A 177,216-nucleotide genomic window follows, 5' to 3' on the forward strand; every position below is an offset into this window, starting at 1 on the left:
TCCTTGAAAGCCTCAAGACCTTCCAAGGTGGCGCGGCCAGAGACCAGATCGGAGCCAGATCGGTTAGTCAGACAGTCCGGTCACAGACCCTAGTTTACCCTCCAGCACACCAAATCATTGCCGAGGCGATTTCTGTGAGACTTGCCAGCCAATGATAGTATCAACCACTTAACGCAATTTTAAGTTGGCACCATCGGGCTGCACGGCGCCACGGTCCCTGCTGCCATGCCGCGCCCCATGGTCTCGCAGCGGCGCATGCTGAAATGTAGGGACGTCACCATCCTCGGGATCATTTCGCATGCGACGGTTGCGGCCTCTGGCAGGCCGATCCGGCTCCTACGGATATGGCAAAGATTGGCATGCTCCTTGCCAACGCCTAAGGTTGCTCCATGCTTCCGCCCAAGGCCATGACCGTGTTGCTCAAGCCGGGCCTTGCTGCCTTCATCCAAGATCCGGTCGCTCCTGCCCGTTGTGACCTTGAAACAGACTTGACTCGCCGCGCGGCGCCGCCGCCGAGACGGCCCCGTGGACGCTGAAACCTGGCCCGGCTTCCCGGGCGCGAGCGGCGAGATGGCAGGGCGCCTGCGCGCCCATGACTGGGCGTCGACGCCGCTCGGGCCCATCGAGGGCTGGCCGCAAAGCTTGCGAACCGTGGTCAACCTGATGCTCGCCACGGCGCAGCCGGTCTACATCGCCTGGGGCCCCGAGCTCGTCTCGCTGTTCAACGACAGCTACATCCCGATCCTCGGCACCAAGCACCCCGGTGCCCTGGGCAAGCCCTATGCCGAATTATTCGCGGAAGTCTGGGACGAGTACCGCCCCATCATTGGCGCGACGATGGCTGGCAGGTCGCAGCACTTCGTGGACCGGCCGGTCGCGCTGACGGGCCGCCCCGGCGTGCCGATAAGTTGGTTCACCTTCTCCTGGACGCCGCTGCCCGACGAGACAGGCATGGTTGCCGGCTTCTACTGCACGGCCATCGAGACCACCGGGCAGGTCCGTGCCGAACAGGCCCTGCGCAAGCGGAACGCGGAGGCCCTACGGCACAGCCAGGCCGAGACCGAGCGCCAGCGGCGGCTCTACGAAGCCATCCTCGCCAATACCCCTGACCTCGCCTATGTCTTCGACCTCGACCACCGCTTCATCTACGCCAATGAGGGCCTGCTGCGGATGTGGGGCCGGAGTTGGGACGACGCGATCGGCAAGACCTGCCTCGAGCTTGGCTACGAGCCCTGGCACGCGGCCATGCACGACCGGGAAATCGAGCAGGTGGTCGCAACCCGGCAACCGGTCCGGGGCGAGGTGCCCTTCACCGGCACCTTGGGGCGCCGGATCTATGACTACATCTTCGTGCCGGTCATCGGTGCGGATGGCCGGGTCGAGGCGGTCGCCGGAACAACGCGCGACGTCACCGAGAGCCGGCAGGTGGAGGAGGCACTGCGCGAGAGCGAACAGCACCTCCGGCTCATTGTCGATAGCGCGCGGGACTATGCCATCTTCACCACCAGCCCGGAGGGCCTGATTGAGACCTGGTGGCCGGGCGCCAAGGCGGTCTTCGGCTGGTACGCCGCGGAGGTTGTCGGCCAGTCCACGGCCATCATCTTCACGCCGGAGGATCGGGCGGCGGGTGCCCCGCAGGAGGAGCTGGCCACGGCCCATGCCGAGGGCAGCGCGCCGGATGTGCGCTGGCACCTGCGCAAGGACGGCTCGCGCGTCTTCATCGAGGGCAGCACCGTGGCCCTGCGCGGGATGGACGGAAGCCTCCGCGGCTTCCTCAAGATCGGCCAGGACGTGACGGGGCGGAAGGCAGCGGAGGAGCGGCAGGCGCTGCTGGCGCGCGAGGTGGACCACCGCGCCAAGAATGCCCTTGCCGTGGTGCAGGCCACGCTGCGGCTGACCCAGGCTCCCGACGTTGCCTCCTTCCGGCAAACGGCGCTGGGCCGGGTGGCGGCGCTGGCCAGGGCCCAGACATTGCTGGCCGAGGATCGCTGGCGCGGAGCCGACCTGCGGATGCTGGTCGAGGGCGAGCTGGCGCCCTTCGTGGGCGAGCACGGGCCCCGCATCGGGCTGTCGGGCGCGCCGGTGGTCCTGCCGCCCGGGGCGGCGCAGCCGGTTGCGATGGCGCTGCACGAGCTGGCGACCAATGCGGTCAAGCACGGCGCGCTCTCGACGCCAGGGGGATCGGTGTCGGTATCCTGGCAGCTCGATGATGGTTCAGGGGAAACGCTGCGGCTGCGCTGGGCCGAGGCGGGCGGACCTGCCATCGCAGGAGCGCCAACCCGTCGCGGCTTTGGCTCGCGCGTGCTCGATGCGACCGTGAGCGGCCAGCTCGGCGGCAGGGTGGTTCTGGGCTGGGAGAGTTCGGGGCTCGTCTGCGAGATGGAGGTGCCGCTGGCGCGCGCCGCGGCTCTGGCCGAGGAGATGCACGCGCCGTAGCCGTCCCGGGCCGTCAGCGCCTGCTCCCGCGGCGCCGCGATCCGTCTCAATGCAGCGTCGGGTCCAGCCGGTCGCGCAACCAATCCCCCAGCACCGAGACGGAGAAGGTCGTCAGCACGATCACCACCGCCGGCGAGAGCAGGATCCAGGGCGCCCGCGTCAGGTACTCCCGCCCATAGCCCACCATGGCGCCGAGCGAGGTCTCCGGCGGCTGCACCCCAAGGCCGAGGAAGGAGAGCCCGCTCTCCAGCAGGATGATCTCGGGGAAGGCCAACGTCATCGAGACGATCAGCGTCGAGGCGATGTTCGGCAGCACATGCCGCCCATAGATCCGCCAGGGCGAGGCGCCGAGTTGCCGCACCGCCGCCGCATAGCCCTGCGCACCGGCGCTGATGACAAGGCCCCGCGCGATCCGCGCGTAGCGCTCCCAGGCATGCAGCCCGAGCAGGCAGATGAAGAGCGTCAGCGAATTGCCGAAGAAGGCCAGCACCGCCAGCGCCAGGATGAGGAAGGGCAGGCTCGCCGAGAAATCGACCAGCGCCATTACCACCTGCTCGACGAAGCCGCGGAAATGCGCCGCCAGCACGCCGAGCGCGGTGCCGATCAGCGCGCCGATGATCGTTGCCCCGAAGGCGATCAGCAGGCTCATGCGGATCGAGAAGATCAGCCGCGACAGCACGTCCCGCCCCAGCTCGTCCGTCCCGAGCGGATGCAGCCATGTCGCCCCCGGCGCCGCCAGCCGGTTGCGCAGGTCGAGTGCCGTATAGGCATAGGGCGCGACCGCATCCGCCAGCACCGCGATGCCAAGCATCAGCCCGAGCCAGGCCATGGCGGCGAGCACCAGCAGCGGCCAACGGCGTCGCCGCTTCCGGCCGTCCACCAGGCCGATCGGCAAGGCAATCCCCGACATCTCAGCCCGCCCTCTGCCGAAGCCGCGGGTCGAGCGCGCCATAGAGCAGGTCGACCACGAGATTGGCCGCCACCATGGTCGCCGCCACCAGCAGCAGGATGCACTGCACCACCGCCAGGTCACGGTTCGCCACCGCCACCACCAGCAGCCGCCCGACCCCGGGCCAGGAGAAGACGCTTTCCACCACCACCGCGCCGGCGATGAGCGAGCCGACCATGAAGCCGATGATCGTCACGGTCGGGATCGCCGCATTCGGCAGCGCATGGCCCCAGACCACCGCCCGCCAGGGCACGCCCTTGGCCGAGGCGGTACGGATATAGGGCTGGCCCAGCACCTCCAGCATCGCGCTCCGGGTGAAGCGGGCCAGCACCGCCGCGCCGCCGACACCCATGGTGACGATGGGCAGGATCGCATGCCGCCAGCTCTCCTGCCCGCCCGAGGGCAACCAGCCGAGCTGCACCGCGAAGACCAGCACCAGCAGCAGCCCGAGCACGAAGGAGGGCACGGTGAAGCCCGCCACCGCCAGCACCATCACCGCCCGGTCCACCAGCGAGTTCCGGTGCAGCGCCGCGGTGATCCCGGCCGGGATGCCGATGCCGAGCTTGATGAGCAATGCCGGGATGGTCAGCGCCAGCGTCGCCGGGATGCGCTCCGCGACCAGCGCGATGGCCTCCCGCCCGTCCCGCATGGACCGGCCGAGATCGCCGCTGAAGATCGCCCCGAAATAGCGGAGATATTGCAGCCAGAGCGGCTCCTCGAGCCCCCAGGCCCGGCGGAAGGCTGCAATGGCCTCGGGCGGCGCATCCGCCCCCATGATGATCTGCGCCGGATCGCCCGAAAGGCGCAGCACGACGAAGGCGAAGCTGACCACCATGACGATGGTGATGGCCGCCCGCAGCAGGCGGAAGCCGAGGAAACGCAGCATCCCTAGGCCGCCTTCGATATCTGGGCCGGTCGGTTCAGCCCGGCGGCGCTCCGCCCAACGGACGGCGCCGGCACCTCGCCCTGCGCCACATGGCAGGCCACCCGCCGGCCATCGCCCGGCCGCGGCTTCAGCATCGGGTCCTCCTTCGCGCAGATCGCCACGGCGACCGGGCAGCGCGGATGGAAGGCGCAGCCGCTCGGCCGGTCCGCCGGATTGGGTGGGTCGCCCTGCAGCAGGATGCGCCGCTGCCCGCGCCCCGGATGCGGGATGGCGGAGACCAGCGCCTGGGCATAGGGGTGCGCCGGGTCGTGCAGCACCGCATCCGGCTCACCCTCCTCGACGATGCGGCCGAGATACATCACCGCCACCCGATGGCTCACCTGCCGCACCGCCCGCAGGTCATGGCTGACGAAGAGGATCGCCGTCCCCAGGCGGGATTGCAGCTCGACCAGCAGGTTCATCACCTGCGCCTGGATCGAGACGTCGAGCGCGCTGATCGGCTCGTCGCAGACGAGCAGCGCCGGGTCGGTCGCCAGCGCCCGCGCCAGCACCGCGCGCTGGCGCTGCCCGCCCGACAATTCATGCGGATAGCGCACCGCCTGGTCCGGCCGCAGCCCGACATCCCTCAGCAGCGCCGCGACCCGCTCCATCCGCTCCGCCCGCCTGGCGCCGATGCCATGGATCTCGAGCGGCTCCGCGATCTGCGCCCCGATGGCCATCCGCCGGTCCAGCGCCCCGAGCGGATCCTGGAAGACCATCTGCATGCGCGCCCGCATCGCCCGCCAGGGAGGCGTGCCCGGCGCCGGCATCGGCTGGCCCTCGAAGGCGACGCTGCCGGCATCCGGCATCTCCAGCCCCAGCACCAGCCGCCCGGTGGTGGACTTGCCGCAGCCGCTCTCGCCGACCAGGCCGAGGGTCCGCCCCCGCTCCAGGGTGAGGGAGACGCCATCCACCGCCCGGACCTCGACGGGCCGGCCGAGGAAGCCGCGCCGCATTGCATAGCGGCGGGTGAGGCCCATGGCCTCCAGCAGGGGTGCCTTCCTCATGCCGGCAGCAGCTCCCGCACCGCGCGCAGGCAGGCGGCGGCATGATCCGGCTCGACCGCGACCGCCTCCGGCACGCCGAGCGCGCAGGCCGCCGCCGCATGCGGGCAACGCGGGGCGAAGGCGCAGCCCGGCGGCATGCCATTCGGCTCCGGCACGCTCCCGGGGATAGCCGAAAGCGGCCGGCGCGGCCCATCCAGCGGCGGCAACGCCCCGAGCAGGCCCTGCGTATAGGGATGGGTCGGCGCCGCGAAGAGCCGCGCGACCCGCGCCTCCTCCACGATCCGCCCGGCATACATCACAGCGACCCGCTCGCAGGTCTCCGCCACGACACCGAGGTCGTGGGAGATCAGCACCAGCGCCATCCCCGTCTCCCGCCGCAGCGCGCCCAGCAATTCGAGGATCTGCGCCTGGATCGTCACGTCGAGCGCCGTGGTCGGCTCATCCGCCACCAGCAGCTCCGGCTGCCCGGCCAACGCCATGGCGATCATCACCCGCTGGTTCTGCCCGCCGGAAAGCTCATGTGGATAGGCGTCCAGCCGCCGCCCCGCATCCGGGATGCCGACCTGGTCGAGCAGCCGCCGCGCCTCCGCCCGCGCCGCCACGCCGCGCAGCCCGCGATGCAGCCCGAGCGCCTCCGCCACCTGCCGCCCGATGCGATGGACGGGGTTCAGGCTGCTCGCCGGATCCTGGAAAATCATGGCGACCCGCCCGCCGCGCACCCGGTCGAGCACCGCCGGCGCCGCGCCGAGGATCTCCTCGCCCGCCAGCCTCACGCTACCCGAGACGCGCGCCCGGCCCGGCAGCAGCCCGAGCGCCGCCAGCCAGGTGACGGACTTGCCGCAGCCGCTCTCGCCCACCAGCCCCAGCGCCTCCCCCGGGGCGATGGCGAGGTCGATCCCCCGCAGCGCGGGCGCGCCGCCGAAATCGACGGCAAGCCCGCGGATGGCGACAAGGGGCTCAGACACCCCAATTCGCCGCGCGGAAATCCATGGCGAAGGCCGGCGCCGCCCGCCAGCGGATATCGCGGCGCTTCGCCGTGAAGGTCGCGTTCTGGTGCAGCACCGTATAGGCGGGGTCCTCCCGCTCGGCGATCTCCAGCATCCGCCGGAAAACCACCCGGCGGCGCGCCCGGTCCGTGCTGGTCTCGAGCTCGAGCGAAAGCCGGTTGAACTCCTCGTTCGACCATTCGCCGACCTGCTGCTGCTGCCCGTTCGGCCCGTGCTGGTTGGTCAGCGACGAGGTCGGGTCGCTGAACAGGCCGGAGTTGGACCAGTCGCGCACCGCACGCGTCGGCGTCGCCTCCAGGATCTGCGACCAGTTCTCCTTCATCTCGATCTGGACGTTGAGCCCGGCGGCACGCCACATCTCGACCAGCACCTGCGCGGTCGCCACCTGGTTGGTGTAGTAGTTGTTCAGCAGGCGATAGGGGATCGGCTCGCCCTTGTAGCCCGCCTCGCGCAGCAGCCGCCGCGCCTCGGCCGGGTCATGCTGGGGCACCGCCCAGTCGGCGAGGAACATGTCGCCATAGAACTCCCATTGCAGCCCGCGCGGGGTGGCGGTGCGCCCGGCCCAGAGGCTGTCGACGATCGCCTGCCGGTCGATCGCATGGGTGAAGGCGCGGCGCACGCGCGGGTCGCGCAGCGCGGGGAAATTCTTGTCGAACACCGTCAGCCGGTGGTTCGGGATGGTGCCGCCCAGCACCTCGAAGGCGCGGTTGCGCTCGATGCCGGAGATCTGGTCCGGCGGGATGTCGCAGGCGAAGTGGTACTCGCCCGAGAGCAGCCCATTCACGCGGGAGGACACCTCGGGCACCTCGACGAAGCGCAGTTGCCTCAAGGGCGGCCGTCCGCCCCAGTACTCGTCATGCGCCACCAGGGTGAGCGAGTTGTCGGCACGGAATTCCGCCACCTTGTAGGGTCCCGTGGTGACGGGCTGCCGCGCCCAGTCCAGCCACGTCGCTGCCTCGGCGAAGCCGCGCCGGCTGCCGATCTCGGCACCGTAGCGGGCAAGCCGCCCCTCCAGCGTCACATCCGGCGTGCGGTTGATCCAGCGCAGCGTGTACTTGTCGACCACCTCGATGCGCTCGAAGCCCGGGAAGCTGCGATTGGCGACCGCCGGCACCTCGATCGGCAGATCACGCCCCGCCCGGCCCGGATTGACCTCGCCGACGCGGATGGTACCGCTGCTGTTCGGCCCGCCCGGCCCGAACATGCGTTCCTTGCCGAAGGAGAAGGCGACATCCTCGGCCGTCAGCTCGTCGCCATTGTGGAATTTCACCCCCTGGCGCAGCGTGAGTTCCACCACGCTGTCGCTGATCCGCCGCGCCTCGGTGGCGAGCACCGGCACGGTCTCCAGCCGGCTGGCATGGTTGCGCCCGAGCAGGCCCTCCCAGAGGGAGGTCACCATCACCCGCTCGCCCACATTGCTCTGCTCGCGCAGCGGCTCCAGCGTGTTGGAGTTGCTGATCTTCTGCACCGCGACGGTGATGGAAGGCCGCTGGTCCGCCTGGCCAATGGCGAAGCGCGGCAGGCCGGCGGCAAGCGCGGTGCCGGCGATGAGGCTGCGACGGTCGATCATGTGTTGGTCCCCCGGTCTTCGAGCCCTTCGGGCGTGGCGCGATACGCGGTCAGCGTGCGTTCGGCATGGCGCAGCCGCCAGGAGAGGGCGCGCTGCGCGTAGTCCTTCACCAGGCCCGCATGGTCCGGGCTCCCGGCGAGGTTGGTGAACTGGTGCGGGTCCCGCTCCAGATCGAAGAAGAGCGGCGGCAGCGCCGCGAAATGCACGTATTTGAACCGCGCATCCTGGATGACGCAGAGGCTGCTCTCATCCATCTGCAGGCCGAGATGGCTCTCCGGCCGCGAGTAGAAGATATCGCGGAAGTCGTATTCGTAATGCAGCGCGTCGCGCCAGCCGGCGGGCGGGCCGCCCCGCAGCAGCGGCGCCAGCGATGAGCCGTCGCAGGCGCGCGGGATCTCCCCACCCAGCGCCTCGAGGATGGTCGGCATCAGGTCGATGCTCTCCGTCGGCGCGCTCTCCACCGCGCCGGGGCGCGCGGGCTGCCCGGCCTCCTTCACCACCAGCGGGATGCGGAAGCTCTCATCGAAATAGCCGATCTTGCCGAGCAGCCAATGGTCGCCCAGCTGCTCGCCATGGTCGGAGGTGAACACCACCATGGTGTCCTCCCATTGGCCGGTCTCTTCCAGATAGGCGAAGACCCGGCCGAGATTGTCGTCGATCTCGCTGATCAGCCCGGCATAGGTCGCCCGCATCAGCCGGATCGAGGCCTCGTCGAGCCCCGTCACCGCCCCGCCCGCACCATGGAAGAAAGAACCCTGGCTGATGCCGCGCAGGTAGAAGTCGAGCAGCGGATGCTGCCCTGCCTCCTCCCGCCAATCCGCCTGGCGCACCGGGCCCGGCATCTCCGCCGGCGAGTACATGGTGTTGTACGGCGCCGGCGCGATGAAGGGCGGATGCGGCCGGTAGTAGCCGAGGTGGAGGAACCAGGGCTTGCCGTTGACGCCCTTGAGGTAGGTCAGCGCCCGGTCGGTGAAATAGGCGGTGTCCGAGAGCTCGGCCGGGATGCGGCAGGGCCGGTCGGTGGCGCCGGGCACGGCATCCTCACCCTCCGGCAGCCAGATATCCTCGCGCCGCTCCGGCAGCCTGTAGCCCTTATGCGCCAGCCAGCCGAAATAGCCGTCCATCGTGGGCTCGAAGGCGCCGACGCTGCGGAACCCCTCCATCAGGTCGCCGAGATAGGTGAAGCGCCCGTCGCGTGGCCCGGTGGTACGCGGGTCGGGCGTCGTCGTCGTGTAGCCGATCAGCGCCGGGTCGTAGCCGATGCGGCGGAGCGCCTTGCCCAGATTCATGTGCCGCGCATCCAGCGGCACCGTGTTCTGCACCGCCCGGTGGTTCATCAGGTAGAGGCCGGTCAGCAGGCTCGCCCGCGCCGGCCCGCAGGGCACCGTCGTCGTCACATGGTTGCGGAAGGTGACGCCCTGGCGGCAGAGCCGGTCGAGATTCGGCGTGCGCAGGAAATCCGCCCCCAACCACGGCATGAAATCCGCACGCCACTGATCCACCACGATGAGGAGCACGTTCCGCGGCCGTTGCATCATCCCACCACCCTGTCCATGGGCAGGGGGCGATAGCGCATCAAGCTTGACCACCGGATGGCGGTTCGGCGTCCCTTCCGTGACAGCTTGCGGGTTGCCGGCGAAGCTCGGCTAGGATGCGCACAACGACAGCAGGAGGAAGCGCCAATGCGCGCAGCGGTATTCCGCCAGGGCGACCTGGTGGTGGACACCATCCCCGACCCCGAGCTCGGCGAGGGCCAGGTGCTGGTCCGCACCCGGGCCTGCGGCATCTGCGGCTCCGACCTTCATGCGGCGAAGCATGCGAAGGAATTCGCCGATCTCTCGGCCCGCAGCGGCGGCCGCTTCGGCATGCCGGCCGACCGCGACGTGGTCTTCGGTCATGAATTCGTCGGCGAGGTGGTGGCGAACGGCCCCGGCACCGAGGGGCGCTTCCGGCCAGGCACGCTCGTCACCTCCATGCCGCTGACCATCCGCGGCACCATGGTGCAGGGCATCGGCTACAACCCGGAGGTGCCCGGCGCCTTCGCCGAATACCTGCCGCTGGCCGAACGGATGCTGCTGCCCCTGCCGGAGGGGATGGACCCGGACCATGCCGCGCTGGTGGAGCCGATGGCGGTCGGCCTGCATGCGGTGAACTTCGCCCATATGACGGAGGCGGATGTGCCCCTCGTCATCGGCTGCGGCCCGGTCGGCCTTGCGGTGATCGCCGCGCTGAAGCTGCGCGGCGCCGGCCCGATCATCGCGGCCGATTATTCCCCCGCCCGGCGGGCCCTGGCCACGCGCATGGGCGCCACCACCGTCATCGATCCTGGCTCCGCCTCCCCCTATGCCGCGCTCGAGGCGGCAGTGACGCCGGAGGGCTTCGACCCTGCCCGCTACGCCCAGCTCTTCGGCACCTCGCCGCGGCGGCGCCCGGCAGTGGTTTTTGAGTGCGTCGGCGTCCCCGGCGTGATGCAGCAGATCATGGAGGGCGCCCCCGCCGGCACCCGCATCGTCATCGTCGGCGTCTGCATGCAGCCGGACCGCTTCGAGCCCTTCTTCGGCATCGTCAAGCAGCTCAGCGTGCAATTCGTGCTTGCCTATACGGCGGAGGAATTCCGCGAGACTCTGGACCACATCGCCAGCGGGCGGATGGATGTCGCGCCCCTCATCACCGGCCGCACCGGCCTCGAGGGCGTGCGCCAGTCCTTCCAGGACCTCGCCAGCCCGGAACGGCACGCGAAGATCCTTGTGGAGCCCTGGCGATAGCCGCTTAACGCCGCAGCATCCGCATGGCGGCGGCGAGGCGCAGCCGGAACCCGTGCCTCGCCCCGTGCCCCATTCCGGCGCGAAGGAGGCGCCAGCCCGCAGCCAGCAGCGCCCGGCCCATCGCTCCCATCCGGTGCAGGAAGTCCCGCGTCGCCACCCAGGCCGGGATGCGCTCCAGCAGCGCATGTCCGTAGTCCAGCAGCCGCATCGCCTTGCCATAGGCCCAGGCGAAGCTCCGCACCTGCAGCATCTTCGGCCGGGCAATGGCGAAGAGCCGGGCGGAGAAGGCCACGCCCACCACCTTCGTCGCCAGCAGCACCAGCACCCCCAGCACCACATGCCCGTGCAGGAACAGCCAGAGCTCGCCGAGCTTCAGCAGCGGGATGAAGGCGAGGAAGGGCAGCACGAAGGCCACCACCACCATCCGCGGGCTGAGCCGCGCCACCACCCGCTCCAGCACCGCGAAGACCGGCAGATGCGACAGCGCCCGCCCGAGCGCCGTCAGCCAGCGCCAGAGCGTCGCCTCCAGCAGCACCGCCACCAGGGCGAGCAGGATGACCGGCAGGTGGAGGGCGCGGCGCAGGAGGCGATGGGGAGAGCCCGGCATGGCCCGACCCTACCATCGCCGGCATGGCGTTGCAGGGCCCGCATCCCGGTGAGCGACAGCATCTGGGCCAGGCTCCGGGGCTGCTTCGAAGCGCTTGGCACCGATGTGGGCCTGCCTGCCGCAAAGCCGCATCTTCGGCCTTGCCTCTCAGTAGATCCCCATCGCCAGCCCGGCACCGAGCGCCGCGCCCAGCTCCTCGCAGCGGCGGAGATCCTCGGGCGGGATGGTCTTCGGTGCCAGGATCGCCTCCGGCGTCTGTGCCCGGGTGCAGAGGATCAGCGGTTCCGCCACCGCCCGCAGCCGCCAGCCGGTCGCGATCCGCCCGATCTGCCGCGCCGCATTGGTGCCGTCGCTGCCGGCGCAGATCAGCGCCGCATAGGGCCGGCCATTCACCCGGTCGAGCACCGGGTAGTAGCAGCGGTCGAAGAAGTCCTTCATCAGCCCGGCCATGGCGGCGAGGTTCTCGGGCGTGGCGAAGACATAGCCATCCGCCCCGAGCACATCCCCGGGCCCCGCCTCCGGCGCCGCCAGCAGGCGCACCCGCACCTCCCCCTCGGCCCCATGCTCGGCCCCGCGGGCGGCGGCTTCGGCCATCTGCCGCGTGCCGCCCGTCATGCTGTGCCAGACGAGGAGGAGGGTCCTCACCGCTTGATATCGGCCTTCACCAGCGCGCCGAGGCCCGCGCCTCGGCGAGTTCCAGCTTCTGCGCCGCCTTCATGCCGCCGGCCCTCCCTGCGTCTTCTCCTCGGGCCAGGAGACGGATACGTCGCCTGTGACAAAGGTCTGGCAGGCCATGCGCCAGCCCTCGGCGAGATCGGCCTCGGTCAGGTGCCGTCGCTCCCTCGGCTTCACCGCATCCGTCCGGCCCCGCCCCTCCTCGATCCGGCACCGGCAGATGCCGCAGACGCCGCCGCCGCATTTGAAGGGGATGCCACCCTTCTCGCGGATCGAGATCCGCAGCAGGCTCGTGCTCTCGGTCACCTCCGCCTGCCGTCCGCTGGTCAGGAAGCGCACCGTGATCACGGCGCCGCCGGCTCCAGCCGCGCATCGATCCGGCCGAAGGTGGCCAGGGTGCGGATCTTCCGCCGCGCCTCCACCGTGCCGAAATGCCGGAGAATTTTCACCGGTACGCAGTTCACCACCAATGGGCCCGCCCTCACCGGCGCGAGCCCCGGCGTCGGCTCGGTGCGGAACTGCCCGGGCTTGCTGGTCAGGGTCACATACATCACGCCCTCCTCAGGGCGCGCGGTTCGGGGCGCCGCCACCCTCCGACGGGGCCTCCAGAGGCATGGGCTGGCCGCTCGCCGGCTCCGCCGCCCGCTCCCGCGCCATCCGCTCGCCGAGCGCCTGCAGCTCGCGCCGCTGCTGGGCGAGCCGTCCCTCGCCCTCGGCGATCTCGCCGGCGAGTTGCTGGCGGCGCTGCTCCATGCGGGCCACCTCGGAGCGCAGCGTCTCCGCCTGGTCGCGCAGCCGGGCCGCCTCCTGCCGGGCGGCATCGGTGGCGCCGCCCGCCTGGCGGGCCTGGGTTTCCGCCTCGGCCAGCGCCGCGCGGCGGGTGGCGAGCTCCGTTCCCGCCGCCTGCGCCTCGGCCCGCACGGAAGCCAGGCGCCGCTCCTCGGCTGCCGTGCCGTCGCGCAGCTCGGCCAGGCGCCGCTCGGCCGCGCCCACCTCGGCGCGCAAGGTCGCGCTCCGCGCCTCGAGTCCTCGCAGCGTCGCCGCCGCGTCGTCGCGTGCCGCAGAAACACGGGTCAGCTCCGCCTGGGCCTGTTCCACCGCCCCGCGCCGCTGGGTGAGGGCAACCTCGGCCTGGCCCAGCTCCTCGCGCATCCCGGCCAGGCGCCGCTCCGCCTCACCCGATTGCTGCTCGAGGCCGCGCACCCGCCCGGCCACCTCCTCGGCGCCGCGATTGGTGCTGGCCAGCCGCGTCTCCGCCTCGGCCAGGGCGCCGCGCCTGGCCGTCAGCTCGCGCTCCGCCGTCGCGGTATCGGCCCGCAGCGCGGCGATCCGCCGCTCCGCCTCGCCGCCTGCCTGCTGGCGCTGGGCGAGGGCCTGCTGCGCCTCGGCGATGGTGGCGCGCAGGCTCTGCAGCCGCGCCTCCTCCTGCGTTGCCCGCTCGCGCTGGCCGACCAGGCGGCGGTCCTCGCCCGCCACCTCGTCGCGCAGGCTGGCCAGCCGGCGTTCGGTGGTGGCCGCCATCTCGCGTAGCCCGGCCAGCCGGCGCTCCTCGGCCACCGCCCGCTCGCCGAGCGAGGACAGTCGCCCATCCTGAGCCGAGGCCTGGTCGCGCAACTCCGTCAACCGGCGCTCGGCCGCCGACGCCTGGTCGCGCAGGCCGGCGATGCGGGTCTCGGTCTCGCCGAGGCTGCCGCGCCGCTGGGTGCTGGCCTGCTCCAGTTCGGCGAGCTGGCGCTCCTCCTCGGCCAGCCGTTCGCGCAGCCGCCGCGCCTCGGCCTCCGCCGTGCCGCGCGAGCCCTGGGCCTGGGCCAGCTGGCGCCGGGCGGCGGCGAGCCGCGCCTCCAGCGCCGCCAGCTCGCCCGCCGCATTCCGTTCGGCCGCCAGCGCCGCTTCCAGCTCGGTCACGCGGCCGCGCAGCAAGGTACCCTGCGCCTCGGACGCCTGGAGATTCCGTTCGATCGAGGCGATACGGTCGCTGCGCTCGACGGTCAGGCCGCACCCGGCCAGCGGCATGAGCACGGCGGCCAGCGCCGGCCCGCGCCAAGACAGCAGCTTCGACATAGAAAGTCCCCCAAAGCCCCAACCCGGCCTATGGCGCCCGTTCCGCGCCTCCCGGTCAACCACCCCACGGTGGTACCGTTGCGATGAGGCTTCACGAAACGGTTGGCGCCGGGGCATGCCGCACCCGCCATTCGGGCCATGGCGGCCGGGCCGGGGGATGCACACATAGGCATCATGAGCGACGCCCCGCATCCCTCCCTCGCCGCCTTCTCCGACCGGCTGGCGGCCCTCGGCGCGCTGGGCGCCACGCGCACCGTCGCCGTCCATGGCCGCGACGGCCGGGCCCGCTCCGGCCTGCTCTGGGCCGAAGGTCTGGTGGTCACGGCCGAGGAGGCGCTGGAGCGGGACGACGAGCTGGCCCTCACCCTGCCCGATGGGCGAGAGGTGGCGGCGACGCTGGCCGGCCGCGACCCGGGCACCGATGTCGCCCTGCTGCGGGCCGAGACCGGCCCGCTGTCGCCGCTCGACCTCGCCCCGCCGGAGGCGCTGGCAGCCGGCCACCTCGTGGTCGCCATCGGCCGGGACGAGCACGGGCCGCTGCTGGCCTTCGGCGCCACCGCCCAGGTCGGCGGCCCCTGGCGCTCCATGCGCGGCGGCCGGCTGGAGCGGCGCATCCAGCTCGGCCTCCGGCTAGACCCGGTGGCCGAGGGCGGCGTGGTGCTCGACCATGCCGGCCGCCTCGTCGGCATGGCCGTGCCCGGCCCCCGTCGCCGGGCGCTCGCCATCCCGGCCGAGACCATCGCCCGCTCGGTCGGGCATATCGGCCGCCATGGCAGGGTGGCGCGCGGCTATCTTGGCCTGGCCCTCCAGCCGGTGCGGACCGAGGGGCTGCGGGGCCTTATCGTCGTCGGCATCGACCCGAGGAGTCCGGCCGGCCAGGCCGGCCTGCTGCTCGGCGACGTGCTGGCGGCCTGGGACGGCGCCCCGCTCGGCTCGGTGCGCGAGATGCTGGCCCGGCTCGACCCGGAAAGCATCGGTTCGGAGGTCGTGCTCGACCTCATCCGCGGCGGCGAGCACCGGCGGGTGACGCTCCGCATCGGCGAGCGGGCGGCAGCCTGACATGCCAGCCGAAACCCTCCTCGACCGGCCTCCCCCGCGCCGCCCGGCGAGCCTTGCCGCCGTCACGGTCCATGCCACGGATGGCGATATCGCCGCCCGCCTCGCCGACCTGCCCGGCATCCGCCTGGTGGAGGACACGGCCGATGCAGCGGTAACGGTCACCGACCTGCCCAGGGTGGAGCCCGAAGGCCCGCCGACCCTGGTGCTGGCCGAGGGCGCCACGGCGCTCGCCGCGCTGCGGGCCGGCGCCCGCGCCGTGCTGCCGCCGGATGCGGCCCCGGCGCTGCTGGCGGCCGCCCTGCCCGCCATCGCCCGCGGCCTGGCGGTGCTGCCGCCCGCCCAGCTCGCCAGCCTCGCCGGGCGCGCCGCCCCCCCGGTGGCGATGGAGGCCGGCCTCACCCGGCGCGAGCGCGAGGTGCTGGACCTGCTGGCCGCCGGCGCCTCCAACAAGGTCATTGCACGGCGGCTCGGCCTCTCCTTCCACACCGCGAAGGCGCATGTCGCCGCGGTGCTGCAGAAGCTGGGCGCCGCCAGCCGGGCGGATGCGGTGGCGCGCGGCGCGCGGGCGGGGCTGGTGCTGCTATAGTCGGGGCACCCCCGACGGAGCGGCCCCGATGATCCAGGTCCACCACCTCAACAACTCCCGCTCGCAGCGCATCCTCTGGCTGCTGGAGGAGCTGGGGGTGCCCTATGAGGTGATCCGCTACGAGCGGGACCCGCAGACCATGCTGGCCCCGCCCGAGCTGCGGCAGATCCACCCTCTCGGCAAGTCGCCCCTGGTGGTCGAGGAAGGCGAGGTCCTCGCCGAAACCGGCGCCATCGTCGAGGCGCTCCTGGAGCGGCATGGCGCCGGACGCCTCGCCCCGCCGCCGGGCACACCGGCCCATCGCCGCTTCCGCTACTGGCTGCATTTCGCCGAGGGATCGGCGATGACGCCCCTGCTGGTGAAGCTCTACCTGATGCGCGTCGGCGAGGCGGCCGCCCCCGTCCTCACCCGGATCGACGCCAACCTCGCCGCCATGCTCGACTACCTGGAGGCCGAGGTGGCGAAGGAGGGCTATTTCGCCGGCCCCGACCTCACCGCCGCCGATGTGATGATGAGCTTCCCGCTCGAGGCCGCCACCTCCCGCGGCGGGCTCGACGCCTCCCGCCCCGCGCTCTTCGGCCTGCTGCGCCGCTTGCAGGCGCGCCCCGCCTATCGCCAGGCGCTGGAGCGTGGTGGGCCCTACGCCTACGCGCCTTGACTTGCGTTGCTCCTTTGAGCAATTGATTTGCTCGAAGGAGCATGACCCATGCATTCCCAGGCGGCACCAACCGGCCTTTCCCACTATCTCCGCCTCTACCAGGCCTCCGCCCTCGAGCGGGTCGAGATGATCAAGGCTGGCCTTTCCGCCAGCGAGGCCAAGCGCATCTTCGCCGACCTCGCCATCGGCCAGGGCGCCGCGCTCAAGGCGCTGCGCCTGTCGCCCGCGACGGTGAACAAGAAGGCCAAGCAGGACGGGACCCTCTCGCCGGGCGAGAGCGAGCGGGTGCTCGGCATGGCGAAGCTGGTCGGCCAGCTGGAGGCGATGGTCCAGGCATCCGGCGACCCGGAGGGCTTCGACGCCCCCGGCTGGATGGCCCGCTGGCTGCAGGCGCCGCTGCCTGCCCTCGGCGGCCGGCGGCCCATGGACCTGATGGACACGATGGAGGGCCAGGCCCTGGTCTCCACCACCCTCGCCCAGATGCAGGGCGGGGCCTATGCGTGAGCCGCACCGTCTGGCGGATCGCCACGGACACGCCCGACTACGAGGCCGATGACCTCTCCGGCGCTGGCGCCAAGCAGACCGGCGGGCGCTGGAACGAGGGGGGGCTTCCCGTCCTCTACACCTCGGAAAGCCGCGCCCTCGCCTGCCTGGAGACCATCGTCCACCTGAATGCCGGTGGCCTGCCGCTCAACCGCTACCTGGTCGCGCTGATGATCCCGCAGGCGCTCTGGGAGGCCGCCCGGCGCGAGAGCGCCGACACGCTGCCCGTTGGTTGGGATGCGCAGCCGGCCGGCCGCGCCAGCATCGCCTTTGGCACGCGATGGCTGCGGTCGGGCCGCTCCGCCCTGCTCATCCTCCCCTCGGTGATCGTCCCGGAGGAGTGCAACATTCTCATCAACCCGCAGCACCCGGACAGCGCCGGCATCACCGCCGCCAAGCAGCGCCGGTGGCTGTATGACCCGCGCCTGGCCTGAGGCTTCCTCGCCCAAAGCGCGCGAGACCGGTTGCCCTGGGCTGTTGCAGCGACTACCTGACGCCTCATCGGCTTCGTTCCACGGAGCCCCCCATCTTTCGTAAAGACAGGCATGAGCGATCCATCCGACCTGCCGCCGGGCACCGCGCCGGCGGATGACACCGCCGCGAACTCCATGGGCACAGTCCCCGGCGCGACCGCCGCGGAATCGAGCCCCGACCAGTCCCCGCAGAACCCCTTCGCCGAGCGCATCGCCGCCCTCGAGGCCGAGATCGCCCAGGCCCGCGACCGCTGGCTGCGCGCCGAGGCGGAGACGCAGAACCTGCGCTCCCGCACCCAGCGCGAGGTGGCCGATGCCCGCAACTACGCCATCCAGAAATTCGCGGGTGACGTCGTGGAAGCGGCCCAGAACCTGCGCCGCGGGATCGAGGCGCTGCCCGCCCCGCGTGGCGACGAGGATCCGCTGCTGGTGAAGCTGCGCGAGGGCTTCGAGGGCGTCGAGCGCAGCTTCCTCGGCATGCTCGAGCGCCACGGCATCCAGCGCCAGGAGGCCCAGGGCCAGCCCTTCGACCCGGCGCTCCATCAGGCGATGGCCGAGCAGCCGGCACCCGAGGGCGTCGCCCCCGGCACCGTCATCCAGGCCTGGACCCCGGCCTGGACGCTGAACGGCCGCCTGCTGAAGCCCGCCATGGTCGTCGTCGCGGCCGGCGGCAGCGCCAGCGCCTCGGCCGCCTAAAATTTAGCCATAACCCGGCCCGGGGGCTTGTCCTGCCCCTGGACGGGTCATACATCGGGAACGTCGCCGGCAGCATTCCGGCAATATTCCCATCCGAAGATGGCCCGGGCCCGGCTCGGGCCGAGTCAGTTCAAGGGGACGGGTGCGGTGCCATGCCAGGGCCGCCCTCGCCCGCCGCAGAGGAGAAGTACGGATGAGCAAGGTTATCGGCATCGATCTCGGGACCACGAATTCCTGCGTCGCCATCATGGAAGGCAAGGAAACGCGGGTCATCGAGAACGCCGAGGGTGCACGCACGACGCCCTCCATGGTCGCCTTCGCCAAGAATGGCGAGCGGCTGGTTGGCCAGAGCGCCAAGCGCCAGGCTGTGACCAACCCGAACAACACGCTGTACGCGGTGAAGCGCCTGATCGGCCGCCGCTTCGACGACCCGATCGTCAACAAGGACATCAACCTCGTCCCCTACAAGATCGCGCGCGCCGACAACGGCGATGCCTGGGTCGAGGTCGAGGGCCAGAAATACGCGCCGCAGCAGATCAGCGCGAACATTCTCGGCAAGATGAAGGAGACCGCCGAGGCCTATCTCGGCGAGAAGGTGACGCAGGCCGTCATCACCGTCCCCGCCTACTTCAACGACGCCCAGCGGCAGGCCACCAAGGAAGCCGGCGCCATCGCCGGGCTCGAGGTGCTGCGCATCATCAATGAGCCGACGGCGGCAGCCCTCGCTTATGGCATGGACCAGAAGAAGGGCGGCACCATCGCGGTCTACGACCTCGGCGGCGGCACCTTCGACGTCTCCGTGCTCGAGATCGGCGACGGCGTCTTCGAGGTAAAGTCCACCAACGGCGACACCTTCCTCGGCGGCGAGGACTTCGATGCCCGCATCATCGACTACCTGGCCGATGAGTTCCGCAAGGAGCAGGGCATCGACCTGCGCGGCGACAAGCTCGCCCTGCAGCGCCTGAAGGAAGCTGCCGAGAAGGCGAAGATCGAGCTTTCCTCTGCCAAGCAGACCGAGGTGAACCTGCCCTTCATCACCGCCGACGCCTCCGGGCCGAAGCACCTGGTGATGACGCTGACGCGCTCGAAGCTCGAGGCGCTGGTCGATGACCTCATCGCCCGCACGCTCGAGCCCTGCAAGCAGGCGCTGAAGGATGCCGGCCTCACCGCCGGCGAGATCGACGAGGTGATCCTGGTCGGCGGCATGACCCGCATGCCCAAGGTCATCGAGGCGGTGAAGCAGTTCTTCGGCAAGGAGCCGGCCCGCAACGTCAACCCGGATGAGGTCGTCGCCATCGGCGCCGCGATCCAGGGCGGCGTCCTGAAGGGCGAGGTGAAGGACGTCCTGCTGCTCGACGTGACCCCGCTGAGCCTCGGCATCGAGACGCTGGGCGGCGTGTTCACCCGGCTGATCGACCGCAACACCACCATCCCGACCAAGAAGTCCCAGGTCTTCTCGACGGCCGACGACAACCAGACCGCCGTGACGATCAAGGTCTTCCAGGGCGAGCGGGAGATGGCGGCCGACAACAAGCTGCTCGGCAACTTCGACCTGCAGGGCATCCCGCCGGCGCCGCGTGGCGTGCCGCAGGTGGAAGTCACCTTCGACATCGACGCGAACGGCATCGTCTCCGTCAGCGCGAAGGACAAGGCGACCGGCAAGGAGCAGCAGATCAAGATCCAGGCCCGCTCCGGCCTGTCGGACAACGACATCGAGCGGATGGTGAAGGACGCCGAGGCGAATGCCGAGGCCGACAAGAAGCGCCGCGAGACCGTCGAGGCCCGGAACAACCTGGAAGCCCTGATCCACAGCAGCGACAAGACGCTGAAGGAGAACGGCGACAAGATCGGCCCGGCCGAGAAGGGTGAGGTCGAATCCGCGATCGCCGCGGCCCGCACCGCCCTCGAGGGCGGCGATCTGGACGCCATCCGCTCGGCATCCGAGGCGCTGTCCCAGGCGACGATGAAGGTCGGCGAGGCGCTCTACAAGGCGCAGCAGGCCGCCGAGCAGCAGCAGGCCGGTGGCGCCCAGCCCGGTGCCGGCGGCGCGGCTGGCGGTTCCGACAAGGTGGTGGACGCCGATTTCGAGGAAGTCGACCCCACCAAGAAGAAGTCCGGCTAAGCTGGGTTCGCGTTCGGGTTGATGCCCGGACGCGGCACCTGCCTCAGGCGGACCGCCCGGCCCCCGGCCGGGCAAGTCGGAGCTCGGGCCCGGGGAAAGCCTCCTTCGGGCCCTTTTCGCTGCACCTTCCTCAGGGGATATCGCCCCGGCCATGGCGAAGCGAGACTATTATGAAATCCTCGGCGTCTCCCGCGAGGCGAGCGAGGACGAGCTGAAGAAGGCCTATCGCAAGCTGGCGATGGCCTATCACCCTGACCGCAATCAGGGTGACAAGGAAGCCGAGACCAAGTTCAAGGAGCTGAACGAGGCCTACGACGTCCTGAAGGATGCGGAGAAGCGCGCGGCCTATGACCGCTTCGGCCATGCCGCCTTCGAGGGCGGCGGCGGCCCGGGCGGGGGTGGCGGCGCGGGGGGCAATCCCTTCGGCGCCGGCTTCGAGGACATCTTCGAGGAGATGTTCGGCCGCTTCGGCGGCGGCGGTGGCCGCGGCAGGCAGCGCCAGGCCTCGGGCCGCGGCGCGGATCTCCGCACCACGGTCGAGATCAGCCTCGAGGAGGCCTTCGCCGGCACCAAGTCCAACGTGCGGGTGCCGAGCAGCGTCTCCTGCGAGGCCTGCAGCGGCACCGGCGCCGAGGCCGGCTCCACCGCGGCGCAGACCTGCCCGACCTGCCAGGGTGCGGGCAAGGTCCGCGCGCAGCAGGGTTTCTTCCTGATCGAGCGCACCTGCCCCACCTGCGGTGGCCAGGGCCGGATCATCAAGAACCCCTGCAAGGTCTGCCAGGGCGCCGGCCGCGTGCAGCGCGACCGCACCCTCAGCGTCTCCATCCCGGCCGGTGTCGAGGACGGCACCCGCATCCGTTTGGCGGGCGAGGGGGAGGCCGGGTTGCGCGGGGCACCCGCGGGCGATCTCTATGTGGATATCGGCATCCGCCAGCACCCGATCTTCCAGCGGGATGGCGCCAATATCTTCGTCCGGGTGCCGCTGCGTATGACGCAGGCGGCGCTTGGCGGCGCGGTCGAGGTGCCGGTGGTCGATGGCGGCCGTGCCCGGGTCACCATCCCGGCCGGCACCCAGGCAGGGGACCAGTTCCGCCTGCGCGGCAAGGGCTTCTCCGTCCTCCGCAGCGCGGCGCGGGGCGACATGTATGTCCAGGTCTCGGTCGAGACGCCGCAGAACCTCAGCAAGCGCCAGCGCGAATTGCTCGAGGAATTCGAAGCCGAGGCGGAGAAGGGCGGCCGCACCAGCCCGGAGAGCGAGGGGTTCTTCGCCAAGGTGAAGGATTTCTGGGACGGGCTGGCCCGCTAGGGCAGCATCCGCCAGGCTGCCCTGCTTGGCGCCCGGGGAATGATTCGGCCACGGGAACCGGCCTTGATTCGCCGCGTTTCATGACACGACCGCCGTACTACCCCCCAACCGGCGGTCCAGGCAGGCGGCGGTGCGCGATTGGTCCCACCGCACCGTCGCCCGCCCCCCCCTCCCCTTTCCGACAGGAGATGCTGAATGACCAGCAGCCCCGTTGCGCCTGGCGTGGCAATCGAGGAGACCGCGCAGCTCATCGCGGCGGCCAAGGTCGGCGGCAGCCCGGTCTTCAACCGGCGGGGCGAACGCCTTGGCACGGTCGAGGACGTCATGCTGGACAAGCGTTCCGGACGCGTCGCCTATGCGGTGATGGCCTTCGGCGGCTTCCTTGGCATCGGTGAGCGGTACCATCCGCTTCCCTGGTCCATGCTGCGCTACGATGTGGATCTCGGCGGCTATGTCGTCGATCTCGACCGCGACCAGCTCGAGGGCGCCCCCAGCTACGCCACGTCTGAGGAGGTCGACTGGGCCGACCGCCAATGGGGCCAGCGCGTCTCTGACTACTACGGCGTCCGCCCCTATTGGGCCGAGGTGCCCTGACCTACCTCGACGCCGTCATGACCTCCCCCTAAACCCGGCCCATCCAGTTGGGAAAGGGGGAAGCCCATGTCCATCCGCATCGGCATCGCCGGCATTGCCGGCCGCATGGGCCGTTTGCTGGCCGAGGAGGTCGAAGCCGCCGGCGCGATGCTGGCCGGCGGCCTCCGCCGGGGCGAGGACCCTGCCGCCCTCTTCGCCGCCAGCGATGTCGTCATCGACTTCACCCATGCCGGCACCGCCGAGGCCCATGCCGCCGCGGCCATGACCGCCGGCAAGCCCCTCGTCCTCGGCTCCTCCGGCCTGTCCGCCGCACAGGAAGCCGCCGTCGCCGCCGCAGCCGGGACCGTCCCCATAGTCTATGCGGCCAATTTCGCCACCGGGGTGAACCTCGTCCTCGCCATGGCCGAGCGCATGGCCGCCGCCCTGCCTGCCACGCAATACGATGCCGAGATCCTCGAGATGCATCACCGCCAGAAGGTGGATGCCCCCTCCGGCACCGCCGTCGCCCTGGGTCGGGCCGTTGCCCGCGGCCGCGGCACCACGCTGGAGGAAGCCGGGCGGGAAAGCGGGCGGGATGGGCATTGCGGCGCCCGCGGCACCGGCACCATCGGCTTCGCGGCGCTCCGTGGCGGGCAAGTGGTCGGCGAGCACAGCCTGATCTTCGCCGCCGGGGCGGAGCAGATCATCCTCACCCATCGCAGCTTCGACCGTCGGGCCTATGCCACCGGCGCCGTCCGCGCCGCGCTCTGGCTGCAGGGCCGCGCGCCCGGCCTCTATGACATGCAGCACGTCCTCGGCATGATATGAACGACATCGAAACAATCTTTGTTATGAGATACCCCCCTTCCGCTTGACCCCCTGCCCCCTGCCTGCGACACCACGCCCGCCCCGCTCGGGGTCAGCCAGGCCGGGGTATGCCGGACCGTTACCCGCGACAAGAGGCCGAACCAAGCCATGCGCGAAAAGGGCGAATATCTTTTCACCTCCGAATCCGTGTCCGAAGGCCACCCCGACAAGGTCGCCGATCGGATCTCCGACACGGTGCTCGACGCCTTCCTCACCGCGGACCCCTATGCGCGCGTGGCCTGCGAGACGCTGGTCACCACCAACCGCATCGTGCTGGCCGGCGAGACGCGCGGGCCGGAGAGTGTCACGGCTGGCATGCTGGAGGAGCTGGTCCGCGCCGCGGTGAAGGATATCGGCTACGACCAGGAAGGCTTCTCCTGGCGGAACGCCGCCTTCGAATGCCACCTGCACGCCCAGTCCGCCGATATCGCCGTCGGCGTCGATGCGGCCGGCAACAAGGATGAGGGCGCCGGCGACCAGGGCATCATGTTCGGTTATGCGACGAACGAGACGCCCGAGCTGATGCCCGCGCCGCTGACCTACGCGCACAACATCCTCCGGGTGATGGCTGAGCTGCGCCATGCCGGCGACAAGCGCGCCCGCGGCCTGCAGCCCGACGCCAAGTCCCAGGTCACCCTCCGCTATGTCGACGGCAAGCCGGTTGGCGTCACTTGCGTCGTGATCTCGACGCAGCATGACGAGGGCCTGGAGCAGGCCGAGATCAAGGAGCTGCTGCGCCCGATCGTGCGCGACGTCCTCCCCGCCGGCTGGGAGGTGCCCGAGGCCGAGTTCTACGTGAACCCGACCGGCAAATTCGTCATCGGCGGCCCGGACGGCGATGCCGGCCTCACCGGCCGCAAGATCATCGTCGACACCTATGGCGGCGCGGCTCCGCATGGCGGCGGCGCCTTCTCGGGCAAGGACCCGACCAAGGTGGACCGCTCGGCCGCCTATGCCGCGCGCTACGTGGCCAAGAACGTGGTTGCGGCCGGCCTCGCCGATCGCTGCACCATCCAGGTCTCCTACGCCATCGGCGTCTCCAAGCCGCTCTCGGTCTATTTCGACCTGCATGGCACGGGGAAGGACATCGACGAGGCGAAGCTCGCCGCCGTGGTGCAGGAGATGGTCAACCTCTCCCCCCGTGGCATCCGCGAGATGCTGCGCCTGAACCGCCCGATCTATGTCCCCTCCAGCGCCTACGGGCATTTCGGCCGCAAGCCGGACCTGGCGCGCGACACCTTCACCTGGGAGCGCACCGACCTCCTGGCGCCGGAGCTGAAGCGCGCCTTCGGCCGCTGAACCTTCGCGCCGGACAGGCTATTGGGGGCGGTGCTGCGGCGCCGCCCCCTTTTTTCATCCAGGACATCCGATGACCGCCGACCGTCCGCCTCTCGCCGAAGGCATCCCCGACCGGCTCTATGGCCGCCGCCGCGGCCATCCGCTGCGGCCGCGCCAGCAGCGCCTGCTGGATGAGACCCTGCCCCGCCTCCGCCTCTCGCCGGAGCAGGCGGCAGACCCGCGCGCCGCCTTCGCCACGCCCGTGGACGCCCTCTGGCTCGAGGTCGGCTTCGGCGGCGGCGAGCACAGCCTGGCGCAGGTCGCGGCCCATCCCGGCATCGGCTACATCGCCTCCGAGGTCTTCGAGAACGGCCTCTGCTCCCTCCTCACCCATCTCGTCCCCGAGGGCGAGGAGGCGACCGGCGCCTTGCCCCCCCACCTCCGTCTCTGGCCGCAGGATGCCCGCCACCTGCTCGGCCTGCTGCCGGAAGGGTCGCTCGATCGCCTCTTCCTGCTCTTCCCGGATCCCTGGCCCAAGGCGCGCCATGCCAAGCGCCGCTTCGTCAATCCCACGCTGCTGCCGCTGGTCGCCCGCGCCCTCCGTCCCGGCGCGGAGTGGCGCATCGCCAGCGACGACCCGACCTATCAGGGCTGGGTCGCCGAGGTGATGGCGGAGCAGGATCTCTTCGAGGTCCCGCCCCCCGCCACCGCCCGCCCCGAGGGCTGGCCCGGCACGCGCTACGAGGCCAAGGCGCTGCGCGAGGGCCGCAGCCCGCTCTACTGGAGCCTGACGCGGCGCGGTTAGCGGCGTGCCCACCCTCCGGCACCTCCTGGCTCTGGCTTGGCTGGCGACCTCCTCCGCCGCAGCCCAGCCGGCGCCGAACAGCATCCATGCCCTGCAGGGCGGCGAAGCCCGCCTCGCCCTGCCCGCCACGCCTGGCACCACATGGCAGGTGGAGGACGAGGCCGGCCGTGTTCTCCACCCCTGGGCCCCCGCCGTACCGGACGGCGCGCTGCGGCTGCCGCCCGGCGGCTGGTACCGGCTGCTCCGCCGTGACGCCGCGGGTACCGCGCCCGCCGGCGGCCGCTTCGCCGTGGGGCTGGTGGTGGTGCTCACGGGCCAGTCCCAGGCAGGTGCCTTCTTCGCCGCCGATGCGCCCGAGGTCGGCGCCTTCCCCGCCGGCCCGGATGATCCGCCGCCCCCGCGACTAGCCGCCCTGCTGCCGGATGAGTCCAGCGGCTGGAGCACGGCGATCGCCCCGCTCGGCGCCCGTATCCTGCTCGCTGAATTGTCGCGCCGCCTCGGCCCGGGAATGCCGCTCGGCCTGGTCAATGCCGCCTGGGGCAATGCCTCCGCCGCTGCCCTCGCCGATCCGGACACCCCGCCCGGCGCCCGGCTGCGGCGCATGGCGGCGATGCCTGCCTCTGCGGCCCTGATCCTCGCCCATGGCACCACCGACGCGCTGGCCGGCACCCCGCCCGAAGCCTATGCCGAGCGCCTCAGCGCCGTGGCCGCCACGCTCCGCGCGGGCTCGCCGGGGATGCCCGTGCTGCTGGCCCCGCTATCGCCCCTGCTCGGCCGCACCACCTTGCTTGGCAGCGGCAGGCTGGCGATGCTGCTGCCTCGCCTCGCCCGCCGGCAACCGCCCGACCCTGGGCTGGAGCGCCGGGCCGCCGCCATCCGCGCCGCCCAGGCCGGGCTTGGCCTCCCCTCCGGCGGCAGCATGACCATGGTCGCCCCCGGTCTCGACGGCATCCACTGGAGCGCCGAGGGCGTCCGCCAGGCAGCGCGGGAAGCCGCCACTGCCTTGGCGGAGGCCCTCCGCTAGCCATGCTTGCAGCCGAAAGGCGCAATGCCTATAGTCACGGCAACATCACCATCCGATTTTCAGGGGGGTGGCCTTCACGGGCCGCCTTTTTTGTTTTTGTCCAGCGAACGCCCCCAGCATGAAGGCCTTGAAGCCCGCATCGTCGATGCGGTGGCGCCCACCATCGAGCATATGGGCTATGAGCTCGTGCGCGTGCAGGTCAGCGGCAAGGAACGGCCGGTGGTGCAGATCATGGCCGACCGTGCCGATGGCGCACCCTTCCGCGTCGAGGATTGCGAGGCGATCAGCCATGCCGTCGGCGCCGTGCTGGATGTCGAGGACCCGATCAAGGGCGAGTGGTCTCTCGAAGTCTCCTCGGCCGGCATCGACCGTCCGCTGACCCGGACAAAGGATTGGGTCAACTACGCCGGACACCTCGCCACCATGGACCTCATGGTGCCGCAGGATGGCCGCAAGCGCTTCCGCGGCGTCATCCTGGGCGCCGATGCCGAGACCGCTCGCATGCGCCTCGAGGATGGCCAGGACATCGCCGTTCCCCGCAGCAATATCCGCCGTGCCAAGCTGGTGCTGACCGACGCCCTGATCGAGGCCACCGCCGCCGCAGCCGGCCTCCCCGACCAACAGGAGGATGCCGAGGATCCGGCATCCGAAGACCCCACGCCCGCCAGGAGGAATTGACGCCATGGCTGTCGACATCACCATCGCGCGTCCGGAGCTGCTGCAGGTCGCCGATGCCGTCGCCCGTGAGAAGATGATCGAGCGCGACGAGGTGCTGGAGGCGATGGAGCAGGCCATCCAGAAGGCCGGTCGCGCCAAATACGGCCACGAGAAGGACATCCGCGCCGTCATCGACCGCCGCAATGGCGAGGTCCGCCTCTCCCGCTGGACCGAGGTCGTCGACCAGGAGCCGGTCGAGAACGAGGCGACGCAGATCCCCCTCCGCATCGCCCAGAAATTCAAGCCCGGCATCCAGGCCGGCGAGTTCATCATCGACCCGCTGCCGCCCATCGATTTCGGCCGCATCGCCGCCCAGACCGCGAAGCAGGTCATCGTGCAGCGGGTGCGCGAGGTCGAGCGCAAGAAGCAGTTCGACGAGTACAAGGACCGCGTCGGCGAGATCATCAACGGCACGGTGAAGCGCACCGAATACGGGAACCTGATGGTCGATCTCGGCCGGGCCGAGGCCCTGCTGCGCCGGGACGAGACCATCCCCCGCGAGGCCTTCAAGAACGGCGACCGGGTGCGCGCCTATATCTACGACGTGCGCGAGGAGCCCCGCGGCCCGCAGATCTTCCTCAGCCGCACCCATCCCGGCTTCCTGGCCAAGCTCTTCGCCCAGGAAGTGCCCGAGATCTATGACGGCATCATCGAGATCAAGGCGGTGGCGCGGGACCCTGGCAGCCGCGCCAAGATGGCCGTCATCAGCCGCGACTCCAGCATCGATCCCGTCGGCGCCTGCGTCGGCATGCGCGGCAGCCGCGTCCAGGCGGTGGTGCAGGAGCTGCAGGGCGAGAAAATCGACATCATTCCCTGGTCCGGCGACAATGCCACCTTCGTCGTGAACGCCCTCGCACCCGCCGAGGTCACCAAGGTCGTGCTCGACGACGACGCCCGGCGGGTTGAAGTCGTCGTCCCGGATGACCAATTGTCGCTTGCCATCGGGCGTCGCGGCCAGAACGTCCGCCTCGCCTCGCAGCTCACCCGCTGGGACATCGACATCCTGACCGAGGCCGAGGAATCGGAACGCCGGCAGGAGGAATTCCGCAAGCGCTCCGGCCTCTTCGTCGAGGCGCTGGATGTGGACGATGTCATTGCCGGGCTGCTGGTGACCGAGGGTTTCACCTCGGTCGAGGACATCATCTCGGTCGAGGACGATGAACTGGCCGAGATCGAAGGTTTCGACGAGAGCGTCGCGGCCGAATTGAAGCGGCGGGCCGAATCCTGGCTCGAGCACCGCGACACGCAGCTGGATGAGCGCCGGCGCGAGATGGGCGTCGAGGATGCGGTCGCCGAGATCGGTGGCTTCAACCCGAGCCAGCTCGTGGCCCTCGGCGAGAAAGGGGTGAAGACGCTGGACGACCTGGCCGACCTCGCCTCGGACGAGCTGATCGAAATCGTCGGCGCCGACGCCATGGACGAGGAGACGGCGAACGCCGTCATCATGGCAGCGCGCGAACACTGGTTCGCCGAGGACGGCACGAATGCAGACGGCCCCCCAGCATGAGCCGGCGCTAGCCGAAGCGGCAGAGGCGGAGGAGCCCGAACGGGGCCCGATCCGCCGCTGCCTCGTCACCCGGGAGACCCAGCCGAAGGAGCGGATGATCCGCTTCGTGCTCGGTCCCGATCGCGAATTGGTGCCAGACCTCGCCGGCAAGCTGCCCGGCCGGGGAATGTGGTTGTCGGCCAAGGCCGATGTGTTAGAACGCGCCCTGACGCGCGGCGCCTTCTCGAGGGCGGCACGCGGCACCGTGCAACTGCCCCCTGACCTTCGCGCGCGGATCGAGGACGGCCTGAAGCGCCGGCTCCGCGATTTCGTCGGCTTTGCCCGGCGCGGCGGACAGGCCGTTTGCGGCCGTGATTCGGTGCGGGAATGGATGCGGTCCGGCAAGGCCGGGCTGTTGATGGAAGCCTCCGACGGCAGCCCAAGGGAGCGGGCGAAGCATGTCGGCGGATCTGGGCTGCCGGTCGTGGCGCCATTGTCGGCCGATATCCTCGGCGGCATCTTCGGCCGGGACCATGCCGTTCATGTGGCGATTGCGCCCGGACGGCTGGCCGAGGCCATCGTGGTGGACTCCGCACGATTAGCCGGCCTCGCCGGCACCTCGGCGGATTAGGAATTATCCGGCGCGAGTTCTCGCGTCGGCAGTGACATGGACGGCAATGACGTCAGACGGATCGGGTTCGGATCAGCGCATGAGTGACCAGAACGACCAGGATGCGGCGAAGAGCAGGCTGAGCCTCAGGCCGGCCGGAGGCCGCCTGGAACTGGGCAAGACGGTGGATGCCGGCAGTGTCCGCCAGAGCTTCAGCCACGGCCGCAGCAAGACCGTTCAGGTCGAGGTGGTGAAGAAGCGCGTGGTCACGCCGGGCACCCGCCCGCCGGCGCCCACGCCGCAAGCCAGCCCTAATGCGGGCGGCAACCGCCCCGGCGGGTCTGGTGGCAACCGCCCTCAGGGCGGTGCCTCCCGCGGTGGTGCGCCCGCCGCTGGCCGCCCCCTCACCCAGGCCGAGCTCGCCACCCGCCAGCGCGTGCTGGAGGAGCAGCGCCGCCTCGAGGCCCAGCGCCAGCGTGAGGAGCGTGAGCGCCAGGCCCTGATGGTCCGCTCCGCCGCCGAGGAGGCCCGCCGCCGCGAGGAGGAGGAGCGCCGCCAGGCCGAGGAGGCCGCTGCCCGCGCCGAGGAGGAAGCCCGCCTTCAGGCCGAGGAGGAGCAGCGCCGCGCCGAGGAGGCCCGCAAGGCCGCCATCGCCGCCGCCGTTGCCCCGAAGCCGGCAGCCCCGGCCGAGGAGGCGCCGCCCGCGCCGGCTCCGGTCGCCGCCCCGGCTGCGCCCGCGCAGCCGGCAGCCCCGGCTCCCAAGCCCAGCCTGACCCCGGCGCAGATCGCCGCCGCCCGCCGGCCGGCCGCTGCGCCAGCCGCGCCCGGCGCCACCTCGCCGGCCGCGAAGCTCTCGCTCCGCGCCCGCACCGCCGAGGAGGAGGATGAGGCGCGCCGCGCCGCCGCCCGCCGCCCGGGTGGCGTGGCGGCCCCCGCCAAGAAGCCGGTGCTCGCCGCCGTCAAGAAGGGCCCCGGCGCCGACCGCCGCGGCGGCCGCATCGACGTCCAGGCTGCCATCGAGGGCGAGGACGACCGCAGCCGCTCCATCGCCAGCATGCGCCGCGCCCGCGAGCGCGAGCGTCGCCAGCAGGAGCTCGCCCGCCTCCGTGCCGGCACCGAGCGCGTGGTGCGCGACGTGGTCCTGCCCGAGACGATCACCGTGCAGGAGCTCGCCAACCGCATGGCCGCCCGTGGCGGCGAGGTGGTGAAGGCGCTGTTCCGCATGGGCGTCATGGCGACGCTGACCCAGAGCATCGACGCCGACACCGCCGAGCTGGTGGTGCAGGAGTTCGGCCACCGGGTGAAGCGCGTCAGCGAGAGCGATGTCGAGCTCGGTATCGAGGGCGCGACCGACACGGATACGGACATGCTGCCGCGTCCGCCCGTCGTCACCATCATGGGCCATGTCGATCACGGCAAGACCAGCCTGCTGGACGCGCTGCGCAAGGCCGATGTCGCGGCGCATGAGGCCGGCGGCATCACCCAGCATATCGGTGCCTATCAGGTGACGGTGCCGGACGGCTCCCGCGTCACCTTCATCGACACGCCGGGCCACGCCGCCTTCACCGCCATGCGCTCGCGCGGCGCCTCGGTGACGGACATGGTCGTGCTGGTCGTCGCGGCGGATGACGGCGTGATGCCGCAGACCATCGAGGCGATCAACCACGCCAAGGCGGCGAATGTCCCGATCATCGTTGCCATCAACAAGATCGACAAGCCTGGCGTCCGCCCCGACCGCGTGCGGCAGGAGCTGCTGCAGCACGAGATCGTGGTGGAAAGCCTCGGCGGCGACACCCAGGAGATCGAGGTCTCGGCCACGCAGAAGATCGGCCTCGACAAGCTGCTCGAGGCGATCACCCTGCAGGCCGAGGTGCTGGACCTCCGCGCCAACCCGAACCGGGCGGCCGAAGGCACGGTGATCGAGAGCCGGCTGGATCGCGGCCGCGGCCCGGTCGCCACCGTGCTGGTGCAGAAGGGCACGCTCAACCAGGGCGATATCGTGGTCGCCGGCTCCGAATGGGGCCGCGTCCGCGCCATGCTCGACGACAAGGCCCGCCAGCTGAAGACCGCCGGCCCCAGCCTGCCGATCGAGATCCTCGGCCTCGGCGGCGTGCCGACGGCCGGCGAGCCCTTCGTCGCCGTGGAGGACGAGACCCGCGCCCGCGAGATCTCCGAGTTCCGCCAGCGCAAGCTGCGCGAGAAGTCCTCGGCGGCCGCGACCGCCGGGCGGGGGACCCTGGCCGAGATGCTGGCCCGGGTCCAGCTGGGCGAGCAGAAGGAGGTGGCCGTCGTCGTCAAGGCCGATGTCCAGGGTTCGGCGGAGGCGATCGGCGTCACCCTCGGCAAGCTCGGCAACGAGGAGGTGCGCGTCCGCGTGCTGCACTCGGCGGTCGGCCAGATCACCGAGAGCGACGTCCAGCTCGCCAAGGCCTCGGGCGCCGTCATCGTCGCCTTCAATGTCCGCGCCACCACCCAGGCGCGCGAGATGGCGCAGCGGGATGGCGTCGATATCCGCTACTACTCGATCATCTACGAGGTCTCGGACGACATCGAGAAGCTGTACAAGGGCAAGCTCGCCCCGGTGCAGCGCGAGAAGTTCCTCGGCTATGCCCAGATCCTCCAGGTCTTCGAGGTCAAGCGCATCGGCAACGTCGCCGGCTGCCGCATCACCGAGGGCGTGGTCCGGCGTGGCTGCGGCGTCCGCCTGCTGCGGGACGGCGTGGTCATCCACCAGGGCGAGCTCTCGACCCTCCGCCGCTTCAAGGACGATGTCCGCGAGGTGACCAACGGCTACGAGTGCGGCATGAGCTTCGCCAACTACAACGACATCCGCGTCGGCGATCAGATCGAGTGCTACGAGACGGAGATGGTTGCCGCCACCTGACGGCGCCGCCTCCACCCTTTCCGGGGGCGCGGCGCCGCAAGGTGCCGCGCCCCTTCGCTATTGCAGCGGGTTCCATCCCCCCGAAGGACGACCAATGCCCAAGCATTCCGCCGGCCCTGCCGCCGGCCCCTCCCAGCGCCAGCTGCGCGTCGCGGAAGAGGTGCGCCACGCCCTCGCCACCGTCTTCGCCCGTGCCGATTTCCGCGACCCGGACCTCGCCGGCCTGCATGTGACGGTGACCGAGGTCCGCGCCTCTCCCGACCTCAAGCACATGACCGCCTTCGTCAGCGGCCTCGGACGTGAATTGCCGGAGGCGCAGATGCGCGCCCTCCGCCGCGTCGCCCCCTGGCTCCGCACCCAGGTGGCGAAGCAGGTCCGGCTGCGCGCGGCGCCGGATCTGCATTTCCAGCAGGATACGGCGCTCGACTACGCCATGCAGATCGACCGCGCCCTCCGCCAGCCGGAAGTCGCCCGCGATCTCGCCCCGAAGCCGGAGGAGGAGGCGTGACGGATACGCCCCCGACCGCCCCGCCACTTGGGGAGCCGCGCATCCGCACCATCGCCATGCCTGGCGACACCAACCCGGCAGGCGACATCTTCGGCGGCTGGCTGATGTCGCAGATGGACCTCGCCGCCGGCAATGCCGCCGGCCGGCGCACCCATGGCCGCTGCGCGACGGTCGCGGTGGAGGCGATGAGCTTCCATGCCCCGGTCAAGGTCGGCGACGAGGTCAGCCTCTATGCCGAGGTGATCTCGACCGGTCGCACCTCCCTCCGCATCCGCGTCGAGGCCTGGCGCCGCAGCCAGGTGTCGGAAGACTCCGTCCGCGTCACCTCCGCCGTCTTCACCTTCGTCGCGCTCGATGCCCATGGCCGGCCGCGCCCTGTCCCTCCCGAGGCCATCTAGATGTCAGCCAACGGCAAGCCCCGCCACCATCGCCACCGCAAGCCGAAGGGCCGCGTCGTCGATGGCTGGCTGATCATCGACAAGCCCTCGGGCATCGGCTCCACCGATGTCGTCGCCAAGGTCAAGCGCGCCTTCGATGCGCAGAAATGCGGCCATGGCGGCACGCTCGACCCGCTGGCCACCGGCGTCCTGCCGATCGCCCTCGGCACCGCGACCAAGACCGTCCCCTATGTGATGGACGGCACCAAGTCCTACCGCTTCACCCTCCGCTTCGGCGACCTGCGCGACACCGACGATGCCGATGGCAAGACCATCGAAACCTCGGAGGCCCGCCCGACAGACGAGGCGATCCGCGCCGCCCTGCCCGCCTTCATCGGCGACATCATGCAGATCCCGCCGATCTATTCCGCCATCAAGCTCGGCGGCGAGCGGGCCTATGACCTGGCGCGCGAGGGCCAGATCGTCGAGTTGCAGCCCCGCCCCGCCCGGGTGGACCGCTTCGAGCTGGAATCCCGGCCCGATGCCGACACCGCCGTCTTCCTCGTCGAGAGCGGCAAGGGCGTCTATATGCGCTCCCTTGCGCGAGACCTGGCGCGGGCCGTCGGCACGGTTGGCCATATCGCCGCGCTGCGGCGCATGCGGGTCGGTCCCTTCCATGAGGCGGCCGCAATTCCGCTGGACAAGCTCGGCGGTTCCGGCGATACGCCGCCTCCTTCCCTGGACCTCCTGCTTCCCGTGGCGACCGCGCTGGCCGACATCCCGGCGCTGGCCCTCACCGAGGCGGAGGCCATGCGACTCATGCAAGGCCAGGCTTTCAGCCTGGTCGATCTCATGGGCCGCATTCCGGGTGCCGCCAGCCCCGACGGGGGCCTGGTTCGCGCCATGGCGGGGGAGCGGTTCGTGGGGCTCTGCCGCCTGGACTCCGGCCTGATGCGGGCGGAGCGCCTGGTCTCGCAGGAAGGTCTGCAGCCGGTCGCTTGAACCGCCGAACCCCCGAATGGGGGCGGCCAATACGGAGAACAACCCGATGTCGGCTATTCCTGCGGAGCGCCGCCTGGCGCTCATTACCCAGTATGCGACCAAGCCGGGTGACACCGGCAGCCCGGAAGTGCAGATCGCCCTGCTCTCCGAGCGCATCTCGGGCCTGACCGATCACCTGAAGACCCACGCCAAGGACTTCCACAGCCGGCGCGGCCTGCTCGTGCTGGTCGGCCAGCGCCGCGGCCTGCTGGACTACCTGAAGAAGAAGGACCAGGGTCGCTACGAGCGGCTCATCGGCAGCCTGGGCCTCCGCCGCTAATCCACCGATTCGCGGCCGGGCGCAGATTTCCATGGCAATCCACGCCCGGCCGCGCCATATCACCGCCGTGAGGCCGATTCCTGCCCGATGGGGCGGGCATGTCGGCCGACCGCCGCACGCGGCGGGCTGACAGGACAGCCGTCACCCCTCTTGTCAGGGGCGGCAACGGCGTTTCCGGCCACATGGATCCCCGGCGACGGGGGCAGCCTTCCTCCTCCTTCCCGGCGGAAGTCTCGCACTCCATGCAGCCCGAAGCGCCGAAGACCCGCCCATACCGGGCGATCGGCCAGACTGCCACCCCTCCGCGTCGCACCCCGGACCGCCCCGATGGCGCCTCCGGTCTCGCAGCATGCCGGCCCCCGATGGGCCGGCCCCGGGCGCCGCCCGGAGAAGGAACGACGCATGTTCGAAAACTACTACCGCAAGGATATCGCCTGGGGCGGTCAGCTCCTGACGCTCGAGACGGGCAAGATCGCCCGCCAGGCCGATGGCGCCGTCCTGGCCCGCCTTGGCGACACCATCGTGCTCTGCACCGTGGTCGGCGCCCGCAACGTGAAGCCGGGCCAGGACTTCTTCCCGCTCACGGTCAACTACCAGGAGAAGGCCTATGCCGCGGGCAAGATCCCAGGTGGCTTCTTCAAGCGTGAGGGCCGTCCCTCCGAGCATGAGACGCTGGTCTCCCGCCTGATCGACCGTCCGCTCCGCCCGCTCTTCCCGGACGGGTTCCGCAACGAGGTCCAGGTGGTCGCGACCGTCCTGTCGCATGACCTCGAGAACGACCCGGACATGGTTGCGCTGGTTGGCTGCTCCGCCGCCCTCACCCTCTCCGGCATTCCCTTCTTCGGCCCGGTGGGCGGCGCCCGCGTCGGCTATATCGATGGCCAGTACGTGCTGAACCCGACCGCGGCGCAGCGCCAGCAGTCGAAGCTCGAGCTCGTCGTCGCCGGCACCGCCGAAGGCGTGCTGATGGTCGAGTCCGAGGCGCAGGAGCTGTCCGAGGATGTGATGCTCGGCGCCGTCGAGTTCGGCCACCGGGGCTTCCAGCCGGTCATCCAGGGCATCATCGAGCTCGCCGAGCGCGCCGCGAAGGAGCCCTGGCCGATGGTCGAGCCCTCCGAGGCCGAGACCTCGCTCAAGAGCCGCATCGCCGAGCTCGGCCGCGACGCCATGGCGCTGGCCTACAAGGAGACGCAGAAGCTGCTTCGGCAGGAGAAGGTCTCCGCCGCGAAGCGGGCCGTGGTCGAGCAGCTCGCCGCCGAGGGCCTCGAGGCCGACAAGGCGAAGGGCCTGCTGAAGGAGCTCGAGGCCGACGTCGTCCGCAACGCCATCCTCGAGACCGGCATGCGGATCGACGGCCGCGACACCAAGACCGTCCGCCCGATCGTGGCCGAGGTCGGCGTGCTGCCGCGCAGCCATGGCTCGGCGCTCTTCACCCGTGGCGAGACCCAGGCGCTCTGCGTGGCGACCCTCGGCACCGGCCAGGACGAGCAGATCATCGACGCGCTGCCGGGCGAGTACCGGGAGCATTTCATGCTCCACTACAACTTCCCTCCCTATAGCGTGAACGAGACCGGCCGCATGGGCAGCCCCGGCCGCCGCGAGATCGGCCACGGCAAGCTTGCCTGGCGCGCCCTCCGCCCGCTGCTGCCGGAGAAGGACAAGTTCCCCTACACCCTCCGCGTCGTCTCGGAGATCACCGAGAGCAACGGCTCCTCCTCCATGGCCACCGTCTGCGGCAGCTCGCTGGCGCTGATGGATGCCGGCACGCCGCTGAAGCGCCCCTGCGCCGGCATCGCCATGGGCCTGATCAAGGAGGATCGCGGCTTCGCCGTGCTCTCCGACATCCTGGGCGACGAGGACCATCTCGGCGACATGGACTTCAAGGTGGCCGGGTCGGAGCAGGGCATCACTGCGCTCCAGATGGACATCAAGATCACCTCCATCACCTTCGACATCATGCGCCAGGCGCTCGCCCAGGCGCGTGACGGCCGGATCCACATCCTTGGCGAGATGGCGAAGGGCCTGACCGGCGCCCGCGGCGACGTGGCGGCGAATGCCCCGCGCATCACCGTGATCAACGTGCCGAAGGAGAAGATCCGCGAGGTCATCGGCAGCGGCGGCAAGGTGATCCGCGAGATCACCGAGCAGACCGGCTGCAAGATCGACATCGAGGATGACGGCACCATCAAGGTCGCGGCCACCAGCACCGAGCAGGCGCAGCGCGCCATCGACTGGATCCGTGGCCTGACCGCCGAGGCGGAGATCGGCGCCATCTACAACGGGAAGGTCGTGAAGACCGCCGATTTCGGCGCCTTCGTGAATTTCCTTGGCGCCAAGGACGGTCTCGTCCACATCTCCGAGCTGCAGAACGACCGGGTGAACCGCACCACCGACGTCGTCAATGTCGGCGACGCGGTGAAGGTGAAGGTCATCGGCTTCGACGACCGCGGCAAGGTGAAGCTCTCGATGCGGGTGGTCGATCAGGCCACCGGTGCCGATATCACCGAGCAGGTCGGCGCCCGCCGCCCCCGCGAGGAGGGTGAAGGCAGCCGCGAGCCCCGGCGCGAGCGTCCCCGGCGCGAGCGCAGCGACGCGGCGGAATAACCCCTTCGTGGTGCCCGGGGGGTCTCCCCTCGGGCGCCATGAGTACCATATCGCACGGCTTGAAAGCAGAACTGAGGGCGTTCGGGTGAAGCCAATCAACGCGATCCGCATGGGCGGCTGCGAGGTCCTGCCGCTGGTCGAGGGCGGCAAGGGCGTCGCCGTTTCCAACGGGGCGTCCTGCGGCGCCTGGGCCTCGGGCGGTGGCGTCGGCACCTTCTCCGCTGTCAATGCCGACAGCTACGACGCCGAGGGCCGGCTTATCCGCCAGGTCTACCGTGGCAAGACCCGGCGCGAGCGGCATGAGGAGCTGGTGGCCTACGGCATCGCCGGCGGCATCGCCCAGGCCCGCGAGGCGCATGAGCGCTCCGGCGGCCAGGGCCGTATCCATGCCAATATCCTCTGGGAGATGGGCGGTGCCGAGCGCGTCATCCGCGGCGTGCTGGAAGGCGCCCGCGGTCTCATCAACGGCATCACCTGCGGCGCCGGCATGCCCTATCGCCTGGCCGATATCGCCCGCGAATTCGGCGTGTTCTACTACCCGATCGTCTCCTCAGGCCGGGCCTTCGGCGCCCTCTGGAAGCGCAGCTACAACAAGACGCGCGAGTGGCTTGGCGGCGTGGTCTACGAGGACCCCTGGCTGGCCGGCGGCCATAACGGCCTCTCCAACAGCGAGGACCCGCTTCGTCCTGAGGACCCCTATCCCCGCGTCCTCAAGCTCCGCCAGCAGATGCGCGAATTCGGCCTGGGCGAGGTGCCCATCATCATGGCCGGCGGCGTCTGGTGGCTGGAGGAATGGCAGGACTGGATCGACAACCCCGAGCTGGGTCCGATCGCCTTCCAGTTCGGCACCCGCCCGCTGCTCACCCAGGAAAGCCCGATCCCCGAGGCCTGGAAGCAGCGCCTGCTGACGCTGAAGGAGGGTGATGTGCAGTTGCAGCGCTTCTCCCCCACCGGCTTCTACAGCAGCGCCGTCCGCAACGACTTCCTGCGGGAGCTGGAGGCGCGAAGCGAGCGCCAGGTGGCCTACTCCACCGAGCCCGTCGGCGATCATGTGGCGGAATACGCCTTCGGCCCCCGCCGCCGCCCCATGTGGCTCACCACGCATGATCGCGAGCGGGTCGCCGCCTTCGAGGCCGCCGGCTACACCGAGGCCATGCGCACGCCCGACAACACGCTGATCTTCGTGACGCCGGCCAAGCAGGCGGAGATCATCAAGGACCAGGTCGATTGCATGGGCTGCCTGTCCTCCTGCCGCTTCTCGAACTGGGCCCAGCACGAACCGAGCTTCGACAACGGCAAGAAGGCCGACCCGCGCAGCTTCTGCATCCAGAAGACCCTGCAGGATGTCGCCCATACCCATGACGACGCGCAGATGGTCGAGAACAACCTGATGTTCGCCGGCCACAACGCCTACCGCTTCGCCTCGGACCCGTTCTACTCCAACGGCTTCATCCCGACTGCGAAGCAACTGGTGGAGCGCATCCTCACCGGCCGCTGACCAGTCGGAGAAACAGCCAGACCGGACCCGAAGGGCGGCGCAAGCCGCCCTTTTTCGTGCCCGCTCCGGCTCGGTTGGTCCCGCCGACCGCCATGCAGGCGCTCCGCGACACCCGCGTTTCGGCCGCCATCAGGATCAATCTCCTGATCCGCTCAAATCGATCCGAAACCACCATTAGATTGATCGATCCATGCGCCCCAGCTTCTCCCCATCGGAGAAGCCCGCCATGCCCAGCCTCACCCTCGCCCTGCCGCCCAGCCGTGCCGCCGCCAACCCAGCCCGCCTCCTCCCCGGCCTGTCGCTCTGCCTCGCCGTCACCCTGGCCGCGCTGGCGCTGGAACAGGTCGAGGCCGCCCTGTTCGGCCACGCCTGGCTCGAGGGGCTGGTGATCGCGATCCTGCTCGGCACCGCGCTGCGCACGGTCTGGGCGCCGGGCGAGCGCTGGCGCCCAGGCATTGCCTTCGGTGCCAAGGCGCTGCTGGAGGTGGCGGTGGTGCTGCTCGGCGCTTCGGTCAGCGCCGCCGCCCTGCTCGCGGTCGGCCCGGCCCTGCTCCTTGCTATCTTCGGCCTCGTCGCCCTCGCGGTCGCCGGCGGATATGCCATCGGCCGTGGCCTCGGCCTGCCGCCTCGGATGGCCATCCTGGTCGCCTGCGGCAATGCCATCTGCGGAAATTCCGCCATCGCCGCCGTCGCCCCGGTGATCGGCGCGGATGCCGAGGAGGTTGCCTCCTCCATCGCCTTCACCGCCGTGTTCGGCGTGCTGGTCGTGCTCGGCCTGCCGCTGCTGGCGGCGACGCTCGGCCTTTCCGCTCCGCAAACGGGCATGCTGGCGGGGCTGACGGTCTATGCCGTGCCGCAGGTGCTGGCTGCCGCCGCCCCGGCCGGCGCGCTCGCCATCCAGCTCGGCATGCTGGTCAAGCTGGTGCGGGTGCTGATGCTCGGCCCGGTGGTGCTGACCCTCTCCCTGCTGGCGTCGCAGCGGCACCAGGCGGCGAAGCGCCCGCTGCACCGGCTGGTGCCCTGGTTCATCCTCGGCTTCCTGGGCCTTGCCGCCCTCCGCACCCTCGGCCTGGTACCGGCCGCCATCCAGCCGGCGCTCGCCAGCCTGGCGGGGGTGTTGACAGTCGTCTCCATGGCCGCGCTCGGCCTCGGGGTGGATGTCCGGGTGGTGGCCCGCGCCGGCGGGCGCGTCACGGCCGCCGTCGTGCTCTCCCTGCTGGCCCTCGGCGCCGCCGCCCTCGGGCTGATCCGCCTGCTCGGCATCGCCTGACGCTACCGGCCGATCAGCGCCAGCAGCGCCTCGGCCGCCCGGCTCGGCGCCCGCTCCCGATGGCGGAGAGCATGGAAGCTCCGCTCCGGCAGCGCGACCGGCACCTGATGCAGCAGCCCCGCCTCCAACCCCGCGACGGCGACGGAGGCGGAGATCACCGTCGCCCCCAGCCCCGCCTCCACCGCCGCCCGCACCGCTTCGTTGGAGGGCAATTCGAGGGCGACCCGCAACGCGCCCGGTGCGATCCCCACTGCCGCCAGCGCCCCCTCGAAGGCGGAGCGGGTGCCGGAGCCGCGCTCCCGCAACACCCACTCGCCCCCCTCCACCGCCTCGCGCAGGCTGAGGCCGGGGCTCGTCGCCCAGGGGTGGTCCGGTGCGACGACAAGGACGAGCCGGTCGGCCGCCACCACCTGGCCGAGCAGCTGCTCATCCTCGACAGCCCCCTCGACGAAGCCCAGCTCCGCCAGCCCTTCATGCACCGCGGCCGCCACCTGGGCGGTATTGCCGATCTCCAGCCGGATCTCGATGCCGGGATAGGCCCGGCGGAAGGCAACGAGATGGCGGGGCAGCCAGTAGCTGGCGATGGTCTGGCTCGCCTGCACCGAGAGCACGCCGCGCACCAGCCCACTCAACTCGGCCAGCGCCAGCTCCGCCGCCGAGGCGCGTGCCAGCACAGCCCGCGCCTCGGTCAGGAAGAGCCGCCCTGCCTCGGTCAGCGCGATGCCGCGGCCGACGCGGTGGAACAGCCGCACGCCATGCCCGGCCTCGAGCGACGCGACGGCCGCGCTGGCGGCGGATTGGGCGATGTTCAGCGCCTCCGCCGCCCGCGTCACATGCTGCCGCTCCGCCACCGCCACGAAGACACGAAGCTGGTCGAGGGTCATCGCCATGCCGGTCTATCCGGGCCGGAAGCCGACCGATCCCCACCGCGACCGCCTGCTCGGCATAAGTGACCGCCTGCTCGGCATAACCTGCATCCCCCGGCAAAGCGGCGAGGATAGCCGCCCGGCCGGGAACCGGAAGCTCAGGCCAGCGCCGCCCAGTCGGATGCTCCAGCACCACAGCTTTCTTCTTCTGCGGTCGATGGAGGCGGTGCCGCAGACCCTGTCCGGGAACTCCACGAGCCAGGGGAACGGAAGGCGCTCGAGCCCCACCCGCGTTGATCCGGCCGCCCCGATCGGCCATCGTCGCCGGCAGCAGGGGCGGCCAACGCCTCGCGTGGAGGAAACCAGCCCATGCAGCGCCGCCGCCTTCTCCCGCTCCTCGCCGCCCTCCCCTTCGTCCCGGCGCCCGGCCGCGCGCAACCGGCCGGCGCCTGGAGCCCCGACCGCCCCATCCGCTTCATTGTCGGCTTCGCCCCCGGCGGCAGCACCGACACCACCGCGCGTGTCGTGGCACAGGGGATCACGGCCGGGCTCGGCCAGCAGGTGGTGGTGGAGAACCGCACCGGCGCGGCCGGCAACATCGCCACGGAGCATGTCGCCCGCAGCGCGCCCGATGGGCATACGCTGGTCGTCGCCTCCATGGGCTCCCACGCGACGAATGCGGCGCTGTACCGCAACCTCACCTTCGACGTGGTGCGCGACTTCGCACCGGTCTCGTTGATCGCGCTCAGCGCCTGCCTGCTGGTGGTGCATCCCGATCTGCCGGTGCGCACCGTCGGGGAGCTGATCGCCCGCGCGAAGGCCAAGCCCGGCGGGCTGAATTGCGGGATCGCCGGCGCCGGCAGCTCGCAGCATTTCGCCGCCGCGCTGTTCGAGCATCAGGCGGGCGTGCGCTTCACCCAGGCCTCCTATCGCGGCGGCGCGCCGGCGATGGCCGATCTGGTCTCCGGCCGGCTCGACCTGATGTTCACGCCGGCGGTCGAAGCCATCCAGCAGGTGCGGGCGGGGCAGGTGCGGGCGCTCGGCACCACCAGGCGCGACCGCTCGCCGCAGCTGCCCGATCTGCCGGCGATCGGCGAGGCGCTGCCCGGCTATGCCTTCACCAGCTGGCTCGGCCTCTTCACCCCGGCCGGCACGCCTGCCCCCGCGGTCGAGCGCATCGCCCGCGAGGTGGCCACCGCGCTCCGCACCCCGCAGACGCGGGAGCGGATGGAACAGCTCGGCTACGAGCCGGTCGGCAGCACGCCGGAGGAATTCGCCGCCTTCTTCACCAGCGAATTGCCGCGGGTGGCCGAGATGGTCCGCATCTCCGGTGCCAGCGTGGACTAGGGCGAACGCCTCTCAGGCGTGGACGCCTGAGAGGCGTAGTTGGCTGGCAATGATGATAAATAGCCGGCGTGGGATCAGCCGAGACCCGGCAGGGGCACGGCCAGGGCGGCATCGCGGCCCATCTTGCCGAGCGTCGCCAGGCCGCGCTCGTATTGCGGCGGCACCTGCAGCGCCTCCGCCCGGCCCAGCGCCGCGGCGGCATGGATCGGCCAATAGGGCTCCCGCAGCAGCGCCCGCGCCAGCAGGATGAGGTCCGCCTTCCCCTCACTGAGGATCGCCTGCGCCTGCTCGGGCTCGGTGATCATCCCCACCGCCGCGACGGCCACGCCGGCACCCTCGCGCACCGCCACCGCGCCCGGCACCTGGTAGCCGGGCCCGACCGGGATCTGCTGCCGGGCATCCAGCCCGCCGGAGGTCACATCGATCATGTCGACGCCGAGCGCCTTCAGCCGGGCCGAGAGCGCCACCGTCTCCGCCGTCGTCCAGCCGCCTTCGACCCAGTCGGTATGCGACAGCCGCACGCAGAGCGGCACCTCATCGGGGATCGCCGCCCGCACCGCGCGCGTGGCTTCCTCGACGATGCGCACCCGGCCGTCGAAATCCCCGCCCCAGCCATCGTTGCGCTGGTTGGAGAGCGGCGAGAGGAATTGGTGCATCAGGTAGCCATGCGCCGCATGCAGCTCGATGAAGCGGTACCCCGCCTCGATGCTGCGCCGCGCGGCGGCAACGGTATCGGCGATCACCCCCTCGATCTCCGCCTCGCTCAGCGCCCGCGGCGTGGCATAGCCCTGGAAGGCCACGGCGCTCGGCGCCACCGTCACCCAGCCGGGCTCGGCCGGCCCGTGCTCCCAGGCGGGCAGCCGGCTTGCCTTGCGCCCGGCATGGGCGATCTGGATGCCGGGGACGGAGCCCATGGCGGCGATCCCCGCCGTCAGCATCCGGTGCGACGGGATCTGCCCATCCTCCCAGATGCCGAGATCGGCCGGCGAGATGCGGCCCTCGGGCGAGACCGCCGCCGCCTCGGTGATGGTCAGCCCGGCCCCGCCCACGGCGCGGGAGAGCAGGTGCTGGTAGTGCCAGGCGGTCGGCTTGCCGTCCTCGGCGCAGGAATACTGGCACATGGGCGAGACGCCGATGCGGTTCTTCAGGGTCACGCCGCGCAGGGTCAGCGGTTCGAACAGATCGGTCATGACAGGGGGCTCCATGGCGGCAGCCGGCCGAGCCGGCTCTGGAAGAGGGCGAACCACGCGGGCTCGCCCGGCGGTCTCGGCAATAGATAGCCTGCCGCATCCGCGGGGAAACGGGTCAGAGTCACGCTGTCCCGCACATTCCCGCCGACGACCTCCACCACCCCGGCCCCGGCGCCCACGACGATGTCGCAATGCATCGGCCGGAACCGCCCGCCATCCGCCGCCCGCTGCCGCCAATCGGTGATCGGGACATGCCCGCGATCGGCGCAGAGCAGGTCGCCCGGCCGCGGCGGAGCCTCGAAGGGCAGGCGCGGCAGGAAGGGCGCCGTGGCCGGAAAGGCCGCGGCATCCCGGATCAGCGCATCGACATAGTCCGCATGCGCCGCCGAGGGCGGGAATTCCCGCCGGTCCACCCCCGCCGCCGCCAGGACGAAGGAGATGAAGGCGGCCGACCAGTAGGGCTCCCGCCACAAGGCGGCACCATCCGCCGCCCCGGCCAGGGCCTCGGCATAGAGGCGCCGGTTCCGCTCGATCGCCCCCTCGTCGCGCGGCACCGCCCGCCAGTAGGCGAGCACGCGGGGGAAATTGGCCGGCTCGCTCTCCGCCCCGGTCGAGCCGGCGGGCTGCCCGGGCTCGGTCACCACCCGCCCCCAATCGGCCCATTCGCCGAGCGCGATCCGCACCACCCGCTCCCGCGCAGCGGGTGGATAGGCAAGCGGTGGCGCCGGCGGCGGCGCCACCGCGCAGGCCCCGAGCAACAGCAGAAGCAGGATCGATCGCATGCCCCCGTGTAGCGCAACGAAGCCCCCTCCCCTAGGCTCCCTGCCATGAGCGACACCCCGAATGGCCGCCTCTTCTTCCGGAGCGAGACCTTCCGCGTGGAGGCAGGCGGCTCCGCTCGCAGGCGCCACCCCCGCGTCACCGGCCGCAGCCTCACCGAGCCCGCGCGCGACATCCCGATCCATGCGGAATGCGATGTGCTGGTCGTCGGCGGTGGCCCTGCCGGCACCGCGGCCGCCGTCGCCGCCGGCCGGCTTGGCGCCCGCACCATGCTGCTCGAGCGCCACAACCATCTGGGCGGGCTGTCCACCGGTGGCCTCGTCATCTGGATCGACCGGATGACCGACTGGTCCGGCACCCCTGTCATTCGCGGTTTCGCCGAGGAATACCTCGCCCGCCTGCCGCGGGACGCCATCGCCGGCCCGCCGCGCGAGGCCTGGGGCAGCCGGGATGCCGCGACCGCCGCCTGGTGGGCGCTGCGCACCGCCGCCTTCCACGGCATCGTCACCCATTCTCCAACCGCGGACCCTGAATGGATGAAGGCAGCGGCCCTCGAGATGGTGGTGGAGGCGAGCGCCGAGCCGCTCTTCCATGCCTGGGGCGCCCAGCCCGTGCTGGAGGGGAATGCCGTCCGTGGCGCCATCTTCGAGAGCAAGCAGGGCCGCCGCGCCATCCTTGCCCGGGTGGTGGTCGATGCGACCAGCGATGGCGACCTGTTCCACCGCGCCGGCGCCGCCTCCTCCGACGATATCGAGGAGGCCGACATCCATCACGCCATCAACACCAGCTGGATGTTCGGCGGCGTCGACATGGAGGCCTATCTCCGCTGGCGCGCCGAGCAGCCGGAGCAGTTCGGCGCCTTCCTCCAGCGCGGGCGGGAGGCGCATGGCCTCTTCGAGAAGGCCTTCGTCTCCTGGCGCAACGACGTGGCCCTCTTCATGGGCCCGCGCATGACCGGCTTCTCCGCCGTGCAGGTGGATGACCAGACGGAGGTGGAGATCCGCAGCCACCGCCTGATGCTGGCGCATCTCGCCTTCTACCGGGCCCATGCCCCGGGTTTCGCCGGCGCCTGGCCGCTGCTGAGCGCGCCCCAGCTCGGCGTCCGCCATGCCCGCCGCCTGGTCGGGATGGGCGCCGTCACCCGGGCGCTCTGGGACGGGCGCGTGGCGCCGGATGAGATCGGCGTCTCGCCGAGCCTCTCGCCCCGCTTCCCGAACGTGTCCATCCCCTATGGAGCCCTGGTCCCCGTGACGCTGGACGGGCTGCTCGCCCCCGGCCGGCACCTTGCCTGCGATGCCACCAGCCACTCCTTCCTGCGCGAGATTCCGCAATGCTGGCTGACCGGCCAGGCCGCCGGCATCGCCGCCGCGCTTGCCGCGGATAGTGGGGTGGAGCCGCGCGCCATACCGGTGCGGACGATGCAGCAGGCTCTGCTGCGGCAGGGCGTGCATCTGTCGCCTGCAATCGCCGCTGCCGGTTGATGAATCCTCAATTAAGAAAACTTCATGATTGGCTCATTCTCACGTTATCGTGAGGGTGTATACTGTCTTCGTTCAGGCAAGTGGCCTTGGACGTCTCCTCCCAGTGATCTGTGCCGCAACCTGGGGTTGGGCACCTGATCGCCACTTGGGGCCGGCTGGTAGCGGGCGTCACGCCCACCACCACCGGCCCCCTTTTTTTGCCCGCATGACATCGCTGCGCGATCCCGCAGGACCCTGGATGGGCCCCTGCGTGCACGCCTCGCCTCCCCGCCGTGGACGGCCAGGGCAGGCCATCGAGGCCCGGGAGGATCAGAACCGGTTGTTCAGCCGCAACAGGATGCGGGTCTCGTCGAAATTCGCCGCCTTGTCGTAGCGGAGCGCCCCGCCCAGGCTGAGCCGCGGCGTCAGCGCATAGTCGAGATCCGCCCGGATGCCGCCGATCAACCCGCTCGTCGACTGGCCCGGATAACGCGCCGACACGGTCGGGTCGGTGCGCGACAGGGCCACCGCCCGCGCCTGCATGTCCGGGTTGTTCGGGTAGAGGTCGGACTCGTTCTCCCGCCAGTTCACGTAGCCGATCGTCCCACCCACCCGGTAGCTCAAGTCGCCGATCCGGCTGCGGTAATCCACGGGGAAGTTGATCGCGGTGTAGCTCTGCGGGCTGTAGTAGCCGCCCTGGCCATAGGTGAAGTGGCGCAGGTTCTTGTCGAAGGCGAAGTAGACCAGGTCGACGCCGGCAGTGAGTTCCGTGTCGCCCTCGCGGATGATCGGATAGCCGAGGCCGAGCCCCGCCTCCGTCCGGCTGTTCCGCGCCACCTGGTCGCCCTCGTAGATGGCATAGCCGCCACCGGCGTAGATATAGCCGCGCCCGACCGGGACCTCGACCTGGCCGCGCCCGCCGGAGCGCGTCACGCCGCCCCAATACCGCCCCTGAACCGGGTCCCGCACCCCGGACCAGGACAGCAGGCTATCGGTGATCGCCCGCCGCTCGCCGGTGAAGCGCAGGCGGAGATTGTCGGTCACGGCCGGCGCCAGCTCGATCCCGCCCAGCAGGCTCGTGGTGTGGAAGCCGAGTGGCGTCGTCCCGACATCCGCCTTCAGCCAGTCGGAGCGGGTATAGCCGACCGAGAAGCCGACGCCGGAGGCCGTGCTCGTCCCCGAGCCTGCGGGGTTGCCGCTGATCAGGTTGGTGCCGAAGCGCCGCCGCGTATTCTCGTCGGTGCCGAGCTTGCCGCTGTCGATCGTCACCGGGCTGATGGTGGCGCTCAACCGCCCGCCGAGCGCCCCCGGCGTGACCGATGCCGTCACCGAGCCCGACAATTCGTTCAAGCGGTCCAGCCCGCGCGAGCCCGACCTTGCCCGGCCGCCGACCGTGCTCGTCACCCGCGGCGCCGTCTCCTCCTCGATCGCGGCGAGCTGCGTGGCGATGTCCTGCGCCACCGGGTCGCTCGGCAGCGCGACCAAGGGCGCCCGCCCCGGCGTGGGAACAAGGCCGCCACGGGCGAAGGGATTCTCCATGCCCGGAAAGGAGACAGGCGTGGCGCCACCGGCCTGGGCCATGGTGACCGGCCGCGCGACCTCCTGCTGCCGCTGCGCCGCGGCCAGCTCCAATGCCCTCCGCGCGCGTGTGTCCTGGCCGAAGGCGCGGGCCACGCGGGCCTCCAGCAGGGTCGCGCGCGCATCCTGCGGCGCCAGCGCCTGGGCTTCCGCCACCAGCGCCTCGGCCCGCGCACGGTCGCCCGCGGCGACGGCGGCATCCACCGCGCTCCGCCGCGCATCGAGGTCGCGCGGGTCCCGCGCCAGCACCTGCTCGGCCAGGCGCATCGCCTCGGCCGGGCGCCGGGCACCCTGGTAGAGCCGCGCCAGGGTCAGGCGCAGCTCCGGGCTGTCCGGATTGGCGGCCAGCGCCGGCCGCAGCCGCTCGAAGGCCCCCGCCTGGTCGCCCGCCTCGTTCAGCCGGTCGGCCGCGCGGATGGCGATGCCGGTGCGGAGCGAGGCAAGGTCGCGCCGCTGGTCGGCCGGCAGGCTCGACTGGTCGGCGGCATCGGCCAACGCCCCGGCCTCCGCCTCGAGCCCCGCGGCCAGCAACGCGCCGGCGATGGCAAGCTGCGCCCGCGCCCCGCCGCTGCGGTTCACCGTCTGGCCGACCCGCCCGGCCTCGGCCGCGCCGAAGCGGTCATTGACCGCGGCGAAGGCGCGGATGACGGCAGCGGCGGTCGCGCCTGAGGGATCCGGCCGCGCCGCCAGCATCAGCAGCCGCTGCCGCCCCTCGACATTGCCGGCCCGCAGCATATCGGCCGCGCGGGCGACCTCCGCGCCGGCCCGCGCCCGCTGCTGCAGCCGCGCCATGTCGGCGCTGCGCCGGCCGGGCGGGATGCGGTTGATCAGCGCCTCGACATCCGCCGCGCGGCCCTCCTCATCGGCGAAGAGCGCCGCGGCCATGACGGCCTCGGTAGTGGACTGGCGCGCCGCCAGCTCCTCCACCAGGGCGCGGCCCTCGCCGGCGCGGCCCTCGCGCCGCAGCGCCCGGGCGAGGTCGAGCCGCACCCAGGGATCGTTCGGCACCAGCGCCATCGCATTCCGCAGCAGCGTGCTGGCGACGACCGGGTCGGCGCTGCGCGCTGCCTCCTCACGGAGCTGCGCCGCCTGGGTCTCGTTGGGCGACAGCACCGGGCGCGGGGCGGAGACCGGCACCAGCTCGCTGAGCCGTCCCTGGGCCCGCAGCGCCTGGTTGAGCCCGGTCTGCGCCGGCACGAAATTCGGCCGCCGTCCGAGCGCGGTGCGGAAGCGCTGCTCCGCCGCCGCCGGGTCGTTGCGCTTCAGCGCCAGCTCGCCGAGCGCCACCTCGGCATCGGTCTTGTCCTCCGCCTCGCGGCGGCTGGCACGGCGGAGCACGGCATCCGCCTCGTCCAGCTTGCCGGCACGCAGCAGGGCACGGCCCTCGGCCAGCTCGGCGCCATAGCTCGCGCCATCCAGGGCGCGCTGCCATTGCGGCGCGCGGGCCGGGTCGGCGGCGATGGCGCGTTCGAGCAGCGCCCGCGCCTCCGCCGTCTTGCCCTCGCGCAGCCGCACGATGCCGAGGCCGCCGAGCGAGTCGGCATCATTCGGGTTGGCGGCGATGGCGGTCTCGAATTGCCGGTTGGCGTCGCGCAGCCCGCCGCTGTCGAGCCGGGCGAAGCCCTCGCGCCGCGCCTCGGAGCCGGGGTCGGGCGGCGGCGCCGAGGCGCGCGCCGTTTCGATCCGCCGGCGCATCTCGGCATCATCGGGGAAGCGCTGGAGATAGGCATCGATCTGCGGCGAGGCCGCCGGGTCGCCGATGCCCCAGATCAGCGCCTGCCGCCAGGCCCGCCGCGCGTCGGTGCCGATGCCGGGCTGGTCGGCCAGCTCCGACAGGCGGCGGATGCCATCGGCCCGCGTGCCCGGCTGGTAGGTCAGGGTCTGGGCATAGGCGAGGCGCGAGCGCGCATCCGCATTCGGGCGGTCGGCGAGCCGCGCGAGCCCACGCCGCCCCTCCTCGCCCGCCGTCTCGGTGCCGGCGAGGGTCTGGTAGTATTCAAGGGCGAATTGCTCGGGTGGCCCGGCCGGGCCGAACAGCGACCGGTAGCGCGCCGCCGCCTCCGCCGCCTTGCCATCCCGTGCCAGTTGCCGGGCGGCATCCAGCGCGCCGCGGTCGATGCTGGCGCCGCGCACCGCGTTGTCCACCTGGCTGCGCTGCTCCTCCGTGGCGCCGGCGGCGCGCAGCCGGGAGAGATAGGTGGCTGCCGCGCTGCGGTTGTCGCGGGCCGCCTCGATCCGGGCGGCGACGGCGAGGGCGTTCGGGTTGTTCGGCTCGGCCGCCAGCGCCCGCTCGATCGAGAGGGCGGCGAGATCGGCGCGGTCCTGGCCCAGCCAGCGCTCGGCCTGCCGGATCAGCAATTCCACCCCCGCCCGGCCGGCGGCTGGCGTGGGCGCGAGGCTGGCCTGGGGTTGGGACTGGGCAGGGGCATCGGCCGCCGGTGCGGCCGGCGTCACCGCCGGCTGGGCCAGGCTGGCGGCGGGCGCCAGCAGCGCCAGGGCCCAGGGAGCCATCCGGGTCCGCATCTCAGTGGGCCTTCTCGACGGGGGTACGGGCGCGGAGCCGCATCGCCGCCCGGCGCCGCAGCATCCAGTAGAAGCAGCCGCCCATCGCCAGGGCCGCGGCCAGAAGGAGCAGCAGGGCGCGCTCCGGATGGTTGCCGAACCAGATCTGCGGCAGCAGCCACCAGGCGGGGTCGCCGGTCTCATAGCGCGGCATGGCGCGGTACGCCGTGACCGGGCCACCCGACATCACGACGACATCGCCCTGGATGCGGCGGGACTGCACCGGGTCGCGCAGGGCGCCGGCCATGGCGGCGACCGAGGCCTGGGTCGCGCCGGTGATGGCGACGATGGACTGGCCCGATTGCAGCGGGCTCTCGGCGCCGATGATGGCGCCCATCCCCTCGCCGCCATCAGCGATGGCCGCGGCGGCGCGGTTGCGCTCGCCCCGGGTCGCATCGCCGAGGAAGACCGCCCGCACATCCTGCAGCGCATCCGGCAGGGCAAGCACCAGCCGCTCGCCCTCCATCCGCACCGGCGTCTCCTTCAGCAGGGTGCCGAGCGCGGGCAGCCGGCCGAGCGGGCCGATCGCCAGCAGGTCGCGCCCGGCGACGGAGGACAGCCCGTTGCCATGCACCACCTGCAGCCCGGTCGAGGGCAGGCCGACGATGACGGCGAGCTGGCCGACGAGGTCGAGGAAGACCTGCGTCTCGGTCGCCGTCGGCCGCTCCGGCAGCAGCACCGCAGTGCCGGAGAGGTCGGCCATGCGGGTGAAGGGGAAGCCCGCCGAGGCGAAGAAGCCGAGATTGGGCATCCGCGCATAGCGGTGGATGCGGCTGAGGTCGATCGTGCTCTCCGGCTCCACGCTGGCGCGCAGGTCGCCCGGCGTCGCCACGCAGTCGCCGCGCGCCAGCGGGCGGAGGTCGAAGCGCAGCTGCAGCTCGTCCCGGCCGAGCAGCAGGTAGGGCGGCACGGTCGCGCTGCCGTGGCGGATCTCGGGGTCGCCGAAGATCCGCCGCCGCACCGCCTCGATCGGCCACCACATCTCGCCCGGCGCCAGCGGCAGCGAGCGCAGGTAGGTCTCCGAGACCGAGACGTCGAGCCGCGAGGCGGAGATGTCGACCACCGGGCCCGGCGGCGCGCGGAATTGCAGACTGACCGGGAAGCCGCCATTGCGCCAGGTGAGGATGTCGGGCGCGGTGCGCAGCGGTACGCGGATGGGCGCCGGCGCATAGCCGTTGCCCTGCAACTCGGTCTTTTCGACCAGGCTGCCGAGTGTCACCGGCCGGTCGGTCGCCACCCAGCGCGGCGAGTCATAGGGCTGGCGTGGCGCGACGGTGGGCTGGGAGACGCGGGCCATCTCCCCCGCCAGCGCGGCACGGCCGACCGCGAGCGCCGAGGCGGCGGCCGCCACCTCCGCCTCGGTCCGGCCGCCGAGCACCAGCAGCGTGCCGAAGCTGTCGGCGGGGTTGGCGACGAGGGCGATGGTCGGCCCCTCGAAACGCGGGAGGGCAAGGCCCGGCACGCCATCGGCACCGACCGCCAGCACCAGCGCGTCGCCCCGGGCGGGCGCGCGGCGCTCCACCGGGAAGGTCGCGCCGCGGTAGTCCGCCTGCACGGCGAACCAGGAGGCGGCGATGGCCGCGGCCCGCAGCGCGGTCGGGCCGGCATTCTCGGCCAGCACCACCGGCAGGGTCAGCGTGCCGCGCAACACCCGGCGGTCGAAGAGCGGCTCCGGCAGCCGCGCCAGGTCGCGCTGCGGCGGCAGGCGCTCGATCCGCATGGTCACGGTCGAGAGGTCGGAGACGGTCGCCCAGAGCAGGCCGGAGAGCGGGTCGTTGCACTCCACCGCGTAGCGGCCGGAGAAGCGGAAATTCAGCCGGTTGATCTCGCTGAAGAACAGCGGGTCGAGCGGGAATTCCAGCGGCCCGAAGGCCTGCTTCGCCGGATCGACCGGGATGGTGCCGACGAATTGCTCGTTCAGCGAGATGGCGATCTGCGACAGCGAGGGGATCAGCGACGGCGAGGTGCCGCCCGAGACGGAGAGCCGCGCCTCGGTCACCACCTCATCGGCGCGCAGGCCGAACTGCACGCCCTGCAGGTCGGAGATGCCGCGCAGCTGCATCGGCCCGCCAAGGCCGAGCTCGCGCAGCGTCGGGCGGATCTCCCGCACGCCATCCGCCGGCTCCGCGAAGGCCGGGCGCGCGGCCGGGCCGGGCGCCGGGGCGAGCGAGGGCAGCGGCTGCGCCAGCGCGGCGGAGGCGAAGCTCACCAGGCCGAGCAGCAGGCCGGTGACGGCCGCCGCCACCGGGCGCCGCCGCGGCTCCACCACGTCGGAGACGCGGGCCGGCTGGGGCGCCGCCGCGCCGGCGGGGGCGGGCCGCTGCACCGGCTTGTTCGGGAAGGCGATCCGGTACTTGCGGAACACCGCATCGGCCGTCGCCAGCACGACATTGGCGAGCGAGCGCAGCGGCTTGTCCACGGGCCAGTCGTCCCAGTGCAGCCAGGCATCCGGCCGGCCGAAGAAGACACGCGCGACGGCGGCCTCATCGGCCAGCGTCTCCACCATGAAGCGGAGGAAGACCTCGTCATCCACCCAGCGCAGCACCTCGGCCCGCACCTCGATCACCTCGCCGCAGGTCTCGAAGGCCACCGTCGCGCGGTCGCCATCGGCGGTGCCGAGCGGGCGGGCCAGGGTGATGCGCGCGCCCGAGAGGGAGATGTTCGAGGTATGCGCCTGGATGCTCTCGCCGCTGGCGAGCTTCAGGGTCGCCGGCACCACCGCGTCGGTCCGGGCACGGACGCGCATCTGCTCCCGCTCGCGCCCGACGGCGACGGCGGCCGAGGCGGGGATGACGCAGAGCGCCGCCCAGATGGTGTTCAGCAGGTAGGCGCGGAATTCCAGGGTGGAGCTGTCGGTGATGATGATGCCGACGATGCCGATGACGAGGCCGACCAGCAGCAGCCCGGTCAGCACCACCATGGCCATCACGGTCGGCAGGTCGAGATAGCCCTCCTCCACCATGCCGCCCTTGTCCGTCACGTTGAACTTGCCCTTGGTCGGGTCCCAAAGGGTCTTGAAGGTCACGGGAATGAGCTGCCAGGCGAGCGAGGCTTCATAGATCTCCGACCAGAAGGAGTGGCGGTGCTTGCCGTTCAGCCGCGCCGTGGTGGCGACCGCGTGGAACATGTGAGACCCCGCATAGGCGATGATGCCGAGCGGGCTCGCCGCGATCACGCTCTCGCCGAAGAAGAGGAAGGCGAGCGGCGAGGTGAGGAAGATGAGGCGCGGGATGGCGAAGAGGAAGCCGAAGCCGCCCATGAAGTAGCAAAGCCGCTGCCACCAGCCGAGGCCCTCGGCGACGATGGTCTTCTCCAGCCGCATGATCTGCATCATGCCGCGCGCCCAGCGCATCCGCTGGCCGACATGCAGCGAGAGGCGCTCCGTGGCGAGGCCGGAGGCGAGCGGCAGGCGGATATAGGCGGTGTGCCAGCCGCGCTTCTGCATCAGCAGGGAGCAGTGGCAGTCCTCGGTCACGGTGATATGCGGCACGCCGCCCACTTCCTCGAGCGCGGTGCGGCGGATGACGGCGCAGGAGCCGCAGAAGAAGGCGGCGTTCCACAGGTCGTTGCCCGGCTGGATGGCGCCGTAGAACAGCAGCCCCTCATTCGGCACCGGGCGCTTGCGGGCCAGGTTCCGCTCGAACGGGTCGGGCGAGTAGAAGTAGTGCGGCGTCTGCACCATGGCGATCCGCGCATCCCGCACCAGCCAGCCCACGGTGAGCTGGAGGAAGGAGCGGGTCGGCGCGTGGTCGCAGTCGAAGATGGCGATGAAGTCGCCCTTCGTGTAGCGCAGCGCGTGGTTGATGTTGCCGGCCTTGGCGCCCTTGTTGTCCGGGCGGATGATGTAGCCGCAGCCGCATTCCTCGGCGAACCGGCGGAATTCGGGCCGGCGACCGTCATCGAGGATGTAGACGTTCAGCTTGTCCCGCGGCCAGTCCATGCCCATCGCCGCCAGCACGGTCGGCCGCACCAGGTCGAGCGATTCGTTGTAGGAGGGCACGTAGACGTCGATGCTTGGCCATGTACTCGGGTCGGCCGGCAGCGGCACCGGCTTGCGGTCGAGCGGCCAGGATGTCTGCAGGTAGGACAGCGCCATCAGCAGGCCGGCATAGAGCTCGGCGAGGAAGAGCAGGACGCCGAGCACGATCTGCGGGATGGTCTCGAATTCCAGCGTGTCCGTCGCCCGCCAGTACAGGTAGCGGAAGGTGATGGTGATCGACATCACCACCAGCACCAGCCCCATCCGGCGCGACTGGAAGCGGTTCAGCACCAGGAAGGCGATGATGCCGCCGGTGGTCAGCACCGCCTGCTGCTCCGCCTGCATCGGCAGGGTGATGTAGATGAGGCAGCCAAGGATGCCGAGGGTGACGAGAAGGGCCCGCAACAACTGATGGCGGAGGCTCGGCGGGGCAGGAAAGACGGTGGCGCTCATCGCAGGCCCCAGTCGCTCAAGGCGGCGAAGCTGCCGCGTCGCCGCCCTTGCTGGCCCGGGGCGGCCAGTCGCAGCCGTGCGGCAATGGCATCGGTGACGGCCCGCAGGTCCTCGGCCGCGGGGCCGTCCCGCGCGTCGAGCAGCATGCGCTTGTCGCCCAGCGCCTCGGCCACCGCCTCATCGCGGCATACCGCACCGACCAGCCGCGCCCCCAGCGTCTCCGCCGCACCGTCGAAGACCGCGCTGGCCAGCGGCGCATCGAGATCCACCTGGTTCAGCACCACCACGCCCCGCTCCCCCGCCCGCGTCGCCAGCCGGCCGCGGCCGAGCCAGCGGTTGCTGGCGATCTGCGGGATCAGCGCCGCGCTGGCCGCGTCGGCCAGCAGCACCACCACCATGAGGTCCACCAGGGGCAGCAGGGCGCTCATCGCCGACGTCGGGCCGGGCGGGCTGTCGAGGATGACGATCCGCTCCGGGTCGGCCAGCATCTCGCGTACCGGCCCGACCAGCAGCTCCGGCTCGGCCTGCAGCGCCTGCGCGGTCTCGAGCGCGGCCAGAGGGTCGACCGTGCCATAGGGCAGGACGCGCACGCCGTAGCCGGTCTCGATCATTGCCTGCCGCCAGAGCGGGCGGCGCGTGATCTCGCCGAGGAAGCCGGACTCCTCGCGCAGCGGCAGGCCGAATTGCAGCCGCAGCGCATTCTGCGGGTCGAGATCGATCGCCAGCACCTGATGGCCGCGTTGCGCCAGCAGCGCCGCGACATGGGCCGCGAGGGTCGTCTTGCCGACCCCTCCCTTGGGCGAGACGAAAGCGATCAGTGGCATGGCGGCAGATGGCCTTTAGCCTGGCCAGGCACGCCGCGGCGTCGTGCCGCGCGGCCGGGGTGAATGGGAGGGCGGCGATAGCGGGGCAGCGGCCGGCGACCGCCCGAGCGCCGGCATGGCCGGGCGCGGCGCCGGCCGGCCGGAGGCCGGGACGCCGGACGGGAGAGCCGAGGGCGCCTCAGGTTCCGGCTCGGTGCCGATCTCCTGCAGCATGCGATAGCGCCGGGCGCCCCCACCCTGCGGGCGGGGCGCCACCTCGTCCCAGCGCCGGGGCGGTGACGGGGGGGCGACCGGCTGCGGCCTCGGCTCGGGCAGCGACGGCGCCGCGGCAGCGGCAGGCAGCGGCTCGGCGACCGGCGGGGATGGAAGGGGCGGAGGCGACGGGCGATGCGCAGCCGGCACCGCGACCACCACGGCCGGTTGGGCCGCAACGGGCTCGGGCGGTGGTATGGGGACAGGCGCGCCCGGGGCCGTCACCGGCTCGGGCGGCGCGGCGGTCACCAGGTCAGGGGCGGCAGGCGCCGGAGCTTCCTCCACAGCTTCCGGCTCAGGCGCGATGGGGACCGGGTCGAAGACAACGGCCGGAAAGGGGATATAGCGAAAGGCCCTCAGATCGCAGGCAGCAGCCACCCTTGCGACTTCACGCTCCACGGTCGAGCTGTCCCCAACGAACCATCGACATGATGTATGGCCCAACCTGCCGCCGCAACCATATGACGAACCGCATTTACACCTTCTTAGCAGTAAGGCGTTGCAGTTATGCTGGGGAACCACGCCGCAGGGCGGGAATCGGTGTAGGTTTTTGCAGCCTGAGGTTATATATTGACCCCAGGCTGCCAGCCAGGGTGGCCTGCGGTCGTTAACCGCTGATACTTGGATCGCCCCCGAGGACCCTGCCGATGCTCATCGAGCCCATCCGCGCCACCACCCGCTACGGCGACAGCGGCAAGACCAGCACCCTGCGCTATACGATCGGAAGCGCCCTCGTGATCGTGGTGCTGTTCGGCCTCTTCCTGCTCGCCGGGCTGGAAATCTAGCCCATTCGCTGGTTGCGGGACCGCCGACTCTGGCTCGCCCTCGGCGCCGTCGCGCTGATCCTCGGCCTGCGCCTCACCGGCCTCGGTGACCTGCTCTCGCTCGAGACGCTGCGCAATCACCGGGCGGAGCTTACCGGATGGGTCGCGGGGCATCGGCTCGGCGCCGCGCTCGCCTATGTCGCGCTCTACACGGCGGCCGTTGCCTTCTCCGTGCCCGGCGCCGTCATCCTGACCCTGGCGGGCGGCTTCCTCTTCGGTGCGCTCGCCGGCACGCTGCTGGCGGTGACGGGCGCCACCCTCGGTGCCGTCCTCGTCTTCCTCTTCGCCCGGGCGATCTTCGGCGAGGCCGCGCTCGACCGCCTTGGCGAGCGCGCGGGGCGGCTGGCCGAGGGCATCCGCCGCAATGCCTGGTCCTACCTGCTGGTGCTGCGGCTGGTGCCGCTCTTTCCCTTCTTCCTCGTCAACCTGGTGCCGGCCTTCGTCGGGGTGCGGCTACCGGTCTATGCGGTGACGACCTTCTTCGGGATCCTGCCGGGCACCGCCGTCTTCGCCCTCTCCGGCGCCGGGCTTGGCTCGGTGCTCGATTCGGGCGGGCCGCTCGAGTTGCGCTCCATCCTGACGCCGCAGATTCTCGGCGCGCTCTGCGGGCTGGCGGCCCTCTCGCTCGCCGCCATCCCGCTGAGGAACCGGTTCAGATCGCCGAATACCCCCCATCCACCGTCCAATTCGAGCCGGTGACGAAGCTCGCCCGGTCGGAGCAGAGCCAGACCACCGCCTCGGCAATCTCACCCGGCTGGCCGAAGCGGCCGAGCGCGGTGCGGGCGATGATCTTGTCCCCCCGGCGGCGCATCGACTCCTCGGTCATCGGCGTCTCGATATAGCCGGGGCAGACGGCATTCACCCGGATGTTCTCGGCCGCATGGTCGATCGCGGCCGCCTTGGTCAGCCCTACCACGCCATGCTTGCCGACCACATAGCCGGCCGCCCCCGGTAGCCCGCGCAGCCCGGCGATCGAGGCGGTGTTGACGATGGCGCCGCCACCCTGCTTCCGCATCTGCGCCACCTCATGCCGCAGGCAGCGCCAGACGCCGGTGAGGTTCACGTCCAGCAGCCGCTGCCAGGACGCCTCGGCCAGGTCGGCGGCGAGCACGCCCGTCGCATTCACCTGGTGTGGCGCGATCCCGGCATTGTTGAAGGCGCAGTCGAGCCCGCCGAAGGCGGCGACCGCAGCCGCCACCATGGCCTCCACCGCCGCGTCATCCGTCACGTCGCAGGCGATGGCGACCGCCTGGCCGCCCTGCGCCTCGATGGCGGCGACGGTGCCCTGCGCCGCCTCCAGCGTCTGGTCGGCCGCCGCCACCCAGGCGCCCTCGCGCGCGAAGGCCAGCGCCGTCGCCCGCCCGATGCCTGAGCCGGCGCCGGTGACGAGCGCCGACTTGCCGTCGAGCATGCCCTTGGCCGCGCTCACAGCGGGGCCTCCGGCTGCCAGTGATGCGCCAGCGCCAAGGCTGCCTGCCGCAGCACCAGCGCCGAGGCGGGGATGAACTTGCCCATGGTGAGGAAGGCATGGATCTGGTCGGCGAGGTGCAGGTAGGTCACCCGCACCCCGTCCTCCTCCAGCCGCCGCGCATAGGCGGTACCCTCATCCACCAGCGGATCATAGCCCGCCGTCATGACGAAGGCGGGCGGCGTGCCGGCCAGGCTGTTGGCCCGTAGCGGCGAGGCCTGCCACTCGTAGCGCCGCTTCGGCTCCGGCACGTAATGGTCGATGAACCAGCGCATGGTCTTGTCGGTGAGGATCAGCCCCTCGGTGAAGCGCTCATAGGCCGGGCGGTTCGCCGCCATGTCGGTGGCCGGATAGAGCAGCATCTGGTAGCCGACCGCCGGCACGCTGCCGTCGCGCCCCATCAGCGCCAGCACCGCGGCGAGGTTGCCGCCGGCGCTGTCGCCACCGACCGCCAGCCGGGCCGCGTCGATGCGAAGCTGCGCGGCATTCGCCACCACCCAGCGCAGCGCCGCGGCACTGTCCTCGACGGCGGCGGGATAGGGGTGTTCCGGCGCCATCCGGTAATCCACGGCGATCACGCAGCAGCGCGCCGCATTGGCCAGCAGGCGGCAGGGCTGGTCATGGCTGTCGAGGTCGCCGATCACCCAGCCGCCGCCATGCAGGAAGAGCAGGCAGGGCAGTGCCTCGCCGGCCTCGGTGCCGGCCGCGCGGTAGCGGCGCAGTCGGATCGGGCCGAGCGGGCCGGGGCAGGTCAGGTCCTCCACCTCGGCCACCGCCTCCGGCTCCGGCTGCAGCACGGCGCGGGACTTGGCCGAGGCGGCGCGTGCCTCCTCATGGCTCAGCGTGTGGATGGGCGGGCGGCCCATCTCGCGGATCAGGTCGAGGACGCGCTGCGCGCCGGGATCGATGGGCATGGGTTCAGCCTGTCCAGGAAAGGATTGCGGAAGCGACCTCGTCCGGCCGGTCGAGCTCGGCCAGGTGGCCGGCACCGGGGATGAGGCGGACCTCGTTCGGCCCGGCGAGCCGCGCGGCAATGCGCCCGGCATAGGCCGGCGGCATGAGACGGTCCTGCTCGCCCCAGAGGACGAGGGTCGGCGAGGAGATCAGCGGCAGACGCCGCTCGAGCCGCGTATTGCCGAGCGGCCAGAAGATGCGCGCCGCCGCCTCGGAGGCACGGGTCTGCTCGATCGGCCATTCGACCGAATTGGCCCCCTCGGGCATCGCCTTCAGCGCCCGCCACCGCTCAGGATCGGCGCACATCAGAGCCGGCACCTGGTCGCCACGCTGGGCCCAGGGGTCGGCCGGAGGGTCGTCATCCTCGAACAGGCCGAAGGGGGCGGAGAGCACCAGCTTGCGGACCGAATTGGGCCAGATCGCCGCCATCTCGGCCGCCATGGAGGCGCCGACCGAGCTGCCCGCCAGATCCGCCCCGTCGAGGCCGGCGGCGAGGATGGTCTGCCGCACCGCCAGCACCCAGTCGAGATGGCTGTCGAGCACGCTATGCCCCCGGTCGCCGCCCGGGAAGCCCGGCAGGGAGGGAACGATGACGGTGCGCGTCTCCGCCAGCCGGTCGAGAAAGGGGATCCAGCGCGGCAGTCCGCCGAAGCCGGCGAGGAAGCCGAGCGGCGCGCCACTGCCCTTCCGCCAGACCCGGGTCGGGAAGCCGTTGATCTCGACGGTGAAGAGTTCGGGCTCGCTCATCGCAGGGATGCGCGGGGAACAGTCGTCATGGCAGGTCCCTCCGATGGCATCGGGCGGCTCTGCGGCCACCATTCCGGCGGAAAGCCTAGCCTGCTACCCGATGCCGGGGAAGCCCGGAAGCGGCGGGCGAACCCGGGCTCAGCCCTGCTCCTCACTGCTGACCATCGCCGGCTCCAGCATCGCCTCCGCCTCGCGCTTCAGGCGGCGGTAGCTGCGGGCGGAGAAGGGCAGCATGCCGCCATAGATGAAGCCGCCCGCCGCCAGCGCCGCCCAGGGCTCGGTCAGCAGCATGGCGACATAGGCACCGATGCCGAGCAGCAGCGGCAGGACGTAATCCGCCGGCACCTTGAAATTCTTGAAGCTCCAGGTCGGCAGCGTCGAGACCATGAGCCCGCCGACCACCACCAGCAGCAGGCCGGAGAAGGCCGGGTGGCGGACGGCGCCGGCAAGGCTGATCCAGCCCCAACCCTCGAAGAGCAGCGCCGCGAACAGGGGAAAAAGCGCCAGCCCCGCCCCGGCGGGGGCCGGCACGCCGGTGAAGAAATTCTGCGAATAGGCCGGTTTCGGCGGCGGCCCCGCCAGCGGCAATGCCGGCGCATCCTCGATCGCGGCATTGAACCGCGCGAGCCGCAGCGCCGAGCAGACGGCGAACAGCAGGCAGGGCGTGAAGCCGAGCCCCCGCGCATCATGCAGGGTCCAGAGGAACAGGATCAGCGCCGGCGCCACCCCGAAGCAGAGGAAGTCGGACAGGCTATCGAATTCAGCGCCGAAGCGGCTGGTCGCCTTGAGCAGCCGCGCGAGCCGCCCGTCCAGCGCATCGATCGCGGCGCAGACGACGATGAGCGCCGCCGCCTTCTCCCACTGCGCGTCGAAGGCGAAGCGGATGGCCGTCAGCCCGGCGCAAAGGCCGAGCATCGTCATGATGTTCGGGATCAGCCGGTTGAAGGAGGGTCCCTTGTAGCGCGGCCGGGTGCGCGGGCGGAGCCGCCGCAGCCGCCCCCGGAAGCGCGGCCCGTTCACAGCGGCAGCCGCGCCGGGTTCAGGTCGGCGAGCACCGTCTCGCCGCCGATCATGGTCTGGCCGACCGCGACCATCGGGCGGATGCCCTCCGGCAGGTACACATCGGTACGGCTGCCGAAGCGGATGATGCCGAAGCGCTCGCCCGCCTGCACGCTGTCGCCCTCGCGGATGTCGCAGAGGATGCGCCGCGCCACGAGCCCGGCGATCTGCACCACGGCCACATCCCGCCCATCCGGCAGGCGCAGCGCGATGGCGTTCCGCTCATTGTCCTCGCTCGCCTTGTCGAGATTGGCGCTGAGGAATTTGCCGGGGCGATAGGCGATGCGCGTGACGCGGCCGGCCACCGGCGCGCGGTTCACATGCACGTCGAGCACCGAGAGGAAGATCGCCACGCGCCAGCGCGGCGCCGGGCCGAGGCCAAGCTCGGCGGGCGGCACCGCCGGCATGACGCTGACCACATGCCCATCCGCCGGGGCCACCACCAGCCCCTCCCGATCGGGCGCCACGCGTCGCGGGTCGCGGAAGAAGTAGAGACAGAACAGGGTGAAGGTCAGGCCGAGCCAGAACAGCCAGCTGCCCAGCAGCAGCCCGCCGAGGACCGCCACGGCCACGCCGATCGCAATGAAGGGGTAGCCGGCCCGATGGGGCGAGGCCAGCACGAGCCGCAAACTTTGTCCGAGCGCCATGGCGCGGGTTTATGGTGCGTTCATGTCGCTGCGGCAAGCTGCATGGCATGCCAAACCTCACCCTCGGTCCATTCGCCGTCGAACGGGACGGCACCCTGCAGCCCCGGGTACCGGGCCTCCGCCCCGCCATGCGTTTCGCCTGGCGCGGCCGGCGCTGCGAGGCGGCCCTGACATCGGAGGAGGTGCATCTCGCCGCCGTCGCGGCCCGCATCCCCTCCACGGCGGAGGCAAGGGCAGACCGGCCCGGCGCCTTCGAGACCATCGCCACCCTGGCCGGCAGCCTGCCGCCCGGCTGGCGTGCCCGCCTGCTGCCGGACCATCGGGTGATGCTGGAAGCCGCCGCCCCCCTGCCGGAGCCCCCCACGGCGGTCGATCTGGTGGCCGCCATGGTGCGCTTCGCCCTTGCGCTCGACCCCTATCTCGACCGGCTGGATTCGGTCTGCGGCACGCCCTGGGGTACGCCTGGGGGCGTGCCCTCGGGCACGGCGAAGACCTGGCCAGGATAGATACGATGCGGGTCGCGGATCTGCTCGCGGTTCGCGGCATAGATCACCGTGTAACGCGGGCCGCGGCCATAGATCTTGCGGGAGATCCGCCACAGGCTGTAGCCCGGCTGGACGATTACCCGCCCGTCCCGCAGCATGTCGTCGGGGATCGCCTCGCGCTGGAAGGGCAGCTCGATCCGCGCGGCGACCGTGCCGGCGGCGGCCAGCTGATCCACCCGCAGCACATGGCGCCCCAGCGTCGGCTGCTGCCCCGGCACCAGGCTCCAGCGCCCGGCCGGATCCGCCACCGCATCCCCGGCATGCTCCGGCCCGACATAGATGCGCAGCCTGGCCCCGGGCGGGGCGCTGCCGGCGAAGCGCATACCACCCGCCTCGTCGTAATCCACCACGTCGAGGCCGAGGCGCCCGCGCTCCGGCGCCGCCTCGGCCGGGCCCTGCAGCATGCGCGGCTGCACGGCGCCACCGGCGGTGGATGGGAGCAGCATGGCCATCGCAGAGGGGGAAGCCGCAGCGGCGGCGAGGGCCACCGGCGGCTCCGGCACCAGCAGCAGCAGGGTATCCTCGGAGGGTACCGGCTCAGCACCGCCGAGGCGGGCGAGCAGCGAGAATTCGCGCATGCCGGGCGCCAGCGGCTCGGCGGGCAGGATCACCCATTCGCCACGTCCGTCGCTCCGAGCGCGGCCAATCTCCCGGCCACCCTCGAGCAGCGTCACCTCCGCCCCCGGCGCGGCGCGACCTGCCGTGACCAGCATGCCGCGGGCGCCGACGCGGGCGACATCGAAACGTGGCCGGATGGGGGCCGCACGCTCGGCCTGGGGCGTGGGTTGCGGGGCGGGTGCCGCCGGCACCGGGGTGGGGCTGGCCTGCGCCGCCGGCCCGGCCTCAGGCCGCGGCGCCTCGGGCAGCATCCAGATGCCGCCCGCCAGCGCCGCCAGTGCCAGCCCGCTCAGGCCCAGCCACCTCATGCCGCCACTCCGCGCCACGGACGCATTTTGATATCACCCGGTCACCGGGTGTTACCATAATCTGAACGGCCGCCCGAGGTCAGTGGCTGCGATGCCATAACCAAACGAAAATAAGCGGGAGCAGCCCGGCCACCGCCCAGCCGACCGGCTCCCCGGCCCGGCCACCGATCCGGCCACCCAGCGCAGGGCCGAGCCAGAGCGCGGCGAAGGGCGCGGCCGCCACCAGCCAATCCGCCGTACTGCCACGGGCCAGCACCGGCCCCGCCGCCAGCGCCGCGAGGCCGATCGCCACCGGCAGCGCCGCCGCCGGCCCCCAACTTCCGCCAGGCAGTGCGCCGATCGCCGCCGCCAGCCCGGCCAGCGCCAGCAGGAACCAGGGCCCGGGTGGGCCGAACATCCAGGCCCCCGCCGCGAGCAGTGCCATCGCCACGGCCGCGCTGACCGGCCCGCGCAGGGCCAGCAGCCCCGCCGCGCCAAGCGCCGCCAGGGCGAGCAGCGGCAGCATGGACCGCCGCAGATCGGCCGGGGTCAGCGGTCCACCCGCCAGCCACCAGGCCGCGCCAAGCAGGCCGAGCGAGGCCAGCAGCACCGCCACCACCCCGCGCCGTCCGAGCACCGCCAGCACGAAGCCCAGCAGCGCCCCGCCGATGGCGAGTGCCGGCAGCCGCTCCGGCAATTGCCGCGGCGTGCCGGTCAACAGGCCGAGCGCCAGGATCCAGCCCACCGCCAGGCCGATCCCCGCCCCGAGCCCGGCCAGCTCACTCCGGCGCAGCAGGCGGAACAGCCCGGCCCAGGCCAGCGACACCACCAGCGCCGCTGCCACGCCGCGCCAGGGAAGAAGGAGATCGATGCTCATCCGGCCCATCCTGCCCGAGCCGGGGCCCGCGCCGCTAGCGTGCAGGCGGCCATGCTATGCTACCCCGGGCTTATGGAGAGGGTTGGGCGGCATGAGCGCTGGAGCGATGCGGCGGGTAAAGGTGTGGGATGGGTGGGTCCGCCTGGTCCACTGGTCGATCGTCATTCTGATCGGCCTGTCCTACGCCAGCATCCAGAATGGCTGGATGCAGACGCATTACCTCTCCGGCTATGCGGTGCTGACGCTGGTGCTGTTCCGCCTCGCCTGGGGGATCCTCGGCTCGGATACGGCACGCTTCACCCGGTTCCTCCGCTCGCCGCTCGCCGCACTGGCCCATTTGCGGGACTTCCCGAAGGCGGAGCCGGACCGCGAGATCGGCCACAATGCCGCGGGGGGCTGGATGGTGCTGGTTCTGCTCGGCCTGCTGCTGGCCCAGCCCGTCACCGGCCTCTTCGCCGATAGCGGCTATGGCGATTACGGGCCGCTGGCGAAATCCATCCCCGCCGAGACCAGCGATTGGCTGACCGGCCTGCACCACCGCATCTTCAACCTGATCCTGCTCGCCGCCTCGCTGCATATCCTGGCGGTCGGCGCCTATGCGCTGCTGAAGGGGCATGACCTGGTGCGGCCCATGGTCACCGGGCGGAAGACCCTGCCGGCGGACGCCCCTGCGCCCCGCCTCGGCTCGCCACGACTTGCCGCCGCGCTGCTGGGCGCGGCGGCGCTGCTGGTCTTCGCCGTCAGTCGTCTGGGTTAGCGCGGATCGCCAGGAGGCGGCATCGCCCGCGGGCATGGTCCGCTCGCCACGCCCTGGACGGAGCGCTTCCGGCGGGTGCGCCGGGACGCTCCGGGCTGACTACAGGATGTTGAACAGGTAGAGCAGGATGAGGATCGGGATGGGAATCCCGAGGAGCCAAAGCAGGATGCCGCGCATGGTCACACTCCGTTGCGTTCCAACGGTACCGGAACGCTTGCATCCACGCCGGGGTGCTCGCGCTCCGCGCCTCGTGATGCTGGCGATGCTGCTGGCGCTGGCCGGCTGCGCCACCGACCCGAGCGCGGAATACCTGGGCGGCTTGGGCGACCCGGTGCGCGGCGCGGCGCTCTATGCCCCGCGCAACCTCGGCGACACCAGCCGCTGGGCCGGCCAGCCGGCCGAGGCCGCGGTCGCCGCCGAGCAGGTCGAGTTCCTGACCCAGGAACTGGCCACCAACCCGCGCTACGCGCCGGAGGTGAACCCGGCCGTGCTGCAGAGCCTGCAGACGGCGCAGGCGGAGATGCGCGGCTATCTCGGCATCGCGCCGGGCGCCGACCCGCAGATGGTCATCACCGGCCTCCGCCGCGCCGCGACGGCGCTGCGCGAGGGCAGCCGGGCGCGCGCGGAGGCGGCGCTCGCCAGCCCGGCCTTCGCTGCCGGCCCGGCCGGCACGCTGCAACGCCTGTCCACCATGCCCCGCCTGCCGCGCACCGCCGAGGCCGCCGGCATGGTCGCCTCGGAATTCGACCGGCTCGAGCGGCGGCGCTGACCAGAGCAAACTCCGATCCGGTGGAATCACCTGACCGGAAGCATTTGCTCGATCAACCAACAAGCCAGAGCGGCTTTCGTGAGCCAACGCGAACGGAAGCCGCTTCAGGCCGCCATCTGCTGCTCGAGCGTCGGCGCGACATCCATCAGAGTCACCCGCCGCATGTCGCGCGGATAGGTGTGGTCGTCATAGGGCCGTGCGCGATGCATGGTGCTGCGGTTGTCCCAGATCACCAGGTCCCATTGCCGCCATTGATGGGCATAGACGAATTGCCGCTGCGTCGCGTGCTCGAGGAGCTGGCGGATCAGCGCCATCGCCTCCGGCACCGGCCAGCCGATGATCCGGCCGATATGCGACGAGAGGTAGATCGAATGCCGCTGCGAGCCCTGGTGCCAGCGCACCAGCCTCTGCGGCACCGGGGCGAAGTCCAGCCGCTCCTGCTCGGTATAGTCGGTGAAGCCAAGCTGGCCGCGCGAGAAGATCAGGCTGTGCTCCGTCACCATGTCGCGGATCTTGGCCTGCATCTTGGCCGGCAACGCGTCCCAGGCGGCACGCATATCGGCGAATTCGGTGTCGCCCCCCTCAGGCGGGACGCTGCGGGCATGCAGCATGGAGTATTTGGCCGGCGTCGCCTTGAAGCTGCTGTCGCTGTGCCAGAGCTGGTTGCCGAGGTTGAACATCCGCCGCCGGTCATCGGCGGCGAGCAGCTTCCCGTCGAGGTCGATATTCGAGATATCGGCCATCTGCTTGTGCTTCAGCCGCATCTTATGGGCATCGACGACGCCACGGGTCTGCTCCAGCGGGCCGAGGGCCTCGCCGAAGGCCATCTGCTGGTCGTCATCGAGGTGCTGGTCGCGGAACACCAGCACCGCATAGCGGTCCATCGCCCGGTCGATCTCGGCGCAGAGCGCGGGGTCCGGGGTCTGCCGCAGATCGACGCCCGAGACCTCGGCGGCGAAGAGCGGGTGGAGCGGGGTCAGTTGCAGGGGCATGACGGATCCTCCTGCCTGATATGTTAGGCAGCGGGCGGCGGCCACTGCAAGCCGCCGCCCCGTCGCCTCAGCCCCGATAATGGCGCCTGGCCCGTCGTTCCGCCTCGCGCGCCGCGGCCTCCGGCGTCGCCTGGCCGGAGGCGACGGAGGCGCACATCTGGATCAGCACGTAATCCGCCGCCACCGCGCCGGAGGCGAGGCTGATCGGCCCCCGGTAGCCGCTCCAGAACGGCATGTTCATCGTATCGGCGAAGACGGCGAGCTTCGGGTCGGAAGTCCAGACGGCGCTCTGCTTGTAGGCGTTCAGCGGGTGCGCCCAATAGCCGAGGCAGCCGAGCAGCCATGGGTCGTACTGCTCCGCCTCCATCATGAAGGCGAGGAAGGCCTTGGCCGCGTTCGGGTAGCGCGTGTGCCGGAAGACCATGGCGTTCATCACCGTCGCCGAATGCGGCGGCGCGCTGGCGAGGCCGCGCGGCATCAGCGCGTGGTCCATGTCCTCGGCGATGGCGCGGGTGTTCGGGTCGTTCTTGACGGCGAAGTAGAGTGAGACGCCATTGGCCGTCAGCCAGATCTCCTGCGCCGAGAAGGCCCGGTTGTTGGAGGTGTCCGACCAGGAGAGCGTGCCGTTGATGAAGGTCGGGTAGAGCTCCTTCAGGTAGGTCAGCGCGTTGACGGTCTCGCGGCTGTTGATGGCGACCTTGCCGTCCTCATCGACCAGCATGGCGCCATGCGACCAGAGCAGCCAGTTCGCGAAGCCGTTGCCGTCACCCACCGCGTTGCCGAGCGCGAAGCCCGCCGGCTTGCCGGCCTGGCGCAGCGCCTGGCAGAGCTTCAGGAAATTTGCATGGTCCTGCGGAATGGCGTCGAAGCCGGCCTGCTTCAGCGCGGACAGGCGGTAATTGGCCGGGCCGATATTCCCGCCGATCGGCAGGCCGAGCCAGGTCTGCGACCGGTCCTTCTTGCCGTATTTCTCGGCGAGGAACATCCAGCCGCCATAGCGCTGCCCGAGATACTCGGCGATGTCCGAAACCTCGACGATCTTGTCCGCATAGATATGCGGGTCGTCGGCCCAGCCGATGACGATGTCCGGCCCGCTCCCGGTATTGGCGACGACCGCGGTCTGCGGCCGGATATCCTCCCAGCCGACGAAATCCACCCGGACGGGGATGTTGTACCGGTCCTGGAAGGCCTGGGCGTTGCGCCGGAAGATCACCTCATCCGGCTCGACGAAGCGCGCCGGGCGGATGATGCGGAGACTCGCCCCCTGCTCCGGCGGCAGGCGCGGCGGCGCGACATCGCGGCGCGGAATGGCGGATTGACCGAAGGCCGGGCCGGCAAGCGCCGCGGCGCCGAGGACGAACGTCGCCCTGCGGGTCAGATCGTGCATGATTTGTTCCTCCCTAGCGTGGCTTTGGCCAAAGCGACGCCTGGGGCGCCGCCCGGCGCGGGGAGGATGCGCCGGCAACCGGACGGAAAGCGAGGAAAAGCGGCGGCGGCACTCAGCCCGGATGGTCGACGAAACCCCGGTAGACCGTCAGGACCGCGTCATCGACCAGCAAGCCGCGATCGAGGAAGCGGTGCAGGACTTTGGCATCGACCTTCCGGCCGGCGGCCTTCATGCGTGCGGCCAAGTCGTGGATGCTGAGGCCATTGTTGGCGACATAGGCCTGCAGGTCGGCCTTCACCTGCTCGCGCTCGGATGGTGTCATCATGGCGTTTTCCTCCTGGAAGAGGGAGTGAACGCCCGGGGGCGAGCCCGTGTCCAGCGATGCCTACCGCCGCAATTCCATCTGGATCGGCCCTTCCCGCTCGCCATTGGCGAACTGGTCGACCATCGCATTGCCGCTATGGCCGAGGTTGCCCGCCGGCCCCGTCCAGACGATGCGGCCCTTATGGATCATCGCCGCCGTCTCGCCGATCCGCCGGGCGCTCGCCATGTCATGGGTGATGGAGACGGCCGTCGCGCCCAGCCTGCGGACGCAATCGACGATCAGCCCGTCGATCACCGCGCCCATGATCGGGTCGAGGCCCGTGGTCGGCTCGTCGAAGAAGATGATGTCCGGCTGCGCCGCGATGGCGCGCGCCAGCGCCACGCGCTTCTGCATCCCGCCCGACAATTCGGAGGGGGACAGGTCGCCGACCGTCTCGGCCAGCCCCACCTGCGCCAGCACCTCCACCGCCTTGTCGCGCGCCTGGGCGCGGGTGATGCGGTTCTGCGCCAGCAGCTTGAAGCAGACATTCTCCCAAACGGGGAGGCTGTCGAAGAGCGCGCCATTCTGGAACAGCATGCCGATGCGGTCGCCAAGCGACTCCCGCTCCCGCCGCGGCAGTTTCAGCACATCGACGCCATCGATCTCGATCACGCCCTCATCGGGCTCGATCAGGCCGAGGATGCATTTGATGGTGACCGACTTGCCGGAGCCGGAGCCGCCGAGGATCACCATCCCCTGCCCCGCCGCCACATCCAGGTCGACACCATCCAGCACGCGCTTCGGCCCGAAGGCCTTCTTCACGCCACGCATCCGGATCTTGGGAGTATTGGCTGTGCTCATTGCGCGAAGAAGATCTCGGTGAGCACGTAGTCCAGCGCCAGGATGAGGATGGAGGAGGCGACCACCGCCGACGTCGTCGCCCCGCCCACGCCTTGCGCGCCGCCCTTGCTGCGATAGCCGCACCACGTCCCCATCAGCGCGATGATGAAGCCGAAGACCGCCGCCTTGACGAGGCCCGAGATCACGTCGCCCGTCTGCAGGAAGTCGAAGGTGGACTTCAGATAGGCGGCCGAGACGAAGCCGAGCTTCAGCGTGCCGATCAGCCAGCCGCCCATCACGCCGAGCACATCGGCCACCAGTACCAGCAGCGGCAGGGCGATGGTCGCCGCCAGCAGCCGCGGGGCGACCAGGTACTTCATCGGGTTGGTCGAGAGCGTGGTCAGCGCGTCGATCTGGTCGGTGACGCGCATGGTGCCGATCTCGGCGGCGAAGCTGGCGCCGATGCGCCCGGCCACCATCAGCGCCGCCAGCACCGGGCCGAGTTCCCGCACCAGGGAGATGACGACGACGCTGGCGATGGCGCTCTGCGCGTTGAAGCGGGCGAAGCCGGTATAGCTCTGCAGCGCCAGCACCATGCCGGTGAAGACCGCGGTCAGCGCCACCACGGGCAGGGAGAACCAGGCAACCTCGATGAAGGCATGCCAGAACAGCCGGCCATAGAAGGGCGGCCGCACCAGATGGCTGACCGCCTCCAGCGCGAAAAGGGCGACGTCGCCCACCGTCCGGCAGGCGCCGAGCGTCGCGCGGCCGATAGCCGCCAAGGGATCGAGCAGGATGGCCGCCATCAGGCGCCGCGATAGTCGCGGCGGTAGCGCGCGCCGAGCGAGGTCAGGATCTCGTAGCCGATGGTGCCCGCCTCGGCGGCCAAGTCGTCCGGCGTCCGTCCCGGCCCGATCAGGCCGATGCGGTCCCCGGGCGAAGGCAGCGGCACATCCGTCACGTCGAAGGTAATCAGATCCATGGACACCCGGCCAACCAGGGGCACGGGCCGACCGGCGAGGATGCCGGCGGCCCGCCCCGAGAGGGCGCGAAGGTAGCCATCCGCATACCCGGCGGCAACCGTGGCAATCCGGGAGGGCCGGGCGGCGGTCCAGCTCGCCCCGTAGCCCACCGGCGTGCCCGCCGGAATCTCCCGGACCTGCAGGATCGGCGCCTCCAGCCCCACCGCCTGCCGCATCGGGTTCGGCCGCCCTGGCGTGGGGTTGATCCCGTAGAGGGCGCAGCCTGGCCGCGCCAGGTCGCTGCCGAAATCCGGGCCCAGGAAGAGGCCGGAGGAGTTGGCGAAGCTCCCCGGCATCGCGGGCAGCCGCGTGCGGATGGCGGCGAAGCGCGCGGCCTGCGCGGCGTTCAGCGGGTGTTCCGGCACATCGGCGCAGGCCAGATGCGTCATCACATAAAGCAGGTCGAGCCCCGCCAGCAGCCTGTGATCGGCCGCCACCCGCTCCAGCTCCCCGGCATCGAGGCCGAGCCGCGCCATCCCCGTATCGACATGCAGGATGGCGGGCAGCGCCTGTCCGCCCGCCCGTGCCGCTGCGGTCCGCGCCGCCACATCCGGCAGCCCGTTCAGCACCGGCACGAGGCCGGCGGCACCATCCGCGCCGGGCGGGAACCCGTTCAGCACCGCGACCATCGGGCCGGGGCCGAGCGCTTCCCGCACCGCCATCCCCTCCGCCAGATGCGCCACGAAGAAGTGCCGGCACCCGGCGGCCAGCAGGGCACGGGCCACCGGCCCGGCCCCCAGCCCATAGCCATCCGCCTTCACCACCCCGGCGACGGCCCCGGGCATCGCGGCCGAGAGCTGCCGCCAGTTGGCGGCGATCGCCCCGAGGTCGACGGTGAGGACGGCCTCAATACCCGTCATGGCCGATATGCGCCTGGTCCAGGTCGCCGAAGCGGGTGAACTCCGCCTCGAAGAAGAGCGGCACGGTACCGGTCGGGCCGTGGCGCTGCTTGGCGATGATGAGATCGGCCCGGTTGTGGACCGCCTCCATGCGCTGCTGCCACTGGTTCAGCGCCTCCTGGAACTTGTCCTCGCTCTCATGCGCTACCTGCTTCGGCGCACGCTGGGCCTCGTAATATTCATCGCGGTAGACGAACATGACCATGTCGGCATCCTGCTCGATCGAGCCGGATTCTCGGAGGTCGGAGAGCTGGGGCCGCTTGTCCTCCCGCTGTTCCACCGCGCGGGAGAGCTGGGAAAGCGCCATCACCGGCACCGCCAGCTCTTTTGCAATGGCTTTGAGCCCCTGGGTGATCATGGAGATCTCCAGCACCCGGCTCTCCGGCCGCGTCCCCGCCGCCGGGCGCATGAGCTGGAGGTAGTCCACCACGATGAATTCCAGCCCCCGCGTCCGCTTCAGCCGCCGGCAGCGGGTACGAAGGGCGGAGATGGTGATGGCGGGCGTGTCGTCGATGACTAGCGGCAGCGTCGCCAGCTCCCGGCTCACCTCGACGAACCGGTCGAAGTCGCGTTGCGAGATGTCACCGCGGCGGATCTTGTCGCCCGAGATGCGCGATGCCTCGGACAGCAACCGGGTAGCGAGCTGGTCGGCGCTCATCTCCAGTGAGAAGATGGCGACCGTGCCGCGCGGCTGGACCCCCTCGCCCTTCTCCTGCGCCTCCCGCACCAGGGCCTGGGCAGCACCGAAGGCGACCTTGGTGGCGAGCGCCGTCTTGCCCATGCCGGGGCGGCCGGCCAGGATCAGCAGGTCCGAGCCATGCAGGCCACCGGTCTTCGCGTCGAAGTCGCGCAAGCCGGAGGAGAGGCCGGAGACACCGCCGGGGGTCGAGAAGGCCCGTTCCGCGGCCAGCACCGCATCGGTCAGCGCCCGCTCGAAGGTGACGAAGCCCCCCTCCGAGCCGCCATCCTTGGCGAGGTCGAAGAGCCGCTGCTCGGCGGCCTCGAGCTGCGCCTTGGCATCGAGCTCGGGCTCGGCCCCATAGGCGCGGTTCACCACCTCCTCGCCGGCATCCACCAGCTGGCGGCGCAGCCAGGCGTCATGGATCATCCGGCCATATTCGCCGGCATTGATGATGCCGATCATCGCCGAGAGCAGCTGGGCCAGATAGGCCGGCCCACCCACCTCGTCGAGCAGGCCGGAATGCTCGAATTCCGGCCGCAACGTGACCACGTCGGCCAGCTGCCCTGCCTCGATCCGCCGCTGGATGGCACGGAAGATGCGCCCGTTCACCGCATCGGCGAAATGCTCCGGGGCCAGGAACTCGGAAACCCGTTCATAGGCCTTGTTGTTGGCCAGCAGGGCGCCGAGCAGCGCCTGTTCCGCCTGCAGGTTGGAGGGCGGCAGCCGCTGGGACATGCCCAGCATGCCGGCGTCGAGGCCGGCGAAAGGGGCGGGCTGATCCATGGTGTTCATGACGCCACCATAGCCCAGCCGGACGCCTGTGGATTACGGGGATGGCTGTGGATAACGGGGGCAACCGCCCGGACCGTCCCCATCGTGTCTTTCCGGACGCCCCGTCCGCCCACCGCCCCGGCCAGGCCGGGGCGGCCGCTGCTCACCACATCCAGGTATCGGTGTAGCTCATCTCATAGACGGTCACCGAGGTATGGGAGTTGTTGTTGAGCGCCCCGAAGACCGCGTCGATGCCGCCGTGCTCGAAGTCCTTGCCGACATTCTTGGTGATCGTGCCATAGGTACGGCCGTCGACACCGAAGACGAGCTTTCCCGGCGTCCAGTCCAGGGTGTACTTGTGCGGCTTGCTTTCATCCACGCCGCTATAGGTCACGGTGCGGTAACCATCACCGCCGGTCGAGGTCTTGTGGTGCGCGGTCCCGTAGACATTGCCGTTGTGGATCTCGGCGAGGTCCATCTCGTTTCCGGGCCATTTGTCGTTGCCCGGCCAGAGCAGGATCGCCGGCCCCGCCTGGTTGCCCTTCAGCGAGGCGACGACCTCGTAATGGCCATAGCCGTTGCCGGCGCTCGCACCCGACGGCCATTGCATCATGCCGGAATTACCGGTGAGCGTGACCTGCCCGGCCACGCTGGCGTCAATCTTGCCCCAGGTATGGTTCAGCTGCCCGACGCCACGGGAGAATGTCTCGAAAAAGTTCGCCAATTCAAAATCCTCCAATGCTGCGAGTGAAAGACACAGCCGGTTTCGTGAACACGAAAAGGTGTTACGGGCACTGGGCTGTGAACGTCAACCACAACAATGTGGCTGACAACCAATATCGTTGTTGATTGGGATCATTATCTTGGGGTGAGGATACGTGCCGCGCCGGGGCCTCCATTGCCTCAGCCCTATCATTAACCGTGCATCGTCCGCTATTTCAGACGGATACCTTGCCCCCGACCGAGCCACGCTCCGCATCGACCATGTAGTCGCGTGCCATCGGCAGGGCATCGACGCTCGGCGAGAGCTGGAGCTGCCAGTTCATGTGGTCGGAGCGGCGGAAGGCCAGCTCCGCCCCGGCCAGGTAGAACTCGAACATCCGGCAGAAACGCTCGTCATAGAGCGAGAGGATGGCATCCCGGTTGGCGGCGAAGCGCCGGCGCCAGTGCCGCAGCGTCTCGGCATAGTGCAGCCGCAGGATCTCGATATCCGTGACCCACAACCCGGAGCGCTCCACCGCCGGCAGCACCTCCGACAGCGCCGGGGAATAGCCGCCGGGGAAGATGTATTTCGTCAGCCAGGGATTGGTCGCCCCCGGCCCGCTCGACCGGCCGATGGCATGGATCAGCGCGACGCCATCCGGCTTCAGCACCTGCTTCACGGTGCGGAAGAAGCCGCGGAAATGGTCGATCCCCACATGCTCGAACATGCCGACGGAGACGACCCGGTCCACCGCCCGCCCGAGGAATTGCGGCAGCGCCCGGTAGTCCAGCAGCTCGAACCGCACCCGGTCGGCCAGCCCCGCCTCCTCGGCCCGCTGCCGCGCGACGCCCAGCTGCTCCTCGCTGAGCGTGATGCCGGTGACCCGCGCGCCCCAGTCCCGCGCCAGGGTCAGCGCCATGCCGCCCCAGCCGCAGCCGATATCGACCACCTCCAGGCCCGGCTCGGTCAGCCGCAGCTTGGCGGCGATATGCCGCTTCTTGGCCGCCTGCGCCTCCTCCAGCGTCTCCTGCCCGGTTGCGAAGTAGGCGCAGGAATATTGCCGGTCCCGGTCGAGGAAGAGGGCATAGAGCCGGCCGTTCAGGTCGTAGTGATGCGCCACGTTGCGCTTCGCGCGCCCCACCGGGTTCAGCTGGTCGAGATGCCGCCGCAGCAGCCGCAGCCGATAGTTCAGCGACTCCATCGGGTGCGGGCCGCCTGCCCAGAGATTGCCGGCCATGAGGTCCAGCAATTCGAAGATGCTGCAGTCCAGCGGCTCCGCCTCGCCGTCCATGTAGAGCTCGCCGAGGGCAAGGCCGGGATTGGTCACCATCCGCCACTCGGCCCGCGTAGTGCGGAGCCAGAGCCCCGCCCTGGGCTCCGTGCCACTGCCATACTCGCGCATGCGGCCAGAGGGGTAGCGCACGCAGAGCGTGCCGGTCTGGATCATTCGGGTCAGGATGGTGTGCAACAGCATGAATGCCGCACTCCCGTCATGGGCCGGTAACAGGGGCAGTCTGATCCGGGCCACGGGCAGCGTCCAGCGGCGGCGGCGCCGTATTTGTCCCTATGCGCCGCGCTGCCGCAGGACACAGCGCAATTTGACCGCAACCGGCAGTGCGATTCCGCACAGCGCGGCCATGGCCCAGAAGCCACCGCCCCCGCAAGCGGCATAGAGCGGCCCGCAGGCATAGGTCAGCAGCCCCATCGCCAACCCGACCCCGAGGGAGGCGTGCAGCGTCTGCGCCGTCGCCGCCTGGCTTGGCGGCATCCCGCCCAGCACGCGCATGGCGCCGAGATGCATCGCCCCGAAGGTCAGCGCATGCAGCAGCTGCACCGTGGCGAGCGCCGGCAGCCAGTTCGTCGAGGCCGTCACGCCCCAGCGCACCACGCCGGCCACCGCCGCCAGCAGGGCGAGGCCCCCGGGACCCAGCCGGTCCACCAGCCGCCGCCCCCAGAGGAACAGCGCCACCTCCACCACCACCCCCTCGCCCCAGAGCAGGCCGATGACGCCGGAGGACAGCCCGACCGCCTGCCAGTGCAGCGTCGAGAACCCGTAATAGAGCGCGTGGCTGCCCTGGATCAGCGCCGAGAGCGGCAGCAGCCAGCGGAAGGCAGGGTCGCGGAAGGGGGCGGCGAACCCGCCCCGCCCGCTGCCCGCCACCTCCAGCCGCGGCAGGCCGCGCGCCGCCAGTGCCGTCAGCAGGAAGAAAGCCGAGGCGAGCCAGATGACCACCGTGGCCCCCGCCCATTGCACGGCGAAGCCCGCCAGGATCGCCGCCAGGATATAGCTCGCCGAACCCGCCGAGCGGGCCCGGCCGTAATCGAAGCCGAACCGCCGGGCGGCGCCGAGGCAGAGCGCGTCGGAGAGCGGCACCACCGGCGCGCTCACCAGCGCATGCAGCGCGGCGATGGCGAGCAGCCCGGCAAGGCCCGGCGCCCAGGCGAAGCCGGTGATGGTGCAGGCCGTGAGCCCGGCCGCCAGGACCAGGATGCTCCGCGCATCGCCGAACCCGTCCGCCCCCCGCCCCACCGCCGGCGCCGCCAGCAGCCGGATGGCGGAGCCGAGCGCCAGCACGGTCGCGATCTCCCCCGGGCTCAGCCCACGCCCGGCCAGCACCGCCGGCAGGAAGGGCATCAGCACCCCCGCCGTTGCGAATTGCGCGGCAAAGCAGAGGGCGAACCGCCAGGCGACGCTCATGGCCGGCAGTGAACCGGCGCGCGAAGAGAACGGATTCCCAGCATGCTGCCCAGTAGCGCGGCCCCGCACATGGTTGCAATCCGCCGCCATCCGGCCCATGCATGGCGCCGCATGCCGGACACCAATCCCCCTATGTTCGACGCCCGGGTTCGCGCGGTGCTTGGCCCAACCAACACCGGCAAGACTCACCTGGCGATCACTCGCCTGCTGGCCCATGCCAGCGGCATCATCGGCTTCCCGCTGCGCCTGCTGGCGCGCGAGAACTACGACCGCATGGTCGCCGCCAAGGGCGAGCGCTTCGTCGCGCTCATCACCGGCGAGGAGAAGATCGTCCCACCCGAAGCGAAATGGTTCGCCTGCACGGTCGAGGCCATGCCGCTCGACCGGCGCGTCGAATTCCTGGCGGTGGACGAGATCCAGCTCTGCGCCGACCCGGATCGCGGCCATGTCTTCACCGACCGCCTGCTGAATGCCCGCGGCATGGTCGAGACCATGTTCCTCGGCGCCGAGACCATCCGCCCGCTGCTGCAGCGCCTGATCCCGCAGGCGGAGATCGAGACCCGGCCGCGCCTCTCGCAGCTGACCCATGCAGGTCCGCAGAAGCTGACCCGCCTGCCGGCGCGCAGCGCCGTCGTCGCCTTCTCCGCCGGCGAGGTCTATGCGATCGCCGAGGCTATCCGCCGCCGCCGTGGCGGCTGCGCCGTGGTGATGGGGCGCCTCAGCCCGCGCACCCGCAACGCCCAGGTGGCGCTCTACCAGAACCGCGAGGTCGACTTCCTGGTGGCGACGGATGCCATCGGGATGGGGCTCAACATGGATGTGGACCATGTGGCCTTCGCCGCCCTGCAGAAATTCGACGGCCACAAGGCCCGCACGCTGACCGCGCAGGAAGCCGCGCAGATCGCCGGCCGCGCCGGCCGCGGCATGCGTGACGGCACCTTCGGCGTGACGGGCGACTGCCCGCCCCTGCCGGACGAGATCGTCCACAAGATCGAGACCCATAATTTCGAGGCGCTGCAGACGCTGGCCTGGCGCAACAGCGAACTCGACTTCAGCAATGTCGATGCGCTGCTCGACAGCCTCGCCATGCCCTCGCCCCAGCCCGGCCTCGCCAAGGGCAATGACGCAGCGGACCACATCACCCTGTCGATGCTGGCGCGGGAGCCGGAGATCCGCGGCCTCGCCGCCACGCGCGGCCGGGTGCGGCTGCTCTGGGAAGCCTGCCAGATCCCGGATTTCCGCAAGCTCTCCGACGACAGCCATGCCGCGGTCTGCGGCCGCGTCTTCCGCCACCTCGCCGAGGATGGCGTGGTGCCGGATGAGTGGGTGCTCGGCCAGATCGCGCAATGCGGCAGCATCGAGGGCGATCTCGACACGCTGATGGCCCGCCTCGCCAGCATCCGCGTCTGGGCCTATGTCGCCGCCCGCGGCGACTGGCTGAAGGATGCCGCCAATGTCCAGGGCGAGGCCCGCAAGGCCGAGGATGCCGTCAGCGACGCGCTGCATGAGCGGCTGACCGCCCGCTTCGTCGACCGCCGCGCCGCCCACCTCATCCGCCGCCTGGACGACACGGAGGAGGAGCTGCTCTCCGCCGTCACCCGCCAGGGCGAGGTGGTGGTCGAGGGCCATCCGGTCGGCCGCATCGAGGGCTTCCTCTTCCATCCGGAGGCCGAGGCGGAGACGGAGGAGCAGAAGAAGCTCATCCTCCGCGCCGCCCGCCGGGCCCTCAAGGAGGAGATGCCGCGCCGCGTCGCCGCGCTCGAGGTGGCGAAGGACGACGCCTTCGTCCTCACCCCGGCGCATCGCATCTCCTGGAACAACGGCGCCAGCATCGCCGATGTCGCCCGTCTCCGCCCCGGCTCCGAGCCCGGCAAGCCGCTGGTCGAGCCGCTGCCGAGCGAATTCCTCGACGGCGCCCAGCGCGAGCGCGTCCGCGCCCGCCTGGCGAAGTTCATCGAGGGGCTGGTCGCCAAGGAGCTCGGTATCCTCTCGACCATCGAGACCAAGGCCGAGGCCGAGGGCGCGCTGCGCGGCCCGGCCTTCCTGCTGCGCGAGCAGCTCGGCCTCGCCCTCGGCGGGACGGAGGGCAATATCGGCCCCGACCTGCGGCAGAAGCTGAAGGCGATCGGCGTTCGGGCCGGCCGCTTCGCCCTCTTCGTGCCTGAGGCGCTGAAGCCCCGCGCCATGGCGCTGCGGGCGCAGCTCTGGGCCATGTCGCGCAATATCGAGACGCCCGGCCTGCCCGCCCCCGGCCTCGTCGCCCTGCAGCGCCGCGACCCGGCGGCGGAGGGCGAATCGGCCGCCGCGCCCGTCTGGGCCAGCTGGCCGCCCGGCTTCGCCGAGACCATCGGCTGGATCGAAGCCGGCCCGGTGCTGCTCCGCCTCGACGTGGCCGAGCGCATCGCCGCCGAGCTCGGCTACCTGACCCGCCGCGCCCCCGCCCCGCCGCCACCCGACCTCGCCAGCCGGCTCGGGGTGAAGGCGGATACGCTCGGCGTGACGCTGACCGCCCTCGGCTTCCGGCTGATCGAGCCGGTGCCGCTGGAGGAGGGCCAGTACGGCCCGCCGACGCCGCTCCGCATCGCCCAGCCGCGTCCGCAGCACCATGCGCGCGGCGACCGCCGTCCACAGCCGCATCAGGGGCAGGGCCAAGGTCAGGGCCAGCGCGACCGCCGCCCGCCGCAGGGCGCCCGGCCGCAGCCCCAGGCCCTGCCGGAGGGCATGTTCGGCCCGCCGGTGCCGCCCGAGTTGCTGCGCGGCCCGCGGCCCCAGCACCATGCCAAGCCAAACCACCAGGGACGGACGCAGCACCAGGGCAAGGGCCCGCCGCAGCATCGCGGCCCGCGTCCCGAGGGACGGCAGGACGGCCGCCAGGAGGGACGGCCCGAAGGGCGCCAGGAAGGCCGGCCCGAGGCCCGGCCCGAAGGGCGTCACGACCATCGCCCGCGCCAGGATGGGCCGCCGCGCGGCCCGCGGCCGCATCAGCCGCCGCGCAAGCCGCCGGAGCCGCGGATCAATCCGGACTCGCCCTTCGCCATCCTGGCAAAGCTCAAGCTGCGGTAAGCCGTGGAGGCCGAGGACCGGGACTGGCAGCGTCTCGACAAATGGCTGTGGTGCGCGCGGGTGGCCAAGACCCGCGCCGCCTGCGCCCGCATCGTGGAGACCGGCGGCGTCCGGGTGAACCGCCAGCCGACCGACAAGCCGCATTACAAGCTGCGCCCCGGTGACGTGCTGACCTTCGCCCTCGGCAACGCCGAGCGCGGGGTGGTGCGCATCTGGCGCGTGCTCGCGCTCGGCGACCGGCGCGGCCCCGCCAGCGAGGCGCGGAGCCTCTTCGAGGATATCTCGGGCGGATCGGATCCCTGACCGCCTTGCCAGGGCGGCCTCATCGGTCCATGTCTCCGCCAGATTTTGCCGGGCCGAGGACCGATCCGCCGTGACCTATGTCGTCATCGAAAACTGCATCAAGTGCAAGTTCATGGATTGCGTGGAGGTTTGCCCGGTCGACTGCTTCTATGTCGGCGACAATATGCTGGTCATTCATCCGGACGAGTGCATCGACTGCGGCGTCTGCGAGCCGGAATGCCCCGCCGAGGCCATCGTGCCGGATAGCGACGACCGGGCAGCCCCCTATGCCGAGCTCAACCGCACCTATGCGGCCGAGTGGCCGAACATCACCCGCAAGGGCGAGCCGCCGGTCGATGCGGATGAGTGGAAGGACAAGCCCGGCAAGCGGGAGTTGTTCAGCCCCGCCCCGGGCAAACCCTGAAGCCCACCGCCATCTCACAAATGAGACAAGGCTGCGATGCTTGGACAGGTTCTGGTGACACCAGCCGGAAATAATGCTATCTTCCGGGCGTAAATGGCCAGACCGGCCCGAGCGGCAAGGCCGAGACAGCATCCTTTGCGGAGTCTCGGCTTCCCAGTGAACCGGACCGGTCCTGAGCCGATGACATGTCCTGGCGATGCTCCCATCTGTGTGCCCCCCACCGGGGGCCTTGAGGGGCATGGCCGGTGACGCAGGAGAGTTGTCCGGTATGAAGCCACCCGCACGCGCCAAGCCGCCGGCCCCAGGGGCCGAGCCGGGCCGCCAGCCCGGCCCCGAGGCGCGCCCGGCCGGGACAAAGGCCGCACCCCGCGCGGTTGCCGCCTCGGTCGCCAAATCCCCGGCCAAGCATGCCGACAAGCCGGAGGCTGAGGTTTCCGACCCGGCTCCTGGCGGCATGGCCGAGGCCCAGTCCGCTGCGCCCGCGCCCCCGGCGCTCGATGCGGCCTCGAGCCCGTCGCCGCCGAGTGGCCCGGTGTCTATGCGCCGCGACACCCATCCGTCCATCCCGCCCAGGCAGCCATCGAAGCCGGTGGAGTTCAAGGCCGGCGACCATGTCGTCTATCCGACCCATGGCGTCGGCACCGTCCAGGGCATCGAGACCATGTCGGCCGCGGGCCTCTCGCTCCAGGTCATCGTGGTGACCTTCGACGAGAACCGCATGACGTTGCGCGTCCCCGTCAACAAGGCCGCCTCCTCCGGCCTTCGCAAGCTGGCCGCGCCGGATTCCATGAAGGAGGCACTGGACACGCTGAAGGGCCGCGCCCGCATCAAGCGCACCATGTGGTCCCGCCGCGCCCAGGAATACGAGGCGAAGATCAATAGCGGGGACCCTGTGGCGATCGCCGAGGTGGTGCGCGACCTGCACCGCAATGCCGGCCAGCCCGACCAGTCCTTCTCAGAGCGCCAGATCTACGAGCAGGCGATGGACCGCCTCGCCGCCGAGCTTGCCGCCATCGACCGCACCGACAAGGCCGCGGCGACGACCAAGCTGCTGGACCATCTGAAGGCCGGCTGATGCGCATCCTCTGCCTCGGCGCCGGTGCCCTCGGCGGCTATTTCGGTGGCCGCCTGGCCCAGGCCGGGGCGGATGTCAGCTTCCTCGTCCGGCCAGGCCGGCAGGCGCAGCTCGCCGCCGAGGGGCTCGTCATCGAGAGCCCCTTCGGCCATGCCCGCCTCCCCATCCGCACCCTGACGCAGGCGGAGCCGGGCTTCGACATCGTCCTCCTCACCTGCAAGGCCTATGACCTCGACGGTGCCATCGAGGCCATCCGCCCCGCCATGGGGCCCGGCACGGCGGTGCTGCCCGTGCTCAACGGCCTTGCCCATATCGCCCGCCTGCAGCGGGAATTCGGCCCGGAACAGGTGCTCGGCGGCCTCGCCAAGATCCAGGCGACGCTGACGCCGGCCGGGGTGGTGAAGCAACTGAACGACTGGCGCTGGCTCACCTTCGGCGAGCTCGACGGCAGCGCCTCGCCCCGCACCCAGGCCCTTGCCAGCCTCGCCGCCCGCGCCGAGGGGATGGCCGCCGAGGCCGTGCCCGACATCATGGCCCGGATGTGGGAGAAGCTGGTCCATCTCGGCACCAGCGCCCTCGGCACCGTGCTGATGCGCGCCAATACCGGCGAGATCGCCCGCGCCCCCGGCGGCGTCGCATTGATGCACCGCCTGCTCGAGCGCAACGCCGCCATCGCCGCGGCCAACGGCCATCCTGTCCGCCCGGGCTTCATCGAGGATTTCCGGCGCCTCTTCGCCGATCCGGCCGGGGCCTATGCGGCCTCCATGCTGCGCGACCTCGAAGCCGGCGGGCGGATCGAGGCCGACCACATCCTCGGCTTCCTGCTCGAGGCTGCGCGCGCGGCCGGCGTGCCGCATGAGCTCCACGAAGCGGGCTACATCCACGCCAAGGCTTACGAGCAGCGGCGCGATGCCGGCCGCCTACCGGCGCTTCAGCCGTAGCCCCAGGGCCAGGATGCAGGCCGCCGCCACGGCCAGCGCCGGCGCCGCACCCACCCCGGCCATCGCCAGCCCGACCAGCACCGGCCCCAGCGACTGGCCGGTGAAGAAGTGGAAGGCATGCAGCGCGACGGCGGAGCCCCGCGCCTCCGGCGCCAGCTCCGTCACCCGCGTCTGGATGCTGTTGTGCAGCATGTAGAAGCCCGTCCCGAGCGCCAGCCCGGAGGCGATGAACAGCGCAGCCCCCGGCGCCAGGCCGAAGCCCAGCAGCGCCACCGCCGCCAGCGCGCCGCCCAGCACCACCATCCGCCCCTGGCCGAGCCGCGCCAGCAGCGGCCGCGCCACCATCGCATAGACGACGCCGCCAAGCCCGAAGGCAGCCACCGTCATCCCCGCCTCCGCCGTCGCCCCGAGCGGCCCGCCGAGGCCACGCGCCTCCAGCATCGGCGCGAAATAGGGGAAGGTGCCGAAGATGAGCACGCCCTCGATCGCCACCGCGGCATAGAGCAGCCGCGCCTGCGGCAGGGCGAGGATCGACCGGTAGCGCCGGATCGCCCGCACCGCATCGAACCGCCCGCGCGGCTCCGGCACCCGGCTGAGCGGGATCGTCAGCATCACCACCGCCGCCGCGGCGGCGAGGCCGGCGCAGACCAGCATCAGCCCGCGCCAGCCGATCAGCGGCCCCAGCACCCCGGCCAGCGCCCCGCCGGCGATCTGCCCGACGATGGAGAAGACCAGCAGCCGGCTCAGCGCCACCTGCCGCCCCTGCATCGGCACCGCATCGCCCACCGCGGCGAGCGTCAGCGGCATGATCCCGCCCGCCGCCGCCCCGGCCAGGGCACGCAGCGCCAGCAACATGCCGAGGCTCGGCGCCAGCGGCGCCAGCAGGCAGAAGAGCGTCAGGCAGCAGAGCCCCACCTGGATGATCCGCCGCTTCCCCACCGCATCGCCGACCGGGCCGAGGATCGGCTGGATCAGCGCGAAGGGCAGCGCATAGGCGGAGGCCAGCAGCGCCGCCTCCCGCACCGGCGCCTCGAATTCCGTGGCCAGCGTGGTGACGAAAGGGTCGAGCACCCGGCCGCCGAAGGCGCCGGCGAAGCAGGAGATGCCCAGCAGGAGGATCAGCCGCCGGACATCGGTGACGGGTTCGGCAGGCGGGGGCGGCGTGATCGGGTCGAAGGCCATTCGCCCCATGTTGCGCTGCACTGCAACACAGGGCAACCGTCCGGGGTGGGCAGGCCGGGGCGGATCAGGCCGCCAGCCGCGCCGCCACCCGCGCCACCAGCGCCTCCCGCTCCGCCCGCATGCCGGCGCCACGCGCCTGCGCCGCCCGCAGCACCGCCTCGGGCGCCGTCTCCGGCCGCCCGGCCTGGAAGGGCGGCGCCGGGGCATACTCGATCTGCAGCTGGATCGCCTGTGCCACCTCCGGCCCGGCGATCTCGGCGGCGATGGTGAGCGCGAAGTCGATCCCGGCGGTGACACCGCCGCCGGTCACGAGATTGCCGTCCCGCACCACCCGCGCCTCCACCGGCTCCGCCCCGAGCGCGGCCAGGAAGTCATGGCTCGCCCAATGCGTCGTCGCCCGCCGGCCGCGCAGCAGCCCGGCCGCGCCCAGCACCAGCGCCCCGGTGCAGACCGAGGTGACATATCTCGCACCCGGCGCCTGGGCGCGCAGGAAGGCGAGCACCGCCTCATCCTCCATCAGCGCCGCCACCCCCGGCCCGCCGGGGATGCAGAGGATGTCGAGCTGCGGGCAGTCGCCCATCGCCGTATCCGCCAGCATGACGAGCCCGGTATCCGACCGGACCGGCCCGGCCTCCTTCCAGATCAGCCTCACCTCGGCCCCCGGAAGCCGGCTCATCACCTCATGGGGGCCGGTGAAGTCGAGCTGAGTCAGGCGTGGGAACAGCAGGAATCCGACGGTGAGCGGCGCGGTCATGGCATGTCCTCCGCCGGCATCCTGCCATGAGTGCGCCGCACTGCCAGTTCCATTCGCCTTAGGGCCGCGGTGAGGCCGGCGCCCGGCGCCGCAGCCGCCGGATCGTCATCCTCCGGGCCGTCCTGCGGCTTCCTTCAGATCCGCTGCGGTATCCACGTCGCGCAGGCGCCGCAGCAGCGCCACCCGCACCTGGCCGAAATTCGCCAGCGTATCCGCCAGCGCATGCTCGGTGGACCAGCGCACGCCGGCGAAGGGCCGCTCCACCCGGCGCGGCCCGAAGCCGACCAGCCAGTAGCCGCCATCCTCGGCGGGACCGAACACCGCATCCGCCCGGCCGAGGGCGCGGAAAGCCGCGGCGATCTCGGCCGGGCCGAGGCCGGGGATGTCGCTGCCGACCAGCACCGCCCGCCGGTGGCGCCCCAACGCCCGCGCCATCCGCCGGCCGAGATCGCCCCCTCCCTGGTCCCGCATCGGTGCGCCGGACGGCCAGCGCGTGCGATCCGGCGTCACGGCCAGTTCCAGCCGCCAGCGCCGGTCCCGGCCGAGCTGCCGCACCAGCCGCGCCACCTGGGTGCGATGGAAGCGCAGCGCCGCCACATCCCCCACCTCCCGCGCCAGCCGCCGCTTGACGGTGCCGAGCCGCGGCAGGCGGGCGAAGAGGATCACGACATCGCCGGTCATCCGTAGAGCCTTCGGATCAGCCCCGGCGGCAGGCCGAGGAACCAGAGGGAGAGGCAGAGCAGGTTGCGGGCCGAGCGGCGGCGCCACCCTTCCCGCCGCCAGCGGGCGGCGGAGGTGAGCGCCACCTCCGGCATCGGGACCAGCCGCCGCCGGCCGAGCCGGCGGACAAGGTCCACATCCTCCATCAGCGGCAGCGGGCGGAAGCCGCCCACCGCCTCGTAGAGGGAACGGGCAATCAGCAGCCCCTGGTCGCCATAGGGCAGGGCCAGCACCCGGCAACGCCAGGCGACCAGGCGCTCCAGCCGCCGCGCCTCGGGGCCGGGGTCGTCGAGGGCGAAGCGGAAGTAGTGCGCCCGCTCCGGCTCCCGCATCGCCGCCGCCACCGCCGCCCGCCAGCCGGCGCCGGGGCGGGTATCGGCGTGGAGGAAGAGCAGCCATTCGCCCTCCGCCGCCCGCGCCCCGGCCGCGAGCTGCCCACCGCGGCCAGGCGGCGCCGTCACCACCCGTGCCCCCGCGGCACGGGCGATCTCGACGGTGCCATCCCTGCTGCCGGCATCCACCACCACGACCGGCAGCCCGTCGAGGGCCGCCAGCGTGGCGCCGAGGCCCGTCGCCGCGTTCAGTGTCGGGACAACGATAGTCAGGCTTTGTTCCAAGGCGATTTTAACCAAGCGTTCCCACGATGTTCTTGACAGGACCGAGTCGTCTTGGCAGGTTTCCGTGGAACAGAGAAGGAACGGTCGCCATGCCGGACGGATCGTCTGTTTCCGCCCTCCTGCCGGGCGCGCGCAAGGGGCGCGGCGCCGTCTCCAACCCCGCCATCCGCTACGAGAGCATCTCGCGGGAGGCGTTCGACGACGGCTGGGACAGCCTGGCCGAACTCGCCGACCTGCCGCCGCTGCCGACCACGCTGGTGAAGGAGCGGGCGCGGAGCGCGCTGACCTTCAACAGCAGCCCGGATATCGGCTTCGACCGCTCCATCAACCCCTATCGCGGCTGCGAGCATGGCTGCGTCTACTGCTACGCCCGCCCGAGCCACGCCACTATCGGCTACTCCCCCGGCCTCGATTTCGAGACGAAGCTTCTTTTCAAGCCCGACCTGCCGGCATTGCTCGAGAAGGAGCTGCGGCGCCCCGGCTATGTCCCGAAGCCCGTCGCGCTGGGGGCCAATACCGATCCCTATCAGCCGATCGAGCGCACCCTCCTGCTGACCCGCCAGGTGCTGGAGGTGCTGGAGCGCTTCGGCCACCCCGTCACCATCGTGACCAAGTCGGCCGGCGTGCTGCGCGACCTCGACATCCTGACCCGGATGGCGCAGCGGAACCTCGTCCATGTCTGCCTCTCGGTGACGACCCTCGACGCGGCGCTGGCCCGGCGGATGGAGCCCCGCGCCGCCACCCCGCTGCGCCGGCTGCAGGCCATCAACGCGCTTGCCCGCGTCGGCATCCCGACCGGGGTGCTGGCCGCGCCGATGATCCCCGGCCTCAACGATGCGGAGCTGGAGCGCATTTTGTCCGAAAGCTGCAAGGCCGGCGCTACCCGCGCGGGCTATGTGCTGCTGCGCCTGCCGCTCGAGATCCGCGAGATGTTCGAGGACTGGGTGCGCGCCCATTTCCCGGACCGCGCCGCCCGCATCCTCGCCCTGGTGCGGGAGACCCGCGGCGGCGCGATGTATGACAGCCGCTTCGGCACGCGGCAGACCGGCACCGGCGCCTATGCCGACATGCTGGCCAGCCGCTTTCACCTGATGGCCCGGAAACTCGGCTTCGGCGGCAGCCGCGTCGTGTCCCAGGCCCTGGACTGCAGCCAGTTCGCCCCGCCGCCGGAGACCCCCGCTCCGGCGCGGCAGTTGGAACTGCTGTAGCGGATGGCCGGGCCACCTTCCCCCGGCCCGGCCATCCACCCCCCTTACTCCTCCGCCGTGAAGAATTTCTGCCCGGCGGCGAAGATGTTCGGCTTGAGGAAGATGCTGAGGATCACCGCCCCCTCGGGCCCCGCCCAGGCGACATGGGTATTGCCCGCAGGCCGCCAGACGAACTGGCCCGGCAGGCACTCCCCCTCCTCATCGACGAAGCGGCCCTCCAGCACATAGGTCTGCTCGATGGCGGTGTGCTCGTGCAGCGGCACCTCGGCGCCGGGCTCCAGCTTCAGCCGCAGCGTGCACATGCCGCCCGGGTCGCTGTAGAGGGTCTTCGACCGGATGCCGGGGAAGGCGCTCTCCTCCCAGGGCATACTCTCCGGGTCGAGGAAGGTCGAGGGTGGCGAGGCCTCGGGCGCCAGCAGGCGCTGGCGCATGGGTTTCTTCGTTCCGTCGGGCATCGGACGCTCCCTTGTTGGGTTGTGGAAAGCCTAGGCCCCCGGAATGCCATCCGCTAGGATTCCTACGTCGAGGAAAGGAACGGACGGATGCTCTCTCGTCGGGGTTTCGCCGGTTGCGCGCTCTGCGCGGCGGTCGGGCTGGTGGCCACGAATGTCCAGGCCCAGACCGGCGGCGTCACCCGCACCATGCTCGGCACCAGCGACTATCCGGGCAACGGCAAGGTCTCCATCCTGATGACGGTGGAGATCCCGCCCAATGCCGTCATCGCCCGCCACACCCATCCCGGCGTCGAATCCTCGGTGGTGATGGAGGGCGAGGTAATGCTCGAGCTCGATGGCCAGCCGGCCCGCACCTACAAGGCCGGTGAAGGCTTCCAGGTCCCGCCCGGCGTGCCGCATAGCGGCCGGGGCGGGCCTGCGGCCTCGAAGCTCGCCGCCACCTATATCGTCGAGAAGGACAAGCCTCTCGCCTCGCCCGCCTGATGCCCGATTTCCTGCTCGAGACTGAGGCCGGCTGCCGCGTCGCCGGAGTGGATGAGGCCGGGCGTGGCCCGCTGGCCGGGCCGGTGCTCGCCGCCGCCGTGGCCTTCCCGCACGGCGTCCCGCCTGACCTCGCCAGGCTGCTCGATGACAGCAAGCGGCTGAGCGCCGCGGCACGCGAGGCCGCCTTCGCCGCGCTGCAGGCGGCCGCCGCGCGCGGCGAGGTGGATTGCGCCATCGCCGCCGCCTCCGCGGCCGAGATCGGCCGGCTGAACATCCTGCGCGCCACCCATCTCGCCATGGCCCGCGCCGTGGCGCGGCTGGCCGTGCCGCCTGCCCTTGCCCTGGTTGATGGCAACCGGGCGCCGCCCCTGCCCTGCCCGGTGCGCTGCGTCATCGGCGGGGATGGGCTGAGCCTCTCCATCGCCGCCGCCTCGATCCTCGCCAAGGTGGTGCGCGACCGGGCGATGGCGCGGCTCGATCCGCGCTGGCCGGCCTACGGATTCGCCCGCCATGCCGGCTATCCGACCGAACGGCACCGCGCGATGCTGGCCGAACATGGGCCTTCGCCGCATCACCGGCGGGGATTCGCTCCCGTCGACCGGGCGGCGCTTCGCTTCGGTTGACCCGGGGAGTCCGGCCAGCGATTGTGGTGCCTCGCCGATTCGGTGCGGGAAGGGTTTTGGGGCCCAGTCTTGAGGAGGCTATCTTGGGGACCGGGCTCGATCTTGCCCTCGACCAGATCCTGGTCGGGGACTGCATCGAACAGATGCAGCGACTACCGCCGGCCTCGGTCCACGCGATCTTCGCCGATCCACCCTATAACCTGCAGTTGAAGGGCAGCCTCCGCCGGCCGGATGACAGCTTGGTCGATGGCGTCGACGACGAGTGGGACCGCTTCGCGGACCTGGCCACCTATGACGCCTTCACCCGCGCCTGGCTGACCGAGGCGCGGCGGGTGCTGCGCAAGGACGGCACGATTTGGGTCATCGGCAGCTACCACAACATCTTCCGCCTCGGCGTGGCGCTGCAGGATCTCGGCTTCTGGGTGCTGAACGACGTCATCTGGCGCAAGGCGAACCCGATGCCGAATTTCCGCGGCCGGCGCTTCACCAACGCGCATGAGACGCTGATCTGGGCCGCCCGTGGCGAGGAGAGCCGCTACCGCTTCAACTACGCCGCCATGAAGTCCCTCAACGAGGAGGTGCAGATGCGAAGCGACTGGTTCATCCCGCTCTGCACCGGCCAGGAGAGGCTGCGCGACGGCAAGGGCGCCAAGCTGCACCCGACGCAGAAGCCGGAGGCGCTGCTGCACCGCGTCATCCTTTCCTGCACCAATCCGGGCGAGGTGATCCTCGACCCCTTCCTCGGCACCGGCACCACGGCCGCCGTCGCCCGGCGGCTCGGCCGGCACTATGTCGGCATCGAACGGGAGCAGGCCTATGCCGATGCGGCCCGGGCGCGGATCGACGCCATCGAGCCGATTTCGGAAGCCGCCGCCCTGACCACGGCCGGCAAGCGGGAACAGCCGCGCATCCCCTTCGGCACGCTGGTGGAGCGTGGGCTGGTGCCGCCCGGCGCCCTGCTGGTGGACCGCGCCCGGCGCTGGCAGGCGACGGTGACGGCGGATGGCTCCATCCGCTGCGGCCGGGCGCAGGGCTCGATCCATCAGGTCGGCGCCGCAGTGCAGGAGGCACCGAGTTGCAACGGCTGGGCCTTCTGGCATGTGGAACTGCCGGGCGGCCGCCTGCGCCTGCTCGACGAGATCAGGGCGGAGCTGCTCGGCCGCCAGGGTTAAGGCCCCGCTTCCGGCGCGAAGCCTGCATGGCAGCGGGCGCTACGCCGCCCGTACCGAGACCAGGAAGCCGTCCACCGTCCTGCGCAACTCCGCCGCCCGCCGCGCGAGGCCGCCCGAGGCCTGACGCAGCTCCGCCGTCGCATCGCCGGCGCGATCCGCCCCTTCCAGCACGCCGAGGGTCTGGCGGCTGACCTCCTCGGTCCCCGCCGCCGCCTCGGCCACCGCACGGCCGATTTCCTGCGTCGCCGCCGCCTGCTGCTCCGCCGCAGCTGCCACCTGGCCGGCGATGCCGTTCAGCGCATCGACGGTGCGGGCGATGCCGCGGATCGCCTCCACCGCCTTGCTGGTTTCCGCCTGCATGGCCGTGATCTGCGGGCCGATCGCCTCGGTCGCCTTCGCGGTCTGCGCTGCCAGCGCCTTCACCTCCCCTGCGACGACGGCAAAACCCTTGCCGGCCTCCCCGGCCCGTGCCGCCTCGATCGTGGCGTTCAGCGCCAGCAGGTTGGTCTGCCCGGCGATGGAGCTGATCAGCCCCACCACCTCGCCGATCCGCTGCGCCGCGTCGGACAGGCTCGTCACTGCCGCATCGGTCGCCGCCGCATCCGCCGCGGCGCGCCCCGCCGCCCGGGCGCTGTCCGCCACCTGACGGGCAACCTCGGCGATGCTGGCCGCCAGCTCCTCGGCCGAGGCTGCCACGGTCTGCACATTCGCCGCCGCCCCGCCAGCCGCGCCCGACATCACCGCGGCCTGGGCACGGGACGTATCGGCCGCTGCGGTCAGGGCATCCGCCGTCGCCTCCAGCGGCGCAGCCGCCGCGGCGAAGGCCTCGAGCCCGACAGCCATCTCCGCCTCGAAGCGGCGCAGCGCCGCCTCCAGCTGCTCCGCCCGGGCGGCCTTCGCGGCCTGCTCGGCCGCCACCACCATGGCCAGCCGGGCAGCCTCCATGGCGCCCTGGCGCAGCACCTCCACCGCCGCCGCCATTTCACCGATCTCGTCGCGTCGCCCCTGGTGCGGCACCGCCGTGTCGTAGCTGCCGGCGGCCAGGTGCTGCACCGTCCCGGTCAAGGCGACGACCGGCGCCACCACGCGGCGGGCGAGCAACCAGGTCACCCCGCCCAGAAGGGCCAGGAAGCCGAACAGCCCGGCCAGCGTCAGCAGGAACCAGACCTCGGCCGCCCGGGCCGTCGTGGTGGCCCGCACCGCCGCTTCCTCGAGCGCGGCGTCGCGCACCCGCAGAAGGGTCTGCATGGAAGGGGTGGCGAAAGCCGTGAACTCCGCCTGGGTCATCGGATAGGTGCCGCCGGTGCGGCCGGCGCTGACCAGCGCCCGCATCTTCGCCGCGGCCTCCTCGAAATAGAGGCGCTGAACCTCCGCCTCGGCCGCCGCTAGGCGCGGCGGGCTGCCGGCCACGGCGATCATCTCCCGCACGCTGCGCCAACTCGTCTCCACCAGGGCGGTGGCGACCGAGATGGCATCCTGCTCCGCCTGGGACAGGGCACGGCCCGCGTTCATGGCAATGCTGACCGGCATCACGCGGCGGCTGGCGGCATCACGCAACTCCCAGCTGCTGCGGGCAATCCGCAACAGGGCATCGAGCTCCGGCGCGGTCGCCGCCACGGCGCGGTGCGCGGCATCCATCGCCACCCCCGCCTTGGCGATCATGGCGCTCATCTCCTGCCCCGGCCGGGCCTGGATATTGCCGGAGCGTTGCGCCCGGGGGAGCTGGATCGCCGCGGCCACGTCCCGCCGCAGGGCGGAAAGCTGCATGCCGATCTCCTCGACCGGAACCGCCTGTGCCAGCAGGGCAGGATCCCGGCTGCTTTGCAGCGCCGCCAGCGCGCCGGCCAGGGCGGCATCGGTCTCCCGTTGGAGATCCTTCAGCCGGGCGATGATGGCGGCATCGGCGGCATCCGGCACCGTGACCCGGATGACATAATTCCCGCGCTCGATCACCAGCCGCTCGATCAGCCGCAGCAATGCCTCGGCGCTGGAGGCCTGGCGGGCTGCGGCCTGCGCCGCCTGCCCCTGCTGCCACTCGCCGATGGCGATGTTGCCGCCGACCGCAACGCCGACCAGGGCAATGACCGCCATGGCACCACCGAACAGGGTCCTGATCCGCATCGCATGCTTTCCCGGATTATTCGCCGCAGTGTTCCCCCATGGTCGTTCAGGAAGCGTGAATCGGCGCACCGCTTGACCGGCCCGGCCCGCGGCAGGATGAACGGGCATGAGCCAGACCGACGCATCCGCCGCCATCGCCGCCATCCTCGACCATTCGCGCTTCCGCACCGCGGTCGGGACGATGGAGCGCGAGCATGACCGCACCGTCGAGGACATCATCCGCCTGACGGAGATCCCCGCCCCGCCCTTCCAGGAGGCGGAGCGCGCCACCGCCTATCTCGGGATGCTCCGCGCCCATGGCCTCGAGGAGGTGGAGCAGGATGCGGCCGGCAACGTCATGGGCCGCCGGCGCGGCACGGGCAACGGCACCACCGTCGTCGTCGCCGCGCATCTCGACACCGTCTTTCCCGCCGGCACCGATGTGCGGGTGCGGCGGGAGGGGACGAAGCTCCTCGCCCCCGGCGTGGGCGACGACACGCGCAGCCTCGCGGTCAACCTCGCCTTCCTCAGGGCCATGGACGCGGCCGGCATCCGCACGCGGGCGGATATCCTGTTCCTCGGCGATGTCGGCGAGGAAGGGCTCGGCGACCTGCGCGGCGTCCGGCACTTCTTCACCGAGGGACGCCACCGCGACCGGGTCGAGGCCTTCTTCACCGTGGACAGCCCGGAGGTGGACCGCATCGTCACCGGCGGGATCGGCAGCAAGCGCTACCGCATCGCCTTCCGCGGCCCGGGCGGCCACAGCTTCGCCGCCTTCGGGCTGGTGAACCCGGCCTATGCCATGGCGCGCGCGGCGCTGACCCTGGCCGAACTGGCGGCGCCGGCCGACCCGCAGACCACGCATTGCGTCAGCGTGCTCGGCGGCGGCACCTCGGTGAATGCCATCCCGAACGAGGTCTGGATGGAGGTCGACCTTCGCTCCCAGTCCGCCGCCGAGCTGGCCCGGCTGGAGGCGGAGTTCCTCGCCGGCGTCGAGGCGGCCGTCGCGGCGGAGAATGCGGCGCGCTCCATCCGCGAGGGGCTGGTGACCACCGAGGTGGTGCCGATCGGCGACCGCCCGGCGGGGCACACGCCGCCGGGCGCCGATATCGTGCGGCTCGCCATGGCCGCCGTCGCGGCGCATGGCTATGCACCGCGCCAGGAATACTCCTCGACCGATGCCAATATCCCGATGAGCCTCGGCATCCCGGCGATCAAGATCGGCTCCGGCGGCCGCGGCGGGCGGGCGCATTCGCTGGAGGAGTGGATCGATGTGGAGCCGCGCGAGAGCCTGCGCGGCATGTCGGCCAGCCTGGCGACGATCCTCGCCGTCGCCGGCATGGAGGTGGATTGAGGCCAGGGCCCTGGTCCTTGCGCCGGGCCGCGTGCCGGTCTGATCTGTCGCATCCCCAGGGTGGATGGCTGCGATGGACCGGCTGACGAACTCCCAGGACCAGGCCTTGCGCCACCGTGCCGCGCGGGTGGTGCCCGGCGGCATGTGGGGCCACCTGCACGCGGCGAAGCTTCCCGAGGGCTATCCGCAATTCTTCGCCCGTGGGGAGGGCGCCTATCTCTGGGATGTGGATGGCCGGCGCTTCCTCGACTTCATGTGCAGCTGGGGCCCCAACCTGCTGGGCCACCAGCACCTCGAGGTGGAGGAGGCCGCCGAGCGGCAGCGCCGCCTGGGCGACTGCCTGAACGGCCCCGCCCCGGCGATGGTGGAGCTGGCCGAGCAACTGGTCGGGCTGCTGCCGCATGCGGCCTGGGCGATGTTCCAGAAGAACGGCACCGATGCCACGACAACCTGCGCCACCATCGCCCGCGCCGCGACCGGGCGGCGCAAGCTGCTGGTGGCGCGCGGCGCCTATCATGGCGCGGTGCCCTGGTGCTCGCCCTCGCTGCTTGGCGTGACCAGCGAGGACCGGGCTCACCTCCTCCACTACGACTACAATGACGAGGCGAGCCTCGCGGCGGCCGTCGATGAGGCAGGCGGCGACCTTGCCGGCATCCTCGTCAGCGCCTTCCGCCACGATCTCGGCCGCGACCAGGAGATGCCGCAGCCCGGCTTCGCCCGGGCGGTGCGCGCGGCCTGCGACGCGGCGGGCGCGGCGCTGATCCTCGACGAGGTGCGCGCCGGCTTCCGCCTCGACCTCGCCGGCAGCTGGGAGCCGCTGGGCATCCGCCCCGACCTCTGCGCCTGGAGCAAGGCGATCGCCAACGGCCATCCCCTGGCGGCGGTGACGGGCGCCGAATGGCTGCGCGACGCGGCCTCGCGCATCTTCGTCACCGGCTCCTTCTGGTGCGGGGCGGTGCCGATGGCGGCCGCGGTGGCGACGCTGCGCGTGGCGATGCGGGATGCGGTGCCGGAGCGCCTCGCCCATCTCGGCGGGCTGCTGCGCGACGGGCTCGCGGCCGGCGCGCGGCGCCACGGCCTCGCGCTGCGGCAGACCGGCCCGGCCCAGATGCCGATGGTGCTCTTCGCCGATGACCCTGGCGCGCGGCGGGGCGAGGTCTTCTGCGCCGCGGCGCTGCAGCGGGGCGTCTACTTCCACCCGCGCCACAACATGTTCCTCTCCGCCGCCCATACCGAGGCCGACATCGCCCTGGCGCTGGAGGCGGCGGAGCATGGCTTCGCAGCGGTCGCGGCGGCCGGCTGAGGCGGCCGGCTACCCGGCCGGCGCCTCATGGGTCACGAGCCCGTCCTTCGTGGCGACCAGCACCCTTGGCCGCAGGCCGAGGAACAGGCCGGTCTCGACCACGCCGACGATGTCGCGCAGCGCCCGCTCCAGGGCGCCGGCGTCCCCGATCGGGCCCGGCATGCAATCGGCAATGAGGTTGCCGCCATCGCTCACGAAGGGCGCGCCATCCGCACCACGGCGCAGGGCCGGGCGGAGGCCGAGCGCCGCCAGCCGCGCCAGGATCGGCCGCTGGCCGAAGGCGACGATCTCGACCGGTAGCGCGCCTTGCCCGAGGCGCGGCACCAGCTTCGATTCATCCACCACCACCAGCATGCGCCGGCTGGCGAAGGCGGTGATCTTCTCCCGCAGCAAGGCGCCGCCGCGTCCCTTGACCAGGGCGAGCGAGGGCAACTCCACCTCGTCGGCCCCGTCGATGGTCAGGTCGAGCGGCGCATCGGGCGGGAAGTCGATCAGGGGCAGGCCGAGGCGGCGCGCCAGGGCCGCGCTGCGCTCGGAGGTGGGGACGCCGGCGATGCGCAGCCCGGCAGCGGCGCGACGGGCCAGCGCCTCGATCACCAGCTCCGCGGTGGAGCCGGAGCCGAGGCCGAGCACCATGCCATCCGACACCTCCGCCGCCGCCGCCTCGGCCACCTGGCGCTTCAGCGCATCCGGGCCGGTCATGGCGCCGCCGCCCGGTCGGCGAAGATGGTGACAGGGCGGCTCGCGCTCAGCCGCCCGGCGGGGATGCCCCGGTCCCCCTCGCGCAGCCGCTGCAGCATGGCCCGCTTGTCGGCCCCGGCGACGAGGAAGGCGACCTCCGCGCTGTTCTCCAGCGCGGGATAGGTAAGGGTGATCCGCGGCTCCGGCTTGGCGCCGATGACGGCGATGGCCCAGGCGGCGCGTTCCTCCAGCGCCGCCGTCCCGGGGAAGAGCGAGGCGGTATGGCCATCCGGGCCGAGGCCGAGCAGCTGCAGGTCGAAGAGGGGCAGGCCGGGCCGCGTGGCGGCGAAGCGGCGCAGCTCCGCCTCGTAGCGCCGCGCGGCCTCCTCGGGCGTGCCATCGACCGGTACCGGATGGAGGTTGGCGGGCGGGATCGGCACATGGGCGATCAGCGCCCCGCGCGCCATGCCCTGGTTGCTGTCGGGATGGTCCGCCGGCACGAAGCGCTCATCGCCCCAGAAGAGGTGGACACGGTCCCAGGGCATCCGCTCCCGCCAGGGCGAGGCGGCCAGGAGGTGGTAGAGCCGCTTCGGCGTGGAACCGCCGGAGAGGGCGATCGCCACGGTCCCGGGCCGGGACAGGGCGAGCTGCAGCGTCCAATCGGCCACATGCCTGGCCAGCGCCTCCGGGTCCGCCAGCACCTCGATCCGCTGCGTCATGGCCGATGCCTCCTTTCTCCGGGTGGGGCTCAGGCGGGGCGCCCCGGTGCGCGCGGGAGGAGGAGGTCGCGCACCGCGGCGGCGAAGCCATCCGCCTCGTTCGAGAGCGTCACCGCCATGGCGCGCGCCTGCACCGCGGCCGGGGCATTGCCCATGGCGATGGCGAGGCCCGCCACGGCGAACATCGGCAGGTCGTTCGCCATGTCGCCGATGCAGGCGGTCTCGGCGGGCGTAACGCCGCAGAGCCCCGCCAGGCTGAGCAGGGCGTGGCCCTTGTCGGCCGCGGGATGCGTCACATCGAGGTAATAGGCCTGGGAACGATGGACGGACGCCCGCGGCCCGAGTTCCGCCTGCAGGCTCGCCTCGCATTCGGCGAGCAGCGCCGGATCGGGCGATGCGCCGACCAGCTTCCCGGCCCGGCCGAGGAAGGGCCCGAGATCGGGCACCACGCGCGGGGCGAAGCCGATGGTGCGCTGCTCGAGCGGCACGTAATGGCCGCCCGCGTCGCGCAGCAGCCATTCGCCATCGGCGAAGACCCAGGCATCGATGCCGCGGCGGCCGAAGGCGGCGAGCGCGGCCCGGGCGGCGGCCTCCGGCACCAGCTGCTCCGACAGGGATCGCCCGGCCTGATCGAGGATCACCCCGCCGTTGAAGCCGGCGACCGGCGTGGTGAGGCCGAGCGGCGCGGCGAGGCCGGCGATGCCGCGCGGCGGGCGGCTGCTGACCAGGGCCAGCGCGATGCCCGCCGCATGCAGCAGCCGGGCGGCCTCCAGCGTGGCGGGCGTCAGGCGCTTGTCGTTGGTGACCAGCGTGCCGTCCACATCGGAGACGAGCAGCCGGATCGGCGCGGTCACAGCAGGCTCAGCCACTGGCGCCCATCGCGCGCCAGCAGCGCATCGGCGCCCGCCGGGCCCTCGCTGCCGGCGGCGTAGGACTCAACCCGCGCATCCGGCGCGGCCTGCGCCTCGAGGATCGGCTGCACGGCGGACCAGCCCGCCTCGACATTGTCGGCCCGCTGGAACAGCGTCGCATCGCCGATCAGCACGTCGTAGAGCAGCGTCTCGTAGCCGGTGCTCGGCGCGGCGCGGAACCAGTCCGCATAGCGGAAATTCATCTGCACGCCGGAGAGCTTGAGTGCCGGCCCCGGATCCTTCGCGCTCAGATGCAGCGAGATCCCCTCGCTCGGCTGGATGTGGATCACCATGAAATTCGGCGTCAGCCGGTGGACCGGCGTGTCGCGGAACATGGCGAAGGGCGCCTGCTTGAACTGGATGGCGATCTCGGTGCGGCGCACCGCCATGCGCTTGCCGGTGCGGATGTAGAAGGGCACCCCGGCCCAGCGCCAATTGTCGATCTGGAGCTTCATCGCGACATAGGTCTCGGTGCCGCTGTCGGGCGACACATTGGGCTCGTCCCGGTAGCCCGTCACCGGCATGCCCTTGCTGGTGCCGGCTGCGTACTGGCCGCGCACCACGTCCCGCGCCAGCTCCGCCGGGCCGAGCGTGCGGATGGCCTGCACCACCTTCGCCTTCTCCGCCCGCACCGCATCGGCATCGAAGCTGTTGGGCGGCTCCATCGCCGTCATCGCCAGCAGCTGCATCATGTGGTTCGGCACCATGTCGCGCAGCGCGCCTGTGGCCTCGTAGAAGCGGCCCCGCGTCTCGACGCCCACCGTCTCGGCGGCGGTGATCTGCACATGGTCGATATGGTCGCGCCGCCAGAGCGGCTCGAACATGCCGTTGGCGAAGCGCAGCGCCAGGATGTTCTGCACCGTCTCCTTGCCGAGGAAGTGGTCGATGCGGAAGACCTGCTCCTCCGCCACATGGCCGAGGATCAGCGCATTCAGCGCGCGGGCCGAGGCGAGGTCGGTGCCGAAGGGCTTCTCCACCACGATGCGGCGGAAGTCGCCCCTTTCCTCCCGCATCAGCCCGGCTTCGGCCAGGCGCTCGATGATCGGGCCGAAGAAGCGTGGCGAGGTGGCGAGGTAGAAGACGCAATTGCCATGGCCCGCGCTGCGCCGGATCGCCTCGATCCGGGCGGCGAGCCGCTCATAGGTCGCCGGGTCCTCGAACTCGCCGGTCAGGTAGGAGAGGCGGCCGCGGAGGCACCCCCAGGCCTGCTGGTCGATGCCATTGGCCGCAAATTCGCCGCCCTTGTCGGTGACGAAGGACTGCATCGCCTCGCCCAGCTGCCGCCGGTAGGTCTCGTCGTCCCGCTCGTTGTGGTCGAGGCCGATGACGCCGAAGCCCTCGGGCAGCAGCCCGGCCCCGGTGAGGTTGTAGAGCGAGGGCAACAGCAGCCGCTTGGTGAGGTCGCCATTGGCCCCGAAGATCACCAGAGTCGAGGCCGGGGCCGGCGCGGCACGGCGGAGCACCGAGGGGTCGGGGCAAAGGCTGGGGTCGATATCCATGGCTCAATGCCCTCCATCGGACGCCCGTGGCGCCTGCAGATTGCCAGTCGCGGGTGGTTTGGTCGCGGCCACGGTCCCTGGCTTGAACGGATCGCTCATCGCGCCTCGGGCGCCGCCATGCGGCGCGGATTGGGGCCCCCGCGGCCGCTCCCGGCAAGCACCGGCCTGGATCCGCAACGGTCAGCCGTCGGCCGGCAGGATCGCGACCGGCCGGTCCCGCTCCATCCACGTCCCGGTGGCCGGGTCCTGGATGGAGAGGAGGAGCCGCGTGCCGGACTCCAGCCCCTCGGTCGGCAGGTCGGCCAGCAGCAGCCCAAGCGGCCCGCTCACCACCGGCCGGGGCCGGGGCTCCGCCTCGCCCTCCGGGCGCCATTCGACCAGCGCCGGCCGGTCGAGCAGCAGTCGCAGCTCCTGCCCCTGGCGGATCCAGCCCACCGGCATGCGCCGGCTCCAATGCGCGCGCGGCGCCTGCGGCTTCACACCGCCATAGCGCAGCCAGGCCGCCTCCGGCCGGTCGATCGGGCGGCCGAGCCGGAGGCTGGCGGCAAGCTTCATGAACTCGGCATGCGCCCAGACCAGCGGCATGGCGGAGCCCGAGGGCCGGCCGGGAAAGAGGAATTGCCTGGGGATGGCCTCCGCCTCCCAGACCTGCTCGGGGATCAGCCCGGTGCGGCTGCTCATGCCGATCATCGCGTGCAGCAGCTCCCGCGCCTCCGCATCGCGGCCGGCGGCAAGGGCGTAGTGGCCGCGCTCGCCGGTCAGCAGCGGCCAGGCGCGGCCGCGGCCGGTGCCGTTGAAGGGGCTGCCATCCTCGTGCTCGCCATAGCCGTCGCCGTTGTAGCGGTACCAGCACGGCCCGGCCGGCGTCTCCACCCGCAGCAGCGCATCCACCAGCGCGACCGAGGCGGCGATGACGGGGTCGTCCGCCCGGCGCAGGCCGAAGCGGACGAGCTGGAGGAAATCCGTGCTGATGAGGCTGTCGGCCGGGACCAGGCATTCGCCCGCGTGGTTCCGCACCGGCACGGGCTCGCGGATCGCCGCGCGGTCGGCGAAGACGGCGGGCGAGGCGGCGCGCACGTAATAGGGGCCGATGCCATGGCGGGCCATGAGGCCCGGGTCGGCGCCGACGCACCAGTCCTCGATCCGGCTGTTCCAGTCATCGGCCAGCAGCAGGATGTCGCGCCGCTCCTCGCCACCGAGCAGCTCGGCCCCGCAGACCAGGGCGGAGATGGCGGTGGCCAGGGTGAAGGCGTTGATGCCCGGCGTCTCCTCCCAGCGGTCCTGGTCGGTGGCCGGGCCGTAGAGGGCGATGAAGGCCAGCGCCTTCCGCACCATGTCGGCGACCTGGATGCCGCCCAGCGCATCGGCCTCGGCCAGGGCGGCGGCGAGCAGCACGGGAAAGGCGGCCTCGTCGAGCTGGATGCCCGTCCAGTGCGGCCGGCCGCCCAGCCACTGGTTCTGCGACCAGCGGCCATCCGCCAGCTGGGTGGCGATGAGGTAGCGCAGGATGTTGCGCGCCTCCTCCGTGCCGCCGAGGGCCAGCAGCGCGCCGGCGCTCTCCACCAGGTCGCGCGGCCAGACCAGGTGGTAGCCGCCGGAATCATCGGTGCTGTTGCCCCAGGGGATGCTGAGGCTCGCCACCATCGCGCCGAGGAAGGTCTTGTCCTGGTGCACCCGCAGCACCATCGCCGAGACATGGGCCGCGTCGCGGAATTCGCCGAGGCACCGGGTCGAGTCGACATTGCCGGCATGCCAGGCCTCCCAGGCCCGCACATGGCGGTGCCAGGCGGCGTCGAAGGGCTGCAGCAGGGCGGAGATCGCCAGCGTCGCCGCCGCCTCCTTGTCGCTGCCGAAGCCGAGGGCGAGCACCGCGGTCCGGCTGCCCAGCTCGCCGAGCAGGGCGACATTGCCGGGGCCGGCGCGGTCATGGATCCAGGACATGGCGCCGTTCGCGGCGAAATCCTGCCAGCCATCGCTCACGCCAACGAAGCCGGCGCTGGCGCGGCGCCAGGTATCCCGCTGCGTGGCGGGCTCCGCCGCGGCGAGCGCGACGGCATAGCCGCCCTGCTCGGCGCAGAGCAGCTTGCGGTCGCGGTTGACGAAGACCTCGGCCACATTGCCCTCGCCGGTGCCGCCGAGATGCGGCGCGAGCAGGACATAGAGGCGGAGATCGGCATCGCCGGTGAGCACCGCCTCGATCAGCAGCACGTCGCGGTCGATCTCCGGCGCGATGCGCAGGCCGAGCTCGAAGCGGGGATGGCGGTGCAGGATGCGCATGGCGGGGATGCCGGGGCCCGCGGTCGTCAGCGTGTAGTCGCCGCTGCGCTTGACCTCGGTCCAGAAGCCCCGCCCATCCGCGACGATGAAGCCGAGGTCGCGGATCTGCGGCATGTCGACCCGCGGGTGGTACACCTCGTTGACGATGCCGTAGCCCATGGTGAACCACAGGCGGGAGGAGCCGATGGCGGTTCCGACGATGTCCTTGGCGCTGCTCGTCCAGGTCGGGCGGATGCCGGGTGCGCCAGGGGCGTTCATCGCCGCGACGCGCCGCGGCGGAGGGGCACCGCCCGAGCCCTCACGCGAGCACCGCGCTGCCGAGGGCGACGACGCCCGCCAGCGCCGCCGCCATGCCGGCCCAGCGACGTTGCGACGCGGCCCCGAACTGGCGGGCAGCGGCCATGGCACCGAGGCCGATCGCCGCCTGCATGACGGCGAGGGTCAGCAGATAGGCGAGGATGGTCCCGGGCCCGGAGCCGGTGACCGCCTCCGCATAGGCATGGCCATGGAACAGGCCGGCCAGAGCGAAGCCGAGGGCCAGCCAGGCCGGGGCGCCGCCGCGCGGCCGCGCCGGCGCGGCGAGCAGCGCCACCCCCGCGAGCAGGACGGAGAGGGCGACCATCGCCTCGACCGGGCCGAGCCCAAGCCCGGCGAGATGCAGCACCGCCCCCGTCAGCCCCGCCGCCAGGAAGGCCAGCAGCACCCCGATGGCGGCCCGCTGCCGCATCGTGGCGGCCAGCACGCCGGCGGCGACCAGGAAAGCGAGGTGGTCGAGACCGATGACCGGATGGGCGATGCCGGAGAGCACCCCCTGCCAGGCATGGGCCGGCGCCTCCCCGCCCATGGGGTGATGCGCCAGGGCCGGCATGGGCGCCATGGCCAGGGCCAGGAAGGCAAGGGCGGTGGGATGGCGTCTCCGCATGGTGGCTCCTCGCACTCGGTTCGTCGGGCTGAGGTTTGCCCGGACCTCCGCCTGCCGCAACCCGGCTTCGGCGATCACGCCCTGACCGCCGCAAGCTCGAGCAGCCGCCGCATCACGGTCGGCAGCGCCGCACCAGCCTCGGCCAGGGGCCGCATCTCCATCCCCTCAGGTGGCTCGAGGCGGGGCAGCGCGGCGGCGTAGAGCACCATCTCCAGCTCGAAATGGGTGAAGCCGTGCCGCGCCACGCCCGGCACGCGCCGCCAGGCTGGGCCCGGCACCGGCGCATGGGCCAGCGCCTCCGCCTCGCCCCAGGGCGCTGCCCGCCATTCCGTGCCGGGGAGTTCCAGCATGCCGCCGAGCAGCCCGCGCGGCGGCCGCCGCCGCAGCAGGACCCGCCCCTCGGCATCCGTCAGCAGGAAATGCGCGCCATGGCGCAGCGGCCGGGCCCGCTTCGGCGACTTCCGGGGCAACTCCGCCTGGATGCCGCGCCGCTGCGCCAGGCATTCGCCGCGCCAAGGACAGAGGGCGCAGGCCGGCGTCCTCGGCGTGCAGATGGTGGCGCCAAGGTCGAACAGGGCCTGGGCGAAGTCACCCGGCCGGGCGCGGGCCGCCGCATCGGCCATGAAGCCCCCGGCGGCGGCGGCGAGCCGGGGCTTGGCCGCGGGCAGCGGCGTCTCCTCGGCCAGCAGCCGGGCCACCACGCGCTCGACATTGCCATCGGCCGGCACCACCGGCTCGTCGAAGGCGATGGCGGCCACGGCGGCGGCGGTATAGGCGCCGATCCCCGGCAGGTCGCGCAGCGCCCCGGCGGTGCGGGGGAAACCGCCCATCGCCGTGACGGCCTTGGCGCAGGCATGCAGGTTGCGGGCGCGGGCGTAGTAGCCGAGGCCGGCCCATTCCTCCATCACCGCCGCCTCGGGCGCGGCGGCCAGGGCGGCGATATCGGGGAAACGGGCCAGGAAACGCTCGAATCGGGGGCCAACCGCCGCCACCGTCGTCTGTTGCAGCATGACCTCGGAGAGCCAGACGCGGTAGGGATCGGGACGGCCGCCATCGCTGCGGCGGAAGGGCAGGGTCCGGCGGTGGCGGTCGTACCAGGCGAGCAGTTCGGCGCCAGAGGGCAGCGGAACGGGCAAGGGGATGGGCAGGGGCATATGGCGAAAGATAGCGACGATCGGCGATTCGTCTGGGGGCCGCGTCCGCTCGGCACGCTCATTCCGCATCTGACCCGGCCGGTCTTCCGCAAGAAGAGCCCGGCCGGCGCCCTGCTGATGGCGGACTGGGCCGAGATCGTGGGTCCCGGCCTCGCCGCCGTCACCAGCCCGAAGCGCGTCACCAGCGGGACGCTGACCATCGGCTGCGTCGGCCCCGTGGCGATGGAGCTGAGCCACCTGGCGCCGCAGCTGATCGAGCGGATCAACGCCCAGCTTGGAAAACCCGTCGTGGAGCGGCTGCGCTTCGTCCAGCAGGCGGCCACCGCCACCCCGGCCCGCCCCCGGCCCGCCCCCGAGGCCAAGCTGCCCCCGCGGGTGGAGGCGGCGGTCGGTAACCTTCCGGCAGGGGAATTGCGCGAGGCGCTGGCAAAGCTCGCCCGAGGCGTCTATCGGAACCGCGGATAACCCCAAGCCGATTGCCCATCGGAGGCCGCATGCCCTTCTCCCGCCGCCTGATCCTGGCGATGCCCGCGCTGATCGCCGCGCCCGCCCTGGCCCAACCCGCCGATCCGCGGCTGGGCGAGCGTGGCATCGGCCGGCCGGATGCGCCGGTGAAGGTCATGGAGTTCTTCTCCCTCACCTGCACCCATTGCGCCAGCTTCCACAAGGACACCCTCCCCCAGGTGAAGCGGGACCTGGTGGAGACGGGGGCCATCCGGCTTATCTGGGTCGATTTTCCGCTCGACCAGCTGGCGCTGGCCGCTGCCTGCATCGCCCGCACCCTGCCGGCGGAGCGCTACGAGGGCTTCATCGGCGCGCTGCTGGCGAACCAGGACCGCTGGGCCTTCACCCGGGGCGACCCGCGCGAGGAGCTGGCGAAGATGGCCGCGCTCGCCGGGCTCAGCCGCGCCAAGTATGACGAGGTGCTGGCGGATGACGGGCTGAAGCGCGCCATCATCGAGCAGCGCATGACGGCGGAGAAGCAGTACAACGTCTCCGCCACCCCAAGCTTCGCCTTCCAGGGCCGCGCCACGCGCAACCAGTCCGGCAACATGAGCTATGACCGGTTCCAGCAGCTGGTCGAGGAAGCGAGGCGCGGTTGAGCGAAGCGACGCCCGAGGACGCCCCAGCGGAAACCCCAGCGGCCGAGGCCCCGGCCGATGAGCCACGGCGCGACGCGCCGCGGGCGACGCTCGCCCGCCTGCGCATTGCCGGCTTCAAGAGCTTCGCCGAGGCGACGCTGGTCGAGGTCCTGCCAGGGCTGACCGGCATCGTCGGCCCGAATGGCTGCGGCAAGTCCAATGTCGTCGAGGCGCTACGCTGGGCGATGGGCGAGACCTCCGCCCGCTCCATGCGCGGCGGCGAGATGGAGGACGTGATCTTCGCCGGCACGGCCACCCGGCCGGGGCGCAACCTCGCCGAGGTCTCGCTCTACCTGGAGGAGGCGGCCGGCCTTGCCCCACCGCCCCATGCGGATGCGCCGGATCTCGAGATCATCCGCCGCATCGCCCGCGGCGACGGCTCCTCCTTCCGGATCAATGGCCGCGAGGTCCGGGCGCGCGACGTGCAGACCATGTTCGCCGATATCGGCTCGGGCGCCCGCGCCTCGGCCATGGTGAGCCAGGGCCGGGTCGCCGCCATGATCGGCGCCAAGCCTGAGGAACGGCGGCAGGTGCTGGAGGAGGCAGCCGGCATCAGCGGCCTCCGCGCCCGGCGGCACGAGGCGGAGCTGAAGCTGCGCCAGGCGGAGACCAATCTCGGCCGGGCGGAGGACCTGCTCGGCCAGCTGGATACGCAGCGGCAATCGCTGCAGCGCCAGGCGCGGCAGGCCAACCGCTACCGTAACCTCTCCGGCCTGGTGCGTGGGGCGGAGGCGGAGTGGCTGGCCCTGCTGCGGGCCCGGGCCCAGGCGGCACTGGCCGTGGCCTCGGCGGAATTCGCCCGGGCCTCGGCAGCCACCAAGGCGGCGGAAGCAGAAGCGGAAGCGGCCGCGCTGCGCAGCTTCGCCGCCGAGCGCGGCATCCCCGCGCCGCGCGAGGCGGAGGCGGTGGCCCGTACCGCGCTGGAGCGCCGCCGCGTCGAGGCCGAGGGGCTGGACGCCGAGGAGCGCCGCGCCCGCGAGGCACTCGCCGCCGCCGAGGCGCAGCTCACCCAAATCATCCGCGACCTCACCCATGCCGAGGCGGTGGAGGGCGATGCGCTGGCCGCCGAGGCCCGGCTGGCCCGCGAGGGTGCGGCGCTGGCCGAGGCGGAAGCGAGCCTGCCCGCCCGGCTGGAGGCCGCCGCCGCGGCGCTCGCCGAGGCCACCGAGGCCGCCCGCGCCGCCGAGCGCGCCGCCAATACGGCGACCGAGGAGGCTGCCGCCATCGCCGCCCGCGCCAATGCCGCGAGCATGGAACTGGCCGCCAGCGGCGAGCGCGCCCGGCGCCTCGGTGCCCAGCGCGACGCGCTGGCGGCCGAACATGCCGCGGCGCTGGCCGCCTGCATCCCGCCCGAACGCCTCGCCACCGCGGAGGCAGCGGCCGGCGAGGCTTCGTCCCGGCTTGAGGCCGCCCGCACGGCCCTGGGCGAAGCCGAGACGGCCCGTGCCGCGGCGCAGGACGCCCATGCGGCGGCCCGGCGCGAGACCACCGCCGCCGAGGCGGAGGCCGCCCGGACCCGCACGGCGCTGGCCGAGGCGGAGCAGCGGGCCGGGCGCATCGCCGCCCAGCATGCCCGGCTCTCCGCCGATCACCAGGCAGCCCTGGCCGGGCGCATCGCTCCGGAGCGGCTGGCCGGGGCGGAGGCGGCCATCGCCGCGGCCGAGGCCGCGCTCGCCGAGGCCCGAACCCGGCTGGAGGCCGCCGAAGCCACCCGCGTCACGGCGCAGGAGGCGCATGCCACGGCCCGCCGCCGCATGGCCGAGGCCCGCAGCGGCCGCGACCGGGCCATGGCCGAGCAGACGGCAGCCGCCCAGCGCGCCGCCCAGGCCCGCGCGCAACACGGCAGGCTGCTGGCCGAGCGGGATGCCGCCCGCGCCGCCGCCGTGCCGCCCGAGGCCGTCGCCGCCGCCCGGAACGGCGCGGCCGAGGCGGAGGCCGCGCTCGCCGCCGCCCTCGCCGCGGTCACCGGGGCCGAGGCCGGGCGCGCCGCCGCCGCCGCCCGCCATGCCGAGGCCCGCACCGCCGCCGCCGAGGCCGAGGCGGATCGCGCCCGCGCCACCGCCGAGGTGGAGGCACTCAGTGAGACGCTGGCCGCCGGCGCGGGTGCCGGCAGCGCCGCGCCGCCCGTGCTCGACGCCGTCTCCGTCCCACCCGGCCTCGAGGCCGCGCTGGGCGTGGCGCTTGGCGAGGCGCTGGAGAGCCCGACCGACCCCACCGCCGCCCGGCATTGGTGCGACCTGCCACCCGACCCCACGGCGCCCGCCCTGCCGGAGGGGCTGGTGCCCCTCGCCAGCCTGGTCGTGGCACCGCCGGCCCTGGCCCGTGCCCTGTCCCAGATCGGCCTGCTGCCCGAGGGGGCGGATGGCGCCGTCCTGCAGGCCCGCCTCGCCCCCGGCCAGGCCGTGGTGGCGCGGGACGGTGCCGCCTGGCGCTGGGATGGCCATACCGCCCGGGCCGATGCGCCGAACCCCGGCGCGGTGCGGCTGCAGCAGCGCAACCGCCTCGCCGCCGCCAGCGCCCGGCTGCAGGAGGCGACCGAGGCCGCCGCCACGGCCTCCCGTATCCGCGCCGAAGCCGCAGCCGCCGAAGCCGCCGCCGGCACGGCGGAGGCGGGTGCGCGCGAGGTCCGCCGGCAGGCCGAGGCCCGCCTCGCCGCCGCCCGCGCCGAGGCCAGCCGCCTCTCCGCCGCCGCCGCCGAGGCGGAGAGCCGGATCGGCGCACTGGAACCGCAACTGGCCCGCCTGGCCGAGGCGCTCGGCGAGGCCGAGACGGCCGCGGCAGCGGCGGCCGAGGCGCTGGCCGGCCTTCCCGCCCCCGAGGCCGCCGCTGCCGAGATGCAGTCCGCCGCCCGCGCCGAGGCCGAAGCCGGTGCCGCCGAAGGTGCCGCCCGGCGCCAGCGGGCCGAGGCCGAGACGGCGCTGCAGCGGTCCCGCGCCGCTGCCGCCAGCCTCGCCGCCACTGCCGCCCAGGCGGAGAGCCGGATCGGCGCCCTCGCACCGCAGCTCGACCGCCTCGGCACCGAACGGGCCGAGGCGGAGGCCGCCCTCGCCACGCTGCGCGAGGCCCTGGCCGCCCTGCCCGATCTCGATGCCCTGCGCGCCGCCGCCGAGGCCGCCCGCCGCCGCGAGGCCGAGAGCCTGGCCGCCGAGGCCACCGCACGGGAAGCGCGCGGCAGGGCGGAGGGCTCGTTGCAGGCCGCCCGCGACGAGGCCGCCCGCCTCACCGCCGCCGCCGCCCAGGCGGACAGCCAAGTAGCCGCCCTGGCCCCGCAGCTCGACCGGATCACGGCGGAAGCAGCGGAGGCCGGGGCGGCTCTCGACCGCGCCCGCGCCGCCCAGGCCGGGCTGCCCGATCTCGGCAGCGTCCGCGCCGGGGTGGAATCAGCGCGCGGGGCGCTCTCCACCGCGCGTAGCCAGGAAGGCGCGGCACTCGAGGCCCAGGCCGGGCTGCGGGCGGAGCGCGAGCGCCTGGCCACCCGGCGCGCCGCCATCGCCGCCGAGGGTAAGGATTGGGCGACCCGTCGCACCGATGCCGCCGGCCGGCTGGAAGAACTCCGCCAACGTGCCGCCGAGGCGCGGGAAGCGCGGGACGAGCTCGCCGAATTGCCGGAGGCCGCCGCCGCCCGCCGCCGCCAGGCCGGCGCCGTGCTGGCCGAGGCGGAGGCAGCCCATGCCATGGCGGCCACCGCCCTCGCCGCCGCCGAGACCGAACGCCACGCCGCCGCCGAAGCCCGGCGCGCCGCCGATGCCGCCTTCGCCGCCGCCCGCGAGGCGCAGCTCCGCGCCGAGGGCGCCGCCAGCCAGGCCGAGGCCGCCGCCGCCGCGGTGGAGGAGCGCGTCACGGAGCGGCTCGGCGAAGGGGCCGAGCTGCCGGCGCCGGAGGAGCTCTCGGACACCGCCGAGGACCGGGCACGCCGCAAGCTGGAACGCCTGGCCCGCGAGCGCGAGGAGATGGGCCCGGTCAACCTCCGCGCCGATGTCGAGATGGAGGAGATCGAGACCCGCATCGCCACCATCACGCGGGAGCGGGAGGAGATCGGCACCGCCATCGCCAAGCTGCGCGGCTCGATCGGCGCCCTGAACCGCGAGGGGCGGGAGCGGCTGCGGACGATCTTCGACCGGGTGAACACCGAGTTCCAGAGCCTGTTCGGCCGGCTCTTCGGCGGCGGGCGGGCGCATCTGGCCCTGGTCGGCTCGGAGGATGCGCTGGAGGCAGGGCTCGAGATCTATGCCGAGCCGCCGGGGAAGCGGCTCTCGGCGCTGTCCCTGCTCTCGGGCGGCGAGCAGGCGCTGACCGCGCTGTCCCTCATCTTCGCCGTCTTCCGCTGCCAGCCGGCGCCGGTCTGCGTGCTCGACGAGGTGGACGCACCGCTCGACGACGCCAATGTCGAGCGGCTCTGCGACCTGCTGGAGGCGATGGCGGCCGAGAGCGGCACGCGCTTCCTGATCGTCACCCACCATCCGCTGACCATGGCGCGGATGCACCGCCTCTACGGCGTGACGATGCAGGAGCGTGGGGTGAGCCGGCTGCTCAGCGTCGATCTCGGCCGGGCGGTGGAAATGGTCGAGGGGCAGGCGGCGGCGGAATAGGCGGTCAGCCCTCCCTGGCGCCCACCACCCGGGCCGGGAAGCGCATCTCGACATGGGTGCCGATGCCGCCGGGGCCTGGCCCGCGGGTGAAGGTGCCGCGGAGCTGCGCCGCCATGCCACGCAGCAGCCGCGTGCCGAGGCCGGTGCCGAGCGGCCGCGTGCGGCTGCCGGCCGCGGTCTGGTCCTCCGGCGGGGTGCCGGTGCCGTCATCCTCGATGGTCAGCAGGAAATCGCGGTCGAGCTGGATGAACTGCACCCTCACCCGGCCGGGCCGCTCATCCGGGAAGGCGTATTTCAGCGCATTCGTCACGCACTCGTTCAATACCAGGCCGACCAGGATGGCGCGTTCCGAATCAATCGGATGGGCCTCCGCCATGGCCGTCAGCACCACCGGCCGCAGCCCTTCGGTGGCATGGGTGCGGGCCAGCTCCATCGCCAGCCCCTCGATGAAGGTGCGGCTGTCGACCGAGGTCGGGTCGTCCTCATGGATCGCTTCCTGGGCCAGCAGCGTGTGGACGCGGGCCAGCGCCTTGGCATGCTCCGCCGCCTCGCGCAGCCCGTCCTGCGCGGCGGAGGAGGGCGCGGCCCGGGCCCGGAGCAACAGCAGGGCCACCAGGGACTGCAGGTCGTTCCGGCTGCGGTGGCGGAATTCCTGCAGCAGCAGGCGCCGCTGGGCATCCGTGCGGGCCAGGGCGGCATGCGCCTCCTGCAGCCGCAGCAGGGTCGCCTGGAAGGCGCCGATCACCAGGCCGATGAAGGTGCTGATGACGATGAAGAGGCCGAGCGCCCAGAGCTGCCGCTCATCCTCGACCACCAGGCTGTAGATGGGCGGCAGATAGGCCCAGACGATCCAGAGGGCCGAGAGGAATGTAGCCAGGAGCGCGGAGCCGCTGCCGAACAGCGTCGCGCTGAACAACACGCCAAGGATCGGCATCAGGAAGCTGTTCTGGTGCGGCAGGACGTTCCGCAGCGCCTCGCGCAGAACGAAGGCGCTGATGACGACCAGCCCAGTCAGGGAAACTCGCAGCCAGGGCGGCAGGGATTGCGCCCGGCCGATGGCCGACATGAATGCCGAGAATGAGATCATTGCGCCACGAACGATCTCGGCTGCTGAGAGACGCCTCACCGCGCGATTTCGTGAAACACCAACCCGGCCGGCAGCGGTCCGGGTGATCGCGGCGCTTGATCTTCCAGCCACCGGCGCGCGTTGTGCCGGCATGCCCTTCCGCTTCTTCGAGCGCCTGGTCGATCCCGTCGCGCGCCCCGGCACTCATGCCGCCCGATTCTTCGGCAGCGCGGTGCCGGAAGGCCCGCCGCCCCGCAACCTCGCCGGCTTCTACTGGCACTTCATCGGCCAGGCGCGGGCGCTGTTCGCCGCGCTCTTCGTCGCGGGGCTGCTGGTGGCCCTGCTGGACGCGGCGATCCCGGCCATGATCGGCCGGCTCGTGGCGCTGCTGACCAGCCATGCGCCGGACCGGCTCTGGGCCGAGGCCTGGCCGACCCTGCTCGGGATGGGCGCGCTGGTCCTGATCGGCCGGCCAGGCGCGGTGCTGCTGCAGAACCTCATCACCCAGCAGGGGATCAACGGCAATTTCACCTCGCTGGTGCGCTGGCAGAGCCACTGGCAGGTGGTCCGCCAGGGCCTGCCCTTCTTCCAGGAGGATTTCTCGGGCCGCATCTCGAACCGGGTGATGCAGGCGGGGCCGGCGCTGCGCGAGAGCGTGGTGCAGGTGGTCAATGCCGTCTGGTACATCCTGGTCTACGGCACGGCGGCGCTCATCCTGCTGGCCGGGGCGGATTGGCGGCTGGCCATGCCGATCGCCGTCTGGTTCCTCGCCTATGCCGCCCTGCTGCGGGTGCTGGTGCCCAGGATGCGGGACCGCTCCCGCGAGGCGAGCGCCCAGCGCAGCCAGCTCACCGGGCGGATCGTTGACAGCTATACGAATATCCAGACGGTGAAGCTCTTCGCCCGGGCCGAGCAGGAGGATGCCTTCGTCCGCGAGGGGCTGCTCGGGCTGAACACGGCCTTCCAGCGGCAGATGCGGCTCGTCACGCTGAACGGCTTCCTGCTCGGGACGCTGAATGCCTCGATGCTGACGGCCACCGCCGCGACCGGCATCTGGCTCTGGAGCCATGGGCAGATCGGCCTCGCGGCGGTGGCCACGGCGCTGCCGATGGCCTGGCAGATCGCCAACATCTCCGGCTGGGTGGCATTCAACGTCACCGCCATCTTCGAGAACCTGGGCGTGGTGCAGGAGGCGATGAACTCCATCGCGGCCCCCCCCACCTCGCCCGACCCGCCGGGGGCGGTGCCGCTGCGGGTTCCACGCGGCGAGATCCGCTTCGAGGGCGTGCATTTCGCCTATGGGCGGGAGACAGGGGTGATCCAGGGCCTCGACCTCGCCATCGCACCGGGCGAGCGGGTGGGGCTGATTGGGCATTCGGGGGCGGGGAAATCCACCCTGGTGAACCTGATGCTCGGCTTCTTCCGCCCCGAGAGCGGGCGCATCCTGATCGATGGCCAGGACATTGCGGGGGTGACACAGGAAAGCCTGCGCGCCGCCATCGGCGTCGTCACCCAGGACACCGCCCTGCTGCACCGCTCGATCCGCGAGAATATCCGCTACGGCCGGCCGGAGGCGAACATGGCGGAGGTCGAGGCCGCCGCCGCCCGGGCCGCGGCGGCGGGCTTCATCGGCCAGCTCCAGGATTGGCGGGGCCGGGCGGGGTATGAGGCGCATGCGGGCGAGCGGGGGGTGAAGCTCTCCGGTGGCCAGCGCCAGCGCATCGCCATCGCCCGCGTCCTGCTGAAGGACGCCCCCATCCTGGTGCTGGACGAGGCGACCAGCGCCCTCGACTCCGAGGTGGAGGCCGCGATCCAGGACCAGCTGGCCGAGCTGATGGCGGGCAAGACGGTAATCGCCATCGCCCACCGGCTCTCGACCATTGCGCGGATGGACCGCCTGGTGGTGCTGGAGCATGGTCGGATCGCCGAGCAGGGGACGCATGAGGGGCTGCTGCGCCGGGGCGGGGTCTATGCCCGGCTGTGGCGCCAGCAGAGCGGCGCCTTCGAGGCGGTGTGAGGCAGGATGGTGTGGTGCCATCGCATGACCGGGGCATGAATCGCGTGAAAAGCGCCCGCCACTGCCGATAGCGGCGCGCGGTGGATTGACACTCCGCGGGGGGGGCCTTACGAGCCCGATGCCTTCCGCCGGGGTCCGACGGAGGAGCGAGGGTGAACGAGCGAGACGACTTCGAGCGGCGACTTCGGGAGGCACGGACCCGTCAGGGTCTCGACAAGCCGGCCGAGGGCGCCAGTGGGGGTCTCCCGCCCGGTCCCATGGGGATCGGGTTCCGCGTCGGCGTTGAACTGGTCTCGGCCCTTGTGGTCGGGGTCGGGATCGGGCTGCTGCTGGACCGATGGCTCGGGACGAAGCCCTGGCTTTTCCTGCTGTTCTTCGTGGCGGGCGCCGCTGCCGGAATCATGAACATCTACAGGCTGTTCAACCCGCGCAGTGGCCGGAAGATTTGACGCGACGGGAGAGGCAGCAGTGGCCGCTGAAGGCAAAGCTATCGACGCGCTGAGCCAGTTCGAGCTGGTGCCGTTCATGGGCGCCCTCGGCGAGTCCGTGCGCTTCAGCCAATCCAATGCGCATATGCTGCTGGCCTTCGGCCTGATCGCGGCGCTGATGATCTGGGGCACGGCGAAGCGCGCCATCATCCCCGGCCGGCTGCAGGCCCTGGCCGAGAGCGGCTACGAATTCGTCCACGGCATCGTCGAAGGCCAGGTGGGTACGGAGGGCAAGCGCTACTTCCCCTTCGTCTTCTCGATCTTCATGTTCGTCCTCTTCGGCAACATGCTCGGCCTGCTGCCCTACGCCTTCACCTTCACCAGCCATATCGCGGTGACCTTCGCCCTCGCCGCGCTGGTCTTCGTCGTGGTGACGGTGGTGGCGCTGGCCATCCACGGCACGCATTTCTTCAGCTACTTCTTCCCGGAGGGTGCGCCCAAGGCGCTCGCCCCGCTGATCATCCCGATCGAGATCATCTCCTATCTCTCGCGGCCGATCAGCCTCTCCGTCCGTCTCTTCGCCAACATGGTGGCCGGTCACGTCATGCTGAAGGTGTTCGGCACCTTCGTCGTCATGATCGGCTCGGCTGCCGGCGTGCTGGGCCTCATCGGCGCAGTGCTGCCCATGGCGATGAATGTTGCCCTGGTCGGGTTCGAGATCCTGGTCGCCTTCCTGCAGGCCTATGTCTTCGCCATCCTGACCAGCATCTACCTGCACGACGCGGTGCACCTGCACTAAGCACCACCGTCGCTCAGACCTTCCGCAACCACACCACCCCTGAAGGGACACTCACATGGAAGTCGCTGCCGCCAAGGCCCTCGGGGCCGGTATCGCCGTCATCGCGCTGTTCGGCGTCGGTCTCGGGATCGGCAACATCTTCTCCTCGCTGATCACCAGCGTGGCCCGCAACCCGGCCGCCCGCGACGCCGTCTTCCCGATCGGCATTCTCGGCTTCGCGTTGACGGAAGCGGTGGCGCTCTTCGCCCTGCTGATCGCCTTCCTCATCCTCTTCACCTGAGCATTGCCTGAGGGAAGCCGACCGGCCGGGTGGCCGGTCGGCTTCGCCCGTTCGGCATGCAAGGGAGACGAGCATGAAGAAGACCATCCGGATCGCGACGCTGCTCTCGCTCGTCGCCCTGCCCGCCATGGCGCAGGTGGCGTCCGAGCATCCGGGCGCGACCAGCAGCGCCGGCATGCCGCAGCTGGATTTCGGCAATCCCTGGACGATCGCGCAGGTCGTCTGGATGCTGATCATCTTCGGCGCCCTCTACTACGTGATGGCGCGTTACGCGCTGCCGCAGGTGGAAGGTGTGCTGGCGGCGCGGCGGGCGCGGATCGAGGGCGACCTCGAAACCGCCCAGGCCGCGAAGCAACGGGCCGATGCGGCGATGGCCGAACACCAGGCCGCCACCGCCCGCGCCCGGGCCGAGGCGCAAGCCGCGATCAACGCCGCCACCCAGAAGGCCCAGGCCGAGGCCGCTACGCGCGCCGAGGCACTGAACGCCAAGCTCGCCGCCCAGATCGCGGCGGCCGAGACGCAGATCGCCACGGCACGGGACAATGCCATGGGCGCCCTGCGCCAGGTGGCGACCGACACCGCGGACGCGCTCGTCACCCGGCTCATCGGCCAGGGCGACAGCGCTGGCGTGGCCGCGGCGGTCGATCGTGAACTGGCGGCACGGGGGCAGGCCTGATGGAGCACCACTACGAACACTTCTGGCTCGACCCGAAATTCTGGGTCGCGGTCAGCTTCGTCATCTTCGTCCTGCTCGTCGGGCGGATGGCCTGGGCGCGCATCACCAGCATGCTGGACGCGAAGGCGGATCGCGTGCGGGCCGAGCTGGCCGAGGCCTCCCGCCTCAGGGTGGAGGCGGAGGCGCTGCTGAAGCAGGCCGAGGCCGAGCGCGCCGCGGCACTGACCGAGGCGCAGGACCTGCTGGCCCGCGCGCAGACGGAAGCCCAGCGCGTGGCCGAGTCCTCCGCAGCCGAGGCCGAGGCCTCCGCCAAGCGGCGGGAGCGAATGGCGCTGGACCGCATCGCCGCGGCGGAAGCCGGGGCAGTGGCCGAGGTGCGTGGTGCGGCGACGGATGTCGCAATCGCCGCGGCGCGCAACGTCATCGCCGAGCGGATCGACGCCAAAGCGGATGCGGCTCTGATCGACAGCGCGGTGGCGGGGCTTCCGGCCAAGCTGCGCGCCTGAGACCAGGGCTCACCTGCTGATTGTTGCGAACGGAGGCTGAAAGGCCTCCGTTTTGCTTTGCGGGCCCGGTTGGCCGGGTTAGCTTCCACCCCTTCGATCGCGCTGGGAGACCAAGCAACAATGCGCCGTTTCGCCCTGGCTGCCGCCCTGCTTTGCGGCACCGCCCTTTGCGCCCAGGCCCAGACCTTCCGCTGGGCCAATGACGGCGACGTCAACTCGATGGACCCCTATACCCGGCAGGAAACCTTCCTCCTCGCCTTCGGCTCCAATTTCTACGAGCCATTAGTGCGCCGAAACCAGCAGATGCAGCCGGAGCCGGCGCTGGCCGAGCGCTGGGAGCAGCCTTCGCCGACCGTCTGGCGCTTCCACCTCCGCCAGGGCGTGAAGTTCAGCGACGGTACGCCCTTCACCGCTGATGACGTCGTCTTCAGCGCCCAGCGCGCCCGCGCCCCCGGCTCCAACGTCCAGTCCGTGCTGGCCTCGGTGAAGGAGATCCGCAAGGTCGACGACCACACGGTGGAGTTCGAGACGCACCAGCCGAACCCCATCCTGATCCAGGAGATCACCAACTGGGGCATGTTCTCCCGCGCCTGGTCCGAGAAGAACAACGCGACGCGCCCGGCCGACCTCACCTCGCGCGAGGAGAATTTCGCCACCCGCAACGCCATGGGCACCGGCCCCTTCCTGCTGGTGAGCCGGGAGCCCGACCGCCGCACCGTGCTGCAGCCCAACCCGAATTGGTGGGACAAGCCGGTCCACAACCTCCAGCGCGTCGAGCTGAACATCATTGCCAATGACGCGACGCGCGTCGCGGCGCTGCTCTCGAACGAGGTGGACTTCCTCTACACCGTGCCGCCCCAGGACGTGACGCGCATCTCCAGCACCCAGGGCGTGCGCATCATCCAGGGGCCGGAGCTGCGCACTGTCTTCCTCGGCCTGGACCAGATGCGGCCGCAGCTGCTGAAGTCTGACGTGCAGGGCAAGAACCCCTTCCAGGATGTGCGGGTGCGCCGCGCCATGCTGCTGGCGATCGACATGACCGCCATCCAGCGCACCGTCATGCGCGGCCAGTCGCGGCCCTCGAACCTGCTCTACGGCCCGGGCGTGAACGGCTTCGTCGAGGCGGATGACGTGCGCCCGGCGGTCAATGTCAACGAGGCGAAGCGGCTACTGACCGAGGCCGGCTACCCGAACGGCTTCGGCGTGACGCTGGACTGCCCGAACGACCGCTACGTCAATGACGAGGCGATCTGCACGGCGGCCGTCTCCATGCTCGCCCGCATCGGCATCCGGGTGACGCTGAACGCCCAGACCCGTGCCCGCTTCTTCGCCGAGGTGAACGCGCCGCGGTACAACACCAGCTTCTACATGCTGGGCTGGACGCCCACGACCTCGGATGCGCACAACTCGCTCTACAGCCTGGCGGGCTCGCGCAACGGCACGCGCGGCGTGTTCAACAACGGCGGCTATGCCAACGCCCAGTTCGACACCCTGGTCGACCAGATCGCGGTGGAGACGGACCCGGCCAAGCGCCAGGCGATGATCAGCCAGGCGAGCAAGATCCTGCAGGACGATGTCGCCTACATCCCGCTGCACCAGCAGCAGATCGTCTGGGCGGCGCGGCAGGGCGTCGAGGTGCCGCAGACGGCGGACAACTACATCCAGCTCCGCTTCGTGCGGATGCCGGCGCGATAAGGCGAAGTCGGGCCCGGGGAGCCTTCTCCCCGGGCCTTCTTTTCAGCTCCGCTCCGCGATGGCGAGGAAGTTGGCGCTGCTGTCCTCCGCCACCCGGAACCAGCCCTGCACGTCGCGGCGGAAGCGGTCCCAATGCGCATGCACCCGCTTGAAGCGCGGGTTGCGCTCGCCGATCTCGGCATAGGTGTCCTGCGTCGCCTTGTGGCAGGCCGCCAGCACCTCCCGCGGATAGGCGCGGAGCTGGGTGCCGCCGGCGATGAGCCGCCGCAGGGCCTGCATGTTCAGCATGTCGTAGCGCGAGAGGCTCCAGACGGTGGTCTCGCCCGTCACCACCTCCAGCACCTGCTGGTACTGCTTCGGCAGCGCCTCCCAGGCGCGGGTATTGACCATCAGCTCGCTCTGCGAGCAGGCCTCCCACCAGCCCGGGTAGTAGTAGTAGGGCGCGACGCGGGCGAGGCCGAGCTTCTCGTCGTCATGCGGCCCGACCCATTCGGCGCCATCCACCACGCCGCGCTCGAGCGCCGGGTAGATATCCGCCGCGCCGAGCTGCTGCGCGACGACGCCGAGCTTGGTCAGCACCGTCCCGGCGATGCCGGCGATGCGGAATTTCAGCCCGTTCAGGTCCTGCACGGTGCGGATCTCCTTCCGCAGCCAGCCACCCATCTGCGCGCCGGTATTACTGCAGGGCAACGCCACCACCCCCTGGTCACGATAGACCTCCTGCATCAGCTCGGCACCGCCGCCATGATGGATCCAGGCCAGGTGCTGGCGGGCATTCAGGCCGAAGGGCATGACCGTGCCGAAGCCGAGGGTCGGGTCCTTGCCGATATAGTAGTAGGCGGCGGTATAGCCGCACTCCACCGTGCCCCCGCCGACCGCATCCATCACCTGCAGCGCCGGCACCAGCTCCCCGGCGGCGAAGGGACGGATCTGGAAGGCGCCGCCGGTCAGCTCGGCGACGCGGCGGGAGATCATCTCCTGCACGCCCCAGAGCACATCCGTCGATTTCGGGAAGCTTCCGGCCGAGCGCCACAGGATCTGCGGCTGGGCGGAGGCAAGGCTCGGGGCAGCGAGCACCGGCGCGGCGGCGCCCGCGGCCAGAAGGCCACGGCGATTCATACGGGGACTCTCCCTATCGGTCTTGCTGGCCACTCTCGGACGGGCGGCCTGCATCAAGTCTAGCCAGGGAAAGCGGGAACGACGAAGGCGAAATCAGCGAAGGTGGCACCCATGCCACCTTCGCCATGCGCCCGGAGTAACCTGCTCGCTACCACACAGCAGGCCGGAGCCTCCTCCGTGAGCCAGTAGGGTGACGAAGGCCTATCGCTGCGCGGTTGCCGCCGCCAGGAAGTTGCCGAGCGAGTCCTCGGCCACGCGCAGCCACTGGGTCTGTTCGAGCCGGAAGGCATCCCACTTCTCGTGAATGCGCTTGAAGCGCGGATTCTGCGCCCCGATCTCGGAATAGAGCTCCTGGCTGGCCCGGTAGCAGGCGGTCAGCACATCGCGCGGGAAGCCGCGGAGCTGGGTGCCGGAGGCGATGAGCCGGCGCAGCGCCGCCGGGTTCAGCACGTCGTAGCGCGCCGCCATCCAGTGCCAGCTCTCGGTGCAGGCGGCATTCAGCACGGCCTTGTACTGCGAGGGCAGTTCCTCATAGGCCTTGGCATTCACCATCAGGTCGATCGAGGGCGAATACTCCCACCAGCCTGGATAGTAGTAGTACTGGGCGACGCGGTTGAAGCCGAGCTTCTCGTCGTCATAGGGCCCGACCCATTCGGCGCCGTCGATGACGCCACGCTCCAGCGCCGGGTAGATGTCCGGACCGCCGATCTGCTGCGTCACCACGCCGAGCTTGCCGAGGACATTGCCGCCATAGCCGGCGATGCGGAACTTCAGCCCCTTCAGATCCTCGACCGACTTGATCTCCTTCCTGAACCAGCCGCCCATCTGCGCCGCGGTGTTGCCGGCCGGGATGCCGACCACGCCCTGGTCGCGATAGACCTCGGCATAGAGCTCCCGCGCTCCACCATGGGTCAGCCAGGCCCAGTGCTGGCGCGAGGACAGGCCGAAGGGCAGGCAGGTGACCAGCGCGAGCGAGGGGTCCTTGCCGAGATAGTAGTAGCCGCTGGTGAAGCCGCACTCGACATTGCCGTTGCCGACCGCATCCATCACCTGCAGGGCGGGGACCAGCTCGCCAGGGCCGAAGACCTGGATCTGGAAGGCCCCGTCGGTCATTTCCGAGACACGCTTGGCGATGAATTCCTGCGTGCCGTAGAGGGTGTCGAGGGATTTCGGGAAGCTGCCCGGGCAGCGCCAGCGGATGCGCGGCTGGGCGGAGGCGAGGTTCGGCGTGGCCAGCACAGCGGCGCCGGCCGTGCCGGCGGCACCCGTCGCGATGAAGCGGCGGCGATTCATACGATAACTCTCCCTGGTTCGGTTTCCCTCCGGGAGATTGCGCGGAATAGGCTCATGGCGCAACGACCGAGCGTCTTTCCGGCCGCGCCACGCAATGCCAGTCTCCCGCCCCTATGGAGGGACATATGAGCGAGTCGCGCGACAAGATCGGTTTCATCGGGCTCGGGCGCATGGGGCGGGGCATGGCCTCCAGCATCCGCCGCAAGCAGCATCCGCTGACGGTGCATGACATCGCGCCGGGGCCAGTGGCGGCGCTGGAGGAGCTGGGCGCGGCCTCGGCCGGCAGCGCGGCCGCCGTGGCGCAGGCGAGCGACGTGGTGCTGACCATGCTGCCGGGGCCGAAGGAGGTCCAATCCTCGATCCTCGGGACCGACGGCATCCTCGCCAATATCAAGCCCGGCGGGCTGGTGATGGACATGTCGACGGTCGATCCGGAGACGACGGATGCGCTCGCCGCCGCCTGTGCCGAGCGGGGCATCGGCTTCGTCGATGCACCGGTCGGGCGCCTCGCCTGGCATGCGGACCGGGGCGAGTCGCTCTTCATGGTCGGCGCCAGCGATGCCGACTTTGCCCGAGTCTCGCCGCTGCTGGAGGCGATGGGCAGCACCATCCACCATTGCGGGGGGCCGGGGACGGGCACGCGCACCAAGCTGGTCAACAACTACCTCGCCATCATCCTCTGCCAGCTGAATGCCGAGGCGCTGTCGCTCTCCGCCGCCTTCGGCCTCGACCTCGAGAAGACGCTCGAGGTGCTGCACGGCACGACGGCGACCAACGGGCAGCTCAAGGTGAACTGGCCGAACAAGGTGCTGGCCGGCGATACCGAGCCGGGCTTCGCCATCGACCTGGCGCACAAGGACCTGTCGCTGATCGTGCAGGCGGCGAATGCGGCGAAGGTGACGCTGCCGGTCGCCGCCATCACGCGGGAAGCCTTCAGCAGCGCCCGCGGCCGCGGCTGGGGGCAGAAGGATTTCTCGGCCATGCTCGATGCGCAGTGCGAGCTGGCGGGGATCAAGCCGCCGCGCTTGAAGGGCTGACCAGATGGCGCCAGGGCCGGCCGTGCTGACCGGGCGGTGCCATTGCGGCGCCATCCGCTACGAGATGCCGGCGGAGGTGCTGCACCATGCGCTGTGCCATTGCGGCGATTGCCGGCGCCATGCCGGCGCGCCGATGGTGGCCTGGGCGATGGTGCCGGCCGGGCAGCTCAAGGTCACCGGCCAGCCGAAGGTGTACCGCTCCTCCGACCATGGACGGCGGCATTTCTGCGAGAAATGCGGCACGGGCCTGTTCTACGTCAACGAGGCCATGCTGCCCGGCATGGTCGATATCCAGACCGGCACCCTGGACGACCCCGGCGCCCTTCCGGCGCAGGCGCATATCCAGGTGGCCGAGCGGATCGGCTGGATGGAGACCGCGCATGCGCTCCCCAGCTTCGACCGCTATCCCGGCTGAAGGCGGCTCAGTCGTCCCGCCCGCCCGGCGTGCTGTCCGTGACGCCGGGCGGATCGGGGTAGAGGTCGGAGGGCACCTTGGCCTTCGGGTTGGTGGTGGTGTTGCCCTGCTGGACCTTGGCCGTCGTGGTCTTGGAATTAGGGTCGGCGGTGTTCATCGGCTCCGAGGCGCCGGTGGGCTTCTGTTCCGTCATCATCCGAAATCCTTGCATTCGAGGCGGTCGGCCGGCGTCAGCACATCCGGCATGCCCGCCAGCAGCGCCGCCCGCGCCGCGCCGTCCCCGAGCATCATGGCCCGGAGGAAGGCGACCGAGAGGGTGGCAGTGCGGGCGTGATAGGTCGGGTCCGCCCAGCGTGGGCCGGCCCCACCCTCATCGGCGAAGGCGGCATGGTTGGCCCCGGCGAGCACCGCGAGGGACTGGGGCGGGCCGCTGATCGAGCGGAAGGGCAGCTCCCGGTCCTCGGCGGAGGCGCCATCGATATAGCCGGCATCCAGCGTGCCGGTGACATGCAGCATCGGCCGGGCCATGCGGCCGAAGGCGAAGCGGGGCGGAAGGCCACGCGGCGGAATCGGCGAGAGGGCAATGCCGGCCTTCAGCCGCGGATCGGGCAGCGCCAGCCCATGCTCGCCGCCCGGCAGGCGCTGGCCCAGCATGTGCTGCACCACCCAGGCGCCATAGGAATGGCCGGCGATCGCCAGCCGGCCGGGATCCACCCGGCCGCGCAGCGAGGGACGGCGCATGATCTCGTCGAGGGCGAAGACGCCGTCCTGCAGCCTGGCCAGCGCCTGCCCGGCATCGAGTGCCGCAGCGGACATGGCGGCGGAGAGATCGCCCCGTCCCTGCCAGACGGCGCTGTCCGTTCCCGGATGCTGGATATGGATGGCGACGAACCCCGCCTCCGCCAGTGCCCGGCCGAGATAGCCAAGCCCCTCGCGGGAGCCGCCGAGCCCGTGCGAGACCAGCACCGCGGGCGCCGGGGCCTCGTCCTCCGGCAGGCGGACCAGCACGGGCAGCGTGCGGTTGCGGGCGCCGTCGGTCCAGCTTTCCCGGGTCATCGGCGCAGCCAGCGCCGCGCAGGGCAACAGGCCGGCAAGGGCGAGGAGGCGGCGACGCTGCATCGGGTCCGGGCTTCGGTCACCCGGGCCGAACGCCGGCCGCCGCTGCCGGTTCAGGCCGCCTCGCCACCTTCGGGGCCGTAGAAGACCACCCAGGTGGCGAAATCCTCCGAGAAATCCTCGAAGCGATGCTCGGCGCCGGCAGGGGCGAAGAGCATGTCGCCGGCACGGCACGGGCTGAGCTCGTCGCCGCAGCGGAAGCGGCCATGGCCGGAGACGACGACATAGACCTCGTCCCGCCCATGCGGGGTCTGCGGGTCCACGCCATGCGGCGCGTACCAGCGCACCTCGAGCGAGCCATGGTGGAAGATCTCGGCCGAGAGCCGGCCGGGCGCATTCGGCATCCGCGCGGCCTGGGCGGCGGGGAAGGCATGGCGCATGGGACTGTTTCCTCGCGGTCAGAAGCCGATCCGGCCCGCCTTCCGCAACGCCAGGAGCAGGCCACCGACATGGTTGGCATTGCCGATCAGCCCTTCGCCCAGCCCGGCGAGCACGGTTGCCAGCGGCAAGGCTTCCAACGCGATTTCCTCGCCATGGTCCAACCGCTGCCGGCCGGAGGGCGTGGCACCCTCCGCCAGCACGACATGGACGCGGTTGCCGGCATGGGCCGGGTCGTTGCACAGGCTGGCAACGAGTTCGAAGCGGGGCGCATCATGCCCCGTCTCCTCGGCGAATTCGCGGCGGGCGGCGGCGACCGGGTCGCCCTCACCCGGCTCGACCATGCCGCCCGGCAGTTCGAGCACCGCCGCGCCGGCACCGGGGCGGAACTGGCGGACCAGCAGCAGGCGGCTATCCGGCGTCAGCGCGACGACATTCACCCAATCCGCCCAGTCGAGCATGTACCAGGGGTCGAGCACCGCGCCGTCGCCGGTCTCCCAGGCTTCGGCGCGGAGATGGACCCAGCGGTCGCGGTGGACGGTGCGGTTGCCCGTCCGCCGCCAGGGCCGGATGGTCACTCCGCCGCCTGGAGGTGCATCCGCTCCGCATAGGCCTCGAGCGGGGCGCAGGTGCAGACCAGGTTGCGGTCGCCATGGACATTGTCCACGCGCTTCACCGGCGGCCAGTACTTGTGCGCCCGGACGAAGGCGAGCGGGAAGGCCGCCTCCTCCCGGCTGTAGGGATGCGCCCAGTCCGTCGCCATGACCTCGGCGGCGGTGTGGGGCGCGTTCTTCAGCGGGTTGTCGGCGCGGTCGCTGCGGCCCTGCTCCACCGCGCGGATCTCGGCGCGGATGGCGATCATGGCGTCGCAGAACCGGTCCAGCTCCTCCTTCGGCTCGCTCTCGGTGGGCTCCACCATCAGCGTGCCGGAGACGGGCCAGGACATGGTCGGCGCGTGGTAGCCGTAATCCTGCAGCCGCTTGGCGATGTCCTCGACCAGCACGCCGCCGCCCTGCTGGAAGCCGCGGCAGTCGAGGATGCACTCATGCGCCACCATCCCGCGCAGGCCCCGGTAGAGCACGGGGAAGTGCCCCTCCAGCCGCCGGGCGATGTAGTTGGCGGAGAGGATGGCGACCTGCGTCGCCCGCGTCAGCCCCTCGGCGCCCATCATGCGGATATAGGCGTAGGAGATGGGCAGGATCGCCGCGCTGCCGAAGGGCGCGGCCGAGACCGGGCCATAGCCCGTCGCCGGGCCCGCGCCACGATGGAAGGGATGGTTCGGCAGATGCGGCGCCAGATGCGCGGCGACGCCGATCGGCCCGACGCCCGGCCCGCCGCCGCCATGCGGGATGCAGAAGGTCTTGTGCAGGTTCAGGTGGCAGACATCGGCGCCGATGGCGGCCGGCGAGGTCAGGCCGACCTGCGCGTTCATGTTCGCCCCGTCCATGTAGACCTGGCCGCCATGGCGATGGATCAGGGCGCAGATCTCGCGGATCTGCTCCTCGAAGACGCCATGGGTGGAGGGGTAGGTCACCATCAGCGCGGCGAGCCTGTCGGCATGCTGCGCGGCCTTGGCCTCGAGGTCCTTGAGGTCCACGTTGCCGTCGCGGTCGCAGCCGACGACGACGACCTTCATCCCCGCCATCACCGCCGAGGCTGGGTTGGTGCCATGGGCGCTGCTCGGGATGAGGCAGACATTGCGCTGGTCGTTGCCCTGGGCGCGGTGCCAGGCGCGGATGGCGAGCAGACCGGCATATTCGCCCTGGCTGCCGGCATTGGGCTGCAAGGAGACGGCCGCGAAGCCGGTGACGGCGCACAGCCAACCCTCCAGCCGCTTGATCATGGCGAAGTAGCCCTCCGCCTGATCCTCCGGCGCGAAGGGGTGGATGTCGGCGAAGCCCGGGAAGGTGACCGGGATCATCTCCGCCGTCGCGTTCAGCTTCATCGTGCAGGAACCGAGCGGGATCATGCTGCGGTTCAGCGCGACATCCTTGTCCTCGAGCCGCTTGAGGTAGCGCAGCATCGCATGCTCGGAGTGATGGCTGCGGAAGACCTCGGCGGTGAGATAGGGGCTGCGGCGGGCGAGCGCCTCGGGCAGGCTGGCCTCGGGCTGCAGCGCCTCCAGCGCAGCGCCGCCGAGCAGCTCGGCGAGGGAGGCGAGATCTTCGCGCGTCACCGTCTCGTCGAGGGCGATGGAGACGCAGCCGGTCTCTGTGCGCCAGAGGTTGAAGCCGCGCGCGACCGCGCCCTGCATCAGCGCATCGGCGCGCTCACCGGCCTCGATGGCGATGGTGTCGAAGAAGGCACCGTGGCGCAGGGTGAAGCCGCCACGCCGCGCCGCATCGGCCAGCAGCCGCGCCTGGAGGTTCACCCGCCGGGCGAGGCGCGCCAGGCCCTCGGGCCCGTGCCATACGGCATACATCCCCGCCATGACGGCGAGCAGCACCTGGGCGGTGCAGATGTTGGAGGTCGCCTTCTCGCGGCGGATGTGCTGCTCGCGTGTCTGCAGGGCGAGGCGCATGGCCGGGTTGCCCGCCGCATCGACCGAGACGCCGACCAGCCGGCCGGGCAGCAGCCGCTTCAGCCCATCCTTCACCGCCATATAGGCGGCATGCGGCCCGCCATAGCCGAGGGGGACGCCAAAGCGCTGGGTGCTGCCGATGACGACATCGGCGCCCATCTCGCCGGGCGGCGTCAGCAGGCAGAGCGAGAGCGGATCGGCGGCGACGATGGCGAGGCCACCCGCCGCCTGCACCGCGGCGATCTCGGGCGCTAGGTCGCGCACCTCGCCGGTGGTGCCGGGATATTGCAGCAGCAGGGCGAAGGGCTTCTCCGCCTCGGCGGCCGCGGCGATGCCGGCGGGCGGGGCGACGACGACCTTGATTCCAACCGGCTCGGCGCGGGTGCGGACGACGGCGAGCGTCTGCGGGTGCAGGTCGGCCGCGACCAGCAGCGTGTCGCCCTTCCCCTTATGCGCGGCATGGGCCAGCGCCACCGCCTCGGCCGCGGCCGTGCCCTCGTCGAGGAGGGAGGCATTGGCGACCGGCAGGCCGGCCAGCTCGGCCACCATGGTCTGGAAATTGACCAGCGCCTCGAGCCGCCCCTGGGCGATCTCCGCCTGATAGGGCGTGTAGGCCGTGTACCAGCCCGGATTCTCCAGCACGTTGCGGAGGATCACCGGCGGGGTGTGGGTGCCGTGATAGCCGAGGCCGATCAGGGACTTCACCCGCTGGTTCCGCTCGCTCAGCGCACGCAGCTCGGCGATGACCTCCGCCTCGGTCGCCGGCGGCGGCAGGGCCGAGAGATCGGCGCCGGCGATGGCGGCCGGCACGGTGCGGCCGGCCATCTCCTCGAGGCTGGCCGCGCCGACGAGGCGCAGCATCTCGGTGATGTCCTCGGGCCCCGGGCCGATATGGCGGCGGGCGAATTCGGCGCCATCCTCCAGCGCCGTCAGTTCAGCGAGGATGCTCATGCCTGGCTGTCCACGAAGGCGGCATAGGCGGACTCGTCCATCAGCGCACCGATGGCGGCCGGGTCCGCCGGCTCGATCTTGAAGAACCAGCCCGAGCCGGTCGGCTCGCGGTTGATGAGGCCGGGGTCGTCGGTCAGCGCCGCATTCACCTCGACGACGCGGCCGGCGATCGGCGCATAGACATCCGATGCGGCCTTCACGCTCTCGACCACGGCGATGGCCTCGCCGGCCGCGACCTCGCGCCCGACCTCGGGCAGGTCGACGAAGACCACGTCCCCGAGGGCGTTCTGGGCATGGTCGGTGATGCCGATGGTCGCGGCATCGCCCTCGGCCTGCACCCACTCATGGTCCTGGGTGTATTTCAGCTCTGGCATTGGGGATGTCCTCAGCGGGCGTAGCGGTGGGGAACGAAAGGCATCGGCGTGACGCGGGCCGGGATCGGCTTGCCGCGCACGATCAATTCGATCGGGGTGCCGTCCGCCGCATGGGGGCGGGCGACATAGCCCATGGCCATCGGACCACCGAGCGAGGGTCCGAAGCCGCCGGAGGTGATGCTGCCGATGGTATCGCCACCGGGCACATGGATCATCGTCTCGCCCCGGGCCGGCTGGCGCCCTTCCGGCCGCAGCCCGACGCGCAAACGCGCCGTGCCATTGGCCAGTTCGTCGCGGACGCGCCCGGCGCCGGGGAAGTCCCATGCCATGCGGCGGCGCTTGCCGATGCTCCAGGTGAGCGCGGCCTCCACCGGGCTGGTGCTCTCGTCGATATCGGTGCCGTAGAGGCAGAGCCCGGCCTCGAGCCGCAGCGAATCGCGGGCGCCAAGGCCGGCCGGCTGGACACCGGGCAGGCCGAGCAGATGCTTCGCCAGGGCCTCCGCCTCCCCCGCCGGGGCGCTGATCTCCCAGCCATCCTCGCCGGTATAGCCGCTGCGGCTGGCGATGACGGGGATGCCGGCGATCTCCGCCTGCGCAATCCCCATGAAGGACAAGGCGGTCAGCGCCGGGGCGATGGGTGCCATGGCCGGTGCCGCGCCGGGGCCCTGGAGCGCGAGCAGCGCCCGGTCCGGCAGGCGGCGGAGCTGGACGCCCGTGGGCAGCACGGATTCGATCAGGGCGAAGTCGTCATGCTTCCGGCTGGCATTCACCACCAGGAGGAGGCGGTCGCCGAGATTGGCCACCATGAAGTCGTCGAAGATGCCGCCCTCCGGCGTCATCAGCAGGCCGTAGCGCTGGCGGCCGGGCTTCAGCGCCTGGATGTCGGCCGGCGTCACTCGCTCCAGCGCCGCAGCGGCGCCCTCGCCGAGCAATTCGGCCTGGCCCATATGGGAGACGTCGAACAGCCCGGCCGCGCTGCGGACATGCAGGTGCTCGGCCATGATCCCGGCCGGATATTGCACCGGCATGGCATAGCCGGCGAAGGCGACCATCCGCCCGCCAAGGGCGCGATGCAGGTCGGCAAGCGGTGTCTCGAACAGGGTCTCGGTATCGGCCACGGGTCCCCCGACCGCATCTGCGGCGTGAGTTGAAGTCCGTGGCCCCCCTCTGTCCGGTGAACCTGAGAGATTCGGCCAGCGGCCTTCGGGCCGGGCCTTACTCCTTCGGTGCCAGCACCTTGCGGCACCAGGCTTTCCAGAGGTCCCTTCTCCGCGCGGCCCTTCTGCCTGAGCGTTTCCGGGGGCCGGTTGCGCCTTCGGCGGAGGCACCCGGTTGGCCGGGCAGCCCCTCTCTCCCGCGCGGTATCTGCGGGTACGCCTGTCTAGCCCGGCGCGGCCCTTCGATGCAATGCCGCGCTGTGGTCAGCGCGGCCCGCGGCGGCGGTTGAGCGCCAGGTCCTCCGGCGTGAGCTGGAAGGAGACCAGCAGCCGGTAATCCGATGCCTGCCGGTTCTCCCCGACCGGCAGGGAGATCGAGACCGGCGCGCTGTCGATCGTGCTACGCGTCTCGTTGCGGCCGAAATTCACCCGCTCGACGAAGCCCTGCCGGCTGAGGATGGCGTCGGTGCGGCGGTCGATCACGGCGACGAACCAGGGCAGGTCGACGCTCCGCCCCTCCGAGGCGGCGCCGCGCTCGACGCTGAAGCCGGCGGTCATCTGCAAATTGATGCTGCGGTCGCCCCGCCCTGGCCTGCAGGAGCCGTTGAGGCCGATCAGCCGGGCGTCGAAATCGAGGCCGGTCAGGTCCTGCGGGCCGCCGGGGCGGTAGCGGGTCAGGTCGGCGCCCTCTGCCAGCAGGCCCGGATTCGGGCAGGCGATCGGCAATTGGGTGCTGCCGCCGGCACCGCACCCGGCCAAAAGCAGGGCCAACAGGACAACTCTCGACCGCATCACCATATCCCCCTTGAGCCCGGACGGCGGGCCGCTAGTGTGCGCCCCGCCCACTGTGCCCGCCGGCCCGTCGGCACGGCAAATAGCGCCAGCGAGCGAGAGGCACCATGGACCTGCACCCCGACGCGCACGAGCGCAACCTGCCCCGGCTGAATGTCCTGCTGGCCGGGCCCCGCGGCTTCTGCGCCGGCGTGGACCGCGCGATCAAGATCGTGGAGGAGGCGATCCGCCGCTACGGCGCCCCTGTCTATGTCCGGCACGAAATCGTCCACAACCGCTTCGTCGTCGAAAGCCTGGAGCGCCAGGGCGCCATCTTCGTCGAGGAGCTGGACGAGGTGCCGGATGACGCGCCGGTGGTCTTCTCCGCCCATGGCGTGCCGAAATCGGTGCCCGCCGAGGCGAGCCGCCGCAAGCTCTTCTACCTGGACGCCACCTGCCCCCTCGTCAGCAAGGTGCATCGCGAGGCCGAGCAGCACTTCACCCGTGGCCGGCACATCCTGCTGATCGGCCATGCCGGCCACCCGGAGGTGGTCGGCACCATGGGCCAGCTCCCCGAAGGCACGGTGACGCTGATCGAGGATGCCGCCCAGGCCCGCACCGCGCCGGTGCCCGGGGGGGTGCCGCTGGCCTTCATCACCCAGACCACCCTCTCGGTCGACGACACCACGGATATCGTGGCGGCACTGCGCGAGCGCTTCCCCGAGATCCATGCGCCGGCCAAGGAGGACATCTGCTACGCCACCACCAACCGCCAGGCGGCGGTGAAGGCGATCGCCAACCGGGCGGAGCTGATGGTGGTGGTTGGCGCGCCGAATTCCTCCAACTCCCTCCGTCTCGTCGAGGTGGCGGAACGCGCCGGTTGCCCACGGGCGGTGATGGTGCAGCGGGGCCGCGACCTCGACCTCTCGCTGGCCGAGGGCCTCGCCACCATCGGCGTCACCGCCGGCGCCAGCGCCCCCGAGGTGCTGGTGGAGGAGGTGCTGACCCGGCTGCGCGAGCGTTTCACCCTGGTGATCGAGGAGGTCGTGGTCGCCGAGGAGACCATCACCTTCAAGCTGCCCGGCGCCCTCCAGACCGAAGGCGCACGCTAGCCTCCCATGGCCGTCTACACCGAAGTCACCGACGAGGCGCTGCGCAGCTTCCTCGCCGCCTATCCGCTCGGCGATCTCATCGCCTTCCGCGGCATCGCCGAGGGGGTGGAGAATTCCAACTACGCGCTGAAGACCAGGGCGGGCGACTTCATCCTGACGCTCTACGAGAAGCGCGTCGATCCGGCGGAGCTGCCCTGGTTTCTCGGGCTGATGGAGCATCTGGCCGCCCGCGGACTGCGCTGCCCGCAGCCGGTGCAGGCCCGGGACGGGGTGGCGCTGCGCGAGCTGGCCGGGCGGCCGGCGGCGATCTGCACCTTCCTCCCCGGCGTCTGGCCCCGGCGCATCCGCCCGGAGCATGGCGCGCCGCTCGGCGAGGCGCTGGCCCGGCTGCATGCGGCAGGGGCGGATTTCACCGCCATCCGTCCGAACGGCCTCGGCCCCGCCAGCTGGGGGCCGCTGCTCGACCGTTGCCGGGCCGGGGGCGATGCCGTGCATCCGGGCCTGATCACCGAGCTGGACCGGACGCTGTCCGGCATCCTCGCCGCCTGGCCGGCGCCGGGGCAGCTGCCGGCCGGCCAGATCCATGCCGACCTCTTCCCCGACAATGTCTTCTTCCTCGACGGGCCGGACGGGAAACCCGCCGTATCCGGCCTGATCGACTTCTACTTCGCCTGCACGGACCTGCTCGCCTATGACATCGCCGTCTGCCTCAATGCCTGGTGCTTCGAGACGGATGGCTCCTTCAACGTGACGCGGGCGCATGCGGTGCTCGCCGCCTATCAGCGGGTGCGGCCGCTCTCGGCCGAGGAGCGGGCGGCGCTGCCGGTGCTCTGCCGCGGCGCGGCCATCCGTTTCCTCCTCACCCGCCTCTACGACTGGATGGCGACGCCGCCCGGGGCGCTGGTGACGCGGAAGGACCCCCTGGAATACCTGGCGAAGCTCCGCTTCTTCGCCGCAGCCGAAGGGCCCCGCGCCATTGGCCTCTGACAAGACAAGCCCCGACGGGACAAGCGCCGCCGAGACAAGCCCCGGCGAGACCCAGGCGGTCGAGATCTGGACCGATGGCGGGTGCAAGCCGAATCCCGGACCGGGCGGCTGGGCCGCGATCCTCCGCTTCGGCGGGGCGGAGCGGGAGCTTTCGGGCAGCGATGCGGAGACGACCAACAACCGCATGGAGCTCATGGCGGCGATCAGCGCGCTCGAGGCGCTGAAGCGCCCCTGCCGCGTGGTGCTGCACACTGACAGCGAGTATGTCCGCAACGGCATCAGCCGCTGGATCAACGGCTGGGTGCGGAACAACTGGCGCAACTCGGCGAAGGAGCCGGTGGCCAACATGGCGCTCTGGCAGCGCCTGCTGGCGGCGGCCAAGCCGCATCAGGTGGAATGGCGCTGGGTCCGCGGCCATGCCGGCGACCCGATGAACGAGCGGGCCGACCGGCTGGCGACCGAGGCGCGGCTGCGGCTCGGCTGAAGTCCTGTGAATTCTCGCATAAAGGGTCATTTTGGCTTGCATAATGTCACAGTAACGAGTCAAGTAAATCGGGTTCGTTGGACAGTCATTACGCACAAATCCGCTTGGCGTAGGTCGCTTTTGGCGGCCACAACCATAAGCTCAATCCTCCGGCGCAGTCCTGCTGGCATCATATTTTTTTTATTGGAGTCCATGCAGTAGAAAGCCTCCACGATTCCGAGGCATCCGGACCGGGGCGTGCCGCTAACTCTTAGAGGCTGTGCCGATCAGCGTTTCTGCATCGCACGCTATATTTCCGGCACGGCTCCAGGAGTTGCGCCTGGACGCCATTTCCTTGACAAGACTGACAGTTCGCAAGCGTGGCGCCCTAAGGAAACGGTGCCGCTCAAGGAAAGACGTCTGACGAGGGGGCTGCCCGATCGCCGTGTGCCATCCGGCACCATCGCCCTGGTGCCGCCGGTCGGCAGTCAGCCACGAGGCCAAAGTGTCTGCCTGTTAACACGAGCAAGAAATGCACCAGTGCCCGGCCTCGCCGGTCAACGCTGCGTCGACGGGCGCCGCTCCGGACGATGGCCAGGGCGACGCCCAGCAGTCACCTCGCCGCCGGTTGCCCTCTGGTCCGCCGCTCCCCGCGCCAGTGGCGCCAAACCTCCCACGCCAGCCGGGCCAGCATCGCGCCGCCCAGGACCGTCGTGCCGACACCAACCCCCCAGAGGCCGAGAACGGCCGCAGCGGCGCCGATGGTCGAACCCGGCGCCACGACGCCGTCCAGCCAGCCCCTCGGCAGCGGCTCGCCGCCGAAGGCCATGAGCGCGACCCCAGTCGCGGTGATCACCGCCATCATTGCGGTGTAGGACGCCAGCCTCATGGTTCGACCCCCTGCCCCATGGCCATCGGGAACGCGCGGGCAGCATAGGGGCTCCGGAGGCCGTTGCCAGGATGCCGTGGTCCCGGGCTAGGCTCGCGCCCGCAGGAGGACGCCCCATGCCCCCCTACCCGCCCGACCCCGTCGTCCAGGCCGAGGCCCGGCGCCTCGCCGCCGAGGATCTGGACCGCGACCTCGGCCGGGTCGCCGAGATGCTGGCCGAGCGTGGCCACCGCGGCCCGGACGGCGAGCCCTACCCCGCGCGCACCGTGGCGAACCTGCTCGACGAGGAACTCCGCCGCAGGCGCGAGGCGAGGTGGCGCGAGCGGAGCCTCGGGGCGGCCGAGGACTTCGACCGCTGGCTCGAGGACGAGGGGCGCCACTTCCTGGCTGGCGGCGGCGGAGACCAAGGCGGCCGGGAACGCTAGTCGGGCGCGCCAAGCCCGTTCGCTTGGCCCACCAGCATGTTGAGCCGCCTGTGGCGCGACTCGTCCGCCCCATGGCCGCCAGACGTCGTCTCGGCAGGCCATCGGACGCGCAGGGTCGTTCGTACGGCAGAACGCCGCCCAGGCCGCGGGAGCTCCGTCCGGGGGAGGCGGACAGCCCGCATTCAAGCTCTCGGGTCAGACCGGCGCACCGGCAGCACCGACGGGCGCTCCGCCAGTGCACGGAAGTGGGTCTTCATCGCACGGTGTAGGGGCACCGCGCGGGAGGCACAGCCGGTCACCCACGACCCTTGGCGCGCGGCGAAGCCGGGGGACGAGCGTCGCTGGCATGTCGGCGGGCTTGCGGTCCAGCGCGTCGTGGCGACGGTGAACCCTCGCAGCCTTGCGCTCCTCCGGTGGCGCTCCGGCGCTCGCCTTGCCCAAATGACGTCGCTTGGGCGCCTCGAACGGGACACACCGGCGTTCCATGTTCGAGGCGTCAGAATGGGAGAAAACCCACATGCGCCGGGTCAACCTCGTCTTCGGGCTGGCTCTGCTGGCCACGATTCCCGCCTGCGCCCAACCCCTCCACTACGGGGCGGAACCCGCCTACCAAGCCTACGGCCCGGCACCTTACGCGGTCGCCCCGCGCTACTGGGGTGGCGGGTGGGGTGGCGGTCACCACCATGCAGCGCCGCGGCATCGCCACCACGGCGGCCACCACCACCCTCACCACGGCGGGCATCACCACCGCGGTGGGCACGGTCACCACGGTGGTCACCATCACGGCGGCGGCCACCGTCACTGACGCCACGCGCCTTGGCTGGCCTTTTCGGCCGTGGCGCGACTCCCGGGACGAGGCTGCCTGTGAACGCGGCACCACAGGCTGCGCGCTCCCTCGGGACCAGCGCCTCAGTCGCAGGAACACCCCGGTGCCAGGTCCCGAGCCACGGCGAGATAGGCGTTGGCCAGTACGGACCCCGGCAGCGCGTCCCCGCAGAGCGCCTCCAGAGCACGCAGCAGGTGCTCGGCTGCCTCCAACTGGCCCTCGGCCAAGGCCCGCTCGAGAGCGGCCAGGACCTGTTCCTCGAGTTGCGGTGCATCCGTCATCGGCGCCTCCCTCCTGGGCCACGGCGGGCCGCCAGCGAAGGTGGGGGCTGCCTCCGTGGGAGGGTCAAGGGCCGCTTTCATACTTTGTCACACGGCTTGGACGCTCCGGACGGAGGCACCCGGCATCTTCCCGGATACGGTGGCGTTCCCCGCAACAAGGCGGGCCGTCGGCGCCTGCTGGCGCCGCGGCCAACCGACGAACGCGGACACGACAACCAAGGAGACACGCCGGGATGATTGACACCAAGACGCTCCGCCGCACCGGCCTAGCGCTGGCGCTGGGCCTATCGCTCGCGGCTTGCGCCCAGCAGCAGAGCCCGCCGCCCGCCCAGCGGACCGGCGGCATGTCGGGCATGGGCTCGCAAGGCATGGCGGGGCACAACATGTCCGGGATGTCCGGCATGCAGGGGCACGACATGCGCGGCATGAACATGCAGCAGATGATGGCCCACTGCGCCCAGATGCGTCAGCAGATGCGGCCGGGCGCCACGATGAGCGCCGACATGCAGGCGATGATGGCGCACTGCGACCAGATGCACCCGCAGGCGGGCACGGCTGGCGCCGCGTCCGGAGGCGCAACCCAGCACAGACACTGACGAAGCCCAGAAGTGGCAACCCGACGTCCAAGGCATACTGGACGTCGGGCTTGCGGCGTGCCGCCAAGGGCATACCGAGTGCGTTCTAGCCGTTTTGATCCACGCCCGGCATGCCGGGGAGGGCAAGGATTAACCTGCCTTCCTCAAGGATACTTCAGTCAACGGGACCATCAAAGCTTGATCGCTCGCAGCCGTAGCGAGTTGCCGATGACGGACACCGAACTCAGCGCCATGGCCAGCGCGGCGACGATCGGGCTGAGCAGGAGGCCGGTGAATGGGTAGAGCACGCCCGCCGCCAGCGGGATCCCGCCGATGTTGTAGCAAAAAGCGAAGAACAGGTTCTGCCTGATGTTCCTCATCGTCGCGCGCGAAAGCGTCCGCGCTCGCGCGATGCCCGCGAGGTCTCCGCGAACCAGCGTCACGCCCGCGCTCTGCATGGCGACGTCCGTGCCGGTCCCCATGGCGATACCCACATCCGCCTCGGCCAGTGCCGGAGCATCGTTCACGCCATCGCCCGCCATGGCGACGACCTTCCCCTTGGCCCGGAGCTCCCGGACGATGCGGTGCTTGTCCTCGGGCAGCACGTCGCCCTGGAACTCGTCGATGCCGAGCTTCCGCGCGACCGCCTCCGCCGTCGTCCGGTTGTCGCCGGTCAGCATGACGATGTGGATGCCCTCGGCGCGCAGGCTCGCCAGCGCGGCGGGCGTGGTCTGCTTCACCGGATCCGCCACCGCGATGACGCCGCCCGGTCCGCCGTCCACGGCCAGGAACAGCGCCGTGCCGCCCTCACGGCGCAGCTCGTCGGCCTTGGTCGTCAGCTCGCCCAGTTCCACCCCGAGCTCCTGCATCAGCCGCGCGTTGCCCAGCGCGACCCGGCGCCCGCCGACCGTGCCGGTCACGCCCTTGCCGGTGACGGAGGCGAAGTCGGCCGGTTCGCCGAAGGCAACGCCGCGCTCCTTGGCAGCCGCCACGACGGCGGCCGCCAGCGGGTGCTCGCTGGACCGCTCGAGGCTCGCCGCGAGCGGCAGCACCTCGGCCTCGGTCAGCCCAGGAGCCGGAACCACGGCCACGACCTTGGGCTTGCCCTCGGTCAGGGTGCCGGTCTTGTCCACGACGAGGGTGTCGACCTTCTCCATGTGCTCCAGCGCCTCGGCCGACTTGATGAGAACGCCCGCACCGGCGCCCTTGCCGACCCCAACCATGATCGACATCGGGGTGGCGAGACCGAGCGCGCAGGGGCAGGCGATGATGAGCACCGAGACGGCCGCGATCAGGGCGTAGGACAGCGCCGGGCTTGGGCCCCAGACGGCCCAGGCGACGAAGACCAGGACGGCCACCGCGATGACGGCCGGGACGAACCAGCCCGCCACGGTGTCGGCCATGCGCTGGATGGGCGCCCGGCTGCGCTGGGCCTCCGCGACCATGGCCACGATGCGGGACAGCATGGTGTCGGAGCCCACCTTGTCCGCCCGCATCACCAGCGAGCCGGTGCCGTTCACCGTGGCGCCGATGACCTTGGCGCCGGACGCCTTCTCGACCGGCAAGGATTCGCCGGTGACCATGGACTCGTCCACGGCGCCGCCGCCCTCCAGCACCTCGCCGTCCACCGGCACGCTCTCGCCCGGCCGCACGCGCAGCCGGTCGCCGACCTGGACGTCCGCCAGCGGGATCTCCTCGTCCGAGCCGTCCGGCCGGATCCGGCGGGCGGTCTTGGGCGCCATGTTCAGCAGGGCCCGGATGGCGCCGCCGGTCGCCTCGCGCGCCCGCAGCTCCAGCACCTGGCCGAGCAGGACGAGCACGGTGATGACGGCCGCCGCCTCGAAGTAGACCGCGACCGTGCCATCCATGCCCCGGAAACCCTCCGGGAAGACGCCGGGTGCGAAGGTCGCGACCAGGCTGTAGAGGTAGGCGGCACCCGTCCCGAGCGCGATCAGGCTGAACATGTTCAGGCTGCGGTTCACGACCGACTGCCAGCCGCGGACAAAGAAGGGCCAGCCAGCCCAGAGCACAACCGGCGTCCCGAGCAGGAACTGGATCCAGACCGATGTCCGGGGCGGGACGAGGTGGTGCAGGTTCAGGCCCGGGAGGTGCGCGCCCATCTCCAGAATGACGACGGGAATGGTCAGCGCCAGCCCGACCCAGAACCGGCGGGTCATGTCGGCGAGCTCGTGGTTCGGGGCGGCCTCGGCGGTCACCTCCAGCGGCTCGAGCGCCATGCCGCAGATGGGGCAGCTGCCCGGCCCCTGCTGCCGGATCTCCGGGTGCATCGGGCAGGTGTAGATGGCGGCCTTCTGCGCCGCTGTGGGCGCGGCGGCCTTCTCCGGCTGCAGGTACTTCTCTGGGTTCGCCTCGAACTTCGTCCGGCACCCCGCCGAGCAGAAGTGGAAGGTCGTGCCGCCATGCTCCAGCCGGTGCTTCGAGGTCGCCGGGTCCACCTTCATCCCGCAGACCGGGTCGGTGACCAGGGCCGCGTCGGCCACCGCCGCGTCCCCATGTCCATGGTGCGCGTGTCCATGGCCCTGGTGCCCGACCCCGTGGTCGTGGCCGCATCCCGGGCCGTGCTGGTGCCCGTGCCCCCCGTGGTGACCGTGTCCGTGCTGCTGGCCGCTCATGGTGCCGTCTCCGCGATGGTCCGCCTTGGCGGGCCGGTTCTGGTCTGACGGACGCAACGTGGTGCTTCCCATCGTGGGAGGGTCAAGCCGGGAACCCGTCGGACGGCGGCGGACATGCTTTGTCGCAATGCCGGGGGCATTCCCCGCGAGCGGGGTGGAGGCCGGTCACCCTGCCTGGGGCTCTTTCGTTGGACGGCAGCCTGGGACCACGGCTGCAAGGTGGTCGGGACGCCGGTCCGGAGTTCCCGGACCGGCGCGTTCGGGGCTAGGCGAAGATGTACCAGGACCCGACGTCGCTGACGCCGTCGACGAACTGGGGGGTCGGGAACATGAAGTCGCTCTGCCGCAGGTCGTCCTTGGCGACGCCGACGAGCAGGATGGAGCCGTCGTCGCTGCCGTCCTGGTCCATGTCCCAGGCGACCTTGGCACCAAGGTCGGTGTCCTCGACCGAGACGTCCTTGGCGTCGATGTCCATGAAGGCGATGTGGTCGAACAGGCCCTGTGCCAGTCCGGTTGCCCGGAAGTCGAGCACCACGTCGTTGCCGCTGTCCATGGAAACCATGAAGGCGTCGGAGCCCGCGCCGCCCAGGTAGACGTCGTCGCCCTTCCCGCCGTCGAGCATGCCGTGGCCCTCGCCCTCGGCGAGCCAGTCCGGGCCGTCGCCTCCCATCAGCTCGTCGTTCGCGGCACCACCGATCAGGGTGTCCATGCCCTCGCCGCCCTCGAGCTGGTCCGGACCGTCCCCGCCCAGAAGCAGGTCCCTGCCCTCGGCTCCATCGAGAACGTCGTCGCCGCCGTTTCCGAGCAGGACATCGGCGCCCGCACGACCGAAGATCTGGTCCCAGTCGCCGCTGCCGCTCAGCAGCTCGCCCTTCCCAGTCCCGACGATGGCCGCGTATCTGTCGAAGGCGACGGTCTGGGCGCGGTCGCCGGATCCGGGAACCAGGCTCTCGTCAGCCGCCGGAAGGGAGCCGGTGATCTCCGGCCCGGACACGCTCGGGCTCGGGGCCTCCTCGACAGGCCCGTCCGGCGCGCGGGCACCCGGCGGCAGGTCCGGCTCGTTGTAGAACATGAAGTCGTCCTGCGAGAGCCCGGACTTCTGCACGCCCTCAAGCACGACTGAGCCGCCTTCCCAGCTGACCTTCACCCCGGCACTGGTGTCGTTGATGGTCAGGTCTTCCCAGCGGATCTCCTCGAGCGCGATGTGGTCGCCGACGCCGGGTCCGGCGGTGAAGTCGCGGATGACGTCGTCACCCGAGCCTTGGCGCACGATGAAGGCGTCTGGCCCCATGCCGCCCACGAGGGTGTCGTTCCCTTCCTCGCCATCCATGCTGCTGTGGCCGGGTCCCTCGTCCAGGTAGTCGTTGCCGGGACCACCCATCAGGGCATCCGCGTCCGCGGCGCCGTAGAGGGTGTCGTCGCCACCCTCGCCGTGCAGGTGATCCATGCCCGGGCCGCCCGAGAGCAGGTCGGCTCCCTCGCCGCCCGTCAGGACGTCGCCCTCGGGGCCGCCGCCGAGCTTGTCCGCGCCGCCGAGCCCCCAGTAGTGGTCGGCGGCGCCGGTGCCGCCGAAGCTGTCCGCCCCGAGGCCACCCACCGCGAGCTGGTGCTCGGGCATGCCCGGAATGGTCAGGGAGACCTGCTCTCGCTCCGTCCGCTCAGGGGTCACGGTCTCGGTCCCGAGCAGCCGCTGCACCAAGTCCAACAGTTCTCTCGCCACGCCGTGATCCTCCATCCCATGCTGTGGCCGCGCGATGGGACGGCGATGCAGGCCCAGGCGCGCGGCATCCGGAGAACACGGCGCGCTCGGCCGGGGTTGGCCCCGCATCCATGACGTAGTGTGTCAGCGTGTCGGGTCCGGACCGTTGCTCTCCGGCCGAATGTGCATGCCTGCATGACGAAGTATGTCCAGGCGCCACTCGCCCGTTGCGGGCGGCGGGGGCGGGCGGCAGCTTCCGGCACCAATGTGAGCCTTGGGCGGCGGCGCGCCGGGGCCGGAGGTGTCGGGATGACGAAGACATTCGGGTTCGGGGCCGCGCTCCGGCGGCTGTCGCTGGCCGGGGCGACCTTGCTGGCCGTGGCGGTGCCCGCGCTGGCGCAGAGCGTCGACCTGACGCTTGAGGAGCGCACGGTCAACATCAACGGCACCGACCGTCCCGCGGTGACGGTCAACGGCCAGTTCCCCGGCCCGCTGCTTCGCCTGCGCGAGGGCGAGGAAGCCTTGATCCGAGTGACAAACCGGATGCGGCAGTCCAGCAGCATTCACTGGCACGGCCTCATCCTGCCCTCCGCGATGGACGGCGCCCCCGGCTTCAGCACCGGCTTCGTCCGCGGCATCGCGCCCGGCGAGACCTTCGAATACCGTTTCCCCGTCGTCCAGTCCGGCACCTACTGGTACCACGCCCACAACCTCGACCACGAGCAGCGGGGCCTCTACGCCCCCATCGTCATCGACAAGCGCGAGCCCGAGCCCTTCCGCTACGACCGCGACCACGTCGTCCAGCTTTCCGAGTGGACGGACGAGCGGCCGCTGCGCGTGCTCCAGAACCTCAAGCGCGACCCCGGCTACTACAACTGGAACCGGCGCACGCTGGTGGACCTGATCCGCGACCTGGGCCGCGCGCCGGACGGCGAGGCACGCCGGGCCATCGTCCGCAACCGCATCGAGTGGGGCAACATGCGGATGGACCCCACCGACATCGCCGACGTCACCGGAGCGACCTACCGCTACCTCGTCAACGGCTTCCGGCCCGAAACGCCCGCGACCCTGCTGTTCCGGCCGGGCGAGCGCGTGCGACTGCGGCTCATCAACTCCGGGGCCATGACGTACTTCGATGTCCGCATCCCCGGCCTCAAGATGACGGTGGTGCAGGCGGACGGGAACAACATCCGGCCTGTCGTCGTGGACGAGCTCCGCATCGCGGTCGCCGAAACCTACGACGTCATCGTCGAGCCGCGCGACGACCGGCAGTACCAAATCCTCGCCGAGACCATGGACCGCACGGGCTGGGCCAGGGCGCGCTTGGCGCCGCGCACGGACGCCCCGGTCGAAGCCTTGCCGCAGCACCGCCCGCGGCCGGTCCTGACCATGGCCGACATGATGATGAACCCGGGGCCGACCGGCCTCGACCGCGGCACCCCGCTGCCCGAGCAGGACCAGCCAGGCCACGTGGCGCCCATGGGCGGCATGGACCACGGCTCCATGGCAGGGATGGGCGCCGGGCAGCCGCAGGGTCAAGCCGCCGCCCCAGCCATGGACCATGCGGCCATGGGCCACGGCGCCATGGCCGGGATGCCGGGCACGGGCGGTGGACAGGCCGCAGCCCCCGCAATGGACCACGCAGCCATGGGCCACGGCGCCATGGATCACTCCGCGATGGGGCACGGCGCACCGGGGAGGTCCGGCGCGCAGGGACCGGGCACCCCGGCCACGACCACGGCGGGCGGGATGGAGGCGCACGCGGGTCATGGCGGCATGACAATGGCCGACCCGGTGGTGCACGACACCGGATCTCCCCCCGGCGCCCGCGTGCTGTCCTACCGCGACCTGCGCCCGCTGCGCGCCGACCCGGAATACCGGACCCCGGACCGCATCATCGAGGTGCGCCTGACCGGGAACATGGAGCGCTACATCTGGTCGATGAACGGCAACGAGTTCTGGCGCGCCCAGCCCATCGTCGCCCGGCTCGGCGAACGCCTGCGAATCCGCTTCATCAACGAGACCATGATGAACCACCCCATGCACCTGCACGGCATGTGGATGGTCCCGGACCTCGGCAACGGCGCCTTCAACCCCCGCAAGCACGTGGTCAACATCAAGCCAGCCACCTCGCTCGACGTCGACGTCATCGTGGACGCCGAGGGCGACTGGGCCTTCCATTGCCACCTGCTCATGCACATGGAGTCCGGCATGATGCGGATCTTCCGTGTCACCCGTGACGGCACGCCCGTCGCGTCCACGCAGCAGCCTGCGCAGGCGGCCATGCCCGCCGGGCATCGCCACTGATGCCGCGGGAGATCAGCATGACCTTCTCGTTTTCGAAGGCGACGTCGGCTGGCCTGCTCGTCGCCGCCCTGTCCTTCTCGTCCGCCTGGGCACAGGCGGGCGGCGGCCATGCTGGCCACGGTGCGCCCGTAAGCCTGGGAACGAACCCGTCGGCCGTCCAGAGCGTCGGGACGACCCCGGCGTCCGGCGCCGAGGACCACACCGGCCACTCGCCCATCTACTTCGGAGCCGTGCTGTTCGACCAGAACGAGATGCGCAGCAACGGCCGCGGCAGCCCGATCTACGCCTGGGAGGGCTCGGGCTTCTACGGCACCGACTACCACCGCGTCTGGGTGAACACGCGCGGCGAGACCAGCCGCGAGCGCGGCGCCCTGGAGAGGGCCGAGGCGCAGGTGCTCTACTCGCGCCTGATCGGCTACTACTGGGACCTCCAGGCGGGCGTGCGCCACGACTTCCGCATCGACCCGCGCGAGGGCACGCCCTCGCGGACCTACGGCGTGTTCGGTCTCCAAGGATTGGCGCCGGGCTTCTTCGAGGTGCAGCTGCAAGGATTCGTCGGCGGCGACGGGGTGTTCCTCGCCCGCGCCGCGGCCTCCTACGACCTGCTCATCACCAACCGGCTCGTCCTCCAGCCCGAGGTGGAGCTGAACTTCTCGACCGGATGGGACCGCGACGCCCTCATCGCGCCCGGCCTCTACCGGACCGAGGTCGGGCTGCGGCTGCGCTACGAGATCACCCGCGAGTTCGCGCCCTACATCGGCTACTCCTTCGAGAGCTTCAACGGCGGCGCGACCGGCCTGAACCGGCGGCTGGGCGAGAAACCATCGCAGTCCACGGTCGTGGCAGGCATCCGCATCTTCTTCTGACGACGAGCCCAAGCTCCGGGGAAGCGCAAATGACAAGGATGCCGAAGCATCCGGGAGCGGCCGCGCCGTCCCGAGACGACGAGGCTGTGCTGAACCGCTTGGCTTCCGCCGAGTGGGACCGGGCGCCGGGCGCTGGCGGCGGCCCGCTTGGGCATGCCCCGAACGCCGCCGACCTCTCCCGCACCATCGAGGTCGCCCGCGTCCTCCTCGTCATCGGCCTCGTATTCCTGCACTACGGCGCCATCCCGCCCGGCTGGGTGTCTCCGTTCCGGGGCGTCGACCCGGACGCTCCGCACCGGGTCGCGTCGTTCGTCAACAGCGCCGTCCTGTTCTTCTTCTTCAGCGCGGTGCCGCTGCTCTCGACGATCTCGGGCTGGCTGTTCTTCCGGTTCAGCGAGAAGCGGGTCTGGCCCGCGCTGCGGCGCCGAATCGGTGCCCGGGTGCGCTCGCTCTACGCGCCCTTGGTCGTCTGGAACGCGGTCTTCCTGCTGGCCCTGCTCGCCCTCCACGCCACCGGTGAAGGAGCCTCGCTGCTTCGGCAGATGAACATCGACTTCGACCACGCGGACGGCATGGCTTACGTGAACGCGGTGCTGGGGCTGACGGACCACCCGGTGGCGTTCCAGTTCTGGTTCGTGCGCGACCTCTTCCTCACCGCGCTTCTGAGCCCCCTGCTCTGGCTGTCGCTGCGCCACAGCCCTTGGCTGGGCGCCATCGTGCTCGGCGGGGCCTGGACCATGGACTGGAACCTGGTCGTGTTCTTCCGGGCGGACGTGCCCTTCTTCTTTTACCTCGGCGCCCTCGCGCGGCTCCGCGGCTACCTGCCGATGCCGAGCGGCCGGGCGACGTCGGCGCTGGTTGCCTTCTACGTCGGGCTGGTCCTCCTCCGTGCGTCCGCGCCGCTCCTGGTCGACGTGGACGCGCCGGGGACGGCCTGGCTGCTCGACTTCGCCACCCGCGCCATGAGGCCGGTTGGGGTGCTGGCCTGCTGGGGCGTCTGCCTTCGGATCGCGGCGGCGCCCTGGAGCGGCGCCGTCGCGCGGCACAGCAACTTCGCCTTCTTCCTGCATGCGACGCACTACCCGCTGATCGCGGCGGTGAAGCTCGTCCTCTGGCACGTGCTGCCTGCGGAGACGGACGTTTGGCTGCTGGCGCACTACGCCGCGAGCGTGGCCGTGACCGTGCTGCTTTCCTTCGGCGCGGCAAGGTTGATCGCTGCCGTCTCGCCGGGGCTCTACACATTCCTCGCTGGTGGGCGCGACATCCGCGTGCCCTCCCGCGCCTAGCGGCAGGGATCTTGGATCGTGAACGGGGGCTCAATGTTGATGCGGACGGGGCTTTTCCTTGCGGCGGCCACCCTGCTGGCTGCCTGCGCCACGGCGCCCGCCGGGATGCAGCGTGCGGCGCCGCCCGCCCACGCCACCGGCGCGGGCATCGGCGGGCCTGCGAGCGCGACCGGCGCGGCACCGGCGGCGGTCCCGGCCTCGGAGCACCGGCATCACTGACACCTGACGTGGGGCCGGTATCTGCTCCTGAGCTATAGGCCCAGTGCGCCGCGGATTACGGGGCCAACCTGCTCCCAGACCCCGGCGAGGTCGGCGGCCGCCCCGAGAGCGCCGCCCAGTCCTCCCACCACCGCCCTCAGCATGCCCGGCTTCCGCTGCTCGGGCTTCGCGGCCGCCTGCTGGGCCACGTACTCGACCTGTTCCAACAAAGCGTTCTTCTCGGCGTCGTTGGTGACTTTGGACTGGATGATTGCCTCGGTCAGGCTCTGCAGAGCCTTTTCGACTTCGTGGTGCCCTGCCTCGCCTAGTCCTTTCACCGTGACGACAATGCTGCGGACGGTGCCCGTATTGATCGAGCCGACCACCCCGCCACTGACGGTGATGCTGGTGTTGGAGATGGCGCCGTTGGGGATTTGTGGCATTTGCACTCGGTAGCTCCCTCCAATGCCCCCGGTCATCGCATCCGCCTCGGCCAGCGCCATGTTCATCATGGCGGCGTGCTGCTGGAACTGGAGCGTCTGGGCCACGGTGAACCGGTAGTAGCAGTCCACGCACAGGCCCTGGCCGCCTACGTTCATCAGAGCGGGGCGGCCGTCCTGCGAGCAAACGAGGACGCGGGGTTTCTTGGCTGCGGGAGAGGAGGCATCAACCATGACCTCTTCTACCCTCGCGCCCCCGTGACGGCCATGCGAATCAATGTGCCGACGGCTCTCCAAACCGCCCTACCACCGAACTCGCTGAAGTGGAGGCTCGAGGGCAGTGCCCTCGGCCTCGCCGCCCTCAGGCCGCTTGCCCATGCAGGACTGGCGCCTCCCGGCACTCCTGCACCTCGACCGTGACGTGGGCCACGCCGAGTCCCGCCGGGATGAGCGCCTTGTAGTGTTCCGGCGGACGGGGCGTGTGGGTGACAACGCCGAGGGCGGCCGCGTAGACGCCGGGCGCTACCGACCAGACGTGGAGGTCGTAGAGGCGGTTGTCGCCAACTCCCTCGACGGCCTCCCGCACCCCCTGCAGGACCGGCTCCGGTGCCTGGTGGTCGAGCAGGATGCGGCTGGTGTCCCGGAGCAGGCCCCAGGACCAATGCGTGACGAGCGCGGCGCCGACTAGGCCCATCAGCGGGTCCATCCACCACGCGCCCAGGAACAAACCCGCCAGCAGCGCCGCGATGGCCAGCACCGAGGTCAAGGCGTCGGCCAGGACATGCAGGTAGGCCGAACGGAGGTTCAGGTCGTGCCCGTGGCCTTGGTGTTCGTGGTCATGGTCATGATGCTCATGGTGGTCGTGGTCGTCATGGCCCTGATGGTGGCTATGGTCGTGGACGCCGAGGAGCAGGACCGAGGCGGCGTTGACGGCGAGGCCGACCACCGCGACCGCGATCGCCCAGCCGAAGGCGATGGGCACCGGGTTCACCAGCCGAGCGACGCTCTCCCAGACCATCGCCAGCGCGAAGGCGGCGAGCAGGACAGCCCCGGTGTACCCGGCGAGTGCGTTGACCTTGCCCGTTCCGAAGGCGAAGCGCGGGTCGGCCGCGTGGCGACGCGCGTAGGCGTAGGCGAACGCGCTGATGCCGAGGGCGGCCGCGTGCGAGCCCATGTGCAGCCCGTCCGCAAGCAACGCGACGGAACCGAAGGCCAGCCCGGCGCCGATCTCGACCACCATCGTGGCCGCGGTGAGCAGGAGGACGAGCAGCGTCCGGCGCTCGCCCGTGCGGGGACGGTCCTGGCCGAAGGTGTGGCCGTGCCGCCAAGTGTCCATCGAATGCTGGTGCATAGTGCTCCTAACGCCGCTTCCGCCTTGAGGGCATGGTACGTCAGTGCATCCGGTGCGCGAGGCCGGGCGGCGAGGTCGATACCATCTCGGCGGCCGCGTAGAGCAGCAGCAGGGCGACCACCGCCTCGAGGGCGATCGAGCGGGCCAGCCTGGCCCCCGCTCCCGGCGCGCGGGCCGCCAGCGCCGGTGTCAGCCGGAAGCGGTGCCAAGCCGCGAAGCCCAGCAGGACGGCCACGAAGGCCACCTTGGCCATGAGCGCCCAGCCGTACCAGGAGCCGAGGAGCTGCCCGAGGTCGCCGACGATCCACCAGGCGAGCACCAAGCCCGCGGCCGCCAGAACCGGCACGGCGACCGCCGCGACGCGGGCCCAGTCCTCGACGAGGTGGGCCGCGTGCGGGCCGTCCCGCCTCGAGACCCAGGCGAGCGGCGGCAGGCTGCCGATCCAGTAGGCGGCCACCACGAGGTGGACCAGCAGCAGTCCCGCCAGCAGCGGCCGGGGCACGAGCGACGTCGTGTGCCCGAGGAGGGCGTAGCTGGCGCATACGACGACGCCACCGGCGGCGGCCAGTGGCGCCCAGCGCGGGCCGAAGGCGAGCGAGCCGACGAGGAGCATGCCGAGCCCGCCCAGCCCGTAGGAGGCCCCCGCCGGGGACATGAGCACGATGCTCCAGCCGTCCGGGTCCGTCAGGGTATCGCCACCCATCAGGACGCCCACATGGGCGGTCAGGGCACCAAGGGCGGCCGCGATGGCGAGCAAGCTGGCGCCGGTCGCCCAGCGCCGCAGCCGCCGGGCGTCGCCCTCGTCCAGCCGGGCGCCGAACAGGAGCGCGAAGAAGGCGAGGCCCGCGCCGCCCAGGCTGCCAGCGTAGTAGGCCGCCCGCAGCGCGATGGCCGCCGCCCCGTAGCCCAGCTCGCCGCCCTGGAGCAGGGCCAGGATCACCGGGCGGCGCGCTCGACCCGGAAGCCCACCGTGCCGCCGCCGACATGGCCGTCGGCCGAGGCGCCGCGCCACTCGACCCGGTAGGCGCCGGGCGGCAACGTCTCCTGCACGGTCGCCCGCACCTCCGCGACGGCGGCACCGCGCTCGCCTTCGCGGGTCAGCTTCCTCTCGCGCCCCGCCTCGTCCAGCAGCTTCAGGGTCATCACCCGCACCGGCATCGCGAACATCAGGGAGATGGCGGGCGGGGAACTGCGGAGCACCGCGCCGTCGGCGGGCTCGGCGTGGTGGAGCTCGGAGTGCGCCAAGGCCGGACCCGCCGCGGCCAGGCCAAGGACGATGGCGGCAGCCACGAGGGAGCGGCGCCGGGGGAGCGAAGCGGTCATGTCGAACCTCGGGTTTATGTGCGGCACGGTGCCGGGCGGCCCGGCCAGGAGCTTGGGTGAATCCCATGGCACGCGCGCGGGGCGGCGCGGAACCGTCCGCACGGTGCCAGCAATCATTCGAAATCTGGGAGGGGGAAAGGCGTCGGAGGTGGCCCGGCAGCGGCTGGAGCCGCCGCCGGACCGGTCACTCAGTGCCCGTGGTGCGCGTGGCCGCCCTGCGCCCGCGGCGCGGATGCCGCGCCGTGACCGGCGTGCCCGGCGGACGCAGCAGGGTGCTGGGCGGGAGCCGCAGCCGGGGCCGCCACGCCGTGGACCGCGTGGGCGTCGGCGGCCGACACCTGCGTGGACGCGGCGGCGCCGTGCCCAGCGTGCGACATGCCCTCCATGCCGTGGACCATGGAGGCGGGCACCTGCACGGCGTTGGCGTCGCCCGCGTACGCGGCGATGGCGCGCCGCATCAGCGCGATCTCCTGGGTCTGGTCGGTGACGATGTCGACGTTCAGCAGGCCGAGGAAGGTGTTCCGGCCGTTCCGATCCGCCTGGTAGGCGCGCGCCATGTCGAGCGCGCCCTGGTGATGGATCGTCATGGCCTTGGCGAACTGCACGTCGCGCTCGGTGACCGGCGCGCCCTTCGAGAACACGGCCGCCAGCGGGCCAGGCACCGGGTACTTCATGAAGCGGTCGCGCTGCCCCAACCCCTCCGTCGCGGCGGGCTGCACCGCGAACCGGGCGAAGCCGAGGTTCACCACTCGAGCGGGCCGGTCGAGGTTCCGCGCCACCTCGTCCAGCAGGCCGATCTCGAACCGCTGGTTGTGGACGATGGCCTGGGCCAGCTCGCGGAGGGCCGGGCTGCTGGCGTTCGGGTCGGCCAGGTACTCCTCGGACATCGAGAGCGCGCCCGCGTGGTGCGCCCGCATGCCGGTCACGTAGTCACGGTCAGCCTTGACGGCCGCCGCGAGGACCTCCGGGGACATGACGGAGTAGGAGGTCGTGGCCACGGGCGACGCGCCCGGCTCGTACTGCTCGCCCACCATGGCCCGGGCGGGCGAACCGACCGCCAGCGCCGTCGCGGCGACCGCGGCGGCAAGGGTCAGGCAGAGCGGGAGGCGCTTGGTGGCGCGGATCTGGTTCGTCGAAGACATGTGCTTGGTCCTGTCGCTTTCCCCACGACCGCGTGCGTTTGGCAACGCCGGTCGTGGTGCCCCCGAAGGGGCCGTGATTCCTTGGTCTCGGCTGTTGGTGCACCGGGGCGACATCTCGTCGCCTGTCGGCGCGACCGGACGCGCTGGCGCCGGTCAGGTCACCTGTCGAGGAGGCGGAAGCGACGGGGGGACCTCGATGCCGAAGCTCGCGTGCGCCGGGACGAGGTAGCGGATGGTGGCGCCGGAGGACGCCTGCGGACCGGCGTACGCGGGCGGGAGGGCGCCGACGGCGGACGGGCACTGGGCGGCGGCGCAGCAAGGCAGGCCCCGCTCGCCGCTGGAGTTGCCGCATGGCTGGCCTGGCTCCTCGGCGGAGACGGACGTGTGTCCCAAAGTGGCATGCACCGACACCGCCTCCATCAGGGTGGCGGCGTCGCCATGTGCAACGCAGTGCTCGGCGGCGGTCTGCTGGACGGGCGTGGCCGCCGAGGCGTGCCGCATGGCGGGACCCGGCAAGGCGAGCAGGACCAGTGCGAGCAAGCCCGCGACGACCCTACTGAATGTGCCCATGCCCCTCGGCATCCCCTGAAATCCTTGCCCTCGGTTGATATTACCCGGTGTCGTTAACCTAGCCCGCGTGGCACCCGGCCGGGAGCCCAGCGGCGGCGCCTTTTCCGCGGCGGACATCCTTTGTCACGGTGCCCCGGTGCTCTGGCGAGCGACCGCCGCCCTCGAAATCGTGCAGGATCGGGCAGTCGGGCCGGTGGTCGCCGTGACAGGCGTCGGCCAGCTCTTGGAGGGTGTCCCGCATGGCGGTGAGCTCGAGGATCTTGGCGTCGAGCTCGGCCACGTGCTCCGTGGCGACCCGCTTCACGTCGGCGCTCGACCGCTCCCGGTCCTGCCAAAGGCCGACCAGCAACTTGATGCGCTCGATGGAGAGGCCGAGGTCGCGGGCCCGCCGGATGAACCGAAGCGTGTTAACATCCTTGGCCGAGTAGACCCGGTAGCCTGCCTCGGTCCGGGCCGCCTTCGGCAGGAGGCCGATCTCCTCGTAGTAGCGGAGCATCTTGGCCGACACGCCCGAGGCCGCCGACGCCTGCCCGATGTTCATGCCCGCCTCCGTTCCCGACCGCCCCCATGGCGGCGTCTGTTGGCAAAATGGGGTTTCCCATGGTGGGAAGGTCAAGGCCATTCTGGCACCAGCTTTGCCTCGAACGGACCTTGACCCTCCCATGGTGGGAAGCTCCATTTGGGGAGCCTCCCCGAGTTCAGGAGGTCGGCATGGTGGTCTTCAGGGTTGCGAACATGAGGTGCGGCGGCTGCGTTCGGTCGGTCACGTCCGCCCTGCGCGGCGTGGACCCGGCGGTCGAGGTCCGGGTGGACCTGGGGCGCCGCGAGGTCACTGTCGAGGGCGTGGCGGACGCGGACGTCCTGGCCCAGGCACTGCGCGGGGCTGGCTTCGAGGGCGAGAGGGTCTTCGCCTGATGGTTGGCCGGACTCCCAGGCTTGCCCCGGGATGAACGCGGCCCTCAGCGGCGGCCCGCCTGGCGAGCCGCCGGGCCGTCGCGGTCTCGACCCGGAGGCGCACGTCCTCGTCGTCGAGGACGACGCCTCGATGCGCCACCTCATCGCCCGGCTGCTGCGCGAGAACGGCTTCCGCTCCACCGGCGTCCGCGACGGCCGGGAGATGTGGGAAACGCTCAGGAACACCGAGGTGGACCTGGTCCTGCTCGACGTCATGCTGCCCGGCGACTCCGGCATCGAGCTCCTCCGCGAGTTGCGGGCCGAGCGGGGCGCGCTGCCGGTCGTCATGGTCACCGCCAAAGGTTCGGAGGCCGACCGCGTGCTCGGCCTCGACCTCGGGGCGGACGACTACCTGCCCAAGCCGTTCGGGCGGCGGGAGCTGCTGGCGCGGGTCCGCGCGGTGCTGCGCCGCGCCCGTCCAGCCGCCGCGGCGCCCGCGAAGCCCGCCGCCCGCGCCTCCATCCAACGGGTGCGCTTCGACAGCTGGACCGTGGACCTCGCGCGGCGCGAGTTGCTGGGGCCCGGTGGCACGGTCGTTGACCTCTCCGGCGCCGAGTACGACCTGCTGCTGGCGTTCATCGAGCACCCGCACCGGGTGCTGGCGCGGAACCAGATCCTAGAGCTGTCGCGCGGCCGCCTCGCGGACCCGAACGACCGGAGCGTTGACGTGCTGGTCAGCAGGTTGCGCCGCAAGCTCGAGGGCGAGGAGGGCGGGACGGCGATGATCAAGACGGTGCGCGGCGCGGGCTACATGTTCCTGCCCGCCGTGGAGCGCGTGGGTTGAGGCGCGGGCTCGGCTGGCTCTTGCCCTCGAGCTTGGCGGGCAGGACCACCCTGATCCTGCTGGCCGGGCTCCTGGTGTTCCACTTCGGGAGCGTGTGGCTCCTCCAGGAGGGCGTGCACGGGGCGATGGAGGAGGGCCGCGAGATCCAGGCGGCCGAGCACATCTCCGCAGCCGCGCGCGTTGTCGCCGCCCTGCCCGAGGAGGCGCGCGAGCGCGCCGCGAGGGCGTTCTCCGCCCGGGGCTTCGAGGTCACCTGGGAGCGCTCGAAGCCCTCGGGAACCCTGGACGAGGCGTCCCTGGCCCCGCTGCGGGAGCGGCTCGAGGAGCGGGCGCCGGAGCTGGCGGGACTGCGCATCGGCTACGACCCGAACGCTCAGGGAGAGCCGCGGCTCATCCGCGGCAGCCTGCGCCTCGCCGACGGCACCTGGGTGGCGTTCCCCGCCGCCGGGCTGGAGGTCGCCTCGGTGCCCGCCCACGCGTCGCTTGCCTCGCACAGCGCGATGGCGCTCGGCATCGTGCTCGCCTCGCTGCTCGTGGTGCACTGGATTACCAAGCCGCTGCGGCGCCTGGCCAGGGCGGCGGAGGACTTCGGCAAGGGTGCGGCGCCGGTGCCGATGCCGGAGGCCGCGCGAGGTCCAGGAAGCCGCCCGGACCTTCAATGCAATGCAGGCAAGGATTCACCGGCTCGTCGCGGACCGAACCCAGGCGCTCGCCGCGGTCAGCCACGACCTGCGCAGCCCCATTCAGCGCCTGCGGCTGCGGGCGGGGTTCCTCGAGGACGTGGAGGCGCAGCAGGCGATAGACGGCGACCTCGACGAGATGGAGGGCATGATCGAGTCGACCCTCGCCTACCTGCGGGGCGAGACCGAGAGCGAGGAGCCGCGCCAGGCCGACCTCGCGGCCATCCTGACCACGCTCGTGGACGATGCCACCGACCGGGGCGCCACCGCCACCTACGCCGGGCCGGACCGGCTCCCGATGCGGCTGCGGCCGGTCGCCATCAAACGCGCTCTGGCGAACCTCGTCGACAACGCCGTCAAGCACGGGGACGGGGCGCGCGTCGCCCTCGAGGAGAATCCGGGGTCCGTCACCGTGCGGGTGGAGGACGACGGCCCCGGCATCCCGGAGGCGGCGCTGGAGACGGTGTTCGAGCCGTTCCAGCGCCTCGACGCTTCTCGTCACCGGGGCACCGGCGGCACCGGGCTTGGCCTCGCCATCGCCCGGCAGGTCGTGAACGCCCACGGCGGCAGCGTGGCCCTGGCAAACCGTCCCGGAGGCGGGTTGGTGGCCACCGTGCTGCTGCCGCGCCCGCACGCGACCGGGCGCGACGGCGCGGCAGTCGTCGGCGCAGGCACTCTCCCGCCGGTAACACCTCCTGGCGAGCGTCGAGCCTGACCGTCCACGAGCGCGGAACGACCTGTAAGGCGCCCTGCCCTTCCGCGTCATTTCGAGAGCCACGTTCGCGGCGCCGGACCCGGTGCCGACCGGACGCGGCTGCCTGAAGGAGTAAATGTCACCATGGCTCTGAAGATCGCACGGCTCGCCGCCATCGGCGCACTGGCCACCACGCTTGCCGCAGGCGCCGCGTTGGCGCAGCCCACCCTGTCGCCGCAGGGCGGGAGCGCCGGTCCCGAGATGGATCACAGCCGGATGGGTGGCCAGGGCCAGCGGCCGGGCGGACCGGCGCCCACGCTGACGCCGCAGGGCGGCAGTAGCAACGCCGAGATGGACCACAGCCGGATGGGCGGCGGCAACATGGGCGGCCCGTCGGGCGGCACAATCACCGGCAACCCCGGCAGCGGCCCCGAGGTGCGGCACGGCACGACCCCAACCCCCGCGCCAGCTCCCGCGCAGCGCCGCTAGCCGAATGGGTTTCGCGCTCGCCCACCTCGACGGGCGCGACGCCTGGTGCGCATGCGGCGCACTGCGGCGCGACGTGGCGAACCGCCGCTTTGCGACAAAGCATTGCTCGGCGTCGCGCGGTCCCGCGAAACGGTGGCCTCGACCGCCACCGCCTCCTAAGCCGGTGGTGGCGGTCCTGCCACGCCCTGCCCGCCGTGGGCTTGGCTGCCGCCTCGTCGGCGGGTGGCCGGTGGAACGTCCCGCCGCCTCGCCGCCGAACGCCTGGCGAGGAGCATCCATGCGCGGCCACGACGGACCCCTCCCCTGCGCCGAAGCCGCCGTCCGAAGCGCCGTCGTCGAGGCGCAGGCCAGGCTGCGTGGCGTGGTCCTCAAGCACCTGAACGGCGACCGCCACGGCGCGGACGACGTCCTGCAGCGCTTCGCGATGCGTGCGCTCGAGCGAGCGGGAGAGCTGCGCGATCCGGCGCGGGTCCACGGCTGGCTGGGACGCGTGCTGTCCTCCACCCTCGCCGACCACGGGCGTGAGCTCGCGCGCCGACGGGAGAGCCTCGAGGACCCGCGGGAGTTCGCGGAGACGCTGGTTGCCCCGGAGCCGGAGCCTGCCCAATGGGCCTGCGACTGCATCGAGCCGCTGCTGGACGCGCTGCGGCCGGGTCAGGCGGCGCTGATCCGGCGCCTCGACCTCGGCGGGGAGCCGCGGGAGGTCGTGGCGATGGAGCTCGGCATCCTGCCGAACGCGCTGCACGTGAGGCACCACCGGGCGCGGCGGTCGCTGGCCGCGCTGTTGCTCGCCGCCTGCGTCACCTGCCCGACGGACAGCTTCATGCGCTGCGCCTGCCCGAAGCCTCCCTCGGTGGACGAGGCCCGCCGCACCCGCGCGGCCGCCTGTGCGGCACACGGCGAGGCACACGATTGATTTGGCTCAAGGCCACGTCGGCGCGAGTCCGACCGGATGGACCGCGCCCGAGCTCGACACCGCGGCGGTGGCATGGGTTGCCGTGTGGCAGCCGCTTTGGAGAGAGGAGAACCGCATGAGGGTATCGAGGAACGCGGGTATGGGCCTGGCGGTGGTGCTGGCGGCGGGGCTGTCCGCCTGCGCGCCGCGGCAGCAGGCAGCGCCCCCGGCGGCTGTGGCGCCCGCCCCGGCCAGCGCAACCACGGCCGCCTCGGCCCCGGGTGACCACCAGGCGATGATGGCCCACTGCGCCGACATGCGGCAGCAGATGAGGCAGGGCGCGCAGATGTCGCCCGACATGCAGCGGATGGCGACCTACTGCCAGCACATGGACCACACCATGGGTTCCCAGCGCGGCCGCTCAGGCCCGTACTAGCGAGCCAACGACGGCGTGGCCCACCGGCCGCGCCGTCCACGGAGCCGCCCGCGTGGCTCGCCTAGACGGGGTCGCGCGATGGCCCGGATCGGCTTCATGCCGTGGGCGAACCTGGCGATCGTCTCCCTGTTCGCCTTGAGCTCGCCGCAGGGCAGGTAACGCACCTTGAGGTCGGCGGCCTCGGGACCGGCTCAAACTCCGGCGGCGCACTCCCATCTTCCTGATTGTGGGGAAATCTCCCGCCCCGCGCCGACCCGGCCGCACGAACAAGGAAACACCGATGAGACGACGGCTTCTTCTGGCGGCGCTGGCCGCGACCGGCGCCGCGGGCGGCGCCTCCGCGCAGCCAGAGCAACCGGCGCAGCCCCTGCTGAGGGTCTGGCGCGACCCGGGCTGCGGTTGCTGCACCGGCTGGGTGGACCACATGCGGGCCGCCGGGTTCCGGGTCGAGGACAACCTCGTCGCTTCGCCCGCCCCCGTCCGCCGGATGCTCGGCATCCCGTCGGACCTGCTCTCCTGCCACGCGGCCACCGTGGACGGCTACGCGCTGGAGGGGCACGTGCCAGCGGAGGCGGTGCGGCGCCTGCTGGGCGAGCGCCCGGCAGGCGTGCGCGGCCTCGCCGTCCCGGCCATGCCGACCGGCTCTCCGGGAATGGAGGTGCCGGGCGAGCCGGACGACACCTACGACGTCGTCGCCTTCGACGGCGGCGACGGGCGCCGCGCGTTCATGCGCTTCCGGGGCGGCCGCGCCGTCTGAGGGACAGGCCCATCGGCCGGGCTGACCCACGCGGCGCCTTGGACGGAGGGCGACCGGGAAGTCTGAAGACCCGGACCGGAACGCCTCGGGCCGAGGCGCCGCCGGGATGCTCCGGAAGCGCACCGGCCCACCCGGCTGGCCGGTCGGAACCGCTCGCGAAAGCCCCTGTAATCTTTCAATAATTCGGACCGGAATTGCCGCGCGAGTCGAAGGGGTTACGGGCGTCTTTCCCTACGGATCGCGCTGAACTTCACTACGGATCGCGCCAGAGCGGCGGCCTGCCGCGCGGGCGAGCAAGGCCGGGCGACGGCACCGATTCCAAGGGCCGCCGCCCACCCTGCCGCCGCACGGCTCAACGGCTCGACCGCAGCACCCGCGACACGCTCTCGGCCGAGTAGGGCTTGTGCAGGAGCTCGAAGCCCCGGGCGCCGCCATTCGCCAGCACATGGCTGTAGCCGCTGGTCAAGACGACCGGCAGGTCCGGCCACCTGCGCCGGATCTCCTTCCCGAGCTCGATCCCGTTCATCCCCGGCATCACCACGTCCGAGAACATCACGTCGAACCCACTGGCGTCCTCCTCAAGCAGGTCGAGGGCGGCCCTGGCGTTCGGCGCCCAGGTGGCACGGGACCGACGAGACCCGGCCGCATCGGGGTCGGCACCCGTCGTGAACTGTGACGCTGCCTCGGCCGCCAACCTGTGACGCCTGCCGACCGGGACCGGTGACGCCGCCTCCCGAGTGACCTGTGACGCGAGTGCAGCCAGGAACTGTGACGCGGACGGGTCGCGCACTGTGACGCGCTCCTCACTCGATACCGTGACGCCGTTCGACTGAGAACTGTGACGCCGCCCGACCGGGGTACCGTGACGGCATCGCCGTCGGCGGACACAAGGATTGGCTGCAAAGGATTTCATAGCCGGGCGGGCTGGCAGGCGGTGCCCTCGCCGGGTGACACGGACCGTCCGGGTAGACCGGCCCCCGGAGCCCTGGCATGCCTGCAGGGCAGGCTGATCTGGGCGGCAAGGCATGGCGTGGACCGAGGCTGAACTGCGTGCGATCGCCGAGGGCGAGGTGGCCGCGGACAACTCCGGCGCCATCCCGACCGGCCTTCCGGAACCAGAGCGTGCCGCCTGGCGCCAGGGCTACGCCAGGGGCTGGAACGGCCTGGGCCAGCCACGGCAGGTCGACATCCCCGAGCACGCCTTCGAGCGCGACGCCTGGAGCCAGGGATGGCAGGCAGGCTGGGCGGTCTGCAAGGCCGCAGGACGGGGCTACACCGAACGGCTCCGCGAGGCGCTCTGGGACCGGGTGTTGAAGGTCGAGGGCATCGACGCGAGCCGGTGGTCTCTTCCCGAGCGCGACGCCTACGACGACGGCGCCGCCGCGGCCTGGGCGGGCTTGGAGGGAATCCCGGCGGCGCGCTACCGCGGGCGCCTGCGGGAGTTCGTCCTCTACTGGATCGCTGGCTGGCAGGACGCATTCCGCGAGCTGGTCGAGGGCGATCCCGCCGCCGCGCGCCGCGCGGACGAGTTCAGGCGACAAGCGGGCAGCGAGGGCGAGGAGCCGGACGCTCCGGGAGGTGCCGATGGTCGCCCAAGGTCGGGCGCGGAGCGCCAGCGGGCTTATCGGGAGCGCAGGGCCACCGCCTGGATCACCATGCCCGTAGCGGCGCAGGCTGGCTTCCGGGAGGTTGCAGCCCGGAGAGGCACGAGCCTGGACCGGACCTTACAGCCGGTCCTGGAGAGAGCGCTGCGGCTGCTTGAGAGCCTGGACGGGAACACGGACGCTCTGAAGGCCGGGGCGCCGCACGGGGAGCCGCCGTCCGCGGAAGCAAGTGGCGCTCCGGCCCCAGCCGTGGCTGTCGAAGAGGCCGCGACCAGAAAGCCGGAACCGGCCGCCTTGGAACCGCCCCCGGCCGGAGGGCCGCCTGCGGCGCGCAAGGACTCCGTGCAGGTCGAGGTATCCGGGCAGACGCGCGAGCTGCTCGACGAGGTCTGCCGCCGCCTGGGGCGGCCACGGGATGTCGTGCTCGTCCACATGGCGGAGGCGATGCGCGAAGGGTTGGTGCAGAGCGAAGCCTGACGACATCGCGGGCAACGCACCAAGGATAGGCGCCGCCCACGGTCGGCGCCGCCGCTGGCTGCCGGAGGTGCCGAATGCCGCCGACCGCGTCCGGCCCGCGCGGCGCCGAGGCCGTGATTTGCCCGCCGATCAGCACAGCGCCACGGTCGCGGCCGGACGCCCTCGGCCGGACCGGTCGCGCCACCGGCACCGGGGGTCGCCAGACGGGAGGCCGCATGCCTGACAAGGAATCCACGAGGCCGGGGCACGTCTCCTCCCCGCTGGCCCGGCCGGATGGACAGCCGCCCGTCGTGCCCGGCGCCGACGGCGCCTGGCTGCTGGAGCTGTCCAGAGGGCCGGGGGGCAGGTTCGAGTTCTTCCACGAGCGGGTCGGCGGCATCGTTCGCGTCACCGGCCAGGCGGTGCTCCGGCACCCTGCGGGGAACGTCGTCCAGCCGGTCACCGTCGTTATGCGAGACGAGGACGCCGGGGAGCTTGGGGCCGGGGTCGTGGGTATCCTTGGGTCGTAGCTCCTGGTGCGCGTGGACACCGGAGAAAAGGAAACCGGCACGGTCGTCGGCCACCGCACAGCCTATTGTCCTTCGCCTCGCGCGAACCGACGCAGCCCTGGTTTGGCGCGAACCCATGGGGTGACCCACTCCGGATCCAGTTCCTTCGACTCCATCACGAGATCCCGGTTGGCCAGGACCGACAGGGCCGGGTTCATCCTGCGTGGCGTCCACCCCAGGCTACCGGCCAGCTTCGAGACGACCGCGCCGTCGTCCGCGGCGAGAAGCGACGCCGCCACCGTGCGCGCGTCGTCCAGCGGATTGCCGACCTCGAAGATGGGGTCGAACACCTCGAACAGGCCAGCCTCGGGTGTCAGCACGTGAAAGCCCAGCACGTCCATGGGAATGCACTTGTGGAGGCGCACCAACCCCGAGCGCTCCAATTCGTCGACGGCGTCGACCAAGTCGTCGTCTGGAAGGCTGGTGCCCTGCCGCAGTTCGTCCGGGGAAAGCTGGGGGTCCATCTCGCGGCCCGTCTCGGAACCGAGGATCAGGCTCCGGGCAACGCACTCGGCCTCCATCGAGAGGCCGCGCCGGTTCCTTGCCCGCGAAGGTGCGGGGACGGGCACCGGAGCGGGCGCCGTGAGCGGCGGCAACACTGCCCGGGACGGCGCCGGGAGGAAGGCAAGAAGCCCGGTGCCGAGGCGCTCGGCGAGATCGGCGAATTCCAACACCGAGGCTTCGTCCACCACGATGCGTTGCCCGAGCGCCAGGGAGGTGTCGCTGCTCCGCCTGACGTAGTCGGCGTCGACCACGCCCTCGCAGTGGGCGAGAAGATGCCTGCGCTGGTAGTGCAGCTTGAGGCGGGCGAAGTAGGCGGGGGTGAGGATGTCCTCGAAGCCCTTGCCGGTCTGGTGCCGCCAGAGCGCGCTCGCGTCATCGAGCCGCTGGAACAGGTTCCTCGGCGGAGGGGTCGTGCCCGGCATGGCTTCCCAGACCCGTTCGGCCAGGCGCTGCACGGAGGTCACGATATCCGAGACCGCCTTCTCGCGCAGGAGGCGGGCATCCACCTCCGCCTCGTCCGGCGGCATGCGCTCGCGCCACTGGGTTCTCATGGTGGCGGCGCGACGAGCGTTGTCGAGCGTGTGGCCGAAGGTCCGGGAGACGGAGTTGTGGCCGCAAGCGGGGCAGAAGAACGCGGATCCCACAAAAGAGTAGCGGCACCCGCACGCCTCGCACGTATCCCGAAGCCGGAATGGCTCGGTGGCCTGAACCGGGACCATCTCCGGATCCGGCGGCCCTTTCACCTCGCTGGTGATGCTCACCAAGCCGCCTGGCCGCTGCCTCGCGTTCCACGATCGGGAGTCGGCCCGCACGGCGCGGCTGAGGCGGCCCTTGAACTGGTTGACCGCATACTCCTGGCCAGCCTTCACCTGGGCCTGCGTGTGCCAGCTGCCGCGCGGGGCCGTGTGGCGGCACATGGGGCAGAAGACCTCGCCTTCCTTCACAAGCGAGTTCCAGTCGTCGCCATGGACCTTGAATGTGAACAGGCACTGCTCGGCAGGGCACTCGCGGTCGAGGAAACCCTCGGCATCCGCCTCGAGCGGCACCGCGACCTCGACCTGACCCTGCATGCTCTGCAGTTCGCGCATCAGCTTCTCGAACACAATGACGCTCTCCCTGGCGCCGGACTCCTGCCCGGCACGGTCAGCACATTTGTCTGCAATCTCGGCCTTGTCGTGCACCGAGCCACCGGATCGATGACATATTTCGCTGGACGAAACCAATGAGGACACAGAGTGCCGACGCTCAGGCAAAAAATCGCAACCGAGATGGTGGGCGTGATTAGGCAGTTTAGCCCGTGCCAGTACAGGCATGAGGATGGGCGCCAATGCGGAGCAGCCAACTATAAGCCCGTGGCTAGGGAGCAACACGGTGTTGACCTCCAGTGCAGGACTTGTGGTCGCTTCGTAGAGGGAAAGGCTTACCGCTGCCGTCGGTTACCAACTGCGGAAGAACAGGCAACCGCCCTGCCGAAACGTCGCAAAATCCCAGGAGGTTCGTTTGCGGTATGGACGAGACAATGTCAGCAGGGCCACAAAGTAGATCTGCACATCGCAGAATACGACGGAAGCGGTGACGTTCTGATTCGCGTCGTGCGACATGAGGATCAGCCAGAGGCGATGCGAAGCGCACGACGGATCCGTACCGGAAGCCGTGCTGGCCATACAGTTACCGACATCCATCTGTCGGTACTACTACCTCACATTTTTCCTGTGGTTGCGCGGGGTCGCTTGCCGCACCGCTTCGCGAAGCGGACCTTCTGAGATTGAAATACCATCCAGTATTTCGCGCTGATTCGTCGCTTTCCGTTCGAAGTGGATGAACGTCTGCAGTCAGACGAGGCATGAGTGTTTCGTGCGCGGCTGCTACGTGCGCTGTGTTCCTCACCACCAGGCGGCCAAAGAAATCCATTCAGGATGCGGGTCCGGCACGTTGCCGAGGAAGCGTTCGAGACCGCAGTGATCCACTTAGTGCACTGACACAGACAGAAGGTGCAGGCTGCGCTGGCTCCGTCACGCAGGAAGCCAAACACACTGATGCCGTCTGCACCTTCTGAATGTGTCGCTGCACTAGGTGTTTATCCGTACATCGGAGACGGAGAATGGCCGAGAGGATGGAGGCTTGGGACCAAGTGCTGGAGCCTCATCGTGATGCTGCAGATAGTGGATGTTTGGCACCAAGCACGTCCTCAATGCCTCTCCCGAACGCATACCTTTTTTATCTCGCCGAGGAGATGGTCGTCCGATTGAGCGCGGCGATTTTATCCTGCCTTCCAGTGGTATCTGATTGCGCCAGTCGTCTGTCAGTTCGGCATGTGGGGGCAGCCATTTCCGTATGGGCATTGTGCGTTTGGCTGTGCAATCGTGACGGCGTTCAATCCGGGAACTGTGGTGCTGGCTGCAGTCGAGTTGTTACAGCGCTGAGACCGGACCGTGCTCATGCAGATGTGCATATCTGAACTTACATGGATTCCGAGCGCCAACCCGACCTGATTGGGGTGGTAGGTCGTGGCGGTTCCTGCGGCGGTAGCCAGTGAAAAGGAAAATCGAAAGGATTCGCGCCTTTCTTGCCTTCCATAAAAAGGATTCCGGCTCCCACCAGGTATATCCGCATGACGCGCGCCTCCTTCTTCATTCACCGGAAAATCTATTGCAGCGTTCTGGCGTTCATGATGCGTTCACGGTCATGACGAACACGCCTCCCCTCCCCGAGACGGCTCCGCCGGACGCCCTGGGCGCTCCGGCGAGCCACGTCGCGGGACTGCGGCCAAGGCGTCCCTCCGTCATCCCCGCGCCCGGCTAGGGCGCCGTCGGCCGCGTTCCGCGGCCGGTGACCACGCGACACCACCCCCAGCAGGAACAGGAGACGCCATGATCATCATCGGCGAAGGCGGACACGTGTCCGGTGACGTGGAAGCGGAGGCCCGACGGCTGGAGGCGCTCGCCGCCGACATGCGTCGGTTCGGGGCGCCGACGCCGCCCTCGGTGGAGGAACTCGCGGCGGCGCCACTGCTCGAGGCGTGGTCCGTCTCCGCGCGACCGACACTGTGCCTGGTCGGCATGGTCACCGGCCACCCGGAGCTGCGCGGCCCGCGCTGCCAGACTTCCGACCTCTGGGCCTTCGCGCCCGTGCTGGGTTGGGCACGCACGCTGAACCGCCTGTATCGGCTCGGCGCGCCGCACGCGCGGCATCCCGTCGTCCCGATGCGCGAGGCTCCAGACCGCGCACTCGGCGGGAGGTGACGCCGCCATGCCCGACACCGTCATCGACGCCACTGCCGCCGACGCCGCCCGCTCGGATCCCGCGGCTGACGCCACCACGTCCTCACCACTGCGGGGGGCCGCAAACGAACTCGATGCCGCGACCGCCCTGCCCACCGCCGACGCGCTGGACGCGGCGCTCGAGGGCCTGGCCGAGGCCGTAAAGGATGAGATCGGCCTCAGGCCGGACGAGTTCGAACCCGATCCGCCGCCGCCGCCCACCCCGCCGCCCCCGCACCAGCCCATGTTGGCGAGGGCGCGCCTGGAGGATCCGGCCGAGGCAGTCGCCTACGCGATGCTGCGGCGCCTGCTGGCAGCCGACCCCGGGCTGCGCGACCGGGCCCGGGAGCCGGGCGCGGCCGTCGTGGTCGAGGTGCCGGACGCCGAGTGGGTGGCCCCCGTCGCCGAGACGTGGCGCATGCTGGTGCGCGGGACCGAGGAGATTCCGCTCGACGGCGACGACGACCAGGAGCGCCCCTACCGACGGATGACCAAGGTCGACCCGGCCTGGGCCGAGTTCCGGCGCGACGGCACCGGCCGCGGCCAGCGGCGCGACGACGGCAACGGCTCGGTGCGCACGATCCTCGCGGCCGGACGACCCCTTTACGGGTTCAGCCCCTCCCCCGCCCGCTTCCTTCCCTCCGACCTGCTGCGCGTGGCGACGGCGACCTTGGTGGTGGGCCCGCCCGACCCGGCCGCGCTCGCCGAGGCGGCCACCATGCTGACCGGCACGGAGCCGGTCACTTCCCACGTTCCCGCCGAGGCGGCGCGGCTGGTCGGCGTCGGGGACCTGTGGCTCGCGCGGCGGCCCGGCCAGGATGCGGACGCCTACCTCGAGCGCCTGGCGGAACTCGCCTCGCAGCGGCTCGTCGCCCGCCCGGTCACGCTCGGCGACCTGCACGGCATGGATGAGGCCGTGCGCTGGGGCAAGGACGTCGCGCGCGACCTGGCGGACTACGGCAGCGGGTCGCTGACGTGGCGCGACGTAGACCGCGGCGCGGTGCTGGTCGGGCCGACGGGGATCGGCAAGACGACCTTCGCGCGGGCGCTCGCCGCGGACTGTGGCGTGCTGCTCGTGACCGGCTCGCTTGGCCAGTGGCAGGGCGCCAGGGACGGCCACCTCGGCACCACCCTGGGTGCCATGCGCGAGACCTTCGAGGCCGCGCGCAAGGCGGCGCCCTGCATCCTGCTCGTGGACGAGATCGACAGCTTCGGCGACCGCGCCTCCTTCCGGAGCCGTGACCGGGACTACTCGGTGCAGGTGGTCAACGCCTTCCTCGAGGAACTGGACGGCGCGACGGGCCGCGAGGGCGTCGTCGTCGTGGGCTGCTGCAACGACGCCAGCCGCCTCGACCCGGCCATTCTTCGGCCGGGGCGCCTCGAGCGCCTGATCCGGGTGCCGCTCCCCGACCAGACCGCGCTCGCGGCCATCCTGCGCCACCACCTCGGCGGCGACCTGCCCGGCGCAGACCTGTCGCAACTGGCGCTCGCCGGGCTCGGCTCGACCGGCGCCGAGGCCGAGAGCTGGGTTCGAGGCATGCGGCGCCGCGCCCGGCGCGCTCGCCGCGAGCCGACGCTGGCTGACCTCGAGGCCGAGTTGCGCGGCCGCCGCCCGAACCCAGCCAAAGAATTCCTGCGGCGGACGGCCATCCACGAGGCGGGGCATGCGGTGGCGACCGCGCTCGGGCGACCCGGCGCCCTGGTCTCGGCGACGGTGCAGGCGTCGGGCGACCGGTTCGGGCAGGTGCTGTGGACGCCCCGGGACGGCGCCGACACCCCCTTCACGCGTGCGGCGCTGGCGGCCCTCCTGCGCGAGACCCTGGCGGGACGGGCCGCCGAGGAGGAGCTGCTGGGCGAGGCGTCTGCCGGGAGCGGCGGGGGCGAGGACAGCGACTTGGCCACGGCGACGCGCCTCGCCACGGCCGCGGTGACCGCGCTCGGCCTCGACCGGGGCGGCGGCGCCCTGGTCTGGCGCGGGCTGCCCGCGGCGGCCGACGTCCCCGGCCTGCTCGCCGCGCGGCCGGACGTCGCGCACCGCGTCGGCTCGATGCTGGACGCCGCCTACGCCGAGGCGCGGGCTCTGGTGCGCCGTCACCGGGTGGCGGTCCGGAGCCTCGCTGATCTTCTGGTGGCGCGTGAGACGGTCCCCGGCGCCGAAATCGAGTCCTTGGTCGCAGGGTGCCCGCCTGGTGCCTCGCCTCCGACGCGGCCCGGTGCCGGTCGCCGTGGGCGGAGGGACCGCACGTGACCGCCGGGGAAGCTCGGCGCCTGGCGGACGAGCGGAGGGCAACTCGGGGGCATGGTCCGCCACATACAAAGAAAAGGCATCCCTGGGGGAAATGTTGACAGAATAGATTTCCTGATCACTGTTCTTCCAAAGAACAATCTCCCCTCATTGCGGCAACGTATTCGCCATTGACGTGGTCAAGACTTCGTTTTGTGCTAGGGCGTTGTGCTTCCAGTCCGACCAAACCGGGCGAGCGGGGACCAATGATGACAGGTATTCACGCCTCAAATCGGAAAGACTTGCCACCGTCACATGCCGCCGCCCCTCACGGGTCGCTCGCCCGTCGAGGCGTTGGGACTGTGGCCCCGGTGGTTGCCTTTGAGACGCTCGACACGCCGGACGGCGAGGTGACCTTCCGCCTTGAGCCGGTCCCGGCGGCCGAGCGTGCCCGTTGCGCGGCGGGCTCCGCAGGAGTCGTCAACGGCATCGTCGGCAGCCAGAAGAACGGCCGCCCAATGGCCTACCCCAACCGCCACCTCGGCAGGCTGATGGTGCTCCTCGAAGTGAACCCGGACGTCCTCTCCTACGAGACCTTTCCCGAGCGCGTCCTCTTCTCCCTGGGGGGCGAGGAGCGCCGCCACGTGCCCGCCCTAAGGGTCCGCCGCCGGAACGGGGGCACCGCGGTGGTGGACGTCGAGTACGGGAATACACCACCCGAGGGCAGTTCGAAGACCCGGGTTCTCACCGCCATCTATGCGCTGCGCGGCTGGCGCTACCAGCGGATCTCGAAGGCGGTGGTTTCGGTAGAGCCGCGGCTGGGGAACGCGACCGAGATCCTGGCGCACGCGTACTTCACGCCGCCCCCGGCCACCGAGAGGGCGGTCGTCGGCGCCCTCACCAACCGGGGATGGCGCACCATACGCGAAATCGAGGCCGACCTGCCAGCCGAGCCGCACGCGCGGGCGACCGTGTTCGCCCTGGCGCTCCGCGGCGATGTCCGCGCCGACCTCTCGGCATGCGATCTCGCGGCGGTGCGGGTGCGGCTCGAGTCCTGGAATGTGGGCCGATGATGTCGCTGGGGACGCTGAACCCCCATTTTCAGATGGAGGACAAGTGCATCGCCGTGATCAACGGCGTGCCGAGGCGTTTCCTGGGGCGCACCCGGGACAAGCATAGGCGGCTGCTCTTCGACGCCGACGATGGCACACGCCTCGACCTATCCGACATCGAGATGCTGGAGATGCAGCAGCGGGGCGACCTGCGCCTCCTGACGGCGATCGAGGCGCTGGCGTACAGCAACGAGAGCAAGCGCATCCGGGTCACGCTGGACGTCTTCAACCAGCAGGACGAGGTCGAGCGGGCGAAGTACGAGGCGTACTGCGCCGAGACCATGCGCAAGTCCGCCTACTGCCAAGGCTGGGAGGACGCAGGGCGCCCATCGCGGACCCCGCCGAAGATGGCAACGGTCCTCGCAAAGGTTGCCGAGGCGATCGGCGACAAGCACCCCCCCTCGCCGCGACACGCGCTGAGATGGGTTTCGGACTGGATAGAAGGCGGCTGCGTCCCCGACGCGGTCGTCCCCCAAATTCTGAACCGGGGAAACCGCACCGACCGACTTGAGCTGCAGCGCGAGTTACTGACCAAGATCGTGGAGGAAGAGTACCTGGTCGACACGCGGCCGAGCGGTGTCGCCGTGCATCGCGCGGTGAAAGCGACTTTTGCGGAGCACAACAAGCCCCTGCCCGAGGGCCAGAAGCTGAGGTGCCCCAGCCTCAACGCGGTTTACGCCGAGATCAGGCGGATCGACGCCTACACCCTTGACTACTGCCGCGAGGGTCCCCGGGAGGCGAACCGCAGGAACCGCCCGGTCGCGTCAGGACCGGTCGCAGACAGGCATAACGACGTGTGGGAGATCGACCACACCAAGGTCAACGCCATCGCTGTCGACGAGGTGAGCAGGAAGCCGATCGGCAGACCGTGGGTCACGGTCATCCTCGACCGCGCGACCAGAATGTGCGTCGGGTTCTTCGTCACCTTCGCGCCCCCCGGCACTTGGGGCGTTATGGAGTGCTTGGCGATGGCCCTCCTTCCGAAGGAAGACGCGCTCGCGCGGGTGAAGGGGCTCAGTGCCCCTTGGCCCTGCTTCGGGGGACCAAAAGTCATCGTCCCGGACCGCGGCAAGGAGTTCCGCTCCCTCACCTTCGTTGAAGCCGTCGCCCGCCTCGGCGCGCGTGTCGAATACGCCCCTGCCCTGAAGGCTTGGTACAAGGGGCGCATCGAGCGCTTCATCCAGACGCTCTCGCGCCACGTCTTCGAGCGCGTCGAGGGCACCACCTTCGCCAACTGGTTCCTTCGAAACAAGGAGAGCATTCCGGAGAAGGTGGCTCGCACGACCCTCACCGAGCTGAACGAGCATGTCACCCGCTACATCGTCAACGTCTACCACCGCAGAAGTCACCGCAGCCTGGGGAGTTCACCACTCCGCGCTTATGAGGAGAGCGTGGCACGCCATGGGATGCGGCCGCCGCTCGGACCCGACCAAGTCGCCGTGCTCACCTCCCCGCCCTCCTGGCGAAAGTTGCAGCGAACCGGCATCCGCTATGAGTTGGTTGATTACATTGACAAGGACGGCGTCTTGGCTGACTTGTCGGTCCATCCATTATGGCGCTTCGTCCAGTTTCGGCCGGACCGGCGGGACGTGAGCACAGGCCACTTCCTCGACCCACGTGACGGGGTCTGGAAGGTGGCCCGCGCTGCGGGACGATGGCGCGAGCGGTTGCGGGGCGTGTCGCTTGAGATGCACCTCCGCCTTCGCGCCATTCAGCGCGAGAACCCCGAGATCTTCGGTGACGACGAGGAGGGCTATGAGGCGGCTGCGGCCGAGTTCGACGCCCGCATCAAGAAGGGGATGGCCCAGAAGGGCCTGAAGAACCGCGAACGGGCGAAGGCCGCGTGGAAGAAGGCACGGCGGCGCCTGGAATCGGAGGAGCCAAGCTTCGATGAGGCGACCAGCGGACAAGACATCTCCGAGGGCATTTTCGGCGCGTCCGATGGCGAGACGCCACCGGAGGGCGGCCATGTCAACGCCCCCGCTCCACTTGCCGATGCGGAGGTGCAGCCTGCACCAAAGCGGAAGCGCAAGAGTAAGCCCGCGCCGGAGCCGGTGGCCAAGGCTCCCGCGACCGAGGGCAATGACGCGGGCTCAAGCGACGAGGACGGCATCGACTTCGACGCGCTGGTCCGCGGCAAGATCCACAGGAACGAGTAGGATGGCCGACGGACTGGAGAGGGCCCACAGCGACACGAGGCTCATCGTCAGCTCGGTCTTCTACGAGACCAAGCGCGCCAAGAAAGGATTCGAGCTGCTCGACATGCTGGTCGAGGAGGGACGGGAACGCAACTACGCGAAGGCGCTCGCCCTGCTCGGTCCTCCCCGCAGCGGGAAGACGTTCATCTTCGAGAACTGGGCGAAGCTACGTCTTGGGGTTAACGGCACCAGCAACCTGAACCCCCGCCTGCCTTACATCGAGGTCGATCAGAACAGCAACCCGAACAAGATCGCCACCACGTCACTGGACGTCCTCGGCGATCCAGATCCGGGTTACGGCAACGAGGCGGACAAGACCCGCCGTGTCATCAAGGAGTTGGAGCGCCGGGCGCCGCTCTTCACCGTCTTCGACGAGGTCCACAACCTCATCAATTCAGACACCAACAGGGTTATCGAGAGCGCGGGCAGGTGGGTGACGCGCGTCCTGAACGCGAACGTGTCACCGTTGCTCATCATCGGCGAGCCCCGTTCCATTCGGCTCTTCGGCAAGAACAACCGCCAGCTCGGCGGGAGGCTGCTGCTTTGCGAGGAGATCGAACCATACGACTGGGCAGACGAGGCCGACCGGCAGGAATTCCGCGAAGTGTTGCACGCGATCGATGTCGGTCTGGAAATGGCTGAGCGCGCGGGATTCAGTGACTTCGATAAGGCCCTGCGGATCTACGCGTTCTGCGGCGGGCTCGTCGGTCACGCGGCCAACCTCATCGCCACGGCCTTGGCGTTCGCGCGCATGCGCAAGCGGCCAGCAATCACCCTGGAGCTCCTGGCCGAGTCCGCCGATGGCCAGCTTCTGGGAGAGGATCGGAGAGCGAATCCCTTCCGTGGCGAGGCACCCAAGGATCCCAGGCCCGCCAGGAGCGAATGAGCATGTCCTCGGATGCCGATGATGACGGGGGCGGCCGGGAGGCGCTCGCGCGTGAGCGCCGCCGGAGCAGGCGAGCGCGTCGCAGGCGACCTGCGGTTCCACGATCGGGGCGGGAAGTCGGTTACAGTCTGCTCCACCCGCAACCGCGGATTCCCGGCGAGAGCGTGGCCTCCCTGATCGTCAGGAACGCCGAAACCTACGGCTTCCGGGATCCCGCCCGTGTCCTGGGGCGGATCCGCATACCAGGCCAGACGCTGCAGACTATCGTGTCCGAGCCGCCGGAGCCCGAGTTCCGCGGCGCGCTCGCCACCCTGCTCGGCCTCGAACAGGAATTGCTGGACCGAATCTCCTACCCCACCGGGGATCCGACGCGCTTCCGGTTCAACGGGCACCTGCTGCCGCGGGAGTTCTTCCTGCTCAGCCGCCGCCGCTACTGCCCCGATTGCCTGCGGGAGAACGCGTTCCACCGCATGGCTTGGGATCTGTCGCTCGTCACCGTGTGCCCGCGACACGCCGTACGCCTCATCGACGGCTGCCCCGCCTGCCACAAATCCCTCCGCTGGCAGGCTGGCTCCCTGACCCGCTGCCCGAGCCCCGCGTGCTGGGCAGACTTGCGGGCTGCTGCGGCGGAGCCGGTCAACAGTGACCGCATGGCCGGGGTCACGGCGACCCTCGACGCTCTCGCCGACATTCCGCCCCTGGGCGCCGGTCCGCCGGGCTTGTCTGGCGGCGAACTGGTCCGGCTTGCCTTCCAGCTCGGCGCTTTCTCCCGTGGGTTCGAGCGGGTGGGTCGTCCCATTGACCTGCTCGACCGGCACCCCGAGGCGATGCATCTGGTTCTTAACGAGGGCTGGGCCGCGCTGGCGGACTGGCCGAGAGGCTTCCACGCCCTGCTCGAGCGATTGCGGGGCCGCTCCGCCGGGCGGCGTGGCAGGTACGGTCTCAGGAAGGAGTTCGGCTACCTGACGCACTGGCTGTTCCGGTTCGGCTCGGAACCCTGGTGCAAGCCGGTGGCCGAGGCGTTCGCCGTCTACGCCGCCACCCAGATCGACTTCGCCACCACCGCAGCCGGACTGCGCCGCTACGGCTCGCTGGAGGCGCTGCGCCACCGCCACATGACCATGTCCGAGGCCGCCCGCTTCCTGGAGGTCAGCCCGGAAACCATGGTCGAGCTCGCGGAGCGCAAGGGGCTGTACTTGGTGCGTCCGACCGGTCAGGGCGCGCCGTCCCTGGTTCGGGCGGACCTCGTGAAGGAACTGCACGAGGTCAAGACGGCAACCCTTTTGAAGCAGGAGGCAGAGAAGCTCCTCGGCATCGGGCGCCCGGCGTTGCGGGAGCTGGAGCGGGCGGGCCTGCTGCCGGTCGTGCCTCCCAAAGAACGCGTCATCCAACAGCGCATCTACCGCGTGGCCGACGTCGAAGCGCTCGTGGAGTCCCTGGAAGCCAAGATCCCGACCGTCAGGGTGCGCCGCAAGGGGGTGGCCCTCGTGGCCCTCGCAGACGCCGCCCAGCCCCACCGCTCGCTGGTGCAGGTGTGCCGAGCCGTGCTCGACGGCAGCCTGCGGCCTGTGGCGCTGCAGGCCAGGGCGAAGGGGCTGAAGCGCATCATGCTGGACCGCCGCGACATCCTCGCGTCACTTCCGGTGCCGCGCACGACCCTGTCGGTGGTGCAGGCGGCGCGCGAGTTGGGCGTCGCGGCCGAGACCGCCCGGCTCTGGGCCACGCGGGGCCTGCTGGCGACCGTGGTGCTAGGGACGCGGGAGGAGCGCGGACTGAGGGTGACGCGGGAGGCACTGGATGCCTTCCGGGCGGACTTCGCTATGGCGGCGGAGGTCGCGGCCATGACCGGCGTCGGCACCGGCCGGTGGGCCGCCGAGCGGCTTGCCTTCCTCGGGGTGCGGGCGGCATCGGGGCCGACCGTCGACGAAGGCGAGGCACACCTGTTCCGGCGCTCCGACCTCACGCCAGCCATCCTCGCCCGCATGCGGCGGGATGTCACCGAGGGGACACCGAAGCCGTCGCCGCAGCAGGCGTTCGACATGGCCAATCGGGCGGGCCAGGCCGCGGCGCGGCTGCTCGGCGTGCCGCTCCGGCGGGCGTGGAACGGCTTTGCCGACGAGGGCGGCCGCGTCTACGTGCAGGTGATCACCGGGCGCAGGCCGCGCTTCAAGGCCAACTACGTCTTCCGGTTCAACCCGCCGATGCGCAAGCACCTGGAAGCCGCCCAACAAGGGTGGCTGGCTCTGGCGTTCTGCGACCAGGAGTTCTTCCTGCTTGTGCCTTGGCGGGTGGCCGAACCGGTGATCGGCCGCGCCGAAGGTGACCGGCACCACATCTACGTGCCGGTGGACGGAGAGGAGCGGGTTGGGGCGCTCGGCGAGTTCCTGCGGCCGCTGTAGGCGACGTCCTGCACGGCGTGCGCGATCAAAGTGGGTTAGGGCAAAAAAAGTCATATGCTCGGCGTGAGTCACGCCTTGTGCTTCCGCCTCCGGGTTGAGAAACTCGTCATGGGGGATGCCATTCGTGGAACTTGGAAGCATTGTTGAGGCTGAATCGGTCCCATCGGGCATTTGTGCGGCCCAACATCATTATGTGGACGAAGTCGCCAAGCCGGTGACCGAGAGCGGCTCCGGTCCCCACGACGACGACACCCCTGATGGTGCGACCGTTACCCCGGATCGTGTCCTCACAGACCCTTGGAGCGAGCCTGCCGCGCGGAGGGCCATGGGCTTTCTGGCGATTCGAAGGTTCGGAACCAAACTTTCAGCGGTACGCGTCGACCCGCTCCCGCTGGAAGGCACCGGACGGACCCTGCATTGGCTGTGTTTTGGCGCCCAAGAGGAGGTCTCTGACTGGCGGGCCTCGGACCAGCGCTCGGAAGCAGTCTTGGCTGCCGTCGTCCGCTGGATTGAAGGCGGGTTCCAGTTCTTCGGAGGCGCTCTGGCTTCAACCATCCCGCTGCCCGACATCATGGAAGCCATTGTGGGCTGCTTGGATGACCGCGAGAAGGACGTGATCCAGAGGCGGGCCGCAGGCGAAACCCTGGAAGCCCTCGGAGTACTTTACGGCGTCACCCGGGAGCGCATCAGGCAGATTGAGACTAGGGCTATCGAAACTCTCGCAGAGCGGGTCGTCGCTCTGAGGGCTAGCCACCATCCAGCCGTGCTGGCCCTGTTTGGACATGCGAGACGACTGGCGACGAGCGTGCTGGTCGCGGCCTCCGAGGAAGAAGGCTGTCTCCGGGAGGAGGCGAAGGAGCGCTGGATCCGAAAGGCCCTGCCGCAGTCGGACGCAGAAGTTTTGCTGATACTACTTCGGATCAAAGGCGAGGTGGAACCTGGCATTAGACCTGTCCTCGACCCTCTCTCCACGGCGGGCTTTCCGTTCCAAGCGGGCCGCACTGCCCTGCAGTGGCGTGACGAGGATGTTGAGGCACTCAGAGTCGGGTTCCTGCGCTTAGTAGGAAGCCGCAAGCGACGGTGGTCGCGCCTGGATGGGGTCTGTGCCGCTGCGAAACTGAGCAGAGACACCGCCACTGCGGTCGCCAAGTTCGCCGGGCTGACGATCCAGGGAGAATGGGTGTTCGAAGGACGCCTGAAGGCGGGCGACGTCAGGCGAGCGGCGCTCACCGGCGTTCTTGCGGGTGCCGGGCGAGCGATGCACGAGGTTGAGCTCCTCGAAGAACTCGTTCCGCTCGGACTATCCGCAGACTCAGCCCTCAGGGACATTCACCGGGCCCTGGCAGAGGATCAGGATACCTTCGCCTCGGACGGCAATGCCATTTGGCAACTCCGGGCCCAACTTGGCGCCACCGTCGAAGACCGGCGCCCTGACCATCCCCTGCTGCCTGTCCCGATGGACCACACGGCACTGAAGGACGCCCTTGCCGCTCTACAGGCGGCGGAGCGGAACGCGTCTTGTGAAACACTGCAGGACCTCTGCGCCGATCAGCTCGACTTCGTCACCCATGCCGGGGACCGTCTGGCCCGGGCTCTGGCCGAACTTCCTGGGACCGAGCGGGCCTCCGTCGCCCAAATCCTGCACCCTTCGGATGAGGCGAAGCTCCTGGCTTGGCTGCGGGTCGCAACACCCCGGGACGACATCGACGCTGCTCCCGACGGACCGTGGCCACCGCGCATCCTCGAAGGCCTGACCTTGCTGGCAGCGTTCGTCGCCGCCGTGAGGGCCACCGGCGGTTCGGACAGTGCTCATTGGACCGCAATTTTTGACGCCTGTGGTGAGCGTGCTCGCGGCTGGATCTTCAACACCCAGCAGTCCGCGCGACGGCACATCCTCTCGCGGCTGGTCGAGGTGGCTACGCTTCTGCGGCTCCGCCGCGCGTTCTCCTTCCAGTCAGATCCCTGGTCGACCCTGCTCACCCTACAAGCGGGCCTCCTGAAGGGGGACATAGGCGCCCTTCCCCGATGGCTCAGCATGAGTCTGCCTACTGTCGCCATCCGCCAACTCGTCGCCCCCGGACCCAATCACTCGGCATCCATGGCCTGCATATGGAACGCCCTTCAGGCGTACCGCCGGGGGAACATCGGGCGGGATGCAGTCAGCATGGTCTCCCGGCATTCGGAGTGGTGGCCGGGATGGTCGGTGGACGAGGCATGCCGTTCGTGCACGGAGAGCCGACCGGACGAGCGGCCCTCAAGAAGTTTCGGGGATGCCCCGTCCGAGGCTTCGCCGCCGGTTCCTCGCGACCCGACGCCGGTAGGTGAGGTTAGGCTGGCCAGGGCGACCGGCGGCCGAAACCTGGATCCGCAGTCCATTCTGGCATCGTTGGATGTGGCGCTCGAACCGGATGGCCACGCCTTCTCGGTAGGGTTGCCAGAGAAGCTCCAGGTGCCGCCCGGCTCCATCACCCTCTTGGGCGAGGGCTTCCGTGTCGGCGGGACCGTCCAGGAGGACGGAGCCGTGCGCTGGCATGCCGAGCAGAGCCGGATCAGGTTGGGGCTGAAAGGGGCGCCGGAGCGCGTTATTAGGCTGGAACAGGGCGGCGAGGTGCTGGCCTCGCACCCCGTCCGTCTTTGGGCGACCGACGACTACATCGCCGCCTACCAGCTCGGATCCGGTCGCGGCCGCCCTTTCGACCCGTTCGTGTCTCCGCTTCCGCGGAGCGGCGCCTTGGCGATCCTCCTGCACCGAACGCTGATCGTGTCGGAGGAAGCGGACGAGGAGCACGGCCTCAATGACCAGTACGTCCTCAAGGTGTTCAGGGCTGGCCTCCCGCAGAGGGCCACCATCTCCTGCGACGGGGAGATCCTCTGGGAGGCGGAGCATCAGAGCGAGACCCGACGCGTTCTTCCGGACGCGATGGCCTATCTGGCCCTCGACAGCGTCTCGGCTCGCTGGGGTGCGCAGACCGACCTGCTCCTCTTCAGATGCCCGAGTGGCTTCGTCCCCCATCGTGCGTACGTCGGGGCTCAAGCGATGCCCGCGCTGCCCGACGGGGCATCCTGGAGGTTCCCCGGCTTCTCCCTCCTGCCGGGCATGGACGCCCTGCGGCGCCGAGGGCGCCTCGACGGGTTTCTCGACGGGGAGCGCGTGTCCGTTCCCGCCCTGGTTTCCTTGGCCCAGGCACCGACTGGCGCTGCGGTTCGAGAAGGAGAACGGTGGCTGCCGCTCGACCCGAGTGTGGGCTTCGAGAAGGCGAAACACGGCCAGTCACGCGTGTGGGCCTGCCTGCCGCAATTGGGAATAGAGACGGATTGGACCGTCTTTGAGGGGCCTCGTGCCATTGCCCCGTACCGCGAGCAAGGCGTTCACGTCGGCCCTCAGCTCATCGGCTACGGCGAGCCGCTCCGGGTAGAACCGAGGCGCTTCAACCTGAACGGCTCAGGCGTGACCCTGGCCGCCTTCACGATCGACACCGGCGTGGTGGTCGGCTGCCAACAGGACGACGAAAGGGTCTCCCTCCAACTCACGGTCCCCGTTGTCTGGACCGAGCGTCACAAAGCATTCGCCTGGTCGGAGCAAGGCATCACGGCAGTCTCGTCAACGGCAAAGGATACCGCCTCCTCGGAGCTCGTATTCTCGGGTCTCACCCATCCCGTTGATGGGGTGTGCATCTTTCATGAGGCAGTCTGGCTGGGAACGGGCCTGCCGACCGACGACGGCCCAGCCGCGGTGAACGCCTTTCTGGCGAATGCGCCGGGTTGGCCCGAAACGCTTCGGCTCACGACGTCCGGACACCTGCCGGTCTTGGCAACTAATCCGGCGGCGACGGCCGCCAGCCGACTTCAATCCGACGGTGGCAAGGGACTTGTGGCGTTGTTCAGCATGCCAAAGGACCCCGCGAGCGCACACGTCGCTGGCCGCCTCCTCGAGACCTGGGAAGCGAAGGGCAAGCTGGCGGAAGCCCTCATCGAACAATTCCTTCGCGCGATCAGGGACGGCGGCCGCCCGGTGACGCTTTTGGATCGGCTGGTGACGGATGCGCCTTGCTCCGCCATCCGTGTGCTTGCGCATGGCCTGCAGCCGGTCGCCAAGCGGGAACGCGGCCAGGTTCTCGAGACCTTGATCCGACGCCTGCTGCCGCAAGACGTAAGGGACGGCTTGGCATCCCAGGGAAGCAGCAGCTTCCTTGGCGAGGCCGAGGCGGCGATGCTCGCCCGGGCGTTCAAAGTCACCGGCTTCGACCACAACTTTCTCGCCTCCAAGATGGAGGCGAGCATCGCTTCGCTGGCGTGGGCGACGGCTTCGGCGCCTACTCCGTCGCGTCACGACCAGAATCTCGCCACCTCCCTCACCATCGCCCCGGTCCGGCGCTGGCTGGCCGTGCATCTCCTTGCACGGCTGTGCCCGCTGGTCCGCTGAAGGAGCCGCCCTTTGGACATCGAGAAGTCCCTCCAAGTCGACGCGATCCGCACCCGTGCCCAGATGCAGGAGCGGCTCGTCGATGTGGCATCCGCGGATGCTTACATGCGGGATCCAGCCCTCCAGGAGCGCGTAAGGCAGGTCTGGCGGGGGGAGGACGGCGACGCCGGTTCCGCCAGCGAGCTGTTCATCGAGGGCATCTTCCCCGCTGCTGACGGAGAGGCCAGCATCGACGGTCTCGTCGCTGAGGGCACCTTCGCCCCTGCGCTCCGTGACCAGCTGGCACGCGTGGACGGCTCCATGACCGGGCGTCCCCTCTACAAGCACCAGCGGGAGGCCATCGAGCTGGCCCGGCGGCCCGATCCTTCGCGGCCGGTGGTGGTGGTCCGCGCCGGAACCGGCATGGGCAAAACCGAATCCTTCCTTCTGCCGCTCCTGAACGACCTCCACTCCCGCCCCAGAGCAGGCCGCAGACGGGGTGTCCGAGCCATCGTGCTCTACCCGATGAACGCCCTGGTCAACGACCAGGTTGAGCGGCTCCACGGTTGGATGAAGGGACAGGACGCCTGCCGCCTGTTCCACTTCACCAGCGAGACCCCCGAGGATCCGAGGCTGGCCGACAAGGCCAACTACCCCACCTTCGACAGATCCCGGGTGAGGACGAGGAAGGAGGCGCGGGAGAACCCGCCCGACGTCCTGGTCACCAACTATTCCATGCTCGAGTACATGCTGATCCGTCCGCAGGACGCTCCCTTCTTCGGGGAGGACCTGAGCGTCGTGGTGCTGGACGAGATGCACCTCTACTCCGGAACCCTGGCGGCGGAGATCGCGCTGCTCCTCCGGCGCGTCCTGCTCCGGTGCGGCCTCCGGCACGAGGACGTCATGTGGCTGGGCGCTTCGGCGACCCTGGGCGGCGATCTGAAGGAGTTCAGCGCCGCCCTGTTCTCCCGATCGGCGGCGGATGTCCACATCCTCGAAGGAAAGAAGACGCGGCCCCAGCTGGCCGAACCCGTGCCGCCACTGCATGACCCTGCTCCGAGCGACGTCCAGGACATACTCCCCTCCACGCCGTTCATGGACGAAGGCGGCCTGGTGGACGACCCGGACCTTTCGGCGGCGGTCATCGAAGGGAGCAAGGCGCTGGCAGGCCGGAGCGCCTGGGAGATCGCAAAGCGCCGGACGCGACCAGCCAACGCTCTCGCCGACATGCTGGCGCGGGCGCCGATTATGCACCGCCTTCAGGATCAGCTTTGGCGGGCAAGTAGTGGCGGCGACATCCTTCGCCTCGGCAAGCTCAGCGAGGAGCTGTGGACGCGAAACACCGCCGAAACCCGGACCGCGACGGAGCGGCTCCTGCGGCTCGGCGCCCGGGCACGCTGGACCGCGAATGAACTTCCGCTATTCCCGCACAAGATCCATTTCCTTGTGCGCAGCCCCGTAGCCCCGATGGCGTGCGTCAACCCGAACTGCACCCATCCCAGCGACTACCGCCTGCCGAACTGCGGCCCGGTCCTCTCGAACAGCCATGAGGCGTGCTCGGCGTGTGACAGCCAAACGCTGCCTTTGGCCCGCTGCCGCTCATGCGGCGAGTGGTTCATGGCCGCCGTCTACAGCTCGTCGGACAACCGCTTCCGGCCCGCCAGGGACTGGCGGGAGGACGACGAGCGGCGCCAGGAGGATGAGGACGAGGAGGGTGGCCCCAAGTCCATACGCTTCCTGAAGCCTGCGGACCCCGATGACACGGCTTGGGAGCCGTACCAGTTGGCCGACGGCAGGCGGGAGACCCAGTTCGCCCATGCCAGGCTGAAGGCGCACGATACCTGCCCGACCTGCGAGGACGGCAAGTTCGCCCTCGCCCAACTCGGCGATACGGCGGGCCTTGGTATGGCGGCGGAAACCATGCTCGCCTCCATGCCGCCCTGGAGCGGGGCGGACCGGGCTTGGCGTCCCGCGGAGGGTCGGCGGCTCATCGCATTCAACGACAGCCGCCCCTCCGCCGCCCGGCTGGGCCCCACCCTCACTGCGACCCACGAGATCCAGATGGGCCGTGCGATGATCGCCGAGTGCCTCCGTGACGCGGCGCTGAGCGACGCCAAGCTGGCCCGTCTGAAGCGAACGGAGAGGCGGCTCCTGGCGGAACTCGAGGACGCCGAGGGCGCCGAGCGCACGCTCGTCGAGCAGGAGCTCGCCGACTGCCGCTCGGAGATGAGAGCCGCGTCAGCGGGCGGGACGATGCGGTTCTGGCTTACCCAGCTGAAGGCGCACAAGCTGACTTCCGAATTCTTCGAGCGCGAGAAGGGGCAGTTCCACAAGGCCGCGGACTGGAACCAGGAGCAGTGGGAAGCCAATCGCGACAGCATCCGCCAACGACTTGATGCCGTACTCGCGCGCGAGTTCGCAGTCCCCGTTCCGTCGATTCTGAGCCTGGAGACCACCGGCCTCGGCGAGGTGGTCTACCCCGGGCTGGAGGATCTGAGCCTCCCCGAACGACTGGCGGGGCTGATGCCAAGCACGACTGCCAGGGACGCGCTCGCGGACGCGTGGCCCGGCATCCTCGCGGGCCTTTGCGACACGGTCCGCATGAACAGGTGCGTGACCTTCGGGGATGAGGAACTGGATCGGTCCGCTTCCTACTACCCCGTGGGAACCTGGATGTCGCTTGCGGCCTCGGGGCCGTCCGTCTCGTCGTTCCTGCCCGCGAGGCCCGGCGAAACCCGCCGCACCCGCTTCGCGGCTGCGGTCCTGCGGGCGGCCGGGGTGAAGGCAGAGGCGGCGCAGTCTCTCGCCGCCATCCTCCTGGAAGCTGCCTTCGCCCAACTCATCGGGTGCGCACGGGAACAGGCGTTGCCCTGGCTGGAGCATGGCGAGCGGGGTGTCGGCCGGAACGTGGCCGAGGGTCTCCGCATCAGGTTCTTCGAACTCGGGCTTCGGGCTTCCCAGGACGTCTACCGCTGCCCCAGCACCGGCACGGTCTGGCCCCGAGCGGTCCTCGGCTGCGCCCCGATCCGCGGATCCAAGGGCGGCCTCGTCAGGATGGGCCAGGACGAGTTGGACCGGCATCCGCGCGTCGCCCGAGCCAGGCACTCCTACCTGCACGAGCAGGCATTCCGGATCGGCTTGTGGTCCGACGAGCATTCCGCCCAGCTCTCGCCCGAGGAGAACCGGCGGCTCCAGGATCTCTTCTCCAAGGGCATCCGTAACGTTCTGAGCGCCACCACCACGATGGAGGTCGGCATCGACATCGGCGGCCTCTGCGGGGTGCTGATGGCCAACATGCCCCCGGGGCTGGCGAACTATCTCCAGCGGGGCGGCCGGGCGGGGCGCCGCACGGACGGCGCCTCCATCGTCTGCACCTTCGCGCGCCGCCGCCCCTACGATCAGGCGGCGTTCGACGACTTCCAGTCCTTCTTCCGCCGGGAACTGCGGCGGGCCAACGTGATGCTGGAGAGGGAGGGCATCGCGAGGCGCCACCTGCAAGCCATGCTCCTTGGCGACTTCTTCCAGGTGGTCCGGCCGCTCGACGCGAAGGCTGGCGCCATGGACGCCTTCGGCAAGATCGGCGCCTTCTGCGGAGTCCTCAGGCTCCCCTACCTGGACGAAGGGGCCATGGGTCCGGTGGATACCCAGCCCGCGACCCCAATCCCGATGGGGATGCGACGGCCGGAGCCTTGGTGGAGCCGGGAAGCGGAGCCGGACTTGGCCGCTCAGTTCGAGCACTTCCTCGACCATCTGCTTAGGGACGGCGGGCAGGTGCGCCAGCAGGCATTGACCCTGGCCGCGGGGACGGGCTTCGCACGGCAAGCCGCCGACTGGGACAGTTTCATCCCAGGCGTCTCGGCCCACTTCTCCGCATCGGTCCAGGAGTGGCGGTCGGATTACCAGCGGGTTGTCGAGCAGTGGCGGGTTGAGAGCGAGAGCAGGGGCGGCGCCGCAAAGTTCCGAATGAACGCCCTGGCTCGGCAGGCACGGGAACTCCGGGAAGCAACCGTGGTCGAGGAGTTGGGGAATCGGAAGTTCCTGCCCCGCTACGGCTTCCCCATCGGGCTCAACTCCCTGGTTGTGAACGTCGGGAAGGATGGGTCCGACAGGTTCAAGCTCTCACGGGATGGCTCCGTCGCCGTCGCTGAGTACGTCCCCGGCTCGGTGGTGATCGTCGGCGGGCAGTTCGTCAGGTCCCGCGGAGTGCAGCGCGCCTGGGGGAGCGACCAGGATGACATGGTCGGCGTCACGATGTGGCGCTACCAGTGCGAGGACGGCCATTCCAAGTGCCTGCCGGTCCTCGACCATTCCGACGAGCGCTGCGGGGTGGACGGCTGCAGCGCGAAGATGAACAAGCGGCCCGAGCGCCTTCTGGTGCCCAGGTACGGCTACGCGACCGCCGCATCCGATGCGCCGTCGTGGTTCGGCCAGCGCCAGCGCGTCGGCGTGGTCGAGCCCATCATTAACCACGCGGTGGGGCGGTCCACCGCCTCCAAGGAGAACTACGGCGGCCTGGACGGCCTCCACGCCGCGTTCTTGGAGAATGTCGAGCTGATCGCCGCCAATGCGGGGCAGCGCGGCAACGGCTTCGCTGTTTGCACCTCGTGCGGCTACGCCGACTCCGAAGAGGTGGGCAAGGCGGACGGGGCGAGGAACCTCCCGCCAGGCTTCGAGCGGCACCTCCCGCTCTACCGGGCCTCAGGCAAGCCTTGCGGCGGGGCTATCGGCCAGGCGACGGTGCTACGCAATGTAACCTTCGCGGCCCGCCAGTTTACCGACTTGGTGCGCTTCGAGTTCACCGATGTGCCCGGCATGGACGCGGTGAGCCTGACTACTTTGGGGCATGCCTTGGCGCAGGCTGGCGCCGAACTCCTCGAACTCGACCAGCGCGAGATCAGGATGGCGGTCGACCCCGTCGCCGCAGAGCGATGGGTGGTGCGGGTCTTCGACGCTGTGGGTCATGGCGGCGGGCATATGGCCGAGCTCTTCCGGCGCGGTTCTGAGTGGCTCACCGCCAGTCGTCGGGTCCTGCACCGCTCCAAGGGTCACGACGAGCTCTGCCGGACGGCCTGCATCACCTGCATCCTTTCCTCAGTCAGCCAGGACGACGCGAGGAATGGTCTCCTTGACCGCAAGGCGGCCCTGCGGGTGCTTGAGAGCGGCGGCACCCCGCGATCCTCGGGCCTACGCGCCGAGGCCGTTACGCCGCCGGTCGGCGGCTCGGGGAAGGAAGACATGCTGGCGGCACTGCGTAGGAAGAGGGAAGCCGCAGCGAGCAAGTAGCTTGGTCCTCGTGAGGTATCAGCATATCGCTGATTACCCCCGGACCGAGGCAGATCAAAGTGGGGCGCTAACCAGCACCCCACCTCCCATTTGCTCCCTTACCGCGTCCAGAGCAGGTTACTAACCCCGAACCGAGCACCGGGCACATGCCGCTGGATGTCCGGGGCGGTAGGCGACGTTGAACCATTCGCCCGAGCCGTCGCGGCACAATCTCGAAAACGAATTGTCTTCGACATGATGGCTTTCTAGCAAAGGTCTGAGGATACTGGATCAGGCGAAGCAACCGAGGTTCTGTGACGACCATGAGCTGGATGAACTTGTTTACTAAAAAGCAATCTGGGTTCGTTGTTGGCGGGGTGCAGCTCGAGCGCCCACCGGCAACGGAGGATGAGGCATCAGCTCTCATTGCGGCCGTAGCCACGCGATTGACACAGAAACTCACCAACGAACAAGACATCTACTGGTTCGTAATCGAACAGTACGACAAAATGCTTGGCTATGGAGAAGAAGTCACAAGCCGTGTCGATTTTCCGTTCTCCATGTTCTCTCTCGAATATGAGGGCCGGAGGTCCGAAACGTCCTACGTCGGCAAGCCGAACCCCGGAACTGTCTATCTCGACAAAGAGTTCACGCCGCCCATAGAGAAGCATTTCGGCACAAAGCAGGCAGAGCATTGGCGAGCAGTGATTTTCACCGCATTTTGCACCCGCTTTGAGGAGCAAATCAAAAAGCTCAGAATCAAGTACGCAACGCATTATCACAACAATTGTATTAAGACCAATAGCTATAGGTCGGCTGACGCTTGGAACGACGTGATTAGCGAACTCGGTGGCGAATAAACCCCCGCTCTATTTTCGCCGCCGGTGCGGCGCACCTTTGCAAAAATCACGGATCTAAATATGACCAACATCAATGAGTTGGCTGGTTTGCTAAGTCAGGAACTGAATAAATACGGCAATTCTGAACTGGAATACTCAAGAAATTTGTTCTCTGGTAAGCTTTCCGAAAAGGCGACCATTTCTGGTTCCATAAGCGGCCTGTCGTACAAAGTCTTGATGTTTGACGCGTCGAACGAATCTGGAATTCCTTCTGTATCTGCTCACTTCAGCATAAATGTGAATGGGATAGGCTTTTCTGAAAAGCAGATGGCCTTCTGGAACGCCGATAACAGATTCACGAAACTATACCAGCAGGATGAGGACGAAGCCTTTCTGGTTCTAGATTCGTTTTTGCCATCCTCGGATGAGGGGCATCTACACCAAAGCATCGCTAGAGTATGGAGCATGGCAGTTTGTGAACTCCGGAAGCTGAAGTCGTCCTGTGAGCGGCGGGGCATATTCTAGCAACAGAATTTCGGTCTGCCGACGCTTGGAACGACATAATCTGCGAACTCTGCGGCGAATAGGCCCAGAAAGAGGGTTCTTCAATGAGCGAAATTGCCAAGAAGTACGATCCGGGAATTTACGGTGAGCTGGGAAAGTGGATCGCCCAGGGGGACAAAAAGGCTTTCGACCTTGTGCTGGATCGGGCAAACAATGGTGAAGGCTATGCCCAGCTAGAAGTCGGCTTTGCATACGCGAACGGATTCTGTGTGCAGAAGGATAACCGCCGCGCGGCTGAGTGGTATGAGAAGGCTGCATCACAAGGGGTGTTGAACGCCCAGTTCAATCTTGGCTGCTTGCACTATTTGGGTTTGGGTCAGGAGCGCAGCGTTCAAAACGCACTTCACTGGTTTTCTATGGCTGCCGAGGGTGGGCATGCACAAGCGCAGCGGAATCTCGCGCCTATGAGAATGGAAGCCCACCTAGTGGCGGAAGAAACGGCCCATTGGAAAGCGTTGGGCGTCAACAAGGCCCCTGGAATAGTTAAATACGAGTTGGCACATCAGTATCTTTCAGAGCTGAAGGAGATGGTTGCCGACCCTGATATAAGAAGCCGCATGATGATGGCCGCCACCGATGGCAGAATTCCCGTCGATGACTTCGACCGACTGAAAAAGGCTTTTGTGCTCGTCTACAACATATCTTCGGCAACGCCGCTTCCAATCGAAAAAGTTGTTTATTGCGCAATAAACAACGATTGGGAACCCTTCGAATCCATGCCGAAAAGCGGACTTGGGCCTTAGCTCGAGCGTCAGCGTTTAAGCCAATCTGTCGGGGTTTCGCTGCTGGCGACCGCCCTGCGCTGGATCTTTTATACGGAGCGGCGGGCCGTTCTGACGGTGTCCAGGGATGGTGTCGGAACAGTTCCTGGCGGCTAGGGTCTGTGACCGGACTGTCTGACTAACCGATCTGGCTCCGATCTGGTCTCTGGCCGCGCCACCTTGGAAGGTCTTGAGGCTTTCAAGGAACGCGGCCATGACCAGGACAAGCCTGGACGACGCCCAATGGGTGTCGCTGATGCTGGTGATGCAGCAAATCCCCCTTGTCTGGAAGCGTGATGACGTGGCACTGCGCCGCTTCGTTGAGGCGGCGCTCTGGATTTGCCGAACCGGCGCGCCGTGGCGCGACCTGCCAGACGGGTTGGGTCTCTGGTCGAGCGTCTATCACCGCTGGCGGCGTTGGTGTCTGCGCGGCTGGTGGGAGGTGATCTTCCAGGCG

General features: G+C 70.8%; 160 protein-coding genes and 2 riboswitches. Of the genes, 87 read left to right on the forward strand and 73 right to left on the reverse strand.

Going from position 1 to position 177,216, the window contains the following annotated elements; translation table 11 throughout:
• The first annotated feature begins 525 nt into the window (after positions 1 to 525).
• Entirely contained in the window at positions 526 to 2,436 is a 1,911-nt protein-coding gene (locus tag BLR02_RS14780) for a sensor histidine kinase (protein WP_143018145.1), read from the forward strand.
• Between the two features lie 46 nt (positions 2,437 to 2,482).
• Here the strand turns inward: BLR02_RS14780 and BLR02_RS14785 are convergent, their stop codons facing one another.
• Genes BLR02_RS14785 through pehA form a run of 6 tightly spaced genes read right to left on the reverse strand, consistent with a single transcriptional unit; the run spans position 2,483 to position 9,429 of the window.
• Positions 2,483 to 3,346 (reverse strand): ABC transporter permease, encoded by an 864-nt coding sequence (locus BLR02_RS14785; RefSeq protein WP_176849585.1) that lies wholly within the window; start codon positions 3,344 to 3,346, stop codon positions 2,483 to 2,485.
• A 1-nt stretch (position 3,347) separates the two neighbouring features.
• On the reverse strand, positions 3,348 to 4,271 hold the full coding sequence (locus BLR02_RS14790) for an ABC transporter permease (protein WP_090568657.1): 924 nt from the start codon (positions 4,269 to 4,271) through the stop codon (positions 3,348 to 3,350).
• Between the two features lie 2 nt (positions 4,272 to 4,273).
• Positions 4,274 to 5,317 (reverse strand): ABC transporter ATP-binding protein, encoded by a 1,044-nt coding sequence (locus BLR02_RS14795; RefSeq protein ID WP_090568654.1) that lies wholly within the window; start codon positions 5,315 to 5,317, stop codon positions 4,274 to 4,276.
• Positions 5,314 to 6,282 carry an ABC transporter ATP-binding protein gene (locus BLR02_RS30875; protein ID WP_090568652.1) on the reverse strand — a complete coding sequence of 323 codons (969 nt, stop codon included), beginning with the start codon at positions 6,280 to 6,282 and terminating at the stop codon, positions 5,314 to 5,316. The genes BLR02_RS14795 and BLR02_RS30875 overlap by 4 nt, the downstream gene beginning before the upstream one ends.
• A complete protein-coding gene (locus BLR02_RS14805) occupies positions 6,275 to 7,894 on the reverse strand; it encodes an ABC transporter substrate-binding protein (protein WP_090663750.1) in 1,620 nt (539 codons plus the stop codon). Before BLR02_RS14805 ends, BLR02_RS30875 begins: the two co-directional genes overlap by 8 nt.
• Complete coding sequence (pehA, locus tag BLR02_RS14810; RefSeq protein ID WP_090663849.1) at positions 7,891 to 9,429, reverse strand: phosphoric/sulfuric ester hydrolase PehA; 1,539 nt, start codon at positions 9,427 to 9,429, stop codon at positions 7,891 to 7,893. The genes BLR02_RS14805 and pehA overlap by 4 nt, the downstream gene beginning before the upstream one ends.
• 147 nt (positions 9,430 to 9,576) lie before the next feature.
• Here pehA and BLR02_RS14815 point away from each other — a divergent pair, with 147 nt between their 5' ends.
• Positions 9,577 to 10,659: a zinc-binding dehydrogenase gene (locus BLR02_RS14815; protein WP_090663751.1), complete on the forward strand. Its 1,083-nt coding sequence runs from the start codon at positions 9,577 to 9,579 to the stop codon at positions 10,657 to 10,659.
• A gap of 4 nt (positions 10,660 to 10,663) precedes the next feature.
• Here the strand turns inward: BLR02_RS14815 and BLR02_RS14820 are convergent, their stop codons facing one another.
• The 5 genes from BLR02_RS14820 to BLR02_RS14840 form a co-directional block, all read right to left on the reverse strand.
• A complete protein-coding gene (locus BLR02_RS14820) occupies positions 10,664 to 11,266 on the reverse strand; it encodes a hypothetical protein (RefSeq protein WP_090663752.1) in 603 nt (200 codons plus the stop codon).
• A 147-nt stretch (positions 11,267 to 11,413) separates the two neighbouring features.
• Positions 11,414 to 11,911 (reverse strand): flavodoxin family protein, encoded by a 498-nt coding sequence (locus tag BLR02_RS14825; protein WP_218127537.1) that lies wholly within the window; start codon positions 11,909 to 11,911, stop codon positions 11,414 to 11,416.
• A gap of 69 nt (positions 11,912 to 11,980) precedes the next feature.
• Positions 11,981 to 12,289: a 2Fe-2S iron-sulfur cluster-binding protein gene (locus tag BLR02_RS14830; protein WP_090663753.1), complete on the reverse strand. Its 309-nt coding sequence runs from the start codon at positions 12,287 to 12,289 to the stop codon at positions 11,981 to 11,983.
• On the reverse strand, positions 12,286 to 12,492 hold the full coding sequence (locus BLR02_RS14835) for a hypothetical protein (RefSeq protein ID WP_090663754.1): 207 nt from the start codon (positions 12,490 to 12,492) through the stop codon (positions 12,286 to 12,288). Before BLR02_RS14835 ends, BLR02_RS14830 begins: the two co-directional genes overlap by 4 nt.
• A 10-nt stretch (positions 12,493 to 12,502) precedes the next feature.
• On the reverse strand, positions 12,503 to 14,002 hold the full coding sequence (locus BLR02_RS14840) for a coiled-coil domain-containing protein (protein WP_090663755.1): 1,500 nt from the start codon (positions 14,000 to 14,002) through the stop codon (positions 12,503 to 12,505).
• Positions 14,003 to 14,176: 174 nt separating this feature from the next.
• Between BLR02_RS14840 and BLR02_RS14845 the strand changes: the two genes are divergently transcribed.
• The 24 genes from BLR02_RS14845 (at position 14,177) to BLR02_RS14960 (ending at position 39,267) form a co-directional block, all read left to right on the forward strand.
• Positions 14,177 to 15,061 (forward strand): S1C family serine protease, encoded by an 885-nt coding sequence (locus BLR02_RS14845; protein WP_176849586.1) that lies wholly within the window; start codon positions 14,177 to 14,179, stop codon positions 15,059 to 15,061.
• Between the two features lies 1 nt (position 15,062).
• On the forward strand, positions 15,063 to 15,647 hold the full coding sequence (locus tag BLR02_RS14850) for a helix-turn-helix transcriptional regulator (protein WP_218127962.1): 585 nt from the start codon (positions 15,063 to 15,065) through the stop codon (positions 15,645 to 15,647).
• Between the two features lie 28 nt (positions 15,648 to 15,675).
• Positions 15,676 to 16,305 carry a glutathione S-transferase family protein gene (locus BLR02_RS14855; protein WP_090568629.1) on the forward strand — a complete coding sequence of 210 codons (630 nt, stop codon included), beginning with the start codon at positions 15,676 to 15,678 and terminating at the stop codon, positions 16,303 to 16,305.
• Between the two features lie 48 nt (positions 16,306 to 16,353).
• Positions 16,354 to 16,809, forward strand: coding sequence for an antitoxin Xre/MbcA/ParS toxin-binding domain-containing protein (locus BLR02_RS14860; RefSeq protein ID WP_090568624.1), 456 nt, complete (start codon positions 16,354 to 16,356; stop codon positions 16,807 to 16,809).
• Positions 16,806 to 17,282, forward strand: a complete 477-nt coding sequence (locus BLR02_RS14865) for an RES family NAD+ phosphorylase (RefSeq protein WP_090568621.1) — start codon at positions 16,806 to 16,808, stop codon at positions 17,280 to 17,282. Before BLR02_RS14860 ends, BLR02_RS14865 begins: the two co-directional genes overlap by 4 nt.
• Positions 17,283 to 17,393: 111 nt before the next feature.
• Positions 17,394 to 18,017 (forward strand): nucleotide exchange factor GrpE, encoded by a 624-nt coding sequence (locus tag BLR02_RS14870; RefSeq protein WP_090568620.1) that lies wholly within the window; start codon positions 17,394 to 17,396, stop codon positions 18,015 to 18,017.
• 193 nt (positions 18,018 to 18,210) lie between these two features.
• Positions 18,211 to 20,139, forward strand: a complete 1,929-nt coding sequence (gene dnaK, locus BLR02_RS14875) for a molecular chaperone DnaK (RefSeq protein WP_090663757.1) — start codon at positions 18,211 to 18,213, stop codon at positions 20,137 to 20,139.
• 151 nt (positions 20,140 to 20,290) lie between these two features.
• Positions 20,291 to 21,445 (forward strand): molecular chaperone DnaJ, encoded by a 1,155-nt coding sequence (gene dnaJ, locus BLR02_RS14880; RefSeq protein WP_090568613.1) that lies wholly within the window; start codon positions 20,291 to 20,293, stop codon positions 21,443 to 21,445.
• Between the two features lie 195 nt (positions 21,446 to 21,640).
• Positions 21,641 to 22,039 (forward strand): PRC-barrel domain-containing protein, encoded by a 399-nt coding sequence (locus BLR02_RS14885; protein WP_090568611.1) that lies wholly within the window; start codon positions 21,641 to 21,643, stop codon positions 22,037 to 22,039.
• 66 nt (positions 22,040 to 22,105) lie between these two features.
• Positions 22,106 to 22,846, forward strand: coding sequence for a 4-hydroxy-tetrahydrodipicolinate reductase (gene dapB, locus BLR02_RS14890; RefSeq protein ID WP_090663758.1), 741 nt, complete (start codon positions 22,106 to 22,108; stop codon positions 22,844 to 22,846).
• Between the two features lie 147 nt (positions 22,847 to 22,993).
• Entirely contained in the window at positions 22,994 to 24,184 is a 1,191-nt protein-coding gene (gene metK / locus BLR02_RS14895; RefSeq protein ID WP_090663759.1) for a methionine adenosyltransferase, read from the forward strand.
• Positions 24,185 to 24,254: 70 nt separating this feature from the next.
• Positions 24,255 to 24,968, forward strand: coding sequence for a tRNA (guanine(46)-N(7))-methyltransferase TrmB (trmB, locus tag BLR02_RS14900; protein ID WP_090663760.1), 714 nt, complete (start codon positions 24,255 to 24,257; stop codon positions 24,966 to 24,968).
• Between the two features lie 4 nt (positions 24,969 to 24,972).
• On the forward strand, positions 24,973 to 25,992 hold the full coding sequence (locus BLR02_RS14905) for an SGNH/GDSL hydrolase family protein (protein ID WP_090663761.1): 1,020 nt from the start codon (positions 24,973 to 24,975) through the stop codon (positions 25,990 to 25,992).
• A 96-nt stretch (positions 25,993 to 26,088) separates the two neighbouring features.
• Positions 26,089 to 26,670, forward strand: coding sequence for a ribosome maturation factor RimP (gene rimP / locus BLR02_RS14910; protein ID WP_245704794.1), 582 nt, complete (start codon positions 26,089 to 26,091; stop codon positions 26,668 to 26,670).
• 4 nt (positions 26,671 to 26,674) lie between these two features.
• Positions 26,675 to 28,216, forward strand: coding sequence for a transcription termination factor NusA (gene nusA / locus BLR02_RS14915; RefSeq protein ID WP_090568593.1), 1,542 nt, complete (start codon positions 26,675 to 26,677; stop codon positions 28,214 to 28,216).
• A complete protein-coding gene (locus BLR02_RS14920) occupies positions 28,194 to 28,826 on the forward strand; it encodes an RNA-binding protein (protein WP_090568590.1) in 633 nt (210 codons plus the stop codon). Before nusA ends, BLR02_RS14920 begins: the two co-directional genes overlap by 23 nt.
• 79 nt (positions 28,827 to 28,905) lie before the next feature.
• The gene (gene infB, locus BLR02_RS14925) at positions 28,906 to 31,689 is read left to right on the forward strand and encodes a translation initiation factor IF-2 (protein WP_090663762.1); all 2,784 of its coding nucleotides are present in this window, start codon (positions 28,906 to 28,908) and stop codon (positions 31,687 to 31,689) included.
• Positions 31,690 to 31,783: 94 nt separating this feature from the next.
• Positions 31,784 to 32,197, forward strand: coding sequence for a 30S ribosome-binding factor RbfA (gene rbfA, locus BLR02_RS14930; protein WP_090663763.1), 414 nt, complete (start codon positions 31,784 to 31,786; stop codon positions 32,195 to 32,197).
• Positions 32,198 to 32,253: 56 nt separating this feature from the next.
• The gene (locus BLR02_RS14935; protein WP_090568697.1) at positions 32,254 to 32,595 is read left to right on the forward strand and encodes an acyl-CoA thioesterase; all 342 of its coding nucleotides are present in this window, start codon (positions 32,254 to 32,256) and stop codon (positions 32,593 to 32,595) included.
• The gene (truB, locus tag BLR02_RS14940) at positions 32,596 to 33,576 is read left to right on the forward strand and encodes a tRNA pseudouridine(55) synthase TruB (RefSeq protein WP_090663764.1); all 981 of its coding nucleotides are present in this window, start codon (positions 32,596 to 32,598) and stop codon (positions 33,574 to 33,576) included.
• Between the two features lie 46 nt (positions 33,577 to 33,622).
• Positions 33,623 to 33,895: a 30S ribosomal protein S15 gene (rpsO, locus tag BLR02_RS14945; protein ID WP_090568694.1), complete on the forward strand. Its 273-nt coding sequence runs from the start codon at positions 33,623 to 33,625 to the stop codon at positions 33,893 to 33,895.
• 402 nt (positions 33,896 to 34,297) lie between these two features.
• Positions 34,298 to 36,499 (forward strand): polyribonucleotide nucleotidyltransferase, encoded by a 2,202-nt coding sequence (gene pnp, locus BLR02_RS14950; RefSeq protein WP_090568577.1) that lies wholly within the window; start codon positions 34,298 to 34,300, stop codon positions 36,497 to 36,499.
• Between the two features lie 85 nt (positions 36,500 to 36,584).
• Complete coding sequence (locus BLR02_RS14955) at positions 36,585 to 37,997, forward strand: NAD(P)H-dependent flavin oxidoreductase (RefSeq protein ID WP_090663765.1); 1,413 nt, start codon at positions 36,585 to 36,587, stop codon at positions 37,995 to 37,997.
• 226 nt (positions 37,998 to 38,223) lie between these two features.
• Positions 38,224 to 39,267, forward strand: coding sequence for a YeiH family protein (locus tag BLR02_RS14960; RefSeq protein ID WP_090663766.1), 1,044 nt, complete (start codon positions 38,224 to 38,226; stop codon positions 39,265 to 39,267).
• Between the two features lie 2 nt (positions 39,268 to 39,269).
• Here BLR02_RS14960 and BLR02_RS14965 read toward each other — a convergent pair whose 3' ends face one another.
• A complete protein-coding gene (locus BLR02_RS14965) occupies positions 39,270 to 40,151 on the reverse strand; it encodes a LysR family transcriptional regulator (protein ID WP_090663851.1) in 882 nt (293 codons plus the stop codon).
• Between the two features lie 351 nt (positions 40,152 to 40,502).
• Between BLR02_RS14965 and BLR02_RS14970 the strand changes: the two genes are divergently transcribed.
• On the forward strand, positions 40,503 to 41,480 hold the full coding sequence (locus BLR02_RS14970) for a Bug family tripartite tricarboxylate transporter substrate binding protein (RefSeq protein ID WP_090663767.1): 978 nt from the start codon (positions 40,503 to 40,505) through the stop codon (positions 41,478 to 41,480).
• A 74-nt stretch (positions 41,481 to 41,554) separates the two neighbouring features.
• Here BLR02_RS14970 and BLR02_RS14975 read toward each other — a convergent pair whose 3' ends face one another.
• Together BLR02_RS14975 and BLR02_RS14980 are read right to left on the reverse strand one after the other, a co-directional pair.
• Positions 41,555 to 42,670, reverse strand: a complete 1,116-nt coding sequence (locus BLR02_RS14975) for an NADH:flavin oxidoreductase/NADH oxidase (RefSeq protein WP_090663768.1) — start codon at positions 42,668 to 42,670, stop codon at positions 41,555 to 41,557.
• On the reverse strand, positions 42,667 to 43,452 hold the full coding sequence (locus BLR02_RS14980) for a DUF2272 domain-containing protein (RefSeq protein ID WP_090663769.1): 786 nt from the start codon (positions 43,450 to 43,452) through the stop codon (positions 42,667 to 42,669). The genes BLR02_RS14975 and BLR02_RS14980 overlap by 4 nt, the downstream gene beginning before the upstream one ends.
• A gap of 45 nt (positions 43,453 to 43,497) precedes the next feature.
• On the opposite strand from BLR02_RS14980, the gene BLR02_RS14985 reads away from it, so the two are divergent.
• Entirely contained in the window at positions 43,498 to 44,931 is a 1,434-nt protein-coding gene (locus BLR02_RS14985; protein ID WP_090663770.1) for an FAD-dependent oxidoreductase, read from the forward strand.
• A gap of 309 nt (positions 44,932 to 45,240) precedes the next feature.
• Here the strand turns inward: BLR02_RS14985 and BLR02_RS14990 are convergent, their stop codons facing one another.
• From BLR02_RS14990 to BLR02_RS15000, 3 genes are read right to left on the reverse strand one after another with little or no spacing between them, the layout of a single operon-like run.
• Complete coding sequence (locus BLR02_RS14990; RefSeq protein ID WP_176849587.1) at positions 45,241 to 48,999, reverse strand: cellulose biosynthesis protein BcsC; 3,759 nt, start codon at positions 48,997 to 48,999, stop codon at positions 45,241 to 45,243.
• Positions 49,000 to 49,012: 13 nt separating this feature from the next.
• Positions 49,013 to 53,482 carry a UDP-forming cellulose synthase catalytic subunit gene (gene bcsA / locus BLR02_RS14995; protein ID WP_090663772.1) on the reverse strand — a complete coding sequence of 1,490 codons (4,470 nt, stop codon included), beginning with the start codon at positions 53,480 to 53,482 and terminating at the stop codon, positions 49,013 to 49,015.
• Positions 53,479 to 54,306, reverse strand: coding sequence for a cellulose synthase operon protein YhjQ/BcsQ (locus tag BLR02_RS15000; RefSeq protein ID WP_090663773.1), 828 nt, complete (start codon positions 54,304 to 54,306; stop codon positions 53,479 to 53,481). The genes bcsA and BLR02_RS15000 overlap by 4 nt, the downstream gene beginning before the upstream one ends.
• A gap of 899 nt (positions 54,307 to 55,205) precedes the next feature.
• Here BLR02_RS15000 and BLR02_RS29520 point away from each other — a divergent pair.
• Positions 55,206 to 55,343, forward strand: coding sequence for a hypothetical protein (locus tag BLR02_RS29520; protein WP_176849588.1), 138 nt, complete (start codon positions 55,206 to 55,208; stop codon positions 55,341 to 55,343).
• A gap of 12 nt (positions 55,344 to 55,355) precedes the next feature.
• Positions 55,356 to 56,081: a TVP38/TMEM64 family protein gene (locus BLR02_RS15005; protein ID WP_090568541.1), complete on the forward strand. Its 726-nt coding sequence runs from the start codon at positions 55,356 to 55,358 to the stop codon at positions 56,079 to 56,081.
• Here the strand turns inward: BLR02_RS15005 and BLR02_RS15010 are convergent.
• The 5 genes from BLR02_RS15010 to BLR02_RS15030 all read right to left on the reverse strand — a co-directional run bounded on the left by BLR02_RS15010 (position 56,035) and on the right by BLR02_RS15030 (position 60,257).
• Positions 56,035 to 56,811 carry an SDR family NAD(P)-dependent oxidoreductase gene (locus BLR02_RS15010; RefSeq protein WP_245704795.1) on the reverse strand — a complete coding sequence of 259 codons (777 nt, stop codon included), beginning with the start codon at positions 56,809 to 56,811 and terminating at the stop codon, positions 56,035 to 56,037. The genes BLR02_RS15005 and BLR02_RS15010 overlap by 47 nt on opposite strands.
• Positions 56,808 to 57,764, reverse strand: a complete 957-nt coding sequence (locus BLR02_RS15015; protein WP_090663774.1) for an alpha/beta hydrolase — start codon at positions 57,762 to 57,764, stop codon at positions 56,808 to 56,810. The genes BLR02_RS15010 and BLR02_RS15015 overlap by 4 nt, the downstream gene beginning before the upstream one ends.
• A gap of 4 nt (positions 57,765 to 57,768) precedes the next feature.
• Positions 57,769 to 58,551, reverse strand: coding sequence for an alpha/beta fold hydrolase (locus BLR02_RS15020; protein ID WP_176849589.1), 783 nt, complete (start codon positions 58,549 to 58,551; stop codon positions 57,769 to 57,771).
• A gap of 138 nt (positions 58,552 to 58,689) precedes the next feature.
• Positions 58,690 to 59,571 carry a CDP-alcohol phosphatidyltransferase family protein gene (locus BLR02_RS15025; RefSeq protein WP_245704796.1) on the reverse strand — a complete coding sequence of 294 codons (882 nt, stop codon included), beginning with the start codon at positions 59,569 to 59,571 and terminating at the stop codon, positions 58,690 to 58,692.
• On the reverse strand, positions 59,568 to 60,257 hold the full coding sequence (locus BLR02_RS15030) for a phosphatidylserine decarboxylase (protein ID WP_090568531.1): 690 nt from the start codon (positions 60,255 to 60,257) through the stop codon (positions 59,568 to 59,570). The genes BLR02_RS15025 and BLR02_RS15030 overlap by 4 nt, the downstream gene beginning before the upstream one ends.
• 47 nt (positions 60,258 to 60,304) lie before the next feature.
• Between BLR02_RS15030 and BLR02_RS15035 the strand changes: the two genes are divergently transcribed.
• The gene (locus tag BLR02_RS15035; protein WP_090663775.1) at positions 60,305 to 60,763 is read left to right on the forward strand and encodes a hypothetical protein; all 459 of its coding nucleotides are present in this window, start codon (positions 60,305 to 60,307) and stop codon (positions 60,761 to 60,763) included.
• On the opposite strand, the gene BLR02_RS15040 is transcribed toward BLR02_RS15035, so the two are convergent.
• Together BLR02_RS15040 and BLR02_RS29525 are read right to left on the reverse strand one after the other, a co-directional pair.
• The gene (locus tag BLR02_RS15040; RefSeq protein WP_090663776.1) at positions 60,673 to 61,728 is read right to left on the reverse strand and encodes a LysM peptidoglycan-binding domain-containing protein; all 1,056 of its coding nucleotides are present in this window, start codon (positions 61,726 to 61,728) and stop codon (positions 60,673 to 60,675) included. The two genes, BLR02_RS15035 and BLR02_RS15040, sit on opposite strands and share 91 nt — an antisense overlap.
• 79 nt (positions 61,729 to 61,807) lie before the next feature.
• On the reverse strand, positions 61,808 to 62,584 hold the full coding sequence (locus tag BLR02_RS29525; protein ID WP_090663777.1) for a hypothetical protein: 777 nt from the start codon (positions 62,582 to 62,584) through the stop codon (positions 61,808 to 61,810).
• 91 nt (positions 62,585 to 62,675) lie between these two features.
• Here BLR02_RS29525 and BLR02_RS15050 point away from each other — a divergent pair, with 91 nt between their 5' ends.
• Positions 62,676 to 63,341, forward strand: coding sequence for a cytochrome b/b6 domain-containing protein (locus BLR02_RS15050; protein WP_090663778.1), 666 nt, complete (start codon positions 62,676 to 62,678; stop codon positions 63,339 to 63,341).
• Between the two features lie 253 nt (positions 63,342 to 63,594).
• Positions 63,595 to 64,110 carry a hypothetical protein gene (locus tag BLR02_RS15055; RefSeq protein WP_090663779.1) on the forward strand — a complete coding sequence of 172 codons (516 nt, stop codon included), beginning with the start codon at positions 63,595 to 63,597 and terminating at the stop codon, positions 64,108 to 64,110.
• Between the two features lie 104 nt (positions 64,111 to 64,214).
• Here the strand turns inward: BLR02_RS15055 and BLR02_RS15060 are convergent, their stop codons facing one another.
• From BLR02_RS15060 to BLR02_RS15105, 10 genes are all read right to left on the reverse strand, one after another.
• Positions 64,215 to 65,102 carry a TauD/TfdA dioxygenase family protein gene (locus BLR02_RS15060; RefSeq protein WP_090568514.1) on the reverse strand — a complete coding sequence of 296 codons (888 nt, stop codon included), beginning with the start codon at positions 65,100 to 65,102 and terminating at the stop codon, positions 64,215 to 64,217.
• Positions 65,103 to 65,169: 67 nt separating this feature from the next.
• Entirely contained in the window at positions 65,170 to 66,489 is a 1,320-nt protein-coding gene (locus tag BLR02_RS15065; RefSeq protein WP_090663780.1) for an ABC transporter substrate-binding protein, read from the reverse strand.
• 112 nt (positions 66,490 to 66,601) lie between these two features.
• On the reverse strand, positions 66,602 to 66,814 hold the full coding sequence (locus tag BLR02_RS15070) for a hypothetical protein (RefSeq protein ID WP_090568512.1): 213 nt from the start codon (positions 66,812 to 66,814) through the stop codon (positions 66,602 to 66,604).
• A gap of 60 nt (positions 66,815 to 66,874) precedes the next feature.
• Positions 66,875 to 67,654: an ABC transporter ATP-binding protein gene (locus BLR02_RS15075; RefSeq protein WP_090568509.1), complete on the reverse strand. Its 780-nt coding sequence runs from the start codon at positions 67,652 to 67,654 to the stop codon at positions 66,875 to 66,877.
• A complete protein-coding gene (locus BLR02_RS15080; RefSeq protein ID WP_090568506.1) occupies positions 67,651 to 68,439 on the reverse strand; it encodes an MlaE family ABC transporter permease in 789 nt (262 codons plus the stop codon). The genes BLR02_RS15075 and BLR02_RS15080 overlap by 4 nt, the downstream gene beginning before the upstream one ends.
• Positions 68,439 to 69,515: an alanine racemase gene (gene alr, locus BLR02_RS15085; RefSeq protein WP_090663781.1), complete on the reverse strand. Its 1,077-nt coding sequence runs from the start codon at positions 69,513 to 69,515 to the stop codon at positions 68,439 to 68,441. The genes BLR02_RS15080 and alr overlap by 1 nt, the downstream gene beginning before the upstream one ends.
• Positions 69,502 to 71,028, reverse strand: a complete 1,527-nt coding sequence (locus BLR02_RS15090) for a replicative DNA helicase (protein WP_090568500.1) — start codon at positions 71,026 to 71,028, stop codon at positions 69,502 to 69,504. Before BLR02_RS15090 ends, alr begins: the two co-directional genes overlap by 14 nt.
• A gap of 142 nt (positions 71,029 to 71,170) precedes the next feature.
• Positions 71,171 to 71,731 carry a family 16 glycosylhydrolase gene (locus BLR02_RS15095; RefSeq protein WP_090663782.1) on the reverse strand — a complete coding sequence of 187 codons (561 nt, stop codon included), beginning with the start codon at positions 71,729 to 71,731 and terminating at the stop codon, positions 71,171 to 71,173.
• Positions 71,732 to 71,945: 214 nt separating this feature from the next.
• Positions 71,946 to 73,184 (reverse strand): SAM-dependent methyltransferase, encoded by a 1,239-nt coding sequence (locus BLR02_RS15100; protein WP_090663783.1) that lies wholly within the window; start codon positions 73,182 to 73,184, stop codon positions 71,946 to 71,948.
• Between the two features lie 90 nt (positions 73,185 to 73,274).
• Positions 73,275 to 74,408: an MFS transporter gene (locus tag BLR02_RS15105; protein WP_176849590.1), complete on the reverse strand. Its 1,134-nt coding sequence runs from the start codon at positions 74,406 to 74,408 to the stop codon at positions 73,275 to 73,277.
• Positions 74,409 to 74,519: 111 nt separating this feature from the next.
• Between BLR02_RS15105 and BLR02_RS15110 the strand changes: the two genes are divergently transcribed.
• From BLR02_RS15110 to BLR02_RS15130, 5 genes are all read left to right on the forward strand, one after another.
• The gene (locus BLR02_RS15110; protein ID WP_245704797.1) at positions 74,520 to 77,471 is read left to right on the forward strand and encodes a helicase-related protein; all 2,952 of its coding nucleotides are present in this window, start codon (positions 74,520 to 74,522) and stop codon (positions 77,469 to 77,471) included.
• Between the two features lie 3 nt (positions 77,472 to 77,474).
• A complete protein-coding gene (locus BLR02_RS15115) occupies positions 77,475 to 77,774 on the forward strand; it encodes an RNA-binding S4 domain-containing protein (RefSeq protein WP_090568489.1) in 300 nt (99 codons plus the stop codon).
• A gap of 70 nt (positions 77,775 to 77,844) precedes the next feature.
• Positions 77,845 to 78,177 carry a ferredoxin FdxA gene (gene fdxA, locus BLR02_RS15120; RefSeq protein WP_090568486.1) on the forward strand — a complete coding sequence of 111 codons (333 nt, stop codon included), beginning with the start codon at positions 77,845 to 77,847 and terminating at the stop codon, positions 78,175 to 78,177.
• 268 nt (positions 78,178 to 78,445) lie between these two features.
• Positions 78,446 to 79,252, forward strand: coding sequence for a CarD family transcriptional regulator (locus tag BLR02_RS15125; RefSeq protein WP_245704798.1), 807 nt, complete (start codon positions 78,446 to 78,448; stop codon positions 79,250 to 79,252).
• Positions 79,252 to 80,193 (forward strand): ketopantoate reductase family protein, encoded by a 942-nt coding sequence (locus BLR02_RS15130; RefSeq protein ID WP_090663785.1) that lies wholly within the window; start codon positions 79,252 to 79,254, stop codon positions 80,191 to 80,193. The genes BLR02_RS15125 and BLR02_RS15130 overlap by 1 nt, the downstream gene beginning before the upstream one ends.
• Here the strand turns inward: BLR02_RS15130 and BLR02_RS15135 are convergent.
• The 4 genes from BLR02_RS15135 to BLR02_RS15150 all read right to left on the reverse strand — a co-directional run bounded on the left by BLR02_RS15135 (position 80,173) and on the right by BLR02_RS15150 (position 83,466).
• Complete coding sequence (locus tag BLR02_RS15135; RefSeq protein WP_090663786.1) at positions 80,173 to 81,375, reverse strand: MFS transporter; 1,203 nt, start codon at positions 81,373 to 81,375, stop codon at positions 80,173 to 80,175. The genes BLR02_RS15130 and BLR02_RS15135 overlap by 21 nt on opposite strands.
• Before the next feature lie 64 nt (positions 81,376 to 81,439).
• Positions 81,440 to 82,129, reverse strand: a complete 690-nt coding sequence (locus BLR02_RS15140) for a DJ-1/PfpI family protein (RefSeq protein WP_090568476.1) — start codon at positions 82,127 to 82,129, stop codon at positions 81,440 to 81,442.
• Between the two features lie 105 nt (positions 82,130 to 82,234).
• Positions 82,235 to 82,810 (reverse strand): TIGR04282 family arsenosugar biosynthesis glycosyltransferase, encoded by a 576-nt coding sequence (locus tag BLR02_RS15145; RefSeq protein WP_090663787.1) that lies wholly within the window; start codon positions 82,808 to 82,810, stop codon positions 82,235 to 82,237.
• Complete coding sequence (locus BLR02_RS15150) at positions 82,807 to 83,466, reverse strand: TIGR04283 family arsenosugar biosynthesis glycosyltransferase (RefSeq protein ID WP_090663788.1); 660 nt, start codon at positions 83,464 to 83,466, stop codon at positions 82,807 to 82,809. The genes BLR02_RS15145 and BLR02_RS15150 overlap by 4 nt, the downstream gene beginning before the upstream one ends.
• Positions 83,467 to 83,555: 89 nt before the next feature.
• Here BLR02_RS15150 and BLR02_RS15155 point away from each other — a divergent pair, with 89 nt between their 5' ends.
• On the forward strand, positions 83,556 to 84,674 hold the full coding sequence (locus tag BLR02_RS15155) for a PA0069 family radical SAM protein (protein WP_090568467.1): 1,119 nt from the start codon (positions 83,556 to 83,558) through the stop codon (positions 84,672 to 84,674).
• A gap of 44 nt (positions 84,675 to 84,718) precedes the next feature.
• Here BLR02_RS15155 and BLR02_RS15160 read toward each other — a convergent pair whose 3' ends face one another.
• Positions 84,719 to 85,129: a cupin domain-containing protein gene (locus tag BLR02_RS15160; protein ID WP_218127963.1), complete on the reverse strand. Its 411-nt coding sequence runs from the start codon at positions 85,127 to 85,129 to the stop codon at positions 84,719 to 84,721.
• An 87-nt stretch (positions 85,130 to 85,216) separates the two neighbouring features.
• Here BLR02_RS15160 and BLR02_RS15165 point away from each other — a divergent pair, with 87 nt between their 5' ends.
• From BLR02_RS15165 to BLR02_RS15175, 3 genes are all read left to right on the forward strand, one after another.
• A complete protein-coding gene (locus BLR02_RS15165) occupies positions 85,217 to 85,612 on the forward strand; it encodes a cupin domain-containing protein (protein WP_090568462.1) in 396 nt (131 codons plus the stop codon).
• Positions 85,612 to 86,235, forward strand: coding sequence for a ribonuclease HII (locus tag BLR02_RS15170; RefSeq protein ID WP_090663790.1), 624 nt, complete (start codon positions 85,612 to 85,614; stop codon positions 86,233 to 86,235). The genes BLR02_RS15165 and BLR02_RS15170 overlap by 1 nt, the downstream gene beginning before the upstream one ends.
• 83 nt (positions 86,236 to 86,318) lie before the next feature.
• Entirely contained in the window at positions 86,319 to 87,407 is a 1,089-nt protein-coding gene (locus BLR02_RS15175) for a site-specific DNA-methyltransferase (protein ID WP_281201069.1), read from the forward strand.
• A 39-nt stretch (positions 87,408 to 87,446) separates the two neighbouring features.
• Here BLR02_RS15175 and BLR02_RS15180 read toward each other — a convergent pair whose 3' ends face one another.
• Positions 87,447 to 89,528, reverse strand: a complete 2,082-nt coding sequence (locus BLR02_RS15180) for a methyl-accepting chemotaxis protein (protein WP_090663791.1) — start codon at positions 89,526 to 89,528, stop codon at positions 87,447 to 87,449.
• 106 nt (positions 89,529 to 89,634) lie between these two features.
• Here BLR02_RS15180 and BLR02_RS15185 point away from each other — a divergent pair, with 106 nt between their 5' ends.
• Both BLR02_RS15185 and BLR02_RS15190 read left to right on the forward strand, forming a co-directional pair.
• A complete protein-coding gene (locus BLR02_RS15185; RefSeq protein WP_090663792.1) occupies positions 89,635 to 90,861 on the forward strand; it encodes a M20/M25/M40 family metallo-hydrolase in 1,227 nt (408 codons plus the stop codon).
• A 73-nt stretch (positions 90,862 to 90,934) separates the two neighbouring features.
• Positions 90,935 to 92,164 carry an aminotransferase class III-fold pyridoxal phosphate-dependent enzyme gene (locus BLR02_RS15190; RefSeq protein ID WP_090663793.1) on the forward strand — a complete coding sequence of 410 codons (1,230 nt, stop codon included), beginning with the start codon at positions 90,935 to 90,937 and terminating at the stop codon, positions 92,162 to 92,164.
• Between the two features lie 9 nt (positions 92,165 to 92,173).
• On the opposite strand, the gene rpiA is transcribed toward BLR02_RS15190, so the two are convergent.
• The 7 genes from rpiA to BLR02_RS15225 all read right to left on the reverse strand — a co-directional run bounded on the left by rpiA (position 92,174) and on the right by BLR02_RS15225 (position 100,327).
• Positions 92,174 to 92,866 (reverse strand): ribose-5-phosphate isomerase RpiA, encoded by a 693-nt coding sequence (rpiA, locus tag BLR02_RS15195; RefSeq protein WP_090663794.1) that lies wholly within the window; start codon positions 92,864 to 92,866, stop codon positions 92,174 to 92,176.
• Positions 92,863 to 93,564 carry a 6-phosphogluconolactonase gene (gene pgl / locus BLR02_RS15200; protein ID WP_090663795.1) on the reverse strand — a complete coding sequence of 234 codons (702 nt, stop codon included), beginning with the start codon at positions 93,562 to 93,564 and terminating at the stop codon, positions 92,863 to 92,865. The genes rpiA and pgl overlap by 4 nt, the downstream gene beginning before the upstream one ends.
• Before the next feature lie 29 nt (positions 93,565 to 93,593).
• The gene (locus BLR02_RS15205; RefSeq protein WP_090663796.1) at positions 93,594 to 94,418 is read right to left on the reverse strand and encodes a Cof-type HAD-IIB family hydrolase; all 825 of its coding nucleotides are present in this window, start codon (positions 94,416 to 94,418) and stop codon (positions 93,594 to 93,596) included.
• Positions 94,415 to 95,974, reverse strand: a complete 1,560-nt coding sequence (zwf, locus tag BLR02_RS15210; protein WP_090568436.1) for a glucose-6-phosphate dehydrogenase — start codon at positions 95,972 to 95,974, stop codon at positions 94,415 to 94,417. Before zwf ends, BLR02_RS15205 begins: the two co-directional genes overlap by 4 nt.
• Positions 95,975 to 96,154: 180 nt before the next feature.
• The gene (locus tag BLR02_RS15215; protein WP_090663797.1) at positions 96,155 to 98,509 is read right to left on the reverse strand and encodes a glycoside hydrolase family 15 protein; all 2,355 of its coding nucleotides are present in this window, start codon (positions 98,507 to 98,509) and stop codon (positions 96,155 to 96,157) included.
• A gap of 40 nt (positions 98,510 to 98,549) precedes the next feature.
• The gene (locus tag BLR02_RS15220) at positions 98,550 to 99,173 is read right to left on the reverse strand and encodes a HupE/UreJ family protein (protein WP_090663798.1); all 624 of its coding nucleotides are present in this window, start codon (positions 99,171 to 99,173) and stop codon (positions 98,550 to 98,552) included.
• A 74-nt stretch (positions 99,174 to 99,247) separates the two neighbouring features.
• Entirely contained in the window at positions 99,248 to 100,327 is a 1,080-nt protein-coding gene (locus BLR02_RS15225; RefSeq protein WP_090663799.1) for an A/G-specific adenine glycosylase, read from the reverse strand.
• Between BLR02_RS15225 and BLR02_RS15230 the strand changes: the two genes are divergently transcribed.
• The 3 genes from BLR02_RS15230 to BLR02_RS15240 are packed head-to-tail and all read left to right on the forward strand — an operon-like array spanning position 100,328 to position 106,058.
• The gene (locus BLR02_RS15230; protein ID WP_090568425.1) at positions 100,328 to 100,792 is read left to right on the forward strand and encodes a DUF721 domain-containing protein; all 465 of its coding nucleotides are present in this window, start codon (positions 100,328 to 100,330) and stop codon (positions 100,790 to 100,792) included.
• Between the two features lie 29 nt (positions 100,793 to 100,821).
• Positions 100,822 to 101,430 (forward strand): DsbA family protein, encoded by a 609-nt coding sequence (locus BLR02_RS15235; RefSeq protein ID WP_090663800.1) that lies wholly within the window; start codon positions 100,822 to 100,824, stop codon positions 101,428 to 101,430.
• The gene (locus BLR02_RS15240) at positions 101,427 to 106,058 is read left to right on the forward strand and encodes an AAA family ATPase (protein WP_090663801.1); all 4,632 of its coding nucleotides are present in this window, start codon (positions 101,427 to 101,429) and stop codon (positions 106,056 to 106,058) included. Before BLR02_RS15235 ends, BLR02_RS15240 begins: the two co-directional genes overlap by 4 nt.
• A gap of 4 nt (positions 106,059 to 106,062) precedes the next feature.
• Here BLR02_RS15240 and BLR02_RS15245 read toward each other — a convergent pair whose 3' ends face one another.
• Complete coding sequence (locus BLR02_RS15245) at positions 106,063 to 107,124, reverse strand: sensor histidine kinase (RefSeq protein WP_176849591.1); 1,062 nt, start codon at positions 107,122 to 107,124, stop codon at positions 106,063 to 106,065.
• Positions 107,125 to 107,275: 151 nt separating this feature from the next.
• Here BLR02_RS15245 and BLR02_RS15250 point away from each other — a divergent pair, with 151 nt between their 5' ends.
• From BLR02_RS15250 to BLR02_RS15280, 7 genes are all read left to right on the forward strand, one after another.
• Positions 107,276 to 109,141 (forward strand): ABC transporter ATP-binding protein, encoded by a 1,866-nt coding sequence (locus tag BLR02_RS15250; RefSeq protein WP_090663854.1) that lies wholly within the window; start codon positions 107,276 to 107,278, stop codon positions 109,139 to 109,141.
• A gap of 152 nt (positions 109,142 to 109,293) precedes the next feature.
• Positions 109,294 to 109,590 carry an AtpZ/AtpI family protein gene (locus BLR02_RS29530; protein ID WP_176849592.1) on the forward strand — a complete coding sequence of 99 codons (297 nt, stop codon included), beginning with the start codon at positions 109,294 to 109,296 and terminating at the stop codon, positions 109,588 to 109,590.
• 19 nt (positions 109,591 to 109,609) lie between these two features.
• Positions 109,610 to 110,368, forward strand: a complete 759-nt coding sequence (locus tag BLR02_RS15260) for a F0F1 ATP synthase subunit A (protein ID WP_090568407.1) — start codon at positions 109,610 to 109,612, stop codon at positions 110,366 to 110,368.
• Between the two features lie 55 nt (positions 110,369 to 110,423).
• The gene (locus tag BLR02_RS15265; protein WP_043338292.1) at positions 110,424 to 110,648 is read left to right on the forward strand and encodes an ATP synthase subunit C family protein; all 225 of its coding nucleotides are present in this window, start codon (positions 110,424 to 110,426) and stop codon (positions 110,646 to 110,648) included.
• Between the two features lie 73 nt (positions 110,649 to 110,721).
• Positions 110,722 to 111,324, forward strand: coding sequence for a F0F1 ATP synthase subunit B family protein (locus tag BLR02_RS15270; protein ID WP_090663803.1), 603 nt, complete (start codon positions 110,722 to 110,724; stop codon positions 111,322 to 111,324).
• Positions 111,324 to 111,830, forward strand: coding sequence for a F0F1 ATP synthase subunit B family protein (locus tag BLR02_RS15275; protein WP_090663804.1), 507 nt, complete (start codon positions 111,324 to 111,326; stop codon positions 111,828 to 111,830). Before BLR02_RS15270 ends, BLR02_RS15275 begins: the two co-directional genes overlap by 1 nt.
• 120 nt (positions 111,831 to 111,950) lie before the next feature.
• Positions 111,951 to 113,525, forward strand: a complete 1,575-nt coding sequence (locus BLR02_RS15280) for an ABC transporter substrate-binding protein (protein WP_090663805.1) — start codon at positions 111,951 to 111,953, stop codon at positions 113,523 to 113,525.
• 42 nt (positions 113,526 to 113,567) lie between these two features.
• Here BLR02_RS15280 and BLR02_RS15285 read toward each other — a convergent pair whose 3' ends face one another.
• Both BLR02_RS15285 and BLR02_RS15290 read right to left on the reverse strand, forming a co-directional pair.
• Positions 113,568 to 114,644: a TRAP transporter substrate-binding protein gene (locus BLR02_RS15285; protein WP_090663806.1), complete on the reverse strand. Its 1,077-nt coding sequence runs from the start codon at positions 114,642 to 114,644 to the stop codon at positions 113,568 to 113,570.
• A gap of 201 nt (positions 114,645 to 114,845) precedes the next feature.
• The gene (locus BLR02_RS15290) at positions 114,846 to 115,937 is read right to left on the reverse strand and encodes a TRAP transporter substrate-binding protein (protein WP_090568393.1); all 1,092 of its coding nucleotides are present in this window, start codon (positions 115,935 to 115,937) and stop codon (positions 114,846 to 114,848) included.
• Positions 115,938 to 116,062: 125 nt separating this feature from the next.
• Here BLR02_RS15290 and BLR02_RS15295 point away from each other — a divergent pair, with 125 nt between their 5' ends.
• Positions 116,063 to 116,974: an NAD(P)-dependent oxidoreductase gene (locus BLR02_RS15295; RefSeq protein ID WP_090663807.1), complete on the forward strand. Its 912-nt coding sequence runs from the start codon at positions 116,063 to 116,065 to the stop codon at positions 116,972 to 116,974.
• Positions 116,975 to 116,978: 4 nt separating this feature from the next.
• Entirely contained in the window at positions 116,979 to 117,389 is a 411-nt protein-coding gene (locus tag BLR02_RS15300; protein WP_245704799.1) for a GFA family protein, read from the forward strand.
• Between the two features lie 7 nt (positions 117,390 to 117,396).
• Here BLR02_RS15300 and BLR02_RS15305 read toward each other — a convergent pair whose 3' ends face one another.
• The 8 genes from BLR02_RS15305 to BLR02_RS15340 form a co-directional block, all read right to left on the reverse strand.
• On the reverse strand, positions 117,397 to 117,582 hold the full coding sequence (locus BLR02_RS15305; protein ID WP_090568388.1) for a hypothetical protein: 186 nt from the start codon (positions 117,580 to 117,582) through the stop codon (positions 117,397 to 117,399).
• Positions 117,582 to 118,508, reverse strand: a complete 927-nt coding sequence (locus BLR02_RS15310; protein ID WP_090568386.1) for an alpha/beta hydrolase family protein — start codon at positions 118,506 to 118,508, stop codon at positions 117,582 to 117,584. Before BLR02_RS15310 ends, BLR02_RS15305 begins: the two co-directional genes overlap by 1 nt.
• 50 nt (positions 118,509 to 118,558) lie before the next feature.
• Entirely contained in the window at positions 118,559 to 118,885 is a 327-nt protein-coding gene (locus BLR02_RS15315) for a cupin domain-containing protein (protein ID WP_090568383.1), read from the reverse strand.
• Positions 118,886 to 118,903: 18 nt separating this feature from the next.
• Complete coding sequence (locus tag BLR02_RS15320) at positions 118,904 to 119,461, reverse strand: NUDIX hydrolase (protein WP_090663808.1); 558 nt, start codon at positions 119,459 to 119,461, stop codon at positions 118,904 to 118,906.
• A complete protein-coding gene (gcvP, locus tag BLR02_RS15325; protein WP_090663809.1) occupies positions 119,458 to 122,355 on the reverse strand; it encodes an aminomethyl-transferring glycine dehydrogenase in 2,898 nt (965 codons plus the stop codon). The genes BLR02_RS15320 and gcvP overlap by 4 nt, the downstream gene beginning before the upstream one ends.
• Positions 122,352 to 122,729 (reverse strand): glycine cleavage system protein GcvH, encoded by a 378-nt coding sequence (gene gcvH, locus BLR02_RS15330; protein WP_090663810.1) that lies wholly within the window; start codon positions 122,727 to 122,729, stop codon positions 122,352 to 122,354. The genes gcvP and gcvH overlap by 4 nt, the downstream gene beginning before the upstream one ends.
• 11 nt (positions 122,730 to 122,740) lie before the next feature.
• Positions 122,741 to 123,847, reverse strand: a complete 1,107-nt coding sequence (gene gcvT, locus BLR02_RS15335) for a glycine cleavage system aminomethyltransferase GcvT (protein WP_245704800.1) — start codon at positions 123,845 to 123,847, stop codon at positions 122,741 to 122,743.
• A gap of 39 nt (positions 123,848 to 123,886) precedes the next feature.
• Positions 123,887 to 123,993: riboswitch (glycine riboswitch) on the reverse strand.
• A riboswitch (glycine riboswitch) is annotated at positions 123,994 to 124,096 on the reverse strand.
• Between the two features lie 54 nt (positions 124,097 to 124,150).
• Entirely contained in the window at positions 124,151 to 124,678 is a 528-nt protein-coding gene (locus tag BLR02_RS15340; RefSeq protein WP_143018149.1) for a hypothetical protein, read from the reverse strand.
• Positions 124,679 to 124,785: 107 nt separating this feature from the next.
• On the opposite strand from BLR02_RS15340, the gene ispH reads away from it, so the two are divergent.
• Genes ispH through rnhA form a run of 3 tightly spaced genes read left to right on the forward strand, consistent with a single transcriptional unit; the run spans position 124,786 to position 127,240 of the window.
• On the forward strand, positions 124,786 to 125,769 hold the full coding sequence (gene ispH, locus BLR02_RS15345; protein WP_090663811.1) for a 4-hydroxy-3-methylbut-2-enyl diphosphate reductase: 984 nt from the start codon (positions 124,786 to 124,788) through the stop codon (positions 125,767 to 125,769).
• Positions 125,770 to 125,775: 6 nt separating this feature from the next.
• Complete coding sequence (locus BLR02_RS15350; RefSeq protein WP_090663812.1) at positions 125,776 to 126,756, forward strand: homoserine kinase; 981 nt, start codon at positions 125,776 to 125,778, stop codon at positions 126,754 to 126,756.
• Positions 126,746 to 127,240 (forward strand): ribonuclease HI, encoded by a 495-nt coding sequence (gene rnhA / locus BLR02_RS15355; protein ID WP_090663813.1) that lies wholly within the window; start codon positions 126,746 to 126,748, stop codon positions 127,238 to 127,240. The genes BLR02_RS15350 and rnhA overlap by 11 nt, the downstream gene beginning before the upstream one ends.
• 592 nt (positions 127,241 to 127,832) lie before the next feature.
• Here the strand turns inward: rnhA and BLR02_RS15360 are convergent.
• On the reverse strand, positions 127,833 to 128,108 hold the full coding sequence (locus BLR02_RS15360) for a hypothetical protein (protein ID WP_090663814.1): 276 nt from the start codon (positions 128,106 to 128,108) through the stop codon (positions 127,833 to 127,835).
• A 116-nt stretch (positions 128,109 to 128,224) separates the two neighbouring features.
• Here BLR02_RS15360 and BLR02_RS15365 point away from each other — a divergent pair, with 116 nt between their 5' ends.
• Complete coding sequence (locus BLR02_RS15365) at positions 128,225 to 128,533, forward strand: hypothetical protein (protein WP_090663815.1); 309 nt, start codon at positions 128,225 to 128,227, stop codon at positions 128,531 to 128,533.
• A gap of 496 nt (positions 128,534 to 129,029) precedes the next feature.
• Here BLR02_RS15365 and BLR02_RS29535 read toward each other — a convergent pair whose 3' ends face one another.
• Together BLR02_RS29535 and BLR02_RS29540 are read right to left on the reverse strand one after the other, a co-directional pair.
• The gene (locus BLR02_RS29535; protein WP_090663816.1) at positions 129,030 to 129,335 is read right to left on the reverse strand and encodes a hypothetical protein; all 306 of its coding nucleotides are present in this window, start codon (positions 129,333 to 129,335) and stop codon (positions 129,030 to 129,032) included.
• A gap of 107 nt (positions 129,336 to 129,442) precedes the next feature.
• Entirely contained in the window at positions 129,443 to 129,640 is a 198-nt protein-coding gene (locus BLR02_RS29540; RefSeq protein WP_090663817.1) for a hypothetical protein, read from the reverse strand.
• 233 nt (positions 129,641 to 129,873) lie between these two features.
• On the opposite strand from BLR02_RS29540, the gene BLR02_RS15380 reads away from it, so the two are divergent.
• Positions 129,874 to 130,236, forward strand: a complete 363-nt coding sequence (locus BLR02_RS15380; protein WP_090663818.1) for a hypothetical protein — start codon at positions 129,874 to 129,876, stop codon at positions 130,234 to 130,236.
• Positions 130,237 to 130,406: 170 nt separating this feature from the next.
• On the opposite strand, the gene BLR02_RS15385 is transcribed toward BLR02_RS15380, so the two are convergent.
• Complete coding sequence (locus tag BLR02_RS15385) at positions 130,407 to 132,716, reverse strand: heavy metal translocating P-type ATPase (protein ID WP_281201070.1); 2,310 nt, start codon at positions 132,714 to 132,716, stop codon at positions 130,407 to 130,409.
• Between the two features lie 27 nt (positions 132,717 to 132,743).
• Between BLR02_RS15385 and BLR02_RS30455 the strand changes: the two genes are divergently transcribed.
• Positions 132,744 to 132,896 (forward strand): hypothetical protein, encoded by a 153-nt coding sequence (locus BLR02_RS30455; protein ID WP_245704801.1) that lies wholly within the window; start codon positions 132,744 to 132,746, stop codon positions 132,894 to 132,896.
• Between the two features lie 217 nt (positions 132,897 to 133,113).
• Here the strand turns inward: BLR02_RS30455 and BLR02_RS15390 are convergent, their stop codons facing one another.
• Positions 133,114 to 134,583 carry a calcium-binding protein gene (locus BLR02_RS15390; protein ID WP_218127965.1) on the reverse strand — a complete coding sequence of 490 codons (1,470 nt, stop codon included), beginning with the start codon at positions 134,581 to 134,583 and terminating at the stop codon, positions 133,114 to 133,116.
• 342 nt (positions 134,584 to 134,925) lie between these two features.
• Here BLR02_RS15390 and BLR02_RS15395 point away from each other — a divergent pair, with 342 nt between their 5' ends.
• The 4 genes from BLR02_RS15395 to BLR02_RS15410 are packed head-to-tail and all read left to right on the forward strand — an operon-like array spanning position 134,926 to position 139,225.
• Positions 134,926 to 136,854: a multicopper oxidase domain-containing protein gene (locus BLR02_RS15395; RefSeq protein WP_245704802.1), complete on the forward strand. Its 1,929-nt coding sequence runs from the start codon at positions 134,926 to 134,928 to the stop codon at positions 136,852 to 136,854.
• 17 nt (positions 136,855 to 136,871) lie between these two features.
• Positions 136,872 to 137,720, forward strand: a complete 849-nt coding sequence (locus BLR02_RS15400) for a copper resistance protein B (RefSeq protein ID WP_176849594.1) — start codon at positions 136,872 to 136,874, stop codon at positions 137,718 to 137,720.
• Between the two features lie 29 nt (positions 137,721 to 137,749).
• A complete protein-coding gene (locus BLR02_RS15405) occupies positions 137,750 to 139,006 on the forward strand; it encodes an acyltransferase family protein (RefSeq protein ID WP_143018152.1) in 1,257 nt (418 codons plus the stop codon).
• Positions 139,007 to 139,024: 18 nt separating this feature from the next.
• Positions 139,025 to 139,225: a hypothetical protein gene (locus BLR02_RS15410; protein WP_143018153.1), complete on the forward strand. Its 201-nt coding sequence runs from the start codon at positions 139,025 to 139,027 to the stop codon at positions 139,223 to 139,225.
• Between the two features lie 32 nt (positions 139,226 to 139,257).
• On the opposite strand, the gene BLR02_RS15415 is transcribed toward BLR02_RS15410, so the two are convergent.
• The 7 genes from BLR02_RS15415 to cueR form a co-directional block, all read right to left on the reverse strand.
• Positions 139,258 to 139,878, reverse strand: coding sequence for a hypothetical protein (locus BLR02_RS15415; RefSeq protein ID WP_143018154.1), 621 nt, complete (start codon positions 139,876 to 139,878; stop codon positions 139,258 to 139,260).
• A 127-nt stretch (positions 139,879 to 140,005) separates the two neighbouring features.
• Complete coding sequence (gene dmeF / locus BLR02_RS15420; protein ID WP_090663826.1) at positions 140,006 to 140,995, reverse strand: CDF family Co(II)/Ni(II) efflux transporter DmeF; 990 nt, start codon at positions 140,993 to 140,995, stop codon at positions 140,006 to 140,008.
• A 40-nt stretch (positions 140,996 to 141,035) separates the two neighbouring features.
• The gene (locus BLR02_RS15425; RefSeq protein ID WP_090663827.1) at positions 141,036 to 141,935 is read right to left on the reverse strand and encodes a CopD family protein; all 900 of its coding nucleotides are present in this window, start codon (positions 141,933 to 141,935) and stop codon (positions 141,036 to 141,038) included.
• Complete coding sequence (locus tag BLR02_RS15430; RefSeq protein WP_090560922.1) at positions 141,932 to 142,318, reverse strand: copper resistance CopC family protein; 387 nt, start codon at positions 142,316 to 142,318, stop codon at positions 141,932 to 141,934. The genes BLR02_RS15425 and BLR02_RS15430 overlap by 4 nt, the downstream gene beginning before the upstream one ends.
• Positions 142,319 to 142,506: 188 nt before the next feature.
• A complete protein-coding gene (locus BLR02_RS15435; protein WP_090663828.1) occupies positions 142,507 to 143,460 on the reverse strand; it encodes a DUF305 domain-containing protein in 954 nt (317 codons plus the stop codon).
• Positions 143,461 to 143,613: 153 nt separating this feature from the next.
• Entirely contained in the window at positions 143,614 to 144,030 is a 417-nt protein-coding gene (locus BLR02_RS15440) for a hypothetical protein (protein WP_143018155.1), read from the reverse strand.
• 58 nt (positions 144,031 to 144,088) lie between these two features.
• On the reverse strand, positions 144,089 to 144,571 hold the full coding sequence (cueR, locus tag BLR02_RS15445; protein WP_090663830.1) for a Cu(I)-responsive transcriptional regulator: 483 nt from the start codon (positions 144,569 to 144,571) through the stop codon (positions 144,089 to 144,091).
• A 170-nt stretch (positions 144,572 to 144,741) separates the two neighbouring features.
• On the opposite strand from cueR, the gene BLR02_RS15450 reads away from it, so the two are divergent.
• The 7 genes from BLR02_RS15450 to BLR02_RS15480 all read left to right on the forward strand — a co-directional run bounded on the left by BLR02_RS15450 (position 144,742) and on the right by BLR02_RS15480 (position 149,719).
• Complete coding sequence (locus BLR02_RS15450; RefSeq protein ID WP_090663831.1) at positions 144,742 to 144,945, forward strand: heavy-metal-associated domain-containing protein; 204 nt, start codon at positions 144,742 to 144,744, stop codon at positions 144,943 to 144,945.
• A gap of 31 nt (positions 144,946 to 144,976) precedes the next feature.
• Positions 144,977 to 145,768: a response regulator transcription factor gene (locus BLR02_RS15455; protein ID WP_090663832.1), complete on the forward strand. Its 792-nt coding sequence runs from the start codon at positions 144,977 to 144,979 to the stop codon at positions 145,766 to 145,768.
• A gap of 663 nt (positions 145,769 to 146,431) precedes the next feature.
• On the forward strand, positions 146,432 to 147,163 hold the full coding sequence (locus BLR02_RS30460; RefSeq protein WP_245704803.1) for an ATP-binding protein: 732 nt from the start codon (positions 146,432 to 146,434) through the stop codon (positions 147,161 to 147,163).
• Between the two features lie 123 nt (positions 147,164 to 147,286).
• A complete protein-coding gene (locus BLR02_RS15465; protein WP_090663833.1) occupies positions 147,287 to 147,631 on the forward strand; it encodes a hypothetical protein in 345 nt (114 codons plus the stop codon).
• Between the two features lie 277 nt (positions 147,632 to 147,908).
• A complete protein-coding gene (locus tag BLR02_RS15470) occupies positions 147,909 to 148,547 on the forward strand; it encodes an RNA polymerase sigma factor (RefSeq protein ID WP_090663834.1) in 639 nt (212 codons plus the stop codon).
• Positions 148,548 to 148,662: 115 nt separating this feature from the next.
• Positions 148,663 to 148,962 carry a hypothetical protein gene (locus BLR02_RS15475; RefSeq protein ID WP_090663835.1) on the forward strand — a complete coding sequence of 100 codons (300 nt, stop codon included), beginning with the start codon at positions 148,663 to 148,665 and terminating at the stop codon, positions 148,960 to 148,962.
• Positions 148,963 to 149,242: 280 nt separating this feature from the next.
• Positions 149,243 to 149,719 carry a DUF411 domain-containing protein gene (locus BLR02_RS15480; RefSeq protein WP_090663836.1) on the forward strand — a complete coding sequence of 159 codons (477 nt, stop codon included), beginning with the start codon at positions 149,243 to 149,245 and terminating at the stop codon, positions 149,717 to 149,719.
• A gap of 352 nt (positions 149,720 to 150,071) precedes the next feature.
• On the opposite strand, the gene BLR02_RS30465 is transcribed toward BLR02_RS15480, so the two are convergent.
• Positions 150,072 to 150,413 (reverse strand): response regulator, encoded by a 342-nt coding sequence (locus tag BLR02_RS30465; RefSeq protein WP_245704804.1) that lies wholly within the window; start codon positions 150,411 to 150,413, stop codon positions 150,072 to 150,074.
• Between the two features lie 331 nt (positions 150,414 to 150,744).
• Here BLR02_RS30465 and BLR02_RS15490 point away from each other — a divergent pair, with 331 nt between their 5' ends.
• On the forward strand, positions 150,745 to 151,800 hold the full coding sequence (locus BLR02_RS15490; protein ID WP_143018156.1) for a hypothetical protein: 1,056 nt from the start codon (positions 150,745 to 150,747) through the stop codon (positions 151,798 to 151,800).
• A gap of 215 nt (positions 151,801 to 152,015) precedes the next feature.
• Positions 152,016 to 152,309, forward strand: a complete 294-nt coding sequence (locus BLR02_RS15495) for a hypothetical protein (RefSeq protein WP_090663839.1) — start codon at positions 152,016 to 152,018, stop codon at positions 152,307 to 152,309.
• A 62-nt stretch (positions 152,310 to 152,371) separates the two neighbouring features.
• On the opposite strand, the gene BLR02_RS29545 is transcribed toward BLR02_RS15495, so the two are convergent.
• Positions 152,372 to 154,033, reverse strand: coding sequence for a hypothetical protein (locus BLR02_RS29545; protein ID WP_176849596.1), 1,662 nt, complete (start codon positions 154,031 to 154,033; stop codon positions 152,372 to 152,374).
• Positions 154,034 to 155,722: 1,689 nt separating this feature from the next.
• On the opposite strand from BLR02_RS29545, the gene BLR02_RS15510 reads away from it, so the two are divergent.
• Positions 155,723 to 156,094, forward strand: coding sequence for a DUF6634 family protein (locus BLR02_RS15510; protein ID WP_090663841.1), 372 nt, complete (start codon positions 155,723 to 155,725; stop codon positions 156,092 to 156,094).
• An 82-nt stretch (positions 156,095 to 156,176) separates the two neighbouring features.
• Here the strand turns inward: BLR02_RS15510 and BLR02_RS30100 are convergent, their stop codons facing one another.
• A complete protein-coding gene (locus BLR02_RS30100) occupies positions 156,177 to 156,350 on the reverse strand; it encodes a hypothetical protein (protein WP_218127966.1) in 174 nt (57 codons plus the stop codon).
• Positions 156,351 to 156,356: 6 nt separating this feature from the next.
• On the opposite strand from BLR02_RS30100, the gene BLR02_RS15515 reads away from it, so the two are divergent.
• The 11 genes from BLR02_RS15515 to BLR02_RS15550 all read left to right on the forward strand — a co-directional run.
• A complete protein-coding gene (locus BLR02_RS15515) occupies positions 156,357 to 158,360 on the forward strand; it encodes an AAA family ATPase (protein WP_176849597.1) in 2,004 nt (667 codons plus the stop codon).
• Between the two features lie 338 nt (positions 158,361 to 158,698).
• Complete coding sequence (locus tag BLR02_RS29550; RefSeq protein ID WP_176849598.1) at positions 158,699 to 159,409, forward strand: hypothetical protein; 711 nt, start codon at positions 158,699 to 158,701, stop codon at positions 159,407 to 159,409.
• The gene (locus BLR02_RS15520; RefSeq protein ID WP_176849599.1) at positions 159,406 to 161,607 is read left to right on the forward strand and encodes an integrase catalytic domain-containing protein; all 2,202 of its coding nucleotides are present in this window, start codon (positions 159,406 to 159,408) and stop codon (positions 161,605 to 161,607) included. Before BLR02_RS29550 ends, BLR02_RS15520 begins: the two co-directional genes overlap by 4 nt.
• 1 nt (position 161,608) lies before the next feature.
• The gene (locus tag BLR02_RS15525; protein ID WP_176849600.1) at positions 161,609 to 162,532 is read left to right on the forward strand and encodes a TniB family NTP-binding protein; all 924 of its coding nucleotides are present in this window, start codon (positions 161,609 to 161,611) and stop codon (positions 162,530 to 162,532) included.
• Between the two features lie 2 nt (positions 162,533 to 162,534).
• The gene (locus tag BLR02_RS15530) at positions 162,535 to 164,931 is read left to right on the forward strand and encodes a TniQ family protein (RefSeq protein ID WP_281201071.1); all 2,397 of its coding nucleotides are present in this window, start codon (positions 162,535 to 162,537) and stop codon (positions 164,929 to 164,931) included.
• A 193-nt stretch (positions 164,932 to 165,124) separates the two neighbouring features.
• A complete protein-coding gene (locus tag BLR02_RS15535) occupies positions 165,125 to 169,354 on the forward strand; it encodes a sigma factor-like helix-turn-helix DNA-binding protein (protein ID WP_218127967.1) in 4,230 nt (1,409 codons plus the stop codon).
• 12 nt (positions 169,355 to 169,366) lie between these two features.
• Positions 169,367 to 174,616, forward strand: coding sequence for a DEAD/DEAH box helicase (locus BLR02_RS15540; RefSeq protein ID WP_090663847.1), 5,250 nt, complete (start codon positions 169,367 to 169,369; stop codon positions 174,614 to 174,616).
• 302 nt (positions 174,617 to 174,918) lie between these two features.
• Positions 174,919 to 175,455, forward strand: coding sequence for a hypothetical protein (locus BLR02_RS28695; protein WP_143018157.1), 537 nt, complete (start codon positions 174,919 to 174,921; stop codon positions 175,453 to 175,455).
• Positions 175,456 to 175,515: 60 nt separating this feature from the next.
• Entirely contained in the window at positions 175,516 to 175,959 is a 444-nt protein-coding gene (locus BLR02_RS28700; RefSeq protein ID WP_143018158.1) for a hypothetical protein, read from the forward strand.
• Positions 175,960 to 176,042: 83 nt separating this feature from the next.
• Positions 176,043 to 176,741, forward strand: coding sequence for a tetratricopeptide repeat protein (locus tag BLR02_RS15545; protein ID WP_090663848.1), 699 nt, complete (start codon positions 176,043 to 176,045; stop codon positions 176,739 to 176,741).
• A gap of 232 nt (positions 176,742 to 176,973) precedes the next feature.
• The coding region (locus BLR02_RS15550; protein WP_143018159.1) for a transposase at positions 176,974 to 177,216 on the forward strand (243 nt) is incomplete at its 3' end.

The sequence above is a fragment of the Belnapia rosea genome (assembly GCF_900101615.1).
Lineage (GTDB): Bacteria > Pseudomonadota > Alphaproteobacteria > Acetobacterales > Acetobacteraceae > Belnapia > Belnapia rosea.

What these genes read in the sequence shown, in the direction of transcription:
- BLR02_RS14785 (WP_176849585.1), bottom strand. Translation starts at nt 3,346, where the DNA reads ATGTCGGGGATTGCCTTGCCGATCGGCCTGGTGGACGGCCGGAAGCGG.
- BLR02_RS14790 (WP_090568657.1), bottom strand. Translation starts at nt 4,271, where the DNA reads ATGCTGCGTTTCCTCGGCTTCCGCCTGCTGCGGGCGGCCATCACCATC.
- BLR02_RS14795 (WP_090568654.1), bottom strand. Translation starts at nt 5,317, where the DNA reads ATGAGGAAGGCACCCCTGCTGGAGGCCATGGGCCTCACCCGCCGCTAT.
- BLR02_RS14805 (WP_090663750.1), bottom strand. Translation starts at nt 7,894, where the DNA reads ATGATCGACCGTCGCAGCCTCATCGCCGGCACCGCGCTTGCCGCCGGC.
- pehA (WP_090663849.1), bottom strand. Translation starts at nt 9,429, where the DNA reads ATGCAACGGCCGCGGAACGTGCTCCTCATCGTGGTGGATCAGTGGCGT.
- BLR02_RS14815 (WP_090663751.1), top strand. Translation starts at nt 9,577, where the DNA reads ATGCGCGCAGCGGTATTCCGCCAGGGCGACCTGGTGGTGGACACCATC.
- BLR02_RS14820 (WP_090663752.1), bottom strand. Translation starts at nt 11,266, where the DNA reads ATGCCGGGCTCTCCCCATCGCCTCCTGCGCCGCGCCCTCCACCTGCCG.
- BLR02_RS14835 (WP_090663754.1), bottom strand. Translation starts at nt 12,492, where the DNA reads ATGTATGTGACCCTGACCAGCAAGCCCGGGCAGTTCCGCACCGAGCCG.
- BLR02_RS14840 (WP_090663755.1), bottom strand. Translation starts at nt 14,002, where the DNA reads ATGTCGAAGCTGCTGTCTTGGCGCGGGCCGGCGCTGGCCGCCGTGCTC.
- BLR02_RS14845 (WP_176849586.1), top strand. Translation starts at nt 14,177, where the DNA reads ATGAGCGACGCCCCGCATCCCTCCCTCGCCGCCTTCTCCGACCGGCTG.
- BLR02_RS14850 (WP_218127962.1), top strand. Translation starts at nt 15,063, where the DNA reads ATGCCAGCCGAAACCCTCCTCGACCGGCCTCCCCCGCGCCGCCCGGCG.
- BLR02_RS14855 (WP_090568629.1), top strand. Translation starts at nt 15,676, where the DNA reads ATGATCCAGGTCCACCACCTCAACAACTCCCGCTCGCAGCGCATCCTC.
- BLR02_RS14860 (WP_090568624.1), top strand. Translation starts at nt 16,354, where the DNA reads ATGCATTCCCAGGCGGCACCAACCGGCCTTTCCCACTATCTCCGCCTC.
- BLR02_RS14870 (WP_090568620.1), top strand. Translation starts at nt 17,394, where the DNA reads ATGAGCGATCCATCCGACCTGCCGCCGGGCACCGCGCCGGCGGATGAC.
- dnaK (WP_090663757.1), top strand. Translation starts at nt 18,211, where the DNA reads ATGAGCAAGGTTATCGGCATCGATCTCGGGACCACGAATTCCTGCGTC.
- dnaJ (WP_090568613.1), top strand. Translation starts at nt 20,291, where the DNA reads ATGGCGAAGCGAGACTATTATGAAATCCTCGGCGTCTCCCGCGAGGCG.
- BLR02_RS14885 (WP_090568611.1), top strand. Translation starts at nt 21,641, where the DNA reads ATGACCAGCAGCCCCGTTGCGCCTGGCGTGGCAATCGAGGAGACCGCG.
- dapB (WP_090663758.1), top strand. Translation starts at nt 22,106, where the DNA reads ATGTCCATCCGCATCGGCATCGCCGGCATTGCCGGCCGCATGGGCCGT.
- metK (WP_090663759.1), top strand. Translation starts at nt 22,994, where the DNA reads ATGCGCGAAAAGGGCGAATATCTTTTCACCTCCGAATCCGTGTCCGAA.
- trmB (WP_090663760.1), top strand. Translation starts at nt 24,255, where the DNA reads ATGACCGCCGACCGTCCGCCTCTCGCCGAAGGCATCCCCGACCGGCTC.
- nusA (WP_090568593.1), top strand. Translation starts at nt 26,675, where the DNA reads ATGGCTGTCGACATCACCATCGCGCGTCCGGAGCTGCTGCAGGTCGCC.
- BLR02_RS14920 (WP_090568590.1), top strand. Translation starts at nt 28,194, where the DNA reads ATGCAGACGGCCCCCCAGCATGAGCCGGCGCTAGCCGAAGCGGCAGAG.
- infB (WP_090663762.1), top strand. Translation starts at nt 28,906, where the DNA reads ATGAGTGACCAGAACGACCAGGATGCGGCGAAGAGCAGGCTGAGCCTC.
- rbfA (WP_090663763.1), top strand. Translation starts at nt 31,784, where the DNA reads ATGCCCAAGCATTCCGCCGGCCCTGCCGCCGGCCCCTCCCAGCGCCAG.
- BLR02_RS14935 (WP_090568697.1), top strand. Translation starts at nt 32,254, where the DNA reads ATGCCTGGCGACACCAACCCGGCAGGCGACATCTTCGGCGGCTGGCTG.
- truB (WP_090663764.1), top strand. Translation starts at nt 32,596, where the DNA reads ATGTCAGCCAACGGCAAGCCCCGCCACCATCGCCACCGCAAGCCGAAG.
- rpsO (WP_090568694.1), top strand. Translation starts at nt 33,623, where the DNA reads ATGTCGGCTATTCCTGCGGAGCGCCGCCTGGCGCTCATTACCCAGTAT.
- pnp (WP_090568577.1), top strand. Translation starts at nt 34,298, where the DNA reads ATGTTCGAAAACTACTACCGCAAGGATATCGCCTGGGGCGGTCAGCTC.
- BLR02_RS14960 (WP_090663766.1), top strand. Translation starts at nt 38,224, where the DNA reads ATGCCCAGCCTCACCCTCGCCCTGCCGCCCAGCCGTGCCGCCGCCAAC.
- BLR02_RS14965 (WP_090663851.1), bottom strand. Translation starts at nt 40,151, where the DNA reads ATGACCCTCGACCAGCTTCGTGTCTTCGTGGCGGTGGCGGAGCGGCAG.
- BLR02_RS14970 (WP_090663767.1), top strand. Translation starts at nt 40,503, where the DNA reads ATGCAGCGCCGCCGCCTTCTCCCGCTCCTCGCCGCCCTCCCCTTCGTC.
- BLR02_RS14975 (WP_090663768.1), bottom strand. Translation starts at nt 42,670, where the DNA reads ATGACCGATCTGTTCGAACCGCTGACCCTGCGCGGCGTGACCCTGAAG.
- BLR02_RS14980 (WP_090663769.1), bottom strand. Translation starts at nt 43,452, where the DNA reads ATGCGATCGATCCTGCTTCTGCTGTTGCTCGGGGCCTGCGCGGTGGCG.
- BLR02_RS14985 (WP_090663770.1), top strand. Translation starts at nt 43,498, where the DNA reads ATGAGCGACACCCCGAATGGCCGCCTCTTCTTCCGGAGCGAGACCTTC.
- BLR02_RS14990 (WP_176849587.1), bottom strand. Translation starts at nt 48,999, where the DNA reads ATGGCTCCCTGGGCCCTGGCGCTGCTGGCGCCCGCCGCCAGCCTGGCC.
- bcsA (WP_090663772.1), bottom strand. Translation starts at nt 53,482, where the DNA reads ATGAGCGCCACCGTCTTTCCTGCCCCGCCGAGCCTCCGCCATCAGTTG.
- BLR02_RS15000 (WP_090663773.1), bottom strand. Translation starts at nt 54,306, where the DNA reads ATGCCACTGATCGCTTTCGTCTCGCCCAAGGGAGGGGTCGGCAAGACG.
- BLR02_RS29520 (WP_176849588.1), top strand. Translation starts at nt 55,206, where the DNA reads ATGCTCATCGAGCCCATCCGCGCCACCACCCGCTACGGCGACAGCGGC.
- BLR02_RS15015 (WP_090663774.1), bottom strand. Translation starts at nt 57,764, where the DNA reads ATGCCCATCGATCCCGGCGCGCAGCGCGTCCTCGACCTGATCCGCGAG.
- BLR02_RS15020 (WP_176849589.1), bottom strand. Translation starts at nt 58,551, where the DNA reads ATGAGCGAGCCCGAACTCTTCACCGTCGAGATCAACGGCTTCCCGACC.
- BLR02_RS15030 (WP_090568531.1), bottom strand. Translation starts at nt 60,257, where the DNA reads ATGGCGCTCGGACAAAGTTTGCGGCTCGTGCTGGCCTCGCCCCATCGG.
- BLR02_RS15035 (WP_090663775.1), top strand. Translation starts at nt 60,305, where the DNA reads ATGCCAAACCTCACCCTCGGTCCATTCGCCGTCGAACGGGACGGCACC.
- BLR02_RS15040 (WP_090663776.1), bottom strand. Translation starts at nt 61,728, where the DNA reads ATGAGGTGGCTGGGCCTGAGCGGGCTGGCACTGGCGGCGCTGGCGGGC.
- BLR02_RS29525 (WP_090663777.1), bottom strand. Translation starts at nt 62,584, where the DNA reads ATGAGCATCGATCTCCTTCTTCCCTGGCGCGGCGTGGCAGCGGCGCTG.
- BLR02_RS15050 (WP_090663778.1), top strand. Translation starts at nt 62,676, where the DNA reads ATGAGCGCTGGAGCGATGCGGCGGGTAAAGGTGTGGGATGGGTGGGTC.
- BLR02_RS15055 (WP_090663779.1), top strand. Translation starts at nt 63,595, where the DNA reads ATGCTGGCGATGCTGCTGGCGCTGGCCGGCTGCGCCACCGACCCGAGC.
- BLR02_RS15060 (WP_090568514.1), bottom strand. Translation starts at nt 65,102, where the DNA reads ATGCCCCTGCAACTGACCCCGCTCCACCCGCTCTTCGCCGCCGAGGTC.
- BLR02_RS15065 (WP_090663780.1), bottom strand. Translation starts at nt 66,489, where the DNA reads ATGCACGATCTGACCCGCAGGGCGACGTTCGTCCTCGGCGCCGCGGCG.
- BLR02_RS15070 (WP_090568512.1), bottom strand. Translation starts at nt 66,814, where the DNA reads ATGATGACACCATCCGAGCGCGAGCAGGTGAAGGCCGACCTGCAGGCC.
- BLR02_RS15075 (WP_090568509.1), bottom strand. Translation starts at nt 67,654, where the DNA reads ATGAGCACAGCCAATACTCCCAAGATCCGGATGCGTGGCGTGAAGAAG.
- BLR02_RS15080 (WP_090568506.1), bottom strand. Translation starts at nt 68,439, where the DNA reads ATGGCGGCCATCCTGCTCGATCCCTTGGCGGCTATCGGCCGCGCGACG.
- alr (WP_090663781.1), bottom strand. Translation starts at nt 69,515, where the DNA reads ATGACGGGTATTGAGGCCGTCCTCACCGTCGACCTCGGGGCGATCGCC.
- BLR02_RS15090 (WP_090568500.1), bottom strand. Translation starts at nt 71,028, where the DNA reads ATGAACACCATGGATCAGCCCGCCCCTTTCGCCGGCCTCGACGCCGGC.
- BLR02_RS15100 (WP_090663783.1), bottom strand. Translation starts at nt 73,184, where the DNA reads ATGCTGTTGCACACCATCCTGACCCGAATGATCCAGACCGGCACGCTC.
- BLR02_RS15105 (WP_176849590.1), bottom strand. Translation starts at nt 74,408, where the DNA reads ATGAGCGTCGCCTGGCGGTTCGCCCTCTGCTTTGCCGCGCAATTCGCA.
- BLR02_RS15110 (WP_245704797.1), top strand. Translation starts at nt 74,520, where the DNA reads ATGCCGGACACCAATCCCCCTATGTTCGACGCCCGGGTTCGCGCGGTG.
- BLR02_RS15125 (WP_245704798.1), top strand. Translation starts at nt 78,446, where the DNA reads ATGAAGCCACCCGCACGCGCCAAGCCGCCGGCCCCAGGGGCCGAGCCG.
- BLR02_RS15130 (WP_090663785.1), top strand. Translation starts at nt 79,252, where the DNA reads ATGCGCATCCTCTGCCTCGGCGCCGGTGCCCTCGGCGGCTATTTCGGT.
- BLR02_RS15135 (WP_090663786.1), bottom strand. Translation starts at nt 81,375, where the DNA reads ATGGCCTTCGACCCGATCACGCCGCCCCCGCCTGCCGAACCCGTCACC.
- BLR02_RS15140 (WP_090568476.1), bottom strand. Translation starts at nt 82,129, where the DNA reads ATGACCGCGCCGCTCACCGTCGGATTCCTGCTGTTCCCACGCCTGACT.
- BLR02_RS15145 (WP_090663787.1), bottom strand. Translation starts at nt 82,810, where the DNA reads ATGACCGGCGATGTCGTGATCCTCTTCGCCCGCCTGCCGCGGCTCGGC.
- BLR02_RS15155 (WP_090568467.1), top strand. Translation starts at nt 83,556, where the DNA reads ATGCCGGACGGATCGTCTGTTTCCGCCCTCCTGCCGGGCGCGCGCAAG.
- BLR02_RS15160 (WP_218127963.1), bottom strand. Translation starts at nt 85,129, where the DNA reads ATGCCCGACGGAACGAAGAAACCCATGCGCCAGCGCCTGCTGGCGCCC.
- BLR02_RS15165 (WP_090568462.1), top strand. Translation starts at nt 85,217, where the DNA reads ATGCTCTCTCGTCGGGGTTTCGCCGGTTGCGCGCTCTGCGCGGCGGTC.
- BLR02_RS15170 (WP_090663790.1), top strand. Translation starts at nt 85,612, where the DNA reads ATGCCCGATTTCCTGCTCGAGACTGAGGCCGGCTGCCGCGTCGCCGGA.
- BLR02_RS15180 (WP_090663791.1), bottom strand. Translation starts at nt 89,528, where the DNA reads ATGCGGATCAGGACCCTGTTCGGTGGTGCCATGGCGGTCATTGCCCTG.
- BLR02_RS15185 (WP_090663792.1), top strand. Translation starts at nt 89,635, where the DNA reads ATGAGCCAGACCGACGCATCCGCCGCCATCGCCGCCATCCTCGACCAT.
- BLR02_RS15190 (WP_090663793.1), top strand. Translation starts at nt 90,935, where the DNA reads ATGGACCGGCTGACGAACTCCCAGGACCAGGCCTTGCGCCACCGTGCC.
- rpiA (WP_090663794.1), bottom strand. Translation starts at nt 92,866, where the DNA reads ATGACCGGCCCGGATGCGCTGAAGCGCCAGGTGGCCGAGGCGGCGGCG.
- pgl (WP_090663795.1), bottom strand. Translation starts at nt 93,564, where the DNA reads ATGACGCAGCGGATCGAGGTGCTGGCGGACCCGGAGGCGCTGGCCAGG.
- zwf (WP_090568436.1), bottom strand. Translation starts at nt 95,974, where the DNA reads ATGGATATCGACCCCAGCCTTTGCCCCGACCCCTCGGTGCTCCGCCGT.
- BLR02_RS15215 (WP_090663797.1), bottom strand. Translation starts at nt 98,509, where the DNA reads ATGAACGCCCCTGGCGCACCCGGCATCCGCCCGACCTGGACGAGCAGC.
- BLR02_RS15220 (WP_090663798.1), bottom strand. Translation starts at nt 99,173, where the DNA reads ATGCGGAGACGCCATCCCACCGCCCTTGCCTTCCTGGCCCTGGCCATG.
- BLR02_RS15225 (WP_090663799.1), bottom strand. Translation starts at nt 100,327, where the DNA reads ATGCCCCTGCCCATCCCCTTGCCCGTTCCGCTGCCCTCTGGCGCCGAA.
- BLR02_RS15230 (WP_090568425.1), top strand. Translation starts at nt 100,328, where the DNA reads ATGGCGAAAGATAGCGACGATCGGCGATTCGTCTGGGGGCCGCGTCCG.
- BLR02_RS15235 (WP_090663800.1), top strand. Translation starts at nt 100,822, where the DNA reads ATGCCCTTCTCCCGCCGCCTGATCCTGGCGATGCCCGCGCTGATCGCC.
- BLR02_RS15245 (WP_176849591.1), bottom strand. Translation starts at nt 107,124, where the DNA reads ATGTCGGCCATCGGCCGGGCGCAATCCCTGCCGCCCTGGCTGCGAGTT.
- BLR02_RS15250 (WP_090663854.1), top strand. Translation starts at nt 107,276, where the DNA reads ATGCCCTTCCGCTTCTTCGAGCGCCTGGTCGATCCCGTCGCGCGCCCC.
- BLR02_RS15265 (WP_043338292.1), top strand. Translation starts at nt 110,424, where the DNA reads ATGGAAGTCGCTGCCGCCAAGGCCCTCGGGGCCGGTATCGCCGTCATC.
- BLR02_RS15270 (WP_090663803.1), top strand. Translation starts at nt 110,722, where the DNA reads ATGAAGAAGACCATCCGGATCGCGACGCTGCTCTCGCTCGTCGCCCTG.
- BLR02_RS15275 (WP_090663804.1), top strand. Translation starts at nt 111,324, where the DNA reads ATGGAGCACCACTACGAACACTTCTGGCTCGACCCGAAATTCTGGGTC.
- BLR02_RS15280 (WP_090663805.1), top strand. Translation starts at nt 111,951, where the DNA reads ATGCGCCGTTTCGCCCTGGCTGCCGCCCTGCTTTGCGGCACCGCCCTT.
- BLR02_RS15285 (WP_090663806.1), bottom strand. Translation starts at nt 114,644, where the DNA reads ATGAATCGCCGTGGCCTTCTGGCCGCGGGCGCCGCCGCGCCGGTGCTC.
- BLR02_RS15290 (WP_090568393.1), bottom strand. Translation starts at nt 115,937, where the DNA reads ATGAATCGCCGCCGCTTCATCGCGACGGGTGCCGCCGGCACGGCCGGC.
- BLR02_RS15295 (WP_090663807.1), top strand. Translation starts at nt 116,063, where the DNA reads ATGAGCGAGTCGCGCGACAAGATCGGTTTCATCGGGCTCGGGCGCATG.
- BLR02_RS15300 (WP_245704799.1), top strand. Translation starts at nt 116,979, where the DNA reads ATGGCGCCAGGGCCGGCCGTGCTGACCGGGCGGTGCCATTGCGGCGCC.
- BLR02_RS15305 (WP_090568388.1), bottom strand. Translation starts at nt 117,582, where the DNA reads ATGACGGAACAGAAGCCCACCGGCGCCTCGGAGCCGATGAACACCGCC.
- BLR02_RS15310 (WP_090568386.1), bottom strand. Translation starts at nt 118,508, where the DNA reads ATGCAGCGTCGCCGCCTCCTCGCCCTTGCCGGCCTGTTGCCCTGCGCG.
- BLR02_RS15315 (WP_090568383.1), bottom strand. Translation starts at nt 118,885, where the DNA reads ATGCGCCATGCCTTCCCCGCCGCCCAGGCCGCGCGGATGCCGAATGCG.
- gcvP (WP_090663809.1), bottom strand. Translation starts at nt 122,355, where the DNA reads ATGAGCATCCTCGCTGAACTGACGGCGCTGGAGGATGGCGCCGAATTC.
- gcvH (WP_090663810.1), bottom strand. Translation starts at nt 122,729, where the DNA reads ATGCCAGAGCTGAAATACACCCAGGACCATGAGTGGGTGCAGGCCGAG.
- BLR02_RS15340 (WP_143018149.1), bottom strand. Translation starts at nt 124,678, where the DNA reads ATGCGGTCGAGAGTTGTCCTGTTGGCCCTGCTTTTGGCCGGGTGCGGT.
- ispH (WP_090663811.1), top strand. Translation starts at nt 124,786, where the DNA reads ATGGACCTGCACCCCGACGCGCACGAGCGCAACCTGCCCCGGCTGAAT.
- BLR02_RS15350 (WP_090663812.1), top strand. Translation starts at nt 125,776, where the DNA reads ATGGCCGTCTACACCGAAGTCACCGACGAGGCGCTGCGCAGCTTCCTC.
- BLR02_RS15360 (WP_090663814.1), bottom strand. Translation starts at nt 128,108, where the DNA reads ATGAGGCTGGCGTCCTACACCGCAATGATGGCGGTGATCACCGCGACT.
- BLR02_RS15365 (WP_090663815.1), top strand. Translation starts at nt 128,225, where the DNA reads ATGCCCCCCTACCCGCCCGACCCCGTCGTCCAGGCCGAGGCCCGGCGC.
- BLR02_RS29540 (WP_090663817.1), bottom strand. Translation starts at nt 129,640, where the DNA reads ATGACGGATGCACCGCAACTCGAGGAACAGGTCCTGGCCGCTCTCGAG.
- BLR02_RS15380 (WP_090663818.1), top strand. Translation starts at nt 129,874, where the DNA reads ATGATTGACACCAAGACGCTCCGCCGCACCGGCCTAGCGCTGGCGCTG.
- BLR02_RS15390 (WP_218127965.1), bottom strand. Translation starts at nt 134,583, where the DNA reads ATGGAGGATCACGGCGTGGCGAGAGAACTGTTGGACTTGGTGCAGCGG.
- BLR02_RS15400 (WP_176849594.1), top strand. Translation starts at nt 136,872, where the DNA reads ATGACCTTCTCGTTTTCGAAGGCGACGTCGGCTGGCCTGCTCGTCGCC.
- BLR02_RS15405 (WP_143018152.1), top strand. Translation starts at nt 137,750, where the DNA reads ATGACAAGGATGCCGAAGCATCCGGGAGCGGCCGCGCCGTCCCGAGAC.
- BLR02_RS15415 (WP_143018154.1), bottom strand. Translation starts at nt 139,878, where the DNA reads ATGGTTGATGCCTCCTCTCCCGCAGCCAAGAAACCCCGCGTCCTCGTT.
- dmeF (WP_090663826.1), bottom strand. Translation starts at nt 140,995, where the DNA reads ATGCACCAGCATTCGATGGACACTTGGCGGCACGGCCACACCTTCGGC.
- BLR02_RS15430 (WP_090560922.1), bottom strand. Translation starts at nt 142,318, where the DNA reads ATGACCGCTTCGCTCCCCCGGCGCCGCTCCCTCGTGGCTGCCGCCATC.
- BLR02_RS15435 (WP_090663828.1), bottom strand. Translation starts at nt 143,460, where the DNA reads ATGTCTTCGACGAACCAGATCCGCGCCACCAAGCGCCTCCCGCTCTGC.
- BLR02_RS15440 (WP_143018155.1), bottom strand. Translation starts at nt 144,030, where the DNA reads ATGGGCACATTCAGTAGGGTCGTCGCGGGCTTGCTCGCACTGGTCCTG.
- cueR (WP_090663830.1), bottom strand. Translation starts at nt 144,571, where the DNA reads ATGAACATCGGGCAGGCGTCGGCGGCCTCGGGCGTGTCGGCCAAGATG.
- BLR02_RS15450 (WP_090663831.1), top strand. Translation starts at nt 144,742, where the DNA reads ATGGTGGTCTTCAGGGTTGCGAACATGAGGTGCGGCGGCTGCGTTCGG.
- BLR02_RS15455 (WP_090663832.1), top strand. Translation starts at nt 144,977, where the DNA reads ATGAACGCGGCCCTCAGCGGCGGCCCGCCTGGCGAGCCGCCGGGCCGT.
- BLR02_RS30460 (WP_245704803.1), top strand. Translation starts at nt 146,432, where the DNA reads ATGCAGGCAAGGATTCACCGGCTCGTCGCGGACCGAACCCAGGCGCTC.
- BLR02_RS15465 (WP_090663833.1), top strand. Translation starts at nt 147,287, where the DNA reads ATGGCTCTGAAGATCGCACGGCTCGCCGCCATCGGCGCACTGGCCACC.
- BLR02_RS15470 (WP_090663834.1), top strand. Translation starts at nt 147,909, where the DNA reads ATGCGCGGCCACGACGGACCCCTCCCCTGCGCCGAAGCCGCCGTCCGA.
- BLR02_RS15475 (WP_090663835.1), top strand. Translation starts at nt 148,663, where the DNA reads ATGAGGGTATCGAGGAACGCGGGTATGGGCCTGGCGGTGGTGCTGGCG.
- BLR02_RS15480 (WP_090663836.1), top strand. Translation starts at nt 149,243, where the DNA reads ATGAGACGACGGCTTCTTCTGGCGGCGCTGGCCGCGACCGGCGCCGCG.
- BLR02_RS15490 (WP_143018156.1), top strand. Translation starts at nt 150,745, where the DNA reads ATGGCGTGGACCGAGGCTGAACTGCGTGCGATCGCCGAGGGCGAGGTG.
- BLR02_RS15495 (WP_090663839.1), top strand. Translation starts at nt 152,016, where the DNA reads ATGCCTGACAAGGAATCCACGAGGCCGGGGCACGTCTCCTCCCCGCTG.
- BLR02_RS15510 (WP_090663841.1), top strand. Translation starts at nt 155,723, where the DNA reads ATGATCATCATCGGCGAAGGCGGACACGTGTCCGGTGACGTGGAAGCG.
- BLR02_RS15515 (WP_176849597.1), top strand. Translation starts at nt 156,357, where the DNA reads ATGTTGGCGAGGGCGCGCCTGGAGGATCCGGCCGAGGCAGTCGCCTAC.
- BLR02_RS15520 (WP_176849599.1), top strand. Translation starts at nt 159,406, where the DNA reads ATGATGTCGCTGGGGACGCTGAACCCCCATTTTCAGATGGAGGACAAG.
- BLR02_RS15525 (WP_176849600.1), top strand. Translation starts at nt 161,609, where the DNA reads ATGGCCGACGGACTGGAGAGGGCCCACAGCGACACGAGGCTCATCGTC.
- BLR02_RS15530 (WP_281201071.1), top strand. Translation starts at nt 162,535, where the DNA reads ATGTCCTCGGATGCCGATGATGACGGGGGCGGCCGGGAGGCGCTCGCG.
- BLR02_RS28695 (WP_143018157.1), top strand. Translation starts at nt 174,919, where the DNA reads ATGAGCTGGATGAACTTGTTTACTAAAAAGCAATCTGGGTTCGTTGTT.
- BLR02_RS28700 (WP_143018158.1), top strand. Translation starts at nt 175,516, where the DNA reads ATGACCAACATCAATGAGTTGGCTGGTTTGCTAAGTCAGGAACTGAAT.
- BLR02_RS15545 (WP_090663848.1), top strand. Translation starts at nt 176,043, where the DNA reads ATGAGCGAAATTGCCAAGAAGTACGATCCGGGAATTTACGGTGAGCTG.